This window comes from Jeongeupia naejangsanensis (assembly GCF_016865585.1).
Taxonomy (GTDB): Bacteria; Pseudomonadota; Gammaproteobacteria; order Burkholderiales; family Chitinibacteraceae; genus Jeongeupia; species Jeongeupia naejangsanensis.
Map to the genome: position 1 here is coordinate 617976 of NZ_JAESND010000001.1, position 226933 is coordinate 844908.

The 226933-nt window shown below is 62.0% G+C and carries 224 protein-coding genes, 2 tRNA genes, 1 other RNA gene, 3 pseudogenes and 1 riboswitch (2 of these 231 only partly in view); of the genes and pseudogenes, 122 read left to right on the plus strand and 108 right to left on the minus strand.

Features of this window, described 5'->3' with window-relative positions; all coding sequences use genetic code 11:
- A protein-coding gene (locus JMJ54_RS02990) for a sugar efflux transporter (protein ID WP_203536451.1) crosses the window boundary here: on the plus strand, nt 1-1007 show its 3' portion. Its footprint begins 175 nt before the window's first position; 1007 of the gene's 1182 nt are visible here — the last part of the coding sequence; its start codon lies beyond the left edge, outside the window; it ends in the stop codon at nt 1005-1007.
- Nucleotides 1008-1009: 2 nt separating this feature from the next.
- Here the strand turns inward: JMJ54_RS02990 and JMJ54_RS02995 are convergent, their stop codons facing one another.
- The 3 genes from JMJ54_RS02995 to JMJ54_RS03005 form a co-directional block, all read right to left on the minus strand.
- Complete coding sequence (locus JMJ54_RS02995) at nt 1010-1891, minus strand: hypothetical protein (RefSeq protein WP_203536452.1); 882 nt, start codon at nt 1889-1891, stop codon at nt 1010-1012.
- A gap of 290 nt (nt 1892-2181) precedes the next feature.
- Nucleotides 2182-3234: a zinc ribbon domain-containing protein gene (locus JMJ54_RS03000; protein WP_203536453.1), complete on the minus strand. Its 1053-nt coding sequence runs from the start codon at nt 3232-3234 to the stop codon at nt 2182-2184.
- Nucleotides 3235-3418: 184 nt separating this feature from the next.
- Complete coding sequence (locus JMJ54_RS03005) at nt 3419-4375, minus strand: autotransporter domain-containing protein (protein WP_203536454.1); 957 nt, start codon at nt 4373-4375, stop codon at nt 3419-3421.
- 175 nt (nt 4376-4550) lie between these two features.
- Between JMJ54_RS03005 and JMJ54_RS03010 the strand changes: the two genes are divergently transcribed.
- From JMJ54_RS03010 to rsgA, 3 genes are read left to right on the plus strand one after another with little or no spacing between them, the layout of a single operon-like run.
- On the plus strand, nt 4551-5798 hold the full coding sequence (locus JMJ54_RS03010; RefSeq protein WP_203536455.1) for a M48 family metallopeptidase: 1248 nt from the start codon (nt 4551-4553) through the stop codon (nt 5796-5798).
- Between the two features lie 49 nt (nt 5799-5847).
- Nucleotides 5848-6177 (plus strand): 4a-hydroxytetrahydrobiopterin dehydratase, encoded by a 330-nt coding sequence (locus JMJ54_RS03015; protein WP_203536456.1) that lies wholly within the window; start codon nt 5848-5850, stop codon nt 6175-6177.
- Entirely contained in the window at nt 6178-7056 is an 879-nt protein-coding gene (gene rsgA / locus JMJ54_RS03020; RefSeq protein ID WP_203536457.1) for a ribosome small subunit-dependent GTPase A, read from the plus strand.
- On the opposite strand, the gene JMJ54_RS03025 is transcribed toward rsgA, so the two are convergent.
- Nucleotides 7050-7616, minus strand: coding sequence for a DUF2062 domain-containing protein (locus JMJ54_RS03025; protein WP_203536458.1), 567 nt, complete (start codon nt 7614-7616; stop codon nt 7050-7052). The genes rsgA and JMJ54_RS03025 overlap by 7 nt on opposite strands.
- A 205-nt stretch (nt 7617-7821) precedes the next feature.
- On the opposite strand from JMJ54_RS03025, the gene JMJ54_RS03030 reads away from it, so the two are divergent.
- Together JMJ54_RS03030 and JMJ54_RS03035 are read left to right on the plus strand one after the other, a co-directional pair.
- Nucleotides 7822-10032 (plus strand): RelA/SpoT family protein, encoded by a 2211-nt coding sequence (locus JMJ54_RS03030; protein ID WP_203536459.1) that lies wholly within the window; start codon nt 7822-7824, stop codon nt 10030-10032.
- A gap of 316 nt (nt 10033-10348) precedes the next feature.
- Nucleotides 10349-12232: a methyl-accepting chemotaxis protein gene (locus JMJ54_RS03035; RefSeq protein WP_203536460.1), complete on the plus strand. Its 1884-nt coding sequence runs from the start codon at nt 10349-10351 to the stop codon at nt 12230-12232.
- A 396-nt stretch (nt 12233-12628) separates the two neighbouring features.
- Here JMJ54_RS03035 and JMJ54_RS03040 read toward each other — a convergent pair whose 3' ends face one another.
- The 12 genes from JMJ54_RS03040 to JMJ54_RS03095 form a co-directional block, all read right to left on the minus strand.
- Nucleotides 12629-12934, minus strand: a complete 306-nt coding sequence (locus tag JMJ54_RS03040; protein ID WP_203536461.1) for an NIPSNAP family protein — start codon at nt 12932-12934, stop codon at nt 12629-12631.
- A gap of 108 nt (nt 12935-13042) precedes the next feature.
- Nucleotides 13043-13420, minus strand: coding sequence for a hypothetical protein (locus JMJ54_RS03045; protein ID WP_203536462.1), 378 nt, complete (start codon nt 13418-13420; stop codon nt 13043-13045).
- Between the two features lie 103 nt (nt 13421-13523).
- Nucleotides 13524-13958, minus strand: coding sequence for a GFA family protein (locus tag JMJ54_RS19590; RefSeq protein ID WP_444542913.1), 435 nt, complete (start codon nt 13956-13958; stop codon nt 13524-13526).
- A 176-nt stretch (nt 13959-14134) separates the two neighbouring features.
- Complete coding sequence (pyk, locus tag JMJ54_RS03055) at nt 14135-15568, minus strand: pyruvate kinase (RefSeq protein WP_203536464.1); 1434 nt, start codon at nt 15566-15568, stop codon at nt 14135-14137.
- Between the two features lie 421 nt (nt 15569-15989).
- Nucleotides 15990-16064, minus strand: a tRNA-Arg gene (locus tag JMJ54_RS03060).
- 337 nt (nt 16065-16401) lie between these two features.
- Nucleotides 16402-16866, minus strand: coding sequence for a cupin domain-containing protein (locus tag JMJ54_RS03065; RefSeq protein ID WP_203536465.1), 465 nt, complete (start codon nt 16864-16866; stop codon nt 16402-16404).
- Between the two features lie 52 nt (nt 16867-16918).
- Nucleotides 16919-17344, minus strand: coding sequence for a MarR family winged helix-turn-helix transcriptional regulator (locus JMJ54_RS03070; RefSeq protein ID WP_203536466.1), 426 nt, complete (start codon nt 17342-17344; stop codon nt 16919-16921).
- A 417-nt stretch (nt 17345-17761) separates the two neighbouring features.
- Nucleotides 17762-18388, minus strand: a complete 627-nt coding sequence (locus JMJ54_RS03075) for a helix-turn-helix domain-containing protein (protein ID WP_203536467.1) — start codon at nt 18386-18388, stop codon at nt 17762-17764.
- A gap of 137 nt (nt 18389-18525) precedes the next feature.
- On the minus strand, nt 18526-19989 hold the full coding sequence (gene adeC, locus JMJ54_RS03080; protein WP_203536468.1) for an AdeC/AdeK/OprM family multidrug efflux complex outer membrane factor: 1464 nt from the start codon (nt 19987-19989) through the stop codon (nt 18526-18528).
- An 89-nt stretch (nt 19990-20078) separates the two neighbouring features.
- The gene (locus JMJ54_RS03085; protein ID WP_203536469.1) at nt 20079-21215 is read right to left on the minus strand and encodes an HlyD family secretion protein; all 1137 of its coding nucleotides are present in this window, start codon (nt 21213-21215) and stop codon (nt 20079-20081) included.
- 28 nt (nt 21216-21243) lie between these two features.
- Nucleotides 21244-21603 (minus strand): DUF3302 domain-containing protein, encoded by a 360-nt coding sequence (locus JMJ54_RS19595; RefSeq protein WP_203536470.1) that lies wholly within the window; start codon nt 21601-21603, stop codon nt 21244-21246.
- A gap of 525 nt (nt 21604-22128) precedes the next feature.
- Complete coding sequence (locus tag JMJ54_RS03095) at nt 22129-22335, minus strand: hypothetical protein (protein ID WP_203536471.1); 207 nt, start codon at nt 22333-22335, stop codon at nt 22129-22131.
- Nucleotides 22336-22529: 194 nt separating this feature from the next.
- Here JMJ54_RS03095 and JMJ54_RS03100 point away from each other — a divergent pair, with 194 nt between their 5' ends.
- Nucleotides 22530-23015, plus strand: a complete 486-nt coding sequence (locus tag JMJ54_RS03100) for a hypothetical protein (protein ID WP_203536472.1) — start codon at nt 22530-22532, stop codon at nt 23013-23015.
- Nucleotides 23016-23246: 231 nt separating this feature from the next.
- Here JMJ54_RS03100 and JMJ54_RS03105 read toward each other — a convergent pair whose 3' ends face one another.
- Complete coding sequence (locus JMJ54_RS03105) at nt 23247-23492, minus strand: hypothetical protein (protein ID WP_203536473.1); 246 nt, start codon at nt 23490-23492, stop codon at nt 23247-23249.
- A gap of 527 nt (nt 23493-24019) precedes the next feature.
- Between JMJ54_RS03105 and JMJ54_RS03110 the strand changes: the two genes are divergently transcribed.
- Entirely contained in the window at nt 24020-24319 is a 300-nt protein-coding gene (locus JMJ54_RS03110) for a hypothetical protein (protein WP_203536474.1), read from the plus strand.
- 69 nt (nt 24320-24388) lie between these two features.
- On the opposite strand, the gene JMJ54_RS03115 is transcribed toward JMJ54_RS03110, so the two are convergent.
- From JMJ54_RS03115 to JMJ54_RS03160, 10 genes are all read right to left on the minus strand, one after another.
- On the minus strand, nt 24389-24736 hold the full coding sequence (locus JMJ54_RS03115; protein ID WP_203536475.1) for a DUF2845 domain-containing protein: 348 nt from the start codon (nt 24734-24736) through the stop codon (nt 24389-24391).
- 183 nt (nt 24737-24919) lie between these two features.
- On the minus strand, nt 24920-25840 hold the full coding sequence (gspK, locus tag JMJ54_RS03120; protein WP_203536476.1) for a type II secretion system minor pseudopilin GspK: 921 nt from the start codon (nt 25838-25840) through the stop codon (nt 24920-24922).
- Between the two features lie 5 nt (nt 25841-25845).
- Complete coding sequence (gene gspJ, locus JMJ54_RS03125; RefSeq protein WP_203536477.1) at nt 25846-26445, minus strand: type II secretion system minor pseudopilin GspJ; 600 nt, start codon at nt 26443-26445, stop codon at nt 25846-25848.
- A complete protein-coding gene (gene gspI / locus JMJ54_RS03130; protein ID WP_203536478.1) occupies nt 26426-26794 on the minus strand; it encodes a type II secretion system minor pseudopilin GspI in 369 nt (122 codons plus the stop codon). Before gspI ends, gspJ begins: the two co-directional genes overlap by 20 nt.
- The gene (locus tag JMJ54_RS03135) at nt 26787-27272 is read right to left on the minus strand and encodes a GspH/FimT family pseudopilin (protein ID WP_203536878.1); all 486 of its coding nucleotides are present in this window, start codon (nt 27270-27272) and stop codon (nt 26787-26789) included. Before JMJ54_RS03135 ends, gspI begins: the two co-directional genes overlap by 8 nt.
- A 4-nt stretch (nt 27273-27276) precedes the next feature.
- Nucleotides 27277-27714: a type II secretion system major pseudopilin GspG gene (gspG, locus tag JMJ54_RS03140; RefSeq protein ID WP_203536479.1), complete on the minus strand. Its 438-nt coding sequence runs from the start codon at nt 27712-27714 to the stop codon at nt 27277-27279.
- Between the two features lie 39 nt (nt 27715-27753).
- The gene (gene gspF, locus JMJ54_RS03145; protein WP_203536480.1) at nt 27754-28953 is read right to left on the minus strand and encodes a type II secretion system inner membrane protein GspF; all 1200 of its coding nucleotides are present in this window, start codon (nt 28951-28953) and stop codon (nt 27754-27756) included.
- Nucleotides 28950-29489, minus strand: coding sequence for a hypothetical protein (locus JMJ54_RS03150; RefSeq protein ID WP_203536481.1), 540 nt, complete (start codon nt 29487-29489; stop codon nt 28950-28952). The genes gspF and JMJ54_RS03150 overlap by 4 nt, the downstream gene beginning before the upstream one ends.
- 6 nt (nt 29490-29495) lie before the next feature.
- Nucleotides 29496-30347, minus strand: a complete 852-nt coding sequence (purU, locus tag JMJ54_RS03155) for a formyltetrahydrofolate deformylase (RefSeq protein ID WP_203536482.1) — start codon at nt 30345-30347, stop codon at nt 29496-29498.
- Nucleotides 30348-30459: 112 nt separating this feature from the next.
- Complete coding sequence (locus tag JMJ54_RS03160) at nt 30460-30768, minus strand: hypothetical protein (protein WP_203536483.1); 309 nt, start codon at nt 30766-30768, stop codon at nt 30460-30462.
- A 136-nt stretch (nt 30769-30904) separates the two neighbouring features.
- Here JMJ54_RS03160 and trmL point away from each other — a divergent pair, with 136 nt between their 5' ends.
- The 3 genes from trmL to JMJ54_RS03175 all read left to right on the plus strand — a co-directional run bounded on the left by trmL (nt 30905) and on the right by JMJ54_RS03175 (nt 33464).
- On the plus strand, nt 30905-31369 hold the full coding sequence (gene trmL, locus JMJ54_RS03165; protein WP_203536484.1) for a tRNA (uridine(34)/cytosine(34)/5-carboxymethylaminomethyluridine(34)-2'-O)-methyltransferase TrmL: 465 nt from the start codon (nt 30905-30907) through the stop codon (nt 31367-31369).
- Nucleotides 31369-32052: a ParB-like protein gene (locus JMJ54_RS03170; RefSeq protein WP_203536485.1), complete on the plus strand. Its 684-nt coding sequence runs from the start codon at nt 31369-31371 to the stop codon at nt 32050-32052. Before trmL ends, JMJ54_RS03170 begins: the two co-directional genes overlap by 1 nt.
- 122 nt (nt 32053-32174) lie before the next feature.
- The gene (locus JMJ54_RS03175) at nt 32175-33464 is read left to right on the plus strand and encodes a tetratricopeptide repeat protein (RefSeq protein ID WP_203536486.1); all 1290 of its coding nucleotides are present in this window, start codon (nt 32175-32177) and stop codon (nt 33462-33464) included.
- A 2-nt stretch (nt 33465-33466) separates the two neighbouring features.
- On the opposite strand, the gene JMJ54_RS03180 is transcribed toward JMJ54_RS03175, so the two are convergent.
- The 5 genes from JMJ54_RS03180 to JMJ54_RS03200 all read right to left on the minus strand — a co-directional run bounded on the left by JMJ54_RS03180 (nt 33467) and on the right by JMJ54_RS03200 (nt 37672).
- Nucleotides 33467-34915, minus strand: coding sequence for a rhomboid family intramembrane serine protease (locus tag JMJ54_RS03180; RefSeq protein WP_203536487.1), 1449 nt, complete (start codon nt 34913-34915; stop codon nt 33467-33469).
- A gap of 23 nt (nt 34916-34938) precedes the next feature.
- Complete coding sequence (locus JMJ54_RS03185) at nt 34939-35331, minus strand: group II truncated hemoglobin (RefSeq protein WP_203536488.1); 393 nt, start codon at nt 35329-35331, stop codon at nt 34939-34941.
- Nucleotides 35328-36530, minus strand: a complete 1203-nt coding sequence (gene purT / locus JMJ54_RS03190; RefSeq protein ID WP_203536489.1) for a formate-dependent phosphoribosylglycinamide formyltransferase — start codon at nt 36528-36530, stop codon at nt 35328-35330. Before purT ends, JMJ54_RS03185 begins: the two co-directional genes overlap by 4 nt.
- A 120-nt stretch (nt 36531-36650) precedes the next feature.
- Nucleotides 36651-36848 (minus strand): DUF3460 family protein, encoded by a 198-nt coding sequence (locus JMJ54_RS03195; RefSeq protein ID WP_189460290.1) that lies wholly within the window; start codon nt 36846-36848, stop codon nt 36651-36653.
- A gap of 41 nt (nt 36849-36889) precedes the next feature.
- Entirely contained in the window at nt 36890-37672 is a 783-nt protein-coding gene (locus JMJ54_RS03200) for an inositol monophosphatase family protein (protein WP_203536490.1), read from the minus strand.
- Nucleotides 37673-37899: 227 nt separating this feature from the next.
- Between JMJ54_RS03200 and bfr (JMJ54_RS03205) the strand changes: the two genes are divergently transcribed.
- Nucleotides 37900-38370 (plus strand): bacterioferritin, encoded by a 471-nt coding sequence (gene bfr, locus JMJ54_RS03205; protein ID WP_203536491.1) that lies wholly within the window; start codon nt 37900-37902, stop codon nt 38368-38370.
- 15 nt (nt 38371-38385) lie between these two features.
- Nucleotides 38386-38856: a bacterioferritin gene (gene bfr / locus JMJ54_RS03210; protein WP_203536492.1), complete on the plus strand. Its 471-nt coding sequence runs from the start codon at nt 38386-38388 to the stop codon at nt 38854-38856.
- A gap of 69 nt (nt 38857-38925) precedes the next feature.
- Here bfr (JMJ54_RS03210) and JMJ54_RS03215 read toward each other — a convergent pair whose 3' ends face one another.
- The 18 genes from JMJ54_RS03215 to ndk all read right to left on the minus strand — a co-directional run bounded on the left by JMJ54_RS03215 (nt 38926) and on the right by ndk (nt 54934).
- Nucleotides 38926-39144, minus strand: coding sequence for a bacterioferritin-associated ferredoxin (locus JMJ54_RS03215; protein ID WP_203536493.1), 219 nt, complete (start codon nt 39142-39144; stop codon nt 38926-38928).
- 101 nt (nt 39145-39245) lie between these two features.
- Complete coding sequence (locus tag JMJ54_RS03220; RefSeq protein ID WP_203536494.1) at nt 39246-39470, minus strand: DUF2061 domain-containing protein; 225 nt, start codon at nt 39468-39470, stop codon at nt 39246-39248.
- 128 nt (nt 39471-39598) lie between these two features.
- The gene (locus tag JMJ54_RS03225; RefSeq protein ID WP_203536495.1) at nt 39599-40894 is read right to left on the minus strand and encodes an adenylosuccinate synthase; all 1296 of its coding nucleotides are present in this window, start codon (nt 40892-40894) and stop codon (nt 39599-39601) included.
- 66 nt (nt 40895-40960) lie between these two features.
- The gene (locus tag JMJ54_RS03230) at nt 40961-42115 is read right to left on the minus strand and encodes an ATP phosphoribosyltransferase regulatory subunit (RefSeq protein WP_203536496.1); all 1155 of its coding nucleotides are present in this window, start codon (nt 42113-42115) and stop codon (nt 40961-40963) included.
- A gap of 68 nt (nt 42116-42183) precedes the next feature.
- Nucleotides 42184-42369, minus strand: a complete 186-nt coding sequence (locus JMJ54_RS03235) for a DUF2065 domain-containing protein (protein ID WP_203536497.1) — start codon at nt 42367-42369, stop codon at nt 42184-42186.
- Entirely contained in the window at nt 42366-43241 is an 876-nt protein-coding gene (gene hflC, locus JMJ54_RS03240; protein ID WP_203536498.1) for a protease modulator HflC, read from the minus strand. Before hflC ends, JMJ54_RS03235 begins: the two co-directional genes overlap by 4 nt.
- 12 nt (nt 43242-43253) lie before the next feature.
- Nucleotides 43254-44426, minus strand: coding sequence for an FtsH protease activity modulator HflK (hflK, locus tag JMJ54_RS03245; protein WP_203536499.1), 1173 nt, complete (start codon nt 44424-44426; stop codon nt 43254-43256).
- A 5-nt stretch (nt 44427-44431) separates the two neighbouring features.
- On the minus strand, nt 44432-45535 hold the full coding sequence (hflX, locus tag JMJ54_RS03250; RefSeq protein ID WP_203536500.1) for a ribosome rescue GTPase HflX: 1104 nt from the start codon (nt 45533-45535) through the stop codon (nt 44432-44434).
- A gap of 90 nt (nt 45536-45625) precedes the next feature.
- A complete protein-coding gene (gene hfq / locus JMJ54_RS03255) occupies nt 45626-45886 on the minus strand; it encodes an RNA chaperone Hfq (protein WP_203536501.1) in 261 nt (86 codons plus the stop codon).
- A 107-nt stretch (nt 45887-45993) separates the two neighbouring features.
- On the minus strand, nt 45994-47355 hold the full coding sequence (gene der / locus JMJ54_RS03260) for a ribosome biogenesis GTPase Der (protein WP_203536502.1): 1362 nt from the start codon (nt 47353-47355) through the stop codon (nt 45994-45996).
- A gap of 17 nt (nt 47356-47372) precedes the next feature.
- On the minus strand, nt 47373-48497 hold the full coding sequence (gene bamB / locus JMJ54_RS03265; protein WP_203536503.1) for an outer membrane protein assembly factor BamB: 1125 nt from the start codon (nt 48495-48497) through the stop codon (nt 47373-47375).
- A 7-nt stretch (nt 48498-48504) separates the two neighbouring features.
- Nucleotides 48505-49134: a YfgM family protein gene (locus tag JMJ54_RS03270; protein WP_203536504.1), complete on the minus strand. Its 630-nt coding sequence runs from the start codon at nt 49132-49134 to the stop codon at nt 48505-48507.
- Nucleotides 49135-49178: 44 nt separating this feature from the next.
- On the minus strand, nt 49179-50450 hold the full coding sequence (hisS, locus tag JMJ54_RS03275) for a histidine--tRNA ligase (protein ID WP_203536505.1): 1272 nt from the start codon (nt 50448-50450) through the stop codon (nt 49179-49181).
- A gap of 2 nt (nt 50451-50452) precedes the next feature.
- Entirely contained in the window at nt 50453-51736 is a 1284-nt protein-coding gene (ispG, locus tag JMJ54_RS03280) for a flavodoxin-dependent (E)-4-hydroxy-3-methylbut-2-enyl-diphosphate synthase (protein ID WP_189460257.1), read from the minus strand.
- A 6-nt stretch (nt 51737-51742) separates the two neighbouring features.
- On the minus strand, nt 51743-52609 hold the full coding sequence (locus JMJ54_RS03285) for a helix-turn-helix domain-containing protein (protein ID WP_203536506.1): 867 nt from the start codon (nt 52607-52609) through the stop codon (nt 51743-51745).
- Between the two features lie 2 nt (nt 52610-52611).
- Complete coding sequence (pilW, locus tag JMJ54_RS03290; RefSeq protein WP_203536507.1) at nt 52612-53361, minus strand: type IV pilus biogenesis/stability protein PilW; 750 nt, start codon at nt 53359-53361, stop codon at nt 52612-52614.
- Between the two features lie 11 nt (nt 53362-53372).
- The gene (gene rlmN, locus JMJ54_RS03295; RefSeq protein WP_203536508.1) at nt 53373-54497 is read right to left on the minus strand and encodes a dual-specificity RNA methyltransferase RlmN; all 1125 of its coding nucleotides are present in this window, start codon (nt 54495-54497) and stop codon (nt 53373-53375) included.
- Between the two features lie 11 nt (nt 54498-54508).
- Nucleotides 54509-54934, minus strand: a complete 426-nt coding sequence (gene ndk / locus JMJ54_RS03300) for a nucleoside-diphosphate kinase (RefSeq protein ID WP_203536509.1) — start codon at nt 54932-54934, stop codon at nt 54509-54511.
- Between the two features lie 175 nt (nt 54935-55109).
- Here ndk and JMJ54_RS03305 point away from each other — a divergent pair, with 175 nt between their 5' ends.
- Nucleotides 55110-55841, plus strand: coding sequence for an SPOR domain-containing protein (locus JMJ54_RS03305; protein ID WP_203536510.1), 732 nt, complete (start codon nt 55110-55112; stop codon nt 55839-55841).
- A gap of 47 nt (nt 55842-55888) precedes the next feature.
- On the opposite strand, the gene JMJ54_RS03310 is transcribed toward JMJ54_RS03305, so the two are convergent.
- From JMJ54_RS03310 to JMJ54_RS03320, 3 genes are all read right to left on the minus strand, one after another.
- The gene (locus JMJ54_RS03310) at nt 55889-57037 is read right to left on the minus strand and encodes an NAD(P)/FAD-dependent oxidoreductase (protein ID WP_203536511.1); all 1149 of its coding nucleotides are present in this window, start codon (nt 57035-57037) and stop codon (nt 55889-55891) included.
- 63 nt (nt 57038-57100) lie between these two features.
- Nucleotides 57101-58036, minus strand: coding sequence for a LysR substrate-binding domain-containing protein (locus JMJ54_RS03315; RefSeq protein WP_203536512.1), 936 nt, complete (start codon nt 58034-58036; stop codon nt 57101-57103).
- The gene (locus tag JMJ54_RS03320) at nt 58033-58560 is read right to left on the minus strand and encodes a disulfide bond formation protein B (RefSeq protein ID WP_203536513.1); all 528 of its coding nucleotides are present in this window, start codon (nt 58558-58560) and stop codon (nt 58033-58035) included. The genes JMJ54_RS03315 and JMJ54_RS03320 overlap by 4 nt, the downstream gene beginning before the upstream one ends.
- A gap of 166 nt (nt 58561-58726) precedes the next feature.
- Between JMJ54_RS03320 and guaB the strand changes: the two genes are divergently transcribed.
- On the plus strand, nt 58727-60196 hold the full coding sequence (gene guaB / locus JMJ54_RS03325; protein ID WP_203536514.1) for an IMP dehydrogenase: 1470 nt from the start codon (nt 58727-58729) through the stop codon (nt 60194-60196).
- 452 nt (nt 60197-60648) lie between these two features.
- On the opposite strand, the gene JMJ54_RS03330 is transcribed toward guaB, so the two are convergent.
- From JMJ54_RS03330 to JMJ54_RS03340, 3 genes are all read right to left on the minus strand, one after another.
- Nucleotides 60649-61458 (minus strand): VRR-NUC domain-containing protein, encoded by an 810-nt coding sequence (locus JMJ54_RS03330; protein WP_203536515.1) that lies wholly within the window; start codon nt 61456-61458, stop codon nt 60649-60651.
- Between the two features lie 268 nt (nt 61459-61726).
- A complete protein-coding gene (locus JMJ54_RS19355; protein WP_275411031.1) occupies nt 61727-62737 on the minus strand; it encodes a carbohydrate-binding protein in 1011 nt (336 codons plus the stop codon).
- A 186-nt stretch (nt 62738-62923) separates the two neighbouring features.
- Entirely contained in the window at nt 62924-63793 is an 870-nt protein-coding gene (locus tag JMJ54_RS03340) for a LysR substrate-binding domain-containing protein (RefSeq protein WP_203536517.1), read from the minus strand.
- Between the two features lie 108 nt (nt 63794-63901).
- Here JMJ54_RS03340 and phnD point away from each other — a divergent pair, with 108 nt between their 5' ends.
- The 6 genes from phnD (at nt 63902) to JMJ54_RS03370 (ending at nt 69923) form a co-directional block, all read left to right on the plus strand.
- A complete protein-coding gene (phnD, locus tag JMJ54_RS03345; RefSeq protein WP_203536518.1) occupies nt 63902-64774 on the plus strand; it encodes a phosphonate ABC transporter substrate-binding protein in 873 nt (290 codons plus the stop codon).
- Nucleotides 64771-65571, plus strand: coding sequence for a phosphonate ABC transporter ATP-binding protein (phnC, locus tag JMJ54_RS03350; protein WP_203536519.1), 801 nt, complete (start codon nt 64771-64773; stop codon nt 65569-65571). Before phnD ends, phnC begins: the two co-directional genes overlap by 4 nt.
- Nucleotides 65568-66380, plus strand: coding sequence for a phosphonate ABC transporter, permease protein PhnE (gene phnE, locus JMJ54_RS03355; protein WP_203536520.1), 813 nt, complete (start codon nt 65568-65570; stop codon nt 66378-66380). The genes phnC and phnE overlap by 4 nt, the downstream gene beginning before the upstream one ends.
- A 32-nt stretch (nt 66381-66412) precedes the next feature.
- Nucleotides 66413-67507 carry an iron-containing alcohol dehydrogenase PsrA gene (psrA, locus tag JMJ54_RS03360; protein ID WP_203536521.1) on the plus strand — a complete coding sequence of 365 codons (1095 nt, stop codon included), beginning with the start codon at nt 66413-66415 and terminating at the stop codon, nt 67505-67507.
- 17 nt (nt 67508-67524) lie between these two features.
- Entirely contained in the window at nt 67525-68349 is an 825-nt protein-coding gene (gene phnX / locus JMJ54_RS03365) for a phosphonoacetaldehyde hydrolase (protein ID WP_203536522.1), read from the plus strand.
- Between the two features lie 155 nt (nt 68350-68504).
- The gene (locus JMJ54_RS03370; RefSeq protein ID WP_203536523.1) at nt 68505-69923 is read left to right on the plus strand and encodes a PAN domain-containing protein; all 1419 of its coding nucleotides are present in this window, start codon (nt 68505-68507) and stop codon (nt 69921-69923) included.
- 221 nt (nt 69924-70144) lie between these two features.
- Here the strand turns inward: JMJ54_RS03370 and JMJ54_RS03375 are convergent, their stop codons facing one another.
- Both JMJ54_RS03375 and JMJ54_RS03380 read right to left on the minus strand, forming a co-directional pair.
- On the minus strand, nt 70145-70615 hold the full coding sequence (locus JMJ54_RS03375) for a hypothetical protein (RefSeq protein ID WP_203536524.1): 471 nt from the start codon (nt 70613-70615) through the stop codon (nt 70145-70147).
- On the minus strand, nt 70612-71352 hold the full coding sequence (locus tag JMJ54_RS03380) for a winged helix-turn-helix domain-containing protein (protein WP_203536525.1): 741 nt from the start codon (nt 71350-71352) through the stop codon (nt 70612-70614). The genes JMJ54_RS03375 and JMJ54_RS03380 overlap by 4 nt, the downstream gene beginning before the upstream one ends.
- A 525-nt stretch (nt 71353-71877) precedes the next feature.
- Here JMJ54_RS03380 and JMJ54_RS03385 point away from each other — a divergent pair.
- Both JMJ54_RS03385 and JMJ54_RS03390 read left to right on the plus strand, forming a co-directional pair.
- Nucleotides 71878-72792 carry a hypothetical protein gene (locus tag JMJ54_RS03385; RefSeq protein ID WP_203536526.1) on the plus strand — a complete coding sequence of 305 codons (915 nt, stop codon included), beginning with the start codon at nt 71878-71880 and terminating at the stop codon, nt 72790-72792.
- 144 nt (nt 72793-72936) lie between these two features.
- Nucleotides 72937-74016, plus strand: a complete 1080-nt coding sequence (locus JMJ54_RS03390; protein WP_203536527.1) for a YadA C-terminal domain-containing protein — start codon at nt 72937-72939, stop codon at nt 74014-74016.
- A 549-nt stretch (nt 74017-74565) separates the two neighbouring features.
- Here the strand turns inward: JMJ54_RS03390 and JMJ54_RS03395 are convergent.
- The gene (locus tag JMJ54_RS03395) at nt 74566-75999 is read right to left on the minus strand and encodes an alkaline phosphatase family protein (RefSeq protein WP_203536528.1); all 1434 of its coding nucleotides are present in this window, start codon (nt 75997-75999) and stop codon (nt 74566-74568) included.
- A gap of 322 nt (nt 76000-76321) precedes the next feature.
- Here JMJ54_RS03395 and JMJ54_RS03400 point away from each other — a divergent pair, with 322 nt between their 5' ends.
- The 8 genes from JMJ54_RS03400 (at nt 76322) to JMJ54_RS03435 (ending at nt 86015) form a co-directional block, all read left to right on the plus strand.
- Entirely contained in the window at nt 76322-78394 is a 2073-nt protein-coding gene (locus tag JMJ54_RS03400) for a hypothetical protein (RefSeq protein WP_203536529.1), read from the plus strand.
- Between the two features lie 30 nt (nt 78395-78424).
- Entirely contained in the window at nt 78425-79636 is a 1212-nt protein-coding gene (locus tag JMJ54_RS03405) for a ferritin-like domain-containing protein (RefSeq protein WP_203536530.1), read from the plus strand.
- Between the two features lie 64 nt (nt 79637-79700).
- On the plus strand, nt 79701-80987 hold the full coding sequence (locus JMJ54_RS03410) for a 3-dehydroquinate synthase (RefSeq protein WP_203536531.1): 1287 nt from the start codon (nt 79701-79703) through the stop codon (nt 80985-80987).
- The gene (gene eboE / locus JMJ54_RS03415) at nt 80984-82210 is read left to right on the plus strand and encodes a metabolite traffic protein EboE (RefSeq protein ID WP_203536532.1); all 1227 of its coding nucleotides are present in this window, start codon (nt 80984-80986) and stop codon (nt 82208-82210) included. The genes JMJ54_RS03410 and eboE overlap by 4 nt, the downstream gene beginning before the upstream one ends.
- On the plus strand, nt 82200-83141 hold the full coding sequence (locus JMJ54_RS03420; protein WP_203536533.1) for a UbiA family prenyltransferase: 942 nt from the start codon (nt 82200-82202) through the stop codon (nt 83139-83141). The genes eboE and JMJ54_RS03420 overlap by 11 nt, the downstream gene beginning before the upstream one ends.
- A 2-nt stretch (nt 83142-83143) precedes the next feature.
- Nucleotides 83144-84106, plus strand: a complete 963-nt coding sequence (locus JMJ54_RS03425; RefSeq protein ID WP_203536534.1) for an EboA domain-containing protein — start codon at nt 83144-83146, stop codon at nt 84104-84106.
- Between the two features lie 21 nt (nt 84107-84127).
- Nucleotides 84128-85201 carry a TatD family hydrolase gene (locus tag JMJ54_RS03430; RefSeq protein WP_203536535.1) on the plus strand — a complete coding sequence of 358 codons (1074 nt, stop codon included), beginning with the start codon at nt 84128-84130 and terminating at the stop codon, nt 85199-85201.
- A 31-nt stretch (nt 85202-85232) separates the two neighbouring features.
- Complete coding sequence (locus tag JMJ54_RS03435; protein WP_203536536.1) at nt 85233-86015, plus strand: VOC family protein; 783 nt, start codon at nt 85233-85235, stop codon at nt 86013-86015.
- Between the two features lie 210 nt (nt 86016-86225).
- Here the strand turns inward: JMJ54_RS03435 and JMJ54_RS03440 are convergent, their stop codons facing one another.
- The 9 genes from JMJ54_RS03440 to mxcK all read right to left on the minus strand — a co-directional run bounded on the left by JMJ54_RS03440 (nt 86226) and on the right by mxcK (nt 106222).
- Nucleotides 86226-87845 (minus strand): glycosyl hydrolase family 8, encoded by a 1620-nt coding sequence (locus tag JMJ54_RS03440; RefSeq protein WP_203536537.1) that lies wholly within the window; start codon nt 87843-87845, stop codon nt 86226-86228.
- 629 nt (nt 87846-88474) lie between these two features.
- Nucleotides 88475-88891: a DUF596 domain-containing protein gene (locus JMJ54_RS03445; protein WP_203536538.1), complete on the minus strand. Its 417-nt coding sequence runs from the start codon at nt 88889-88891 to the stop codon at nt 88475-88477.
- Nucleotides 88888-99324 (minus strand): two-partner secretion domain-containing protein, encoded by a 10437-nt coding sequence (locus JMJ54_RS03450; RefSeq protein ID WP_203536539.1) that lies wholly within the window; start codon nt 99322-99324, stop codon nt 88888-88890. Before JMJ54_RS03450 ends, JMJ54_RS03445 begins: the two co-directional genes overlap by 4 nt.
- Before the next feature lie 160 nt (nt 99325-99484).
- Complete coding sequence (locus tag JMJ54_RS03455; RefSeq protein WP_203536540.1) at nt 99485-100147, minus strand: DUF799 domain-containing protein; 663 nt, start codon at nt 100145-100147, stop codon at nt 99485-99487.
- A 13-nt stretch (nt 100148-100160) separates the two neighbouring features.
- Nucleotides 100161-100508, minus strand: a complete 348-nt coding sequence (locus tag JMJ54_RS03460) for a DUF4810 domain-containing protein (protein WP_203536541.1) — start codon at nt 100506-100508, stop codon at nt 100161-100163.
- A gap of 23 nt (nt 100509-100531) precedes the next feature.
- The gene (locus tag JMJ54_RS03465; protein WP_203536542.1) at nt 100532-101212 is read right to left on the minus strand and encodes a CsgG/HfaB family protein; all 681 of its coding nucleotides are present in this window, start codon (nt 101210-101212) and stop codon (nt 100532-100534) included.
- A 48-nt stretch (nt 101213-101260) separates the two neighbouring features.
- The gene (locus JMJ54_RS03470) at nt 101261-103033 is read right to left on the minus strand and encodes a ShlB/FhaC/HecB family hemolysin secretion/activation protein (RefSeq protein WP_203536543.1); all 1773 of its coding nucleotides are present in this window, start codon (nt 103031-103033) and stop codon (nt 101261-101263) included.
- Between the two features lie 645 nt (nt 103034-103678).
- Nucleotides 103679-104959: a myxochelin B biosynthesis transaminase MxcL gene (gene mxcL, locus JMJ54_RS03475; RefSeq protein ID WP_203536544.1), complete on the minus strand. Its 1281-nt coding sequence runs from the start codon at nt 104957-104959 to the stop codon at nt 103679-103681.
- A 51-nt stretch (nt 104960-105010) separates the two neighbouring features.
- On the minus strand, nt 105011-106222 hold the full coding sequence (gene mxcK / locus JMJ54_RS03480; RefSeq protein WP_203536545.1) for a myxochelin export MFS transporter MxcK: 1212 nt from the start codon (nt 106220-106222) through the stop codon (nt 105011-105013).
- 558 nt (nt 106223-106780) lie between these two features.
- Here mxcK and dhbC point away from each other — a divergent pair.
- The 5 genes from dhbC to JMJ54_RS03505 all read left to right on the plus strand — a co-directional run bounded on the left by dhbC (nt 106781) and on the right by JMJ54_RS03505 (nt 115926).
- Complete coding sequence (gene dhbC / locus JMJ54_RS03485; RefSeq protein WP_203536546.1) at nt 106781-108022, plus strand: isochorismate synthase DhbC; 1242 nt, start codon at nt 106781-106783, stop codon at nt 108020-108022.
- Nucleotides 108019-109665, plus strand: coding sequence for a (2,3-dihydroxybenzoyl)adenylate synthase (locus JMJ54_RS03490; protein ID WP_308437967.1), 1647 nt, complete (start codon nt 108019-108021; stop codon nt 109663-109665). The genes dhbC and JMJ54_RS03490 overlap by 4 nt, the downstream gene beginning before the upstream one ends.
- Before the next feature lie 17 nt (nt 109666-109682).
- On the plus strand, nt 109683-110555 hold the full coding sequence (locus tag JMJ54_RS03495; RefSeq protein WP_203536547.1) for an isochorismatase family protein: 873 nt from the start codon (nt 109683-109685) through the stop codon (nt 110553-110555).
- Nucleotides 110548-114858 carry a non-ribosomal peptide synthetase gene (locus JMJ54_RS03500; protein ID WP_203536548.1) on the plus strand — a complete coding sequence of 1437 codons (4311 nt, stop codon included), beginning with the start codon at nt 110548-110550 and terminating at the stop codon, nt 114856-114858. Before JMJ54_RS03495 ends, JMJ54_RS03500 begins: the two co-directional genes overlap by 8 nt.
- 111 nt (nt 114859-114969) lie before the next feature.
- Nucleotides 114970-115926: a polysaccharide deacetylase family protein gene (locus tag JMJ54_RS03505; protein ID WP_203536549.1), complete on the plus strand. Its 957-nt coding sequence runs from the start codon at nt 114970-114972 to the stop codon at nt 115924-115926.
- A 12-nt stretch (nt 115927-115938) separates the two neighbouring features.
- Here JMJ54_RS03505 and JMJ54_RS03510 read toward each other — a convergent pair whose 3' ends face one another.
- Both JMJ54_RS03510 and JMJ54_RS03515 read right to left on the minus strand, forming a co-directional pair.
- On the minus strand, nt 115939-116421 hold the full coding sequence (locus JMJ54_RS03510; protein WP_203536550.1) for a DUF1579 domain-containing protein: 483 nt from the start codon (nt 116419-116421) through the stop codon (nt 115939-115941).
- Between the two features lie 208 nt (nt 116422-116629).
- Nucleotides 116630-116974 carry an FKBP-type peptidyl-prolyl cis-trans isomerase gene (locus JMJ54_RS03515; RefSeq protein ID WP_189458794.1) on the minus strand — a complete coding sequence of 115 codons (345 nt, stop codon included), beginning with the start codon at nt 116972-116974 and terminating at the stop codon, nt 116630-116632.
- A gap of 264 nt (nt 116975-117238) precedes the next feature.
- Between JMJ54_RS03515 and JMJ54_RS03520 the strand changes: the two genes are divergently transcribed.
- The 12 genes from JMJ54_RS03520 to JMJ54_RS03575 all read left to right on the plus strand — a co-directional run bounded on the left by JMJ54_RS03520 (nt 117239) and on the right by JMJ54_RS03575 (nt 127472).
- Complete coding sequence (locus JMJ54_RS03520) at nt 117239-117724, plus strand: SRPBCC family protein (RefSeq protein WP_203536551.1); 486 nt, start codon at nt 117239-117241, stop codon at nt 117722-117724.
- Between the two features lie 11 nt (nt 117725-117735).
- Nucleotides 117736-118203, plus strand: a complete 468-nt coding sequence (locus tag JMJ54_RS03525) for an SRPBCC family protein (RefSeq protein ID WP_203536552.1) — start codon at nt 117736-117738, stop codon at nt 118201-118203.
- Nucleotides 118190-118558 (plus strand): ArsR/SmtB family transcription factor, encoded by a 369-nt coding sequence (locus JMJ54_RS03530; RefSeq protein ID WP_203536553.1) that lies wholly within the window; start codon nt 118190-118192, stop codon nt 118556-118558. The genes JMJ54_RS03525 and JMJ54_RS03530 overlap by 14 nt, the downstream gene beginning before the upstream one ends.
- A gap of 206 nt (nt 118559-118764) precedes the next feature.
- Entirely contained in the window at nt 118765-119754 is a 990-nt protein-coding gene (gene tauA / locus JMJ54_RS03535; RefSeq protein ID WP_203536554.1) for a taurine ABC transporter substrate-binding protein, read from the plus strand.
- Nucleotides 119755-119816: 62 nt separating this feature from the next.
- Complete coding sequence (gene tauB, locus JMJ54_RS03540) at nt 119817-120611, plus strand: taurine ABC transporter ATP-binding subunit (RefSeq protein WP_203536555.1); 795 nt, start codon at nt 119817-119819, stop codon at nt 120609-120611.
- On the plus strand, nt 120608-121462 hold the full coding sequence (tauC, locus tag JMJ54_RS03545) for a taurine ABC transporter permease TauC (RefSeq protein WP_203536556.1): 855 nt from the start codon (nt 120608-120610) through the stop codon (nt 121460-121462). Before tauB ends, tauC begins: the two co-directional genes overlap by 4 nt.
- A gap of 14 nt (nt 121463-121476) precedes the next feature.
- Entirely contained in the window at nt 121477-122316 is an 840-nt protein-coding gene (gene tauD / locus JMJ54_RS03550; protein ID WP_203536557.1) for a taurine dioxygenase, read from the plus strand.
- A gap of 38 nt (nt 122317-122354) precedes the next feature.
- Nucleotides 122355-123917 (plus strand): ABC transporter substrate-binding protein, encoded by a 1563-nt coding sequence (locus tag JMJ54_RS03555; protein WP_203536558.1) that lies wholly within the window; start codon nt 122355-122357, stop codon nt 123915-123917.
- A gap of 45 nt (nt 123918-123962) precedes the next feature.
- A complete protein-coding gene (locus JMJ54_RS03560) occupies nt 123963-124937 on the plus strand; it encodes an ABC transporter permease (RefSeq protein ID WP_203536559.1) in 975 nt (324 codons plus the stop codon).
- The gene (locus tag JMJ54_RS03565; RefSeq protein ID WP_203536560.1) at nt 124934-125773 is read left to right on the plus strand and encodes an ABC transporter permease; all 840 of its coding nucleotides are present in this window, start codon (nt 124934-124936) and stop codon (nt 125771-125773) included. Before JMJ54_RS03560 ends, JMJ54_RS03565 begins: the two co-directional genes overlap by 4 nt.
- Nucleotides 125770-126738, plus strand: a complete 969-nt coding sequence (locus JMJ54_RS03570; protein WP_203536561.1) for an ABC transporter ATP-binding protein — start codon at nt 125770-125772, stop codon at nt 126736-126738. Before JMJ54_RS03565 ends, JMJ54_RS03570 begins: the two co-directional genes overlap by 4 nt.
- Nucleotides 126735-127472 (plus strand): ATP-binding cassette domain-containing protein, encoded by a 738-nt coding sequence (locus tag JMJ54_RS03575; protein ID WP_203536562.1) that lies wholly within the window; start codon nt 126735-126737, stop codon nt 127470-127472. Before JMJ54_RS03570 ends, JMJ54_RS03575 begins: the two co-directional genes overlap by 4 nt.
- A 774-nt stretch (nt 127473-128246) precedes the next feature.
- Here JMJ54_RS03575 and JMJ54_RS03580 read toward each other — a convergent pair.
- The 10 genes from JMJ54_RS03580 to JMJ54_RS03625 form a co-directional block, all read right to left on the minus strand.
- Nucleotides 128247-129341, minus strand: a complete 1095-nt coding sequence (locus JMJ54_RS03580) for a hypothetical protein (protein ID WP_203536563.1) — start codon at nt 129339-129341, stop codon at nt 128247-128249.
- A gap of 280 nt (nt 129342-129621) precedes the next feature.
- Entirely contained in the window at nt 129622-130704 is a 1083-nt protein-coding gene (locus JMJ54_RS03585; RefSeq protein WP_203536564.1) for a ribonucleotide-diphosphate reductase subunit beta, read from the minus strand.
- 55 nt (nt 130705-130759) lie between these two features.
- Nucleotides 130760-131347, minus strand: coding sequence for a hypothetical protein (locus JMJ54_RS03590; protein ID WP_203536565.1), 588 nt, complete (start codon nt 131345-131347; stop codon nt 130760-130762).
- Nucleotides 131348-131376: 29 nt separating this feature from the next.
- Nucleotides 131377-131955, minus strand: coding sequence for a hypothetical protein (locus JMJ54_RS03595; protein ID WP_203536566.1), 579 nt, complete (start codon nt 131953-131955; stop codon nt 131377-131379).
- A 151-nt stretch (nt 131956-132106) separates the two neighbouring features.
- Entirely contained in the window at nt 132107-134980 is a 2874-nt protein-coding gene (locus JMJ54_RS03600) for a ribonucleoside-diphosphate reductase subunit alpha (protein ID WP_203536567.1), read from the minus strand.
- Nucleotides 134981-135327: 347 nt separating this feature from the next.
- On the minus strand, nt 135328-136014 hold the full coding sequence (locus JMJ54_RS03605; RefSeq protein WP_203536568.1) for a hypothetical protein: 687 nt from the start codon (nt 136012-136014) through the stop codon (nt 135328-135330).
- Between the two features lie 68 nt (nt 136015-136082).
- Nucleotides 136083-137486: an alkaline phosphatase gene (locus JMJ54_RS03610; protein WP_203536569.1), complete on the minus strand. Its 1404-nt coding sequence runs from the start codon at nt 137484-137486 to the stop codon at nt 136083-136085.
- A gap of 17 nt (nt 137487-137503) precedes the next feature.
- A complete protein-coding gene (locus tag JMJ54_RS03615; RefSeq protein WP_203536570.1) occupies nt 137504-138952 on the minus strand; it encodes an alkaline phosphatase in 1449 nt (482 codons plus the stop codon).
- A 177-nt stretch (nt 138953-139129) separates the two neighbouring features.
- Entirely contained in the window at nt 139130-139609 is a 480-nt protein-coding gene (locus JMJ54_RS03620; RefSeq protein WP_203536571.1) for an FKBP-type peptidyl-prolyl cis-trans isomerase, read from the minus strand.
- 6 nt (nt 139610-139615) lie between these two features.
- On the minus strand, nt 139616-140083 hold the full coding sequence (locus JMJ54_RS03625; protein WP_238999844.1) for a peroxiredoxin: 468 nt from the start codon (nt 140081-140083) through the stop codon (nt 139616-139618).
- Nucleotides 140084-140141: 58 nt separating this feature from the next.
- On the opposite strand from JMJ54_RS03625, the gene JMJ54_RS03630 reads away from it, so the two are divergent.
- The 6 genes from JMJ54_RS03630 (at nt 140142) to JMJ54_RS03655 (ending at nt 145104) form a co-directional block, all read left to right on the plus strand.
- Entirely contained in the window at nt 140142-141260 is a 1119-nt protein-coding gene (locus JMJ54_RS03630) for a ribosomal protein uL16 3-hydroxylase (RefSeq protein ID WP_203536572.1), read from the plus strand.
- Nucleotides 141235-141726, plus strand: coding sequence for a DUF7931 domain-containing protein (locus JMJ54_RS03635; protein WP_203536573.1), 492 nt, complete (start codon nt 141235-141237; stop codon nt 141724-141726). Before JMJ54_RS03630 ends, JMJ54_RS03635 begins: the two co-directional genes overlap by 26 nt.
- Before the next feature lie 314 nt (nt 141727-142040).
- The gene (locus JMJ54_RS03640; protein ID WP_189458766.1) at nt 142041-142247 is read left to right on the plus strand and encodes a hypothetical protein; all 207 of its coding nucleotides are present in this window, start codon (nt 142041-142043) and stop codon (nt 142245-142247) included.
- 81 nt (nt 142248-142328) lie between these two features.
- Entirely contained in the window at nt 142329-143636 is a 1308-nt protein-coding gene (locus tag JMJ54_RS03645) for a TRZ/ATZ family hydrolase (protein ID WP_203536574.1), read from the plus strand.
- Between the two features lie 66 nt (nt 143637-143702).
- Nucleotides 143703-144434 carry a bifunctional 2-polyprenyl-6-hydroxyphenol methylase/3-demethylubiquinol 3-O-methyltransferase UbiG gene (gene ubiG, locus JMJ54_RS03650; protein ID WP_203536575.1) on the plus strand — a complete coding sequence of 244 codons (732 nt, stop codon included), beginning with the start codon at nt 143703-143705 and terminating at the stop codon, nt 144432-144434.
- Nucleotides 144435-144450: 16 nt separating this feature from the next.
- Nucleotides 144451-145104: an HAD family hydrolase gene (locus tag JMJ54_RS03655; protein ID WP_203536576.1), complete on the plus strand. Its 654-nt coding sequence runs from the start codon at nt 144451-144453 to the stop codon at nt 145102-145104.
- A gap of 58 nt (nt 145105-145162) precedes the next feature.
- Here the strand turns inward: JMJ54_RS03655 and acuI are convergent, their stop codons facing one another.
- Nucleotides 145163-146143, minus strand: coding sequence for an acrylyl-CoA reductase (NADPH) (acuI, locus tag JMJ54_RS03660; protein WP_203536577.1), 981 nt, complete (start codon nt 146141-146143; stop codon nt 145163-145165).
- 134 nt (nt 146144-146277) lie between these two features.
- Between acuI and ssrA the strand changes: the two genes are divergently transcribed.
- From ssrA to JMJ54_RS03680, 4 genes are all read left to right on the plus strand, one after another.
- Nucleotides 146278-146644, plus strand: a transfer-messenger RNA (tmRNA) gene (gene ssrA / locus JMJ54_RS03665).
- 189 nt (nt 146645-146833) lie between these two features.
- Nucleotides 146834-147103, plus strand: coding sequence for an integrase arm-type DNA-binding domain-containing protein (locus JMJ54_RS03670; protein ID WP_203536578.1), 270 nt, complete (start codon nt 146834-146836; stop codon nt 147101-147103).
- A 425-nt stretch (nt 147104-147528) separates the two neighbouring features.
- Nucleotides 147529-150267, plus strand: coding sequence for a type VI secretion system Vgr family protein (locus JMJ54_RS03675; protein ID WP_203536579.1), 2739 nt, complete (start codon nt 147529-147531; stop codon nt 150265-150267).
- A gap of 4 nt (nt 150268-150271) precedes the next feature.
- Entirely contained in the window at nt 150272-152656 is a 2385-nt protein-coding gene (locus tag JMJ54_RS03680) for a hypothetical protein (protein WP_203536580.1), read from the plus strand.
- 36 nt (nt 152657-152692) lie between these two features.
- Here the strand turns inward: JMJ54_RS03680 and JMJ54_RS03685 are convergent, their stop codons facing one another.
- The 3 genes from JMJ54_RS03685 to JMJ54_RS03695 all read right to left on the minus strand — a co-directional run bounded on the left by JMJ54_RS03685 (nt 152693) and on the right by JMJ54_RS03695 (nt 155350).
- Nucleotides 152693-153781 (minus strand): formylglycine-generating enzyme family protein, encoded by a 1089-nt coding sequence (locus JMJ54_RS03685; RefSeq protein WP_203536581.1) that lies wholly within the window; start codon nt 153779-153781, stop codon nt 152693-152695.
- Nucleotides 153782-154129: 348 nt separating this feature from the next.
- Nucleotides 154130-155002: a hypothetical protein gene (locus tag JMJ54_RS03690; protein WP_203536582.1), complete on the minus strand. Its 873-nt coding sequence runs from the start codon at nt 155000-155002 to the stop codon at nt 154130-154132.
- Between the two features lie 75 nt (nt 155003-155077).
- Complete coding sequence (locus JMJ54_RS03695; protein WP_203536583.1) at nt 155078-155350, minus strand: hypothetical protein; 273 nt, start codon at nt 155348-155350, stop codon at nt 155078-155080.
- Nucleotides 155351-155877: 527 nt separating this feature from the next.
- Nucleotides 155878-155940, plus strand: a riboswitch (Fluoride riboswitch).
- Between the two features lie 82 nt (nt 155941-156022).
- Here JMJ54_RS03695 and JMJ54_RS03700 point away from each other — a divergent pair.
- Nucleotides 156023-157341, plus strand: a pseudogene (locus tag JMJ54_RS03700) (voltage-gated chloride channel family protein).
- Between the two features lie 95 nt (nt 157342-157436).
- Here JMJ54_RS03700 and JMJ54_RS03705 read toward each other — a convergent pair.
- The 3 genes from JMJ54_RS03705 to JMJ54_RS03715 are packed head-to-tail and all read right to left on the minus strand — an operon-like array spanning nt 157437 to nt 160404.
- A complete protein-coding gene (locus JMJ54_RS03705) occupies nt 157437-158738 on the minus strand; it encodes an ATP-binding protein (protein ID WP_203536584.1) in 1302 nt (433 codons plus the stop codon).
- On the minus strand, nt 158735-159409 hold the full coding sequence (locus JMJ54_RS03710) for a response regulator (RefSeq protein WP_203536585.1): 675 nt from the start codon (nt 159407-159409) through the stop codon (nt 158735-158737). Before JMJ54_RS03710 ends, JMJ54_RS03705 begins: the two co-directional genes overlap by 4 nt.
- Nucleotides 159410-159420: 11 nt before the next feature.
- A complete protein-coding gene (locus JMJ54_RS03715) occupies nt 159421-160404 on the minus strand; it encodes a serine/threonine protein kinase (RefSeq protein ID WP_203536586.1) in 984 nt (327 codons plus the stop codon).
- A 233-nt stretch (nt 160405-160637) separates the two neighbouring features.
- On the opposite strand from JMJ54_RS03715, the gene JMJ54_RS03720 reads away from it, so the two are divergent.
- Complete coding sequence (locus tag JMJ54_RS03720; protein ID WP_203536587.1) at nt 160638-161285, plus strand: NADPH-dependent F420 reductase; 648 nt, start codon at nt 160638-160640, stop codon at nt 161283-161285.
- Nucleotides 161286-161444: 159 nt separating this feature from the next.
- Here JMJ54_RS03720 and JMJ54_RS03725 read toward each other — a convergent pair whose 3' ends face one another.
- Nucleotides 161445-162104, minus strand: coding sequence for an NUDIX hydrolase (locus JMJ54_RS03725; protein WP_203536588.1), 660 nt, complete (start codon nt 162102-162104; stop codon nt 161445-161447).
- A 180-nt stretch (nt 162105-162284) separates the two neighbouring features.
- Between JMJ54_RS03725 and JMJ54_RS03730 the strand changes: the two genes are divergently transcribed.
- The 16 genes from JMJ54_RS03730 (at nt 162285) to JMJ54_RS03805 (ending at nt 176527) form a co-directional block, all read left to right on the plus strand.
- Entirely contained in the window at nt 162285-163136 is an 852-nt protein-coding gene (locus JMJ54_RS03730) for a cysteine hydrolase family protein (protein ID WP_203536589.1), read from the plus strand.
- Nucleotides 163137-163199: 63 nt separating this feature from the next.
- Entirely contained in the window at nt 163200-164402 is a 1203-nt protein-coding gene (pncB, locus tag JMJ54_RS03735) for a nicotinate phosphoribosyltransferase (protein WP_203536590.1), read from the plus strand.
- Between the two features lie 24 nt (nt 164403-164426).
- Nucleotides 164427-166121 (plus strand): NAD+ synthase, encoded by a 1695-nt coding sequence (locus tag JMJ54_RS03740; protein WP_203536591.1) that lies wholly within the window; start codon nt 164427-164429, stop codon nt 166119-166121.
- A gap of 21 nt (nt 166122-166142) precedes the next feature.
- Nucleotides 166143-167162 (plus strand): bifunctional nicotinamide-nucleotide adenylyltransferase/Nudix hydroxylase, encoded by a 1020-nt coding sequence (locus JMJ54_RS03745; RefSeq protein ID WP_203536592.1) that lies wholly within the window; start codon nt 166143-166145, stop codon nt 167160-167162.
- A gap of 2 nt (nt 167163-167164) precedes the next feature.
- Complete coding sequence (pnuC, locus tag JMJ54_RS03750; protein ID WP_203536593.1) at nt 167165-167785, plus strand: nicotinamide riboside transporter PnuC; 621 nt, start codon at nt 167165-167167, stop codon at nt 167783-167785.
- Nucleotides 167782-168903 (plus strand): AAA family ATPase, encoded by a 1122-nt coding sequence (locus JMJ54_RS03755; protein WP_308437968.1) that lies wholly within the window; start codon nt 167782-167784, stop codon nt 168901-168903. The genes pnuC and JMJ54_RS03755 overlap by 4 nt, the downstream gene beginning before the upstream one ends.
- A 170-nt stretch (nt 168904-169073) precedes the next feature.
- Nucleotides 169074-170369 (plus strand): voltage-gated ClC-type chloride channel ClcB, encoded by a 1296-nt coding sequence (gene clcB / locus JMJ54_RS03760; protein WP_203536594.1) that lies wholly within the window; start codon nt 169074-169076, stop codon nt 170367-170369.
- 81 nt (nt 170370-170450) lie between these two features.
- Nucleotides 170451-171296: a 23S rRNA (adenine(2030)-N(6))-methyltransferase RlmJ gene (locus tag JMJ54_RS03765; RefSeq protein ID WP_203536595.1), complete on the plus strand. Its 846-nt coding sequence runs from the start codon at nt 170451-170453 to the stop codon at nt 171294-171296.
- Between the two features lie 78 nt (nt 171297-171374).
- Nucleotides 171375-172130, plus strand: a complete 756-nt coding sequence (gene modA / locus JMJ54_RS03770; RefSeq protein WP_203536596.1) for a molybdate ABC transporter substrate-binding protein — start codon at nt 171375-171377, stop codon at nt 172128-172130.
- Nucleotides 172127-172528 carry a TOBE domain-containing protein gene (locus JMJ54_RS03775; protein WP_203536597.1) on the plus strand — a complete coding sequence of 134 codons (402 nt, stop codon included), beginning with the start codon at nt 172127-172129 and terminating at the stop codon, nt 172526-172528. The genes modA and JMJ54_RS03775 overlap by 4 nt, the downstream gene beginning before the upstream one ends.
- Complete coding sequence (gene modB / locus JMJ54_RS03780; RefSeq protein ID WP_308437969.1) at nt 172525-173211, plus strand: molybdate ABC transporter permease subunit; 687 nt, start codon at nt 172525-172527, stop codon at nt 173209-173211. The genes JMJ54_RS03775 and modB overlap by 4 nt, the downstream gene beginning before the upstream one ends.
- Nucleotides 173205-174068, plus strand: coding sequence for a sulfate/molybdate ABC transporter ATP-binding protein (locus JMJ54_RS03785; RefSeq protein ID WP_203536599.1), 864 nt, complete (start codon nt 173205-173207; stop codon nt 174066-174068). The genes modB and JMJ54_RS03785 overlap by 7 nt, the downstream gene beginning before the upstream one ends.
- 21 nt (nt 174069-174089) lie before the next feature.
- Nucleotides 174090-174452, plus strand: a complete 363-nt coding sequence (locus tag JMJ54_RS03790) for a nucleotide pyrophosphohydrolase (RefSeq protein ID WP_203536600.1) — start codon at nt 174090-174092, stop codon at nt 174450-174452.
- Complete coding sequence (bioD, locus tag JMJ54_RS03795) at nt 174449-175123, plus strand: dethiobiotin synthase (RefSeq protein WP_203536601.1); 675 nt, start codon at nt 174449-174451, stop codon at nt 175121-175123. The genes JMJ54_RS03790 and bioD overlap by 4 nt, the downstream gene beginning before the upstream one ends.
- A 69-nt stretch (nt 175124-175192) precedes the next feature.
- A complete protein-coding gene (locus JMJ54_RS03800) occupies nt 175193-175768 on the plus strand; it encodes an SCO family protein (RefSeq protein WP_203536602.1) in 576 nt (191 codons plus the stop codon).
- Between the two features lie 9 nt (nt 175769-175777).
- A complete protein-coding gene (locus JMJ54_RS03805) occupies nt 175778-176527 on the plus strand; it encodes a flagellar brake protein (protein WP_203536603.1) in 750 nt (249 codons plus the stop codon).
- On the opposite strand, the gene JMJ54_RS03810 is transcribed toward JMJ54_RS03805, so the two are convergent.
- Nucleotides 176524-177465 carry an NAD-dependent epimerase/dehydratase family protein gene (locus tag JMJ54_RS03810; RefSeq protein ID WP_203536604.1) on the minus strand — a complete coding sequence of 314 codons (942 nt, stop codon included), beginning with the start codon at nt 177463-177465 and terminating at the stop codon, nt 176524-176526. The genes JMJ54_RS03805 and JMJ54_RS03810 overlap by 4 nt on opposite strands.
- 21 nt (nt 177466-177486) lie before the next feature.
- Between JMJ54_RS03810 and JMJ54_RS03815 the strand changes: the two genes are divergently transcribed.
- A complete protein-coding gene (locus JMJ54_RS03815) occupies nt 177487-178509 on the plus strand; it encodes a CDP-6-deoxy-delta-3,4-glucoseen reductase (protein ID WP_203536605.1) in 1023 nt (340 codons plus the stop codon).
- 69 nt (nt 178510-178578) lie between these two features.
- Here JMJ54_RS03815 and JMJ54_RS03820 read toward each other — a convergent pair whose 3' ends face one another.
- The 4 genes from JMJ54_RS03820 to JMJ54_RS03835 are packed head-to-tail and all read right to left on the minus strand — an operon-like array spanning nt 178579 to nt 181236.
- Nucleotides 178579-179484, minus strand: a complete 906-nt coding sequence (locus tag JMJ54_RS03820; RefSeq protein WP_203536606.1) for a metal ABC transporter substrate-binding protein — start codon at nt 179482-179484, stop codon at nt 178579-178581.
- Nucleotides 179485-179513: 29 nt separating this feature from the next.
- On the minus strand, nt 179514-180380 hold the full coding sequence (locus tag JMJ54_RS03825) for a metal ABC transporter permease (RefSeq protein ID WP_203536607.1): 867 nt from the start codon (nt 180378-180380) through the stop codon (nt 179514-179516).
- Nucleotides 180377-181093, minus strand: coding sequence for a metal ABC transporter ATP-binding protein (locus tag JMJ54_RS03830; RefSeq protein WP_203536608.1), 717 nt, complete (start codon nt 181091-181093; stop codon nt 180377-180379). The genes JMJ54_RS03825 and JMJ54_RS03830 overlap by 4 nt, the downstream gene beginning before the upstream one ends.
- Nucleotides 181090-181236: a hypothetical protein gene (locus JMJ54_RS03835; protein ID WP_203536609.1), complete on the minus strand. Its 147-nt coding sequence runs from the start codon at nt 181234-181236 to the stop codon at nt 181090-181092. Before JMJ54_RS03835 ends, JMJ54_RS03830 begins: the two co-directional genes overlap by 4 nt.
- A gap of 154 nt (nt 181237-181390) precedes the next feature.
- On the opposite strand from JMJ54_RS03835, the gene JMJ54_RS03840 reads away from it, so the two are divergent.
- Together JMJ54_RS03840 and JMJ54_RS03845 are read left to right on the plus strand one after the other, a co-directional pair.
- Nucleotides 181391-181466 (plus strand) — tRNA-Thr (locus tag JMJ54_RS03840).
- A gap of 810 nt (nt 181467-182276) precedes the next feature.
- Entirely contained in the window at nt 182277-182750 is a 474-nt protein-coding gene (locus JMJ54_RS03845; RefSeq protein ID WP_203536610.1) for a hypothetical protein, read from the plus strand.
- An 88-nt stretch (nt 182751-182838) separates the two neighbouring features.
- Here the strand turns inward: JMJ54_RS03845 and JMJ54_RS03850 are convergent, their stop codons facing one another.
- Both JMJ54_RS03850 and JMJ54_RS03855 read right to left on the minus strand, forming a co-directional pair.
- The gene (locus JMJ54_RS03850; protein WP_203536611.1) at nt 182839-183894 is read right to left on the minus strand and encodes a phage portal protein; all 1056 of its coding nucleotides are present in this window, start codon (nt 183892-183894) and stop codon (nt 182839-182841) included.
- Nucleotides 183894-184340, minus strand: a pseudogene (locus JMJ54_RS03855) (phage terminase large subunit family protein); the annotation flags it as partial. The pseudogene JMJ54_RS03855 and the gene JMJ54_RS03850, both read right to left, overlap by 1 nt.
- Between JMJ54_RS03855 and JMJ54_RS03860 the strand changes: the two are divergent.
- The 6 genes from JMJ54_RS03860 to JMJ54_RS03885 all read left to right on the plus strand — a co-directional run bounded on the left by JMJ54_RS03860 (nt 184280) and on the right by JMJ54_RS03885 (nt 187320).
- Nucleotides 184280-184585, plus strand: a complete 306-nt coding sequence (locus JMJ54_RS03860) for a putative holin (protein ID WP_238999845.1) — start codon at nt 184280-184282, stop codon at nt 184583-184585. The pseudogene JMJ54_RS03855 and the gene JMJ54_RS03860 overlap by 61 nt on opposite strands.
- 113 nt (nt 184586-184698) lie before the next feature.
- Nucleotides 184699-184854: a hypothetical protein gene (locus JMJ54_RS03865; RefSeq protein WP_203536613.1), complete on the plus strand. Its 156-nt coding sequence runs from the start codon at nt 184699-184701 to the stop codon at nt 184852-184854.
- Nucleotides 184848-185648 carry an N-acetylmuramidase domain-containing protein gene (locus tag JMJ54_RS03870; RefSeq protein ID WP_238999846.1) on the plus strand — a complete coding sequence of 267 codons (801 nt, stop codon included), beginning with the start codon at nt 184848-184850 and terminating at the stop codon, nt 185646-185648. Before JMJ54_RS03865 ends, JMJ54_RS03870 begins: the two co-directional genes overlap by 7 nt.
- The gene (locus tag JMJ54_RS03875; RefSeq protein ID WP_203536614.1) at nt 185645-186178 is read left to right on the plus strand and encodes a lysis system i-spanin subunit Rz; all 534 of its coding nucleotides are present in this window, start codon (nt 185645-185647) and stop codon (nt 186176-186178) included. Before JMJ54_RS03870 ends, JMJ54_RS03875 begins: the two co-directional genes overlap by 4 nt.
- A gap of 262 nt (nt 186179-186440) precedes the next feature.
- Nucleotides 186441-186890, plus strand: coding sequence for a phage tail protein (locus tag JMJ54_RS03880; RefSeq protein ID WP_203536615.1), 450 nt, complete (start codon nt 186441-186443; stop codon nt 186888-186890).
- Nucleotides 186865-187320 (plus strand): phage virion morphogenesis protein, encoded by a 456-nt coding sequence (locus JMJ54_RS03885; protein ID WP_203536616.1) that lies wholly within the window; start codon nt 186865-186867, stop codon nt 187318-187320. Before JMJ54_RS03880 ends, JMJ54_RS03885 begins: the two co-directional genes overlap by 26 nt.
- Here the strand turns inward: JMJ54_RS03885 and JMJ54_RS03890 are convergent.
- A complete protein-coding gene (locus JMJ54_RS03890; RefSeq protein ID WP_203536617.1) occupies nt 187314-188114 on the minus strand; it encodes a hypothetical protein in 801 nt (266 codons plus the stop codon). The genes JMJ54_RS03885 and JMJ54_RS03890 overlap by 7 nt on opposite strands.
- Nucleotides 188115-188236: 122 nt before the next feature.
- Here JMJ54_RS03890 and JMJ54_RS03895 point away from each other — a divergent pair, with 122 nt between their 5' ends.
- From JMJ54_RS03895 to JMJ54_RS03915, 5 genes are all read left to right on the plus strand, one after another.
- Nucleotides 188237-188890, plus strand: coding sequence for a phage baseplate assembly protein V (locus JMJ54_RS03895; RefSeq protein WP_238999847.1), 654 nt, complete (start codon nt 188237-188239; stop codon nt 188888-188890).
- Nucleotides 188887-189249, plus strand: a complete 363-nt coding sequence (locus tag JMJ54_RS03900; RefSeq protein WP_238999848.1) for a GPW/gp25 family protein — start codon at nt 188887-188889, stop codon at nt 189247-189249. The genes JMJ54_RS03895 and JMJ54_RS03900 overlap by 4 nt, the downstream gene beginning before the upstream one ends.
- The gene (locus tag JMJ54_RS03905) at nt 189246-190166 is read left to right on the plus strand and encodes a phage tail protein (protein ID WP_203536618.1); all 921 of its coding nucleotides are present in this window, start codon (nt 189246-189248) and stop codon (nt 190164-190166) included. Before JMJ54_RS03900 ends, JMJ54_RS03905 begins: the two co-directional genes overlap by 4 nt.
- Nucleotides 190163-191167, plus strand: a complete 1005-nt coding sequence (locus tag JMJ54_RS03910; RefSeq protein ID WP_203536619.1) for a phage late control D family protein — start codon at nt 190163-190165, stop codon at nt 191165-191167. Before JMJ54_RS03905 ends, JMJ54_RS03910 begins: the two co-directional genes overlap by 4 nt.
- A gap of 66 nt (nt 191168-191233) precedes the next feature.
- On the plus strand, nt 191234-192319 hold the full coding sequence (locus JMJ54_RS03915; protein WP_203536620.1) for a hypothetical protein: 1086 nt from the start codon (nt 191234-191236) through the stop codon (nt 192317-192319).
- 87 nt (nt 192320-192406) lie between these two features.
- Here the strand turns inward: JMJ54_RS03915 and JMJ54_RS03920 are convergent, their stop codons facing one another.
- The 6 genes from JMJ54_RS03920 to JMJ54_RS03945 all read right to left on the minus strand — a co-directional run bounded on the left by JMJ54_RS03920 (nt 192407) and on the right by JMJ54_RS03945 (nt 196332).
- Nucleotides 192407-192976 (minus strand): hypothetical protein, encoded by a 570-nt coding sequence (locus JMJ54_RS03920; RefSeq protein ID WP_203536621.1) that lies wholly within the window; start codon nt 192974-192976, stop codon nt 192407-192409.
- A gap of 39 nt (nt 192977-193015) precedes the next feature.
- Nucleotides 193016-193648, minus strand: a complete 633-nt coding sequence (locus tag JMJ54_RS03925) for a hypothetical protein (RefSeq protein ID WP_203536622.1) — start codon at nt 193646-193648, stop codon at nt 193016-193018.
- A complete protein-coding gene (locus JMJ54_RS03930) occupies nt 193649-194125 on the minus strand; it encodes a hypothetical protein (protein ID WP_203536623.1) in 477 nt (158 codons plus the stop codon).
- A complete protein-coding gene (locus JMJ54_RS03935) occupies nt 194091-195206 on the minus strand; it encodes a hypothetical protein (RefSeq protein ID WP_203536624.1) in 1116 nt (371 codons plus the stop codon). Before JMJ54_RS03935 ends, JMJ54_RS03930 begins: the two co-directional genes overlap by 35 nt.
- Nucleotides 195207-195312: 106 nt before the next feature.
- Entirely contained in the window at nt 195313-195894 is a 582-nt protein-coding gene (locus tag JMJ54_RS03940) for a PH domain-containing protein (RefSeq protein WP_203536625.1), read from the minus strand.
- A gap of 33 nt (nt 195895-195927) precedes the next feature.
- Nucleotides 195928-196332, minus strand: coding sequence for a helix-turn-helix domain-containing protein (locus tag JMJ54_RS03945; protein WP_203536626.1), 405 nt, complete (start codon nt 196330-196332; stop codon nt 195928-195930).
- Between the two features lie 478 nt (nt 196333-196810).
- Here JMJ54_RS03945 and JMJ54_RS03950 point away from each other — a divergent pair, with 478 nt between their 5' ends.
- From JMJ54_RS03950 to JMJ54_RS03970, 5 genes are all read left to right on the plus strand, one after another.
- Entirely contained in the window at nt 196811-197188 is a 378-nt protein-coding gene (locus JMJ54_RS03950; RefSeq protein ID WP_203536627.1) for an ogr/Delta-like zinc finger family protein, read from the plus strand.
- 83 nt (nt 197189-197271) lie between these two features.
- Entirely contained in the window at nt 197272-197832 is a 561-nt protein-coding gene (locus JMJ54_RS03955; protein WP_203536628.1) for a replication endonuclease, read from the plus strand.
- A 7-nt stretch (nt 197833-197839) separates the two neighbouring features.
- On the plus strand, nt 197840-198268 hold the full coding sequence (locus JMJ54_RS03960) for a hypothetical protein (RefSeq protein ID WP_203536629.1): 429 nt from the start codon (nt 197840-197842) through the stop codon (nt 198266-198268).
- Nucleotides 198265-199674, plus strand: coding sequence for a replication endonuclease (locus JMJ54_RS03965; RefSeq protein ID WP_203536630.1), 1410 nt, complete (start codon nt 198265-198267; stop codon nt 199672-199674). The genes JMJ54_RS03960 and JMJ54_RS03965 overlap by 4 nt, the downstream gene beginning before the upstream one ends.
- Before the next feature lie 143 nt (nt 199675-199817).
- Nucleotides 199818-200555 (plus strand): DUF1353 domain-containing protein, encoded by a 738-nt coding sequence (locus JMJ54_RS03970; protein ID WP_203536631.1) that lies wholly within the window; start codon nt 199818-199820, stop codon nt 200553-200555.
- Nucleotides 200556-200607: 52 nt separating this feature from the next.
- Here JMJ54_RS03970 and JMJ54_RS03975 read toward each other — a convergent pair whose 3' ends face one another.
- Both JMJ54_RS03975 and JMJ54_RS03980 read right to left on the minus strand, forming a co-directional pair.
- Complete coding sequence (locus JMJ54_RS03975; RefSeq protein ID WP_308437970.1) at nt 200608-201678, minus strand: tyrosine-type recombinase/integrase; 1071 nt, start codon at nt 201676-201678, stop codon at nt 200608-200610.
- 166 nt (nt 201679-201844) lie between these two features.
- Nucleotides 201845-202180 carry a site-specific integrase gene (locus JMJ54_RS03980; protein ID WP_203536632.1) on the minus strand — a complete coding sequence of 112 codons (336 nt, stop codon included), beginning with the start codon at nt 202178-202180 and terminating at the stop codon, nt 201845-201847.
- Between the two features lie 340 nt (nt 202181-202520).
- On the opposite strand from JMJ54_RS03980, the gene JMJ54_RS03985 reads away from it, so the two are divergent.
- From JMJ54_RS03985 to JMJ54_RS03995, 3 genes are all read left to right on the plus strand, one after another.
- A complete protein-coding gene (locus JMJ54_RS03985; RefSeq protein ID WP_203536633.1) occupies nt 202521-203081 on the plus strand; it encodes a DUF1003 domain-containing protein in 561 nt (186 codons plus the stop codon).
- 424 nt (nt 203082-203505) lie between these two features.
- On the plus strand, nt 203506-204084 hold the full coding sequence (locus tag JMJ54_RS03990; protein WP_203536634.1) for a hypothetical protein: 579 nt from the start codon (nt 203506-203508) through the stop codon (nt 204082-204084).
- Between the two features lie 285 nt (nt 204085-204369).
- The gene (locus JMJ54_RS03995; RefSeq protein ID WP_203536635.1) at nt 204370-204831 is read left to right on the plus strand and encodes a hypothetical protein; all 462 of its coding nucleotides are present in this window, start codon (nt 204370-204372) and stop codon (nt 204829-204831) included.
- 58 nt (nt 204832-204889) lie between these two features.
- Here the strand turns inward: JMJ54_RS03995 and JMJ54_RS04000 are convergent, their stop codons facing one another.
- From JMJ54_RS04000 to JMJ54_RS04015, 4 genes are all read right to left on the minus strand, one after another.
- Entirely contained in the window at nt 204890-205078 is a 189-nt protein-coding gene (locus tag JMJ54_RS04000) for a hypothetical protein (RefSeq protein ID WP_203536636.1), read from the minus strand.
- A gap of 33 nt (nt 205079-205111) precedes the next feature.
- Nucleotides 205112-205912 (minus strand): alpha/beta fold hydrolase, encoded by an 801-nt coding sequence (locus JMJ54_RS04005; protein WP_203536637.1) that lies wholly within the window; start codon nt 205910-205912, stop codon nt 205112-205114.
- A 382-nt stretch (nt 205913-206294) separates the two neighbouring features.
- Entirely contained in the window at nt 206295-206720 is a 426-nt protein-coding gene (locus JMJ54_RS04010) for a cupin domain-containing protein (protein ID WP_203536638.1), read from the minus strand.
- Between the two features lie 271 nt (nt 206721-206991).
- Nucleotides 206992-207696: an XRE family transcriptional regulator gene (locus tag JMJ54_RS04015; protein WP_203536639.1), complete on the minus strand. Its 705-nt coding sequence runs from the start codon at nt 207694-207696 to the stop codon at nt 206992-206994.
- A 295-nt stretch (nt 207697-207991) separates the two neighbouring features.
- Here JMJ54_RS04015 and JMJ54_RS04020 point away from each other — a divergent pair, with 295 nt between their 5' ends.
- The 24 genes and pseudogenes from JMJ54_RS04020 to JMJ54_RS04130 form a co-directional block, all read left to right on the plus strand.
- Complete coding sequence (locus JMJ54_RS04020) at nt 207992-208183, plus strand: hypothetical protein (protein WP_203536640.1); 192 nt, start codon at nt 207992-207994, stop codon at nt 208181-208183.
- 87 nt (nt 208184-208270) lie between these two features.
- Nucleotides 208271-210742: a DUF5906 domain-containing protein gene (locus JMJ54_RS04025; protein WP_203536641.1), complete on the plus strand. Its 2472-nt coding sequence runs from the start codon at nt 208271-208273 to the stop codon at nt 210740-210742.
- 390 nt (nt 210743-211132) lie between these two features.
- Entirely contained in the window at nt 211133-211633 is a 501-nt protein-coding gene (locus JMJ54_RS04030; RefSeq protein ID WP_203536642.1) for a hypothetical protein, read from the plus strand.
- 130 nt (nt 211634-211763) lie between these two features.
- Nucleotides 211764-212360: a hypothetical protein gene (locus tag JMJ54_RS04035; RefSeq protein WP_203536643.1), complete on the plus strand. Its 597-nt coding sequence runs from the start codon at nt 211764-211766 to the stop codon at nt 212358-212360.
- Nucleotides 212357-212545 carry a DUF2635 domain-containing protein gene (locus JMJ54_RS04040; protein ID WP_203536644.1) on the plus strand — a complete coding sequence of 63 codons (189 nt, stop codon included), beginning with the start codon at nt 212357-212359 and terminating at the stop codon, nt 212543-212545. The genes JMJ54_RS04035 and JMJ54_RS04040 overlap by 4 nt, the downstream gene beginning before the upstream one ends.
- Nucleotides 212546-212574: 29 nt before the next feature.
- A complete protein-coding gene (locus tag JMJ54_RS04045; RefSeq protein ID WP_203536645.1) occupies nt 212575-214047 on the plus strand; it encodes a phage tail sheath subtilisin-like domain-containing protein in 1473 nt (490 codons plus the stop codon).
- 53 nt (nt 214048-214100) lie between these two features.
- Nucleotides 214101-214466, plus strand: a complete 366-nt coding sequence (locus JMJ54_RS04050; RefSeq protein WP_203536646.1) for a phage tail tube protein — start codon at nt 214101-214103, stop codon at nt 214464-214466.
- Between the two features lie 3 nt (nt 214467-214469).
- Nucleotides 214470-214730 carry a phage tail assembly protein gene (locus JMJ54_RS04055; protein ID WP_203536647.1) on the plus strand — a complete coding sequence of 87 codons (261 nt, stop codon included), beginning with the start codon at nt 214470-214472 and terminating at the stop codon, nt 214728-214730.
- Between the two features lie 11 nt (nt 214731-214741).
- Nucleotides 214742-214864 (plus strand): hypothetical protein, encoded by a 123-nt coding sequence (locus tag JMJ54_RS19360; RefSeq protein WP_275411034.1) that lies wholly within the window; start codon nt 214742-214744, stop codon nt 214862-214864.
- A gap of 189 nt (nt 214865-215053) precedes the next feature.
- Nucleotides 215054-216718 (plus strand): glycoside hydrolase family 24 protein, encoded by a 1665-nt coding sequence (locus tag JMJ54_RS04060; RefSeq protein WP_203536648.1) that lies wholly within the window; start codon nt 215054-215056, stop codon nt 216716-216718.
- Nucleotides 216718-218037: a DNA circularization protein gene (locus tag JMJ54_RS04065; RefSeq protein ID WP_203536649.1), complete on the plus strand. Its 1320-nt coding sequence runs from the start codon at nt 216718-216720 to the stop codon at nt 218035-218037. Before JMJ54_RS04060 ends, JMJ54_RS04065 begins: the two co-directional genes overlap by 1 nt.
- A 3-nt stretch (nt 218038-218040) precedes the next feature.
- Nucleotides 218041-219090: a phage baseplate assembly protein gene (locus JMJ54_RS04070; RefSeq protein WP_203536650.1), complete on the plus strand. Its 1050-nt coding sequence runs from the start codon at nt 218041-218043 to the stop codon at nt 219088-219090.
- 4 nt (nt 219091-219094) lie between these two features.
- Nucleotides 219095-219673: a phage baseplate assembly protein V gene (locus JMJ54_RS04075; protein ID WP_203536651.1), complete on the plus strand. Its 579-nt coding sequence runs from the start codon at nt 219095-219097 to the stop codon at nt 219671-219673.
- Nucleotides 219673-220098, plus strand: coding sequence for a phage GP46 family protein (locus JMJ54_RS04080; protein WP_203536652.1), 426 nt, complete (start codon nt 219673-219675; stop codon nt 220096-220098). The genes JMJ54_RS04075 and JMJ54_RS04080 overlap by 1 nt, the downstream gene beginning before the upstream one ends.
- Nucleotides 220095-221153, plus strand: coding sequence for a baseplate J/gp47 family protein (locus tag JMJ54_RS04085; protein ID WP_203536653.1), 1059 nt, complete (start codon nt 220095-220097; stop codon nt 221151-221153). The genes JMJ54_RS04080 and JMJ54_RS04085 overlap by 4 nt, the downstream gene beginning before the upstream one ends.
- Nucleotides 221144-221740 carry a YmfQ family protein gene (locus JMJ54_RS04090; protein ID WP_203536654.1) on the plus strand — a complete coding sequence of 199 codons (597 nt, stop codon included), beginning with the start codon at nt 221144-221146 and terminating at the stop codon, nt 221738-221740. Before JMJ54_RS04085 ends, JMJ54_RS04090 begins: the two co-directional genes overlap by 10 nt.
- Entirely contained in the window at nt 221740-222972 is a 1233-nt protein-coding gene (locus JMJ54_RS04095) for a hypothetical protein (protein ID WP_203536655.1), read from the plus strand. Before JMJ54_RS04090 ends, JMJ54_RS04095 begins: the two co-directional genes overlap by 1 nt.
- Before the next feature lie 13 nt (nt 222973-222985).
- Nucleotides 222986-223474 carry a DUF4376 domain-containing protein gene (locus tag JMJ54_RS04100; protein WP_203536656.1) on the plus strand — a complete coding sequence of 163 codons (489 nt, stop codon included), beginning with the start codon at nt 222986-222988 and terminating at the stop codon, nt 223472-223474.
- 64 nt (nt 223475-223538) lie between these two features.
- The gene (locus tag JMJ54_RS04105) at nt 223539-224834 is read left to right on the plus strand and encodes a hypothetical protein (protein WP_203536657.1); all 1296 of its coding nucleotides are present in this window, start codon (nt 223539-223541) and stop codon (nt 224832-224834) included.
- A 25-nt stretch (nt 224835-224859) separates the two neighbouring features.
- A pseudogene (locus JMJ54_RS04110) lies at nt 224860-225030 on the plus strand (DUF4376 domain-containing protein); the annotation flags it as partial.
- A gap of 71 nt (nt 225031-225101) precedes the next feature.
- A complete protein-coding gene (locus tag JMJ54_RS04115; RefSeq protein ID WP_203536659.1) occupies nt 225102-225446 on the plus strand; it encodes a hypothetical protein in 345 nt (114 codons plus the stop codon).
- A gap of 157 nt (nt 225447-225603) precedes the next feature.
- Nucleotides 225604-226092, plus strand: coding sequence for a glycoside hydrolase family 24 protein (locus JMJ54_RS04120; protein ID WP_203536660.1), 489 nt, complete (start codon nt 225604-225606; stop codon nt 226090-226092).
- Nucleotides 226089-226646, plus strand: coding sequence for a hypothetical protein (locus JMJ54_RS04125; RefSeq protein ID WP_203536661.1), 558 nt, complete (start codon nt 226089-226091; stop codon nt 226644-226646). Before JMJ54_RS04120 ends, JMJ54_RS04125 begins: the two co-directional genes overlap by 4 nt.
- Before the next feature lie 242 nt (nt 226647-226888).
- Nucleotides 226889-226933, plus strand: partial view of a ProQ/FINO family protein gene (locus tag JMJ54_RS04130; RefSeq protein ID WP_203536662.1) — the beginning only. The gene runs 555 nt beyond the window's last position; 45 of the gene's 600 nt are visible here — the first part of the coding sequence; the start codon lies at nt 226889-226891; its stop codon lies off the right edge, out of view.

The following is a 226933-nucleotide window of genomic DNA, read 5'->3' on the forward strand; positions in this document are numbered from 1 at the left end:
CTCACCAATTTGCCCTTTACTCGGACAAAGGCGCATCCAGAAAAAAACTGCTCATTTTTTCCTCGGCATGCGGCGTAGTCACATTCGGCTGCTTTCTCGTTTTTCGCAACGTTTACGTCCTGGCGGTTGTCGGTTTCACGCTAGTGTCATGCATATCCATCGGTGCACCGCAACTGTTCGCCCTCGCGGGAGAAACATACAAAAACGGCAACGAAACCCTGATGGGATCCATGCGTGCCATGGTTTCAATGGCATGGGTGATTGGCCCGCCACTGTCATTTGCACTGGTCAGTGCATTCGGGTTTGTCGCGACATTTTCATCGCTGGTCATGACCTATGTACTCATATGCCTGATCTCGCTAAACCTGAACGAGCCGGAACGTCAAACCACACCTTCGACAAGCCCTTCCGAGCAAACGAACAACCACAACGCAGGGTTCAAATTGTGCTGCGCCGTAATTGGCATGGCGTTGTTGAATGCCGCCATCAACAACTATCTCATCATGATGCCTTTGTATCTGGTTCAAACGGAGGGAAAACCGGACTGGTTACCCGGAGTATTTTTCGGAATAACTGCTGCATGCGAAATTCCGTTAATGATGCTTTCCGGCAAAATCAGCAAAAAAATGAGCCATCAGCTTCAATTGGTCGTCGCGGCCTGCCTTGGCACGCTGTATTACGCCATTTTCGTCAGCACCAGCAACATGATTGCACTTGCCGGCATTCAGATCATCGGGGCCACCTGCATCGCCTTGAGTGCAACGGCGGGGCTGCAGTATTTTCAAAGTCTGGCCAGAGATAGAATCGGTTTTGCCTCGACCCTTTACTCCAACTCAATTGCGGGCGGCATGGCCCTGGGGGCATTCGCGGGCGGGCTCATTGCCAGTTCACGGGGTTATACCATCGCATTGCAAGCCAACATCGTTTTATGCGCACTGGCATTGTCATGCTTTCTGCTGTCAGCAGGACGCAGAAGCACCGCACCGTTGAAACCGGTACAAGCATGAAATCAAATTGCGGATGTTATATTTGCGCCGTTGATGGCAAGTATGCCTTCGAAATCGATATCCTTGTCTGCCAAAGCACTCCGGACCCTTGATACTTCGGCCCTTCGCTCGCCAAAAAAATGCAACATTTCCATCAGGCCGCTTTTTTCTTCTTCATTCAGGTGGCGAAATATCTCATTCAGCAATGAAATACGATGAATCCGGCGCCTATTGACCAGCGCATAAAATGTCCGCCCAGTATCGGCCCAGCTTGTTTTTATCCTGAGTGCGGCATGCGCTCGCGCGTAGAACAGGAAAGAAAGACTGATCTGGTCATGCCGGGTGATGTATCTGTTGTACGTAGTACACGTTACCCCGAGAATCGCAGACATTTCCTCTTTGGTCATGCGATGGAACTGCCTCATGGCCTCCAGATTCTTGGAGACACGGTAATAGTAATCAGCACATACATCCGCAACCGCAAGGTCGCCATCCAGAACCTCATCATGCGGGGCAATGTAATTCAAAAGCTGGTCCTTTCCCGTAAGCAGAGAAAGTACCGCATAAAAATCCCTGTCACTGGCTTTTGACAGATACCCGAAAAATGCAATGCACTGCATCTCCTCTTCCGGAAAGAAGCCTGCATAATCGGTGTATTTCAGCAGCAAGGGCATTGGCGCCCCCGTTATTGCAGACCACCTGGCAACAGCGTGCGTTTTTGGAATATCCACACCGGCCTCGTACTTTCTGTATTGTCCGACAGAAACATCGAAGCATGCAGCCATCTCTTTCTGGTTTTTCTTCGCACATCTCCGAAATTCCTCCAGGCTTCGACCGATGGAGAACGCAATATTCTCTTCCCGCTCATGAAAATCCATCAGCACCGGTTTTTCTACCTGCGCCACCGACTCGAAGCAAAAATAATCCAATTTATGCAACCCCAACCTTGCGTCAACAATTCAGCGTTCAATCAAAGACCGCATCAGTATCATCATGCTGAAAATCGAAACCGGCACTGAAACAGACACTCGGCAGCACTGGAAGGACAAACGCTCGGCAATGGAAAACCGGCCAGCCGTTCGCTCCAGGCAAGCACAAACCTGCAATCGATGAATCGATTGGTGTAGTCAGGTCCATCTGCCAGAAACCGGATGGCTCGCCAATCCTGGCGCACACCTCCACCGTGCCCCGGCCTTTATGCGGCCGGCTTGGCCGCCGTCGGTGCTGCACCGCAGCTATGACAGAAATGGCCGAAAGCGCTCTTGCGCGTCTGGCACTGGCCGCAGTGGTCGAACAGGCAGATGCCACAGTGCATGCAGAAGTTGCGGCTCGTGTCCTTCAGATCCACCGCCCGTTCACAGCCCGGGCAGATCTGTTTGGCAAGGCGTGCCTGCGCCAGATCGTAGCTCAGTGCCAAACGACGCTGCGCATCCGGTTTCTGTTCGGCGAGTTTCTGCTGCGCCAGATAACGCTGCATCGCGCCGATCAGATAATGACCAATCCCCCCCGTCAGCACGATGCCGACGATGTAGCGGACGTAACCGCCGTAATTGGGCAGATACGGCACGAGTTCGACAAAGAACGCGAACAGCGCGAAGAACACGAAGCCCCAGACAAACGGCCAATGGGCGCTTTTGCGTTTTTTGACGAACAGCCAACCGGCGATCAGCAGCAGCGGCAAGGTCACCACCAGCCGGAACAGGAAGACTCGCATTTCCTGCGCGCGGACCGCCGACTCATAGGCCTTGCGCCCACCCTCTTCCAGCTGTTCCAGCGTTTGCCGGTTGCGGTCGGCTTCGCGTTGCAGGGCCAGATCGCCCTGCTGCAGTCCTTCGAGCGCCTGTTCAGCACTGCGCTCGCCGGCCTTGAGCGCATCCAGCGCACGGGTCCGGGCAATCAGCTCGCGATCCTGTTCGGGCAGTTCGGTCGCCTTGCGGGTGGCCAGCCAGTTGGCAAAGGTTTCCCTCGCACTCCGGTTGGCATTGCTGGCCGCATTCAGCGTCAGCTCGGCCTGTGCGATCGCATCGCGGGTGTCCTTGCGCTGCGCGGTATTGGTCGAGATGGCCGTCCGCACGCGGGCGAGCTGGGCCGGGTCGATGAACTGTTCCGGTTCGAGTGTCCGCTCGACCTTGGGCAAGTCACCGACAACCAGTCCACCGAGGCCGATCAGAAAACTCGCGAACACCAGCGCGATCAGCCAAAAGCCGCGCTGAAACCATTTCTCGGATAACCGCAGCCCCTTGCTCATCCATGCCTCCACTCATACCCGTCACTGAACTGCCAAAAGCCGAAGCCCGCTCCTTCGCTCGAACCCGGCACGCCCTTTCGACACCGTAGCCGAAGGCACGGCATTTGCCGACCAGACGAGGTCGCGCCCCTCCCTGGCCCGGCGGCGACGCTACGCCTGCGGCATGCCACGGGGAATCAGGGCATTAGAAGCTGCAGGCAAGTCCGACCGAGATACCGGACACGTTGTTGCCGAACACGTAGCGCGTCACCAGTCGTGTCCGGGTGACGATCACGTCGTATTTGCTCGAATCGAGTTCAACCCCCAGACCAAGCGAGGTCAGGTAATTGAAACCGAGCGCGCCGCGCAAATCGCCGATGAACTGCGTCTGCGCGAATTCGAGCACATAGCGGAATGGCCGGTCGAGCAGACTCCAGTCGCTGATCGGCGCCCGGTAGCGCGCCCACAGGCTGGCGCTTTCGGCGGTCGCCCGCCCCTGCACGGACTGATCGCTGTTGCCGAAGCTCTTGAGCGGAATATTGCTGTAGCGCAGCTCGATGTCGATATCGCGCTCCGGCTGCAAATCCTCGTAGTCCAGCATGATCGAACCGCCCAGACCGTAAGCACTGAGCGAGCCGCCATCGAGGAAACTGAAGTCCCGGTCGACTTTCTGTTCGACATACCACTTGGCCGCGCTCAGATCGCTGGCGACCTGGCCGATGGCGATGTTGAAGATCGGCCGGATCACCAAATGCTCGGCAATCGGGAAGTCCCAGCCGATGCCGCCGCTGGCGGCCAGACTGTTCCATTTGAGCGGCAGCCTGCGTTCTTCCTGACCATTGGTCGCGATAAAGGTCGGATCGTAACGGGCGTACGACAAAGCCCCTTCCAGATAAACCGGCACCGACTGACTCATCGTCGCGCCGCCGCCCAGCTGGGTCATGTTCAGACCTGCGTCACCGCTCGACACGTTCTTGATCGACAGCGAGCTCGTCGTGACATCAGGCACGACGGTATACCCCATCAGTGCCAGTACGCCGTTGGCACGCTGCTGCACATTGGCGTCGACCAGCCTGAACTGGCGCTCCTCAGCGTGTGCCGTCGCGCAGAACCCCAGCACGGCGGCGCACAGGAAATGACGGGATCGCGGATATCGGGACATGGGCAAAGACACACCTTGAATGCAGTGAAGAACGGAGCAAGCCGGCTATTGTCGCCAAGCCGTATTACTACTTCAACCATCTTGGCCCATCCGCAACGGCCACGGCAATTTCAGGCCCCCGATTCGCGCTTTCGGCGGGTATGCGATAATCGGCCATCCTTGCCGGAGTAAATCAATGACCGCGCACGCGTTCACTACGCTGTTTGTTTTCGCGCTGACCGCCAGCGTGCTGCTGCAAATGTGGCTGGCCCAGCGCCACATCAACCATGTCCGCCGCCACCGCAGCGCGGTGCCGGACGAGTTCGCCAACGAAATCACGCTGCTGTCGCACCAGCGGGCCGCCGACTACACGGTCGCGAAAACCCGCTTCGGCATGCTGGCGACGATCTGGGATGCGATGCTGCTGGTTGCATTCACGCTCGGCGGCGGTATTGCCTTGCTGTCCGACCTCACGACAGGCTGGTTTGGCCAAGGCATTATGGCCGGTGTGGCGATGATTGCGCTGCTGGCTATCGCCAACACGCTGCTGACGCTGCCGTTCTCGTGGATTTCGACGTTCCGTATCGAAACGGCATTCGGTTTCAACCAGACCACACCAGCCACCTTTTTTGCGGACCTCCTCAAGACTTCGCTGATCGCCGCAGCCGTCGGCTTGCCGCTGGTCGCCGTCGTGCTGTGGCTGATGGATGCAATGGGGGACGCGTGGTGGCTGTGGGTCTGGGCGACCTGGGTCGGTTTTTCCCTGCTGCTGATGTGGATCTTTCCGACCTGGATCGCGCCACTGTTCAACAAGTTCGAGCCGCTGCCGGACGAAAGCCTGCGCGCACGCATCGAAGCGTTGCTGACCCGTTGCGGTTTCCGCGCCGGCGGGATCTTCATGATGGACGGCAGCAAGCGTTCGAGCCATGGCAACGCCTACTTCACCGGACTGGGCGCCAAGAAGCGCATCGTCTTCTTCGACACGCTGCTCAAGCAGCTCAACGGCGACGAGATCGAGGCCGTGCTCGCGCACGAACTCGGTCACTTCAAGCGCCGTCACATCGTCAAGCGGCTGGCGTGGACCTTCGTGCTGATGCTCGGCATGCTCTGGCTGCTCGGCCAGCTCAAGACCCAACCGTGGTTCTATGAAGGCCTCGGTGTTCAAACGCCGACGACCGCCGCTGCACTGGTGCTGTTCTTCCTGGTGCTGCCGGTGTTCACCTTCCTGTTCGGCCCGATCGGCTCGATGCTGTCCCGAAAGCACGAATACGAAGCCGACGCCTACGCGGCGGAGCAGGCATCCAGTAACGACCTGATCCACGCACTGGTCAAACTCTATCGCGACAACGCCGCGACGCTGACACCGGACCCGCTGCACAGCCTGTTTTATGACAGCCACCCGCCGGCCAGCCTGCGGATTGCCGCGTTGAAACGTCTCGGCTGATGCCTGCGACTAAAAAGGAAGTTGGTCCAACGATTTTCAGGAGCACGCCATGAGCCTCGCGACTGAACGCTGCATCCCCAACGCCCCGGCCATGCCCGTCGACGAAACGGTCCAGCTCGCCTCGGCCCAGCTCGACAACTGGATGGTTGCCGGTCCCCAGCTGGAAAAGACGTTCCAGCTGGGCAACTTCCACGACACCATGGCGCTGGTCAATGCCATTGCCTGGATCGCCCATAGTCAGGATCACCATCCCGATCTCGAGGTCGGCTACAACCGCTGCCGGGTCGTCTGGAGCACCCATTCGGCCGGTGCACTAACCCGTAACGACTTCATCTGCGCCGCGCGCGTCGATGCCCTTTTTCCCCGAACCGGCTTCTGAATGACCGATACCGCCCAGATCATTGCCAGCCACGGCAGGTCCTACATCATCGAGCTGCCCGATGGCAGCACCCGCGTCGCCAGTGCGCGCGGCAAGAAAACCGATTTCGCCTGCGGCGATCGCGTCGCCATCAAGGTCACCAACGCCGAGCAGGCGGTGATCGAAAAGGCACTGAAGCGCGACACCCTGCTGTACCGCTCGGATGCGTGGCGCGAGAAGCTGATCGCCGCCAACGTCACGCAGATCATCGTCGTCGTCGCGCCGGTGCCGAGCTTTTTCGACGAACTGATCGGCCGCTGCCTGATCGCGGCCGAAGACGCCGGCATCCGCCCGCTGATCCTGCTGAACAAATGTGACTTGCCGGAAGCCGAGGCCGCTCGTGGCCGGCTCGCCTATTACCGCGAACTCGGCTACGGCGTGGTCGAACTCGCGGCCACCGAGGACATCTCGCCGCTGAATGGCTGGCTCGCCGACCATGTGTCGGTCCTGGTAGGTCAGTCGGGCATGGGAAAGTCGACCATCACCAACGCGCTGATTCCCGAGGCACGCGCGCGGGTCAACGACATCTCGGTTGCACTCGATTCGGGCAAGCACACCACGACCAATGCCACGCTGTATCACCTCGAGCCAGGCGCCGACCTGATCGACTCGCCGGGGCTGCAGTCATTCGGCCTCGCCCACGTGACCGCCGAGAATCTGCCGCGTCTGATGCCGGAGTTCCGCGAACGGCTCGGCCAGTGCCGCTTCCACAACTGCCGGCACCGGCATGAGCCCGGCTGCGCCATTCTCGGTGCGGTAAAGGAAGGCACGATTCCCGAAAGCCGTTTGCAGCTGCTGCACCGGCTGCAGGACGAACTGGCCGCCGCGCAAACCTACTGAGGCCAGCTGGAACGGCGGTGTTGCCGCCTGGCCCGCTTGCGCAGCGCGAGCCAGATGTACACCCGCCAGATGCCGTGCACGGCAAAGAAACCGACGACCGCCAGCAGCGCTGCCAGCACCGGCAGGCCGATCAGCAAGGGCATGCCGAGCGAGAGCATCCAGTGCCACATCGCCTGCGTCCACTCAAGCAGCGTCAGCCCGGACCAGCCTGGCATCGGCGGCACGTGCGCCCCGCCCCCCAGCCCGGTGATGAAACTCCCCAGTTGCACTGCCACCCAGTACAGCGGGCCGATCGTCAGCGGGTTGGTGTAAAAGGTCGCGAACACCGCGACCGGCAGATTGACGCGAAACCCCAGCGCCAGCAGGCTGGCAGTGATCACCTGCAGCGGCCCGGGGATCAAGCCGCCGATCATCCCTGCCGCGACACCACCGGCTACCGAATGCCGGTTCAGATGCCATAGATTGGGATGGGCAAACCAGTGCGCATAGCGGCGCAGAAACGCGTTTTTTGTCAGCGTGGCATGGTCGGGCAGCAAACGCCGCAGGAAACGTCGGGGCATGAATACCTTGGTCGGAGTACGGGGGTGAAATGAAACGGTTACTGCAACTGTATACCGTGGCCATGACCGCCCAGCGTCTTTCATGCATGAATGCCGCTGGGCCAGGACGCCGGACTTGTCTTAAATTGCAATCAGCAAAAACTGACCTTCTACTGACCCGGTGAATGGGGCAAAATTCCTGACTTATCGATAATCAATTGATGCCATGGTTGCCGTTACCCGTCCGCTAGCCCAGTCGATTGCTGAAGCCGCCAACCCGCAGGGCTGGCTGGCGCAGTTGTCCGACCGCTATCCGCCCGATGCGATGCTCCGCCTCAAGGCAGCGCTGGCGTGGGCTGCAGAGTGTTACGGCGACCAGCGGCTGCCCGACATCGGCGAGCTGATCTTTCCGCACTCGGTCGCCAGTGCGGCCATCGTCGCCGACCTGCGCCTCGATGCCGACGCGGTCATCGCCGCCCTGCTGTTCGCCACCCCCGACTACCTGAAAGACGCCGCCGCCGAGATCGAAAAGCGCTTCGGCAAGGAAGTCGCGACACTGGTCGACGGCGTCAGCCGCGTGCGCCAGATCCGCCAACTGACCGTTTCGGCCGTGCACAAGCCGCAGGAAGCAGCGGCGCAGATCGAATCGATCCGCAAGATGCTGCTGGCCATGGTCGAAGACATGCGCGTCGTGCTGATCAAGCTGGCGTGGCGCACGCAGACGATGCACGTTCTCGGCCAGGCACCCGACGAGGTGCAGCGCCGCATTGCCGAGGAAACGCTCGACTTCTTCGCGCCGCTCGCCAACCGGCTCGGTGTCTGGCAGATCAAGTGGGAACTCGAAGACCTCGGTTTCCGCTACCAGCACCCGGACATCTACAAGAAGATCGCCAAGCTGCTGGACGAGCGCCGCATCGACCGGCAGCAGTTCATCGACGACGTGATCGGCAAGCTGCGCATCGAACTGGGCGCCGCCGGTGTCGAGCACGCCAGCCTGATGGGCCGGCCCAAGCACATCTACAGCATCTACAAGAAGATGCAGAAGAAGAAGCTCGACTTCTCCGAGCTGTACGACATCCGCGCGGTGCGCGTGCTGGTCGACGACGTCAAGGATTGCTACACGGTGCTCGGCATCGTCCACAACCTGTGGCAGCCGATTCCCGGCGAGTTCGACGACTACATCGCCAATCCGAAAGGCAACTTCTACCGCAGCCTGCATACGGCGGTGATCGGCCCGAACGACAAGGCGCTCGAGGTGCAGATCCGCACCTTCGAGATGCACGAGCACGCCGAATTCGGTGTCGCCGCGCACTGGCGCTACAAGGAAGGCGGCAAGGGCGACAGCAAGTACGAAGAGAAGATCGCCTGGCTGCGCCAGCTGCTCGACTGGAAGAGCGACGTCGTCGGCGAAGGCGAACTGGCCGACGCCTTCAAGGCCGAGCTGTTCGACGACACCATCTACGTGCTGACCCCGGCCGGCCGCGTCATCGCCCTGCCCAAGGACAGCACGCCGGTCGACTTCGCCTATCACCTGCACACCGATCTGGGCCACCGCTGCCGCGGCGCCAAGGTCGACGGTGCCATCGTGCCGCTGTCGACGTCGCTGAAAAACGGCCAGCGCGTCGAGATCCTGTCGGCCAAGGAAGGCGGCCCGAGTCTGGACTGGCTGCATCAGGGCTATGTGAAAAGCCACCGCGCGGCGCAGAAGATCCGTTACTGGATCCGCCAGCAGAATCTCGATGTCGCCATCGAGGCCGGCCGCACGCTGTACGACAAGGAAGCGTCCCGCGTCGGTCGCACGCAGGCCAAGCAGGAAGACGTTGCGCACCGGATCGGCTTCAAGACCGTCGACGAAATGCTCGCCGCGCTCGGTCAGGGCGAGCTGACGCTGCGCGCGCTGGCCGAATCGCTGACCTTCGAAGACAAGCCGCATGCGCCGGAAGAACCCGTCCATCCCGACGACGTGATCCGCCGCGCCCGCGCCGACCAGCGCGGCGAAGGCATCCTGATCGAAGGCGTCGACAAGCTGATGACGCTGCTCGCCAAATGCTGCAAGCCGGTACCGCCCGATGCGGTCTGCGGCTTCGTCACCAAGGGTCGCGGCATCTCGATCCACCGCAGCGACTGCCCGACCCTCAAGCGCCTCGCCATCGAAGCACCGGAGCGGTTGATCAAGGCCGACTGGGGCGCCACGCAGGCCGGCGGCGTGTTTTCGACCGACATCCTCGTCGAAGCGCAGGACCGCACCAGCCTGCTGCGCGACCTGTCCGACGTGATGTCACGAGAGAAAATCAACGTCACAGCAGTCAACACGCTGTCGCGCGACACGCTGGCGCGGATGCGCTTCACCGTCGAGATCCAGCGCGTCGACGATCTGCCGCGCATTTTCACCCGGCTGAACGAAGTGCCCGGCGTATTGCGCGTGATCCGGCTCTGAGCACACAGGTCATCGGTGCATGCGCGATGACCTGCGTTCCAGCCCAAAAAAACCGGCCCCTGTGGCCGGTTTTTTTTCGTGCAGCGTCCCTCCGAATCTTGCCGACTCGTCCGCTGGCCACGCCACCAAGCCCGGACGCGCTACAGCGGCCAGCCCTCTGGCCCGGCGCTGGTTTCCCCCGCCGCACGTCGGCTCACCGTCGCGTCACTGGTTCCCCCTAATTGGCGCAAAGTCCCGAATGGCATAAGGTTCGCGCCTCAAAGCTATAACACCGAAGTCTGATACAGGACTCGCCCTTTTGCCCTCGGGAGATGAAATGCAGTCATTGCGTACCAAACTCGTTGTCTTTGTCGCCGCCCTGTCGGCACTGATCACCATCCTGCTGTCAGTCGCGGCTTACACCAGCATGCGAACGCAAATCCTCGGCACGCTCGCGGACGAAATCCACAACACGGCCATCGGCTACAACGTGGCGCTGACCAACTGGGTCGAAGGCAAACAGCATATCGTTGCCGGCACCGCGCATGCGCTCGGCACCGCAGCCGACCTGCACGCCCCGCTGGTCCAAGCGGCAAAAAGCGCCAAATTCGACAGCACCTATATCGGCACCGTCGACAAGCAGATGGTTCAGGATCATCCGCTCAACCTGCCCAAGGACTACGATCCGACCTCGCGCCCCTGGTACAAACAGGCGGTGGCCGCCGGCCAGTCCATCGTCACCCCGCCCTACGTCGACGCTTCGACCAAACAGCTGGTGCTGACCTTTGCCGCACCGGTCAAGGATGCAGGCGGCAATCTCAAGGGCGTGGCAGCTGCCGACATCTATCTTGACGGCGTGGTCAAGGATGTCCTGAACATCAAGCTGCCGGGCGACGGCTACGCATTCCTGGCCAGCAAGGACGGCAAGGTTCTGGCCCACGCCGACACCAATCGGGTGCTCAAACCCGTCAGCGATTTCGCCCCCGAACTGAGCGCAGACAAGCTGACGGCCATTGCCGGCGACAAGGCGCTGAGCGAAGTCGTCGTCGACGGCAAGGCCAAGTTCGTCGACGTCCAGCCGATCGACGGTACTGAATTCGAACTCGTTCTCGTCGTCGACAAGGGCGTCGCACTCGCCCCGCTCAACCGACTGCTGTGGCTGAGCATCGGGGCTCTGGTCGTCATGCTCGCAGTGATCGTGCCGCTGTCCGGCGTACTGGTTCGCCACATGCTCGCCGGTCTGGTCCGCGTCCGCGACGCGATGAGCGAAATCGCCCAGGGCGGCGGCGACCTGACCCGCAAGATCGACGTCGCCGGCCGCGATGAAATCGCCGAGACCGCACAGGCCTTCAACCGCTTTACCGATCAGCTCCGGGCGATGTTCGTCGAACTGCAGCGCGAAAACGAGCAGCTGACGCATGGCGTATCCGACATCGACCAGCTGGTAAAACAGCTGTCGACCGACTCGCAGGCGCTGTCCGACCTGTCGGCATCGAACGCGGCGACGATCGAGGAAATCACCGTCAGCATCAGTCACATCGCCGACAATGCCCGCGAAGCGGACCGCCTCGTCAACGCAACCGGCGCGCTGTCGGGAGAATCGGCATCCACGGTCAAGGCCGTCGCCGACGAAGTCGGCAAATCGGCCGAAGCGGTCAGCGAACTGGCCGGCCTGCTCGATGGCCTGAACCAGCGCGCGCAGGACATCAGCGGCATCATCCGTGTGATCAGCGACATTGCCGACCAGACCAACCTGCTGGCACTGAATGCCGCCATCGAAGCGGCCCGTGCCGGCGAAACCGGCCGTGGCTTTGCCGTTGTCGCCGACGAAGTGCGCAAACTGGCCGAACGCACCGGCAAGGCCACGCTGGAAATCACCGGCATGATCGACGGCGTCCGCGCCGAAACCGCCGCAGCGGTCAGCAATATGGAGCGTACGCACGCTGCGGTGCAAAGCGGCGTGTCGCTGTCGAACACCGCGGCCGAGAAAATCGCCCACATCCGTGAAAACATGGACGAAGTGATGCGCCGGATGAGCGAAATCGCCCTGTCGACCAGCGAGCAGCAGAACGCCACGACGGCAATGGCGCAGAGTGCCGAACACATCACCACGCAGATGCACAAGTCCGATGCAGCGATGCAGCGTGCGACCTCAACGGTACACCAGCTCAACGAAATGGCGACCTTCCTGCGGCAGATGTTCGGTAAGTTCAGGCTGTAACCACAAGGCCAGCCCCAACTAGATCACCAAAGCAACTACACCGATACGAAATGGTTGATATGTAAATTTTCGCCAAATCAAACGTAACTCGTGCCGCTGCGCCGGCTACCGCCAGCGCATATGATGTTTTCAGGAACTCCGGTTCCTAGATACGAGAGATTCAAAGCCCGCGCTGAGCGGGCTTTTTTTTGTCCGCTCGCCACGTCAGCAGATCGGGGCTGCTGCCGCACAAGCGGTATTACGTCAGCGAGAACGGCCCGGCAGGCAGCACACGGATACGAGGCGAGATCGAGCGTACAGTGGCAAAAGGTGCTGCCCGGCTTGCCGGATGCAGGACTTGGGGTCAGTCGTTCACTGAGCCCAGCGGCCACGACCGGCCAGCAATACGAGCCACCTTCATTTGAAGAGCGGGCGGAAGAACGTGCGCTCGTAGCTCAGAAAACACTTCGTTTCCTTGGCAAACCGGAACGCCATCTGGCACTCCGGGTCCTGCAGTGACTTGATTCGGTACTGCTCGTACTCTGCGAAGGACTGGAACGAAAACGAGCCAAGCGCGATATTGCTCGCCCCCTCTGACGGGAGCAGGTAGCCATGATGCTGCCCGCCAAACTTCGGAATCAGGGCCAACCACATGCGGCAGTACTCTTCGAACTCGGCGATCTTGGCGGCGTCGATGACGTATCGCAGGTGACAGGTAATCATGATTTCCTTTTAAGTAGCCAGATAGGTGCGTGGGGTACCTGGCATTGGATCAAAGCAACAGGCGACATATTGGGCGGCCCGAACTTCTATGAAACTGCAACCGGACGTTTACAGGGCGTTAGTTGAAATCGCCCATAGTGCGCCAAGACAGAACACGCCTCCAAATACGACGCCACCCCACAATGACCATTTCCTTTGAACAGCATTGAAATGCTCAACGCTGTCCCACTTATTGTTTTGCCAGGCCCATTCGCGCCCTTTGAATCCAAGCACGATAATGAAAACGAAACCAATATAAGGTAGCAAACACAGAAGGCCTATCCAAGTTTTGTTCCCAACGGCCCAAACCCAGTTCCATAGGAATGCGCCCCAAGACCAACCCTCGACCCCATGAGGAATGACCGCCCCCTTGCCCATACCCGATGTATTGAAGGCTGCACCATTCGGCGAAGCTTGTTGATTATCTGGCGTATTGATGATTTTCAATTTCGACATCCTTTAGCGACGGTTTTGATTTGCGTTCCACTGGATCGGCCAAGCGAGATCAGGGTTTGATAACCCGTCAGCCGGCGCAATCTCGATGCAGCGCTCAGACATCTTCAGCCTGCAGCCACGCAATAAATCCGGGAAGATTTGGGGGAAGATCGTCATGACATGCACCCTGAAGCAACGCAGAGTTCCAAGCTGCTTTGGAAGCCACGCATAACTGAGCGACGATCTCCAGCCCGCCACGGTCATCCAGCAGCCCAGCGGGAATCCAGAGATAAGGCAAGTTCCCAAGTGGGTTGGGTACTGGTGAGCCGCAGATGGAACAGAAATCGGAACGGAAGCCCGATTCCTTCTTCCAGGAGGAAATGTGCTCGACGCCATCTAGCCACCGAAACCTTTCTTTCGAAATGATTGTCGCGGCATTTGACTGGCCGCCGCCCTGCCGCCGGCAGAGCGAACAATGACATTGGTAAAGTTTGAAATGGTCCCCATCGATTTCAAACGCCACTCGTTCGCAAAGGCAATGGCCATGCATGCTTCATCCTTCAAGGTGACCGGCGGGCAGTTGTAGTTCATTGGCGATCCAAGCGCCTGACGTCCGAAACAATGGACCGACTTTTAGCCGGTCCCGATTGACTGAAGTGTCAGCGCTAGCGAGCCCGTTGCGAAGCAGGTAAAAGGATTCGATACCTTCCTTCGCTCCGTTGACGGTCAGCCTTTGTGACCGCCGATCTTGACGATCTTCATGCTGTTGGTGCCCCCGCCCTGGCCGACCACTTCGCCATAGGTGAAGACCACCAGATCGCCCTGCTGCACGACGCCCTGTCGCAGCATCTCGACCTCTGCCCGAACCAGCAGGCTGTCGCGATCGGTGTTTTCCTGCGAAATCGTCAGCGGCAGTACGTCACGGAACAAGGCCAGACGCTGGTAGGTTTCGACTTCCGGTGTCAGCGCATAGATCGGAATACCCGAGACGAAACGCGACAGCCACAGGGCCGACGAGCCCGACTGCGTCAGGGCTGCAATCGCCTTGACCTGCAAGTGCGCCGATGCGAACAGTGCGGCCATCGAGATGCTCTGGTCGATGCGCGAGAATTCACCCGGCCCAAGGATGTCTTCGCTGATTTTGCGGCCCACCGATTTCTCGGCCTCGATACAGACGCGTGCCATCGATTCGACCGTTTCGACCGGGAACTGCCCCGCCGCCGACTCTGCCGACAGCATCACGGCATCGGTGCCATCAAGCACCGCGTTGGCAACGTCCGACACCTCGGCGCGCGTCGGCACCGGGCTGGAGATCATCGACTCCATCATCTGCGTGGCGGTGATCGACAGTTTGTTCTTCAATCGCGCCAGCCGGATCATGCGCTTCTGCAAGGCAGGCACCGCGGCATCACCCACTTCGACCGCCAGATCGCCACGGGCAACCATGATGCCGTCGGAGGCATCGAGGATTTCTTCCAGATTCGCCACGGCTTCGGTGCGTTCGATCTTGGCGATCAGTTGCGCCTTGCTGCCCGCCGCGCGCAGCAGCGTCCGTGCCATGTACATGTCGGCACCCGACTTCGGAAACGACACCGCAACGTAGTCCGCGCCCAGCCTGGCTGCCGTCTTGATGTCTTCCATGTCCTTGGCGGTCAGCGCCGGCGCGGTCAGGCCGCCCCCCTGGCGATTGATGCCCTTGTTGTTCGACAGCGGACCGCCCACCAGCACCGTCGTGTACACCTCCGGGCCACGGACTTCGAGCACCTCAAGCTGCACTTTGCCATCGTCAAGCAGCAAAATCGCGCCCGGCTCGACGTCGTTCGGCAGCTCTTTGTAATCCAGTCCCACACGCTCCTGATTGCCTAGCTCGCATGCGGCATCGAGGATGAAACGGTCACCCTTCTTCAGCACGATCTTGTTCTTCTCGAACTTGCCGACGCGGATTTTCGGGCCCTGCAGGTCGGCCATGATCGCCAGTGACTGATTCGCCCGCGCCGCACAGCCGCGCACCATCGTGGCGCGATCGATATGGTCCTGTGCACTGCCGTGGGAAAAGTTCAGCCGGACCATGTTGACGCCGGCGGCAAGCAGGCGATCCAGCGTATCCTGATCACTCGAAGCGGGGCCGAGCGTAGCGACAATCTTGGTGCTGCGAAGCATAGAGTTCCTTTGCCTGAAGTTGCGGTCGAATTGTTATAGCTGACACCTGTTCATCACGATGTCATTTCGGAGCAGATTATATCCAGCCAGTGCTCGGACCATGAGGCCGATGCAGCGTGGACGTGACGAAACTATCGAGCAAATACCGGGCCAACTAGCTCGGGCATGTCGGAGCCATGACCAATCAGAGGTATCGCCGCGGGCGGCGGCGCGCGCTCCAACTACCGACGAGAAGGCAGATCAAGCCTGATTGCGCATGCCACAGGTGTACGAGTAAAAATCGAACTGCGTACTTCTGAACGTCTACCCGAACCTCTGGATGCATGCGGACATGCTTGCATGACGCAGGAAACAAAAAACCCCAGAAAGCCAGGCTTTGTGGGGTTTGCTGGGAGGCACTGGAAGCCTCCGGAACTGGTGCTGGTACCCCCGACAGGAATCGAACCTGTAACTGGCCCTTAGGAGGGGCCCGTTATATCCATTTAACTACAGGGGCAGAGCTTTGATCGAAAACAGTGTCAGCCCTGTAAATTCAAGTACTTACACTGCATTTCGTGTTGGTGATTCGGTGCTATTTTTCCGGGCTTTTCGTCGTTTTTTTTAGCTGTTTTTCGGTAGTCAGTGCTACTGAAGTACTACGCTGAAACTCACCGACGACATCCGGTAGCACCCGGCATGGCGAGCATTATACAGATCAACGACGGATGGCGGGCAACGGCTGACCCGCCATCGCCGGAAGTACACGACTGACGTGCGCTCTTCCAGCAGGACTCGCACGCAGGCTGAGTTATATCAGCCCGGATGTGCTCAAACGTCCCTGTCGCGATGCCGAATCAATCCAGCCAGTCTGGTTTATCCGCGCACATCTTGCCGTCTTCAATCGTCGTCATCTGCATGCTGCCGGCCACCGCCTGAATCACGATGTAGTAGAGATCCTCCTGCGACCGGTTTCGCCATGTGCGCACGCCTTCGGGAGCAACGCGGATGACGCTGCCTTCCCGGACGTCAATGACAGTACCATCGACGAGAAACTGGCCGTTCCCCCGAAGGAAGATGTACAGCTCTTCATGCGCGGTATGGGTGTGATTGAAGGGCAGGCTTTGCCCTGCGCCCAGTTTGTTGAGCGACACTTCCATACTGTCCATGCCCAGCGGTTCTTTGAGGAACAACTTGCCGGGAAAGCTGCTTCCCTTGCCCACGGGAAGAAAGAACTGATAGCGGTCGAGATCATCGAGTGCACCGACATGTGCACCAGCGTAATTCCGGCCCCGAGCCACCTCGAGTTGCTTGTCTTTCATGACTCCTCCTTTCGTTTATAAAAATATGTATATACATCTATATGGAGAAAAATCACCCTCCGACTTTCTGCACCAACAGGAAAACCGAGCGGGTCAGGCTATCCAGATCGACATCATCGGCGAGTCTGGTGAACTCCTTCTGCGCACCCTCCCACAGCGGCTCGGCATGCTGCAGACGCTGCAGCCCGTCCGCAGTGATGCGCCAGCAGCGCTGACGGCGGTCAGTCCCGGTCGCAGCCTCGATCCAGCGGTTTTCTTGGAGGATCTTCAAGGTCCGGGTCAGGGTAGTACTGTCCATCGCAAGGGCATCCGCCATTCCGCCGGTTGTCAGATCGGGGCATGCCGCCAGCAGCTTCAGGATGCTGAATTGCGTGATCTTGACGCCGGACGGTTTGAGCATCTGGTCGTACAACTGCGTGACGACCCGAGACGCTTGCCGCAAGGAGCCGCAATAGCAGGGCAGCCGGATAGGTTTCATGTCGCATGCCTCGATTGACGTTGAACACCACTATACATGCATATACATATATCACCAGAAAAACCGGCCATCCCGATTGCCACCGCAGACACCACCATCCAGCCATGACCTACTCTTGAGCACCGCCGAGCAGCATCACAGGGTCAGGCGACCAGCACCAGAACAACGCGCCCTGCCTTTCCGGTGCATTTTTGGTCAACAGATGGAAGCGGCTCACCCCACCGGCAAACGGCATGAAGCAAAATGCCCCCCCAGTGCAACGGCCGCGTCGATATCCCGAATCGGGCCGACCACCCGGAACCGGGTACCCGGCGTGCCGATCGGTACCGGAGAATTCACCTGACCCACCCTGCACCATCACCGGGAGGCATTCGCTGCCCAACGCACAGCGCAAGGAGGGTACATCCGGCAACCACCCTAATCCGCGGGCTTGAACTCCAGCAAGATCCCCTCCTCCATCGTCAGGATGCCCTGCTCGCGCAATTCCGAAACCACTTTGAACAGCATGCTTCTGGACAGCGAGGTCCGCTCTTGCAGGTAGCGCAGCACCGGTACGGTGGCACGGATGTTTTGCGGCGCGGCGGCCAGAATCTGAATGTGCCAATGAATCACCGCACGTGCCTGCGTGTGTGAAACGCTTTCGAAACGTACGCCAAGCGATGCAATGTACTTGGCCAGCACCCGACTCGTCTCCAGCCAGAGGCCGCGACGATCGATGCTCGCCTTCCAGTCGTCGAACGCGACTTCCTGTATCTGGCAACGACTGCCGAGTGAAGGGGTGTACTGGAATCCATCGTGGGGATGGAAAAATTCGAATATCCCGATCGGGTGCGGCGCGTGCACAAGGCCAATGACTTTGTGGCTGCCGAGCGGCGAGACTTTCATGACGCCGAAACGCAGCAGATAGACTTTTTGCGTCTCACCGGGAGTCAGCACATCCGTCGGTTTCAGCCGCGAAAAAGGCTGCTTCGAATGCACCGTGTCGGACATGAGTGCATTGAGGCTTTCCAGTGGCCACTGGTGAACGGACTGCCAATCACGCACATCGACTCCTTACAAACGATCCGTGTATGACCATCATACGGTCGGGATGAAAATGCGGCAAAACCGCCGAATGCGCATTTGCCAGTTGGTGCCGCCGTCAGCCTTGCGATGACGGCGGCCATGCTCGTCGCCAGTGCTTATGTCGCGCTGGGCGACGATGCCGCACCGGTCGGCGCACTGTCGCGGCGGGTCTTGTCCTGCCCATCGCCACCGAACACCTTGTACAAGGTGACGAGATTGGCCTGACGGGCCAGCCGGACCGCAATCAAGTCCTGTTGCGCGCCGTAGAGCGAGCGTTGCGAGTCGAGCACGTTCAGATAGCTGTCCACGCCCTGGTCATAGCGCGATTGCGACAGCGTGTAGCTCTTGGCCGATGCATCGACCAGTGCCTGCTGTGCCGAGACTTGCGCGCCGAGGGTACCGCGATCGGCCAGTGCATCGGACGTTTCACGGAATGCGCCCTGAATCGCTTTTTCGTACTGCGCCACGGCGATTTTCTCGTCGGCCTTGGCGACGTCGAGGTTGGCCGTGTTGCGACTACCATCGAAGATCGGCACGCTGATGCTCGGCATGAAGCGCCATGCGCCCGAATCACCCGAGAACAGATCGCCGAGACTGGCGCTGGCACTCCCCGCACCGGCGGTCAGCGTAATGCTCGGGAAGAAGGCCGCGCGGGCCGCACCGATATTGGCGTTGGTCGACCTGAGCAGGTGCTCGGCCTGGGCGATATCCGGCCGGGCCAGCAACACCTCCGACGGCAAGCCCCCGGGGAACTCGCGCAACGCAGTCACCGACTCGACCGACGTCGTCGGCTGCAGTTCGGTCGGCAAGGCCGTACCCAGCAGCAGGCTCAGCACATTGCTGTCGCGGGCGATCTGGCCGGTGAACCTGGCGGTATCGACGCGCGCCGACTCGACGCTGGTTTGTGCCTGCCGCACATCGAGTTCGGACGCCACGCCCAGATCGAAGCGTTTGCGGGTCAGTTCGAACGAAGCAAGCTGGCTCTTCAGCGTGTCCTGCGCCAGTTTGAGCCGATCCTGATCGGCAGCCAGCGTCAGATAGGCGTTGGCGACTTCGGCGATCAGGCTGATCTGCGCGCTGCGGCGTGCTTCCTCGGTGGCGAAGTAACGCTCGAGCGCGGCGTCCTTGAGGCTCTGGACTCGCCCGAACAGGTCGATCTCGTACGAAGCGAAGCCGAGGCCGGCGCTGTACTGGTGGCTGGTCGCCTCCCGGCCGGACGGTGTCAGCGTCCCGGGTGTGTGCTGCCCTTGTCCCGAACCGGCGGCGCTGATTGTCGGGAACAGATCGGCACGGCTGATCTGGTACTGGGCACGGGCCTTCTCGATGTTGAGTGCCGCAATCCGCAGATCGCGGTTGTTGGCCAGCGCCAGCGCGATTACCTGCTGAAGCTTCGGATCGCTGAAATAGTCGCGCCAGGTCGTCTCGGCGAACTGGCGGCCATCGGCGTTTGCAGCCTGATAGGCCGCACCCTGCGGCCACGATGCTTCGACCGGCATGTCGGGCCGCTGGTAGGTCGGGGCCAGCGAGCAGCCGGCAAGAAGGACACTGGACAAGGCCAGGCCCAGAATCGAATTGCGCATGAGGATAGACCTTTGCATTTGGCGAACGCCCGCGCCCGGCCTGATGGTGGCGGCACGCGGGGTTCTGTCGTCCGGACGAGGGCTGCGGATCAGTGATCGAAGTACAGGTAGTGCAGCCAGCTGGTCATCCGCAGCAGCACGCGCCGGATGATCGCGACGTGGTGGAAGTGCTCCGAATAGACCGCAACTTGCGCAGCAATCCCCTCGACCAGGCCGGCCGGCGGGTTGTCCAGCGAGATCTCGACATGAATACCGTTCTGCTTGGGATCAACGGAGATGCTTTGCATCACGCCGGACGGACGATAGGCGCCATCGGCAATCGCCGGCATCACCTGCACGACCTTGCCCTTGAACACTTCACCAGGAATTGCGGTAAAGACGATTTCGGCTTCATTGCCCGGCTCAAGGCGCATCGACGCATTCTGGCGGAACGAGGCAATGATGTTCTTGCGCTGCGAATCCGACACGAACACCACCAGTGGCGTCATCGCAAACGGCGTGGCGATCTGGCCCGGCTTGACCAGCAACTGGGTGACATAGCCGTCGGTCGGTGCGCGCACCACGGTGTTGTCCAGATTGAACTGGGCTTCCTTCAATTGCGCCTGCAGATTGACGACCTTGGCATTGACGCCGCCGATTTGCGAGTTCAATTGCTCGTTGATCTGCTGCTTGTTGCTGGTCAGCTGGTTCAGCTTCTCGTCTTCGGCCTTGAGGTTCTGCTGCGCGGTGGTGATATCGCGTTCTGCGTACGGGCAGTTTTCCTTGGACAGACCGCTGCAGCTGAAGCGCTGGCTGTCCTTGAAGGCCTTGTCGCGAATGGCACGCTGCTGCTTGATCTGCGCGTCCGCCGCGTCGAGTGACGCTTGCAGCCCGAGCACATCGTGCTCGGCCGAGACAAGCGAAGCCTTCAGCGCATCACGGCGCGCCAGGAACGCCGTCGGGTCGATCCGGTAGATCAACTCACCTTTTTTCATCGGCACGTTGACTTTGTCGGTGACCTGGATGACTTCACCCTTGATCAGCGGCGACAGACCGGACGTGATCACGGCTTTCTGGGCGGAATCGGAATAAGGGTGGTTGTAGTTCATGATCAGCAGCAATGCGCCAATCAGGAAAACACCACCCAGGAATGCAGTTGGCACCGTCCATTTATTGACGGGAACCTTGAAGACCTTGAAGACACAATAGCAGATTGCGGTGTAGGTCAGAATGAGCAGAATATCCATTTATTGTCCTTTTACGATCTCTGTCGGATCATTGCTTGTCGCGATAAACCTGCTTGAATTCGGCCAGCTCGGTCGTCAGCACGGCAAGCTGCTGTTTGGTGGCAGTGAGATCGGCCAGCAGGTATTCGAGCGTCTCATTGCCTTCCTTCTTCTGGGTAAAGCCCCAACCGCGGTCTTCGCGGTACAGCGTCGCCCAGATCCAGAGAAACGGCCAAAGGACATGCAGGGTAAAGAGACTGACCCAGCCTGCGACATGGATTGCATCCTGCTGAGGATGATTCCGCTTTTTTGCCAATTCATATGGAATATCATGAACTGCTATAATTCCATAGAAAAGGACGAGGACAACGAAGAATATAAGTCCGAGCGCGAAGTAATTTAAAAACATGCTGAACCTGATAAGAGTTTCATGTAGGAATCGGGCCCCGATTTTCTTGAGTGCGTGTTGCGCGCACTTGGCATCCGATTTGTCGAGCGAATGAAACCTTAAAATGATGCGTCAATCAACCAACGATCCAAAAGTGGACCGGTCATCCAGAATTGTTTGATTATGCCAACGCCATCTCATGATCCTGCTGAGGCGCACAATTCCGGTGATCCATGCGGGCGAATTCATGGCGCCGAACCTGCCCTCGCAGCATGGCGTGAACCTCACTATCAGGCCCAGCCCCGGGGGCGTTCAATTACTCCCTCAAGCCGCTTCGTACCGATCATCCTTGCCGAAGACATGGCAACCCAGCGGCGGCGGACTGTACTCCCTTAAGGCGTCTGGCGAGCCGGTTTGCGCACCGCCAGACGGAGTACCGAAACGGCGCCGAACTCGAGCCTGCACAAACAAGGGAGTCCGCACCAACCGCCCCAAACAGGCCGGCACGGCAGGCATGCCTGGATAGCCGGCAGCCCCCCAATTCGGCTACTGGAATTTATGCTCGTTGAGCCCGACGATCACTTGATGCATGTATTTGATTTCCTGGGCATCCGAATATTCATCCAGCCCACCCCTCACAACAACGTCATTCACGACCTTCCACACCACTTTATTTTTGGTGACGTAGTCGATGGCGAGCCCGAGTGCGTTAAACAATGTTCGATCCGATTCTTGTCCCAGCTTGCTTCTCACGTTGTTCAGCCCCCTTTCGGCAGGCTATTGATATGGTCCAGAGCACTTAGCGCACCTTCCAGCACAGCGCGCGCCAGTTATATGCGGAACGCGCCCAGCAACACCTAGAACAATGCAGATCCGTGCGATGACGGCTACGCTTCAGCTGGCTGCGCGATCGCGCACGGCCCAGTATCTGCCCGCGCATTGCGGGCATGATCAAGACCAACCAGCGGGAGTACGAAGTGCCGTTTGAAAATGCCAACTGCTATGGATACGCCTGGGGAACCAATTACAACTTCGCGCCGGGGTCGATCGGCCCCGATCGCGAAAGCATCGACCTGGACGGAATCAGCGACGTCAACGAAGCTGCGTCCATCGTGATGACCGCCTGCAAGGCCGACGGCCTGCTTCCCCAGCAAAGTGCAACGGCCTACCAGATTGCCGTTTTCATCAATACGTATGAGGGCGACAGGCTGGATTACCACTTCTACCGGCACGGCCCCAACAAATGGAGCCACAAGATGAGCAACACGGGTCAGGTCGAGGAAGGAATCAACGACCCGGTCGCGCACAACCTTGGCCTGATCAATACAAAAGACGCAAACGACGACCTGATCATTGGCCAGCACAGCTGCGGCATCCTTTATCGCCCCGAGGCGCCGACGCCGGAACAGATCATCGAAACCCTCGAGGGATAAGCCGTCGCCAGACCAGTGGCCTCACCACAATCGACACGGTCCGCCGTCGGCCGGACGCGCATGCCACACTATCAGTCCGGCGCCATGAAAAAAGCCCGGGCCACTTGCGCAGCCGGAGCTTGAGCTGTTCGGATTCAAAGAGCTTGGTACCAGACCGGCCATCTTTGAAAAAGGCGCATCCTGCATGCCCTCGCCGCATACCGTTCGGCGAACGTACTCAAGGACACCCAGTCAGTTGAGAATGACTCTGGGCTCGTCATCACGGCCCGCATAAAAGTAGGTCAAACGTTCAAAACCCAGATCCTGGGCCAGATCGTCGGCATACTCGCCATAGGTCGGACTGCGTTCATCCGGCTGCAATTTCTTGTGGGTTTCAAGCACAACCTCCAGCTCTTCTTTTTCACCACGCTGATCTGGCATTGCAAAGCAGACCTCCCCGTACTTTCCCCTGAATACAAAAACCGATCTCACTTGCATCGAGCATTCCTCCTTCGTGAGCAAGCCTTCCAGTTGTGCCGGAAGGTGACGGTCTGCGCTCGCGCAATTCGGATGATTGAACTTCCCATGTCGCCATGGGGGACGACCGTCGACCTCATTGGACCCTGAAAACGCGCGCAGGTTACGTCGTTCGTCCGGTTGTTTCGCCACGGCCGCCTGGCGGAAAAACGCACATCCGATGCAAGCCCGCACCTGCACGCGCAGTGCGACGACCCGCGGTCGCGCGCGTCAGCGACGGCATGCACTAGGCAGAACGCGACACATCGCACAACGCACCACAATGACGCTCGGCGCCCGGGCTTGGAGTTCACGAATTTCCGACTACGCTCAGCTTAGGGAACACGCAAAACGTGACGCCCTGCGGCAGGTTACCGTCCGTCTGGCACAGTCCTGCCACGTCGTTTTTGGTCAACTTTCCGGTCAGTTCGTTGACCACGCACCATTTATGACAGTCAGTTAAAAAGATTCTGTGCTCAAAACCTAATCCGTACATTCCGGGGAAGATCATGGAACGGCAATTGATATCAAGCGAGGAACTGATGGCGCTGATCAATCGCGAGGCCAGTGAATGCGGCTTTGCCGAGGTGGAATTCGGTCCGCCGGTGCTGCGCACGCCCAATTCCGGCGAAGCCAACTGGGCGCTGGGCCACGTCAGTGGCCCCCGACGCCAGGTCGGCCGATGTCTGGAGCGCTTGCGACTGACCATCGATCGCTTGCAGGCAATCTACGCACTGCCCGGGCCGGCAATCCGGCGCATCAGCGTGACCAGCATCCAGGGCAAAAGCGCGGTGCGGATCGAGTATTGACACCCGATCGGCACCATTCGTTGCCAATGCCCGGGCAACCGCGCCGAACATGACTCGACCGTGGCGAGTCTACTTGGCGCGGTCGCCCAGCTTGATTCCGCTGAGCCGGCCCGACTCGAAACGCAAGGTGGTCAGAAACTTTCCACTGCCGGGGTTGTAGGTCCATTCATCGACCGATTCGCACTGGTTGACGTTGACCACCGTACCGCCATTGGGCAACGGCGCCGTGGTGGCCTGCCTGGATTCGCAAAACGAATCCCTGACAAACGGCTCGCCACACTTCTGCAGCACCTCGGCCCGCGAATCGCCCAGCGAAACAAGATTGTTCTGGCACCGGAACGAGTCTGCAAAAGCGGGAAGTGCGCACAGTGTCGAGGCTGTTGCAACTATAAGGGCGGCAAGTTTCATCTGTTTCATATCGATACGCTCGTCGGAACGGACCGTTCGCGTTGCATCGGTCGCAAGATTGAATGGCCACGATATTCGGATTCAAGCCCGTCATGCGTAACAGCTTGTCCCTGCCGAAAGGTCGGCCCGCACAAAGCACAGGGTAGCTAGACACTGCCGTTACCCATGCGCCGGCCAACGCCAAAGAGCGCCTTAGCGTCGACGCATCCAGATCAGCTTCGGAAAATCCGGCCCGTTGCGCTCGAGCAGCGCGGCGTACCGGACCGTCACACGGCCGAACTGCGCATCCACCTCGCTGATGAAGTAACGGCTCTGCACCGTCAATGCCTCGAACCGGAGCTGGCCACGCGCTCGCTCGGGCAGCGCAGCGACGAACTCGGCCACCGAGCCGAAATGGTGCCCCGCTCGGCGTGAAACCACGGCTTGTCCCTCCGCCAGCGTCAACGCCGGCACCACGGCAGCAATGACCTCGGGCGACGCGAAATTGACATTGATCGGGGTCTGCGGCGGCAATACGGCAACAAACGGCGTGATCCGCTCGATGGTCCCGGCATCAAACCCCTGGATCCGGACCAGCGAGGCCAGATCGGTCAGCGGCTGGTTTGCCGCACGGTAGGGCTGAGGCAGCGCCAGATACACGGCATCCTCGGCACCACCGGGCCGGGCCTCCCCGTCGGCGTCGAGCCAGTCGACCAGCGCATCGACGTGCTGTGGCGACACACCCACCAGCTCAAACAGTCGTCGGCAGGCCGCGACTTCGTTCTCGTTTGCCAGGCCGTTGCTGACCAGATTGTTGAGGTTGAAGCGCCCCTGCTGCTCGAGCAAGCGCCCGCCAACTTTGCCCTGCTCGACCGGAATCGCCGGAATCGGTACGTTCCACGGCTCGCCCAGATGGTCGACCTGATTGTTGCGCGCGTCGTCACGCAAGGTAAAACGCGCCAGCTGCACGCCGGAGTACGCAATCACCCTCGCCTGTCCCTGATCGAGCTGGTTTTCCAGCTGAAAGAACCAGAGCTGCTGCCGCCAGGCGATCCACGCCGCCAATGCGGCGACCAGCGCAGCGGTAATCACGGCGGTGATCAGGGCGATCCCTGTCTGTCGCCTGGGTGTCATCGGCCTCATGGCAGGGCGAACACCCGTTCGATCGGCGCACTGCCCGTACGCGCAAGCGTGATTTTGACGGCCCGGGGCAGAGGTGCCGATGCCGGACTGCTGGCGTTCATCGGCCAGCGGACCTGCCAGGCGTTGGCGTCATCGAGGAAGGCCGACTCGAAACGGTCGATGCCATCGAGCAGCGGCAGCACCGTTGGCTGCGCGTTCGGCGCGGGGTCGAGCGCATCCCACAACAACAGCTCCAGTCGGCCATCCTTCAGGCGGTACGCTACATGTTGCGGATCGCGATCCCGCGCCAACCTCACCAGTTCGAGCGCGGGAGCGTTCGTGGCAGCGTCGCCGTTGCGGCCAGTCAGGGCCGGCTGAAGCTGCCCACCGCCATCCCGCCATGGCCGCAAGACCGACTGGCCGACATCGTCGCCGATCCGGTCGAACACCAGCGCCAGATCCCGCCACGACTGCGCTTCGGCATCGAGACGCAGCTTGGTCGTTGCCACCGAATCAAGCCCGCGCCAGGCGACCAGCGCGATGACGCTGAAAATCGCCAGCGCGACCAGCAGTTCGAGCAGGGTGAAGCCGGAACGGTCAGCGCGGCGTGCGGGCAAGATAACCAACCAGAGTCGCAAAGGCATGAGTGGTGTCGCCGGCGGCGTACACCCTGATTTCGACGCGGCGGAAGCTGCGATTGGGCGAAATGCCGTCCTCCTCCTGCCAGACGAAATCGCGCCCGGCCATGCTGGACTGGCCTTCGCGCCGGCCCGGTTCGGGGAACTCGCCACGGGCGGCGATCTCGGCGAGCCGGTTTTGTGCCACCCAGCCTGCCAGTGTCCGTGTCGCCAGATCGGCGGCGGTATCGGTGCTGGCCGACACGGCACGCAGGGCCGCTGCCATGGCAATGGCGAGTACCGCCAGCGCCACCAGCACTTCGACCAGCGTGAAGCCGCGATCAACCATTGCCCGGGTCCACTGCACGCGCGCTGACGCGGCCCATCGCATCGCCGTCGAGCTGCCAGCGCGCTTCGCCGAGCTGCAGCTCAAGGTGAAACGGGGCATTTACCCCCGACGGTTCGAACACGATGCGCTCGCCGATCGGCCGCTCTCGCAGATTGATGGTCAGGGTGCTCAAGGCCAGCCCCTCGGGAAACGGCCGGGCGCGCAGCACGTCGTCGGCACCAATCGCCTGCCAGCTGTTCTGGTCGTCGAGCAGCCAGAACTGATAGCCGCGGCCATCGCTCGACCACGCCGTGACCCGCCCCGAATTGATTGCGGCATCGCGCGCACTGTCCAGCAGCAGCGCCAGCCGCTCGGCCTCGCGTGACAGCGTCGTCGCGTCCGAATCGTTCAGGCGTACCACCGCCAGCCCGAGGATCAGGCCGACGATCGCCAGTGCAACCAGAATCTCGACCAGCGTGAAGCCGCGACGGCGCCGCATGGATTTACTGCTGCCAGGAACCGATGTCGGCGTCGTAGCCCTCGCCGCCTTGGGCAGCATCGGCGCCGTAGCTCATCACATCGATTTCGCCGTGCAGCCCCGGATTCAGGTAGAGGTAATCGCCGCCCCACGGGTCTTTCGGCAGCTTTTCGAGGTAACCACCGGTCTTCCAGTTCATCGGCACCGGCGGCACACCCGGCTTTTCGGTCAGCGCCTTCAGCCCCTGCTCGGTGGTCGGATAGCGGCCGTTGTCGAGCTTGTAGAGCTTGAGCGCCTGCACCACGCTGCGGATGTCCTGCTTGGCGGCCACGACGCGCGCCTCGTTCGGCCGGTCCATGATCTTGGGCACGATCAGCGCACCGAGAATTGCCAGAATCGTAATGACAACAAGGATTTCGATCAGGGTAAAACCGCGCTGAACCGCGCTCCGGGCTTGCATCATCTCTACTCCGTTTTTATTGGGTATGGCTTTGAATCCGGCTTACTTGACCAACTGGTTCATCTCGAACACCGGCAACAGGATTGCCAGCACGATCAGCAGCACGACACCGCCCATCAGCAGCACCATGACCGGACCAAGCAGGCTGGTGAAGGTGGCAACGCGATTCTCCAGCTCCTGGCTTTGCTGCTGCGCCGCCTTGTCGAGCATGTGCTCAAGCCGGCCGGTAGCTTCGCCGCTGCCGATCAGATGGATCAGCACCGGCGGAAACAGCTTCGATTCGGCCAGCGCACGCGACAGCGTCATCCCCTCGCGGACCTGCGCGGCGGCAGTCTGTACGGCATCGCGCAACGGCAGACTCCCGATCACGCCCGCTGCGGCGTTCATTGCCCTGAGCAGCGGCACACCGCTGCCGACGAGGATGGCCAGCGTCGAGGCCAGTCTGGCGGTGTTGCCGGCGCGCTCGAAGCGGCCGAACAGCGGCAGCCGCAGCACCCACAGATCAAATGCGCGCCGGACGCCGGGCTGTTTCAATGCACGCCAGACACCCAGTCCAGCGAGTACCAGCACCACCAGCAGCACCGCGCCCCAATCGCGCACCAGCGCGCTGACCCACAGCAGCGCCCGGGTCAGGAAAGGCAGGGTCTGTTTGGCACTCTGGAATACCGTCACCATCTGCGGCACCACCCATGTCAGCAGGCCGATGATGACCAGCGCCGACACGACCATCACCACCAACGGATAGATGAACGCCAGCATCACTTTCGACGCCAGCGCGGCGCGGCTTTCGAGATAGTCGGCCAGCCGCTGCATCACCGCTGCCGCCTTGCCGGATTCCTCGCCAGCGGCGACGATGGTCCGGTACAGCTCGGGAAATGCAGCCGGATGGCTGGCCAGCGCCTGTGACAGTGACACGCCGGCGAGGATTTCACTGCGGATGGCGGCAACCAGCGTCTTTTCACGCTCGCCGTCGCTCTGCTCCCCGAGCACTACCAGCGCCTCGTCGATGGTCAATCCAGCGTCGAGCAGTGTCGACAATTGCCGGGTCAGTAGCGCCAGTCGCGCGGTGCCAAGACCACGCGGGCGTCGGCCCGCCCCGGGCATCGCCCCCTCGTGCAACTCGCTCACCCACAGGCCGCGCTCCCGCAGCTGCATCCGCACACTGCGGGCGTTGTCGGCCTCGATGCCACCGCGGACTTCCTTGCCGTCGGCATCGACCGCGCGGTAACGGAATGCGCTCACGTCGCCGCCGCCTCGGCGGGAATCCAGCCGAAGATCGTCGCCATTTGCACCGCCAGGCCGTACTGCAGCAAGGCCAGCGGCAGGTAGGCAAGCAGGCCGGCAACAATCTGTCCCGTCCGGTGCGCCGTCGCGACCGCAACGGCACGAACGAGCACGACGAGGCCGTACAGCGTCAGCACGACCGTAGCGATCAGTTCGGCGTCGCCGTCGAGCAGCGCCGCCAGCGGCTGCAGCAATTGCGGCGTTGCCGCCAGCACTACCAGTGGGAACAGGCTGGACTCGAGTGGTTTGCGGTCGAGCAGGCGCAGCCAGCCCATCAGCCACAACGTCGAGACGATGGTGCTGAGCAGATCGAGCGTGACGAAGAACGCCACTTTGGCCAGCAGCGGCGCATCAAAATCATGGGCACCGAGCGCGGCAGCCGTCGACAGCAAGGCCAGCCACGCCAGCGGCTGCCACACCGGATAACGGTAATGTGCCAGCGGCTCGACCCGAAGCCGGACGAGGCCGATGGCATCACGCAACAAGGCTTGCACGGCGGATCAGGCGAAAATCACGGTCTTGTTCGAGTACACCAGCACACGGTGCTCGAGATGCCACTTCACCGCCCGCGCCAGCACCATCTTCTCGAGATCGCGGCCCTTGCGGATCAGCTCCTCGACGTCGTCACGATGCGAAATGCGGATCACGTCCTGCTCGATGATCGGACCGTCGTCGAGGATTTCGGTCACATAGTGGCTGGTCGCGCCGATCAGCTTCACGCCGCGCGCAAACGCACGGTGATACGGCTTGGCGCCGTCGAATGCCGGCAGGAAGCTGTGGTGGATGTTGATGACGCGCTGCGGATAGGCCGCGGTGAACTGGTGCGACAGCACCTGCATGTAACGGGCCAGTACGATCAGGTCGATGCCGTGGGCTTCGAGCAGCGCCTTCTGCGCCGCCTCGGCCTCGGCCTTGTTGTCCTTGCCGACCGGAATCACGTGATAGGCGATGCCGTAAAACTCGGCCAGCGCGCGGCAGTCTTCGTGATTGGAGATGATCAGCGGAATGTCGCAGTGCAGCTCGCCGCTCTTGTGGCGGTACAGCAGATCGACGAGGCAGTGGTCGTACTTGGAGACGAAGATCGCCATCTTCGGCCGTTCGGCCGACAGTGCGACGGTCCACTGCATCTGGAAGCGGTCGGCGATCGGCTGGAAGGCCGGCGTGAACGCGTCCATGTCGAGCGTGAAATCGGTCAGATCCCACTCGACACGCATCAGGAACAGGTTTTCCGAGTTGTCCTGGTGCTGGTCGACGTGAACGATGTTGGCGTTGTACGTGTACAGAAAATTGGCGATCGCGGCAGACAGGCCTTTGCGGTCCGGGCAGCTGATCAGCAAAGTGGCGGTATTCATGAAGATTCCGGTATAGAAAGCTGCAGCCGATTCTAGCAGCTCGCTTTCGCACTGGGCAGAAACGCTGAGGGCGCAAGGCTAACGGCAGACGATGTCAGTACTGTGACAACCATCAGGCAACCAGTTGCCTGCGTCGCCGGTGGCTGTCGACCAGCAGCATCGCTTCAATGAACAAGCCCTGAAACGGCTGGCTGTAGCCGTGTTCGGGCAGCTCGCTCTCCCAGCGGTGGCCACCGCGCTCCGCCGGGTCGATGACAAACCGCAGCGGATAGCCGAACATGGCGGCATAGATTGCGGCACCGACCCCCGCCGTGCGCGCCGGATTGAATCGGCGCCCGCCGGCACCAGCGAATTCGTGATCGATCGCGCGAAACACAACCGCCATTGTCTGCGCCGGCGTCAATCCGTCGAGCATGGCCATCTTCGCCGCCGAGATCAGAATTTCTTCTGGAATCAGTACCATAGGGATGCACCCCGACACATGATGTGCTGCTGCAGCATAGGCACAAGAACTTACTCACTGCGTCAACAATCACCCACCATTTATCGGTTTCTCCATGTTCGACATCGTCCTTTTCCAGCCGGAAATTCCGCCCAACACCGGCAACGTCATCCGTCTGGCCGCCAATACCGGCTGTACGCTGCATCTTGTCAAACCCCTCGGATTTGAGCTCGACGACAGCAAACTCAAGCGCGCCGGACTCGACTACCACGAGTACGCCGAACTGCGCGTACACGACGACTGGGATGCGCTGCTTGCCGCCCTGCCCGACCGGCGCTTTTTTGCAATGACCACCAAGGGCAGCAGCCGTTTCGACGCACTGGCCTTCCAGCCCGGCGATGTCTTCGTCTTCGGCCCGGAAACGCGTGGCCTGCCGGATGATGTTCTGGTGCGTTTCCCGCCCGAGCAACGCATCCGGCTACCGATGCGCGCGGGCCAGCGCAGTCTCAACTTGTCAAACGCGGTTGCGGTGACGATATTCGAAGCTTGGCGACAACACGGCTACGCCGAAGGCTCCTGATGCGGATTTGCTTGCTTGCCCTGCTGCTCGCCAGCCCCTTCGCACATTCCGCACCGTGCACGACACAAACGCCGGTCGGCAGCGATTGCCAACTGTCGTTGAGCGCATTGCGACCGACGCAGGCCAACGTCGGAAAAATGCAGGTCGACGACGAAGCAGGCAAGCTCGCCGGCAAAACAGCGGCGCAACTCGATGCCTACGAGCGCAAGAAGCAGATTCCGGTCGTACTTTCCCCCGACGGCGATTTCTATCTGACCGACCGCCACCACCTGGCCAGCGCGCTACTGAAGATCGGCCAGACACAGGCAACGGTCAGGGTGATCGGCAAGATCGACAGCGACTTCTGGCCAAAAATGGTGACTAGTCACTGGACCTGGCTGTACGACGCACGCGGCCAGGCCATTCAGCCTGCTCAACTGCCGGCCTCGCTGGCAGCGCTCGGCGACGACCCCTACCGCAGCCTGGCCGGCTACGCCCAGGATGCCGGCGCCTACGACAAGGCCAAGCGCGCCTACTTTGTCGAGTTCGCCTGGGCACGCTATTTCGGCGAACGGATGGACTGGCGCGCCATCGACCGCACCACCCTCCCCGCTGCGCTGAAACAGGCGCAGCAGCTGGCCTGCGAACCGGCAGCCAGTGCTTTGCCCGGCTACCGCAAGGATTGCCCCGCCGGCGCACGCTAGCGGCAACCGGCTATGCGGCACGGTGGCGCAAACACTGCATTCCGACCCAAAACCTGACGCGATCATGACGCAAGTCATTCGGAGCAGATAGAGTAGCCACACCCTACCGCTCGATCCGCACGATGACGCCCGCCCGTACGTACCGCAAGCCCTCAGCCATTACGCCTTACTGGGAATGCTTCCCGCAGTTTTTCGCCTATCCGTTCCGGCTGGAGGCGCTGCTGCCGCTGGCAGGTTTCGCATTCGTCTTCGTCGCTTTGACATGGTTTACCGGGGACGGCCTGCCCGGCGCGCTCGCGATGCTGCTGATCGCGGTGTTTTTCCTGCGTTTTGCGTTTTCGGTTCTGGAGCGCACTGCACTCGGTCATATCGGTGAAACACCACTGGCATTCGAGCACGACGATGCGCACAAATGGCGCCCGTACAAGCACTTTGTCGCGCTCGTTCTGGCCGGCGCACTCGTCGGCCTGACCGCGGCCATGCTCGGACCGCTCGCCGCCGAGCTGCTCTCGCTGGTACTGATGCTGGTCTGGCCGGCCAGCATCATGCAACTCGCACTGAGCGACAGCCTGATCGAATCGGTCTCGCCCAATCTGCTGTGGAGCCTGATCCGCGACATCGGCCTTCCCTATCTGGGTTTGTGGGCCTGCCTGTCCATGCTCGGCATCGGCATATCGGCAGCAATTCACTATCTGCCTGTCTGGTTCGACAACGGGCTGCTGGTCGCACTCGGTATCGGTTTTGTCTACATGTACTTCACGCTGGTGATGTACCGGCTGATGGGCTACGTGCTGTACCAGTATCACGACGCCATCGGCCTCGCCGTGCATGGCATGGAGACCGCACCGGCAACGCCGCAACAGCAGGCGATTGACGAGGCAGGCGCCTTACTCGGCAGCGGCGACACCGACGCGGCGCTGGCAACCCTGCGCGCAGCATTGCGAGCACACCCGGGCGAGCTGAATCTGCATGATCGCAACCTGAAGCTGCTGATTGCCGCAAACGCGCCGGACGAACCATTGCGTGATGCGGCAGCCCGCTACCTCGACGCGCTGCAGCAGGCGGGCAAACGGGGCCAGGCACTGAATGTGGTCGAATCGGTCAGGCGACGGTTGCCCGAATTCCAGCCAGGTAACGGGCAGTTGGCGGTGCAACTGGCGCAGCTGGCGTACGAACAACGCAAACCGGCACTGGCCATCAGCCTGCTGCGCGGTTTCGAAAAACGCTACCCTGGCAACGCCGACATTGCGACGGCGATGCTGCTCGGCGCGCGACTGCTGTGCGAGCACCGCAACGATGACACCCAAGCCAGCAAGCTGCTGCAGGCACTGATCGCGCGTTTTCCGCAACACCCCGCTCGCGCAGAAGCGGAACGGCTACTGCTGACGATCACCCGACTGGCGACTCAGTGAAGCTACAGCCTTGCCTCGGCGGCATCCGGATAATGCTGCACCAGCAACCGTCGGCAAGCATCGGCCCGGCCGATGTCGCCTTTCTGCCTGAACAGCTTTGCAGCTCTGAAAAGCAGAGCCGGTAGCGCAGGCTGATCCGGCATACGCTGTACCAGCATCCGCAACAAACGGTCGGCACTGTCGGCGTCGCCGTCGTCAAGCCACCCGGCGGCCAGCTTCAACCATTGCGACACCGATAACTTGGGCAAGGTCGAACACTGCGCCAGCGCGGCTTGCCAGGCTTCGGATGCCATGGCGCGCAACGCGGGCGCTGTCGGAGCCAGTTCGAGCACGCGCAGTCCCGCCTGTTGTCGCAAAACCGGATCGGCCTGCAGCTTGGCAGCGCGATAGAAGGCGGACGCAAGCGCGACGTCGTCGGGACGGCGCACCGTCAGCTTTGCGTACATGGCGGCAGCCTTGTCGAACTGCAGATCCGCAGCCCAGCGCTCCGCCTCCCGCACTTGATCCGCATCCTGCGTGGCAACGTCAGCGGATTCGATCCGTGCAGCTGAACGCCCTTTGCGCCGGAAGCGGTACGCCGCAGCCAGCATTGCGCCGGTGAGCAGGCCGGCGAAGTGCGCCATGTAGTTGACGTGGCTTTCGGGTGAACTCAAGCGCATCCACAACTCGGTCAGCAGCCAGACCGGCAGCACGATCAGCGCCGGTGCTTTCAGCGTACTGAAGTAGACGACGATCCAGTAGAAGAAGCGGATTTTGCGCATGCCGTAGAGCACGACGAACATTGCCATCACCCCGGCAATGGCACCGGAAGCACCGAGCGACACCGAATAGCGCGGCGCGCCGGCGATCAGGTCGGGAATGGCCGCACCCAAGCCTGCAATCAGATAGAACAGCAGGAAGACACCCCCACCGAGCGCCGCCTCGACGGTGTAGCCGACGATGAACAGGATCGCCATATTGCCAAGCAGATGGTCGACACTGCCGTGCATGAACATGTGCATGAAGGTCGTCAGCGGCGTCGGGGCTGCCGGCCGCAACGCGAAGCGATCGGTAAATACCTGCCGGTACAGCCGGTCGAACTCGGCCCGGCCGGCGCGCCAGCCGGTGTACTCGGGCATGGCCGGACTGATCACCTGATCCGCACCCAGCCGCTGCAGGAAATCCGGATCCCCCTGCAAGGCCATCAGCGCAAGCGGCGAGTTGCCGTCGTGATCGGCACGCAGCTCGGCCAGCAATTTGTCCTCGCCACGCCGTTCCAGATCGGCGAGATAGCGCGGCAGTTCGATTTCGGCGAGCCCGGCTTCCTGATAGTGAGCGAACGCACGCGCACGGCGCGCATCGTCATGGTACTGGCCGCCGAAATAGATCAGACAGCACGCGACAATCAGCAACAGCGTCACCCATGGCGGGCGGCGCCAGTCGGGTTGCGCCGGCAAGGGCAGAATCAGCATCCGTCTCTCCCGGCGCGGGCCGATCAGCCCTGATTGCGCATGAAATCGGCGGTCTTGTAGAACGCCTCTTCGAGGTGCTCGCGCAAGGCCGCGTCCATCGGCGTCTGCTCCATCGCCTGAAACATGCACAGCAGCCACTGGTCACGTTCGGACTCGCCGATCGCAAACGGCATGTGCCGGCCACGCAGTCGCGGATGACCGTACTTCTCGATGAAGCGTTGCGGCCCTCCAAGCCAGCCCGACAGGAAGTCGAAGAACTTGTCGCGGATCAGCGCGGTATCCGGTGCATGCATTGCGTGGATGCCGGCCGCGCGCGGATCGGTCGCCATGATGTCGTAGAAGCGGTCGACCAGCTGGCGCAGCACGACGTCACCACCGAGCAGCTGGTAAGGCGTCATTTCCTGGAGTTCGCTCATGCCTGCACCTTGACCGGTCGGACACAAGCAGCGGCCTGTTTGGCGCGTTCGCGCGCAGTGTCGATATCGGTTGCGGAGGCCACCGCCACGCCCATGCGGCGGCGCGCAAATGCTTCCGGCTTGCCGAAGAGGCGCAGGTCAGCGCCCGGCACAGCCAAGGCATCGGCAACACCGTCGAAGGCGATGCCGGTCTCGTCCATTGCGCCGTAAATCACCGCACTCGCCGCCGGCTCGCGCAGGCTGGCGTCGACGGGCAGCTTGAGGATGGCGCGGGCATGCAGTTCGAACTCGGAAAAACGCTGGCTCGCCAGCGTCACCAGACCGGTGTCGTGCGGGCGCGGGCTCACTTCGGAGAACCACACCGTATCTCCCTTGACGAACAGCTCGACGCCGAACAGGCCGCGGCCACCGAGATTGTCGGTGACGGCCTTGGCGATCTCGCGCGAACGTTCGAGCGCGACCGGGCTCATCGGCTGTGGCTGCCAGCTCTCGACGTAATCGCCCTTGACCTGCACGTGGCCGATCGGCGCGCAGAACTGCGTTTCGACCTCGTCCGAAGCGCCGACCGCGCGCACCGTCAGCAGGGTAATCTCGTAATCGAAATCGATGAAACCTTCGACGATCACCTTGCCGGCGTCGACGCGACCGCCGCTGGCTGCGTAATCCCAGGCCACACGCAGATCTTCCGGCCCCTTGAGCGTCGACTGGCCCTTGCCCGACGACGACATTACCGGTTTGACGAGACACGGATAGCCGATCTCGCCGACCGCCGCAGCCATCTCGTCGAAACTCGCGGCAAAGCGGTACGGCGACGTCGGCAGGCCGAGTGTTTCAGCCGCAAGGCGGCGGATGCCCTCGCGGTTCATCGTCAGGTTGGCCGCGCGCGCGGTCGGAATCACCTCGGCCAGTCTGTCAGCCTCGATCCGCAGCAGTTCGTCGGTGGCAATCGCCTCGATTTCAGGCACGATCAGATGGGGCCGTTCGGCTTCGACCAGCGCCCGCAACGCAGCCGGGTCGGCCATGTTGATCACGTGGCTGCGATGCGCGACCTGCATGCCCGGCGCGTTCGGGTAGCGATCGACGCCGATCACTTCAACGCCGAGGCGCTGCAGCGCAATGATGACTTCCTTTCCGAGCTCGCCGCAGCCGAGCAGCATGACTCTGGTGGCCGATGCAGACAATGGGGTACCCAGACGCATGGATGCATTCCTCGTGTTGAATATCGGGCCGATGGTATCACGCGGCTTTGCCGCCCCAGCCGGCCCAAAAAGCAAACAGGCCGGGAAAACCGGCCTGTTTGCAGCATCGACGCGACCGGTTTACTCGGTCAGGTAGGGATAGGACTTCTGCGGCACGTTCGATTCGGCGGCGCGCTCGCGCTCGTCGAGGTTGATCGGCGCCTTGTCCCACAGCAGCGCACGGCCTTCGGTCTGGCCCTTGGCCACATCCGGATGGTCCTTCAGGTAGCCCTGCATGAACTGGGTGTATTCGGAAACGTACTGGGTATTCTTGAACATGGTCGGCTGATCCGTGCAGCAGTATCGTGGTTTTGCGGTGATTATACCGCCAATGCCGCCAGCTCGGGGAGCACGGCCGCATGCAGCGTCGCATTGGCCGCAGCCAGCACGCAACCTTCGCTGTGACGGTGCAGCGGCCGCCCCTGCCAGTCGGTCATGCGCCCACCTGCCGCATTGATCACCGGCGCCAGCGCGGCAAAATCATGCAGTTTCAGGCCCTCTTCGACCACCAACTGCAGCCAGCCACTGGCGAGCTGCGCGTAAAGGTAACCGTCGCCACCGTAGATCTGGTAACGGCTGCGCTTGGCCAGCGATTCGAACACCGGACGCGCCCTTGGCAGGTATTCCGGGCCGGTGGTGCCGATGATGGCCCCTGCCAGCCCCTTAACATCGCTACTACTCACCGGCTGACCGTTCAAGGTCGTCGGCACACCCTCACCGCCAAGCCAACGGTCGGCGGTAATCGGCTGGTTGATCACGCCGAAGACAGGCTCGCCGCGATACATCAGACCGATCAGCGTGACGAACAGCGGCCGACCGACCGTGAACGATTTGGTGCCGTCGACCGGGTCGAGCACCCAGACCCAGTCTGCGTCGGCATTCTGCTCGCCAAATTCCTCGCCGATGATGCCGTCCTGCGGTCGCCTTGCCTCGATCAGTGCCCGCATGGCCTTCTCGGCTTCACGATCCGCCTGGGTCACCGGGCTGTCATCGTCCTTGTCGACGATGGCGAAATCGCTGCGGTAGTAACGGCGGATCACCTCGGCACTGGCATCGGCAAGTGCATGCGCCAGCGCAAGCTGGTCGGCGGACGGCATCGGCATCTGTGAACCCCTAATCATCTGGACGACCGGCAGACTACCACGCACCCTGCTAGGGCTCTACCTCGCCACGATGACATTCGGACAATTTCATTAATGAGAATTATTATTCTTATTGCAATTGAACAATAATGATTCCCAATATATTCGGATATACGTGCAAACAAATAATTAGAAATCCAATCAGATGAGGATAAAATAAACCCAGAAATAAGAAATGGAGAATCACGATGCAAGGCGACAAGAAAGTCATCAAGACGCTGAATGGCGTTCTGGGCAACGAACTGGTGGCGATCAACCAGTATTTCCTGCACGCACGCATGTATCGCAACTGGGGGTACAAGGTGCTGAACGATCGCGCCTACCACGAGTCGATCGATGCCATGAAGCGTGCCGACAAGCTGATCGAACGCATTCTCTTTCTCGAAGGCCTGCCCAACCTGCAGCAGCTCGGCAAGCTGCTGATCGGCGAAATCGTGCCGGAAATGCTCGACTGCGATCACAAGCTGGTCACCGGCCATCTCAAGACGCTGCGGGAAGCCATCGCGCTCTGTGAGGAAAGCCAGGACTACGTCTCCCGTGACTTGCTCGAAAACCTGCTCGAGGACGAAGAGGAATATCTGGACTGGCTGGATACCCAGGCCGAACTGCGGACCTCGCTGGGACTGCAAAACTATCTGCAATCGCAAGTCGGCGAATAAGAACGGAGAACCACCATGCAAGGCAACACCAAGGTCATCACGGCCCTGAACGAGCTGCTCGCAGCCGAACTCACATCCATCGACCAGTACTTCGTTCACAGCCAGATGTACGACAACTGGGGCTACACCAAGCTGTTTGTGCGCATCGATCACGAACGCGGCGACGAAATCGGCCATGCAACCAGGCTGATCGCGCGCATCCTCTTTCTTGGCGGCACACCCAACGTTGCTGCGCGTACCGCGCTGCGCATCGGTGGCGATGTCCCGGCCATGCTGAAAAACGATCTGATCACGGAGATCGAGGTTGCCGAAGCGCTGAAGAAAGTCATCGCATTGTGCGAATCGGTTCAGGACTACGTCACCCGCGGCATGCTGGTGCAGTTGCTCGATGACACCGAGCAGGATCATGCTCACTGGCTCGAACAGCAACTCGGCCTGATCGAGGCGCTCGGCCTGCCGAACTATCTGCAGCTGCAGGCCAGCTGATCCGCTTGACCCGCAGAAACGACAACGGGGCGCCCATGGGCGCCCCGTTGTCGTTCAATTCACGATGCTTCAAGCGGCGGCCAGCCCACCGAACGACGGGACGGCATGCTCTTCGCGGGCATGCTGGTGGATCGCCTCTTTCAATACCTGCTTGGCACAGCCGGCACATTTGCCACAGCACGTAGCCACTTCCGTTTCGTGCTTGAGTTCCTTGAACGTACGTACACCCCGCATCACGGCGCGGTGAATGTCTTTGTCGGTAACGCTGTTGCAGACGCAAACGTACATGAGGGCGAAGTCAAATATTGATAAGCATTCTCATTATGCTTACTCCCCTTCGCCCGTGCAAGCGTGGAAAAGCTCGCATCGGCCTCAACCGATAAACGGCATCAGTGCCCGTGGCCGCACAACCGCGCGTGGCCTGCATCGGCGATGCCTTTGTCGCAGCCGCGAATGCGCTCCCAGATTTTCTCGTGATAGTGGTAGGCAACCGTGTTGACCATCGGCTCGATCAAGGCCAGCAGGCTGGCCACACCGAAACTGCCCGTCAGTGCATACGCAACCGCAAAAGCAACCGAGAAGTGCGTGGCGGCAAAGGTCATCGTCTTGATCATGGCTGGCTCCTTTTTTACAAATGATAATCGTTATCAAATATAAAACCAGCCAATTGTTGCTATCGCAGCCATAGCCCCCAAAGAAAAACCCCGCTACGGGGCGGGGTTTGGGGGAGCAACGGACCGTATCAGCCGTTGAACGGGTGGCGCAACACGATGGTTTCTTCGCGGTCCGGTCCAGTCGAAATCATGTCGACCGGCGCTTCACAGATCGCCTCGATCCGCTTCAGATAGGCCTGCGCGTTTGCCGGCAGGTCCTCATAGCGCTTGATGCCGACGGTCGAATCGCTCCAGCCCGGCATTTCCTCGTAAACCGGCTCGCAACGCGCGATGTTCTCGGCACCGATCGGCAGGATGTCGACAAACTTGCCGTCGAGCTTGTAGCCGGTGCAGAGATTGATCGTCTCGATACCGTCCATCACATCGAGCTTGGTTACGCACAGACCCGACACGCCGTTGATCTGGATCGAACGCTTGAGTGCAGCGGCATCGAACCAGCCGCAGCGACGCGGGCGGCCGGTGACCGAACCGAACTCGTTGCCACGCTCTGCCAGACCGGCGCCAACGTCATCGAACAGCTCGGTCGGGAACGGACCCGAACCGACGCGGGTCGTGTAGGCCTTCACGATACCGAGAACGTACTGCAGCATCTGTGGTGCCACGCCTGCGCCCGGGGCAGCCGCACCGGCGACACAGTTGCTCGAAGTCACGAACGGGTAAGTGCCGTGATCGATATCAAGCAGCGTGCCTTGCGCACCTTCGAACAGCAGCGGCGAACCCGCCTTGTTCAGTTCGTACAGTTCGCGCGAGACATCGGCCATCATCGGCTTGATGCGTTCTGCGTAGGCCAGCGTTTCATCGTGAACGCGCTGGAAGTCCAGCGGCTCGGCCTTGAAGTACTGCTTGAGCGCAAAGTTGTACCAGTCAAGGTTTTCCAGCAGCTTGGCAGCAAAACGCTCCGGGTAGTACAGATCCTGCAGACGGATCGAGCGACGCGCGATCTTGTCCTCGTACGCCGGGCCGATACCACGACCGGTAGTACCGATCTTCTTGTCGCCCTTGGCCGCTTCGCGCGCCTGATCGATCGCGATGTGATACGGCAGGATCAGCGGGCATGCCTCGGAAATCTTCAGGCGGTTGACCACATCAACGCCAGCAGCCTCGAGCTCGTCGATTTCCTTCAGCAGCGCTTCCGGCGAAATCACCACGCCATTGCCGATAAAGCAGGCTTTGCCTGCGTGCAGGATGCCCGACGGAATCAGGCGCAGCACCGTTTTCTTGCCGCCGACCCACAGCGTGTGCCCAGCGTTGTGACCGCCTTGAAAGCGCACCACGCCCTGTGCCTGGTCCGTCAGCCAGTCAACGATCTTGCCCTTGCCTTCATCGCCCCACTGGGTGCCGATCACCACCACATTTCTGCTCATGCCTAACCTCGATCCAATCAAATGTAAATTGCAAACGGTATGCGCGGCGGGCAGCCGCGCGCCGAATTATGCCTGGCCGTCGAAACCGACGACCTGCCAACCATCCTTACCCTCAACCAGCCGGCGATCGACCCGCACCTCGCCGGCAACGACGCCGAGATCAACGACAACAGTCTCCCCTTGCGTTCGTAGCGCACGAATCGCGGCGATCAGCCTCGGATCGTCGCCCGCCGGCGCCAGGATGCCGGGTGCGGCATCCGGAAACGGCAAGCGCGTCAGTGCGCGAACATCGAGGCTGAAGCCGGTCGCTGCACGCGCCCGGCCGAATTTTTCCCCAACGCGATCGTAGCGACCGCCACGCGCAAGCGCGTTTGCAAAACCGGGGGTGTAGGCTGCAAAGACCAGCCCGGTGTGATAATCGCTACTCTTGACCTCGGCGAGGTCGAAACGCACCGAGATCCGGCGCGCCGCCAGCGCGGTCGCCAATGCCTGCAGCGCATCAAGCGCCTCGCCAATACCGGCAACCGGTGGCAATGCAGCGCGTGCGCGCGCCAGCGTTTCCGAGCCGCCATACAGCGAAGGCAATGCACACAGTCCCAAAGCAAGCGCCTTCGGCAAATCAGCGGTCAGCGTCTGCAGCGTCGGCACATCCTTTTGCTGCAGCGCAGAGAATGCCTGTTCGCGGCGCTCGCCATGCAGGGACGCGGCATCGGCCAGTGCGTGGAAAAGGCCAATATGACCGATGTCCAGCCGGACGTCCTCAAGACCCGCGATACCCAGGCAGGCAAACAGCAATTCGATGATTTCGACATCGGCGGCGACACTGGCGCTGCCGTAGATTTCAGCACCGATCTGCCGTGGTTCGCGCGTCGACTGAATGCCGTCCGGCCTCGTATTGACCACCGAGCCTGCATAGCACAGCCGGGTCACACCCTTGCGGTTGAGGATATGCGCATCGATCCGGGCGACCTGCGGCGTAATGTCGGCACGCAGGCCCATCTGCCGTCCGGTCAGCTCGTCGACGAGCTTGAACGTCTTGAGATTCAGGGCCGGATCGTCAAGCAGGAACAGCGATTCGACATACTCGACCAAGGGCGGCATCACCAGCTCGTAGCCGTAGCAACCGAACAAATCGAGCATGCCGCGACGCATGGTCTCGACCTGCCGCGCCTCGCGCGGCAGAACGTCGGAAATGTGTTCCGGGAGAATCCAGTTTCTCATGCTTCCATTCAAACCAAAGGCCCGCCGGCAGAGCCGGTCGGGCACCATCAAATCCATCACAACGCCAGTCAGCGCGCTACCAGTGCCAGCAGCATGCCTCCGAGCAACGAAACCAAACCGAAAATCCGGATCTGCCGGTCGGGCAGACCGGCGATCCGCAGCATATTGCGCTTCCAGAACGCCGGCATTGCAAACGGCAGCAGGCCTTCGATCACCATGACCAAGGCCAGCGCCAATGCCAGCGTTTCGATCACTTGCCGCCGCCGCGCGGATTCTTCATGTACTTGAAGAAATCCGAACTCGGGTCGACAACCAGCACATCGCTCTTCTTGCTGAAGCTCTGCTTGTACGCGTCAAGACTCTTGTAAAACGCGTAGAACTCGGGATTCTTGCCGTAGGCAGCGGAATAGATCCCCGCGGCCTTGCCGTCACCTTCACCCTTGAGTTGCTGGGCCTGATTGTACGCGTCCGCCATGATGACTTCGCGCTGCTTGTCGGCATCGGCCTTGATCTTCTCGGCATCGGCCGAACCCTCGGCACGCAGCTGGTTCGCTACGGCCTTGCGCTCGGACTGCATCCGCTCGTACACCGAAGCCAAGGTACTGTCCTCGAGTTCGACACGTTTGACACGAACGTCAACCACGCGCACGCCAATCCGTGCTGCGTCGGCGTCGGCAACCTTGCGCACATACGCCATGACTTCTTCGCGCTTGCCGGAAATCACGTCCTGCACGGTGCGCTTGCCGAACTCGTCGCGCAGCATGTTGTTGACCGTGTTGCGCAGCCGGTCGACCGCCTTGCGCTCGTCAAGACCAACCGCCTTGTAATAGCGCTCAACGTCCACGATCTGCCACTTGATGTAGCTGTCGACCTTGACGTTCATCTTTTCGATCGTCTGCACCCGAGCCGGCTGGTTTTCGTCAATCGTCTGGATACGCTTGTCGAAATAGCGGACGTCCTGCAGCAGCGGAATCTTGAAATGGATACCCGGCTCGCTGATGACACGCTTGGCCTCGGAAAACTGGAACACCACGGCAAACTGTCGCTGGTCAACGGTAAAGAACGTTGTACTCAGTACGAACAGCGCGACCAGAATCAAAGCCAGCGTTGGCAAAATACGGTTCATGTTCTTCTCCCCTTATCGACCGTAACGCTCGCCGCGATCATTCGCGCGCGGCGCGGGCGCCGGGGCCGGTGCGGCCTCGGCTACCGGTTTGGCAGCCTCGCCGGTTGCGGCCGGCGCGGAGGAAGAAGACATCTGCATCAGCTTGTCGAGCGGAAGGTACAGCAGATTGCTGCCGGACTTCTGATCGACGAGAACCTTGGTGGTGTTCTGGTACATCTGTTGCATTGCATCCAGGTACATCCGGTCACGCGTGACCTGCGGCGCCTTGGCGTATTCGGTAGCGACCTGGGTAAAGCGCGATGCATCACCTTCGGCGCGCGCCACGACCTGCTGCTTGTAGCCTTCAGCCTCCTGCACCAGTCGCGCTGCCATACCGCTGGCCTTCGGAATTACGTCGTTGGCGTAGGCAGTGCCTTCGTTGATGAGTCTGGCCTTGTCCTGCCGCGCCTTGACCGCATCGGCAAATGCAGCCTGCACCTGCTCCGGTGGCTGCACATCGGAGATATTGACCCGCGCAATCGCGATGCCGGTGGCGTAACGATTGAGCAGATCCTGCATCAGCTCCTTCGTATCTTCACCGATCTTGCCACGTCCCTCGTTGAGTACGTAGTCGACCTTGTTCTTGCCAACCACCTCGCGGATCGCGGTCTCGGCAGCCTGTTTGACCAGGTCCTTGCCGTCCTTGTCACTGCGTCGGTTGTTGAAGACGAAATCTTTTGCCGACTTCAGCGTGTACTGAACTTCGAGCTGGACGTCGATGATGTTCTGGTCACCGGTCAGCATGACCGCTTCGTCCGCCGACTTGCCTTCGGCGCGCGCGCCGACGTCAAGGCTGCGGATTTCGGTGACATTCACCAGCTCGCGACTTTCGACCGGCCAAGGCAGGTGCCAGTGCAGGCCGGAGTTCTCGACCGTTTCGACGTAGCGACCAAAGCGCATGATCACGGCGTCTTCACGCTCGTCGACCACGTAGAAACCGGAAGCGCCCCAGAGCACCAGAAGCACGGCGACGATTGCGCCAATGCCGGTCATACCACCACGGCCGCTCAATTGCGGACGCGGCCCCTGACCATTACCGCCACCGAAGAATCGGGACAGCTTGCCCGTCAGGTTGCGGATCATTTCGTCGAGATCAGGCGGGCCATCCTTGCGGCGGCCGCCCCATTGCGGGTCGTTTTGGCTCATTATCGTTAGTTATCCTCGCTGGGTTGGCTCATGAGATCGACCAAAGCCGAACGGAGCAGGTCCAAGCCATTCCCGCGCATGGCACTCAGACGCACGGCCTGAATCTTACCATACTCGTTCAGCAGGACAGCTGGCTCGCCCCCCTTCAGGTCGATCTTGTTCCAGACCATCAATTGCGGAATCCGTTCCGCACCAATTTCCTGCAAAACCTCATTGACAGCATCCACCTGCGCATCGCGCAGTGGATGATTCACGTCGACCACGTGCAGCAACAGATCAGCCTCGATCGTCTCCTCCAGAGTAGCCCGAAACGCGGCAACCAGCGTATGCGGCAGACTCCGAATGAATCCAACCGTATCCGAAAGCACAAGCGAGTGTTCTGCATCCAGAAACAGCTTGCGCGAGGTGGTATCGAGCGTCGCAAACAACTGGTCTGCCGCGTAAATCCTGGCCTTGGTCAGCGCGTTGAACAGCGTGGACTTGCCTGCATTGGTGTAGCCGACAATCGATACTGTGAACTGGCCACGCCGCATGCGGGCGCGCCGTTGCGTCGCGCGCTGCTTTTGTACCGTGGCAAGCTGGTCCTTGAGCCGTTTGACACGAATGCCGATCAAGCGGCGGTCGGTTTCAAGCTGCGTTTCCCCCGGGCCACGCAAGCCAATCCCGCCCTTCTGGCGCTCAAGGTGAGTCCAGCCGCGAATCAGCCGTGTCTGGATGTGCGCGAGCTGCGCAAGCTCGACCTGCAGCTTGCCTTCGGCGGTTCGTGCACGCTGGGCGAAAATATCGAGGATCAGCGTCGTCCGATCAATCACCCGGCACTGCATGACGCGCTCGAGGTTGCGCTCCTGCGCCGGCGACAACTGGTGATTGAAAATCACCAGTGGCGCCTCGTGTGCGCGCACGACTTCGGCAATTTCCTGCGCTTTGCCACTGCCGGCAAAGTACGCCGGATCCGGCCGGGCACGCTTGCCCTCTACGATGTGCAACGGCGTAACGCCGGCGCTTTCGACCAGCTGGACGAATTCGTCGACGCCATCGCGGTAGTCCGGCTCGCCAAAATCCAGACAAACCAAGACGGCCGAATCACCGCCCTTGTGACGTTCAAACATGCCTATCTTTTTTCAGGGGTACACCGACCCAAACAAGTGAAAACCCCGAAAGGCGGTTGCCTGTCGGGGTTGAGGGTGCGAGCAAAACGCTCAAGCTTCGCCAACAGGGGCTGCGGCAGCTTGCGGATTGTCGTGCGGAATCGAAACCGGGCGCGACGGCACCACGGTGGAAATCGCGTGCTTGTACACCATCTGGGTCACATTGTTGCGAAGCAACACGACATACTGGTCAAACGACTCGATCTGGCCTTGCAGTTTGATGCCGTTGACGAGGTAGATGTAAACGGGAACGTGCTCTTTGCGCAGGATGTTCAGGAACGGGTCTTGCAGCATTTGCCCCTTGGCACTCATTGTTGTTCTCCGATGTGTTTGTTATTGGTCGTGATGGTCAAACGGGGTAACTTCTTACGCTTATAGTACAGAACTTGGCGAGCCGCCACCATGCTGCGGAGCAGCAATCAGAACTTGCTGCGTGGCTTCGGCTTCGGGCCCGGCTTCTTGTTCTTGTCGTCGTAAGGATTGGCGCCACGCTTGAATTGCACCCGCAATGGCGTGCCTTGCAGCTTGAAAACCTTCATGAAGCTGCGCTCCAGATAGCGCCAGTAAGAGTCTGGCACATGATCCAGCGCATTACCGTGAACAATCACCACCGGCGGGTTGGAACCACCCTGATGCGCATAGCGCATCTTCGGTCGAACCTTACCGGCCAGCGGCGGCTGCTGACGCTCGATCATCATCTGCAAAGCATTGGTCAGCTTCGGGGTCGGAATCTTGATCATCGCGGCGGTATACGCCTGATCGATCGACTTGAACAGCTCGCCGACCCCCTGCCCGCCCAGCGCCGAGATGTAATGGAACTTGGCAAAATCGAGGAAGGACAGCTTGCGGTCGATCTCGCGCTTGATCCGGTCGCGCTGCTCGGCGTTCGCGGCTTCCCACTTGTTGACGGCAACGACCAGTGCACGGCCGGTTTCCATCACGAAGCTCGCAACGCGGGCATCCTGATCCGACACTTCCTGCATTGCGTCGAGCACCAGCACGGCCACGTTGGCGTCTTCGATCGCCTGCATGGTCTTGATGACCGAGAACTTCTCGATCATTTCGGTGACCTTGCCGCGCTTGCGCACGCCAGCGGTGTCGATGATCGTGTACGGCGAGCCATTGCGCTCGAAGTCGATATAGACCGAATCGCGCGTGGTCCCCGGCTGATCGAACGCGATCACGCGCTCCTCGCCCAGCACGGCGTTCACCAGCGTGCTCTTGCCGACGTTCGGACGACCGACCACGGCAAACTTCGGGTGCGTCGACTCTTCGTCATCGACCGGCACTTCGAAACCGTCGAGGATTTCGTTGATCAGGTCACGTACGCCTTCGCCGTGGCTGGCAGAAATCGCGACCGGGTCACCAAGACCCAGCTCGTAGAAGTCCGCGGTAACGACCGCGCGCTGCATGCCCTCGACCTTGTTGACCGCAACCCAGACCGGGCGGTCGACCTGGCGCAGCCGCTGCGCAATGATCTTGTCCTGCGGCGTGATGCCGACACGGCCGTCGACGATGAAGACGATGGCATCGGCTTCGTCAACGGCTTGCAGCGTCTGCCGCGCCATTTCGAACATGATGCCTTCGTCGACGACCGGCTCGAAACCGCCGGTATCGACAACAAAGTACGGTTTCTCACCGACGCGCCCGTGACCGTAGTGGCGGTCGCGGGTCAGACCCGGCTGATCGGCGACGAGCGCATCGCGCGTCTTGGTCAGTCGGTTGAAGAGCGTGGACTTGCCTACATTCGGCCGGCCCACGAGGGCAATCGTCGGTTTCATTGATATGGTTCTTACGTCTATTTCACAGTCAGCGCAAAAACGTCACCGCTTTGCGACTGCACGATCAGTTTGTTATCGAATACGACCGGCTCGGCCGCAATACGCGAGCCGTCGGTCGCCAGTTGGCCAACCAGGCTGCCGTCGTCGGATTTGAGCAAATGGACATAGCCTTCGTAGTCGGCCACGGCCACATAGTCACCGAGCATCTCCGGCGATCCGACCGAGCGCGCAACCAGTTTGTCCTGCTTCCACAGGCTGCGACCACTGTTGCGGTCGTAGCCAAGCACATTGCCGTCAGAGTCGGTCACCGCGAGGACGCGGCCATTGCCGGCGACACCGGCATAGCTTGAAACCTCGCGCGACCAGACCGGCGAGCCGTTCAGCACGTTGAAGCACGAAACCCGGCCCTGATAGGCCGCAGCGCAGACCATATTGCCGTTGACTTCAGGTGCGGAGACCACGTCAGCGATCCGCTCGAGCTCGGTTGCGCCCTTGGGCATCGCCACCGGGCTGTCCCAAAGCACGCGACCGTCCTGCGCACCAAGCGCGACCATGCGCCCGCCCGCCAAACCGGCCAGCGCAATCCCGCCGCGCAGCGTCATCGGCGCGTAGTTGCGCAGGATCAGTGCCGGCATCTGGCGCTGGAACTGCCACTTGAGTGCGCCATCAACCGCGGACAGGCCGCTGATCTTGCCGTCAACGGTCCGCACCAGCACGATGCCATCGGTGATCGCCGGCGGCGAAACGATCTCGCTGCTCAGCTGAGCATGCCACATCGCTTTGCCGTCATAGCTGTAGGTAACGACTTCACCTTTGAGCGTTCCTACCGCAATCAGCCCTTCACCAGCGCCGACACCGCCCGCCAGCGGCTTGTCGAGCTTGACCTGCCACTGGCTCGCACCGTTGGCAAGCGACAGCGCGGTCAGTCGATCCGGTGCGCCGGCAACAATGAGCCGATCACCGGCTTGCGCTGGCTGGAAGCGGAAGCTGGTATCGCCCCCCACCGAGGCATGCCACACCTGGCTCAAACCCGCCTTGTTCTCGACGACAGGCAGCGGCGAAGGCGTCGGCGCGTTGCTGATCGAGCCGCACGCCGCCAACAGCAGCGCCAGCGGTGCCGCGACCAACAACTTAGACTTCATTTGCATCTCAATCTTTTCCCAGCGCTTCGAGTTTGACTTCGACGAACTTCAGATTCGGCGCATCCTTGGGCAGCTTCGACTGCGCATCACGATATGCATCACGCGCGCCGGCCTTGTCGCCCTTCTCCACCAGCACATCGCCGCGAGCCTCGGCAAACAGCGCTGTAAACGCGTCGTCTTCCCGTGCCTGCAGCGTCGCCAGCGCCGCGTCAAACTGCCCGGCATCGAGCTGCAGCGCGGACAGGCGCAGCCGCGCAACATCGCGCAGTGGTGCTTCCTTGGCATTGGAGATCGCCCACTTCAGCTGCGCCTCGGCGTCGGCCGGCTTGCTGGCGTTGACGTCGGCCTTGGCCGCGAGCAGCGATGCGCGCGCTGCGTAAGCGGTCGAGCCGTACTTTTGTTCGATCGACTTCGTGGTCTCGGTCAGTTTGGCCGGGTCACTTTGAAGCTGCGTTTCGGCCTGACTGTAAAGCTCGCCGGCATCGTGCGCTTGCGATGCCTGATGACTCTGCCAACCGGCCCAGCCCCCCCAAGCCGCCAAGCCGGCCACCAAGGCGCCAGCCAGCCATTTGCCCCAGTCGTTCCACCAGGCCTTGAATTCGGCAATCTGTTCTTGTTCTTGCAGGTCAAACGCCATTGCTGTCCCCGTGCGATCTTCAGTCGTTTATTGAATGTCGGCGATTATGCCGCAGCGCTCAGGCGTGCGACCAGTTCGTTCTGCGGCACGACCTGCTGATCGCCTCCGGATTCACCGGTCAGACGCTTGAGATTGGCCGTTGCCGCTGCTGCTTCTTCATCGCCGATGACGACGGCGAAATGCGCACCGCTGGCATCGGCCTTCTTGAATTGCGATTTGAAACTGCCACCGCCGGCGTGCAGCACAACCTTGAGACCGGCCTCGCGCAATTCGCGCGCAACACGGAATGCAGAGCGCGCAGCTGCTTCGCCCGCGTGTACCAGATAGACATCCGGCACCGCACGCGGTGCATCCACGCCCTGGGTTTCAAGCAGCAGGATCAGGCGCTCGATGCCCATTGCAAAACCGACCGCCGGACAAGGCTTGCCGCCAAGTTGTTCGACGAGGCCGTCGTAGCGGCCACCGGCAGCTACAGTTGCCTGCGCACCAAGCTGATCGGTCGTCCACTCGAACACCGAGCGGTTGTAGTAATCGAGCCCGCGTACCAGACGATGGTTCAGTGAGTAGCTCAGACCGGCATCGTCGAGCAGACGGCACAGCCCGGTAAAATGCGCACGGGATTCTTCACCAAGGAATTCGGCCAGCTTGGGCGCGTTTTCGGCCATGTCCTGCAGCGCAGGATTTTTGGTATCGAGTACGCGCAGCGGGTTGGTATACAGCCGGCGCTTGCCATCCTCGTCGAGGATGTCGACGTGCTTTTCCAGATATGCGATCAATGCCTGACGGTGCGCGGCGCGCTCGACCGAGTCGCCGAGCGTATTGAGCTCTAGCTTCAGGCCCGTGAGGCCGAGCCGGCGCCACAGGTCGGCAAGCATCACGATCATCTCGGCATCGACATCCGGGCCGTTGAAGCCGAACGCCTCCACACCGACCTGATGGAACTGGCGATAACGGCCCTTCTGCGGCCGTTCGTGGCGGAACATCGGTCCGGTGTACCACAGGCGTTGGGTCTGGTTGTACAGCATGCCGTGTTCGATGCAGGCGCGCACGCAACCGGCGGTCCCTTCGGGGCGCAAAACCAGCTGTTCGCCGTTGAGGCTGTCCTCGAACGCGTACATTTCCTTTTCGACGATATCGGTATGTTCACCGACGCCCCGCACGAACAGTTGCGTCGCCTCGACGATCGGCGTGCGGATCTGGTTGTAGCCGTAGGCGGCAAGCCAGTCGCGCACCACGGCGTCGAAATGCTGCCAGCGTGCACCTTCCTGCGGCAGGATGTCGTTCATGCCGCGAATGCCTTGAATCGTTTGTGCCATGTTTATCGAATCGGTTGAAGCGGAATGGTTTTGGCGGCCGCAACGGCACGGCGCTTCACACCGCCGTCGCCATAGTTGCTGACCACATAATTTTCGACGATGGCCTGGAACTCCTCGGCCACCTGCTCGCCCTTGAGCGTGACGGTTTTTTCACCGTCGACGTAGACCGGACAGACCGGCACTTCGCCGGTACCGGGCAGGCTGATGCCGATATCGGCCAGCTTGGACTCACCCGGACCGTTGACGACACAGCCCATCACCGCGACCTTCATGTCCTCGACACCGGGGTAGGCTTCGCGCCAGACCGGCATCTGCTCGCGCAGGAAGGACTGGATCTTCTGGGCCAGCTCCTGGAACACCGTCGACGTCGTCCGGCCACACCCGGGGCAGGCGGTGACCAGCGGGGTGAACGCGCGCAGGCCCATCGTCTGCAGCAGCTCCTGCGCGACGATGACTTCCTTGGTCCGGTCGCCGCCCGGTTCGGGCGTCAGCGAGATGCGGATGGTGTCGCCGATGCCTTCCTGCAGCAGCACGGCCAGCGCAGCGCTCGACGCGACAATGCCCTTGCTGCCCATGCCGGCTTCGGTCAGGCCGAGGTGGAGCGGGTAGTCGCAGCGCCCCCCCAGATCGCGGTACACGGCGATCAGGTCCTGCACGTGCGAGACCTTGCACGACAGGATGATCTGGTCCGGGCTCAGGCCCCAGGCGATTGCCTGATCGGCCGATTCCAGTGCCGAGCGGATCAGTGCCTCGCGCATGATGGCCTCGACCGACAGCGGCACGGCGCGCTTGGCATTCTCGTCCATCAGCCGGGTGGCCATGCTCTGGTCGAGCGACCCCCAGTTGACACCGATACGCACGGCCTTTTGGTACTCGATGGCCTTCTCGACCATGAACGCGAATTTTTCGTCGCGCTTGCTGCCCTTGCCGACATTGCCCGGATTGATCCGGTACTTGGCCAGTGCTTCGGCACAGTCCGGATAGTCACGCAGCAGCCGGTCGCCGTTGAAGTGGAAATCCCCCACCAACGGCACCTTGCAGCCCCAGTTCTCCAGCTTGGTCTTGATGTTGCCGACCTGGGCCGCGGCTTCCGGGCTGTTGACGGTGATGCGCACGACTTCGGAGCCGGCGCGCCACAGTTCGAAAATCTGCCGCGCGGTACCTTCGGCATCAGCGGTATCGGTATTGGTCATCGACTGCACGACGACCGGATGGTCGCTGCCAACCATGACATGGCCGACGCGAACCTGGCGGGTCGCGCGGCGGGGAATCAGAATGTCGCTCATCGGGTCTTACTTGAGTTCCAGCGTCGCCACGTCGGACCGGCTGTACTGCGCCAGATCCACGCGTTGGCCACGCAGATAAAGTTGGGTTTTTGGTGCGTTGCCGATCTTGATCCGGTACGGGGCAACACCCCCAAGACTGCGCTCGTCACCGGCCTTGAGGACTTCGGAAATCAGCTTGTTGCCACCGGCATCGATCACCTGAATCCACGAATCCTGTTCGACCACAAGGCGCAATTCGCCATTACCAGCAACGGCCACAGCCGAAGCAGCAGCGCTTGCCGGAGCCGGCGTCACCGCAGCGGCAACCGGCGCGGATGCCACCTCACTGGCAACGTCGCTTGCAACAACGGCATCGGATGCAATCACTTCGACCGGTGCCGACGCTTCCGGCAGGGTCAGAATGGCGGTCGTCACATTCAGCTCGGGCTCGGCCGGCTGCTGCAGATACCAGAACACACCGCCAGCGCCGATGATCAGGCCCGCGATCACGACCAGCGCCAGCTGCAGCGGACGCCCGCGACCACTGCCGATACTGCCGACATTGAACGTTGCCTCTTCGGTCAGATGCGGCAACGATGCCTGCTCGCGCTCGACCGGCAGCTCGGTGGTCAAGCGTGCGACTAGCGGTTCGGGATCGAGGTGCAGCAAACGGGCGTAGTTGCGCACGAAGCCACGAGCGAACGTGTTGCCGGGCAGATCGCCAAAGCGGTCTTCCTCGATCGCAGTAACTTGGCCACGGGTCAGCTTGAGCTGATGCACGACGTCGTCGATCGAAAGGCCAAGCGATTCGCGCTGCTGGCGCAACTGCACGCCGACGCCGGCTTGCGGCTCGGAAGGAGACTCTGGGGGAGTTTGGATCGGCTCGTCTGTCATCGTTATTCGTATTGGCCGGCAGCCAGTTTGGTCGTTTCCAACGAATCGGGGTATTGCTTGCGCAGCTCCTGCGCATAACGGCTGACGCCATCCGCATTGCCAAGACCGCGCTCGATGCGCAGGTTAAGCCAGGTCAGCGCCGCGCCGGGTCGGGTGGTTTTCGTCAGCACCAGCGCATAACGCTTGGCGGCGACAAAATCCTTGGTTTTCAGGCTCAGTTCGGCCAACTGGTAGTTGGCAGGCGCAAAATTCGGCCGGTACTGCAACGCACGCTCGAAGTAACGCTTCGCTGTCGCGTTGTCATCGTTCTTTTGCGCGCACTGACCGGCGTTGAGTGCCGTTTTTTCCGGCGTATCGTACAGCGGGTTGCTCAGGGCCCGGTCGTAATAACCCAGCCCTTCCTGCATCTGGCCGTGCTCGCACAGGAACCAGCCGTAATTGTGGTTGGCGTCCGGGTCATCCGGCGACAGCCGCAAGGCCTCCTGGAAATTCCGTTTTGCCTTGTCGTCGTCCTTGATTTCGGCATAAATCAGACCGAGCATCGTGTAGGCGGGCGAATACTTGCTGTCGGCCTCGATCGCCTTGGTGGCTTCGTCAATGGCCACGGCGTAACGCCCGAGCCGGAAATACTCGGCAGCGAGCTGGGTTCGCACATTGGCACGACGATCCGGCGAGGTGTCGCCATCGGCAGCCAAGGCTGCGCCGCTCGCGAGCAGGATTGCAAACAGCAGTACGAACGAACGCAGACTCATTTCTTCCTCGTTTACGGTCGGAACGTGATCGGCCGGACTTCCCCGGCATGCTTCTCGGCACGACGGGTCTTGTCCTTGACCTGACCGGCCAGCTGGCCGCAGGCGGCGTCGATATCGTCGCCGCGGGTCTTGCGCACGGTCACGATGTAACCGGCGTCGATCACGATATCCCGGAACGCGAGGATAGCATCCCGGCCCGATCGCTTGTAGTCCGCGCCCGGGAACGGGTTCCACGGAATCAGATTGATCTTGCACGGCACGTTGCGCAGCAGCGCGGCCAGCTGGCGCGCATGCTCGGGCTGATCGTTGACGCCGGCAAGCATCACGTATTCGAAAGTGATGAAATCGCGCGGTGCCTTTTCCAGATACCGGTTGCAGGCTGCCAGCAGCTCTTTCAGCGGGTACTTCTTGTTGATCGGTACGATTTCGTCGCGGATCGCGTCATTCGGCGCATGCAGACTGACGGCCAGCGCCACCGGACAGGCATCGCGCAGCCGGTCCATTGCCGGCACGAGACCCGACGTCGACAGCGTGACGCGGCGACGGCTCAGACCGTAGGCATTGTCGTCGAGCATCAAGCGCAAGGCGGCCACGACATTGTCGAAATTGGCCAGTGGCTCACCCATGCCCATCATCACGACGTTCGAAACGACACGCCCGCCCTCTTCCAGCGGCGCACCGATGCGCGCCTGCTCGGCAGAAAGGCGGTTGTTGGCCCACCACAGCTGACCGATGATTTCGCCGGTACTGAGGTTGCGATTGAAACCCTGCTTGGCAGTCGAACAGAAGCCGCAATCGAGGGCACAGCCAACCTGGCTGGAGACACACAGCGTGCCACGATCATCCTCGGGGATGAACACGGTCTCGATACCGTTACCGGTACCGACATCAAGCAGCCACTTGGCGGTGCCGTCCGTGGCGATCTGCTCGGCGAGCAGCCCCGGAATCGTCACCGCCGCGTCGGCGGCAAGCTTGCTGCGGAACGACTTGGCGATGTCGGTCATCTGCTCGAAATCCGCCACGCCGCGCTGATGAACCCACTTGAGCAACTGCTTGGCGCGGAACGGCTTTTCGCCGTACTTCACCATCAGTTCGGCAAGCGCCTGCGCATCGTAATCGAGTAGATTGACCGACATCTCAGTATTCCTTAGCGGCCGTACACTTCGCTCGAAGCGAAGAAGTAGGCGATTTCGATTGCAGCATTTTCAGCCGAATCGGAGCCGTGAACGGCGTTGGCATCGATCGAATCGGCAAAATCGGCACGGATGGTGCCCTTGTCGGCCTGCTTCGGGTCGGTTGCGCCCATCAGTTTACGGTTCTTGAGGATGGCGCCTTCGCCTTCCAGCGCCTGGATCATCACCGGACCGGAGATCATGAACGACACCAGATCGTTGAAGAACGGGCGTGCCTTGTGCACGGCGTAGAAGCCTTCGGCTTCGGCGCGCGACAGGTGCTTCATTTTGGCGGCGACGACCTTGAGGCCGGCCGATTCGAAACGGTCGTAGATCTTGCCGATTACGTTCTTGCCGACTGCGTCGGGCTTCACGATCGACAGGGTGCGTTCAATAGCCATGGGACAAACTCCGGTGGTTTCGTTTAAGAGACAAATGAATTTTGGTCTGGTTTACACTGCGGGCCGAAATCGGCTAGCCTCGAAGGGACTACACCGCTTCCGGCCGTAATCTGCGGCTGGACAGCCAAGTATTATAACAAAATCAAGCCGTTTGGCTTGCACTCCCTTGTCGACCATGAGCGAAACGCCCGAACGGGACGCCGACAGCGGCACCACTCCCGACCCCATCGCCGAACAACGCTCGCGTCAGAAGCTGCACACGCAGCTGTACTGGCGCCTTGGCATTGCCGTTGCGCTGATCGGACTGGTAATCGGCGCCCTGCAACTGCTCGACCGCTCAAAGCAAGCCGCCACCCCGACACCCCAAATCGCATCGCCAAGTCCGATTGCGAGCGCGCCGGCTACCAGCACCGCCTCAGCGGCCGCGATCGAACCGGCGGCAGAGCCGGCGCCATCGGCCGCCAGCATGCCCGCCAGTGCGCCGGAAGCGATCTCCCCGCATGCACCGACCACGGCAATGCCACCCCGCCAGCAGAACGCATCGCAGCAAGCCGCAGCAGAAGCGCCGACGGCACCACGGACCGCCAAACCGGCGCCGGCAGTCGAAGCCCCTGCCCAGGCTGCTGCACAACCATCAGCCAGAACGGCAGTAGTACCCGCAGCGGTAGCCGCACCAGCCGTCATCAGGCGTGCCGATGGCTACACAGTACAAGCAGGGGTGTTCCTGCACTCGGACAACGCCGAGAAACTGCTGCGCAAGCTGCAGGCTGCTGGCGTGCCGGCCTATCTGGAAACCCGGGTCCAGATCGGCCCGTTCAAGACCCGCGCCGAGGCGGATGCAGCCGCACGCAAGCTGCGCCAGCTGGGCATCACCCCGGTCATTGCACCTGCATTGAATCAGGACTGAGAACGACCTGCCGAGCGTGACTCGCCCGGCAGGACTGCACCAACCCTCTAAGCCAGCCAGGCCGGCAGTTGCGCAACCAGCGCCTGCCGCTCCTTGGTCGCCGCCCCCAGCAGCGCGAAACCGACCAAACCGCCTTCGGCCGAGATACAGCGCGCAATCAACCCACCCTCGACGTCTTCGCATTGCCACTCGCCCTCACCGGCAACCGGCGGCGCAACCACGGTCGGGCATGATGGCGTTTTCACCAGCACCGGCATCGCCGGGTAACGCACCGGCGTTGCAGTGCCGGCGAGTGTCGCGGCCAGCGCCCGGGCCTGCTGCATGATCGGCATCACGAACGGCAGGTTCAGACCGGCGACTTCGGCACAATCGCCGACTGCATAGACGTGCGGCACCGACGTCTGCAGCGAGGCAGCAACAACAACGCCCCGCGCCACCGCCAGCCCGGCCGCTTCCGCCAGCGTCGTGCGCGGACGCAGACCGACCGCCGACAGCACCAGATCGGCCGGAACCCGGGCACCACTTTCAAGCACGACTTCGTAGCCTGCGCCGACGCGCTCCACCCGCTGCGCACTGTCGCCACAGCGGAATCCCACACCGGCATCGGTCAGCCTCTCGGCAAGCAAGGCCCCCGCCTGCGGCGGCAAAAGACGCGACAACGGCGCCGCAGCCGGATCGATCACGGTCGGCTTGATTTCGCGTGCCAGCAGGTCATTGGCAAACTCGCAGCCAATCAGGCCGGCACCGAGAATGGCCACCTGCCTTGCACTCTCGAGTCGCTCGGAAAAACGGGCGTAATCGCCGAGATCGTTGACCGACAGCACGTCATCCGCACCATCACCCAGCAAGGGTAGCCGTACCGGATCCGCCCCGAGGGCAAGCACCAGATCACGATACGCCAACACCTCGCCATCAACGAGCGTGACGGTGCGTGCGACCGTATCGATGGCGGCGACTTCGGTATTCGCCCTGATCGTGGCCTTGAGTTCCTCGGCCATTTTGGCGGCCGGCTTCATCACCAGGGTAGCCGGCGTTTTTTTGCCCGCCAGCGCGTTCGACAGCATCGGCTTGGAATAGAAATCCGCAGCATCACGCGCGACGATCACCAGCGGGGTTTCGGCATCGAGCTTGCGCCATTCGCGAGCAAGGTTGTAACCGGCCAAACCGGCACCGACGATTACGACAGGGGCAGTCATCTCAACTCCAGACGGGAAAAGGCCGGACGCAACAGCGCCCGGCCCTGGTTGAATTCAAGGGGATCAGCGGATTTCCGGCTCGGACAACAGGGTCACGGCCGGCAGATCACAGGCCAGCACCGCCTGGCGGACCGCCTCGATCGCCGCGGCGCGCGGAAAATTCTTGCGCCATGCAAGCACGACGCGCCGGGTCGGCACCGGCTCGCTGAACGGGCGAATCGTCAGCAAGGACTCGTCCGCACTCGACACCGAGGTCGCAGGCAACACCGTCACCCCGATACCGCCGGCCACCATATGCCGAATCGTCGTCAGCGACGACCCTTGCAGCGTACGCTGCAGGCTGCCGGCCGGCAGACTCTCTCGGTTAAGGTCCGGGCAGGTCTGCAGCACATGGTCCCGGAAGCAGTTGCCCGGCGACAGCAGCAGCACGTTTTCTTCGGCAAGCTGGTCCGAATCGATCGCGTCCAGCGCTTCCCACGGGTGCCCCTTCGGGGTAGCAACGACGAAGGGTTCGTCGTAGACCGGCAGGGTTGCGATCCCGGCCTCGTGGAACGGTTCGGCGAGAATCGCCACATCGATCTCGCCCTGCTTGAGCATTTCGGCGAGCCGGCTGGTGTAGTTTTCTTCCAGCAGAATCTGCATTTGCGGCGCGCGCTCGCGCAGATCGGGAATCAGGTGCGGCAGCAGATAGGGGCTGATCGTATAGATGATGCCGAGTCGCAATGGTCCGGCCAGCGGGTCCTTGCCCTGCTCGGCCAGCTGCTTGATGACCTGCACTTCTTCGAGCACGCGCTGCGCCTGCTCGACGATGCGCTCGCCATTCGGCGTCAGCGTCACTTCGCCAGCCGCGCGCTCAAACAGCGTCACACCCAGCTCGTCCTCCAGCTTCTTCACCGCCACCGACAGCGTCGGCTGCGACACGAAGCAGCTCGCAGCCGCGCGGCCGAAATGGCGTTCGCGCGCGACCGCAACGATGTAACGGAACTCGGTCAGTGTCATCGCCAGCGTCTCCGGCCGATCTCGGCACAGCGCGCGGAACACAGGCCGACGGTCACGGCAATCAGTCCGAGGCAGGTCAGCAGCACCCAGGCCGGCATCGTCACGCCGAACAGCTTGAAATCGATCGCCGAACAATCACCGACCGGCCGGATCAGCGTACCGACCCAGGCCGGCGCCTGATTCAGGTCGATCGGGAACGGCAGGCTGGCCGCGCAGACCACGCTCGGATCCACCGGCCCGTACTGAAGCCGCAGGTTCCAGATCGCAGCCATCGCCCCGGCCGAGGCAGCCAGAATGATCAGGCCGCCCAAGAGCTTGACCCCACCCTTGCTGTTGGGTTGCCAGACAGCCGCCAGCAATGCCAGCAAGCCGACGATGATGATCGCCAACCGCTGGTAAACGCACATCAGGCACGGCATCACCCAGTTGTAAATCTGGTGATACAGCGCGAAGCCGATCATCCCCGCGCAGGCGATGAAAATCAGCAGAAATCCGGTGCGCCAATAGCGCAGCGCCAAGCTCATAGTCGTTACTCCATCCCGATTGTTTTTATCAATCGGGAACGATTGTAACCTGCACGGCTTACGCTGCGTCAGTCCCCGTCATTGATTGTCGGTGTTGTAATCACACTCGCCGCAAGCTTGCGCTTTCGGTATAATCTGCTTTTGCGTGCAAAGGATTTCGACCACCATGCGCATCGTTCAGAAAGCTCTCACTTTCGACGACGTCCTCCTCGTCCCGGCTCACTCCACCGTGATGCCGCGCGATGTCAGTCTCTCGACCCAGCTCACCCGCAACATCCGCCTGAATCTGCCGCTGCTGTCCGCCGCCATGGACACCGTGACCGAATCGCGCCTTGCCATTGCCATGGCACAGGAAGGCGGCATGGGGATCGTGCACAAGAACATGACGCCCAAAGCGCAGGCGCTCGAAGTCTCCAAGGTCAAGCGTTACGAATCGGGCATCGTCAAGGACCCGGTCACCGTCCGCCCGGACATGCTGGTCCGCGACGTACTCGCGCTGACCCGCCAGCACAAGATTTCCGGCCTGCCGGTGCTCGACGCACAGGGTCAGGTCGTCGGCATCGTCACCAACCGCGACATCCGTTTCGAGTCGCGTCTCGACGTGCCGGTCAGCTCGATCATGACCCCGAAAGAGCGGCTGATCACCGTCAAGGAAGGCGCCAGCATCGACGAAGCGCGCAGCCTGATGCACGAACACCGCCTCGAGCGCGTGCTGGTCGTCGACAGCAGCTTCAAGCTCAAGGGCCTGATCACCGTCAAGGACATCATCAAGACCAGCGAGCACCCGCTCGCCGCCAAGGACGAACAGGGCCGCCTGCGCGTTGGCGCAGCGGTTGGCGTGGGCGAAGGCACCGACGAGCGCGTCGCACTGCTGGCCGAAGCCGGCGTCGACGTCATCGTCGTCGACACCGCCCACGGCCACAGCCAGGGCGTGATCGACCGCGTTCGCTGGGTCAAGCAGAACTTCCCGCACATCCAGGTCATCGGCGGCAACATCGCCACCGCCGCCGCCGCACTCGCACTGGTGGAAGCCGGCGCCGACGCGGTCAAGGTCGGTATCGGCCCGGGCTCGATCTGCACCACGCGGATCGTCGCCGGTGTCGGCGTGCCGCAAATCTCGGCTGTTGCCAATGTCGCCGAAGCACTCGCCAAACACGGCATTCCGCTGATCGCCGACGGCGGCATCCGATTCTCGGGCGACATCTCCAAAGCCATCGCCGCCGGCGCCAGCTGCGTGATGCTCGGCGGCCTGTTCGCCGGCACCGAAGAAGCCCCGGGTGAAGTCGAGCTGTACCAGGGTCGCAGCTACAAGAGCTATCGCGGCATGGGTTCGCTCGGTGCCATGGCCGGCAGCAACGGCTCATCCGACCGCTACTTCCAGGACAACGTCAACAATGCCGACAAGCTGGTCCCGGAAGGCATCGAAGGTCGCGTACCGTACAAGGGCCCGCTGACCGCCATCGTCCACCAGCTGATGGGTGGCCTGCGCTCGTCGATGGGTTACCTCGGCTGCGCAACGATCGACGATGTCCACGCCAAGGCCGAGTTTGTCGAGATCACCGCCTCGGGCATCCGCGAATCGCACGTGCATGACGTACAGATCACCAAGGAAGCGCCGAACTACCGGATGGAGTAAGAATCACCGTCCAGCGCCGTCCAGGCGCATCCGGAAAGCCTCAAAAAACCCCGCACCGTCAATCGGTTGCGGGGTTTTTTATCGCCCAGCCCCGTCCTGCAACATTCAACCGAAGCCACAAGAAACTCCCACCGTTTTTCCCGTCGATTTAAAACGCCACCGATCACCTTGAGAAAACGGTGGAACTCATGGCGCTAGGCTAACAAGCCCATCGTTTCGGGGGCTTGGGTAAGTTCGGTAGCTGGTGCGTGCTTTGCTTGCTTCTTCAGTGGCTGCTTTGCACGACGGTCCACAAAAACTTGATCAGGGCTTTATCACCCGTACCGCGGTGCACGTGGTGCCAGTTGGTATTTGTTCAGTAGTTAAAGACTTCTTCATCGCCACCTCCTCTACCCACTATTCGAGAAATGGCGTTTGCCAAATGCTGTGTGGACCTGAAATCAGAGCACAGCTCAGATCTCTTCAGCGGCAACCAACCAAAAATTCAGCGCCAGTGGTTTGGCAAAAACCTCGACGATCTGCTTCTGACTGGCGTGTATGCGATCGCCAGGTGCCTTGACTTCGACAAAGCGAAGCTCGGAATCGCGCCACATAGTGATGTCTGGCCAACCTCGCCGATACTCGTACGGATTCTGGGCAAACCGGCTGGCAATCGCATGCAGGAGCGGGATACCGGCAACGTCGAGCAGTGCTTCGAACATCCATGCTTCCAGCTCCGGGAAGTAATCGAGCATCGACGATCGCTGCGTAAAGTCATACCCGTCGATTCGGTATGTGGCGGGCTCGCGTGAAGCCATTCTTGTGAAGTTGCCGAGGACCTGCTTGCGATCCGCGTTTGCGAGACATGCCAGCAGTTGGGCAACCTCGAAACGATCTTCGTCGAATGAAACGTTCTGCGCATAGAGCGCTTCGACATAGGTCGACCTGTTCCGAACCGCAACCTCGGTAAATGACATCGCCTTGATCAGGTTCAGCAGCAGCCCGCCTTCGCCTGCATAGCCTCTCCAGCCATCCGCCTCATAGGCGCCCAGCACGGCTTTCTCTACCGAGGTATCGATACCGGTTTGCGGATGTCGCCATGCTTTTGGCGAGCTGCCACGCTCCAGCCGGACACAAGTGGAATGCACACCAAGTTTGGCAGCAGCGATTGACAGCGATTTTGCGTTCATCACTGCATCGTACCCATGCAGCTCCCCCTCAACAAAGCGCCGGTTTGGCGCCCACTTCCGATCCAAGGCGATTTGGGCAATCAGGAGATTCACGTTTTGCCAAGTGTCTACTTGGCCATAAGGAGGCAAAACACCGAGCAACAAGCTGCTTTGAAAAGTAGCGCGTCCGGTACGTAGTGTCCCGGCTCGGGGTGGCATTCCCCCCTCGAACCGCCCTTGGGGCTAATGACGCCTAGATCGTTCTGGAGGTCCGATTTGAGCGTGCGTCAATGACCGCCTGCCGAGAGCCTCGGGCGCAGTAAAGTCGGGGGCCTTCGTCAGGCGCTACCAATGCAAAGTGATAGCGCCTGATGCGGGAGCGCTATTGCGGGGCGAGTTGCGGATTACCTTCCAGCGGTACCGGCTCGCTCAAGTGCCCGCTGGTCGTCTGCCCCAGGACCTGCCGAGTCAGCTCCGCCGGGCGGCAAACGTCCTGACTGTTGCAGGCCCACAAGCTGATCCAGGCCGTGCCCGGCAGCTTCGTCGTGGGGAACTTGCCGTAACCGGTCCAGTACGCGCCGCCTTGGCAGCCCGGTATGCCAAAGCAGTCCTGATACAAAATGGGGAACTGTCCGATGCGTCCCAAGGCAGTACCTTGTTCACGGACCTCGAGATAAGCCGGTTTGCCGCTGAGTGCGCCGTTGACGCTTTGTACCGTGACGGTCAGCTCGCCGCCACTCCATCCCAGGCGGGCACTGTAGCGACTTGGCAGTGCGATTTGCCGGGGAAGTGGATCTGCCGTCTGAAGCCATGCACCCCATTCGTTACTGCCCGGCTGCTCGCCCAAGCTCCACCAGCGGGCCTGCCAGACCTTGCCGCTGAAAATCGCCTTCTCCCCAGTCTGATACGGACGGGTTGACGACCAGAGCACAACCTCGCCTGCAATGACGCTTTGCCAGACACCACTGGTGTTGACGCCGGGCTCTTCGCCCTGCGTCCACCATTGCGCCTGATAAGTGACGCCACCGTGACTGGTTCGCTCGCCCTGCTGGTAGGTGGCGGCTGCATTCCAGGCCGGAGCGGACGGACCGGCAGTCGTTGGCAAATCCGCCTGCACCATTTGCTCGTCCATGAGCGCATGCACAACCGCATTCGACTGGTAGTTGAAAACGCGATAGGCAATCCCGAGCTCGACCGGCATCGGGCAAAGGTAATCGATTCCGGCATCGGTCAGCGGCCGGCGCAACGGCAATTTCGCGTCATCACCAACGCGCTGCGGAACAACATTGCCCGCCCAAGAGTTGGAAAATGCATCCGGAGGCGGCGGGACGCATGTGGCATGTGCGGACATCGCCGCAAGAAACGTTGCAGCGCCGAGCAAGGCAAACTTCATGATGTTGTCTCCAGCTTTTGTTATGTGCACGTCATGTGCCGGAGCAATATGGCAAGCCGAAGGAAGGCCAACAAGCGAGCTGGTCGGAGACATACGGTCGCGGCCGGATACTGCGGCAAAGGATTGCGGGAGTGCTTCTGCCCCCTTTTGAATCTGGACGGTTTCTCGGCTCGCAACCGGAAGCGCTCACTTCGAACCCGTGAGCAGCGCCGTTTCCCAGAAAGACGAGACCAGCAGGCTGTCGCGACGCTCGCGCAAACAGTAGACGAAGGTTTCGGTGTAGACCGGGTCGCCCTCGATGCGCACCGGCCGGATCTGCGGGTGGGCGATGAACTCCGCCTCCGACACGGTGCCCAGCCCCAGCCCGCGGATCACCGCTTCACGCAAGGCCTCGCGGCTGCCGATTTCCATAGCGACCTGCAGCTGCACGCCGGCCTCGCGCAATGCGCGCTCGAGTGCATCACGGGTCGTCGATCCTGCCTCACGCACCAACAGCGGTTGCCGGTGCAGTTCGGCCAAGCGCACGCTGTCGCGCCGGGCAAACGGGTGATCGACGTGGGCGAACAGAATGAGCGGGTGGCGCGCGTAGCACATGTGGGCCCAGCGCCCGTCATCGTGCTGCCCAGCCAGCACAGCAACGTCGGTGACATAGTTTTCCAGATCGGCCAACACAGCGGCCGAGTTGCCGATACGGATTGAGACGTCGACGCCCGGATAACTGCGACGGTAAGCGTCGACCATCTCGATGACGTGAAACGGGCCAACCGCGCCAAGCCGGAGCTGGCCGCGAACAAGCTGCCCCGAATCGTGCAACAGGTTGTAGGCCTCGGTCTCCAGCGCGGAAAGCTGTTGCGCCAGCGGCAGCAACTGTTGCCCGACCGTGCTGAGCATCTGCGAGCGCCCGCGCCGCACGAACAACTCAACCCCATGCTGTCGTTCCAGCGCCTGAACCTGTGCAGTCAGCGTCGGCTGGCTCAGCCCCAGCGCACGGGCACCGGCGCTGAAACTGCCATGCCGTGCCACCGCAAGAAAGGCACGCAGTCGGGCGGTGCTCATCTATAGATTCCCTCTATGTTTTCGTATCGAAACACATGTTGAATCAAGCAGATGACTGTCACATGACGTCGATAAAGTCGCGGCACTTTCACCCTAACCGGAATTGCCATGAAGCGTCTGACCGTCGTACATCGTGCCGTCCTGACCGCCCTGCTGCCGCTCTTTGCTTGTGCCACCGGCTTTGCCGCACCGGCCACGCTGAATGTCGGCCTGATCCCGTCCGAGGACGCGCAGGCGATGATCGAAAGCAGCAAGCAGGTGCTCGAACAACTGCAGCAGCAGACCGGCCTGACCATCAAGCCCTTCGTTGCGACCGACTACAACGGCATCATCGAAGCGCTGCGCTCGAAGAAGCTCGACATCGCCTACCTCGGCCCGTTCTCGTACGTGCTGGCCAACCAGGTCGCCGGGGTCGAGGCGTTCTCGGTGGCAGTGACCAGGAAAACCGGCAAGAGCGCCTACAAGAGCCTGATCATCACCCGCAAGGATGCCGGCATCGACAGCGTGCCGCAGCTCAAGGGCCACACCTTCGCCTTCGTCGATCCGAGTTCGGCCTCGGGCCACCTGTTCCCGAAGGCCGGACTGCAGCAGGCCGGCTACGACACCGACAAGCTGTTCTCGCGGACGATCTTCTCGGGCTCGCACGACGCCAGCATCCTCGCCGTCGCCAACAAGAAGGTTGACGCAGCGGCCGTGGCCGACCGCATCTTCGCCTCGGCCATCGCCAAAGGCGTGGTGCAACAGGACGACTTCAAGGTGGTCTGGACCTCGCGGCCGATTCCGGAATCGCCGATGGTGTGGCGCAAGGACCTCGACCCGGCGCTGAAGGACAAACTGAGCAAGGCCTTCGCCAACATCAGGGACCTGCCCTGGGGCGACCAGGGCATGCTCGACGGCTTCCAGACCACCAACGACGGCGCGTACGACGTGGTGCGCGATACCGCCAAGGTGCTGAACCTCGATCTGCGGAAAATGAAATGATCCGCATCCGTCAGCTTCAGAAGTCCTACGGCGCCAACCCGGTGCTGCGCGGCATCGACCTCGACGTGGCCGCCGGCGAGTTCCTCGTCGTGCTAGGCCAGTCGGGTGCCGGCAAGTCGACCATGCTGCGCTGCCTGAACCGGCTGGTCAGTGCCGACAGCGGCGAGCTGCACGTCGCCGGGCTCGACGCGACCCGCCCCGGACAGACCCGGGCATTGCGCCGCCAGGTGGCGATGATTTTCCAGCATCACCATCTGGTACCGCGGCTGTCGGTGCTGAAGAACGTGCTGACCGGCCGGCTAGGTCATCTTCCGACCTGGAGTTCGGTGCTGCAGCTGTTCGGCAACGACGACATCGCGCTCGCGCAGTTGTGCTTGGAGCACGTCGGCCTCGCCAACAAGGCGTCGGCCCGAGCCGACACGCTGTCGGGCGGACAGATGCAGCGTGTCGGCATTGCCCGCGCACTGGCACAGTCGCCGCGGGTGATCCTTGCAGACGAGCCGGTCGCCAGCCTCGATCCGCAAAGCGCACGCATGGTGCTGCAGTGCCTGCGCGACGCGACCCGCGCGCTCGGTATCACCGTGGTCTGCAACCTGCATCAGGTCGACTACGCCCGCGAGTTCGGTGACCGCATCGTCGGGCTGACGCACGGCCGGCTCGTTTACGACAGCCGCAACGGTGCCCTGACCGACGCGGACCTGCAGCGCATTTACCCGAAAACGGATGCCACGGGGCCGGCCCCGCACGAGGATGCGCCGGCCCCGATCTACGGCAGACTGCTGGAGGTCGCGCCATGAACCGTTACCAATGGCTGGTCTGGATGCCGCGCAGCAACGCCGGCTGGCTCGGCGTGTTCGCCGCCGCTCTGCTGGGCGGCTACGCGCTGCACTGGAGCGCGCAAGGGGCGCAGATGAGCTGGCAGGACCTGCTGGCCGGGCTGCCGCAGATCGCCGATTTCATCAGCCGCACCATTCCACCCGATCTCGACGTACTTTCGCGACTGGTCACCCCGGCGCTGGAAACCATCCAGATCGCACTGTGGGGCACGCTGCTGGCCGCGCTGATTGCGGCACCGCTGTCGCTGCTGGCCGCCGGCAACCTGCACATGCCGTGGCCGCTGTATCAGGGCGCGCGGCAGCTGTTCAACCTGATCCGCAGCGTGAACGAGCTGATCCTGGCGTTGATCTTCGTCTCGGCAGTCGGCCTCGGCCCCTTCCCCGGCGTGCTGGCGCTGGCGCTGCACGGCGTCGGCATGCTCGGCAAGTTCTTTGCCGAAAGCATCGAGGAAATCGACGCCGGTCCGATCGAGGCCTTGCAGGCCACCGGCGCGCGGCCGCTGCAGGTCATCGTGTTCGGCGTGCTGCCGCAGGTGCTGACGGCGTGGATCGCCGTGGTGCTGTACCGCTTCGAGGTCAACCTGCGTTCGGCCACGGTGCTGGGCATGGTCGGCGCCGGCGGGCTGGGCTTCGAGCTGCTGAGCAGTCTCAAGCTGTTCAAGTATCAGGAATCGGCGACCTGCATCATCGTGATCGCGGTGATGGTGATCGCGGCCGACCTGCTCTCTTCGCGGCTGCGCCGCTTCATCCAGCAAGGGGCGCGGACGTGAGCGGCTCCGGCATTTTGCAAGAAGGCAGCACAATGTGGCATTACCGGAATCCGGTCGACATCCATGCCGGCCGCGGCACGCTGGCGCAGCTGCCGGCGCTGTTGCAGGGCCGGCGTGCCTTGGTCATCACCTTTCCCGAAGCCGTGGCGCTGGGGCTCGACGCGCGGTTGCGCGCGCTGCTGGGTGATCGGCTGGCCGCGGTCGAAACCGGCGTACAGCCCAATCCGGACGTCAGCTGGCTGGCACCGATGTACGAGCGGCTGTGGCGCGATCACGCCGACGTCGACTGCATCATCGCCCTCGGCGGCGGCAGCGTGATCGACTGCGCCAAGTCCATGCTGGCACCGACGCCGTCGGGCACTTTCGCCGAACTGCTGGCCTTGCTGGCCGGTGCCACCGCCCCCGATGCCGGTCGGCCCAGAGCGCTGATCGCCATTCCGACCACCGCCGGCACCGGCAGCGAAGTCACGCCATGGGCGACGCTGTGGGATCAGGCCCAAAGCCGCAAGCATTCGCTGCACCAGCCGTGGTCATGGCCCGAGGCCGCCATCGTCGATGCCGACCTGATGCTGAGCCTGCCGCGCGGCAGCACGCTGGCCAGCGGGCTGGATGCGCTGTCGCATGCGCTGGAATCGCTGTGGAACGTTCACCGCAATCCGGTTTCGGCCAGTCTTGCGGTCAGCGCGGCGCGCGAAATCATCGCCACGCTGCCGCTGCTGCTGGCGCAGCTGGACAACGTGGCGCTGCGCGAACGGATGGCCGTGGCGGCATTGCAGGCCGGGCTGGCGTTCTCTAACACCAAGACGGCTCTGGCGCATTCGCTGTCGTACGACCTGACGCTGGAACACGGCGTCGTCCACGGCATTGCCTGCTCGTTCAGCCTGCCGCGCGTCATGGCGCTGGCCATGGGTGCCGACGAAGCGCTGGATGCGCTGCTGCTGCGCATCTTCGACGCCGACAGCACCGACGCCGCCATCGACCGGCTCACGCGCTTTCTCGAAGGACTCGGCGTCAGCACCGATCCGGGCAGCTACGGACTCGACGAAGCCGAATGGCCCCAGCGAGTCGACCAGGCACTGCAAGGCCCGCGCGGCCGCAACTTCATCACCACCGGCGCAACGCGCTGAAATCAGGAACACACACGATGAGCACCCCCACTTCCAGCCTCGCCGTCGAAGCGGCCATTTTCGACTGGGCCGGCACCCTGGTCGACTTCGGCTCGCTGGCACCGACGCAGATTTTCGTCGAAGTCTTTGCGCAGTTCGACATCGACATCACGCTGGCGCAGGCCCGCGGCCCGATGGGGCTGTCCAAGTGGCAGCACATCCAGACCCTGCTCGCCGTGCCGGCCATCCAGCGGCAATGGCAGGCACGCTTCGGCCGCGCCCCGACCGACGAGGACGTCGACGCGATGTACCGCCGTTTCATGCCGTTGCAGCTCGCCAAGGTCGGCGACTATTCGCAGCCGATTGACGGCGCACGCGACACACTGGCCTGGCTCCGCGAATCCGGCATCAGGATCGGCTCGTGCTCGGGCTACCCGCGCGAAGTGATGAACGTGTTGCTGCCACAGGCCAACGCCGCCGGCATCTCGCCCGACTGCGTCGTGGCTGGCGACGACCTGCCCGCTGGCGGCCGTCCGGGCCCGTACATGGCACTGGCCAACGTGCTGGATCTGGCGATCGGCGACGTGCGCCGTTGCATCAAGATCGACGACACCGTGCCCGGCATCGAGGAAGGCCGCCGTGCCGGCATGTGGTGCGTCGGCGTGACGCTGTCGGGCAACGAGGTCGGCTACTCGCCAGCCGAACTGGCCCATGCGCCAGACGAGGAAATCGCCTCGCGCTGTGCGCACGCCGCCGCACGCCTCAGTGGCGCCGGTGCGCACTACATCATCGAATCGGTCGCCGAACTGCGCGAGGTCGTCATCGACATCGACCGCCGCATCAAGGCAGGCGAACGCCCCTGACCCGTACCGGGCACCACCGGCAGGCCGGCCGCCGCCAATGGCGGCCGGCCTGCCCTGCACTACCGCGGTGAGCTGACACCGGCGGCGGACCCGCACGCCCGGTGGGCGCGCACCGCTGCCGTTTCGTCGTTCTCTCACCCTTACCGGAGTCTGCAATGAAACAGCTAGCCCTCGCGCTCTGTACCGTTCTGGTCAGCGCATTCGCCAGCGCCGCTGCGCTGGAGTCGTTCGATTTCACCGCCAACGCTGCCATATCCGGCAACAACACCGAACACCTGACCCAGGTCACGCCCGAACAGTGCGCCGCATCCTGCCTAGGCACGTCGCGCGCCAACTGGTGCGTGTCGTTCGACTATTACAAGAACACCCAGGAGTGCGACCTGAGCAACAAGCGCGCGGCCGATGTCGGCGGGCTGAAGACCAACTACGCCGGCAATCCCTACGACCACTACAGCATCAAGGACGTGCTGCGCGCGTTCACCTTTACCGCCAACGCCGCCATTGCCGGCTACAACACCGAGCGCCTGACCGGGGTCTCGCCCGCCGCTTGCGCCAGTGCCTGTCTGGACGGCAGCCGCAGCAACTGGTGCCGCTCGTTCGACTACAACAGGACGACGCAGGAGTGCGACCTGAGCGACAAGCGCGCCCGGGACACCGGCGGCCTCAAGACCGATTACAGCGGCAATCCGTACGACCACTATTCATGGGCACCGGTCGACGGCGTACCCAACCCGCTGCCGGGCAACAAGCACGTACTGCTGATCGGCATCGACGGTCTGCGCGGTGACGCGATCGGCTGCAGTGGCTGTGTCGCCACGCCGGCACTGAGTGCGTTGATCCAGGGCGGCGCGGTGCATCACAACCTGCTGGCCGGCGGCAGCCAGGCCACCGTCAGCGGCCCTGGCTGGGCAACCAATTTCACCGGTTTCTGGGCCGACCAGCACGGCGTGACGTCGAACGACATCACCCAGCCGTTGCTCAAGCCGCACGTGTTCGACCAGATCAAGCAGGCCTACCCGACGGCGACCACCGCCGTCGTCGCCGACTGGGCCAACCTGACCCACAACCTGCTGCCCAAACAGGCCGACTACGTGGTGAGCAACGAGGCCAAGAACTCGCAGCAGGCCACCGACGCGGTGAAACGCTGGCTGGCGATGAGCAACGCTCCGACGGCGATCTTCTATTACCTGCACAACGTCGACATCCACGCCACTAGCTACGATCCGCTCAACGCCAACTACCAGAGCAAGATCGCAGGGGAAGACGCGCAGATCCAGCAGGTACTGAACGCGCTGGCAGCCCGGCCGAATTACGCCAACGAGGAATGGCTGATCGTCGTCGCCTCCGACCACGGCGGCATCAACAGCAGCCACGGCGGCCAGACCGCGCAGGAGCGCGACGCCATCCTGATCCTGAACAGCACCTGGCAGAAGAACGGCAAGACGCCGTACTGCAGTGGCGACCTGAGCGCGGTCACGCTGACGCAGGTCAACGGCGTCACGCCGCACGTGCTGGACCTCCTCGGCCTGCCCAATGTCACCGCCGGGCAAAAATATGCCGGATGCGGCCACTGAAACTTGAAACCGGTTAACGGGATGAGAACGTATTTCGGATAAAGCACCACGCTGTCACCAGGTGCTTGTTTGGCAGAATCGAGCGTCTCATCCCTTTTCCGGCGCAAATCCGGGCGGTCTGACTCAGTCCGGAATCCGGTACGGATGGCCATCCGTGCCGGTTTCCGCTGACCGCTTTCGCCACGCGAATCAGGACGAGCTTGATTCAAAAGTCACTGGCTTCAGTTGCTGTTACCGACAATCGGCATACGGGGAAAAAGCGAATCCAGCAAATTGATCGGGCCTTCGCGCTTGCCGACCCAGATGTCGTGATGCGGTGCTGACTGGAAAAAGGCCACCTGGCTGTTGTCCAAAGGCACCCACGCGTAGCTGACGATGTTGCGTTTCCATTGCGATTGCAGATAAGGATCCAGCGGCCGGATATCGCTACTGCCATCATGGATTTTCCGGCGGTCGCGAATCAGGAAAATCAATTGGTCAGCCACAGAAATCTGAATGGCCGATACCGACCAGCGTGTACCGGTTGACTCATCAGACTCGATGAAATCAATTGTGCCGCCACGACAAACGCCGTAATAGTTCAGTCCACGGTGATTGATCGACACCTCGTAATTGCAGCCCATGCTGTTGATGGCGATAAATCCCAAGAGCGCCAGCGTCAACAGCGGCAGAAGGTAATAACGTTTCTTCACGGCTGCGCCTGCTCATTCGTATACACGACATTCACCATTCGGCCTGCGACCAGCACCACGCTGCCGGGCAGCACCGGGCCGACCTGCGAGGCCTGCGTGGCCGGGCTATCGACCGCGCAGGTCCAGCCGCCATTGGCTTCAGTGCAATCGACATCGATCCATTCATGAAAACTCACCAGCACCAATACCAGCAACAATGCCAGACAGAGCAGATTGAGGGTTCGCCATCGGCGCAACCGTGCATTGCTGGCGACTGCGGTCACTGGCGGGGGTACGCGCGTTTCCGGTAGCGGTGCTGCCTGCTCGAGCAACGGTTCGGCGGGAGAAACGTCCGGATACCGGGAAGGCTGAGCATCGGGTTCCACGGTGCGAAACTCGGCTTTCAACTCGACCAGCAGCGTCAACAGGTAACCCTGACGCGGCTGGTTGTGGATTTCCACTTCCGGCGGGTTGGTCTGCACATGACGGCGCAGGTTCGAGATCGCCACCGCCAGCGAGCTGGCACTGACCGGCTTTCCCTCCCAGCCAATGGCAACCAGCGTGTCCTTGCTGCAAATGCGTCCCGGATGATCGAGCAGATGGGACAGGATTCGGGCTTCAGCACCGGAAAGTCGCACGCGGATGTCGGTCCGGTCCTGTGTGCGCCGGGTCAGATAGCGCAACTCAGGCTGAAACTCGAATGAGCCAAACAGTAAGCGGGACCCTGACACCTGCATTTCCTTGACGTAGAAATTCACGACACCGGCATCCGCCCGAGCGGTGTTTTCAAAACCGGAGGCCGATGATAGCTCAGGCTGCAAGGGTCTAACAGCACTGTATTAATTGGTTTTTTTGTGAATTTTAATAATTTTTAATCCATTTACACCGCATACCCCCAAGCGCAGAGTGGATTTGCCCACCCGACGAGCGTTCTGCAGCAACAGCAAGCCCGGATCGGGGAGCCAGGAATCCGGGGATGAACGCATACAGCAGGTGAAAGCAGTTATCGGGATTGCAACGGCCAGGGGTAACGGACGCTCGCCACGCATCTGGTTTACGGCTGGCGCACTTGCCGAGGCACGTCGGATAGCAACGGGTAAAGAGGCGGCATGATGCAGCGCATCTGGCGACGGATGGCAGCAGCGTTCTGCCGAGCGCCCAACGGTGAAATCGGCCTTTGCAGGCCGAGAGGAAACCGCATGGTGATTGGGATCGGCTCTTGCCTGCTACTGCGTGCTGGCTTGGCATGAATCGATACGTAGCGCAGTTGCTTTGAATCGCCCGTGGCATTGGCTATTGCTTTGATGCCATTCGGGGGCGGCATCGTTTTTGAATCGGATGCGGATCCGCAAAGCGGTATCGCATCCGAACAGTTTTTGATGAAATCAAATTGGCAGGAGCTGACAATGAAACATCGCGTACTGGTCATGGCCGTCGTATTTGCACTTCAACCGGTTTTGGCAAATTCGGCGGCCGCGTTCGAGCCCCACATCGTGGTGGGGTCGGAAACGAACGCCGCAAAAAGCATCATGAAGTATGGCGGTTACGAGCAGGTCCACGAGCAGGACGGCAGTGATCGACGCTGGATCAGCTGGTGGAATTCGAACAGTGAAGATTGCGTAGTCGCTACCGAAAAGAATGGCCGCTATATCGATGCCATCGGCACGGTACAGGCCGAATGCAAACAGTACGTCAAAAGTAGCGGCGTATCCGGTGTAGCACTGGCCGCAGGTGCGGCAGCACTGATCGGCGGCATCGCGCTGTATCAGCACAACAAGCACAAACAGCAAGACGAGCAGAAGCAGCGCAAGGACGAGCAGTACCAGCGCGGTTACACCGACGGCCGCAACCACGATGGCCGCCACAACATCGACCATTCCGATGATTACAACTCCGGCTATGAAGCCGGTTTGGCCGAATACCGAGAGGAGCGCACTCGTGGCCACGACGATCAGTCGGGTTTTCACGGCCGGCGTCATCGCGACTTCATCGATGTCGCCGACCTGATCGGTGCACGGGCATCGTCCGGTGAAAACCAGTTGATCGAGCGTGGTTTCTACAACGTCGACGGCCGCAAGGGCTGGCACAACAGCTACACCAGCTGGTGGAACGAAGAGGCGCGTGAATGCGTGCAGGTCGTTACCCACGACGGCCGCTACCGTGATGTGCGCGTCGTCACACCACGCGACTGTGCTTGAGTGTTGCCGGCTCTTGTTCCGATCCGCTTGAGGGGGCGATCGGCACAAGACGTCGGCCCCCATCCAGTCATTCCGATTGCGAATGGCACTACGAATTAAAAAAACACCGGCAAGGGCCGGATACCTTGCTCAAGGAGCAACACCATGAAACTCACCAAGATCGGTATCTGTCTGGCGCTATACGCGGCCATCAATGCAGTCAATACGGCCGGTGCGGCGACACATGAACAAGAGCAGGATGCTTTGATTTCTCAGGCGCTGAATACCCAACAGTATGCCAACCATAATCGCGGCCTGATCATGGATATGCAATCGGACGTCGCGAATACCGGGAATGACGTACAAGTACTCGAAAAGGTGGTGGTCAATCAAGATCAGCAGCTCACCCTCCACGAGCAGCAATTGCAAACGCTGGACAAGAACGTGTCCCAATCCCAAAGCGACATCAACAAGCTGAGTCAGGATCAGATTCGTCAGGATCAGGCGCTAAGCGATGAGGCATCCCTGCGCATCGCTGGCGATCAGGCCAATTCAACCGCGCTCGGGCAGGAAGCCCAGACGCGCGCCCATGAGGACGTCAGACTGCAACAGGGCGCGGATCAGGAGGTGGCGGATCGGCTTGCTGGTGACAAGACCAACGCGGGGCTGATCTCGCAGGAGACGCAAGACCGTGTCGACGGCGATGCGCTGAATGCGCAAAAGCTCGGCGATGAAGCGACGCAACGACGCGGTGCCGATACGCAGCTCCATGCCGATCTGGGCGCAGAAACCCAGGCGCGGATTCTGGGTGATCAACGCAACGCCCGGTTAATGCAGGGCGAGCAGCTGCAGATCGACAACGAGCAGATCCAGATCAGCAACGAAGTGGTGAACCGGATCAATGCCGTCAACGGCGAAGCCAGGGCACGCGCCGATGGCGACGTCCGGACACTGAAGGCTGCCAACGACTACACCGACCATCGCATCGATGCGCTGGCAGGCGAGTTCCAGAGCAACAACGACAAGCTTGAACGTGGCATCGCCGGCGCGCTGGCCGCGACCGGGTTGCACTACGCCAATGGGCCGCACGGCGCGGTCTCGGTCGGTTATGGCAACTATGCAGGACAGTCAGCGGTAGCGCTGGGGGTGATGGCGCATGTCAGCGCCCAGGTCGACGTCAATCTGGCGGCATCCTACGACGGCGAGCAGGCAGGCGTTGTTGCCGGGGCATCGCTGGGATTCTGAGCGCGTACCAACCGGTACCGTATTCAGTGTGCGGGCCGGTAAGGCTGAAAAAATGAACTCCAGAATTATGCGCCTGGCCTTGTTCTGCATCGTCGCACTGGCGTTTCCGCCGGCCGGAATCTATCTGGCCCTGCTGTGGCTACACCACAAAATCCGAAGGAAGTAACTCCTCATTGCGGAACGACTGCCAAGCCACCAAGACCGCATCCGTTCCGGGGCCATGGCACGAGGTTGGGATCTGTCTGCTGAGGTCATCTGGGGCGAGTTTCTGCTTCGCCAGGGCACAAGATCGGATCCCTCACCACCCAGGCCGCAGCGGCATTCAGCTTTTTGATTGGAGCTTGCTGCTCGGACGGTCTCGGTCGATTGCCTTGCAGGGCCCACGACCCGCAGTGCAGCCACCGGGCAGCCCATAGGTGAAGTTGATGTTTTTCGCCGTTACCCATGCCTGTGCAGTCCACGTACATTCCCGTTCGTTGCATGACTACCGATCAGGCCGGAGTGGCAACACTGCGTTGGTGATGCGCTTTCGCTGAAACTGGGAGTCGGTCAACCGGCGACCAGCCCGCCTACTCTCAAGTCCGTCCGGATTGCATCGACACCGAACATCGCCTGCAAGGCCAGTGATTTGATATCGGTCACCGACAACTCCCCTTCACACGCGAGATCGCAGTCACTGATCAGCAGCGGGGCATCCTCGCTGTCGCGCGCGACCAGCCCGTGCGAGCCTTTGACGATGCTCGCGTCCAGACCGATCACATCCATCAGGCTGCGCATGCCCAGTGCGCGCCGGCCCAGCCGGCTGGCCACGGCCAGTCTGGGAAAGCGGATTTCCGGATCGATGAACAGCTCTGCCGGGTCGTAACCGGGCTTTCGGTGGATGTCCACCGTGCGCGCGAAATCCGGCGCCCTGGCGTCATCCAGCCAGTAGTAATAGCTGAACCAGGCGTCATCCTCGGCCAGCACGACAAAATCCCCGGCCCGCTCGTGATTCAGCCCCAGCTCGCTTCGCGCGCGTCCCTGCCACACGCCTGCAACACCCGGCACCTGCCGCAGCAACTGCTCCACCTCGGCCGCCTTGCGCGTACCCAATCCGGACTGCAGGTAAACATGGGCGATCTGGTGATCCGCAACCGCAAACGCCTGGCACTGGCTGGGATCCAGAATCTCGGCACCGGCCTCATGCCGCACCTGCAACAGGCCGGCTTCCCGCAGATGGCGGTTCAGATGCACTGCGCGGCTCACCGGCGTGATGCCGTACTCGGACACCACCATCACCCGGTAGCCCTGCTCCCGGGCATGGGCGATCAGGCTGCCGGCTACCGCGTCGATGTCCCTCAAGGATTGTTGAACGGCGGGATGCTGCAAGTCCGGGCCGTAGCGCTGCAGATCGTAATCCAGATGGGGGAGATAGCTCAGCAACAGGCCGGGGTGAAAATCGGCAATCGCCAGTTTGCTGGCCTCGGCAATCCAGCGGCTGGATTCGATGGAAGTGGCCGGCCCCCAGAAACGGAACAGGGGAAATGCGCCCAGCTCCGTCGTCAGCCGGTCCCGCCACTCGGCGGGCTTGGTGTGACAGTCAGGCAGCTTGCGGCCATCCGCCTTGTAAATCGGCCGCGGCGTCGCACCGAAATCGTGGCTGGACGCCATGTTGTACCACCAGAACAGGTTGGCGCAGCGAAAGTCCGGATCATGCCGCTTTGCAGCCTCCCACAGGCGCTCCCCGCTGACCAGACGATTGGACTGGCGCCAGAACGAGACCTCTGCCAGCTCCCGGAACAGCCAGCCGTTGCCCACGATACCGTGCTGCTCCGGCAGGAGTCCCGTCAGCATGCTGGCCTGTACCGAGCAGGTCACCGCCGGAACGACATTGTTCAACCGCCTGAGCGTGCCTTGCCCGGCAAACGCCGCCAGATTGGGCGTGTGCGTTCCGATGAGGCGCGATGTCAGACCGACGATGTTGAGCAGAAGCAAGCGCTGCATGTAAGCCCTTTTGTGTCACTCGATGCGGCATGTAAGCATGCCAAGGGGCAGAACGCCAGAAGGCTCGGCCCCGGTCAGTCACCAGCCAGGGCCAGGCCAATGCACCCCGCGCCCCCTAAGCTCGCAACCACAAGTAGAAAGTAGTTAGTAAGCAACAAAGAGATACACAATAAGACTAAAAAAAGCCAAATGTCATTGAAATTGTCAAAACGGTCCCCTAGAACGATTTCTGTTCTCCGTACCCTGCCCACATTGACCGGCGCTACCGCATTGCGCGGCAAAGCTGCTCAAGACCATCGCAACCTTTTCCAGGAGTTAATGCATGAGTTATCTCCAGTACCCCCGCCTGGCCTTTTCGGGCCTGTTCCAGTCCGATGTCTCCACCGTCAATAACGACCCGCGCCATTTCGACAACGCCACGTTCGAAGACCGCTTCCAGGAGCCCACTTTCCAGCCGCACCTGAAGGAAGATTCGGGTGGTGCCAAGGTCACGGCCTACAACGGCTGGTGGAATCCTTGGGGGACCGGCATTTTCGGCTTGAAAAACTGCGTGGTGCAGTCGGCACTGGGGCAGGATGGAAACGAAATTTTCAGCAGCGGCGAAGATGCAGCAATCGGCCTGACGGTTGGCAATGCCGGCGACCAGCCTTCCGGGAAAATGGTGGATCTGGACCCGGACTGGCAGCTGGCCTCCTGTATCTACGGCCAGGTCATCACCCTGAAAGCCGCCAACGGGCAGGTGTTGATGCGTGGCGAGTACGCCCCCAACCCTTTCCGGGACCTCTGGTTCAACCGGGTCGGCAATCAGCGGGGGGACAGCGCGGCATCCGCAATGTGGCAAACCATCCTCACCAACGTGACGTGGGACCTGAGCAAGATCGACAGCCCCCTGCTGCAGGATCTGAAGGCCATCAGCGAGCAGCAGAACAACACTTTGTCGCTGCGCATGACGACCTACGGCTATGACGCCGCGCTGGGTGACAGCTTTTTTTCGTACGGCATCGTGCTGGGCGCCATAGGCCCCGCGTACCCGACCGAACCGCAGTCCTTCATTCTCGGGCGCCGTTTCATTCCCGCCGCCAGCCTGTTGCCTGCAAGTTCGTACCAAGCCGAGGATTACGTTCCCAATGTCGGCTGGTTCAGCGCGCAACTGGTGGAAAACACGCTGTATGCCGACCTCAGCAATGCGTTGCCTTTGATCTACAAACAGGCAAGCACGCCGGAAACCGCCTACACGGTCGATGTCACTTGCGGGAGCGGGAGCGGCAGCGCCACGGCCCCGAAAAACGGCGACAGCAATCAATACTGGCAACGGCCCTTCATCATTGCCCAGCTCACTGCCAGCACGCTGCCAACCAGCCCGTATCTGCAACCGAACCAGTATCAGCCACTCGCCACCGTCGATATCAGCAATGCCAATCTGCTCAGCCGCAGCGGCATTGTCTCCATTCCCGTTCCCGACTCGGTCATTGCCAGTATCAATCAGCTGCCGCTTGCGCTGATTACCTCGGCCAGCCCGGCCACCGGCAATGCCCTGTTGCTATGTTGCGAAGGCAATGGTGGCTGGGAAGTCCGGGCCGACCAGTTCGCGCTGCGCCTCGACCCCAATGACGCAGAAGCCAATACACTGGACTCCAACGTTTACGTCGCGCAGTACGGCGTGCCGCTGGCCAATGCCCCGGTCGCCCTGGTCGCCACTTCCACCGGCCCCCAGGTCGACTTTGGCGACTGCCCTACCGACACCCCGCCGCAAACAACGCCCAGAGCCCCGGCCCCCACCATCAACGTGCCTGCGGATCAGCTCGCCTTCGTTCAGGACACGACGAACACCAACGCCAACGGCATGGTGAACCTCACCATCAACGGCCCGCAGGCTCTGGGCTATCCGCGCTATTACATGGATGGCCAGTTCTTCAACTACACCTACAACTTTGCGCCGGACTCTGCAAACGGCACCGCAACAGTGCAGCAGCAATTCGATCAGTACGCGATCGTCGTTCACTCCACCTATGTCGTTCCGGACCCGGTGACCTGGGCGGACGTGCAACCCATCCTGCAGCAGTACGCCAACCTGTACCCCGTGATGAGCCAGGGACTGTTCGACTTCTCGAAGAAGGAACAGGCCGACGCCAACGCCTTCATTCTCAAGTTCGTGTTCGACAAGCCCATTGATGACCCGGACCAGATGCCGGTCACACGCGACCTGTCCAGCAGCAAACGCCGCGCACTGATCCAGTACTTCGACAGCGTGCTGCAGGAGCAGGGACGCCCCGCAAGCATGCTGGACATGTTCGGCAAGCGCTGCCCGACCCGTGGCGGCGGTCCGCGAACAGCTTGCCCGGAAGGCGCACTCAGCTACGACCAAGACGGCAAACCCGGTTGCCCGGCCAAGTAACCCGCGCCTCCACTCTGAAAGGGTATGAACATGCTTAGCATCAGACAGAACATCATCGATCAGCTTTTGAAGGGCTGTAGCCTGGAGGAGCTGAAAAAGGCCGCGAACACGGCGGTCGAGCTCGAACTTTCCACCATTCCCCCTTATCTGACCGGGCTGTTTTCCGTCATGCCCGGCAGCAACCAGCGTGCCGCTGCGCTGGTGCAGTCCATCGTCACCGAAGAAATGCTGCACATGACGCTGGCAGCCAACCTGCTGATCGCCATCGGCGGCAACCCGGACATCGTCGCGATCGGACGGTCGCTGAGCTACCCGACGCCACTGCCGGACAAGATCGACGACGACTTGCAGGTGGGGCTGGCGGCGCTGACCAAGCGGCAGCTGAAGAACGTGTTCATGGCGATCGAACGGCCCGAAACCAAACCGGGAGAAATCCTGCCGGGCGAGGACGTGCCGCAACCGACGCCCGTCGTTCCCGGCGAGTTCGGCTCCATCGGCCAGTTTTACAAGGCACTGCTGACCGCCCTGACCATCGCGGACGCCAGCAATCCCGAACTGTTCGCCAATCCCCGGCTGGAACAGCAGCTCGACATCAGCAAATGGTTTCCACCCGTTCGAACTGCGCCGGCCGAAGGCAAGATCCGGAATCTCGACGATGCGGCGCTGGCAATCAACACCATCGTTGCCCAGGGCGAAGGGATCCAGACCGGAAGCGGGAGCCACGCGAATGAAGAGGGTCTGTACCAGGAAGGCAGAAGCAGGAAGGCCCATCTGAACGAGTCCATCCTGCCACGGCATCACCAAGGCGGAAAAAAAGTCGTCTCGACCAATGAAATCCACCCGGGTGACGGCGACGGCAGCTACGCGCACTACTTCAAGTTCGGCGAGATCTTCCACGGTCGCGAGCTGATGCCGGACCTCGAAGCCGTCTCCGGCTGGTCCTACAACGGTGCGCCGGTGCAACTGGACGAGAGCCAGATCTACAACTTTCTGCCTAACGCTGCCGTCAGCGACTATATCCCCGGATCGGCGGCCTCGATTGCAGCACAGCGTTTCTACGACGCCTACCAGATGCTGCTGACCAGCCTGGATCAGGTATTCAACGGCAAACCGGCAGCCATGGACAAGGCGTTGGGCCTGATGTACCAGCTGAAACTGCAGGCGCATCAGGTTGCGCAATGCCCGGTCGGTGGCAACGCCTCCAATCTGGTCGCGGCGCCGCCGTTCATGTTGACCCATTGATGCATCCCGGCGACGCACTCCGGCCAACCCGGCGGAGCGTGTCGCCACGCAAACGGAGGTGCTGATGAAACCAGCCGGAACGGATGCACTTGCCCCGCTCCCAACGATCCGCGTCACGGAAGCCGATGCGAAACCGGCGTCACAGCAAAACCTGCTCGTGAACCACGATTTCAGCGTGGCCTATACCCGCGACGCCTTCGCTGCAGACAACCCCACCCTGCTCGAGGCCCTGCGTCGCCTCGAACCGGACAAGCGCCACCGCGTGGCCATCTTCGTCGATGACGGAGTGCTGCAAGCCAGCCCGGACCTTCCGAAACACATCCGTGGCTATGCGACCGCACACGCGGCCCATCTGGAAATCATCGGCGAGATCGTATCGATACCGGGTGGGGAAGCCTGCAAGAACGACCTCAATCAACTATGGCGACTCCTGCAGGCACTGGCCGAGCGCAATATAGATCGCCACTCTTACGCGCTGGCCATCGGCGGCGGCGCGGTTCTGGATGCCGTGGGTCTGGCCGCATCGCTGTTCCACCGTGGCGTACGCCACATCCGCCTGCCCTCGACGGTTCTGTCCCAGGCCGACAGCGGCGTAGGGGTCAAAAACGCGATCAACTGGAACGGGCAAAAAAACCTGCTTGGCACCTTCGCCGTGCCCTGGTGCGTCATCAACGACGCAGCACTGATCGACGGGCTGCCCGCGCGCGAAAAGCGCGCCGGCATGGCCGAAGCGGTGAAAGTGGCGCTGATCCGCGACGCATCATTCTTCCACTGGCTGGAGTCCCGGGCCGACAAACTGGCCCGCTTCGATCGGCCGAGCCTGGAGGAATTGATCAAACGCTCCGCAGCCCTGCATCTGCGCCAGATCACCGAAGGTGGCGATCCGTTCGAGCACGGGTCCGCACGCCCGCTGGATTACGGCCACTGGATTGCGCACAAACTCGAACGACTGAGTGGACACACGCTGAACCACGGCGAAGCCGTGGCCATCGGCGTCGCTTGCGATGCGCGCTATTCCACCTTGGCAGGGCTGCTGCCCGATGGCGACGACACGCGCGTCTGGCAGTTGCTGCACACGCTCGGATTCACGCTGTGGCACGACCAGTTGCTGGCCCGTGACGATCACGGCCGACTGACCCTGCTACAGGGTCTCGGCGAATTCCGCGAACATCTGGGGGGCGAGCTGTGCGTCACCTTGCTGGCAGGGCTGGGTCGCGGCTGCGAGGTGGACAGCATCACCGACGAACAGGTCATGCAGAGCATCCTGTGGCTGCTGCAGCAACATGCCTCTTCCTCGCGCGAAGTTCGCACTGCTGCTGAAACAGCGCCAGTCTGCGGAGTCGTGCAATGAAGCTGGCACATCTCCCGCTCCCCGTACACCTCTCGTACTGCACCAATATCCATGCCGGAGACAGCCTGACCGAAGTCGAGGCCAGCTTGTCCGAATTCGTACCGGCGATCCGGGCCCATCTTGAAGACCTGCAGGTGCTTGGCGCCAGCGAGCCATTCGGACTGGGGCTGCGGCTGTCCGCCGAGGCAGCGGAATGTCTGCTGAGTGAGGAAGCGCTGCGTGCCTTTGCTGCCCGCCTGCGCTCGCTCAATGCCTACGTATTTACAATCAATGCCTTCCCCTGGGGCAACTTCCATCAGAAACCGGTGAAACAGGCGGTGTACCAGCCCGACTGGCGCAGCCACCAGCGTCTGGACTACACCCTCCACTGTGCGCGCACACTGGCCGCCCTGCTGCCCGCAGGCATCAAGGGCAGCATCTCCACCGTACCGCTGGGCTTCGACGAAGGGGGGCGCGCGGCCGCGATGGCCGACTCGCTGCCGCAGCTGCGTCAGGCCGTTGTTGGACTGCACCGGCTGATGCGCGAAACCGGCAAGGAAATCACGCTGGCACTCGAGCCTGAGCCGGCCTGCATTCTGGAAAATGCCGGTGATGCCCTGCACTTTTTCCAGCACTACTGGTTTGCCGACGACAACCTGACGCAACTGGCCAGGCTTGCCGCCTGCTCGCTAGATGAAGCGCGGCTGCTGGCACATCGCCATCTCGGGGTCTGCTACGACGTCTGCCATGGTGCCGTCGAGTTCGAAGATCCCTGCGCGGCATTGCTCGAGCTGCGGAAGGCGGGCATTCGCATCGCCAAGATCCAGCTGTCCTGCGCGCTGCAGATCGACGCCATGGATCCCCGAACCGCAGTTGAACTGCAGGCGTTCGACGACGGGGTTTACCTGCATCAGGTGGTCAGGCGCGGTGCGGCGGGACTGCAACGTCACCTCGACCTGCCGCAAGCCTTGAACCAGCCCCCCGAGGTCGTCGAGGCGGAAGCATGGCGGGTGCACTGCCACGTCCCCCTTTTCTGGCAAGCACCCGCGGAGGGGCTGACCAGTACCCGCGCCAGCCTGGACGCGGTGCTTGGCCTGCTACGCGAGGAGGCCGTCAGCCCCCACCTCGAAGTGGAAACCTATACATGGGATGTCCTGCCCCGCCAGCTTCGCGAAATGCCCAAAGCCCGGGCGATCTCGCTCGAACTGCATGCTGTCTTGAAAGCGTTGTGCCATGAACAGTAACGTCGCTTCATCGATGCCGGTCTGGCTGCGTCTGGGGCGCGTTTCCAATCTGCCCACCGTGCTCAGCAACGCTTTTGCCGCAGCGCTGCTGGGCGCGGCGGCGAGCGGCCGCGCTCTGAGCGCGGCAGAAATGGCGGCCCTTCCTCCCCTGATGCTGTCGATGTGCCTGTTTTACATCGGCGGGATGTACCTGAACGACGCTTTCGACCGGGAAATCGACGCCCGCGAACGCCCGCAGCGCCCCATTCCTTCGGGTGAGGTACGCGCGCCAACGGTTTTCTTCTTCGGCTTCGTGATGCTGCTGGCCGGCTGGCTGCTGCTGAACCAGTACGGCAACGATTCCAGCCGGCGCTACGGTGCACTGCTGGCAGCGACCATCGTGCTGTACAACGCCTGGCACAAGCACAACCCGTGCAGTCCGCTGCTGATGGGGGCATGCCGTGCCTTGCTGTGCCTTTGCGTCGGCTCGGCCTTCGCCGATGGCACGCCGCCGCTGCTGTTCCTCGCCGCCGGCTTGCTGCTGGCGCATATCGTCGGCCTCAGTCACGCAGCCAAACAGGAAAGCCTGAACCGCATCGGCTCCCTTTGGCCTCTGGCCGTACTCGGGCTGGCGCCGCTGATCTACACGCTGGTGGCACTGGTCCGGCTCGACGCCAACGGAATGGCAGAGACTTGGGAAGTGCTGGTGCTTGCCGTGCTGCCGGCCGCTGCCCTGATTGCCGTCCTCGCACTCGCCGTGACGCAACTGCTCCGACGCGCGGTGCCGGGCGCCGTCGGCGAGGCGGTGTCCCGGATGATTGCTGCCGTGAGCTTGCTGGACGGTCTGGCTCTGGCCGTCTTTCTGCCGGAGCCGGCACCCGGCGCCGTGCTCGGATGCATGGCGGCCTATTTCGCCACGCGACGCCTGCAGGCCTACATCCCGGGGAGCTGAACATGAACGACAGGCATCGCGACTCGCCCCCTTTCCCGCCGGATCTTCCGGACCATGCCACTGCGTCCGCATGGGTCCATTGGCAGGCCAGCCGGTCCGCCTGGCAGGATCTGCTGCAGCGCTGGCTGAACGCCCGTACCGACGGCAGCTGGTACGCGCGTCAATGCCAATACCTCGCGCTCCCCACCGAAATCGGCCGCCCAATGGACCTGCTTTTCAGGACGATCGGTCAGGCACCACGCAAACTCGGAAAGCAGGACCTGGCGCTGAACGATGCAGAGCGGGAGAACGCAAATGCCTTGCAGGCCGGCTTCAACGCCAGCCGCTGGAGCGTCGACCAGGCGGCCCGCGTCGGCATGATCCTGGCTGCGAGCAGCCGTTTGCCTAACAGCACGGTTTTCGCCGCCCTGCTCGACGAGCTGGCAAACCATGGCGACATCCAGGAACAGATCGCCCTGTATCAGGGCTTCGCCCTGTACCCGCGGGACCCTGCCTTGCTGCGACGTGCCGGCGAGGCGATCCGCAGCGGCATCCGCCCGGTTTTCGCCGCCTTCGCCCTGAGATCGCCCTGGCCGCAAGCCATGCTGACGCAATCGATGTGGAACCAGATGATCGTCAAGACCTTCTTCCTGGACCTGCCGCTCTGGCCGGTTCAGGGGCTGGCCGAACGCGCCAACGAGAATCTGGGTGAAATTCTCTGTGATCTGATCGCCGAACGGACCGCCGCCGGCCGCAGCCTGAACCCGGAAATCTGGCGCCTGCTGGCGCTGTGCCCCGGCGAGCGCGGGCATACCCGACTGCGCCAGCGCCATGCCGGGTCTCCTGCCGGCTCACACGAAATGCATGCGTTGCAGCTGGCCGCGAGGGAAAGCCCTCACGCCGATATCCGATCACTAGCGCCTGCCGGGCCTTCCGGAATCGCATTCAGCGACGAATGGGCACAACTGACCCAGTGGCAGGAATGAATCCAACGAAAAGGGATAAGAATGAGCGACATCCAGCACGCCATCGAAGAGATGTTTTCCGAACGCAGCGCAGCCTGCCCCTGCTGCGGGGCGACCCTGAGCCCGGAAATGCTGCGCGATTTGCTGCGACAGGCCGAGCACCTGCAAGGCGAACACCAGGCCTTTCGCCGCCTGACACCGGGCGCGGGTGGCATGCTGATCGACCCGCATGCCCACATGATTGCACGCACGACCGACGACTATGAAGCGATGGCTGCCAGCGGCGTGGTCGCCGTGATCGAGCCGGCATTCTGGCTGGGGCAGGCGCGGACCAACGTCGGCAGCTTTGTCGATTACTTCTCGACGATCACCGGCTTCGAACGCTTTCGCGCCGCGCAATTCGGCATCCGCCACTACTGCGCAATCGGCCTCAATCCCAAGGAAGCCAACAACCGGGAGCTGGCCGACGCCGTGCTCGACGTCCTGCCACGCTACCTCGGCAAGGAAGGTGTAGTGGCACTGGGAGAAATCGGCTACGACGAACAGACCGAACTCGAGGACCGGGCCTTCCGCGCGCAAATCGAACTCGCCAAAGAGTTCGACCTGCCGATAATGATCCACACGCCGCATCGCGACAAAAAACGCGGCACCAGACGGACGATGGATACGCTGGAAGCCTGCGGCTTCGATCCTGCACGGTGCGTGATCGACCACAACAACGAGGAAACGGTCGAGGAAGTACTCGATCGCGGCTACTGGTGTGCGTTCACGATCTACCCGTCCACCAAGATGGGCAACGACCGGCTCGCCGCCATCGTGGAACGCTACGGCCCGGAACGCATCATCGTCGACTCGGCTTGCGACTGGGGCGTGTCCGACCCGCTGGCCGTCTCCAAGTCAGCGCGCATCATGGCTCAGCACGGACTGGACGAAGCCACGATCCGGCAGGTGGTGTATCACAACGCGCTGAAAGTCTACGGCCTGAACGGCGAAATGCGTGAAACGGACTGGCTGGATCCCGCGCCGGTGGACCAGCGGACACTGTACGGCGGCAACTCGGTATTGCGCGGCCAGGCGCCACGAGTGGAACAGGACAACCCGGACCGCATTGTTTAACGGCTTGAATTCCGAGAAAGGGAGAAATCGCATGGCAAACCGGCAAAGCAACAATGTAAGCCTCGTCTCGCAATGGTTCATCCGTCACGGCTCCACCGAACAGGTGCTGTCCGCGCTGCCCGACTATGTACAACAGGTAAAGGCCGGGGAACCGGAAACGCTGATCTATCTCGTCAACACGCCCTTGCCGGAGCGCAGCCTCGACTCCCCCTTGCAATCGCTGCCACCAGCCGTACAACCCAGCCTGCTTTTCTATGAAGAGTACGCGAGCGAGGCGGCCTTTCTGGCCCATGTCCACGGCCCCGCATTCACCGGTTTTGTCAGCGAATACGGCCGGTACTTCGTCAGCAGCGACGGTAAGCCCTACACCACCGTCACTTTCCTGCACCGCGAGCAGGGCTTCATCCGCGGACTGGACCGTCCCGCAGTGCAGGCCGGGCAGGTCGGCAGCCAGAACCGGCATCCGGCCGTGATGTTTGAAATCATCGCCAAGGATCAGGACAAGTCCAAAACATTTTACAGCGAGGTTTTCGGGTGGCATTACGAAAGCGGCAGCTCCGGTTTTGCCTATGTCCATTTCCCGCGGCAATTGCATGCGCTGCTGGGTGGTATTGGCCAGTCCGAGAAAGGCGTGGCCGGCATGGAGCCCGGCCACAGCTTCTATTTGCTGGTGGAAGACCTGCAGCTCGCCATCGAGCGTGCGCTCGCCGCCGGCGGCAGCCTGCACATGCCCATCACCAGTGTGGATGGCTACACCTTTGCCATGATCAAAGACCCGGAAGGCAACCCGATCGGACTGCTTCAGGCAGTCTGATGCATACGCTTCTTCCCGAACCTCCAGCTCTCCGCGTCCCACATCGGCATCAATCAATGTCAGGCTCACGAATTACCGGATGGACCAAATCGCCAGTGGCGACACCTTCACCCGGAGCGACCAAACAAAAACCCCGCAATGCGGGGTTTTTGTTTATCTAGATGCGTCATGTGCGACTGCTGCCGCATCGCAGCGGCAGTCCCGCAACGCTCAGCTGCACTTGCCCTTGTTGCTCCAGAGCGACGGCGTCGTAGCCGGCGTCCAGCCCGCGCCGACATAGGCCACGTGCGACACGGTGGCTTGATACCGAACGCCACCGTATTCGACGAGTGCGCCTTGCTGGTATGAGGCGCCCTCCTGCCACGAAGTCGGGCAGCTGCCGCTTGGCGTTGGCGTTGGCGTTGGCGTTGGCGTTGGCGTTGGAGTCGGGGTCGGGGTCGGAGTCGGAGTCGGAGTCGGAGTCGGAGTCGGAGTCGGAGTCGGAGTCGGAGTCGGAGTCGGAGTCGGAGTCGGAGTCGGAGTCGGAGTCGGCACGCTACTGCAAGCCCCCAGATCCTTCCACGGCTTGCCGTCACCGGCGTTGCTTGCCGGGTTCTCGTTCTGCGTCCACCACTTGGCCGAATAATTCCGGCCGTTGTAGCTCACTGTAGCGCCGCCGTTATAGGCAGTACCTGCAACCCATCCCGCCGCGGTGCAACCCGACGGTGCAGGCGTAGGCGTAGGCGTTGGCGTTGCAGTGTATTTTGGCTGTTGCCACAACCCCGCCACCGCCATCATCGACAGCAGGCGAATCGAGTCCGAGTAATACTCGTTGACCGGCGCCGCCGCGATGCGCGTCCACAAGGCGTTCAGCCAGGTCTGGTTGCCGCTGTCGATGGTGGCGCTGACGGCAAACGGTGCCGCAAACGCCATCTGGAAGTACGGGTTCAAGGCCTGCCCGTCCAGCGTATAACCACCGTAAATCCGGTTCGGATCGCCACCAGTTGCCGTCGTGCTCACCCAGCGATTCAACGCCTGCAGCAACGGCAAGGCGCGGGTATCGCCATTGAGCAGGTAATCCAGACTCAGCCGCCAGGGCACGCGGCAATTGTTCCAGCTGTAGTTGCCGTCGTTCGCACCTTCGAGAAAGCCCGCCGGAGCCGGCCGGAAATCGGTGCCCTGCTTGACGATGAAATCCGGCAGCAGACCGGTGTTCGGCCCGTAGTTGCGGAACACCGAATCGGCAATCACGTAGCTCTTGTCGAGCACCGCGCGCCAGCGTGCGTCGCCGGTCGCCTCGTGAAACGCGCGCAGGTGGTTGAACATCAGGTCCGAGCCGCGCAGCCCCTTGCCATAGGTCGCATCGCCATCGCCGACCCAATCACCGAGCTTGAGCGTCCACTCGGACTGATTCACCACCTTGTCCATCAGCGCATTGATGGTCTTGTGCGCTTCGTCGCGGTAGTTGATCGTCCCGGTCGAACCCCAGACCTGATCGGCCAGCAGCAAGCCGTAGGCAGCATCGAGATCGCCGTCGGTGGCCGAGTTCTGGCCGTCGGTATCGACCAGCCGGTTGTCCGACAGCGATTGCGCCCATGCCATCAGCCACGGGCTGGCGAGCGTCGGATGGGCACGGTAGTAGCGGAACAGTGCATCAAATGTCGCCCGGGCCTGCGGATCACGCGCCGCCATCTGCGCCACCGCCAGCATGCCGAAGCCCTGGCCTTCCGACACCACCTGCTTGCCGGTCTCGGAGCCGAACCAGACGTAAAGCCGGCTTGCGTCCTGCGGGTCGGTGCGCAGATAACGCGTTTTCCAAGCCGCATAGGCGGCGTCGACCTGATTCAGCATTTGGGACTGATTCACCACTGCGGGCGTAATCGCGCCAGGGACGTAGGCAAAGGCAGAACTGGCGGGATACAAACCAAGCTGGCCAGCGGCCAGCAACAGAACCACGGTTCTTTTCAGACGGGGAAACACCGGATGCGCTCCTCTCAACACCTTGGCTACGCCGGTTGCAGTTTTGCACCGGAGCAAGCAAAGCCGATTTATGGAAAGCGCATTGTCAGAAAATCGGAAGAAAAAGTGCCACCTTCACGGACCTGCGTCGGTCTGGAAGAGATAGCCGGCAATTCATGTGGTTTTTTTACGATTTGCAGCGAGCCAGCCGGCGCAGAAAGTGGTATTCGCAGACTGGTCTAGCCTCGCGATTCGTTCCTGCTCCGGCACGTGCCCAAAGCTGATGCGGAACTGCACGATGGTTTCCAACGCCCTGCCTGCGCCCTGCCCGAGGATGCCGAATACACCTGCCAAGCGCCCCCTAGGCCTCCTTCACAGCCTTCTAGTGGGCTGCGCTCCAAAACCCTTTTTACATTCGCGTTAGCTACGGCGCCAATTCAAATCTATGGGGATGGAGAATAGTATCGTTGTTTTCTCGCGAAAATTCATTTAAAAGCCATGCAAAGCAAAATGGCAAAAACCTAATTTTCTGCATCAGTTGACCACACCTGTTGACCAAATTCATTTACCCACACCAAGTCACCAGGAGTCCAATACTGAGTACATAACCCTTCTACTCCTTCAACTTCATACGGAACTACCGTACAAAACTGATCATCATCAAATTCATCAGCCGGTGGCCAGCTATTTTCAATAGAAGCAAGAAGTTCTTCGACGCCTCCTTCTAGTAACACCCCTTTACGCCCTAGTTTCACAGCCCCAGTTTCAAGAAGTCGACCGACAACATAAAGAAAGGCGTGTTTTCTCCACTCATAACTTTCGCCATCAACAAGGCACCACACAGCCCCCATAGACATACCAAACGCACCATTAATCAACTCCGGAATTTCTTTATCCATGAGCTTCATATCTTTATTTGACAACGCCAAATCATTCATCTGAATTTCAACTCAGCCTTACTGATTTTCCCACCAGAAGTAGAAAAATCAGGATGTTTATTTATATCAATCGTCCATTTTGCGCCCGTACTATTCGCGCTACTTGAAAAATCACGCAACGTAATGGAAGCACCGGTTTCTGGATCCTTAAATGTGTATCTAGTCACGCCTCCCTGATTTACCGCCACAGGAAAATCTTTTGCCCCAATAGACTGCATCAAGTTCCAAGCAAAGTCTCTAATTTGCTGACTTGATGCGCCGTTAAACACAGGCACCCCATTAGGATCCATACTTGAATCCGCTTTATACACCTTACCTTCCATCTTTATTTCAAATTGATTAGCCTTAACATTTGGGTCCTTCCACTGTGCAGCAATACCCAAAATTCCAGTACTCGTCTTGGCACTGGGCACACTGCTAACACTTTGTGCATTTCCTACCATTTCCCCATCAACCGGCGACATGGTGGGCTTTGCTTTCGGCGCCGCAGGCGACGTATTGGTACCGTTGATTTTAGCGTCGGCGGCCAAAGCCACCAAGCTATTGAGGGTAATGCTGCCCAGTTCCAGAGCTTTGACGGTGTTCTTGGCTGCTGTTTCACTCAGGCCCCAGTAGTCCTGTAGAAACTGAGCTTTCAGCTGCTGCAGTTTTGCGGCCTCTTGGGCCTCCTTGGTCGTGGCTTGCAAGAGTTCCTTGACCTGGCCTGCTTCTGACCAGATCGACTCCGGCGTCTCCGAGTAAGTCCGATAACTCGCGAACGACTGCAAGGCAGCTTTGGCTTTTTCCCGCTGCGCACCGCAGCCTTCACTCGCGGCCTTGTCTCCTTGGCAAGCGCTCAACAGCGCGGCGTCACTCATCAGGTCTTTAAAGTTCAAGGCCTGAAGCTGGCTTTCGAGCTTGGCGCGCTCCTCGGGCTTCAGGTCGCCCTTGGCGAGCTGCCGTTCTATTTTGCTGCGGTTGGTGCTGTCCTGATGGTTGAGATAGTTGTTCTCCACCGCATTCTTCGCCGTCGCCCCCGCCGTGCCGACGTCCATCCCCAGTCCCGAGGCCGTCAGTGCGGCCAGAACCTGCGTGGCGGCGCTGAACAGTGCCGGGTTCTTGACGCTGCCGTCGGCGTTCTTTTCAAAGGCATTGGCGAGTAGCTGCGGCAGCGCTTCGCCCAGCATGCCGCCGAGCGCGCCGGAAGAGACGTTGCCGCCGGTCAGCACCGCGAAGGCGGCGCCCAGCGCGGCATGTGCGGCGTACTTGGCCGGGTCGGTGTCACTGAAGGTGTCGCCGATCCATTTGCTCACTTGCGCGGCCGGAATGGCGGCAAGCTGGGCCATGCCGGCGGCGATTTCCTGCTGGTCCTGCACCTTCTTCAGGTTGAATATCTTGTCGATGGCGCCGTTGGCGTTCTCGGTATCGCGGCTCAGGCTGGCAACGTCCTGCTGTTGCGCGTCCTTGTTGCGGATGGTGATGCTGCCGTCGGCGACAGCGGCCTTTGTATCTCCGCTGGACTTGTCGCCCTGCGCCATGCCGGTGATGCTGCCGCCACTAGTGCCAACGCCGATACTGATGCTCTTGGCGTCGTATTCAGCCTCGTTATGCAGGTTGCCCCAACCCAGCGTGCCGGTATCCAGGCTGTTCTTGTCCTTGCCGGCCGTGCTGGCGATGACGGCGCCGTTGAGCTGGGTGTGGTTGCCGACGATGACATCGAAGCCGCCGCTACCGGCGTAGATGCCGGTCTGCTCCTGCACCGAACGGTAGGCGCTATCGATAGTGCTCTGGCTATAGCTGGCGTTGGCACTGGTGCCGTTGCCCGCCGAATAGCCGAAAGTGAACGAGACACCGGCGCTGGCGCTTTCCTGTTTGCTGCTGTAGTGCTCGTCGTTCTGCTGGCTGGTCATCGTCAGGTCACGACCGACGTCGGCGACCACCGTGTTGCCCTTGAGCGTGCCGCCGCTGACGGTGGTGTCGCGCCCGCTGATGACAGTGAGTGTGTCGCCGGCCACCACCTTGCTCTGGATATGGGTGTTGCCATCACCAGCGGTTTCGCCCCGTGCCATATAGCCGCTGGCAGAGATCACCCAGCCGGTGGTCTGGCCGACGCTGAAACCGACGCCGACATCCCAGCCGCTGCTGCTGTTGCTGCTGGTGTGCTGCTGGGTATCGACCGCACTAACGATGTTGACGTCATTGTTGGCGTACAGCGTGACATTGTTGCCATTGAGCTGGCTGCCGATCACGTTGAGGTTGCCGGTGCCGGCCTCGCCATCCTTGCCGGTGGCGCTGATGTTGAGGTTGCCACCGGCAGTCAGCTTGCTGCCCTGATTGGTCGTAGTGCTACCCTGCGACTCGCTCTCGCTCTGGCTGGCGCCGTAGCTGATGCGGAATTGCACGCTGGCTTCCGGAGCTTTGCCAGCGCCGGAGCCAGTCGCCGAATCGGAGGCAGAATAGGCCTGCCAGGCGTTCATGCCGGCCTGGGCGACCTTGACGGCCTTCAGGCGGCTGTCGTCGGTCTCACCGGCCTGCTGCAGGTTGTCCTTCGCGGCCATCAATGCGGCAAGGATCGGGCTGACCACGCCGATGCTCAGCCCGCTCTGGCTGACTTTCTGCCACTGGCTAAAGCTGTCGCTGCTTTCGGCAGCGGTGATGAGCACGTTCTGGCCGGACAGATCCAGATCCTTGCCGGCGAACAGCTCGCTACCGATGATGCGGGCATCGCCGCCTGCGGTGATGCTGACGTTGCCGTCGGTGCTGCCCACCATGCTGCCCTTGAACACAACCGAGTTCTGGGCCATGCCGTTGGCGATGCTCTGGCTGCCGAATGTGACGCCGTTGTTGCTGCTGAACATGCCGGAGTTGCGGGTTTCGTCGACGTGTTCGATCGAGTGCGTATCCGCAACGGCGGTGATCGTGATGTCGTTTTTGGCCTGCAGCGCGATGTCGTTGGTAGCGACCACGTTGCTGCCGGCAATGCTGAGGTTGTTGCCCGAGGTGATCTTGATGCTGTCGCCGCTAATCGTGCTGCCAACCGACTGCGTCACCGTCTCCGAATCGTGCTTGCGTTCCTCCGAACTGCCGAGGAAGCCCTTCGACTTGTTGTAGCTGTCGGTCGTTTCAGTGACGGTTTGCGTTTGCGCACCGATGTTGACGTCGCCGGTTGCAGCAAGGGTGATTTTGCCTTCGTCGCTGCGCACAGTGCTGCTGGTGACATTCAGATTGCCGGTCTTGCCATCGGCCTGGCCCGCGCCGATGACGATGTTCTCGCCAGCGCTGAGCTTGCTGCCGGTCAGTTGCTCGCCGGTTTCGGTGTGGTTGAGCTTCTTGTTGCCGCGATCGTAGCCCTGTTGCAAATCCGAGGTGTCGACCGAAGCCTTGATCGTGACGTTGTTGCCTGCCACCAGCGCCAGATTCTCGCCAGCCTTGATCTGCGAGCCGGTGACCGTCGCGTCGTTGGCCGCCGTCATGCTCAGGCTGCCACCGATATTGATCTGGCTGCCCTGATGCACGGTTTCAGTAATCGTGCCCTTGGCGCCGTCCTGCTTGTACCAGCCATTGCCGATGGCGGTGCCGTACACCGCAGTCACCGTGGTTTCGCTGGCCGTCCCGATGTTCAGATCGCGACCGGCCTGCAGTCGGGCATCGCCGGTGACATCGAGCTTGCCGCCGAGCACGCTCAGGTCTCGACCGGCGCCCATGACCAGGCTGTCACCAGCCTGGATCGTGCCCATCTGCATACCAGCAATGGTCAGGTTGGTCAGGTCGTTGCCGGCAACCAGCTTGACCGCGTTGCCGCTGATCAGACCGGACTGGTTCAGCAAATCGCCCGTCGCAGCAAGGTCGATGCTGCCGGCACTGGTGATGCTGCCACCTAGGTTGCTGATCTGGGTGGCGGCGATTTTGGTACTGGTCTGGCTCTGGATCACGCCACTGTTGGTGAGCGTGCCGGTGCGCAGGTCGATGCTGCCGGCAGACAGCATGGCCTGACCGGACTGCATGACGTTCTGCTCGACGCCGGCGAGATAAACGACCGGCACCAGAACGGACTGACCATCGACAATGCGCGTTTCCAACCAGACCATGTCGCGCGTCAGGCTGGCCAGCTGGTCGCCACTCAGGCTGATCCCCGGCACGATGCCGAACTGCTGCGCATAGGCAGCACCGGCGTCCATCAGCGCGCGGTACTCGGTTTGCTGGTCGGTGTAGCCATCGAGGAACCGCCGCCCGGTCAGTTGGGCGATTTGGTCGGTGATGAGCTTGTTTTCATAGAACGCATCGCCAAGGCGCTTGTGCGTCGCAGCCGGGTCGATGTTCAAACGTCCGAGCATGTAATCACTGCTGATGAACTGGCCATACTGGGTAAAGCGCGGGTCGGTTTCGATCAGGTACTTCTGGCCCGGTTGCGGGTTGACGCGATACAGGCCGCTGGTCGGCAGTTGGTAACCGGTACCGACCGGGTCGCCGCGCAGACCGACGCCCACCACGCGTCCTTGCGTCATGGTGGCTTGGCCATTCAGCGCGACGGCGGCGTCACTACCAACATTGGGCAGGTTCAATGCCTGGCCGCCGACAGCTCCCTGCGCCGTAGGACCTTGGCCGGTCAGCGCAGTCGGCGCAGCGATGGCAACGGCCTGACCACCGCCGGCGTTGACCGCCGTGGCATCGAATCTGGCGACACCATTGGCGTTGATCGTCGAACCGACGACCGCTGGGGTATGTAGGCCAGTCGTGATGTTGCGGATGGTCCCCGCGTTGCCGCTGATACTCCCCCCGGCGGTAAAGCTGGCGCTGATGCCAGGCAACAGCACGTCTTCGATCACCGTGGTAATCGGGCCGAAAGCGCTCGACGAAGGATTGATCCCGTTGCCGCCCGAGCCGCCTGAACCGTTACCGCCGGCCCACCATTCTTCGATCGAGCTAACCGTGCCGGATTTGGTCTCCGTGACCCGGTGATAGGCTTGATAGCCGACGTTCTGCAGCAGATTCTGATCGACGCTCGCGTTGCCGCCTGCTGCTATCACGCTGGCATCGTTGATGACATTGCCACCAGCCAGCGTCATCTGGCCTCCGGCCAGAATCTTGCCCATGCGACCGCTCGTGGTGACGCCAGCATCCGTTGTAGTGGTGAACGTTGTTGTTGTGGTGGTGGTCGTCGTCGTACTGTGAAAGGCCCCTTCGTCCTTTTTCGTTTCCGTTGTGGATTGCTTGGTGACGGGCGTCGTTGACGTCGTGCTTTCCGAGTAAGCAATCGAATCCCACTGGTTACGCAGTTCGCCGGCGCGGATGCTGACACTCCCATCACCCTGGATCGTCGACGACTGGTTCAGCACGCGCCACGCGTTGCCGACGCCGTCCTGCGCGGCGATGTTCAGGTTGCCGAGGCTGTACAGATCACCGCCGGCGGTGTTGGTCAGGTCGTTGGTGTACAGATTGAGGTTTCGGCCCGCGGCAATGATGCTACTGTCCGGATTGCCGTTGCCAGTGTTGGCGATGCCGCCGGCGCGCAATGTCACGTCGCCGCCGAAGATGGCGTTGCGGTTGAGGATGCTGCCGGCGCCGAGCTCGACACGGTCACCGAACAGCGTGCCGTCGTTTTGCAGGTAGCCCGTCGAAATGCGCAGGCCGTCATTGCCCGAGAGTTCGGCCCCGGCCCGGTTGTAGACATTGGCGCCGTTGAGACTGAGCGTGCCTACCGCGCCAAAGCGCGTCCGGTTGTCGATGTTGCCGTTGGTGTTCAGCGTCAGGTCGTGGTTCGCGGTCCAGCCCATGCCGGCGACGAGATTGATGTCACCCTGCAGGTTCAGCGTCAGGTCGTTGCCGGCGTTGATGTTGCCCAAGCCGTAAAAGCCGGCGCTGGTCAGCGTGATGTTGCGGTTGGTCGCGATCCGGCCGCCACTGTTGTCGGTTTGGCCGGCGCTGATGCTGGCATCGCCACGGCCGTTCAGCACGCCGCCGGCGTTGTTGAATGTCGGCGTACTCACGCTGGTATTGCCGACCGCGAACAGGGTGCCGCCGCCGTTGTTCAGCTGGGTGGTTGCGGTTACACCAAGATCGGCGCCACTGGTCAGGGTGCCACTGGTATTGGTCAGGGTTGCAGCGCTGATCTGGGTATTGCCGTTGCCACCGATCAGGCCATTGCTGTTGTTCAGGCCTGCGCCTGCGCTCACCGTGGTTTGCGCGCCACCGCTATTGCCGATACGGCCGCCCGCGTTATCGATGGTTGCGGCAGTCGCCGACAGGGCGTTGGCCGCGTCGATCTTGCCGCCCGCGTTGTCGAGCTTGCCATTGGCCCGGACTGCAACGGAACGCCCCTGCAGCTGCCCCCCCCGGTTGCCAAGTTCGTTGCCGCTGACGTCCAGCAACTGGCCCGCGCTGATCGTGCCGGTGTTGTTCAGTTGCGGCGCGGTTACTGTGACATTGCCGTTGCCGCCGATCAGCCCCGCGTTGTTCAACTGGCTGCCGGCGCTGATGCGGCTGTCCCCGTTCACCGCGACCAGGCGGCCATTGGCACCGTTGTTCAATGTGGCCGCGTTCGCGCTCAGGCCGTTGCCGCCTTCGACGGTGCCACCGGTATTGTCGAGCGTGCCGCTGACACCAAGGTCGACGGTGTCGCTGGCGGTCAGTACGCCACCGGCGGTGTTGTTCAGGTTTTGCGCGGTGACCGTCAGCCCGCGATAGGCCGCTACATTGCCGGCGACGTTGCCGAACTGATCGGTCGATATCCGGATCGCGCCGTTGCCACCGATCTGGCCTGCTGCGTTGTCGAGCGTACCGTTCAGCGACAGCAATCCGGTTCCTGCATGGGCAATACGGCCGCTACCGTTGAGGATTCGCGCGCTTTGCAAAGCGAGGTCTTGCGCAGCACTGCTGATGCTGCCGTTACGGTTGTCGAGCAGGGAAGCAATGGTCCAGGCCCCGTTGATCGTGCCAGTCTGGATGAATTTGCCACCGCTGTTGCTCAGCGCCGGCGTGGTGATGGCAAGGCGCTCTGCCTGGACGGTGCCGCTGTTGCCGACGCTTTGCGTAGCGTTGAAGGTGACCTGCTTGGCCGCGACCACGGTGCCGCTGTTGCTCAGCGTTTCGGCCGCAATGCCGAGATCCTGCATGCTGGTCAGCGTGCCGCTGTTGTTCAGCTGCTTGCCGTTCAACTGCAGCTGGCCATTCGCGCCCAGCGTGCCGGTATTGATGATGTTGCCCGTCGCGGTCACGGTGGCGTTGCCGGCCACGGCCACCACACGGCCGCCGTTGTTGAGGCTGCCGGTGTTCAGTGTCAGCCTGTTGCCGGCTTCGATATTGCCGTCGGTTGAATCCAGCGCGCCGTCGTTGGTGATGGCCAGCGCATCGCCCGAGGCCAGGGAACCGGCGCGGTTGTTGATCGATTGCGTAGTGACCTGCAGCTGCCGCTGCGCCACGATCTGCCCGCCCACGTTGTTCAACGTCGCGGCATTAACCGCGACATCGCCATTGCTGACCAGCTTGCCGCCGTTGTTGTCGAGCGGACCGGAAATGCTCAGTTTGCCGGTGCCGGCCAGCGCAATCTGGCCGCCGGCATTGTTGATCTGGCTCGCAGCGAGGCTCAGATCGGCGGCATTGCTGCCAATGCTGCCGTTGCGGTTGTCGAGCAGGCCGCTGATTGCAAAGCTGCCGTTCTGCACACCGGTCTGGCGCAGGGTGCCGGACTGGTTGTTCCACTGGCCCACCGTCAGTGCAAAGCGGTCGGCCTGCAACTGGCCCTGCTGACTGTTGTCGAGCGTGGCGCCCTGCACCTGAAGCTGGCCCGCGCTGGCGATCAGCCCGCCCTGGTTCACCACGTCGGTGTTTGCCGTGACCTCGAGGCTGCCGGCGCCGGATTGAATCAGCCGTCCCCGGGTGTTGTTGACCGTCGCGCCCGAAATCCGCATCTGGCCGTTGCCGGTCAAGCCGATCTGCCCGTCGGTGTTGTCGAGCTGCCCCGAACTCAGCCCCTGACTTTGCGCGGCACTGCTGATCACACCGCCCCGGTTGTCCACCAGACCGCTCAGCATCCAGTTGCTGGCGGTACTGCCGGTCTGAACCAGTTGGCCACCCGCATTCGTCAGCGACGCGCCGTTGATGACGACTTGCTCGCCCTGTACGACCCCGCCGTTGCTGGTATCCAGTGCATTCAGCGTCAACGCACCGGCAGTCGCGGTCTTGCCGCTGTTTTCGAAACGGTCCGCCTTGATGCCCAACGCCTGTACGCCGGTCAACGTACCGCTGTTGTTCAGCTGTCCCGCATTGACCTGCAGCTTGCCATTCCCGCCCAGCGTTCCCTGGTTGTTCACCACATCGGCACTGACCGTGCCATCGCCGGCCAGCACCGCAATCCGGCCCTTGCCGTTGTTGGTCAGCGTGCCGCTGTTCAGGGTCAATCCGTTGCCGGCCTCGATGGCCCCGTCGCTTGCATCCAGCAGGCCGGCGTTGTCGATGCGCAGTGCATCGCCGGCAATCAGCGTGCCGGACCGGTTCGAGAGCGTTTGCGAGCCGACCACCAGCTGGTGTTGCGCCGAAATCTGCCCGCCGTTGTTGACCAGCGTGGTGGCGTCGATGCGCGTGGCACCATTGCTGGTCAGCTTGCCGCCGCTATTGTCGATCGGACCGGCAAGGCTCAGTTGCCCGTTGCCCGCCAGTACGATCTGGCCACCGGCGTTGTTGATCTGACCAGCCGCCAGACTCAGGTCGGTCGCGTTGGTTGCGATGCTGCCGTTGCGATTGTCCAGCACCCCGCTGATCGCAAAGCTGCCGTTCTGCGTACCCATCTGGCGGATGCTGCCGGACTGGTTGTTCAACTGGCCCACGGTCAGTGCAAGGCGGTCGGCCTGCAGCTGGCCCTGCTGGCTGTTGTCGATCCTGGCCGCATTCAGCTGCAAGGTACCGGCGCTGCCGATCAGCCCGCCCTGATTGGTCAGGGTGTTCGCGGCGGTGATCTGCATCGTGCCGGCACCGGTCTGGATCAGCTTGCCGCCGCTGTTGTCGACATTCTGGCCGGCCAGCGCGATCTGCTGCGCCGACAGCGTGGCGGCGCGGGTGCCGAGGGTTCCGCCCGCATTCGCATTCAGCCCACCGGCCGCAGACACGGTGGCATTGTCGAACTTCAGGTCGCCTTGCGTGGCGCGCACGTCCAGCGCGGCCGCACTTTGCAAGGTTCCGCCGCTGGCATCGACCGCAGCGGCCTGCACGGCCATATTTCCGGCGGAGACGGTCTGCCCGGCCAGCCTGACCGTACCGCTGCTGTTCACGACCAGCGCGCCTGCCCCCTGCAACTGGCCTTCGGCCGAGAGCCCGGCCGCCAGCGTACCTTGCTGGGTCAGGCTGCCGACCTGCGCCGTCAGGTTCTGCCCGCTGGCCAGCACACCGGTGTTGGTCAACGCACCCGCAACGGCCACGTTCAGGCCCTGCGTCGCATAGAGTTGCCCGCTGTTGACCACATCGCGCTGGGCGTTCACGGCCACCGTCGCGGCATTGGTCTTGCCGCCAAGCGTCAACCTGCCCGCGCTGTCGATCTGCAGATCCTGATTGGCCGCAAGCGTACCGGCCGAGTTGACGCCAACACCGGCCTCGGTACCGACAAGGCGGATCTTGTCGGCATACATGCCGCCCAGTTGGGCAACGTCGATGGACACGCCGGGGGCATTGGCATCCGCTGCGAGGGCCTGGACTGCCATGTCGGCATAGTTGATGCGATTGGCGCCGGCAATCACGTTCAGTTGCCTGGCGTATACACCGGCATTGATCTGGACCGCACGTGCAATCAGGTCGACCTGATCGAGATTGTTGCCGTTGAAACCGGCGCCGCCCACCGTGATCAACCCCGAAGTCACCCGGAAGGCGTCGAGGCTGCCGCTACCGCCGAATACCGGCATACCGGTCGTCAGTGTCGCCCGGTTGCTGTTGATGAAACCGCAACCGTCACAGGTAATGCCATTGGGGTTGGCGACGATGACGTTGGCGCGCTGCCCGGCGACTTCGAGATAGCCGCGCAATGCACTCGGATTGCCGGACGTCACCTCGTTGAGGATGGTTCTTGCCGCACCGCCAGCCAGATTGGCATTGCCGTCGACATAGCCGCCCAGCTGGGTCTGCGTCAGCCCCTGGGCATTGTTGAGAATGGCGCCCTTGGCCTCGACATTGAACTGGTCGTATTTGTTGTGCGATACACCCGCACCATTCGGTGCGGCGATATTGACGATCGGCAAACCATTGGCCGTGGTTTGTACCGTCGGACGCTGTCCGGGTGCGGCATTGCCATCGGCCACGATCGGCCCGGCGGCCAGAACAGGCTGTGAAGCAAGACAGAACAGCGTGAATGACAGAACAACACGACGCAACATTGACGGCGCTCCCGGAATACCGGTCGCCAATGCAATCGAATCAGCCTCGGACAAGGAGTTGCGATACTGATCCATGATTTTCGACGTGTCTTTCTTCATTTCTGCAATCCAGTGCAATGCGCGCGCCGACCGGTCGGTCGCACGTGTTCACAGCCACTTGCCGTGGCCATGTATTCGCTACAGGGGTATCTAGCCGGGGTACGGAAAGGCCAATCCGCCCACACAACACGGCTGGCCCTTCCGTATTCACGAGCTATGTTCAGTCGGTGCCGTATTTCGGTGAATGCGGCCCGTACAGCAGACCGTTCGGGCCACCGGCGGACAGCATGCGTACGCTGGCCAAGCCGGCAATCGGGAACGTCGCATCGGTCACATTGTTCGCAATCTGTTTGATCGCAGCGGTAATCAGCATGCCCAGCAAGCCGTTCGAAGCATTGTTGCTCTGCTCGTTGCTGGCCGCCGATGCCGAACCGGTCCACAGCACGTCCCCGGTACGCAGGTCGACCAGTCTGGCTTTGGCCGCCACGGTCGTGATGCTGTCCAGCACCACATAGCTGGTGCCGTACTTCGTGACCGTGACGTACAGGGCCGCATCCGCGCCGAAAATGTCCTTCAGCTTGGCGGGCGAAGCATCGTGCATTTCCGCAGGCAGGCTCAGGCCGTTCTGCTTGAAGGTCTCGTTGACCAGCGCGACCGGCAGGACGTAATAACCCGCTTCGGCCAGCGGAAACGTCATTTGCGACAGCATGCCGTAACTTGCCGCCACATCGGGCGATTCGTTCAGCGGCGGCAATACCAGAATCGACCGTGGCTTGCTCTGCTTGAACGCGGTGTAATCCTGCGCAGCCCGTTTCGGCGTGGCACATCCGGCAACCAGCAATACCACCGACAGGCATGCCGCCAATTTCAATAGTGCTTTCATTGTCTTGCCTGCCTTATTGCTTGTAGTTTTTCAACAGGAAATCCATGTAGGCCACGGACTCGGGGAAAAGCGCCTTTTCGGTATTGAATTGCTGTACGGCCTGATCGCCCTTGCCGATTTCCGAATACAGCATGCCGAGGTGAGCGTGATAGCCCGGCGGCGGCATTGCGCCATTGGCGCGAATTTTCTGGAAGCTTTCTTCCAGTGCCGCAATCTGCGTTTCAGGCGCCTGCCCCTGGAAATGCTTGTAGACCTGTTGCTGATAACCGCCCCATTGATAGAGCGTCTTCGGCGCGGTGTTGCAGCCGGAAAGAAGGACGCCGGCCAGCAGGGCCGCCGGCAGTGCACATTGCCTCAACATGATTTTTCTCTTTTCGTTTTGAATTATTGCTTGGCCGGATTCCAGGCACCCGATTCGACGGCCGATACCAGATTGTTGACCGCCTCGCGCATGGCCAGATCAAGCACCTTGCCGTTCAGCGTCGAGTCGTAGCTGGCCGTGCCGCCAAAACCCACGACCTCGCGATTGGACAGGCTGTATTCACCGGCGCCCTGGCTCGAATACACCACTTCGGACGTGGCGATACTGACGACATTCAGGCTGACCTTGGCATAGGCAATTTGCGACTTGCCGCGCCCGAGGATGCCGAACAGCTGCTGGTCGCCCACTTCCTTGCGGCCGAATTCGGTCACGTCACCGGTAATGATGAAGTCCGCGCCCTTGAGCTTTTGCGCCTGTTTCTTGATCGAGGCTTCCTGCTGCAGCTCTTTCATGTTGTCGCGATCAAGCACATTGAAGCGATTGGTCTGCTGCAAATGCGTGATCAGGATCGTTTTCGCCTGTCCGCCCAGACGGTCCACTCCATCCGAGAAAATGCCGCGCATATAGGCCGAACGGTTGTCGAACTGCCCCACCGCCACCGGCGTGCGAACGCCGGTATACGGCCGGCTCGCGCTGTCGACCTTCTTGACCGCCAGCGTGGTCGAGCTCTCGGTGGCGCATCCGGACAGCGATGCCGCCGCAATCGCGACCAGGGCCAGCAGAACCGGTTTGAACTTGTTCATTTTCAACTCCTGATTGAAGCCATCAATCCGTGCGCACGGGCGCATGAATCAGTATTGATATACAAGCTGAAAGCCCGTCGTCGGCTTGCCGTCGCCAAACCCTTCCGGGTGATAAAGCGGCCAGCCGATGAAGACGTCGTAACTCACGCTGCCCGCCGGACTGCCATAGCCCCCCCGCAGGCCGAGCACGGCCCCAGCCAGTCTGGTCCCCGGCAGGTTGACGGCATTGGGGCCGTAAACCTGGCCATAGTCGACGCCGACATAGACCGACTGGCCGGTATTCCACAATGGCGTATCGACCTCGTTGCGCCAGTAGAAGCCCTTCTCGGCAGTCAGGCTGTTTTCGCCGTCGAAACCGCGCACGGTAAAGCGGCTGCCGATCGATAGGTCCTCGGTGAAATACAGCGTGTCCCGCGTTGTCTGTCCGTGCAGCGTGCCGGTGTAGCGCAAGGGCATTTCGCCAATCCGGAATGGCGCAACCAGCGTCGCATCCAGGCTTTGCAGCTGGTAATAGAACGTCGGCACCTTTTCGCTTTCGGTCGGGAAATCCTGCATCGCGCCAAACCACGGCACGCCTTTGCGATAGGCCGCGGTCAGATCCAGCTGGATCTGGTCCCAGAATCTCCGGTAATTGAACCCCAGCTCCGCAAAGCTGTTGGCACGGCGCTGGACTTCGATTTCGGTATCGTCGATGAAGCTGTGCGTGATCCGTTTTCCGGTCTGCGCCTGAATCGAGAACTGTGTCGACTGATCGCGGTACACCAGCCGGTTGATGCGGAGCGCCATGTTGTCGGAGACGCCGCTGGATACGAAATCCTGTGCAACACCGGCAATCGTCTGGTGGTAACGCGATTCGTTGGCGGTCGCGGTCAGCGTCCAGTACCCCCACGGCACCGAGTAATACAGACTCTTGCCCAGCGACCCCAAGCCGCCGCGATTGAAGTCGGCGTCATGCGTATAACCGATGTTGAGCAGGTCGTTCAGGCCCAGCGGGTTGTCCAGCGCCAGCGACACACCCGCCTGGTACTTGCCGGTCGAACGAGATCCGGTGTCGTCCAGGGTCGCCACGACCTTCCAGAACTTGCCGCGCTTGATGGCGATCACCACATCGCTCTCGCCGGCCAGTTTGCCGGGTACGATCTGCATGTCCACATCCTGGCTGGGTACGCGCTTCATCTGCTCCAGTCCCTGCTCCAGGTCCCTCAGGTTCAACAGCTGACCGCGTTCGGTCGGAAACGCACTCCGCCAAGTACCGTATAGCGACGGATCGGCAAAGCGGATTTCGCCGATCCAGCCCGGCATCACCGTCAGCGCCAGCCGGCCACCCGACAGATCCTGCTCCGGCACCAGTACGCGACTGGTGATGTAGCCGTGATCAAGCAACTGCTGCGTCAGCTGTTTGGCGATGAATTCAACGCCCTTGGCACCAACACAACGCCCGGCAAAGCGTTTCGCCATCGGCGAAAGCCAATGAAATTCACCGTTCAGCAAACGCCCGGCATCGGCGAGGTGCAGCGTCTCCAGCGCATGCAGCGGGATGGTCAGCGTCACTTGGTTGACCACGAAACACGTCGACTCAACCGGCAGCTTTTCATCGGCCGAAACGGCTTCCGGCACTGGCAGCGCAACCCTAGGCTCGTTGAGCCGGTCCTGACGCTCCTGCTCCTGCTGGCGCTGTTGCTGGCGGATGATCTGCTCGTCGCCGGACGGCAGTGCATATGCCGAATGCGTAACCACCATGAAAGCCAGCAAATACGCCGCGTTTTTCAGCAGCCCCGGCCGCCCACCGGCCACGCCACCACGAAGACTTTTTTCCCGCACGAAATTCACAGCGCTTCAGCTCTAGAAGACATCAAACACTGCCGGCTCATTACTCCGCCGATCACACTGTGCCAAGTAAATACGTAAGAAATCACTTAACCCAGTCAGACAGATAACAACAAGTCGTTCAGTAAGAAAAATACTACCATCTGTCCGAACATCTTAATAAAACTTACACACTTTCTAGTTGCTTTTTCGCAAAAAGATGCTAATGGCATCAAAAACACCCTACAGCACGGTGTCCGCGCATTCAGACCTAACGCCATGCGCAAGAAAGCATCTGAATCGGGCGACATCAACCGCTCCCGAAATCCGTCAGGCTGATGATGTATACGGTACACACCACCCCGCCGGGCTACCCGCCTCCTTTCAACGGCAAGAACCAAGTAGAGAAAAGCTGACCCGGCTTGGAAAAGGTCGTCAGCAAACAAAAACGGGGCGATCCCGTTATCGGTGCGGCTTGTCCGGTCCCGAATCCGTAGTCCGTCAGGACGATGAGCATCGCCCGCGCCGCCCGGCTGGCATGATCCGGGTATGGCCCCTGCGTTCCCGACAAGCCGGCGAATGCGTGTTGCGCGGTCGCGGCCATGAAAAAGGGGCCCTTTCGGGCCCCGTGAAGATCGCTCAAACGTGAAACGGTATTGCTCAGCTGGAGAACACGCCCTTCTGCTGCAGTTCGCGCAGCGCATCTGCGACAGCGGCGATGACGAAGTCGATCTGCTCTTCGGTGTGCGCGCCGCAGATGAAGTTGACGTCGCGGCGCAGCAGCACGCCACGGCGGGCCATGGCGGCCTGGAACGGCTGCATCAGCTTGACGTGCTCGGCCGGATCCTTGGCCATCAGGAACAGCGGGATCGGATCGTAACCGTAGATGCGCAGCGGCGCGCCGGCGGCTTCGGCAGCAGCGTTGACACCGGCACGGAGGCGACGGCCCAGTTCGGCGATGCGGGCCACGTAATCGGTTTCGCGGTAGACGCCGATCACGGCTTCGCAGACCGCCAGCGACAGCACTTCACCACCGAAGGTCGTCGAGACCTGCAGTTCGTCAAGGCGGCGCAGGTGACGCTCCGGGCCGGCGATCGCCGACAGCGGCATACCGGCGGCAATGCCCTTGGACAGGCAGACCATGTCGGCATCGACGCCGAAGAATTCCTGCGCGCCGCCCAGTGCCAGACGGAAGCCGGTCACGACTTCGTCGAGGATGAACAGCGTGCCGTTGGCCGTGCACGCGGCGCGGACTTCCTGAACGAACTCGCGGCTCAGCACGCGGTTGTACGGCACCGACAGCAGCACGCACGCCAGCTTGTCACCGAGTTCGGCAATCTTCGCCAGCAGCGCCGGCTCGTCCGGCGGCGTGAACAGCGGCATGCGCGTGGTGTTGTCGGCCACTGCCTTGGGCACGCCCGGGGTGTCGAACTGGAAATGATCATGCCAGCCGTTGTAGCCGACGGTGATGATGTGTTCCCGACCGGTAATGTGGCGCGACAGGCGAACAGCAGCCGAGGTCGCGTCGGCACCGGTCTTGAAGAAGCGGGCCATTTCGGCGTTCGGAATGATCTCGACCAGCGCCAGCGTCGCACTGATTTCGACTTCGGTCGGCAGCGAGTGCAGCACACCCTTGGCCAGATGCGACTGGATCGCGCCGACCACCGCCGGGTGGTTGTGGCCCAGCGTGTTGGCGGCCAGGCCGCAGATCATGTCGAGGTACTGGTTGCCGTCGACGTCGTCGACCAGCGCGCCCTGACCACCGGCGAGGTAAACCGGGAATTCGCCGAGGGCGAACATTTCCGGGCGCTTCATCATCGACTGGGTCACGCCCGGGATGAGCTTGCGCGCGGCTTCAAGCATCTGCATCGAACGCTCGATGTTCAGCGGGCCGGTAATGGCGCGCGGCAGGGTCGTGGGCTTACTGGCAACGGTTTCCATGAGTTTTCCTTGGCGTTTACTTGAAATGGGGGAGGGATGAAATCACTGCAATCACGCGGCCACCGCGACAAGGCGGCGAACGCGGACCAGCAGCCAGAGCAGACAGAGCGCAGCCAGACTGCTCGCCGCAGCCAGCCAGCCGACGGTGCCGAAGCCTTGCAGCGCACCGGCGGGTGAAACGACGATCATGTGGCCGGCCACCCAGGCGCCGAGGCCCGATGCACCGTCACTGGCGGCGATATTGACCGCGAGGTAGCGGCCGCGCAGGTGCGGCGGCACCATCCCGGTCAGCAGCGCCATGGCCGGAATCGCCCGCCCGGAGGTCAGTACCATGAAGGCGATGAAGACCGGCAGGACCAGCCACAGCGGCGACGGCGGCAGATGGCTGAAAATCAGGTGCGGTACCATGCTGGCCAGCACCAGACCGACGAGCACTTGCGCCTTGCCGAAACGGTCGACCAGCTTGCCGATGCGGGGCATCGCATACAGCGTCGCCGCGCCGGCCGCGCAGTACAGCCATGGCAAGGTATCGAAGGCGATGCCGACGTTGCCGACCAGATACGCGCCGAGATAGGGAATCAGCAGGAAGCTGGCGAACACCACGGTGAACGTCAGCAGCCAGCCCAGCGGCAGGCCCGGCATGCGCCAGATTTCGCCAAGGCCGCTCCGCGGCGCTTCGCCGTTCAGATGCCCCTTGATCGCCGGCAGGCACCACGCCAGCAACACCCAGAACACAGCGGCCAGCGCCGCCACGCCCCAGAACGGCATGCGCCAGCCGCCCATTGCCGCCAGTGCCAGCCCGACCGGCACACCGGCAACGGCGCAGATGCCGAAGGCCGACATCACCGTACCGATGGCCTGACCGCGACGTTGCGGCGGAATCACATCGGCGACGATGGTCATCACCACCGCCCCCATCAGTCCGGCGCAGCCGCCGGCGACGAAGCGGGCGGCCATCAGCCAGCGGTAGTCGGGCGCCAGCGCGCAGGCCACGGTCGCGCCGATGAAGCCGGCGTACAGCAGCAGCAGGGTCGGCTTGCGATCGAAACGGTCGAGCCAGAACGAGCCGAGCACCCCCATCAGTGCCGACGCAAAGGTATAGGCGGACACCAGCAGGCCGAACTGGCCGGCGTCGATGCCGAACGCCGGCATCAGCTCCGGCGCCAGCGGCATCAGGATCATGAAATCGAGGATATGGCTGAACTGCAGCGCAGCCAGCAACCACAGCAACTGCTTTTCCTGCCGGGGTTCGAGCAAGGACATCGGGTATTCCTGGTGTAGCGGATCAGGGGATCCGGTGGGTGAATCTGGTCATCAAGCGATGGCAGGCGGAACGTGCACAGCCAATGCACCGGCGACCCAATCAGCATGCAGTGATCCGGGGCCGATAAAAAGCTGCAAATGCGAATCAATTGCGTTTCTCAAACGAAAAATTCCGTACGACAAAAGTCCCAAGCAAGTTTTTCGGGCATCGTTATGCCGGTCGGATACTACACCAATAATGATTTTCATTATCATTTAAAAGCAGATCGCAAGTCCCCTGAGCAACACCGGGAGCCCAGTGTGCAAAACCGCCGGCGTCCGGGCCATCCGGCCCCGTCCCGAGGGTCGGTCCGGCCCAGCCAGCGGGCGTCCGGACCGGTGTGCAATCACTGAAACCTGCACAACGGCCCCGGCAAGACGCACCGATGCAACCGGGTTTTGCGAACCGCTTTTACCCAGCGCAGCGAAGCACAGACCGCTGCCCAACCCCCGGATCCAAGCGATCCAGGCCGCGCCGCACGCCCGTGCCCGGCCACCCCGAAGCCTTGCGAGGACGCCATGAATTCCAAGCTGCTCGACGCCAATCCGCTCGCCGCCACCCCGATTGAAACCCCGGTTGCCGCCAACACCCTGCTGGACGACTACGGCGACGACGCCACCTTCTTTTACGCCTCGCCACGGCTCACCTTCCTGGGCAAGGGCCTGCATGCCCGGCTGCGCGAGCCGGGCCGCGAGGCCTTGCTGGCCCATCAGGTCGGTGAACTGCTCGCCGGTGCCCGCCAGGCGGGTATCGCCGCGCCGATCGTCGCCGGCGCCCTGCCCTTCGACGCCGACGATGCCGCCGTGCTGTTCGTGCCAGAACAGATCATCCGCGCCGGCCGGCTGGCGCACGGCCAGATTCGCGCCGCTGCGCCGCAGCCGCTGCGGGGCGAGATCCGCCAAGTGCCCGAAGCGGCGGTCTACCACCACGCGGTCGAAGAAGCGCTGCATCGTTTTGCGACGACCCCGCTGGAAAAAGTCGTGCTGTCGCGCGCACTCGAAGTCCATGCCCCGGGCGGCATCGACGCACGCGCACTGCTGACCCAGCTCGCCGCCCACAACCCGAACGGCTTCACCTTCGCGCTCGATCTGTTCGAACGTGGCGGCCACAGCATTCACCGGCCGCTGCGGCTGATGGGCGCCAGCCCGGAGCTGCTGGTCTCGCGCCACGGCCGCACGCTGACCGCGAATCCGATCGCCGGCACGCTGCCGCGCAGCAAGGATCCGGTCGAAGACGAGGCACGCGGCCAGTCGCTGCTCGCCTCGGTCAAGGACCTGCACGAGCACGCGCTGGTCGTCGATGCCGTGGCCAAATCGCTGGCGCCGCTGTGCAGCACGCTGATCGTGCCGCCGAAGCCATCGCTGATCAAAACCGCGACGCTGTGGCACCTGTCGACCATGGTCCACGGCGAAGTCGCCGATCCGTCGACCAGCGCGCTCGATCTGGCGCAGGCGCTGCATCCGACACCGGCCGTCTGCGGCCATCCGCGCGATCTGGCCCACGCGGCGATCCGCGAGCTCGAGCCGTTCGAGCGCGGCCTGTTCACCGGCATGGTCGGCTGGATCGACGAAACCGGCGACGGCGAGTGGGCGGTGACGATCCGCTGCGCCGAGGTCGACTCGGACAAGGTCCGCCTGTTTGCCGGCGCCGGCATCGTGCCGGCATCGACCCCGGAAAGCGAACTGATCGAAACCGCCGCCAAGTTCCGCACCATGCTCAACGCCATGGGGCTGGAAGCGCAGCTGGAGGACCTGCTGTGAGCAGCACCCCGACCCTCGCCCACATCGAAGGCTTCACCCCGTGGCCGGCCGAGGCCGCAGCCCGCTACCGCGAACTCGGCTACTGGCGCGGCGAAACGCTCGGCGCCATGCTCGCCCGCGTTGCCCGGCAGTTCCCCGGCCGCACCGCACTGATCTGCGGCAAGCGCCATCTGTCGTACCACTATCTGGACGAGCGTGCCGACCGGCTGGCTGCCGGCTTCGCCCGGCTCGGCATCGCGCCGCAGGATCGCGTGATCGTGCAGTTGCCGAACATCGCCGAATACTTCATTGCCTGCTTCGCGCTGTTCCGCCTCGGTGCGATTCCGGTCATGGCGCTGCCGGCGCACCGCAGCGCCGAGATCGGCTTCTTCGCCGAAACGACCGGCGCAACCGCCTATGTGATCGCCGACCGCCACGGCGGTTTCGACTACCGGACGCTGGCCCGCGACGTACAGGCACGCAGCCCGTCGCTGCAGCATGTGATCGTCGTCGGCGACGCCGCCGAATTCACCGGCCTCGACACCCTGTACGTCGAGCCGGCGACGCTGGCAAACGTCGATGCGTCGCAGGTCGCGCTGATGCAGCTGTCGGGCGGCAGCACCGGTACGCCGAAGCTGATCCCCCGCACGCACGACGATTACCTCTACAGCGTGATCGAAAGCGCACGGATCTGCGGTTTCGATGCCGAAACCGTCTACCTCGCCGCCCTGCCGGTGTCGCACAATTTCCCGCTGTCGTCACCGGGTACGCTCGGCACGCTGTGCGTTGGCGGCACCATCGTCCTGGCGCGCGACCCGGCGCCGGAAACCGCCTTTCCGCTGATCACCACCCACCAAGTCACCGTCACCGCGCTGGTGCCGGCGCTGGCGCTACTGTGGTTGCAGGCTGCACCGCAGCACGCACCGCTCGCCTCCTTGCGGATGCTGCAGGTCGGCGGCGCGCGGCTATCGGCCGAGGCGGCCCGCAAGGTCAAACCGCTGCTCGGTTGCCAGCTGCAACAGGTGTTCGGCATGGCCGAAGGCCTCGTCAACTACACCCGCAACGGTGATCCGGACGATCTGGTCATCCAGACCCAGGGCTGCCCGATCTCGCCAGATGACGAAGTCCGCGTGGTCGACGACAACGATGCCGACGTACCCGCTGGCGAAACCGGCCACCTGCTGACACGCGGCCCGTACACCATCCGTGGCTACTACAAGGCGGCCGAACACAATGCCCGCGCCTTCACCGCCGACGGTTTCTACCGCACTGGTGACCGCGTCCGCCTGACGCCCGAGGGCTACATCGTCGTCGAGGGCCGCAGCAAGGACCAGATCAACCGGGGTGGCGAAAAGATCGCCGCCGAGGAAGTCGAGAACCACCTGCTGGCGCACCCGCAAGTCCGCAACGCCGCGCTGGTGGCGATGCCGGACGACTGGCTCGGCGAGAAAAGCTGCGCCTTCATCGAGCTGGCCGCGCCCAGCGAAACGCCGGCACTACGGCTCGCGCTGCAGCTGAAAACCCATTTGCAGGGCCGTGGCCTTGCCGCCTACAAGATTCCCGATCGCATCGAGTTCGTCGACGCCCTGCCGCTGACCGCGCTGGGCAAGGTCAGCAAGGAAACGCTGCGCCGCCAGCTCGCTCAACCCGCCCATTCCGTATAAAAACACCAGAGACCGTCATGGCCATTCCCCGTATTGCTTCGTACCCGCTGCCGACCGCCGCCGACCTGCCGACCAACAAGGTGAACTGGACGCCCGACGCCGGGCGCGCCGTGCTGCTGGTCCACGACATGCAGCGCTACTTCGTCGATTTCTACGACCAGAGCCAGGCGCCGGTGCCCGAGCTGGTCAGCCGCATCCGCGCACTGATCACCCGCTGCCGTGCCCTGGGCATTCCGGTGGCCTACACCGCGCAGCCGGGCAACCAGACGCTCGAAGACCGTGCCCTGCTGACCGACTTCTGGGGCACCGGCCTCGCCGCCGATCCCAGGCTGACCGACATCATTGCCGATCTGGCACCGACGCCGGTCGACACGGTGTTCACCAAGTGGCGCTACAGCGCATTCAAGCGCAGCAACTTCGAGCGCTGGATCAAGGACGCCGGCCGCGACCAGCTGATCATTTGCGGCGTCTACGCCCACATCGGCTGCCTGTCGACCGCGCTCGAAGCCTTCATGCTCGACATCCAGCCCTTCCTCGTCGCCGATGCCGTTGCCGACTTCTCGCGCGACGAACACCTGATGGCGCTGAACTACGCCGCCGGCCGCTGCGCCAGCGTCACCACGCTGGCCGACACGCTGGCCGCGCTGCCGCTGCCGACCCTGAGCGCCGATCTGGTCCGCAGCGATGTCGCCGCACAGATGGGCCTGACCACCGCCGACCTGCTCGACGATGACAACCTGCTGCTGCTCGGCCTCGATTCGATCCGCTTGATGACACTGGTGGAACGCTGGCGCGCGCTCGGCGCCGACGTCGGCTTCGTTGATCTGGCCGAAACGCCGACGCTGGCCGCGTGGACCGCCCGGCTGTGCGGCGAGGTCGCCCATGCCTGAATATGAAGTGATTTCACCCGCGGCCCTGCCGCTCAGCGAGGCGCAGCTCGGCATCTGGCTCGGGCAGCAGCGCGCCGGCTTCGACAGCACCGTTTACCACGCCGCCGAAGCACTGATCATCGACGGCCCGCTCGACGTCGCCGCCTTCACGCAGGCGCTGGCGACGACGCTGGCTGAGGCCGAGGCCCTGCACGTGCGCTTCGTCGAGATCGACGGCCAGCCGGTGCAGCAAGGCGGTGTGGCACCGCGTGCGCTGCAGATCCGTGACTTCGACGGCGACGCCAGTGCCGAAGATGGCGCACTGGCCGCCGTGTTCGATGCCGAGCTCGTCAAACCGTTTTCGCTCGCGGATGGCCACCTCTACGACCACGTGCTGTTCAGGCTTGGTCCGCAACGGCACGCTTGGCTGCAGCGCGCGCACCATATCGCGCTCGACGGTTTCGGCTTCAACCTGATCGCGCGTCGCGTCACCGAACATTACCGCGCACTGAGCAGCGGCCAGCCGCTGTCGGCCAACGGCTTTGCGGCCATGGCACCGGTGCTCGCCGAAGAAACCGCCTACCAGGGCGGCGCCCTCGCCACCGACCGCGACTACTGGCTGGGCGCGCTCGCCGGTGCGGCCGAGCCAGCCTCGCTGTCGAGCCGTACGCCGAATGCGCTCGCCCGCGGCCTGCGTGCCGGCGGCCGCTTGCCCGATGCACTCGCCGCCAGCCTGAAACAGCGCGCCCGCGAATTCGCCGTCGACTGGCCGGAGCTGCTGCTCGCCGTCGTCGCCGGCTGGCTGCAGCGCGAACGCGGCGGTGTCGAGGTCACCCTCGGCCTGCCGATGATGCTGCGCCTCGGCAGCGCGACGCTGCGCGTGCCGTGCATGGCAATGAACATCATCCCGCTGCGCACCGCCACGCCCGAAACGGCCGACCTGCGCACGCGGGCGCAAACGACCCGCGCCGCCATGGTCGGTGCACGTCGCCACCAGCGCTACCGCTACGAGCGGCTACGCCACGACCTCGCCGCCGCGCCGGATCATCCGGCCAGGCCGTTCGGCACCGTCGTCAACATCATGCCGTTCGACTATCCACTGGCCTTCGGCGACTGCCGCGCCAGCGTGTGCAATGTGTCGGCCGGCCCGGTCGACGACCTGTCGCTCGCCGTCTATGTCCGTGGCGACGCGCTGCATCTGGACCTCGACGGTCACCCCGAACGTTACGATCAGGCCACCCTCGTCCACCATCGCGGCACCTTGCTGTCGCTGCTGGAGAACTGGCTGGCGCTGCCGCAAGCCGCGCTCGCCGACTGGCCCGACGTGCCGCGCGTGCTGCACGGCGATCCGCTGGCGGAAACGGCCAGCAACGTGCCCGCGCGGATTGCCCGGCAAGCCAGCGCGCAACCCGGCGCGATCGCGCTGATTGACGGCCCGCTGACCTACAGCTACGCCGCGCTGCATCTGGCCGCACTGCGGCTGGCCGGCCGGCTGGCCGAAGCCGGCGTCGTGCGCGGTGATCTGGTCGCCACCCTGCTGCCGCGCGGCAGCCAGGCCGTGATCACGCTGCTGGCCATCCATTACGCCGGAGCCGGTTATGTCGCGCTCGACCCGAGCCACCCGGCCGCGCGGCATCAGGCCGTGCTTGATCAGGCCGGCGCACGCGTGCTGGTCGTCGACAACGCGACCGATCTTGTCCTGCCCGCCGGCACCCGGTTGCTGGCGCTGGTCCACGCCGACGGTAGCGAACACACCGAGCTGGCCGAGCCGGTCGCCACCAGCGACAACGACCCGGCCTATCTGGTCTTCACGTCCGGATCGACCGGCGTGCCCAAGGGCGTCGAAATCCGACATGGTGCGCTGGCACATTTCGTCTCCGCCGCCGCACAACGCTATGGCATCACCGGCGACGACCGCGTGCTGCAGTTTGCACCGCTGACCTTCGACGCCAGCGTCGAGGAAATCTTCGTCACGCTGTCGGTTGGCGCCACGCTGGTGATCCGCGACGACGCCATGCTCGAATCGATGGGCGATTTCCTCGCCGCGTGCGAGCGCGAGCACATCACGCTGCTCGACCTGCCGACGGCGTTCTGGCACGAACTGGCCTACAGCCTGGCCTCGCAGTCGCTGAGCCTGCCGGCCAGTCTGCGCACGGTGATCATCGGCGGTGAAGCCGCGCAAGCCGAGCGGCTGGCGCAATGGCAGGCCGTAGCCGGTGAGCACGTCCGGCTGTTCAATACCTACGGCCCGAGCGAATCGACCGTGGTCGCGACCAGCGCCGATGTCTCGGGCTGGCGTGCCGCCGACGGCCGCAGCGACACGGCGATGCCGATCGGCACGCCGTTGCCGGGTCTTGCCGCAGTACTGCTCGACGACGCGGGCCTGCCGCTGCAGGGCTTTGATGTCGAAGGCGAGCTCTACCTGATCGGCCCGACCCTCGCCGCCGGTTATTACGGCCGCGCCGATCTCAGCGACGAACGCTTCGTCACGCTGGACACCCTGCCCGGCGCGCCACGCGCCTATCGCACCGGCGATCGTGTCCGCAGCCTGAACGGCGTGCTCTACTTCGCCGGTCGCGTCGACGACGAGTTCAAGATCAGCGGCTACCGCGTTTCGCCGCTCGAGGTCGAAACCGCGCTGCTGCGCCACCCGCAGCTGAAATCGGCGGCCGTGCTTGGCCAGACGCGCGCCGACGGCAACAAGCAGCTGGTTGCCCACCTCGTCGCCGAAGGCGAACTCGATACCGCCAGCCTGCGTGCGTTCCTTGCCGAAACTCTGCCGGCGGCGATGATTCCGACGGTGTTCCACTTCGCCGCATCGCTGCCGACCAATGCCAGCGGCAAGATCGACCGCAAGGCACTGGCCGCGCTAGCGCCAGCGACGACGGTCACCGAAACCGTTGTCGACGACCCGCTGCTCGCCACCGTGCTCGCGGTCTGGTCGCAAATTCTCGGCATCACGCCGATTGCGCCCGATGCCGATTTCTTCGCCCTTGGCGGCCAGAGCCTGCAGATGATCCAGGTGGCCAACCGGCTCAGTGGCGAACTCAAGCGCCCGGTGCAGGTGGCCACGCTGTTCCGCCACCCGACGCCTGCCGGTCTGGCCCAGGCGCTGGCTGCCGGTGACGTCGCGGCGCAAACCGGCATCAGCGCTGTGATGCTCGCGGACGCCGATGTACCGAAAGACTGGTTTGAAGCAGCGCCCGCCGGCAACGACGCGGCTGTGGCGACACCGCCCCGCCGCATCCTGCTGACCGGCTGCACCGGCTTCGTCGGCGCCCACCTGCTCGACCGCTTGCTGCGCGAAAGCAATGCCACGCTCGTCTGCCTCGTCCGCGCCGGCAGCGATGGCGAAGCGCTCGAGCGCGTTCATGTCGCGCTGGCCCGCCACGGCCTGTCCCGGCCGCTGCCGGCCGGCCGGATCGAGGCGATCGCCGCCGACCTGGCCGCGCCGCAGCTGGGTTTGAACGACGTCCGTTTTGCCGCGCTGTCCGCTTCGATCGACGCAATCTGGCACAACGCCGCGCAAGTCAGCGTCGTCCGCGACTACCAGAGCCTGCGCGCCGCCAACGTCGGCGCCACGCGCGAGCTGGTCCGGCTGGCCGCGCCGCGCCGCGTGCCGCTGCACTACATCTCGACACTGGCGGTGGCGCAGCCGCTGGCATTGTCGTTTGAAGCGGCCGAGCGTTTCGTGCCGGCACACCGTGGTCTGGCCGACGGTTACCAGCAGAGCAAGTGGCTGTCCGAGCATGTGCTCGAAAACGCGGCCGCACGCGGCCTGCCGGTCGCCGTGTACCGGCTCGGCCGGGTCGTCGGCCCGCGCGGCCGGCCGTGGGTCAACCCGCAGGATCTGGTCTGGCGCATCGTGCGCGCATCGGTCCGGGCCGGTTGCGCACCGGACTTCGACGTCGACGAGGTCTGGACGCCGGTCGACATCGTCGCGGACACCGTCGTGCGGCTGGCAGCCAGGGGTGCGGCGCAGCAGGGGGGCGTCTACCAGCTCTCGTGCAACGGCATGGTCAGTCTGGCCGACGTGTTCGCGGCGCTGACGGTGTTCGGCTACGCGCTCGAGCGCTGCAGCATGCCCGAGTGGCTGACGCGGGTTGCACTGCACGCCGACGAAGACGACCGCGCAACGCTGTCGTTCTTCGAGACGCGCAGCGGCAACGACGTGCTGCGCATGGGGCCGATCCGCCATGAGCGCATCCTCGCGCTGCTGCCGGATGCCGATGCTGCGCCGATCGACCGCGGCACGCTGTTCGCCTACTTCGGTCAGGCCGTCGCCAGCGGATTGCTGCCGGCGCCGCTGTCGCAACCGGCGTAAACGCCGGGTGACGTGGGCCGGCCTGATCGGCTGGTTCACGCACCTGCATCAAACTGTCTTTCATCGCCGCGTTGCTATCATGACGGCTTGTCCGGATTCAGGAACGCCTTCATGCCCTTCCCGCTGCGCCATGCGCTGGCCGCCATCCTGGCCGCCGGCTTCGCCCAGACCGCATCGGCCACTGCGCTGAGCGAATGCCTCGGCTTTGCCCGCACCGACAAGGTGCTGATCGTCAACGCCGACGATATCGGCATGCATCCGGATCTCGACAAGGCCGCGTTCGCGCTGATCGACAAGCAGCAGATCCAGGACCTGTCGATCATGCCGCCGACGCCGAACTTTGCCGCCGCGGCGAAGATGGCACGTGACCGCAAGCTGGCCGTCGGCGTCCATCTGACGCTGACCAACGAGTGGCAGGACAAGCAGTCCTGGGGCAGCGTGCTGCCGAAAGCCGACGTGCCGTCGCTGTACAACCCGCAAGGGCGCTTGTGGGCCACCACGCAGGAAGTCGCCCGGCATGCCGATCCGGCCGAGGTGAAGAAGGAACTGCTGGCGCAGATCGCCAAGGTGCGTGCCGCCGGCCTGACGGTCACCCACCTCGACGCGCACATGGTGTTCTGGGCGGCCAGCCCGGCACTGCTGAAAATCTATACCGAGCTGCCACGCGAGACCAGCATCCCGATCGTGATGCAGGGCTTTTTCATGCCGGCGGCCAAACAGCTGGAAGCCACGCGGCAAATCCAGGCCGAAGGCATCGTCACGCCCGATGCCTATTTCATGCACTACAACCCGGACCAGCGCAAACCCGGCCAGCGTTACACCGGCTACGACAGCTGGATCGGCACGCTGCCGGCCGGCATCAACCATCTGGCCATCCATCCGGCCGAGGACAGCCCGTCCGCGCGCACCAGCATCGCCGATCTGGTACTGCGGCTGTCGGACTTCGAAGTCTGGAGCAGCCCGACGATCCGGCAACTGGGCAAGGACCTCAAGTACACCGACTACCGGGCAATGCGGGCACTGCAGGACAAGGTGAACGCCGGCGGCAAGACCTGCCTGAGCCGCTGACCCGGTACGCGATCACCGCTTGCGCGTGTAGCGCGCGATCATCAATGGCGCCCACTTGCCGTCGGCGTCCTGCGCCTCCGAGCGCATCACGCGGTGATCGGCGTCGATGATTTCGATCACGTCGTGGAACACGCGGGTCTGGCCGGGATTCATGCAGTCGGGCCCGGTCGACGACAGCGTCAGGATGCGGCCGCCGACATCGAGTTCGCCGTCGTAGATCCACATGTGGGTCATCATCGAGCCGACCCAGCTGCCGGTGAAGCGCTGCGTATCGGCGTTGAAACCCAGCGTGATCTGCATCGTACAGGGATCGCCGTCGGGCATCGTGCTTCGCCCGTCTCCGATCACCCAGACATCGCCCAGTGCGCGGACGGACTCGGTGCCAGTGCTTTTCTCCGGCGTCTGGTCCGGCGGCCCCTGCATCTCGCATTCGAACGTCCAGTCGCCCAGCAATTGTTGCAGCCAGCGGTGCTGCTGCAGGACTTCGGTTTTCATGGCCGGCTCCTTCATCCTCTGAAGTTGCCAGCCTAGTCAGCAGTGCGGTGCAGCAAGGCCGTAAGCTGCCGAATGGCGGCACCTTGAGCGGCGAGCAAAATCCAGTGCAGCGGTGCTGGCAAGGGGCCCTTTAGGGTCCGAAGCACTGACAGTACAAGTCGTACGGCAAGCGAGCGCAACGCAGCCAGCAGGGCTTGGTTCGTCGCGCTCAGTCGTCGCGGGTCAGCACTTCCAGCAGCTCGACCTCGAAAATCAGGTTCGAGTTCGGCTTGATGTGCGGCCCGATCTGGCGCTCGCCATAGGCCAGATGCGCCGGTACGAACAGCTTGCGCTTGCCGCCCACCTTCATCCCCATCATGCCCTGATCCCAGCCCTTGATGACCCGGCCGGTGCCGATCACGCACTGGAAAGGCTGGCCGCGATCGTGCGACGAGTCGAACTTCGTGCCGTCTTCCAGCCAGCCGGTGTAATGGGTACGGATCAGCGCGCCCTTGACGGCTTCGCGGCCCTCGCCAACGGCCAGGTCTTCGATCCGGAGTTCTTCATTGCTCATGGTGGCGCTCGATACGGTAAAGAGAAGAAGCCGAGGATTCTACCACCGCCCCCCTTTGCCGCCCGTCGGCCGGCCGTCGCGCCGCCTCTACCCGTCCATCCGTTTCAGCACCTGCAATGGCGCGGCTCCAGCGCCGATCATCCTGCCTGCTCCCTGCGCGCCGCGACACAAAATGCAACTTTTTAGTTGCATTTATCGGTCCGAATCGCATACTGCAACAAGCAACCATTAAGTTGCCTATTGAAGTCCCAAAGGAGCCCCATCGTGAACGACTACAACCAAAGCCTTGTCCTGGCCGCCATGCCGGCCGACGTCTATGCCGCCCTCACCACCTCCGCCGGCCTGCGCGGCTGGTGGACGGTCGACAGCGATGCCGATCCGGCCGACACCGTCGGCAGCGAATTGCGCTTCCGCTTCGGCTCGCACTACATGCACATGCGCATCGAGCAACTGACGCCGTCCGCCGAAGTGCATTGGTACTGCACTGCCGCATTCACCGACGTCGACGCCTTTACCCGCAAGGACGAATGGGTCGGCACGCGGATCAAGTTCCGTCTTGCAGCGACCGGCGACGGCCAGACCCGTCTGGACTTCGTCCATCTCGGGCTGGTGCCGGAATTCGAGTGCTACGATTTATGCCAGAACGGCTGGCAGCACTTCCTCACCAGCCTGCAGCAGTACGTCGCCACCGGCACCGGCACGCCGTACCGCCCGGCCGAACCGCACCCTGCCGTACCCATCGCAGCCTGAAGGACCACACCATGAGCACTGTCAGCGAGACCGACCGGATCGAACGCAGCATCGTCATCAACGCACCACGCGAGCGGGTGTGGCGCGCACTGGCCGACGCCGAATCCTTCGGCACCTGGTTCGGTGCCGACCTCAAGGGCCAGACGTTTTTGCCGGGTCAGCGCACGCGCGGGCCGATCACCATCAAGGGCTTCGAGCACATCCACTTCGACGTGGTGATCGAACGGATCGAGCCGCAACAGCTGCTGTCCTACCACTGGCACCCTTATCCGGTCGACCCGGCGATCGACTACGAACTGGAAACGCCGACCCGCGTGGTCTTCACGCTGCACGACGCGCCGGACAACACCACGCTGCTGAAGGTGGCAGAATCCGGCTTCGACAACGTGCCCCCGCACCGCCGGCTCGAAGCGTTCCGCATGAACGGCAACGGCTGGGCGGCGCAACTGGAGAATATCGCCCGTCATGCCAGCGCCTAGTCCCCCCGTTGCCCACGACCGCAGCGATGTCATCCACGCCAGCGACACGCTGGCGCGGGTGTTCGCCGCGCTGGGCGACCCGATCCGGCTGAAGCTCGTCGCCGTGCTCTGCGCCGGCGGCGCGCTCTCGATCGCACAGCTCACCGCCAACACCGACATCAGCCGACAGGGCGTGACCAAACACCTGCAGGTGCTGGCCGAGGCCGGTGTCGTGCGCGACGTGAAAATGGGGCGGGAACGGCTGTGGCAACTGGACCCGGCACAGATCGAAGCCGCCAGACAGACGCTGGACGTGATCGGCCACGAATGGGGCATTGCGCTGCAAAAGCTCAAGCTCTTTGCCGAATCGCCGTAACCGGACGTGAACACGGGCGACGGCCTGAGCCCGCCTCGCCAACGTCTCAAAGCATCACCCGGCGAACGTTGGGAAATCTTGCACCAAAAACGAAAAATGGTTATTTAAAAATCATTTAATATTCCTTTTTAACTTAAATCGCTGCTTGCTAGATTGCCTCTTCGTCACGACACGCCCCTCTGTGGCCCATGAATGAGGAAAATCCGATGAGCACACTGAATCGCTTCAAGTACTTGCTGCCGTCGCTGGCACTGGCCGGGGTTGCGCTCACGGCGCAGGCCGACGAGGTCACCGTCGCTTATCAGACGACGGTCGAACCGGCCAAGGTGGCGCAGGCCGATGGCGCCTACGAGAAAGCCACCGGCAGCAAGATCAACTGGCGCAAGTTCGAAAGCGGCGCCGAGGTCATCACCGCCATTGCGTCGGGCGACGTGCAGGTCGGTTACGTCGGCTCGAGCCCGCTGGCCGCCGCCGCCAGCCGCTCGCTGCCGGTGCAGACCTTCCTGATCGCAGCGCAGATCGGTTCGGCCGAGGCGCTGGTGGTCCGCAACGGTGCCGGCATCAGCAAACCGGCTGATCTGGCGGGCAAGAAGATCGCCGTGCCCTTCGTGTCGACCACCCACTACAGCCTGCTGGCTGCGCTGAAGCACTGGAAGATCGACCCGTCCAAAGTCCAGATCGTCAATCTGCGGCCGTCCGAAATCACCGCGGCCTGGCAGCGTGGTGACATCGACGCGGCCTATGTCTGGGATCCGGCGCTGGGCAAGGCCAAGGAAAACGGCAAGGTGCTGGTGACCTCGACCGACGTGGCCAAATGGGGCGCGCCGACCTTCGACGCCTGGATCGTCCGCAAGGATTTTGCCGAGAAGAATCCGAAGTTCGTCGAACAGTTTGCCCGCGTCACCCTCAAGGCCTACGCCGACTATCAGGCCAATCCGAAGGCCTTCGCCACCAACGCGGCCAATGCCGAGAAAGTCGCCCGCATCACCGGCTCCAAGCCCGGGGAAGTCGCCGCTCTGCTGGAAGGCAACCGCTATCCGGTCGCCAGCGAGCAGGCGAAAATCCTGGCGGCCCCCACCGTCAAGGCGCTGACCGACACCTCGGCCTTCCTCAAGGATCAGGGCAAGGTCGACGCCGTCCAGCAAAGCTACACCGGGTACGTGAACGGCCGCTTCGTCCAGACGGCAGGCAAGTAGTACACCGCAATACCACGGCCGGGCTTGCCCGGTCGTCCCCGCTCCTGCACAGGAATTCCCCCATGTCCTCGCTGATCGTCGATCGCGTTTCGGTACGCTATCCGGGTGCGCAAGGCACCGCGCTCTCGGATGTGTCGCTGACCGTGCCACCGGAAAGCCTGGTTGTAGCGCTGGGCCCGTCCGGTTGCGGCAAGACCACGCTGCTGAACCTGATTGCCGGCTTTATCAAGCCTACGAGCGGGACGATCACGCTGGATGGCGAACCGGTGACCGGCCCCGGCGCCGAGCGCGGCGTGGTGTTCCAGGACGATGCGCTGCTGCCCTGGCTGAACGTCGGCGACAACGTCGCCTTCGGCCTGCGCCTGCGCGGCGTACCGCAGCGCGAACGCGAAGCCCGTGCCCGCGAAGTCCTGCAACTGGTCGATCTGGCGGGCCATGCCGGACACAAGGTCTGGCAGCTGTCCGGCGGCATGCGCCAGCGCGTCGGGCTGGCACGGGCACTGGCGGCCAACCCGCAGGTACTGCTGATGGACGAACCGTTCGGCGCGCTGGATGCCTTCATCCGCGAACAGATGCAGGCCCTGCTGCTGCGCATCTGGCGCGAAACCGGCAAGCGGGTTTTCCTGATCACCCACGACATCGAGGAGGCCGTCTTCCTCGCCACTGATCTGGTGCTGATGTCGCCCGGGCCCGGCCGCATCGTCGAGCGCCTGCAGCTCGACTTCGGCCGCCGCCACGCAGCGGGCGAACCGGTACGCAGCATCAAGGCCGACCCCGGTTTCATCGCCGTGCGCGAGCACGTGCTGGCACGGGTCTTCGCCCACCGTACGAACCGTGCCGAGGGAGCCATCGCATGAACAGCGCCGAACTGACACTGGGCGAGCACGTTTTCATTGCCGCCGAAGCCGCGCAACCGACGGCCCCCGAGGCCGAGGCCGGGCCGCGCAGCGCCCTGCGCATCAGCCTGCTGACGCTGGCCGGCGTATTGCTGCTGTGGTGGGGCGTCTGCGCCAGCGGCCTGATTGCCCCGCTGTTCCTGCCTTCGCCGCAAGCGGTGCTGGCCAAGCTGTGGCTGACGGCAACCCGGGGCTACATGGATGCCACCCTCTGGCAGCACTTGGGCGCGAGTGCCTTCCGCATCGTGACCGCGCTGATCGCAGCGGTGCTGTTTGCCGTTCCGGTCGGCATTGCCATCGGGTTGTCGCGTACCGCACGCGGCGTGCTCGATCCGCTGATCGAGTTTTACCGCCCCATTCCGCCGCTCGCCTATCTGCCGCTGATCGTGATCTGGTTCGGCATCGGCGAGCTGTCCAAGGTCCTGCTGATCTATCTGGCCATTTTTGCGCCGATTGCCATCGCCACCGCCACCGGCGTGCGCAACGTCGATCCGACCCGGCTTCGGGCCGCACAGTCGCTGGGCGCCAGCCGCTGGCAGCTGATCCGCCACGTCATCGTGCCGTCTGCCCTGCCGGACATCCTGACCGGGGTGCGCATCGGTCTGGGCACCGGCTGGTCCACGCTGGTCGCCGCCGAGCTGGTCGCCGCCACGCGCGGGCTGGGCTTCATGGTGCAGTCGGCGGCCCAGTTCCTCGTCACCGACGTGGTGGTGCTCGGCATCATCGTCATCGCCGTCATCGCCTTCACGCTCGAGCTGGGGCTGCGCGCGCTGCAGCGCCGGCTGGTGCCCTGGCAAGGCCAGTCCCGTTGAATCCGGAGTCCCCCATGCCCCATTCCATCACCCTCACCCCGCTCAGTCCCGCGCTCGGCGCCATCGTCGACGGCGTCTCGCTGGCCGGACCGCTGAACGACAGTCAGCGCGAAGCGCTGAACGATGCGCTGCTTGCGCACGAGGTGCTGTTCTTCCGCAATCAGCCGCTGACACCGGTACAACAGCGCGACTTCGCCCGCCAGTTCGGTGACCTGCACATCCATCCGATCTATCCGAACGTGCCGGAGACACCGCAGATCCTCGTGCTGGATACCCACGCGGACAACCTGCCGGACAACGACAACTGGCATACCGACGTCACCTTCATTCCGACTCCGCCACTCGGTGCGGTGCTGTCGGCCAAGCAGTTGCCGCCGACGGGGGGCGACACGCTCTGGGCCAGCGGCACCGCAGCCTTCGATGCGCTGTCGCCGCAGCTGAAAACGCTGCTCGACGGCCTGACGGCCACGCACGACTTCGCGCTCTCCTTCCCCGCCAGCCGCCATGCCGTTTCCGACGCGGGGCGGGCCCAGTGGGAGGCGACCCGGGACAAGCACCCGCCGCTGTCCCACCCGGTGATCCGCACCCACCCCGTCACCGGGCGCAAGGCGATCTTCGTCAACGAAGGCTTCACGCTGCGCATCAACGAACTGCCGCCACGGGAAAGCGCCGCGCTGCTGGCCTTCCTCTACGCCCACATCGCCCGACCGGAGTTCACCGTGCGCTGGCGCTGGCAGGTGGACGACGTGGCGTTCTGGGACAACCGGACCACCCAGCATTACGCGATTGCCGACTACCTGCCGGCCCGGCGGGTGATGCATCGCGCCACCATTCTTGGCGACGCGCCGTTCTGATTTCTAAACTACTCCCACCCTCTCAGCATCGAGCCGCCATGCCCCGTTTCCGCCATGCCCTCTCCGCCCTGACCCTCGCCTTTGCCGCAACCCTGCCCGCCCACGCGGCAGACCTGCGCATCGGCCTTGCCGCCGACGTCTCGTCGCTGGACCCGCACTTCGTCAATATCGCCCCCAACATCGCGCTGTCTTCGCACCTGTTCGAATCGCTGACCAGCGTCGACGCGAACGGCAAGCTGCAACCGGGACTGGCGACCAGCTGGAAGGCGGTCGACCCGACGACCTGGGAGTTCAAGCTGCGGCGCGGGGTGAAGTTCCACGACGGCAGCGAGCTGACCGCCGACGATGTCGTCTTTTCGCTCGACCGCCCGGCCACGCTGACCAACAGCCCGGGGCCGTTCACCAGCTACACCAAGCCCATCGTCGCCAAGCAGGTGGTCGACCGCTATACGGTGCGCCTCAAGACCGCGACCCCGTACGGCCCGCTGCCGCTGGACGTGAATTCGATCTTCATCGTGTCGAAAAAGGCTGCGCAGAACGCCACGCCGGAGGACTTCAACAGCGGCAAGGCGCTGATCGGCACCGGGCCGTTCAAGTTCGCCAGTTTCAAGCGCGGCGAAGCCATCGAGCTGGTCAGGAACCCGCAGTACTGGGGCGAGAAGCCGGCGTGGGACAAGGTGACCTTCCGCATCCTGACCAGCGACGCGCCACGTCTGGCCGCCTTGCTGGCCGGCGACGTCGATGCCATCGAGAACGTGCCGACCGCCGACATCGCCCGGCTCAAGGCCAATCCCAAGTTCGTACTCGCGCAGCGTGCGTCGTGGCGCACGCTGTTCTGGCAGCTGGACCAGTGGCGCGACAACTCGCCCTACGTGACCGACAAGGCCGGCAAGCCGCTGGCCAAAAATCCGCTCAAGGATGTCCGGGTCCGGCAGGCCATTTCCAAGGCCATCAATCGCGATGCGCTGGTCGAGCGCACGCTGGAAGGGCTGGCCATCCCCGCCGGCAACATCGTTTCGCCGGGCATCCTCGGCAATGCCAAAGCCTTGAAGCCGGAAGCCTACGACCCGGAAGGCGCGAAGAAACTGCTGGCCGCAGCAGGCTATCCGGACGGTTTCGCGCTGACGCTGCACGGCCCGAACAACCGCTACATCAACGACGAACAGGTCGTGCAGACCGTCGCCCAGCTGCTGACGCGCGTCGGCATTCAGGCCAAGGTCGAAACGCTGCCGCTGTCGGCCTATTTCGGCAAGGCGCGGGCCGGCGACTACAGCGTGGCACTGCTGGGCTGGGGGTCGCTGGCCGGTGATTTTGCGCTGCGCTCGCTGGTCGGCACGCCCAATCCGGACACCGGCTGGGGCAGCTGGAACTGGGGCAGGTACAGCAATCCGAAAGTCGACCAGCTGGTAGCGGCCTCGCTCGCCAGCGTCGAGCCGCAGGAACGCGAAAAGCTGGCCGAACAGGCCGCCACACAGGCGCTGAAGGACTATGCCGTCATCCCGCTTTACCACCAGTACGCCAGCTGGGGGCTGAAAAAAGGCATCAAGTTCACGCCGCGCGTGGATGAGTTCAGCTTTGCCTGGCAGTTCAAGCCGGAATGAGCGCGGCACTGATCCTTTCATACCGCATCACGTCCTGAGGCCTTCATGTCGGGCTTCATGATCCGGCGCCTGATCCAGGCGCTGCTGGTGCTGCTGACCATGTCGGCGCTGGTCTTCGTGGCCGTGTTCGCGATCGGCGATCCGCTGGCACTGCTGGTCGATCCGCAGGCCGACCGGCACGACATCGCTCGTGTCCGCGCCGGGCTGGGGCTGGATCAGCCATGGTGGGTGCAGTACGCCCGCTTCGTCGGAGCGATGGCCCATGGCGATCTGGGGCGATCCTTCGTGCATGGCGAGCCGGCCATCCGGCTGGTGCTCGAACGCATGCCTGCAACGCTGGAGCTGGCCGTCGCGGCGCTGCTGATTGCGCTGCTGGTGGGCGTACCGCTGGGGCTGTGGGTGGGGCTGCAACCCCGGTCCTGGTCGGCCCGGCTGATCGACGCGCTGTCGCTACTCGGCTTTTCGCTGCCCACCTTCTGGGTCGGCATGATGTTCATCATGCTGTTCGGCGTCTGGCTGGGCTGGCTGCCGACCGGCGGGCGCGGCGAAACAACGCTCTGGCTGGGCATTCCGCTGTCGATCGGCTCGCTCGACGGCTGGCGCCACCTGCTGCTGCCCGCGCTGACACTGGCGCTGTTCAAGTGCTCGCTGCTGCTGCGGCTGACCGCCAGCGCCACGCGCGAAGCATTGCGCCAGGACTACGTCCGCTTCGCCCGCGCCCGGGGGCTGCACCCGGCGCGGATCGTGTTCGTGCACGTGTTCAAGAACATCCTGATCCCGATCGTGACGGTCAGCGGGCTGGAATTCGGCTCGCTGATCGCCTTTGCCGTGGTCACCGAAACCGTGTTCGCCTGGCCCGGCATGGGCAAGCTGCTGATCGAGGCCATCGGCCAGCTCGACCGGCCCGTCGTTGTCGCCTACCTGCTGGTCACCGTCACGCTGTTCGTCACCATCAACCTCGTCGTGGATCTGCTCTATGCGCTGCTCGATCCGCGCGTGCGCCTCAGGAGCCGGCCATGAGCCGCCGCGGCTGGTTCAGCCTGATCCTGCTGGCGGCCCTGCTGCTCGCCGCGTTGCTGGCGCCGTGGCTGGCGTCGCAGAATCCGTACGATCTGGCCACGCTGGACATTCTGGATGCACGCCTGCCACCGGGCAGCGCGGCCCTCGACCACGGCGGCACCTACTGGCTGGGTACCGATGCGCAAGGCCGGGACATGCTGTCCGCCATGCTGTACGGCTTGCGCATCAGTCTGACCGTCGGCGTACTGAGCACGCTGCTGGCACTGACGGCAGGCGTGGTGCTCGGCCTGCTCGCCGCCTGGCACGGCCGTTGGGTCGATGCACTGATCATGCGCGTGGTGGACATCCAGCTCTCCTTCCCGGCCATCCTGCTGGCGCTGGTGCTGCTGGCTCTGACGGGGCCGGGCGTGTCCAAGATCGTGCTGGCCTTGCTGGCGGCACAGTGGGCCTACTACGCCCGCACCGCACGCAGCGCCGCGCTGGTCGAGTGCCAGAAGGATTACGTCGCGGCGGCCAGGCTGTTGCGGCTGCCGACGTGGCGCATCCTGTTGCGCCACGTCCTGCCCAATTGCCTGCCGACCCTCTTGACCGTGGCCGCCCTGCAACTGGCCGCCGCGATCTCGCTCGAAGCCACGCTGTCCTTCCTCGGACTGGGGCTGCCGGTCACCGAGCCCTCGCTCGGTCTGCTGATCGCCAACGGCTTCCAGTACCTGCTGTCCGGACGCTACTGGATCAGCGTGTTTCCGGGACTGTTGCTGGTCGTCGTACTGACCAGCTGCAATCTGCTGGCCGACGCGCTCCGCCAGCGGGCCGATCCGCGCGAGGCCGGACGATGAGCGTCCTCGACGTGAAGGACCTCACCATCCACATCGGCGACACCAAGTCCCCTGCCCATGCCGTCGACAGCGTCAGCCTGCATATCGAACGCGGCGAGGTGGTCGCGCTGGTGGGCGAATCCGGCTCCGGCAAAACGCTGACCGGTCTGGCCATCGCCGGCCTGCTGGACCCGCCGCTGCGTCGTGTGGGCGGCGAGATCACGTTGTTGGGCGAAGACCTGAGCGCCCTGCCGGAGCGCCAGTTGCGCCGCCGGCGCGGCGACCGTCTGGCCATGGTGTTTCAGGACCCGATGGCGACATTGAACCCGGTTCTGCGGATCGAAACCCAACTGGTCGAAACCATCCGCGCCCACCGCAACGTCGGCCGCAGTGCAGCCAGGGACGAAGCGCTGGCCATGCTCGACGAGGTGGGCATCACCTTCCCGGCACAACGGCTGCGCGCCTACCCGCACGAACTCTCCGGCGGCATGCGCCAGCGGGTGGCCATTGCCGCCGCGCTGATCAACCAGCCTGCGCTGCTGATCGCGGACGAACCGACCACGGCGCTGGATGTCACGCTGCAAGCGCAGATTCTGGCCCTGATCGACCAGTACCGCCGCGACCACGGCACCGCGGTACTGTGGATCACCCATGATCTGGGGGTGGCGGCCGGCTTTGCCGACCGGGTGCTGGTCATGTACGCCGGCCAGATCGTCGAATCCGGCCCCTGTGCCCGGGTATTGCACGCTCCGGCCCACCCCTACACCGCCGCCCTGCTGGGCGCGATTCCCGGCAGCGTACCGCCCGGCACACCACTGGCCACGCTGCCCGGCCAGCCGCCCAGCCTTTCGCCGCCGCCCGAAGGCTGCCGCTTCCGTGCCCGCTGCCCGCGCGCCGAGGCCGCCTGCATCGCAGCGCCGCCACAAGTTGCCGCCGGCGAGGCGCGGACGGTGCGGTGCTTCTTTCCCTTGGTCACCCCGCCATGAACGAGCCCCTGTTCCACGCCCGGAACATCAGCCAGAGCTATATACTGGCGAATGGCTGGCGCCAGCGGCGATCCACGCTGCAGGCGCTGGATGATGTCTCCCTCGCTCTCCACGCAGGCGAAGCGGTCGGCATCGTCGGGGAATCCGGCAGCGGCAAATCCACACTGGCCCGCATCATCGCCGGCCTGCTGCCGCCCACCGCCGGCGAGCGCTTCTGGCAAGGACAACGCCTGCCGGACGGGCCGCGCGACGGCATCCAGATGGTGTTCCAGGACGCGGCATCCGCCCTCAACCCGCGCGCCCGCGTGGCAGAGCTGATCGCCGAAGCACCACGCATCCACGGCTTGATCACCGGCGACGAAAGCGACTTTGTCGCCACCCAGCTGAGCCGGGTCGGGCTGGACCCGCAGCTGGCGCAACGCTATCCGCACCAGCTCTCCGGCGGACAGCGCGCCCGCGTCGGCATTGCCCGTGCGCTGGCCGTGAAACCGCAGCTGCTGGTGTGCGACGAAGCCGTTGCGGCGCTGGATGTGTTGATCCAGGCCCAGATTCTCAACCTGCTGCAACAGCTGCGCCGCGAGCTGGGATTGACACTGCTGTTCATCAGCCACGACCTCGGCGTCGTACGCCACCTGTGCGAGCGGGTCGTGGTCATGCACCACGGCCGGATCGTGGAGACGGCCGCAGCCGGGCAACTGGTCGGCTTGCCCCAAGCTTCCCTCTCCCGTTCCTGAACGGGTCCCGAATCGAGGTCATCCGGTTGGTTCTCGTTTCCCGGAGACGTTCCGGGTGGCTAAGGTATGCTGGTCCGGGTGTTTGCCGCCCAAGGCGGATTCGGCGCGTAGCGACAATCCGCCGATTGTCTGCACCATTAACCTGATCCGGTGTGCCGCAATTCAAAAGCCAAACCGCCGGTCCCACCCGGCTGGCGGGTTACTTTCTTTGCTTCGCCAAAGAAAGTAACCAAAGAAAGGCGACCCGAAGCGGCAGGCGCTCCGCACTACCCTGCATCGGTCGCGAGCCAAGTCATGAAGCCGACTCGTCTCGCTCCACTCCTCGGCTGCCTTGGACGGGATTGGGGTGGAATGCAAAGGTCAGAGCTAAGCGGTGGAATGGCTCCACCGATTACCGACGCGATCACACGAATCCGGCTTACTGCGATGCCAGTGGCACACCGCCCCGATTGTCCGTAACTAGGAACCCCCACAGGGGCGCGAATGTGGGATCGCCTTTTCTTTCGTTCATTGCTTTTGACGACGTAAAAAAAGAACATATGGGCGCGACGGAACGCGTATGTAAACGATGCGCCGCAGGCGTAAAACGCAAATGAAATTGAAACAATCGGCGCCGGCCTGCGCGGGTCAAATGACCCGCCCTACATGGTTGCGCAGAGGAATCCAACTAGGCGAAACCCAATACCTCTCAAGCTCCAGATTAATAGATTGTCAAAAATCTTAAAATCCACTGTGCATACCTAGTTCAACAATAAGCACCGTGCATGCCAAATTTCATTTTTCATAGCATCGGACGATATATTCGCTATATCCGCATTTATTTCCGTTAAAGTAATTCAGCCTTTGAACCCCCCCTCCTTTCATTGTCTTACCGCATACCTCCTTGCCCAAATTTTCAATCATAGCTTCATTGCCAGGAATTCCTCCATCTGCACCACAGTAAAACTTGGGACCCGCCAAATTCCGTCCATACTCACCAACGTAAAACGGGCGAATTTCTTTTATAGTCATATCTTTGACTTTTCTTCCTAAAATCTGATTACTTTCGGTCAGTAAAGAAACGGATTTTTCAGAGTCATCGACCCTTTTTTGCAGCCTATCAATTTCAGTTTTGGCAGTGCTCTGTAGAGCAGGCCCGAGGTACTTATCTTGCGGCAAATAAATCTCATACGGAGTGGAAACACCAGCTCGACCAATTGTCAGTACCAATGTGGCAGCAGAATAACTTCCGCCACTAGGGGAATCCGGGACTCTAACGCAGTTTATTGAAAAATCCCGATCAAATTTAACAACAGCAGATTTAGGTTCAAGCTCTTTCGGCCATAAATAAGCTCTAGGAGTTGTGCACTTTAATTTTGATTTATCAAACTCAATATCATCGACCTGTACCTCCATATACCCGTTGTTATTTCTACCAATTATTGTCAAGACATTGGGGGGAGTATATGTATATGTCACCACTAAATTTTGCTTAGAAATCTCTAAGCATTGATTGAAATTTTTCTGCGCATAATCCATGGATGTTTTAGTATATGTATCTTTGTACGAGTAAACATCGCTACTTTTTGCTGTATCACTACAGAATTGAGAAACAGTTTGATCTTTCGAAGAAAAAGCAAACTGGGCAGATATTGGCACACTTGCAACAATGGCAGCCACCCCCAAACCAGTATCACTCTCATTAATTGATCCATCTGACTTGCAAAATTTATTGAAGTATTGATTTTTTATTGCCAATTTCTGAATATTTATATCAATATTTGATAGTTGGTCTTTGTAGGCGACCAAACATGGATCAGCTGGGTCTGCCAAAGCGTATCTGCCGAAAAATGAAGCCGGAATCAGTAAGAAAAGTGTGATAAAACGCATAATCATCTCCTAGGCGTGGGGATCACCCTACACATTACTAGACGATTTTTTCCGATCTACTGCACTTTTTTGGAAAAAAACCCGCTAACTTCCCAGTCCCGAACGACAACTATCCAGGCCAATGGCAAAACCCGTAGAACCCTTCACAAAGGTCACAGGCATAACAAACATAGACAAATACAAAAACCATCTTGTATTATTTTTTAAAAACGCATAACAATACAAGACATACTCGTTAAAAAAGGGCCTTTCGACCCTTTTTTAACTCATCAATAATAATTCAATCCCAGCTCAACGCCCCACCAGTCTGGTACTCCGTCACGCGGGTTTCAAAGAAATTCTTCTCTTTCTTCAAGTCGATCATCTCGCTCATCCACGGGAACGGGTTGGTCACGCCCGGGAAGAGTTGGTCGAGGCCGATTTGCTGCATGCGGCGGTTGGCGATGAAGCGCAGGTATTCCTTGAACTGGCTGGCGTTCAGGCCCAGCACGCCGCGCGGCATGGTGTCTTCGGCATACGCGTATTCGAGTTCGACGGCTTTCTTGAACAGTTCGGTGATTTCGGCCTTGAACGGTTCGGTCCACAGCTGCGGGTTTTCCAGCTTGATGGTGTTGATCAGGTCGATGCCGAAATTGCAGTGCATCGATTCGTCGCGCAGGATGTACTGGTACTGCTCGGCGGCGCCGGTCATCTTGTTCTGGCGGCCGAGCGCGAGGATCTGGACGAAGCCGACATAGAAGAACAGGCCTTCCATGATGCAGGCGAAGACGATGATCGAGCGCAGCAGTTGCTGGTCCGTCTCAAGAGTCCCGCTCTTGAACTCCGGGTCGGTCAGTACGTCGATGAACGGGATCAGGAATTCGTCCTTGTTCCGGATCGACGCGACTTCGTGATAGGCGTTGAAGATTTCGCCTTCATCAAGGCCGAGCGATTCGACGATGTACTGGTAGGCGTGGGTGTGGATCGCTTCGTCGAAGGCCTGACGCAGCAGGAACTGGCGGCATTCCGGGCTGGTGATCTGGCGGTAGGTGCCGAGGACGATGTTGTTGGCGGCGAGCGAGTCGGCGGTGACGAAGAAGCCGAGGTTGCGCTTGACCAGACGGCGCTCGTCGTCGGTCAGGCCGTTCGGGTCCTTCCACAGCTCGATGTCGCGCTGCATGTTCACTTCCTGCGGCATCCAGTGGTTGGCGCACTGGGCCAGATACTTTTCCCACGCCCACTTGTGCTTGAACGGCACGAGCTGGTTGACGTCGGTGGTGCCGTTGATGACGCGCTTGTCGACGACGTTGACCCGCCCTTCAGTCGCAGCGCTGCCGGCACTGTTTGCGGTGGTGGAAATGGCGGAGTCTTCGAAGCTCAGCATGGTGCTTGTCCTTGTCTATCGATATTTGCAATGGCGCGGCTGATGCCGGCCGTGTTTATTGTTTGTCGCCCTGGTTCAGTAGCTGAACCTTGACGTTGGAAAAATCGCTGACGCCCCACATGACCTTCATGTGATTGAAGTCACGGGCCTGCTGATCGCTCAGCACGACGTCGGGCTTGAAATTCATGTTCAGGTGAAAGTCACCCAAGTACACCACCTCTCCGGCCCTGACGGTGAAGCGGTCCTGCCTCGGCAGGCTGATCACGTTGCGCATCCCGGCCTGCCCCAGCGTGTCCGGCATGCCCCAGTAGCCGTAAACGTGGCTGATGGTGTAGTTGCCCGGCGGCAGCGCAGTGAACGTCAGTCTGCCCTTGTCGTCCGGCACGTTGCCCGGTGCGCGGATGTAGTCGGTGTTCTCACTGGCGTACAGATTGCCGCTGATGCCGGCACCGTTGAACACCAGATTCGCATCGCCGCTGTCGGGTTGCAGGCTGTGCAGCGTGAATGCCAGCACTGCGTAACCCTGACCCGGCGGCGGCTGCAGCTTGCCGGCGTCGGTTTGCGGCTTCATCGACGCACACGCCGCCAACAGGATCAGCAGGCCGAGCGCGGCGACGCGTTTGTACCCTTCATGCACAAGCATGGCGCCCTCCAGTCCGCCCGCAGGCGGCTTCAGCTTCCGTACGGCAGATTGCCGGCTTGCGGCAACCTCACCTGTATGTTGGACAGCTCGTTGGCGGTTTTACTCATGACCAGATCATAAAAATCGCGACCGGACTGATTGCTGACCGACACGGACGGTGTGAAATCCAGCGCGACGTTGACATTGCCGACATAAACCACCTCGCCCGCCTGCACGCTGAACGTCTGCCCCAGCGGCAACCAGACCGGCTGGGTCCGCGAACGGCCACCCTCTTCGGTGTGCCAGCTACCCTGCACGTGCATCAGTTGATACTTGCCCGGTACCAGATTCAGCGAGAAGCGTTTGCCGGCAACACTGGGACCGTTCGGCGAACGCACTTCATCGCCCTCTTCCGCGGTCAGCACCTGTTCGCCCCGCGGCCCGCGCAACACCAGCGAGACCTTGGCATCGTCCGGTTCAACCGCTTGCCACGTCAGCGTCAGCAACACCGCAGCCTGCCCGGCTTGCGTCTCGACCTTTTTCGGCTCGTTGCTGCTGAACACCTGCTGCACTTGCGCGCACCCCGTCAACGCCAGGGCCAGCCCCAAGCCTGCCAGTACCGTCTTCATTCCCTTCTCTCCCCGCTGGCCTGCTCGTTGGCGGCCTTGTTGGCTTTCTTGTGAAACCGATTCATCAACCGCCTGCAGGCAAGCGGCTCAGGAATCGGGCCCGGCGAAGCGGGCTTGCGGAAGGCCGGCAAGCCGGCCTTCCTTCACTGCCTTACTGGCATGCTTCGCAGTCGGGATTGTCGATCGAGCAGAACTTCATGTCGGTCGCCGGTTCCATCACCGGTTCGGCTTCCACCGCCGGCGCCGCTGCCACGGCAGCCGGAGCGCTGTAGCCGCCATCCACCGGTACGGCGTTCAGCTCGCCGCCACGGCCGGTCGACTTCTCGGCGTTCGATGCCGCCAGCGTGCGGAGGTAGTACGTGGTCTTGAGGCCACGGATCCACGCATGCTTGTACAGCTCGTCCAGCTTCTTGCCCGACGCGCCGGCCATGTAGATGTTCAGGCTCTGCGCCTGGTCGATCCACTTCTGGCGACGCGATGCAGCCTCGACCAGCCACTTCGGATCCATTTCGAACGCGGTCGCGTAGATGTCGCGCAGGTCTTGCGGGATGCGATCGATGCGCGCCACCGAACCGTCGAAGTACTTCAGGTCCGAGATCATCACTTCGTCCCACAGGCCACGGGCCTTCAGGTCGCGCACCAGGTAGTCGTTGACCACGGTGAATTCGCCCGACAGGTTCGATTTGACGAACAGGTTCTGGTAGGTCGGTTCGATCGACGCCGAGACGCCGATGATGTTGGCGATGGTCGCAGTCGGGGCGATGGCCACGCAGTTCGAGTTGCGCATGCCGACCGACGCAACGCGCTGACGCAGTGCGTTCCAGTCCAGCCGTTCGGTGCGGTCGACTTCGAGGTTGCCGCCACGCTCTTCGGCCAGCAGGTTCAGCGAATCGAGCGGCAGGATGCCACGATCCCAAAGGCTGCCCTTGTAGCTCGGGTAGGTGCCGCGCTCTTCGGCCAGCTCGGTCGACGCCCAGTAGGCGTGGTAGCAGACCATTTCCATCGACGCATCGGCAAACTCGACCGCAGCGTTCGACGCATACGGAATCCGTTGTGCCAGCAGCGCGTCCTGGAAGCCCATGATGCCCATGCCGACCGGACGGTGCTTCAGGTTGGAATTGCGCGCCTTCGCCACCGGGTAGAAGTTGATGTCGATGACGTTGTCGAGCATGCGCATCGCGGTCTTCACGGTGCGGGCGATCTTGTCCTGATCAAGGACGATAGCGCCGTCGACATTCTTCAGGTGGTTGACCAGGTTGACCGAGCCGAGGTTGCAGACGGCGATTTCGTGGTCGTTGGTGTTCAGCGTGATTTCGGTGCACAGGTTCGAGCTGTGGACCACGCCGACGTGCTGCTGCGGGCTGCGGATGTTGCACGGATCCTTGAACGTGATCCACGGGTGACCCGTTTCGAACAGCATGGTCAGCATCTTGCGCCACAGCGTCAGCGCCGGCAGCTTCTTGACCACGCGCATTTCGCCGCGGGCAGCCTTTTCTTCGTAGCGTGCGTAGGTCTCGGCGAAGTCCTTGCCGTACTTGTCGTGCAGATCCGGTGCTTCGGCCGGGCTGAACAGCGTCCAGTCGGCGCCTTCGATCACGCGCTGCATGAACAGGTCCGGCACCCAGTTGGCGGTGTTCATGTCGTGGGTACGGCGGCGGTCGTCACCGGTGTTCTTGCGCAGTTCGAGGAATTCCTCGATGTCGGCGTGCCAGGTTTCCAGGTAGGCGCAGACCGCGCCCTTGCGCTTGCCGCCCTGGTTGACCGCGACGGCGGTGTCGTTCACCACCTTGAGGAAGGGCACGACGCCCTGCGACTTGCCGTTGGTGCCCTTGATGTGCGAACCGAGCGAGCGCACCGGGGTCCAGTCGTTGCCGAGGCCGCCGGCAAACTTCGACAGCAGCGCGTTTTCCTTGATGCCTTCGTAGATGCCATCGAGGTCGTCGGCGATCGTCGTCAGGTAGCACGACGACAGCTGCGAGCGACGGGTACCCGAGTTGAACAGCGTCGGGGTCGAGCTCATGAAGTCGAAGCTCGACAGCACGTTGTAGAACTCGATCGCGCGAGCTTCGCGGTCGATCTCGTTCAGCGCCAAGCCCATGGCCACACGCATGTAGAACGCCTGCGGCAGCTCGATGCGCTCGCCGTCGACGTGCAGGAAGTAGCGGTCGTACAGCGTCTGCAGGCCGAGGTAGCCGAACTGGTAGTCGCGGTCGTGGTTCAGCGCGGCGCCGAGGCGGGCCAGATCGTACTGGGCCAGACGGTCGTCGAGCAGCTCGGCGTCGATGCCGCGCTTGATGAATTCCGGGAAGTAGCGCGCGTAGGCGTGCACCATGTCTTCATGGCTGGTTTCCTCGCCGAGCACTTCGCGGCGCAGGCTGTCGAGCAGCAGGCGCGCGGTGACTTGCGAGTACGACGGGTCTTTCTCGATCAGCTGGCGCGCGGCCATGATCACCGACTTGCGCACTTCTTCGGCCGACACGCCGTCGTAGATGTTCTTCAGCGCTTCGTTCAGGATCGCGGCCTGGTTGGTCTCGTTGTCGAAACCGGTGCAGGCCGAGGCGATCAGCGCCTTGAGGCGGCCCAGATCGAGCGGACGGCGGCTGCCGTCTTCGTAAACGACGTTGATGCTGTCGTGGTGTTCGACTTCGTGTTCGACCTTGGCGTGCGAGCGCTCTTGCGAGCGCTGTTCGCGGTAGATCACGTAGGCACGTGCGACGTCGTGTTCGCCGGTACGCATCAGCGCCAGTTCGACCTGGTCCTGGATTTCCTCGATATGGATCGCGCCGCCTTCGGGCTTGCGGCGCATCAGTGCGCGCACGACCGAGTCGGTCAGGCCGGCAACGCGCTCGCGCACGCCAGCCGACGAAGCGGCCTGGCTGCCCTGCACGGCGATGAAGGCCTTGGTCACGGCCACCGAGATCTTCAGCGGCTCGAACGGCACCACAGCGCCGTTGCGACGAATGATCTTGTAGTTGGTGTAGGCGCTGTTGTCGTGTTGCGCGGCGGTGTCGACGGTATCGGTCATTCGGCTTCCAGTGGTGCTATCCAGCGGGGCGTACATGCGCTCTGTTCCTTCTGGCTAGAGGGGATTCTGATGATGTGCACAAGTCTGTGTATTCTTTGTGAAGAAACACAATATCTTGTGTCTGCAAACTAGTCTCAACACAAATACTAGGGGAAGACGGTCGGCTAGTGCAACTGCGCGATCATGTGATAAATGATGGCCGGCAGTACCACCGAAGCGGAGCGCGGCTCGCACGGCCAATCAGCGCGGCTGACGGATGTTGCGCGAACATGACAGGCCTGCGGAAAGCAAAAAAGGCCACCGTCATGGTGGCCTGAAGTGCCCCGCAGGGCAACGGGACACGCCGCTCAGTCGAGCAGATCCATGTAGTCCTTGCGCGTATAGCCTGCCATGCGGGTCCACGGCAGCGTCGCCGGCAGCGCCTGCGGCGCGACAGTGATCCGGCTCCAGCTACTGCCGTCGTCGCGGCCCGATTCGATCGACAGCGGCAACTGCCTGGCGGACGACCAGAGCACACGCACGTACTGCTTGTTCTGGCGCTGCTCGTACCAGCTCGCGCCATCCGGCGCCGGCTTGGCGACCCTGGTCATCTTGTCGAGCTGTTTACGATCGACCAGCGTCGCCGCAGCCTGCCACGAGCCGTCAAAACCGACTTGGGCGTAGTCGCCCTTGCCCATGACGATGACGGTTTTCTGGGCCGGGCGAACGAAGTTCAGCGCCACCACGCCCTTGGCATCGAGGTAGACATACTTGGCCGCGGTCGCGAAGTTCATGTCGTGATGGTGGTCGTGCTCGCCACCGTGCTCACCCTCGTGGACGGATTCGGGCAAGGCATTGGCCGGAACGATGCGCTCGCTCCAGACATTGTCCTTGCTGCGCAGCCAGCGCTCCTGAAAGCGGGTCTGCTTGGTCACCCCTTCGGCCGTCACCACCCGGCTTTCATAGGTGATCGTGGCGGCTGCATCGGGCAACGCAGCGGCGTGGGCCAGTGGCGTTGCCAACAGGGCGAAGCAGAACAAACTGCGAACGGACATGGGAATCCTTGAAGCATCAGCAATAAAAAACGCGCGGCGGCAGGCGCCGCCGCGCCGGAACGACACGATCAGAAGCCGTAAGCCTGCTTGATCAGCCCGAACACCTTGGTGTTGTCGAGCGTGCCCTTGAAGGCCTTGGCGCCCGCCCCGGTGGCCAGCAACTTGACGTCGCCACCGCCATGGGTTTCCGAACCGTTGATCTTGATGCCGGTTTCCTGCAGGTAGTCGTCGTGCAGCACCTGGGTCTTGTCGGCGTTGCCTTCGATCAGGGCGGTACGCACCGGCTTGCGGTTCGGGCCGTTGCCGAAGACGAGGGTGGTGTAATTATTCCCATCCGCGTCCTTGGCCTCGGAGCCGTCCTTGTAGTTCTTCACCGTGCCGAGGATGTTGCTGCCCCGCTTGCCGTAACCGTTGATGGTCATCGTGTGGTCGTGGTCGGCCGTGACGACGATCAGCGTGTTCTTCAACCCCGGATCGCGCTTGTTCATTTCGTCGAGCGCGACCTTGATCGCGTCGTCGAATGCCACCGTGTCTTCGAGCACGCGCTTGGCGTTGGTGCCGTGCAGCGCATGGTCGATCCGGCCGCCTTCGACCATCAGGAAGAAGCCGTTGCTGTTCTTGGCCAGCACCTCGATCGACTTTTGCGTCATCTCGGCCAGACTCGGCTGATTCAGCGCGCCCTTGGTCCGGTCCAGCTCGTAGTCCATGTGATCCGGCGTGAACAGCGCGAACAGTTTGCTGGTCGACGCGGCATTCACCGCCTTCAGCTCGGTGCCGGTCGCCGCGTAGGTGTAGCCCTTGGCCTTCATCTCGGCGATCAGATCGCGGCCGTCGGTACGCTTGCCACCCGATGCGGTCGGCAGGAAGAACTTGGTGCCGCCGCCCATCAGCACGTCGAGGCCGTCGCCGAGCTTGCTGTTGTAACCGGCGCCGCCCGGTACTGCCTGCGCGGCGATGGTGTTTTCGGCATCACGGTGGCAGACGTGCGAGTACGTCGCCGCCGGGGTCGCGTGGGTGATGCGGGTGGTGGTGATCGAACCGACCGCCTTGCCCTTGGCCTTGGCGATTTCCAGCAGGGTGTCGACCGGCTTGCCGTTGCTGCCCGGGCAAGTGCTGTCGGTGCCGCTCAGATAAGCCTTGCCGGCGCCGTCGGCGGCCTTGGTGTCGGACGACATCGAGATCACCTCGTTGTTCATCTTTACCCCGGTCATGTACGCCGACATCGACGGCGCCGAGTCGGTGGTCTGGGCATCGTTCGAGAACGTCTTGATCCGCGCGGTACGGTCAAGCTTGTCCATGTTCAGGCTGCCCTCTTCCTTGTACTTGTAGATGCGCGAGGCGGTGACCGTGGCCGGGCCCATGCCGTCGCCGAGGAAGAAGATCACGTTCTTGGCTTCGCCTGCAGCCTGGGCGCCCTGCGCCAGCAGGGTCAGGCAGGCGGTCGCGATCAGCGATTGTTGAATGCGTTTCATTGGTCCGTCTCCCTGACTCAGATGCCCGAAGCCTGACGCAGCAGGCTGAATACATTGGTGTTGTCCATCGTGCCGTGGAACAGGTCGGCGTTGTTGCCGATGGCACCGAGGAAGACGTCGGTCCCGCCGTGGGTTTCGCTGCCGGCCGCCACGCGCACTACCGCTTCCTGGTGGTAGGTGTTGGCGAACACGGTTGCGTCGTCGAGCGCGGCAAAGTTCTTGCGATCGCCGGCCGGGCGGTTTTCACCGTTGCCGAAGCCGATGATCGTGAACGGCATGCCGTCCGAATCCTTGGCGATCTGGCCGTCGCTGTAGTTGCGCACGAGGCCGAGCACGCCCGGATTGCCGGCCGACGATTTGCCGGTGCGGGCGGCATAGCCGTTCAGTACCAGCGTGTGGTCATGGTCGGCGGTGACGACGATCAGCGTGTTTTTCAGCTCCGGATCGGTCTTCTTGGCTTCGGCGATGGCCGCCTTGATCGCGTTGTCGAACGCCACCGTGTCCTGCAGCGCCTTTTTGGCGGTGGTTTCGTGCAGCGCATGATCGATGCGGCCACCCTCGACCATCAGGAAGTAGCCCTTGCCGTTCTGCTTCAGCGTCTGCATCGCCTTGGTCGTCATTTCGGCGAGGCTCGGTTCCTTGCCCGCATCGCGGTCAAGGTCGTAGCTCATGTGGCTGGAGGTGAACAGGCCGACCAGCTTCTTGGTCCTGGCCGGGTCGATCGCGTCGAACTCGGCCTTGCTGGCCGCGTAACTGTAGCCCTTGGTCTTGAGTTCGGCGGTCAGATCACGACCGTCGACGCGCTTGCCACCGGCGGCCACCGGCTGGAAGAACTGCCGGCCACCACCGAGCAGCACGTCGACGCCGTCGCCGAGCTGGCTGTTGAAGCCGGTACCACCCGGTACGAACTGCGCGGCGATGTCGTTCTCGGCGTCACGGTGGCAGACGTGCGAGTAGGTCGCCGCCGGCGTCGCGTGCGTGACGCGCGTGGTCGTGACGACGCCGGTGCCGTAGCCGGCCGCCTTGGCCAGCTCGAGGAAGGTCTGCACCGGCTTGCCGTTGGCCGTGCCACAGTTGCCGGTCAGGTCCTTGGTCGGATCGACGGCCTTGGTCTCCTGGCTCATCGAGATGACTTCGTTGTTCATCTTCACGCCGGTCATGTAGGCCGACATCGACGGCGCCGAATCGGTGACCTGGGCATCGTTGGAGAAGGTCTTGATGAACGCGCTTTCCGGCAGCGTATCCATCGTCAGGTCGCCGTCTTCGCCGACGGAATAGATGCGCGCGGCGGTCATGGTCGTCAGACCCATGCCGTCACCGAGGAAGAAAATGACGTTCTTTTGTGCCGCCACCGGCGCCGGGGTCGGCGCGGGTGTGGGCGTCGGCGCAGCCGTGCTGCTGTCGCTGCTGCCGCCGCATGCAGTCAGGGCGATGCTGATAGCGCTCGCCAGTAGATATTTTTTCATGAAAGCCTCCCTGTTTTTAGGCGTCGCCAGCCTAAAGGGGAGGGATTGCATGCAAACTAAGCTTTCATGAAGGAATGAAGACGCTGTCTGCAATCATCCGGTCATCGACGCGGAAACGAAAACGGGACGACCGCAGTCGTCCCGTTCCGCGATCAGGGCCGAAGCCCGAACGCCAGCTTAGTGGTGATGGCCGTGTTCGCCGTGCACGTGACCGTGGGCGATTTCCTCGCCGGTGGCTTCGCGGACGTCGACCACGTTGCCGACGAAGCGGATCTTGATGCCGGCAAACGGGTGGTTCGCGTCGACGGTGACCTTGTCACCGGCAATTTCAACGACACGGAACAGCAGCACGTCGCCGGTCTGCGGATCATCGGCTTCGAACATCATGCCGACTTCGACTTCCTGCGGGAACACGTCCTTGTCTTCCGAACGGATCAGTTCCGGCTCGTGCTCGCCAAATGCGTCGTCGGCTTCCATGACCACGTCGATGCTGTCGCCGACGGTCTTGCCTTCCAGCGCTTCTTCCACCAGCGGCAGGATGTTGTCGTAACCACCGTGCAGGTAGGCGATCGGCTCTTCGGTCTTGTCGAGCTGCTTGCCTTCGAGATCGAACATTTCATAGTTCAGGGTGACGACGGAATTCTTGGCGATTTGCATTCGGGCTTATCCTAGAGATTGAACAAGGGTGAGTATTTCGGCCGCGTGACCTTTCGGCGTGACCTGATAAAAAGCGTGGCGGATCAGGCCCGCCTTGTCGATGACGAAAGTCGAGCGCGCTATGCCATATCTTACCACGTCGCCCACCTGCCACTCGCGCAGCGCATGGTAGCGGCGGCTGACTTCACCTTCCGGGTCCGACAGGAGGTCGAACTCGATCCCCTCTTCGTCGATGAACAGCTCGTGCGCCATGCAGTCGTCCATGCTGACGCCCAGAACGATGGCATCGTGCCTGGCCAGTGCGGCGACGCGCTCGCTGAACTCCACCGCCTCGGTAATGCCGCCCGGCGTGTGATCCTTGTTGAAGAAATACAGCACGACATGCTGGCGGCCACGGAAATCGGACAGTTTGACCGAGTCCATGCCGGCATCGGGCAGTTCGAAGTCAGGCGCCATCTCGCCAGGGTTCAGCATGCAAGCCTCCCGCGGTGCGATAATCTCGTCATTCTCACAGTCGTTATAGTGTCCAGCCATGCCCATGCAACTTCTCGGTGGCATCACGCCCGAACAATTCCTCGCCGAATACTGGCAAAAAAAGCCGCTCCTGATCCGTCAGGCGTGGACCGATTTTCCCGAGCTGATCGATCTGGCCCGGCTCACCGAGCTGGCCGGCAGCGACGATGCCGAATCCAGGCTCATCCAGATCCGCAACGGCAAGTACGAACTCGAACACGGCCCGATCAGCGAGCGCCGGCTGCAGAAGCTGCCGGAAACCGACTGGACGCTGCTGGTCAGCAACGTCAACCACCACGTCGACCACGTCAGCGAACTGCTGTACCGCTTCAACTTCCTGCCCTATTACCGGCTCGATGACCTGATGATTTCGTACGCGCCACCGGGCGGCACGGTCGGCCCGCATTACGATTCGTACGACGTGTTCCTGCTGCAGGTCGGCGGCAAGAAGCGCTGGCAGATTTCCAGCGACGATGCGGGCAATTTCGTCGAGGACGCACCGATCCGCGTCCTCAAGGACTTCAACAGCGAGCAGGAATGGGTGCTCGAGCACGGCGACATGCTCTACCTGCCGCCGAAGTATGCGCATTACGGCGTCGCACTCGAACCGGGCATGACCTATTCGATCGGCTTTCGCGCACCGAAGACACAGGAAATCGCCGGCAAGTTCCTCGAGTTCGTTCAGGACGAACTGTGCCTCGACGGCATGTACGCCGATCCGGACCGCAAGGTACGGGCGCATCCGGGCGAAATCGACGACGACTTCATCGCCAGCATGGCCGCCATGCTCAAGCAGATCGAATGGGACGACGCCACCGTGCGCCGCTTCGTCGGCCGCTACTTCACCGAGCCGAAGCCGCACGTGTTCTTCGATACGCCGGACGACCCGCTCAACTTCGACGATTTCGCCGCGCAGGTCGCCGAATCGGGCGTGGTACTCGATCTGAAAACGCAGATGCTGTTCGAAAGCGAACGTATTTATATCAACGGCGATGAAATCGCCGCCGAGCCCGGCGCACATCCCGTGCTGCAACAGCTCGCCGATGCGCGCGCCCTGCCCGCAGGCGAGTACGACGACGATGTGCTCGAAGCTCTGTACGCCTGCTACGACTATGGCTTCCTTCACCCTGCCGGCTGACCCGCCGGTCGCCATCGACCGGCATCGCGACTACGCCGATGCGTTTGCCACGCTGATCGCATCGGCACGGCGGACGCTCTGGCTGGCCGAGGACGACTTCCGCATTGCCGATCTGGGCAGCCGCGCGGTGTGCGACGCCCTGTGGGCGTTTTTCGTCCACGGCGGCGAATTGAAACTGGCGGCGTGGCGCACCGGTTATCTGGCCAGCGACGCACCGCGTTTCATCCAGCTGCGCGACCGCTTCGGCCATCGCATGCAATTGTTGCGCGTTGCGGAGGATTGTGGCCTGGCGGCACAAGGACTGGCGATCGCCGATGCGCAGCACTATCTGAAGCGTCATCACGCCGACTGGCCGCACGGTGAACTGGGCAGCAGCGCCGCCAATGTTGCCCTGCTGCAACAGCAATTTGACGAACTGTGGGTCAACGCAAGACCGGAGTCTGCCTGGAACCGTCTGTACATCTAGGGCGGTCCACATCCGACATCATGTCGTCAGCATCAAGCCAGAGCACGCCAGCGCTGGGCTCCGGTCGTCAGACACCAGCGGCAAGCATCGGGTGTGCGGGCGACGATCACCCGTTTTGTACAAGTTGTTGCAATTGGCAGGCAATACGATGCACCCGAAGCCACCGCTTGCCTACCTTTTTGCAAAAAACGTTGTTAGAATCTGGCCCTGTCGGTCGTCAAGTGATGCCTAACTGCTTTTAGAAGCCATCGATCAACGGTCGATAGCTTTAGTGGTTTTTTGTCCAACTCGTCTTTATTCAAAGGTTTAAAAAAATGAAACAGTCTCTGCTCGTTGCTGCCCTGCTCGCCGTTGCCCTGACCGCTTGCGGTAAGAAAGAAGAAGCTCCGGCTGCTGCTTCGGCTGTTGTTGAAGCTTCGGCTCCGGTTGAAGCTGCTGCTTCGGAAGTTGCTTCGGCTGTTGAAGCTGCTGCTTCGGACGTCGCTGCTGCTGCTTCGGAAGTTGCTTCGGCTGCCAAGTAAGTCAAGCAAGCTGCAACGAAAAGCCGACCGCAAGGTCGGCTTTTTGCATTTCTGCCCCCTTCATCCCGCCTCCTCCTGCCCATGTCCACCCAGATCCTGTTGCCCCGCTGGCTGATTCAGATCGAAACGCACGAAGTGCTGACCGGCCACGCGCTGGTCATCAAGCAGGATCGCATTGCCGCCATCCTGCCCGCCGCCGACGCCTTCGCCCGTTACCCGGACGCCGAACGCGTCGACCTGCCCGAGCATGCCTTGCTGCCGGGTCTGGTCAATCTGCACACGCATTCGGCGATGACCTTGCTGCGCGGCTATGCCGACGATCTGGCACTGATGGACTGGCTCAACGATCACATCTGGCCGGCCGAGGGCGCACATGTCTCGGACGAGTTCGTTTTCGACGGCACGCAGCTGGCGATTGCCGAAATGATCCGCGGCGGCACCACCTGTGCCAATGACGGGTATTTCCATCACGGCGCCGTCGCGCGCGCCGCACTGGCCAGCGGCTTCCGGATGATGGTCGGCTGCTCGATCCTCGAGTTTCCGACGCCCTACGCCGCCGATGCCGACCAGTACATCCGCCGCGCACTGGACTGCATCGACGAGTTCACCGGCGAATCGCTGGTCGGCTTCACGCTGGCGCCGCATGCGCCGTACAGCGTCAGCGATGCCACCTTCGGCCGGATCATCACCCTCGCCGATGAACTGGGTCTGGGCATCCACTGCCACATCCACGAAACGCAGGACGAAATCGACGACAGCCTGCGCCAGCACGGCGTGCGCCCGCTCGAGCGCCTGGCCCGGCTCGGCCTGCTCGACAGTCCGCTGATCGCCGCGCACATGGTGCACACCACCGATGCCGAAATCGCGCTGCTGGCACAGCGCGGCGTCCATGTTGCGCACAACCCGGCATCGAACCTCAAGCTGGCCTCGGGCTTTGCCCGGATCACCGACCAGCTCGCCGCCGGCATCAACGTCGGCATCGGCACCGACGGTGCCGCCAGCAACAACAAGCTCGACCTGTTCGCCGAGCTGCGGCTCTCCGCCCTGCTGGCCAAGGGCCAGAGCGGCAATCCGACCGCCTTGCCGGCATGGCAGGCACTGGAAATGGCGACGATCAATGGCGCGAAGGCGCTGGGCTGGGATGACCGGATCGGCAGCCTCGAAGTCGGCAAGCAGGCCGATGTGATTGCCGTCGATCTGTCGGCACTCGGCACCCAGCCGGCTTATGACCCGGTATCGCACCTCGTCTATGCCGTTGACCGCAATCAGGTCAGCCATGTGTGGATCGCTGGCGTGCCGCAGCTGGTTGCCGGCGAACTGACACGCTTCAAGCAGGCCCAACTCGTCGCCAACGCCCGGCGCTGGCAAGCGCGCATCGCACCGCGCTGAGCATTACGGTTCAGCAGCGGCAGCGCTCGGGGTAAACTGGCGGCCTGACCGCATCGAAATCCCGCCATGACCGATACCGCTGCCCCGCTCGACGCTGCCCCGATCAACGCAGATCAAGCCGAAATCGCCAAATTCTCCGCCCTTGCCCACAAATGGTGGGACAAGGACGGCGAGTTCAAGCCACTGCACCAGATCAACCCGCTGCGCTTGCAGTTCATTACCGACCATGTCGCGCTGACTGCGCAAAAGACGATCGACGTCGGTTGCGGCGGCGGCATCCTCAGCGAGGCGCTGGCGCAATCGGGCGCGCAGGTCACCGGCATCGATCTGGCGGAAAAGTCGCTCAAGGTAGCCAAGCTGCACCTGTTCGAATCGAAGGTTTCGGTCGACTACCGCTGTGTCGCGGTCGAAGCGCTGGCCGACGAAGTACCGGAAAGCTTCGACGTCGTCACCTGCATGGAAATGCTCGAACACGTACCGTCGCCGGCGAGCATCGTCGCCGCCTGCGCCCGACTGGCCAAGCCGGGCGGCTGGGTGTTCTTCTCGACGCTGAACCGCAATCCCAAGGCCTACGCACTGGCCGTGATCGGCGCCGAATACCTGATGGGCCTGCTGCCGCGCGGCACGCACGACTACGCCAAATTCATCAAGCCGTCCGAACTGGCGCGCATGACCCGCACCGCCGGGCTGGAAACGGTGACCGTCAGCGGTATGAGCTACAACCCGATTTCCGGCATCGCCGCCTTGTCCGACGACGCCGACGTCAACTATCTCGTCGCCTGCCGCAAGCCGCTGTAACCCACTGGACACCGCCATGATCCGCGCCATTCTGTTCGACCTCGACGGCACGCTCGCCGACACCGCGCCCGATCTGGGTGCCGCGCTGAACCGCCTGCTGGTCGAGGAAGGCCGCCCCGAACAGCCGTACGATGCGATCCGGCCTCTGGCATCCCACGGCGCACGCGGGCTCATCGGACTCGGTTTCGGCGTCGGCCCGGACGACGCCAGCTTCAACGCGCTGCGCGAACGCTTCCTCGCCCACTATGCGACCGCGCTGTGTGAACACACGGTGCTGTTTGACGGCGTGGCCGAGCTGATCACCGCCATCGGCGCGCGCGGCCTGCCCTGGGGCATCGTCACCAACAAGCCGGGGCGCTTTACCGACCCGCTGGTGCGCGAGCTGCCACTGCCGGTGCAACCGGGCTGCGTCGTGTCCGGCGACACCGTCGGCGTCGCCAAGCCCGACCCGAAGCCGATGCTGCACGCTGCCGAACAGCTGGGCGTTCCGGCCGCCAGCTGCCTCTATGTTGGCGATGCCGAACGCGACATCGAGGCCGGCCGCCGGGTTGGCATGAAAACGGTGATCGCCGATTACGGCTACATCAGCGTTGACGACCAACCGACCGCCTGGGGCGCGGACCTGCGCATCGCCCATCCGCTCGACCTGCTCGCGCATTTGCCCGACTGAGCCGGCTCACGAGAAAAAGCCCCGCATGCCGGGGCTTTTTTTCAATGGGTATGCTGGATCAGCGATTTACATCGACGATGAAACGACCACGATGTCGGCCGGCAATGATGTCGGCCGCTGCGCCAAAGGTGTCGGCCAGCCCGATTTCGGTGCTGGCGCTGGCAAGCAGCGCCGGATCGATCAGCCCGGCCAGCAGGTCCCAAGCCTCCTGCCGCTGCGCCCGCGGTGCGTAGACGCTGTCGACGCCGTACAGCGTCACCCCGCGCAGAATGAACGGCGCGACGGTCGCCGGGAAATCCATCCCCCCAGCAAGGCCGCATGCCGCCACCGCGCCATCGCGGCGCACCTGTGCGCAGGCATTCGCCAGCACATGGCTGCCGACCGAATCGACGACGCCGGCCCAGCGCTCTTTCTGCAGCGGCTTGCCGGCGCCGGACAAGCCAGTCCGGTCAATCACCTCGGCTGCACCGAGCGTACGCAGGTAATCGGCCGCATCCACCTTGCCGGTGACCGCCACCACCTCGAAACCCAGCTTGGCCAGCAGCATCACCGCCACCGAACCGACACCACCGGTCGCTCCGGTCACCAGCACCGGGCCGACGCCTGGCGTGAGCCCGTGCTTCTTCAGTGCCTGCACGCACAGCATTGCCGTATAGCCGGCGGTGCCGAGTGCCATCGCATCATGCGCGCTCAGACCGGACGGCAGACGCACCAGCCCTTCGGCCGGTACCCGGGCACGTTGTGCCAGCGCCCCCCAGGTCGTCTCGCCGCAGCCCCAGCCGTTGAGGATCACCTTTTCGCCCGGTGCAAAATCGAGCGAATCCGATTCGAGTACCGTGCCGACCGCATCGACGCCGGCCACCATCGGAAACTGCCGCACCACCGGACCACTGTCGGTCAGCGCCAGCGCATCCTTGTAATTCAGCGTCGAATAGTCGACACGGAGCGTGACGCCGCTGGCAGGCAACCGCGCCTCGTCCAGCTCCGCCAGCTGCGCCTTGAATTCGCCGTCCCGTGTCAGATAGACCGCCTTGAACATCCGTCCTCTCCTGCAACGCCCGAACCGGGCCATGTCCAACGATAAACCGAACCGCGACGGCACGTCCTTATCCAGCGCAAGATTTCCGCTGCGCCCTTCTTGCACAAACGCGGTATAATCACCTCGCTACATCTGGGGCCGCCATGGTTTCGACGGGGGTTACAAAGCGGATGAGGGCATGCCGGGATTTCAGTCACCCCGTAAAACGCTGAAAATTCTTAGTCGCAAACGACCAAGACTACGCTCTCGCTGCTTAATCGCGCGGGACTCTGCACTACTTCTCTCATCGGGTAGGCCGGGCAACCGGCAGCAGAGTCATTTAGATGGGATCGCTTCGGCTCGGGTTACTTGAGACGGGGCTAAATCTAAGGTAACTCGCTGGTGCCAAGCCCGTCGGTTGGCGTGTCACCGGTTAAAAGTACTCAAATGAGCCAGACTACGCATGTAGATCTCTTCGTGGAGGGCTTTCGGACGCGGGTTCGACTCCCGCCGGCTCCACCAGACACTCTTCCAAGGGCATCCGAGGAAGTACATCAAACCCCTGTAAAGCCTAGCTTTCAGGGGTTTTTTCTTTCCAGCGCAATCCAACTTCGTCCATGGGCAGCCAGCATTCTTGGGGGTACATTTGGGGGTACACCCCTTGATCATTGGGGTACCCCGAAAAATGTACCCCTAAAAACGATACCCCTCATGGCACGCCCAACCAAACCGTTGACCGATACCGAATGCAGGAATGCAAAGCCGGCGGACAAAGACCGAAAACTGTTTGATGGCGGCGGGCTGTTCCTCCTGATCCGCCCGACCGGGAGCAAGCTCTGGCGCCTGAAGTACACACGCCCGACTGGCTCCGAGTCGCTGCTATCGTTCGGCGCCTATCCAGAACTCTCCCTGACCGCTGCACGCACCCAGCGGGATGAAGTTCGCGCATTGCTCACCAAAGGCATAGATCCGCAGGTATAGCGGCAGCAGGATAGGGAAGCCGCTGCACTTTCTGCTGAAAACTCGTTTGAAGCGGTCGCCCGGGCATGGTTTGCAAAATTCATGACCGGCAAATCAGCAGGCTCGACCACCTGCCATGTATGAACGCTGGCTCTCTCTCGCCATGGCCCTCTTCTCCTCCCTACTCGTCACCGGCATCGCCTGATTTGGTTGCAGGTACATCAGCCCTCTAGCGACACCATCCGCTCTCCGCACCGACCTCGTGGCAGGCTAAGGCATCCCAATCCGCCTCGCTCTGCCCTATTCCGATGCCACGGAGCACGCGCCAGCCAATGGCCACCTCAGCGGAACAAATCATTTCGCATGGGCCACCTTATTTGCTTACTTTAAACAAAAGCTTCATATAAAATCACCCGCAAATTTCTTTCTATTTTGTGCAGGTTGCCATGCAACTGGACCAGATGCTGGCAGCCTTCGCCAGTGCATTTAATCAAGATCGTCGGCTACTTTCTTTGCAGCTTGGCGACGATGGATTGTTTGGCGAGCGGCTGTTACCGCAGACGCTGAGAGCCGACGAAGCGCTGTCCAAGCCGTACCGCTACGAACTCGAGTGCCTGTCGCCTGATGCAGACATTGAGCTCAAAACGCTACTGGGCCTGCCGGCCGAGCTAGGCATCGAGACTGCCGACGGCGGCAGCGTGGTGCGTACCGGCATCGTCACCGCTGCACGATCCTTGGGGTCGGATGGCGGCTTTGCCCGCTACGGTCTGACCATCGAGCCGCCGCTGGCCCTGTTGCAACATCGCCGAACCAGCCGGGTCCATCAGGACCTGAACGTTCCGGACATTGTCAAAGCGATCATCGCCGAGCACGCGGCCAGTAATCCGGTCTTCCAGTCGCACTTCGCGGTCGAGTTCGAACTCAGCCAGACCTACGCACCCCGGAGCTATTGCCTGCAGTACCGCGAGAGCGACCTCGACCTCATCCAGCGATTACTGAATGAAGAGGGACTGAGCTACCGTTTCGTTCACGAGGGCGGCGAAACACCCAAGGTCACAATGCGGATGTTCGACGATGCCTATGCGTTGCCGCAACTGGCGCAAGCCAGCATCCGTTTTCACCGCGCCGATGCCACTGAAGAAGACGATACCCTCACGGCATGGCACAGCCGTCGCCAGCTCGGCAGCAACAAAGTCAGCCTGACCAGCTTCGATTACAAGCCGACCCGGACACAGGATGCCGGCGACGGTAGCCGGACCGAGCAAGGTAACGGCTCGCAAGCTGAAGCCAGTTTGGAAGACTACGATGCACCGGGCCTGTATTACGGCGATCCGGAGCAGCTGCAGCGCTACGCTCAATTGCGCCAGCAGGCCCACGACCTGAACAAGAAGGGCTTTAGCGGCGAAGGCACGGTACGCGGTCTGGAACCCGGCCAGTGGTTCACGCTGACCGACCACCCTGCACATGACTTGGATGCACCGGAAGACCGTGAATTCACCGTCACCGGGTTGCGTTTCACTGCCAACAACAACCTGCCGACCGACCTGAGCCGTTTGCTGTCGTCACTGCAGGGGGCGAATCAAGACAACCAGGCAAAACCGTTTACTGCCCAGTTCGACGCCCAGCGTCGCGGGATTCCGCTCACACCGGCCTACGCCCATACCAACGCAGCCAAACCGACCAGCCTTGGCAAGCAAACCGCGACGGTGGTCGGCCCCGGTGACGGTGAAGTGCACACCGACGAACTCGGCCGCATCAAGGTGCAGTTCCACTGGCAACGGACTCAGGAACACCCCGAGTACGGCGCCAATCTCGACGACAAGTCGTCCTGCTGGCTGCGCGTCGCCATGCCCTCGGCCGGTGCCGGCTGGGGCCACCAGTTCATCCCTCGCGTCGGTCAGGAAGTGCTGGTCGACTTCCTTGAAGGTGACATCGACCGGCCGCTGGTCACCGGCGTCGTCTACAACGGCAGCCACCCGGTGCCGGCGTTCAGCGGCGCCGGCTCACTGCCGGCCAACAAGACCCTCTCCGGCATCAAGACCAAGGAACACGGTGGCGGTCAGTACGGCGAACTGCTGTTTGACGACACCCAGGGCGAAGTCCGCACCAAGCTCAGTTCCGAACACGGCAAGACCCAGCTCAACCAGGGCTTCCTGATCCACCCGCGCTCCGACGGCAAGGGCACACCTAGAGGCGAAGGTTTCGAACTCAGAACCGACCGGCACGGCGTGATCCGCGCCGCCAACGGCCTGCTGATCACGTCTGAGGCCGCCAATGGCGCCGGCGGCAACCAGCTCGACCGCAGTCAGGCGCAATCGCAACTCGACGCCGCATTCGAGCTCGCCAGCAGCCTCGGCGACGTCGCCACCCATCAGCTCGCCGACACGGTCGAAACCGGCCCGGAAACGATCAAGGACAACGCCAAGGCCGCCAAGACCCAGCAAGGCCACCTGCATCACCTGAAGGAAGCGCTGGAGAGCTGGGCCAACGGCACGAACACATCAAAGGACGCAAAAGGCGACCAGGCCGGCCAGCAAGCCCTGATCGTCGTCAGCGCCCCGGCCGGCCTCGCCCAGACCACGCCCAACAGCCAGGCGATCGCCGCCGGCAGCAACCTCGACCTGATCGCCCAGCGCGACACCCAGCAGACCTCGGGCCGACGGTGGATTCACAACGTCGGCGAACACATCAGCCTGTTCGTCAGCGGCGTCAAAGACCAGATCGCGCTGAAGCTGATTGCCGCCAAGGGCAAGGTGTACTTGCAAGCACAAGCCGACAACATCGACATCAATGCGGCCAAGGATATCCAGCAGACGGCGAATCAGAAAATTACGGTAAATGCCGGTCAGGAAATCCTGCTGACCGCCGGAGGCGGCTACATCCGGCTCAAAGGCGGCAACATCGAGATCCACTGTCCTGGGAAGATCGATGTAAAGGGTGCAAGCCACAGCTTCGACGGTCCTGCATCGCTGAACAGTGCATTACCGTCCGCCCCGCCACCAAAGGAACGCTACCACGAGCAGTTCGTCGTGACCGACAAGCACTCCGGCCTGCCCATGGTGCACACGCCGTACCGCATCGAAACGGCAGACGGCAAGGTATTCCATGGCGTAACCGACGGGGAAGGCAGAACCAGCCGCATCCATACCGCATCCGCTCAGCAACTGAAGCTCTTCCTGGATTGATCCGATGGCATATCAGCGCTCCACTACTTCCACGCCCCCTGCCGATCAATCCAGCCAGCCTGTCACCGATGGCAACACCAATCCTCGCCCGGACTCCGTGGTCGCGACCCAGGCTGAACAAGTGCTGCTATTTCTTCGTCCCGAAACGGGCGAAGTGATTGGAGTACCTCCACCAGATACCGCCGAGCTGCGCATTCACTATCACCGCTGGAGTGAGCTGGTACGCGACTACCACAACGCAAACGCGCTGCTGTTCGACTGTGAAGAGCGCCTCCAGGTCCTGGCAGCTGCCGAAGCCAACAACGAAGTACTGCCCCCCGGCATCAAGGACGAAGCGGACAGCAACTGGAAGTTCGCAGTGAAGTGGCGTGATGAAGCCAACCAGAAACTGCGTGAAGAGATGAAACCGCTCGCCAGCACTGCCGGCTCCGGTAAAAAACTGGTGGAACTGATTCCGCTGATGAGCAACGAAGGCGACAAACCGTACGCCGTAACCAAGAAGAATGAAGGCCCGAAGTTCGACGCAGGCAAGGCCAAGCAGTCTTGGGGCGTTTCTGCCGGTGCCGGGTTGAAAGACCACTACAAGTATCCCAAGGACCTGCCTGAAAAGCTCATCTATGTTCGTTCAGACCGACTCAAGGAAGGCTGGCCCAAGTTCAAGGAAGCCGAGAAGACCAAGTGGGACGAAGTCTACAAAAAGGACGCCAACGGCAAGCGCAAGCTCGATGAGGCCAAGCTGAAGAAGTACACACGCGAACAGGTCAAGCAGATCAAGATCAACAGCAAGGACTTCGTCAAGATCGACTACGAAAAGTGCGACAGCATCCTTGGCGATTGGGGAAGGAAGTGGAACGAAGACCATACGGTCAAGCACTCGGCCAGTGTGACCGTTGGCGGAAAGCAAGTTGCCGACATTGACCTTAGCGCCCAGGCTGCGCTGATGCGCTATCTGTATGGTGGCAGCCTGAACGCGACGTTTGACCCGTTCAATACCGGCGTATCGTTCAAGGCCGAGGGCAAGGCCGAAATCTCGCTCGCCGAAGCCAAGGCGGCCGCGGACCTGTACTTGCCTGCCCGCGACGGCATCCTGATGTGTCTGTATGACCTGGAGGGCAAAGAGTACCCGCTGGGTGCGATCCGGCTTCAGATCGGCGCAGCCCTATCCGGTGTTGTCGGCGCCAGCATTGCGGCCGAGGTGTCGCTTGGCGTCGAAATGAAGGACAAGGAACTCCCGAAGGCCAAGGGCAAGCCCGGGGGCAAGAACAAGAAGCGCGCCAAGAAAATGAACGTCTCGCCGACGGAACCGACCAACGTCGCAGGCGCTGATGCCGAACTGAACGCGTTTGCCGGCGCCAAGGCTGATGTCGAACTCAAGGGCGCGATGCAATGGCGCAATCCGGAGTCCAAGGAGAAAACCTTCGAGGCCTTGGCCACTATTGCACCCGCTGCAGGTGCACAAGCCGGGATTGGCGCATCAGCCAAGTTCACGGTGCAGTATGCTGATGGTTTGTTCAAGATCACGGCCCACGCCAGCCTGTGCATCGGTCTTGGTGCGGAAGGTGCAATCTCGCTTGAAGTGAATGCGGTGCAATTGGCATCCTTCATGATCTGGTTCAACTATCAGCTGTACCACGCCAATTATCGAAGCGTCGAGATCATTGCCAACACTGCGTTCCGGGCCGCCCAGGACATGACTTTCCTGGCAATACAGACCGGCCAGGATATCTCCAAATTTTTGGGGCAAGCAAACCGGGAGCTTAGCGAACGAGTGACTGCCACTGCGGCGGCACTGGAGAAAGCCGAGGCGCGCCAAAAACTGGCAAAACGAATCCTGGCAACGCCGTTTGCATTGAAGCACTGCCCCCCCGAAACCCGTGGCATGCTGATCTATCAACTATCACGCCACGGTTCAGCCGATGCAGTGGTTACCGGTGGCGGTGTGGGTGACAGGTATCTATCGACTCAGCGCAAAGCGATTCTGCATGTGCTTCGCCAAGCACAAACCAAGGCAGATATTGACAATATCATCCAGCACATCGGGCCGCGTGGCGAAAAAGGCAGCTTCGATAACAAACTGGCCAGCCTGAAAGCCTTCTTCAAGCTGGAGTTCGTTGGGAACCTGGAGGTGCCGCTCATAGAAAGTCACTATGACGATCAGTTTCGCGAGCACTATGAATCGCTTCCCGGCAAAGGGATGGGAGACGGCAAACTCGCGCAGCTGGGCGGTGATTTCGGCGAATGGTACGACGGCGTTTATGCCAGCCTGAAGGATGAGCCTACGCGTGGCCTACCCATGGTCGCCAACAACACGACTGAATACAAAGTTCAGCGGCTGCAGGAAGATCACCCGCTATTTGCAGCAACCGGTAGCAATGCGTACTACGCATGATTCAAAGCGGAAATCGCATCCACTTTGCCCGCTCGCCTAAAATACTGGTCGCGGTTTGGTCGTATTCGCCACGCAACGCCAGTTGCTGTCGACAACAGAGGCAGGAACGAGTTTTTTAGGATTGTCCCAGTCTTTTCTAAGCACCAACGGATCACGTGCCCGGCGATAGGTGGTAATACCGGAGCCCCCCAAACTGTCACCATTCGGCCAGCCGCGCGCCACCTTCTGCGTTCCAGTTGTCGGCCCCTTGGGGTCTGTTTTGGGCGAACGGGCATAGTAATCGGCGGCATACCAGTCCAAGGTCCACTCCTCGCCGTCATGGCTCAGGTCGTAGAGCCCGAGCGGGTTCGGTGGAAACAAGCCGATCGAGTACGGCCGAAGTGCGCCCAGCGTACCGGTTGGATCAGGGATAGGACTCAGTAACGGGAACTGATCAGGGGATCCGGGCACGTTGCGGCCGTGATCGATGTTGCCGTTGTCCGTGGGAAATACGAAGTTCTGGCCGCGACTGCGTGCCGCGAACTCCCATTGCGCTTCTGTCGGCAGGTCGAACGGCAAACCGGTCAGTTTGCCAAGCCATTGGCAGTAATCCCGTGCGCGCTGCCAGAGCGCACCTGCGGGCACGATCGGATGACGAAGGGCTTGATCGTATTTGCTGGTAGCAGTCCGCACGGTGCGGGTGGCATCGGTATAGGTATCGAACTCCGCGTACGTTGTCTTGTAGCGACTGATATAAAAGCCGGTCAGTTGCACCGTATGCACGGGTCGGCTATCGGCCTTGGGTACATAAGGTCCCCAGTCCCCCATATCAAAGGTGCCACCCTCGACAAACACCAAGTCGTTTACCACCTTGCGCTTCAGGTTCGCAGTCCGCTGCACCAGCGGCCCCTCTGTCACGCCTTTAAGTGCCGCCGCCAGCTCCGGCGCTTGCGTCAACTTAGGAAGCGCCAACACTGCATCGCCGACAATTTCGGGGCTGGTGGATGGCTTGGGAGGTGGTGTAACCGCTGCCCAACCAGCAAGAGAAAGTCCTGCGGTCAGTGCCGTGATCAACGCCCTTTGCATCCGCAACATCTGTTTTGCCCCGTGAAAATGGTATCTTTTACGCCTGACTAGGCTGGTCATGTTATACCACGGCATGAGCAAGAAACCGCCCAGACTAGGTAACGCGCACTCGTAGCGTGTGAACGACGCAATAGAGCTTCTTGGGTGCACATCGGTCCAGTGACACTCGATATCTGGCATGCGAGACCTGCACCTGATTTCTGCCCTCGTACGCTATGGCCAACCGGTCTGGCCAGTCCAATACGACGGCGAGGAAACGCTTTCAGAAGGCGTTCTACCAATCTACTCCATGGTGGGGAGCGTCAGGCACTGGCCGCCGTACAGCAATGGAGAGGCCGCATCATCGACTAAGTCCCAGTATTCAGCCCGAACGAGTGCGCAAAACTTCTCTGAGCATTAGCACGGGGATTAAGAAAATGCATCGGGTGTCAAGCTTGGCTCATAAAGTACCCATGCATCCTTCCATGTGACTACCGTCCCGCCAACCGGCAGTTTTGTTGTAAGCCCGGTATTTTCCCACGGCGGCACACACGGCGTTTTATCCAGCCAAAACTGCACACTTCTCTGGACCAATGGATTGTTCCGATTACGATAAATCCAGCGCAACTCGGAATGAGTGATGGTCCTCAACTTGTCCTCCCCCGCATTCGCCTTGCCAGCTGGCGAATCCTGCGCCAAAACCCGATGACTCGCATCCTCGAACCGATGGGTTTTGGTCACAACAGCGGCCATATCCAGATCATCAAGCACAAAATGTATGTTTCTTGCCGGGTGGACAGGATCAGCGTTCTTTTTGATGGTCCATTCCATGCCAAATTTCGATTTGGCACGCCAGGCAGAGTTGGATTCAACCTCTTTCGCCTTATCTGCAAAAACGGCTTCATTCATGCCAAAACGCCCTAGCGAATCAAGATACCGCCCGTATTTTGGATGGGCAGCCAACTCACCCCGGAAGTTGCCAAGCTCCCTAATGAATTCAAATGCAACCGCTTTTCGGTCCGACCTTCTTTTCTGCGCCTCGTCAATTTTTCCCTGATTGTATTTTGGGTCGTACGCAATCGTTTCCGCAGCGTACGCCTGGTCATATTCCATGATTTTTTGCGAGAAGGTCTCGCCGCGATAGTGATCAACCGTAGTGGCGACAAATTCAACCTTGGTATCTTTACTTAAAATCAAATTCGCACCGAAGAACTTGATGATCAATCCCGTTCTGGATGGAGCAAGGCCATAAATAAGGTCGCCCTTGGTAAAATACTCTCTGAATGGTGGAGCAAATGGCATTATTTTTTCCAAGTCGCTGATTCAACTGAAACGCACCCACCCGAATGCGCCAAAGGCCCGACGCTTTCTCTTACTTCAGCCATAGATGCGGAGGCCGTCCTCTTGAGGCGCAACGACGAGCCTGAACATGAACTGGGCTTCATGCAGCGCCGAAACGACCACCTCCTCAAAACCAGCGATGTTGCCCCAGTACGAAATGCCCCAGTTGCATTCATGCATCCCAGCGTCACACCACTGCGGTGTTGGCACTTTGATGTAGGCCCCGCGATCAACGACCAGGGGGTTTTGATTGAGGCTTCGGGAGATCCACACCTGAATTTGCTCAGCAGATACCGCAGTCCTAGCCATGCCGCCTCCAAAATTATTATGAATGTAAGTGTCACGAAACAATATCTACACCCTCAACTAAGCCGTGGTCAAGAGATCGCCGAGTACTCCCGCGAGCGCGACACCTTCATCGGGTATCGGCCTACCGCCAACGGGCACCTGATACCTGCGGCAAAAAGGCAGGCTGGAGCCCTGACGATCCGCGCTTGGGTCTATCGCTGAGCTGCACGCTGAAGACGGTGCGGAACATTCTCATCCCGCTCCGCCATGTCCTAGCGCAAGCGTTGAACGACGACATCATCGATGTGCAATCCGCTCGACAAGGTTGTGGCCGAGAAGCAGGTCGACGAGGAAAAGGCCGACAGCGACCGCGAGGTGGATCCGCTCGACGCAGTCGTGCATGAAGCGACTCTACGGGCGGCCGATGGCCAGGCGCGAACTCCAGGTAGCCGAGCTGGTTTCGTTACATGCTGGAGAGGTCAATCCAGCGGCGAAGGGAATGCAGTTCGACAAATTGCCTTGAACAGCAACGGGCCCGGCGCGTAGAGTGCCGGTTCGGGGATGGCATTCCCCCGTGAACCGCCCTTGGGGCTAATGATGCCTACATCGTTCCTGGTCCTCCCAGGGCGGCGTAGCTGCATCCACTCCGTCCCCAACAGGTCCAGGCCGTCACTCCGCCACCTCCGGACCTGTATGAAATTTTCTCTCTATTCCGAACAGATCGAGCTGCTGCTGCACCTCGCCAAATGGGCGCTGCTTGCCAGTGCAGTCGCCGTGCTGGCCGGTACGGCATCCGCGTTTTTCCTGTTCGCCCTCGACTGGGCAACGGCCACACGGAACGCACGCCGCGAACTGGTCTGGCTGCTGCCAGTGGCCGGTTTCGTTGTCGGCTGGTTCTACCTGCGATTCGGCCACGAGGTCGAGGCCGGCAACAATCTGCTGATCGACGAAATCCATGATCCCCGCAAAATCGTTCCGCTACGGATGGTCCCACTGGTACTGGGCGGCACGGTAATGTCGCATCTGTTCGGCGCTTCGGTGGGACGTGAAGGCACCGCAGTACAGATGGGCGGGACGTTGGCCGATCAGGTGACGCGCTGGCTGGGGCTGGATCGTACGGACCGGAGCATCATGCTGATGGCCGGGATCAGCGCTGGTTTCGCATCGGTGTTCGGCACGCCGCTGGCCGGTGCAGTGTTCGGGCTCGAGGTACTGGCCATCGGCAAGCTGCGTTATGACGCCTTGCTGGCGTGCACCGTGGCCGCCATCGTCGCCGATCAGGTCGGGCAGCGCTGGGGCGTGCGTCACACCCACTATGCCATTGCGACCATTCCGCCGATCTCGCTCTGGCCACTGCTGGGCGTTGGTCTGGCAGGCATCGCCTTCGGACTGGCCGGCAAGGTGTTCGCCGATACGACGCACTGGCTCGGCGGCTGGATGAAACGCCACATTGCCTATGCGCCGTGTCGACCGCTGCTTGGTGGGCTGATCGTTGCATCGATCGTCTGGTTTGCCGGTGCGGACCGTTACATCGGCCTCGGCATTCCGACCATTGTCGAAGCCTTCCGGCAACCGCTGCATTGGCACGATTCCGCCGCCAAGCTTGGCCTGACCGTGCTGTCTTTGGGCAGCGGCTTCAAGGGGGTGAAGTCACGCCGCTGTTCTATATTGGCGCGACCCTGGGCAATGCGCTGGCACCGCTGCTGCATCTGCCGTTTCCGCTACTGGCAGGCGTCGGCTTTGTTGCCGTGTTTGCCGGCGCGGCCAATACACCCATTGCATCGACGCTGATGGCGATGGAACTGTTCGGCGCCGAGATCGGCGTCTATGCCGCAATCGGCTGTGTCGTCGCCTACCTGTTTTCCGGCCACACAGGGATTTACCGCGCCCAGCGCATCGGTACCAGCAAGCTGCGCCATGTACCCGAAGGCATGAAACTGGGCGAGGTGCCCACCTACCGTCGTCGGGTGTGGCAGCGTGCAGTGGTGCGGAAAACCGGGCGAAAGATTTAGGGTGCAGTGTTTCGTTTGTCCTCCCGGCCGAGGAAAAGCGGTGGACTTGCCTTGCTGGCTGATGCATCCGGTTGGAACCCGGCGCATCCGTACATCTATTGCATCGGCAACGTCACAACCGCATTCAGCCCACCGAGCGCCGAATCGCTCAATGTCACCGAGCCCCGATGGGCATCGGCGACGGCGCGGACGATGGCCAGCCCAAGGCCGCTGCCGACACCGGTGCTGCCGGGGCGGCGGTAGAAGCGCTCGAACACCTGTTCGCGCTCGGCGGCCGGAATGCCCGGGCCGCTATCGGCGACGCTGAGTTGCGCCCTCGCCTCGCCACCCGCCTCGGTGCGGCGCAGCGCAACGTCGATCCGCCCGCCACGCGGGGTATAGCGGATGGCATTGCCGACAAGATTGGCAATCAGCGAACGCAGTGCATCGGCATCACCCGATACCCGAATGTCGGCATCGATCTCGGCCGCGCCCAGATCAAGTCCTGCGGCAATCGCCAAAGGGGCCTGCTCGGCCAGTACATCGGTCACGATCGGCGCCAGCATCAACAGTTCATGGTCGGATGCCGCCTCGTGGCGGGCCAGCGTCAGCAACTGGTTCAGCACGTGACCGGCGCGTGCCAGCCCGGCCTTGAGTTCGGAAATCGCCGCGGTACGCGAAGCATCGTCGGGCGCGCGTTCCAGACTCGCGAGCTGCAGCTGCAGCGCGGCCAGCGGTGTGCGCAGCTCGTGCGCGGCATTGGCGGTGAAGGCGCGCTGCGAGGCCAGCGCGTCGCCCAGTCGGCCGAGCAAGCGATTGGTTTCGTCGATCAGCGGCTGAACCTCGTCCGGCGCCAGATTCGGCAGCGGTGCCAGTGCGTCCGGCGTACGCGCGGCAACCTCGCGGCGCAGCGCTTCCAGCGGCCGCAGCGCCCGTCCGATTACCCACCATGCGCCGAGCAACAGCAGCGGCAAGGCAATCAGCAGCGGCACCGTGGTGCGCCACGCGGTATTCAGGGCCAGTCGGTCGCGCGTGCGCATCGGCTGGGCGATCTGGATCACCTTGCCTGGTACGGTAACGGCATAGGTACGCCAGTCGCCCTCGCTGGTCGCGGCAATGGCGTAGCCGAGCTGGACCTGCGCAGGCAGCACGCGGTGCGGATGCGAGTAATAGAGCTGCACGCCGTCCGGATCCCACACCTGGATGACGAAATCGAAACCGGCCGTGGTCCGCAGCGACGAACGCCCGGGAATGAAGGTCTGGTTCACCACCGACAACGCCAGCTGGCGCAACTGGTAATCGAACAGCTCGTTGGCCTCGTTGCGGGTACGGTGAAATGCCAGCGCCGCAGCCACGGCGATGACCAGTGCCATGCCGCCAAGCAGCATCAGCAGCAATTGGTGCCGCAAGGATTTCATGTCATCTCCGGCGGCTGTTTCGGCACGTAATAGCCGACGCCGCGCAGATTCAGTATCCACGTCGCGCCGAGCTTGCGCCGCAATGCATGGATGTGGACTTCGACCGCGTTGCTGGCGACCTCCTCGTCCCAGCCGTAAAGGCGGTTTTCCAGTCGCGTGCGCGACAGCGGCGTACCGGGTTTTTGCAGCAATTCGAACAGCAGGGAATACTCGCGCGCCGACAGCATCACCTCGCGCTCCCCCAGCCAGACCTGATGGCTGGCCGGATCGAGCCTGAGCGCACCGTGTTCGAACAGCGGGCTGGCACGACCGGCATGCCGGCGCTGCACTGCGCGGATGCGCGCCAGCAACTCGTCGAAATCGAACGGTTTGACGACGTAATCGTCAGCCCCGGCATCCAGCCCGGCGATGCGGTCGGCCACGGCATCCCGCGCGGTCAGGATCAGCACCGGTGTGGCCGCACCGCGCGCGCGCAGCTGGCGCAGCACGGTCAGTCCGTCGGCACGCGGCAGGCCCAGATCGAGCAGCACCAGCCCATATTCCTGCTGCTGCAAGGCCAGATCGGCGGCCACGCCGTCCGCGGCTCGATCGACGCTGAAACCGGCATCACGCAGCCCGGACTCGAGGTGCCGGGCGATCATGTCGTCGTCTTCCGCCAGCAGCAGTCGCATGAGTCAGCCCCTCAGACCGGCCACAGCGGCGGCTCGGCCATCGCCTCGATCTGTTCGCGCAGCGCGTAGATGTGCTCCTGCCAGTAGTTCATCGTGTTGAACCACGGGAAGGCCGCCGGAAAGGCCGGGTCGTCCCAGCGCTGCGCCAGCCAGCCGGCGTAGTGGATCTGCCGCAAGGTGCGCATGGCTTCGACCAGATGCAGCTCGCGCGCATCGAAATCGCAGAAATCCTCGTAACCGGCGAGCAGGTCCGCCAGCTGCGAAATGCGCTCGTGCCGCTCGCCCGACAGCAGCATCCACAGATCCTGCACCGCCGGGCCGCTGCGCGCGTCGTCGAAGTCGACGAAGTGCGGGCCGCCGTCGGTCCACAGCACGTTGCCCAGATGGCAGTCGCCGTGCAGCCGGATCGTCCTGACGTTGCCGGCGCGCTCGAACGCTTGCGAAACACCGGCCAGTGCGTCGGCGATCACCTGCTGGTAGGCGGTTTTCAGTTCGAGCGGGATGAAGCCGGTCTCGATCAGCCAGCGGCTCGGCGTTTCGCCGAACGATGCCGGCGTCAGCGCCGGCCGGTGTTCGAACGGCCGCGTGGCGCCGACCGCATGAATGCGGCCGAGGAAACGCCCGAGCCATTCGAGCGTGCCCTCGCGGTCCAGCTCCGGCGCACGACCGCCCTGGCGCGGAAAGACCGCGAAGCGGAAGCCGTCGATCCCGGGGTTCAGCGTGCTGCCATTGATCTCCAGCGGTGGCACGGCGGGGATTTCCAGCGCCGCCAGCTCGGCGGTGAACGCGTGCTCCTCGAAGATCTGCGCATCGTTCCAGCGCCCCGGGCGGTAGAACTTGGCGATCACCGGCGCGCCATCATCGATACCGACTTGGAACACGCGGTTCTCGAAACTGTTCAGCGTCAGCAGGTGACCGGAAGTGGCAAGGCCGACGGCATCGAGCGAATCGAGCACGGTATCGGGCGTGAGCGTGGCGTACGGGGTGGTGTTCATCAAACGATTGTAAGCGATGCGCCGGACGAGCACGCGATCGCGCAGCACCAGCCCGGTGGTGCAATTCACCCTCCTTGTCACCGTGCGCAGCCATTGTTACAAAAATATTAAGTACAACATCAGCCAGACAAAAGCAGTCGCAATGCATCACCATGACCCCGGCATGAGCACCGATGATCTGCAGCGGTGCACTGCCAACCGGAAGTCGGCAACTTCAACCAAGGAGCGTTTCAATGAAAATCGGTGTTCTCGGATCGGGTGATGTAGCAAAGGCATTAGCAAGCGGTTTTCTTCAGCACGGCCACGAAACGATGGTCGGTACGCGCGACAAGCAAAAGCTGGCGCAATGGGCCGGCGACCACCCGCAAGGCCGGATCGGCAGCTTTGCCGAGACCGCGGCCTTTGGCGATGTCGTCGTCCTTGCCGTCAAGGGAGACGCAGCAGCGGCCGTGCTGGACGCTGCGGGCGCCGCGAATCTGGCCGGCAAGCCGGTCATCGACACCACCAACCCGATCGCCGACGCACCGCCGGACAACGGCGTGCTCAAGTTCTTCACCAATCTCGACGATTCGCTGATGGAACAGCATCAGCGGCAGTTTTCCGGCGTGCATTTCGTCAAGGCATTCAACTCGGTCGGCAACAACCGCATGGTCAACCCGCAGTTTGCGGATGGAAAACCGACCATGTTCATCTGTGGCAACGATGCCGCCGCCAAACAGACGGTCAGCGATCTTCTCGACCAGTTCGGCTGGGATGTGGCCGACATGGGCAAGGCCGAGGCCGCGCGTGCGATCGAACCGCTGTGCATGCTGTGGTGCATTCCGGGCTTTCTGCGCAACGAGTGGTCACACGCCTTCAAGCTGCTGCGCGCCAACGCCTGAGCCGCATTGCCTGCGCGGAATGCAAGCCACGCCTTGCGTGGCTTTTTTATCGGCGCAAGTTCAAAGAACGGTCAAACGATGTGTGCTCCCTGCTTCAAATGGCTGGTTTGGACCACCAATCCCGCCGCAGCAATGACTGGGCGCGCGTGCATTTGAAGTTCAGATTGCCCGTTCGCTCAACGACAGCGCATGCCGCCATGCCGGCTTCACCCGGTAAAGCTGCGCCGGACGATGCGCACTCCCGCTGGAAAAGACACCCGGTATGGCCTCCAGTACGTCGAGTTCATCCATCTTGCGACGAAAACTTACCTTGTTCAGCGACTCGCCCAGCAGCGCTTCATACACGGCCTGCAACTGCGGCAGCGTAAACGGCTCCTGACACACGTGTACCGGCAACGAGGAGTAACTGCTCTTGTTGCGGACCCGTTGCACGGCGCTGGCAACGATTTGCGCATGATCGAAGGGAACGCCACGCAGGTCATCCACCGGGCACAGCACCGCATCCGCCGCCTCGGTGACCAGCGTATCGGGGACCAGTGCGTAATACGCCACGCTGATCGACCAGCCGCGCGGATCACGGGCCGGACCGCTGAAGGTAGCAAGCTGCTCAAGATAGGGGCTGTGCACGCCAGGTTTGTCGCGCAGCACGCGCAAGGCGGCATCGCGGGTATCACGATCGCTGTCGGTATGCACATAGCCGCCAGGCAGTGCCAGCGTACCGGCAAACGGCTCGCGCTCTCGCCGGTGCAGCAATACCTGCAGCACGCCTTCGCGCAAGGTCAGCAGCACCACATCCACCGTGCAGATCACTTCCTGCATGCCTGCCCCGCCTTCAATTAGAAACATCGATAAACAAACATCCAGAGACCGATTCTACTGAATAAGCGTCGGTATGTAGCCACAATAGTGCACACACAATGTGCTCACCAAAACACTTAGTTGCAAGTATATCCTAAGCAACCTACAGTACAGACACACACCAGCCGACAGAGGACCACCATGCGCACCCAGCTGTTGATCATCGATCCACAAAACGACTTCTGCGATCTGCCAGCCACCTTCTGCCCGGCCGATCCGCTTGCAGCAGACAAGCGCCTGGCACCCGCGTTGCCCGTAGCCGGCGCGCACGCCGACATGCTGCGGCTGGGCCGGCTGATCGACGCCCTGGGCGGCCGCCTCGATGCGATCACCATCACGCTCGATTCACATCAACGGCTGGACATCGGCCACCCCACGTTCTGGAAGCAGGATGACGGCAGCCCGGTGGCGCCGTTTACCGCGATCAGCGCCGCGGAGGTGGAAAACAAGCGCTACCGTCCGCGCGACACCGCAGCCACCACGCGGGTGCTGGCCTATCTGCGCGAACTGGAAGCCAAGGGGCGTTACACCCACATGGTCTGGCCTGTGCACTGCGAAATCGGCAGTTGGGGCCATGCCGTGCACGCCGGCCTGCGCGCAGCCTACAACCGCTGGGAAGAGCGCGAACTGAAGATCGTAGCCAAGGTGGTCAAGGGCACCAATCCGTGGACCGAGCACTACAGCGCCGTGGAGGCGGAGGTGCCCCTCGCGGATGATGCAAGCACCGGCACCAATGCGGCCCTGGTCGCCATGCTGGATGCCGCGGATACCATCCTGATCGGCGGTGAAGCCGGCAGTCACTGCGTCAAGGCCACCACCGAGCATCTGGTCGCCCATCTGCCCGATGGCGCAGCGCGACTGATACTGCTGACCGACTGCATGAGCGCCGTCGGTGGCTTCGAAGCACAGTACCGCGATTTTCTCGCAGACATGCAAGCGCGCGGCGCGCGCCTCGCCACCAGCGAGCAGATTGCAGCGGAATGCATGGCGTAAGCCTCACGAATGGTGGGAAGATGCCGCCCGCCCCGTCCTTGTAACAGTAAAAAGGAAGCCGAGATGAATGCCCCCGTCGTGCGCAGCCTGCTGGAAAACGACCTCTACAAGTTCACCATGTGGCAGGCGCTGCTGCATCGCCATCCCGGTGCCATGGCCGAGTACGCCTTCGTCTGCCGCAATACGCCAGCCTTCCCGCTTGCCGAACTCAAGGTTGCGGTCGAAGCCGAGCTGGATGCACTGTGCACGATGCAGTTTGCCCAGGACGAGCTCGACTATCTGCGGAGCCTGCGCTTCATCAAGGGCGATTTCGTCGACTTCCTCACGGTGTTCCGCTTCCAGCGCCACTTCGTCACGGTGGAAACGGCCGGCGACGCACTCCGGATCGTGGCCCGTGGCCCGCTGGTCCATGTGATGGGCTTCGAGATTTTCGTGCTTTACATCGTCAACACGCTGTACTTCCGTCGTCTCGGCGAGCGCGACGCTGTACTGGACGTTGCGCGACAGCGTCTGGCCGCCAAGATCGCCAGCTTGAAGGCCGCGGCACCCGAGCTCGCCGACAGTGGCGACTTTCCGTTCATCGCCGTCGACTTCGGCCTGCGCCGCCGCTTCTCGGCGGAGTGGCACGACGAAGTGCTGGAAACACTGACGCGCGAGGTGCCGGCGTTCGTGCGCGGCACGTCCAACGTCTACCTCGCCAAACGCTATGGCCTTACCCCGATCGGCACCATGGCGCACGAGTACCTGCAGGCCTATCAGGCGTTCGGCTCGCGGCTGCGCGATTTCCAGTCCGCTGCGCTCGAAGGCTGGGTTCAGGAATACCGTGGCGACCTGGGAATCGCACTGACCGATGTGGTCGGCATGGACGCCTTCCTCGCCGACTTCGACCTCTACTTCGCCAAGCTCTTCGACGGACTGCGCCACGATTCCGGCGATCCGGTGGTCTGGGGCGACAAAGCCATCGCCCATTACGAAAAACTGCGTATCGACCCCAGGACCAAACAGCTGGTTTTCTCCGACGGCCTCACTGTCGAAAAGGCGCTGGACCTGCACCGCCACTTCCGCGGCCGGATCCGGACCAGCTTCGGCATCGGCACCAGCCTGACCAACGACACGCCGCTGAAACCGCTGAACATCGTGATGAAGCTGACCCACTGCAACGGGCAGCCGGTTGCCAAGCTCTCCGATGCGCCGGGCAAGACACTGTGCGAGGACCAGACTTTCCTCGCCTACCTGCGCCAGGTGTTCAATCACACCGCCAGCTGACGACGAGGACGACGTATGTTGCGCATGACCGTAGCCCAGATCAATCCCACCGTCGGTGACTTCGTCGGCAACCTCGCGCTGATGCGCGCCGCGGCGGAAACAGCGCAGCGCGCTGGCGCCGAGCTGGTGGTGTTCCCCGAACTCTCGCTCACCGGTTACTACCCGGGCGACCTGCTCGACGAGCCGGCCTTCCTTGCCGCCACCGATGCGGCCCTCGCCGAGCTGCTCGCCGCCAGTCGTGCTACTCCCGGCCTCAACTGGGTGATCGGCGCCCCGACGCGGCACGAAGGGCCGGGCAAGCCCTTGTTCAACAGTCTGCTGGTCGTTGCCGACGGCGCGGTTCGCCTCAGCTACGCCAAGCAGTTGCTGCCCACCTACAACATTTTTGACGAACATCGCCACTTCGAGCCGGGGCCGGACGCCAATCGTGTACTGCGCATCGGTCCGTGGCGCATCGGTTTCCTGATCTGCGAGGACGGCTGGAACGATGATGGCCGCGCCTATGCGGTGAATCCGTTCCAGCGCCTGGCCGAGGCGGCACCGGATCTCGTGGTGTCGATCAACGCCAGTCCGTCCAATGTCGGCAAACGCGAGCAACGCCACCAGCTGTTTGCCGCCGCGAGCCGCCGCCACGATCTGCCGCTGCTGTATGTAAACCAGATCGGCGGGCAAGACCAATTGGTGTTCGATGGCGCGTCCTTCGCCGTCACGCCACGGGATGGCGTCGTCTTCGAGGCAGCGCGCTTTACCGAGGACATCCGCACGCTGGGTTTCGACGGTACGCACTTCACCGCCGCCGATGGCTCCGCGCTGCCCACCGTCGACCCGGCCGGCCTGCCGGTGATGGCGTTCTACCGCCAGCAGATCGTGCTGGGACTGAGGGACTATGCCCGACGTTGCGGTTTCGGCCGCGCCGTGATCGGCTGCTCGGGCGGCATCGACAGCGCGTTGACACTGGCGTTGGCGGCCGAAGCGCTGGGTGCGGAAAACGTGGTCGCCATCACCATGCCGTCGCGTTTCTCCAGCGCCGGCAGCGTCGACGATTCGGTGACGCTGTGCCGCAATCTGGGCGTGCAGCTGATCGAGCACCCGATCCGCGACATGGTAGACGCCTACGCCGCCGGCTTCGCCAGCGCCTTCGGTGCACCGCTGGCCGGCCTGTCGCTGGAAAACCTGCAGGCGCGGGTGCGCGGTACGGTACTGATGGAGTACTCGAACAGCTACGGCCATTTGCTGCTGACCACCGGCAACAAGAGCGAGATCTCGGTCGGCTACTGCACGCTGTACGGCGACACCAACGGCGGGCTGGGACTGATTGGCGACTTGTACAAGACCGAGGTATTCGCGCTGAGCCGCCATCTGAACGAGGCGGCCGGCCGCGAGATCATTCCGTTGGCCATCATCGACAAGGAACCGTCCGCCGAGCTGGCGCCCGACCAGCGCGATACCGACAGCCTGCCGCCTTATCCGGTGCTCGATGCACTGCTCAAGGTGCTGGTCGAGGGCACCCGGCTGGGTCAGGACGAGCGCAAGCATGTCGAAGACGAATACGCCCGGCTCACCGACAGCACGGCAGGCATTGCGCTGGTCACGCGCATCCGCGGCATGATCGCCCGTAACGAATACAAGCGGCGGCAGGCACCGCCGATCCTGCGGCTACGCGCCCGAGCCTTCGGCAGCGGCCGGCAGATGCCGATCGCCGCCAGCCACCTGTTCTGACCGGATCACACTGAATACCTCATGAGCCAAGATTTCGATTGCGCGGTACTGATCGGCCGCTTCCAGCCCTTCCACCTGGGCCATGCCGCCCTTCTGACCGAGGCGCTGCGCGCCGCACCTCAGGTGGTGGTGGTGCTCGGTTCCGCCCACCGTGCACGCGATGCCAAGAACCCGTTCAGCTGGCAGGAGCGCGCGGCAATGATTTCGGCCACGCTGAGCGAAACCGATGCCGCCCGTGTGCGTTTTGCGCCGGTGCGCGACCATTACGACGATGGCCGCTGGACCGCCGCCGTTCGTCATGCAGTCGACGGCGACACGCCGCCACGCCGCGTTGCGCTGATCGGCCATGCCAAGGATGCCTCCAGCTACTACCTGCAGCGCTTTCCCGGTTGGACGCTGCTACCGCTGCCGGCACAGGGCGAACTCGATGCCACCAGCCTGCGCCAGATCTATTTCGGCGTGGACGATGAAGTAGCGGCCGATGCACTCCTCGCCACGCTGCTGCCGCGTGCCGTGGCCGGCTACCTGAAAGGCTGGCGCGCACTGCCGGCGTTTGCGCCGCTGCGCATCGAGCACGCAGCGCTGATCGAAAACCGCAAGCGCTGGGGCAGCGGCCCGTTTGTCACGCTCGATGCCGTGGTCGAGATCGCCAGCCATGTGCTGCTGGTCGAGCGCAAGCACGCACCGGGGCAAGGCTTGTGGGCGCTGCCCGGCGGTTTTCTCGACGGCCGCGAACGACTGCTGCAAGGCGCGATTCGCGAGCTGCGCGAGGAAACCGGGCTGGCCCTGCTCGACAGCACGCTGGAGGCTGCACTGCGCGGCGTGGCGGTATTCGATCATCCCGATCGCAGCCTGCGCGGTCGTACCATTACCCACGCCCACCACTTCGCCATCACCATGGACCGTTTGCCCGAGGTGGCCGGCAGCGACGATGCCGCAGCCGCGCGCTGGGCACCGATCGGCGAACTGGCCACCATGGAAGACCGCTTCTTCGAAGATCATTTCCACATCCTCGACCACTTTCTCGACCTGACCCGCTGACCATGTCGCTGCTCGCCCCACTGCTCGAACCCGTTGCCACGATCATGGGCATGCCCTTGTCCGTCGGCGATCTCGCCGGATTTGCCACCGGCCTCGTTTGCGTCTGGCTGACCACGCGCTCGCATATCGGCAACTTTCCGGTCGGCATCGTCAACTGCGTGATTCTGGGCCTGGTGTTCGTCGAGCTGCGGCTGTTTTCCGACGCGGGCCTGCAGGTCATCTTCATCATCATGAGCCTGATCGGCTGGCGTGCCTGGCTGCGCCATGATGGAAACGCTGCCAGCCTGCCCGTGTTCCGCTCCAACGGCCGCGAATGGTTGCTGCTGGCGCTCGCCGCCAGCCTCGTCACACTGCTGCTGCGGCAGCTGATGCTCTGGGCCAAGGGCAGCGCACCGCTGCTGGATGCGCTAATCACCGCGATGAGCCTGTGTGCGCAATGGTTGCTGAATCAGCGCCGCCGTGACAGCTGGCTGTGGTGGATTGCGGTCGATGTCGTGTCGATTCCGCTCTACCTCAGCCGCGGCCTGCCGCTGATTGCCGTTCTCTACACGGTGTTCCTGCTGCTGTGCATCCGTGGCTGGTTTGCCTGGCGCGCGCCGCAAGCCGTCGGAGCCACGGCGTGAACCGCGTCGAGTTCCGGCACGGACTGGTGATCGGCAAGTTCTATCCGCCCCACCTTGGTCACCTCTACTTGATGCGCACCGCGGCGAACCACTGCCGGCAGGTGACGGTAGCGGTACTGGGCGCATCGGTCGAATCGGTATCCATCACCGACCGCGTCGCCTGGCTGCGCGCCTGCCTTGCCGACCTGCCCAATGTCTGCGTGGTCGGTGCGCTCGACGATGTGCCGGTCGATTACCACGACCCGGCCATCTGGGATGCGCATGTCGCGATCATGCGTTCAGCGGTGGCACAGGGCACGGCGGCCGGCGTTGCCGTCGACGCGGTCTTCACATCGGAAGGATACGGAAGCGAGCTGGCGCGACGCTTCAATGCGGCGCCGGTTTGCCTCGATCCGCAGCGCGCGCTGCATCCGGTTTCCGGAACGGCCGTCCGTGCCGATCTGGCGGGACAATGGCGGCAACTGCCCGCGCCGGTACGCGCCGGCCTCGCCATGCGGGTTGTGGTGGTCGGCGCGGAATCAACCGGCACCACCACGCTGGCCCGTAATCTGGCCGATGCGTTGAAGGCGCGCGGTGGTGTCTGGGCGGCAACACAATGGGTCGCCGAGTACGGGCGCGAGTACAGCCAGAACCTGCTGGCGCTGGCGCGTGCGCGCAATCCGGCTGCGCGACCTCAGGACGTGCACTGGCACGCTGACGATTTCACGCGGATCGCGGCCGAACAGACGCGGCGCGAAAACGACGCTGCCAGCGAATGCGGCCCGGTGCTGGTGTGCGATACCGATGCACTGGCCACCTGTATCTGGCACGAGCGCTATCGCGGTACACGCCATCCCGGCGTCGAGTCGATCGCCGCTGCCATGCCTTCACGGCAGTTGTATTTGCTGACCGATCATGCCGACGTACCGTTCGAGAACGATGGCCTGCGCGACGGAGAAACGCTGCGTCCCTGGATGACACAGCGTTTTGCCGAGGTCCTCGCCGGGCAGTCGGTGCCCTGGCTGCGGCTGGCCGGCTGCCGGGCTACACGGCTGACCAAAGCACTGGCCGCCGTTGACGCGGCTTGGCAACGGCACGCCTGCTTTTCGCTGCCGCTGGAGCAGCGCCTCACCGCATGAACGAGCAATGGCGGCAGGACTTGCCAACGCCTCGCCGCCCCAGCCCGGCATTCCGGTCTGAAGCCGGAGAGAATGTCTGCAACCGATTCACGCCTGCCATCGCAGCGGAAAAAGGCAAACAGACCTTAAAGTAGCGACTGCGCTGCATCGGCGCAGCCAACGAGGATGACATGCACGCTTCCGAGCGACTCGCCCGATCGCGCCCCGGCTTGGCCGGGCGGCTCGATCCGCAATTGCTGCGCGTACTCAGCGCCATCGGCGCGGGCGTCGTCGGTGCGCTGGCGGTCTGGCTGTTCCATCAGGCGCTCGAACACACCGAAATCCTGCTTTACGGCCACAGCGACGGTCTGGTCGCGGCCGCACGCGGATTGCCGGCTTGGCAGCGCATCGTCACGCCGGTACTTGGCGGTCTGGCGGCCGGCACGCTGCTGTGGCTGTGGAACCGGACGCGTGCCAGCACGCCCCGCCATGCCGACGACTACATCGAGGCCGTCACCATCGGCGACGGCAGGCTCGATCAGCGCGGTGGCTTCGGCAAGATCATCGCGTCGTTTCTGGTGGTAGTCGCCGGCGGCGCGGTCGGTCGCGAAGGCGCAATGGTGCTGCTGGCCGCGCTGACCTGCTCCTTCATCGGCACGCGCGTCCGGCATCTGGTCGATCTGCGGCTGGTCGTGGCTTGTGGCGTTGCGGCCGGCTTTGCCGCCGCGTATCACGCGCCACTGGCGAGTTCACTCTTCATTGCCGAAGTACTGCTCGGCTCGCTGGCGCTGGCGGCCATCGGCCCGGTGATCTTGGCTGCGGTGACGTCGGCCCTGGTCACCTACGCGCTTTCCGGCGACGGCAAGCTGTATCAGGTCGCCGCCAGCGCGCCGCTGGATGCAACCGGGCTGGCCCTGGTCGCGCTGATCGGCGTCGTTGCCGGCGTGCTCGGCCCGCTGTTCCTTGCCTGGCTGGACGCGAGCCGCAAGGGCTTTGCCCGGCTGAACTGGCCCTTGCCGCTGCAACTGGCCGCCGGCGGCCTGCTGGTCGGTCTGGTCTCGGTGCTGCGGCCCGAAGCCTGGGGCAACGGCTACAGCGCGGTGCAGGCCTTTCTGCTGGCACCGGCAGCGTGGCAGATCGTGACGCTGATCCTCGTTTGCAAGCTGATCGCCGTTGCCGGCAGCATCGGCTCCGGCGCGCCGGGCGGCATCTTCACGCCGACACTGCTGGTCGGCGCCGCGTTCGGCCAGCTGGCCGCACGGCTGCTTGCCCCGCTCGCCCCCGGCGCCGGGCATCCGCTGCTGTTCACCATCTCGGGCATGGGCGTGTTCCTTGCCGCAACGACGCATGCGCCGGTGATGTCGGCACTGATGGTGCTGGAGATGACCGGGCAGGTCCAGCTACTGCTCGCCTTGTTGCCGGCCTGCGTGATCGCGGCGGGCATTTCGCGGCGATTGCGGGCGACGTCGGTGTACGCGAGTCATTGAACGGGTAAAGGCGGCTAGGCAAGTCGGCAGCAAACGCGGAAAATCGCGCTCCTGCATCCACCAGATTCATCCGGCTTCACCATGCTCAGCTACCGCCACGCCTTCCACGCCGGCAATCACGCCGACGTCCTCAAGCATTTCATCCTCGTCGAGCTGCTGAGCTATCTGAACCAGAAGGACAAGGCCTACTGGTACATCGACACCCATGCCGGCGCCGGCCTGTACCAGCTGACCGAGGGCTATGCGGCGAAGAACGCCGAGTTCGAAGGCGGCATTGCCCGGTTGTGGCAACGCAAGGACCTGCCGGAGCCGCTGGCGCGCTACGTCGAAGTGGTCCGCCGCTTCAATCCGGACGGCAAACTGGCGTTCTATCCGGGCTCGCCGCTGGTCGCGCAGGCGGTGATGCGCCGCGACGACAAGCTGCGGCTGTTCGAGCTGCATCCGAGCGACAGCAAACTGCTCGAAGCCAATTGCGAAACGCTGGGCCGGCAAGCGCAGGTCAGCGTCGGTGACGGTTTCAACGGTCTGAAATCGGTGCTGCCGCCGCCGCCGCGCCGCGGACTGACGCTGATCGATCCGCCGTACGAGGACAAGGGCGACTACCGCACCGTGGTCAAGGCCATGGAAGAAGGCCTGCGCCGCTTTGCCACCGGCACCTTCGCGATCTGGTATCCGACGCTGCAGCGCACCGAATCACGCGAGCTGCCCGAGGCGCTGAAAAAACTGCCGGCCAAGGGCTGGCTCGACGTGCGCCTGCAGGTGCAATCGCCATCGACTGACGGCTTCGGCATGCACGGCAGCGGCATGTTCATCATCAACCCGCCCTACACGCTGGCCGAAACGCTGAAATCGGTGATGCCGCTACTGGCCGACGCACTGGCGCTCGATCAGGGCGCAGGCTTCAAGCTCGAACACCAGTCGGCCTAGCTACGCCGTTCGACGTATCGCACGGCCGACCGCCGCGTCGATATACTGAAGTCGACGTCATCCAGAGGAAAGGAATCCATGCGCACGCTTCGTCTTCTCGTCACCGCTCTTGCCTTCGCCGCGACCGCCCCGGTCTGGGCCGCGCCGATCAACGTCGCGGTGGCCGCCAACCTGCAGTACACCTTCGACGATCTGGCCAAGGCGTACAAGGCCGAGACCGGTCTCGACGTGAACCCGAGCTATGGCGCATCGGGCAAGTTCTTCGCGCAGATCGGCAACGGCGCGCCGTTCCACGTTTTCCTCTCCGCCGATGCCAGCTACCCGCAGAAGCTCGACACGGCCGGACTGACGCTCGAGCCGAGCAAGGTCTACGCGCACGGCACGCTGGTACTGTGGACACTGAAGGACCTTGACCTCAAGCAGTGGGAAAAACTGGTCCGCGAACCGGCCATCGAACGCATTGCCGTCGCCAACCCGGAAACCGCACCGTACGGCCGTGCCGCGGTACAGGCGCTGAACCACTACAAGCTGACCGAGGCCACGCATTCGAAGCTGGTCTTCGGCGAAAGCATCGGCCAGACCAACCAGTTCATCTCGACCCGCGCAGCGGACCTCGGCTTCACCGCCAAGGCCATCGTCATCTCGGCCGAAATGCAGGGCAAGGGCCGCTGGCTCGAGATTCCCGCCACCGCCTACGAGCCGATCGCCCAGCGCGCCGCCTTGCTCAAGTACTCCGGTGATCACGACACCGCCGACGCCAAGCGCTTCTACCAGTTCCTGTTCTCGCCGAAAGCGCAGGACATCTTCAAGCAAGCCGGCTACAAGCTGCCATGAACCGCATCCCCGCCACCCTCACCCGGGTCGAGTACGGCGCCGGCATGACGCTGGTCGAAGCCGATGCCAGTGCCGCCCCGTACGGCATGACGCTGGTTGCCACCGTCGTCGGCGAAGTCCCGCTGACGGCCGGAATGCTGGTCGTCCTTGCCTGCAAGGAAACCGAAGTCGCGCTGGCAAAGAACCTCAGCGGCGAGATCAGCCTGCGCAACCGCCATGCCGCACGTGTCGTCGGCATCGATGCAGGCACCGTGCTGACACGGGTCTCGCTCGACTGGCATGGCCACCCGATCGCCTCGGTGATCACCAGCGGCTCGGCGCAGCGGCTCGGCATCCGTATCGGCGACAGCGTCGAATGGCTGGTCAAGGCCAACGAAATGGCGGTGGAAACCGCGTGATTGCACTGCAGGCCGCCGACATCCAGCCGTTCTGGCTGACGCTCAAGCTGGCAACGATCACCACGCTGGTCCTGATCGTGCTGGCGATTCCGCTGGCGCGTTGGCTGGCCTTTGGCCGCTCGCCGCTGCGACCGATCATCGAAACGCTGTGCAACCTGCCACTGGTGCTGCCGCCGACCGTACTCGGCTTCTATCTGCTGGTGTCGTTCAGCCCGGTGTCGTTCACCGGCCGCTGGCTGCAGGATGTGCTCGGGCTCAAGCTCGTGTTCACCTTCAGCGGCCTCGTCATCGGCTCGGTGATCTTCAGTCTGCCCTTCATGCTGCAGCCGCTGGTGGCCGCGTTCCGCCAGCTGCCATCCAACCTGATCGACGCAGCGCGTACGCTCGGCAAGACCGAAGCCACGATCCTGGCCCGGGTGATCCTGCCCAACGCCCGCGCGGGCCTGCTGTCCGGCACCGTGCTGGCGTTCGCGCACACCGTGGGCGAATTCGGCGTCGTGCTGATGCTCGGCGGCGGCGTGACCGGCGATACCCAGGTCGCATCGATAGCGCTGTACCGCAAGGTCGAGGCGCTCGACTACGCCGGCGCGCACAGCTACGCGCTGGTGCTGGTGTCGTTCGCTTTCGTCGTATTGCTGCTGCTGCGGCTGATCCAGTCGCGCAGCGAGACCCGGCCATGCTGAATCTCGCGCTGACCCACACGATTCCGACGCCCGAAGGCCCGCGCCCGCTGCAAGTCGAACTCACGCAGGCACCGGGCGAGCGGCTGGCGCTGTACGGCCCGTCCGGCGTCGGCAAGACGACGCTGCTGCGGCTGATCGCCGGCCTTGCCCGTCCCGACCAGGGCCGGATTGCATTCGGCGACACCGTCTGGTGCGATACCGAGCGTCGCGTACACGTTCCGGCGCGCGAACGCCGCGTCGGTTACGTGTTCCAGGATTACGCACTGTTCCCGAACATGCGCGTCCGCGACAACCTCGCCTTCGCCCAGCCGCACCCCGACCGGAACCGGCTGGACGAATTGCTCGCGCTGACCCGGTTAGCGCCGCTGGCCGACCGCTACCCGCAACAACTCTCCGGCGGCCAGCGCCAGCGCGTCGCGCTGGCCCGGGCACTGGCGCAGGAACCGCAACTGCTGCTGATGGACGAACCGCTGTCGGCGCTCGACCCTGCCTTGCGCGTCGCGCTGCGCGAGGAAATCGACGACATCCTGCGCAAGGTCGCGCTGACGACCGTCATCGTCAGTCACGATCTCGGCGACGTCTTCCGGCTGGCGCAACGCGTTGCCGTGCTCGAACCGGGCAAAGTCGCCGCGCTCGGCACCCCGCGCGACGTGCTGCTGCCACCCACGCCCAGCGGCCGCCACGCCCTCTCCGGCATTGTCCTCGCCATCGACCCCGCCGACGTGCTCTGGCGCGTCACCGTCGCCATCGGCAACGACACGCTGGCCACGCTGAGTGCCGACGTCGAGCACCTGCGCGTCGGTGCACCGGTGGCGGTGCAACTGAATGGCAGTAGCGCCGTCTTGCAGCCTGTCTGAGCGCTTTCCCACGGAATGACCATGAACACCACCGAATTGCAGTCACGACTGCGCGCCTTCAGCGCCGAACGCGACTGGGACCAGTTCCATACCCCGAAAAATCTCGCCAGCGCGTTGTCGGTCGAAGCGGCCGAGCTGCTCGAACTGTTCCAGTGGCTGACGCCCGAACAATCGCAGTCGCTGTGTGCCGATCCCGAGTTCGCAACCCGGCTGGGCGAGGAAGTCGCCGATGTGCTGCTCTATCTGCTGCGACTGGCCGACGTCGCCGGGCTGGACCTGAATGCGGTGGTCGAGCGCAAGCTGAAGCTCAACGCTGAAAAGTACCCGGCCGAACTGGCGCGCGGCCACGCCCGCAAGCTCGATGCGCGCAAGGATCAGCCATGAACACCTTCTTCATCACCGGCACCGATACCGACGTCGGCAAGACGGTCGCCACCTGCCAGCTGCTGCGGGGCTTCGCCGCGCACGGGCTGCGTGCTGTAGCGATGAAGCCGGTTGCTTCCGGCTGCACCACGATTGATGGTGCACTCGTCAACGCCGATGTCGTTGCGCACCGTGCCGCCGGCAACGTCGTCGTTCCGGACGAGCTCGCCAGCCCGTACCGCTTTGCACCGCCCATTTCGCCGCATCTCGCCGCCCGCGAGGCCGGCGTTGCGGTCTCGCTCGACCACCTCGCCGCATGCGCGGCGCAGTTGCAGACACTGACCGACGTGCTGCTGATCGAGGGTGCCGGTGGCTGGCATGCGCCGCTGACCGACGAGGCCGACATGCAGGTACTGGCGCAGCGCTTCAACGTGCCGGTGATCCTTGTCGTCGGCATGCGCCTCGGCTGCCTGAATCACGCGCTGTTGTCGGCCAATGCCATCATCGCCGCCGGCCTGCCGCTGGCCGGCTGGATTGCCAACCGCGTCGATCCGCGCATGGACCGCTACGCCGACAACCTCGACTGGCTGCAGCAGCACCTGCCGGCGCCGCTGCTCGGCGAGATCGCCCACGCGCCGGATGCCGCAGGCGGCACGCTGGACACACCGGCCGTTGCGCAACTGATCGCGTAAGTTTGAAAGCTGCTTGCCGCCAAGGCCGCCACATTGCACACTTGGCGGTTTGATCCCGACCGGCTCATCATGCGCGCCATCCGACTGCTCCTGACCCTTGCTTTTGCCTTGCTGCTTGCCGCCTGCGGCAAGCCGACCGTTTTTCAGGGCAGCGATATTTCCGGCGCGGATTTCGGCGGCGATTTCACGCTAACGGCACAGGATGGCAAACCGCGTAAGCTGTCCGATTTCAACGGCAAGGCCGTGGCGCTGTTCTTCGGCTATACCCAGTGCCCGGATGTCTGCCCGACGACGATGGTCGAGCTCAAGGACGTGATGAAGCAGCTCGGCCCGGATGCCGACAAGGTGCAGGTGCTGTTCGTCAGCGTCGACCCCGCGCGCGACACCAACGCGGTGCTGGCGCAATACGTGCCGGCATTCGATCCGCGCTTCATCGGCCTGACCGGCAGCAAGGCGGACGTCAACAAGGTGGCCGAACAGTACAAGGTCATCGTCCAGCAGCAAGGCAGCGGCGCCAACTACACCGTCGACCACAGCGCCGGCACCTACCTGATCGACAAGCACGGCAAGCTGCGGGTACTGGTGAACTACGGCGCCGGCAGCGCGGTACTGACCCACGATCTGCGCGCCCTCGTCCAGGAATAATCCCCGTCCATGCAAGACCCGAACACCCACCCGCTGGCCGAGAGCGACGATCTCGCGCCGTACACGCTGGGCAACCCGCTCGAAGTCGCCGCCGTCCTGCGCAATCTGATGAACCGCGGCGATTTCGTGACCATCTACTTCGACCACGGCAAGTCGATGCTGACCACGCGCATCCTCGACGTCGACCCCAAGGCACGGCGTTTCCGTTTCGACTGGGCCGGACAAGATGCAACCAATCGTGCGCTGCAGGCGTCACCGCGCAATGTCTTCGTCGCCCTGCCCGACGGCGTCAAGGTGCAGTTCGTCTGTGCGGCGCCGGACATCGTCCAGCACGAAGGCGCGCCGGCGTTCGAAGCCGCACTGCCGGCACAACTCGTCAAACTGCAGCGGCGCGAGTTCTTCCGCCTGCAGACGCCGATCGTCACCCCCTACCGCTGTCACACCCACCTGCCCGACGGCACGGCGGTCGGCTTCAATCTGCACGACATTTCGCTCGGCGGTGTCGGCCTGTGGGCCGGTGCGATCAATGCCGGCCTGCTGACGCGCGGCGAGATCCTGCGCGATGCAACGCTGGAACTCGGCAGCGGCATCAGCTTCCAGACCGACCTGTCGGTGCGCGGCGTACGCACGGTGTTGCTCCCGCAAGGCGAGCAGCAGCTGCTCGGCTGCCAGTTCGTTGCCCTGCCGCGCGGTGCCGAGGCCGCACTGCAACGGCAGATCGCCCAGCTCGAACGCGAACGCCGGGCACTGACGGGCTAGCCGCCGCTCCGCTTTGCGGCCAACCAGACGGCCACACTGGGCCAGCGCAATTGCAGGCGCAGCTCGCGCTTGATCCGTGTGTTGTCGAGGCGTCGCGATTCGTTCAGATAGCTCAGCAAACCCGGTGACACCTGTGCCTGTGCATCCGCACGGCTGACACGCGGCACCCGTGGCAGGTCCAGCAGATCGGCCACCTGATCGAACCAGTCACCCATCCTGCCCGGCGCATCGTCGCTGGCGTTGTAACTGCGCAGCGGCGCGGCGCGGAACAACGCCAGACACGCGGCCTGGGCGAGATCGTCGGCGTGGATGTGGTTCGAGTAACTGTCTTCCGCGGCCGCAATCGCCGGCTCGCCGCGACGGATGCGCGCCTCCGGCAGCCGGCCTTCGGCGTAGATGCCGGGCGCGCGCAGCAGCCCGAGCCTGACCCCGTGGCGGCGGGCAAACGCGCGCAACTGCGATTCGGCATCAGCGCGGCGCTGCGCTCGCGGCGAATCGGGTGCAGCCGGCCGGGTTTCGGCGACCCATGCACCGTCCGCGTTGCCGTACACACCGCTGGTGCCGATATAGGCCAGCCGGCGCGGGGCACTATGGCGCTGTGATAAACTCGACCCGACCGAACATCGCGCGGGCCGGGCCAGCGCGGCCAGCAGCCGGCGAGTGCGTACATCACGCGCGCCGGACGTGGCAGGCGGCGCACTGTGAATCACCCAGTGGGCAATGCCCGCCAGCCGCTGCGGAACCCCGGCATCGAGATCGGCCGTCACCGGCACCACACCGAGTGCACGCAGCCGCGCCGCCGATTCAGGCGAACGCGCGCTGGCATAGATTTGAAAGCGCCGCGCCAGCCAGGGCAAGGCACGGGCCATCACGTCGCCACAGCCGATGATCAGCAGTCGTGGTTTGGCCGGGTTCGGGGTCCGTTTACGCAAGTTCATCCAATTTACGAAGACGCAGGAATGTCGAAGCAACTTACCATTCTGCCCTCGGGCCAGCAAATCAGCCTCGAAGGCGACGAAACCCTACTCGATGCCGCCATGCGCAGCGGCTTCAACATGCCCTACGGCTGCAAGAACGGCGCCTGCGGCGCCTGCAAGGGACAGGTCGTCGACGGCCGGGTCGAGCACGGCCCGCACGCCGAGTCGGCGCTGTCGCAAACCGAAATGGAACGCGGCCTGGCGCTGTTCTGCTGCGCGACTGCGGTCACCGATTCGGTGACGATCGAATGCCGCGAAGTCGCCGCGACCAAGGACATCCAGATCAAGACACTGCCGTGCCGGGTGCAGAAGATCGACAAGGTCTCGCACGACGTCGCGGTGCTGTCGCTGAAGCTGCCGGCCACCGAGCGGATGCAGTTCCTCGCCGGCCAGTACATCGACATCCACACCAAGACCGGCAAGAAGCGCAGCTTCTCGATCGCCAACGCGCCGCATGACAGCGAATACCTGCAGCTGCACATTCGCCATGTCGCCGGCGGCGATTTCTCCGAATACGTGTGGAACGAGCTGAAGGAGCGCGAGATCTTCCGCTTCACCGGCCCGCTGGGTTCGTTCTTCCTGCGCGAGGATTCGGACAAGCCGATCATCTTCCTTGCTACCGGCACCGGTTTCGCGCCGATCAAGGGGATTCTCGAGCACGCCTTCAACAAGGGCATCCAGCGCGAAATGATCCTCTACTGGGGCGCGCGCACGGTCGACGACTACTACATGACCGAGCTGACCGATGCATGGCAGCGCGAGCACCCGAACTTCACCTTCATCCCGGTGCTGTCCGAGCCCAAGGGCGAATGGGCCGGCCGGACCGGCTTCCTGCACGACGCCATCACCGACGATTTCGGCAGCCTGGCCGGCTGGCAGGTCTATGCCTGCGGCGCACCGGTGATGGTCGAAGCAGCCTATCAGCACTGCGTCGCCCGTGGCCTGCCGGAAGACGAGTTCTTCTCCGACGCGTTCTTCTCGTCCAAGGACACCGCCAAGAAGTAAGCGGCGCCGCTGCAAACGAAAAACCCGGCCATGGCCGGGTTTTTTCATGGCAAGCCGGCGAAATTCCGCTTACTTGTTCGCCTTCATTCCCGCCGTCAGCGTGGTGATGTTGTGGCGGTACATGTTCAGATAGCTGTCGGCCTCCGGGCTTTTCGACAGGGCATCCGAATACAGCGTGCCTTCCAGCGAGGCTCCCGTTTCACGGCTGATCTGCTCGATCAGTTTGCGGTTGCTGATATTCTCGACGAACACCGCCTTGATGCCGCTCTGCTTGATCTGGCGGATCAAGTTGCCGACATCCTTGGCGCTGGCTTCGGCCTCGGTCGACAGCCCTTGCGGGGCCAGCAGGGTGATCCTGTAGCGCGCGCCGAGATAGCCGAACGCGTCGTGGCTGGTGATCACCTTGCGTTTGGCCTGCGGAATCGCCGCGACCTGCGCGTCGGCCCACTTCGACAGCTCGACCAGCTGGCCGTCGTATTTTTTCGCGTTCGCCTGATACAGGCTGGCACCGGCCGGGTCGATCTTCGCCAGCGCCGCGGCGATGTTCTTCACCATCAGCCGCGCGTTGCCGATGTCCTGCCACGCGTGCGGATCGGTACCGTGATCGTGGCCGTGATCGTCGTGGTCATCGCCGGCCATGGCGCGCGGCTTGATGCCCTCAGAGACGGTGACCACGGTGCCCTTGTACTTGCTCGACGCGGTCAGCCGCTTCATCCAGCCTTCGAAACCGAGACCGTTGACGAAGAACACCCGGCTCTTGGCCAGCGTGCCGACGTCGGCCGGTGTCGGTTGGTACACATGGGCGTCGCCGTCGGCGCCGACCAGCGTCGTCACCTTGATGCGGTCACCGCCGACGTTCTGCACCAGATCGCCAAGAATGCTGAAGCTGGCGACCACCGGCAACGGCTCGGCCGCCTGTGCGACACCGCTCAATCCGAAGGCCAGCGCCACGCTGAGAATGCAACGACCGAACATGCTTTACTCCCCCAGGAACAACAAGTTGACTAGCGCGTATCGCTTTGCGGGCCGCGCTGTCCGCGCCAGCCGTGCGGTGCCACGGTCAGCGAGACAAGGTAAAAGAGGCTGGCCACCAGCACGATGGCCGGCCCGGACGGCAGCCCGGCGTGGTACGACACCAGCAGGCCGGCGACCGTCGAAACCAGTCCGACCAGCCACGCCACACCCATCAGCCCCGGCAGCGTATCGGCCCACAGCCGCGCCACCGTGGCCGGCAGCATCATCAGCCCGATCGCCATCAGCGTACCCATGGCCTGGAAGCCGGCGACGAGATTGAGTACCGTCAGCACGATCAGGCCAAGGTGATACGGACTGCCGCCGCGCCCCGCCGCAGCAAGGAACCCCGGATCGACGCATTCGAGCACCATGCCGCGGTAGCACAGCGCCAGCCACGCGAGACTGATCGTCGCCACCCCGGCGACGACATAGAGCGCCGCATCGTCGATCGCCAGCACCGAGCCGAACAGCAGGTGGATCAGGTCGACCTGGCTGCCCCAGCGCGAGATCAGCACCACGCCGAGCGCCAGCGCCATCAGGTAGAAGCCGGCAAAGCTCGCGTCCTCGTTCAGCACCGTATAACGCCCGGCAACACCGGCCAGCACCGCCACCAGCAGCGCCGCGACAATGCCGCCCCCGGCCAGCCACGGCAGCGCGAAACCGCCGATCAGGTAACCGACCGCCGCGCCCGGCAGCACCGCGTGCGACAAGGCATCGCCCATCAGGCTCATCCGCCGCAACACCAGCAGCACACCAACCGGCGCGCAGCTCAGCGCCAATACCACGCAGCCGACCAGCGCACGGCGCATGAAGTCGAACTCGGCAAACGGCGAAATCAGCAATTCGTGCAGGCTCATGATCCCGCCTCCTCGGCCAGCGGGTTCACCCACAGCGAATGACCGGTAAAGCCGATCTCGGCACGCGCAGCGGCCAGTACCGCCGCCGTCGCGCCCCAAGCCTGCACCGTACCGGACAGCAGCAGCGTTTCATCGAAATGGCGCGACACCAGATCCAGATCGTGCATCACGGCAATCACCGTGCGGCCCTCGATCTGCCAGTCCGTCAGCTGCTTGAGCAGCAGATCGCGGCTGGCCGGATCGAGATTGTTGAGCGGCTCGTCAAGCAGCAGCACCGGCGCGTCCTGCACCATCAGCCGCGCAAAGCGTGCACGCTGCAGCTGCCCGCCCGACAGCGTACCGATCGGCCGGTTGGTCAGCTCTGCCAGCCCCATGTGTGCCAGCGCGTGCGCAGCCCGCTCCTGCTCGGTGCGATCCAGCCGGCGCCACGCACCGCTGCGCCGCCAGCTGCCCGACAGCGCCAGCTCGGCCACCGTCATCGGAAACTGCCGGTCCAGCTCGGTGCGCTGCGGCAGGTACGCCACGCGCTCCGGCGTATGAATCTGCCCCGACGACGCCGGCAGCAAACCGGCCATCGCCTTGAGCAAGGTCGTCTTGCCCGCGCCATTGGGACCGACGATGGCCGTCGAGCGCCCGGTGGTAAACGTACCGCAGACCTCGGCCACCGCCAGACGCTGGCGATACTTCACCGACACATGATCAAGCGTGATCATTGCAGCGACCACGCAACCAGCGCCCAGACCAGTGCGATCAGCGGCGACACCAGCAGCAAGCGCTGGCCGGCACTGAGCGCAAACAGCCAACTGGCCAGCCGCCGCAGCACGCTGGGGAGGATATTCGAAACGTTATGAGTCATCACATGACGCCCGCTGCGTCAGACAGCGGGCAAGGCTAGTTGCAACTGAATTGCATTTTAGCCACGAATCCATCCCGTGTGAATCATGTTTGCCACATCACGCCTCGCAAAAGAGTTCCCAAGCACGCCCCGAGCCGCTAGAATGCCGTTCTTCGCCGGTGTAGCTCAGTTGGTAGAGCACCTGACTTGTAATCAGGGGGTCGCGAGTTCGAATCCTGCCGCCGGCACCAATACCGCTATACAAATCAATACGTTAAGCAGCATCTGGCGTAAATTTGGCGTAGCAGCAAAAAAGAAACCCTCAGCTTCGGCTGGGGGTTTTTGCTTTTCCGGTACCTGCTTTACACCTCAGTCCATGACAGTCAGCCTAGCGCCATGCAGGCTGCATGAATCTGCAAGATTCCGCATGAAAAATCAGGGGTTCCCTTTCTCGGCCTAGGGCGCATTCCGCCAAGGTCGAGCGGCCAGTGCATGGGTGCATGAAAACCACCCCATTTAGCGGGCAGGCGTGGCGGGGAGACGACTGCGCGCGCCAACGTTGTCGAGGTACATCCTTGGCCTTACTAGGTAAGATCTAGCCACTTTCTATTCGATACAATGACCTAGGTCGTAAGGCACTGTTCCTTTGACAGTTCAACCTGAGTCTACTCAGTTGTAGGAGGGCTGGCTTCATTGAGTCTGCTCCGCCAACTGGAGAGTCAATAACAATTTTCAGACAACAAGCCGCCGGAATTTGCACATAACAACCACGAAGTGCAGTATTGCTAATATCGCGTGATTTACATACACCACTGCTCAACCAAAATTAATATCACAATTAACAAAATCAACAAACAAAGGAGCCAACCAATGGCCATCGATGCAATTGAATTCTAGAAAAAGTCAATTCATTCTATAGCGGCGCCTTTGGCCAACTTGTAACATTTACTATCGGACTTCTCGCATTAGTTGGAGTAATAATTCCCTTCGCCATTTCATGGAATCAACAACGTCAATTAAAGCATGATCACGAGAGTCTCAATAAAAAAATTGAGGAGGAATTGGAAAAACACAAATACGAATTAACCAAGCATCTAGAACATGCACTCGATTCCAACAATAAAAAGTTAGAAGAACTAATAAACGAATCAAAAAAAGAAATTGCAAAGGAAATTGGCATCATAGATGCACTGGGAAATGGACGCTCCTTCCACCAGCAAGCACTTAGCATGAGAGATATCATGCCTGCGTCCGCCGCCAGTGATGCACTTAGCGCAGTAATGTATTATGCGGCAGGAAACGACGAAAGAAACCTTAGAGCAGCACTTGTCGTGTGGGAGGAATGCATTCCAAAGTGTACCAACGAAGAGCTAGAGACATTCCAATACGACCGCTCCGTTAATGATGCAATCAAGGCCTTAGAAGGCCTTAATAAAAACGGCAGATACGCAGAAGACATCCGCTCAATTGCACGTGAAAATAAAAAAGCAATGCTTCGCACGAAAGAATCTACAGCTGATATCGAGACTAAGTAATCACCTGGTTTCGCACCGAATTTTCAAAATCCAAAGAAAAAAGGCACGCTGTTCAGCGTGCCGCTTCGAGTCCAGTCAAATTCTGTGCTCAGGTCGTGCTGCCAGCTTCCGGCAGCACATACGGCTCGAACTCGATCACCTTCTGGCCTACCCACTCGTTCAACTCCATGAACCTTGCCTGCAGCGGCCCGATCTCGTTCCGTGCGAACACTTCGGCCGCCTGCGCCGGCGAGCCGAAGCCCCCCGTGTTGGTCGGGATGATGCCGATCAACTGCGGTGGCACACGATGCGCAGCGAGCTGGTCGTCGCGGGTCACGTTCTTGATGTTCAGGAATTCATCCTTGGCCGCCACTTCGCTGATTGGCAGCAGCTGAATGCCGTCCTTCTTTCCGCCCGGGGCATACACCATCAGATTGCGGAAGTTGCCCGGCCCCTTGCTGTTCTTCAGTGCCGTGCGCATCGCGTTGATGTCGTCCTCGTTCTGCACGGTGTCGGTCATGTACAGCACGAACCCGGCGTGGCTGCCGTTCTTGTAATAGCGGCGCCGGAATAGTGTCGATGCCTCGTTGAGCCAGGCCGAGCTGAGTGCGCTTAAGTATTCGGGCAGGCCATACACCTCCTGGTCGATGTCGTGCTCGAGCAGATGGAACACGCTGCCGGGCTCGAACTCGTGTTCCTCTCCCGTAGTCGGCACGTACCAGTAGCCGTCGAGGTCAGTGCTGCGGCGAACGTACTTGGCCAGCGCTGGCTTGAGCGAAAGCGGCCGTCCGCTCATTGCGTCGCGCCGCTCCAGGTAGGCATTGCCGAACACGAGGAAGTCCAGCACCCAAGCCGAGAATGCCGAACGGCTCAGCAGCGGATGTGGCTTGAATGTGCTGACCAGAATGTTGCGCTTCACGTAGAGCGGCGAGCTGTGGTGCGGCGTCACCCGGAACGTCTTGGCCAGCCCTTCCCAGCTGATGGGTGGCTCGTACCAGCGGCCGTTGTGCAGGCACTGCAGGTAATCGAAGATCCCGCGGCGATCGAGCACCGCCTCCGGGTCGCCGAACGTGAACACTTCAACGGTCGACGCGCCGGTCGACGGCGCGTCCTGTGTATTAGGGTGTGCCGTGTGTGCGACACGGCGCGGCTTTCGTCTGCTCATCAGCACATCTCCATAAAGCTGCGGTTATTGCCTGTCGCGCCTTCCAGTGGCTCATGCGACAGCGCGTGCATGCACGCCCACGCCAGATCGGCGTGGCCGGTTTCATCGGATCGGCCGGCTTCGTACGTCACCTGTCGGCCGCTTGCGGTCAGGGTTTTGCGGATGGCCATGAATGCCTGTGCCAGATCGGTGCCGTCGAACTCCAGCCGGCCCTTGCTGATCACGTCGTAGGCTTTGAGGACCAGTCGGGTTTTCACCTCGGGCGAGTAGCTGATCTGTTCGGCCGCCGGGAAGAACTGCCGCACCAGCTGATAGACGCCCTGCCCGATCCCGGTGGCGTCGATACCGATGTAGGTCACCCGGTAGCGCTCGGTGATGGCACGAATTGCCGACGCCTGCGCCTCGAAGTCCATGCCTCGCCACTGGTGCTTTTCCAGCACACGGAACTTGCCACCTGCCGTGGTGGCGGCGGCTGGTCTACCTCGTCGTGTCGTGGTCGGTCGGCTATGTCTGCGCGGCCGAAGTGGTGCGGCTGACGCCGATCAAGAGCACCGGCGCCGCGGCGTTCCTGCTGTCGCTGCTGCTGGTGACCGGCGCCCTGGCGCTTGTCGAGCGGGCAAAAGCGTTCGACTTCGCCGGCTTCTTCGCCGGCCTGATCAACAACCTGTTCGGCAAAGGGGGGAAATCGTGAGTCTGCTCACCCTGCTGGCCTGCTTCGCCATGCTGATGGCAATCGGCCGCATCCTGTTTTACCAGCGTGCTGGTGCCAGTTTCCGACGCCATCATTCGGTCATGGCTTAGGTCGTGCTCGCCTGCATGATCTTCTCGGCCGGCGGCATCCTGCTCGGCTGGTATCCCGTCGTCCCGCGCGGCATGGATCTGCTCGTCATCCTGTTTTGCGCCAAGGTCTGGCGCGACAAGGGCAACGTCGCCCGCGTGTTCGGAGACGGACCATGGTGATGACCTTGCGCAATGGCGATCAGGGGCAGGCTGTCCGCGACCTGCAACGCCAACTGATCGCCACCGGTTACCGGCTCAACGCGGACGGCTGGTACGGCGAATCGACCGAATCTGCCGTGCGCCGCTTTCAGCAATCGCACGACCTCGTCGCCGATGGCCTTGCCGGCCCCAAGACGCTGCAGACCCTGCGCGCTGGTGGCGCCGATCCGCGCCTGATGACCGGAGCCGACCTGCAGCGCGCCGCCGACCTGCTCGGCGTGCCGCTGGCCTGCATTCAGGCCGTCAACGCGGTGGAAAGCCGCGGCTCGGGTTTTCTCGACGATGGCCGCCCGGTCATCCTTTACGAGCGCCACATCATGTACCGGCAGCTCGAAAAGGCCGGTCATGCCGCAGCCGCGATCGCCAGTCGTTACCCCGATCTGGTCAACACCGCCCGAGGCGGCTACGCCGGCGGCAGCGCCGAGTACGTCCGCCTCGCCAATGCCCGGCGCATCGACGACGCCTGCGCGCTCGAAGCCTGCAGCTGGGGCGCGTTTCAGGTCATGGGCTATCACTGGCAAGCGCTCGGCTACGCCAGCATTAACGAGTTCGTCGAGCGCATGCAGCGTAACGAGGGCGACCACCTCGAAGCCTTCTGCCGCTTCGTACTGTCGGAACCGGCCCTGATCAAAGCGCTCAGGGGCCGCAAGTGGGCAGATTTCGCCCGCGGCTACAACGGCGCCGCCTACCGCGAAAACCTTTACGACGTGAAGCTGGCCCGCGCCTACGAGCAGTTCACCCGGGTCGCGGCATGAGCTGGCCTGCGCTGCTCAAGCCGATCGGCAAATGGCTGCTGTATGTACTGCTGCTGGCCGGCGCCATCAGCCTGATCTGGCTGGATGGCTACCGTAGCAGCGATGCCAAGTGGCGCCTCGCCGATCAGCAACGCAAGGCCCGCGATACCGACGCCATGGCCGAGCGCATCAACACAGCCCGCCGCGACGAACGCGCCGCCGCCGCTTCACAAACCGCCATCGCCACTACCTATCAGGAGCGTCTGCAGAATGAAATCGCTGACCGTGACCGTGCCATTGCTGATCTGCGTGCTGGCACTCGCAGGCTGTACGTCCCTGTCCGTGCCGGTAGCTGCGAGCCAGTGCCCACAACTGCCGCCGCCGGACGCGGCGGTGATGGTGAAGCGAGAGCCGAACTATCGATCGAGGCTGGCGAATTTCTTGAACGCCTCGGCAGCGACGCCGACCAGCTCGCCCGTCAGCTCGACGCCTGCCAGTCCACCGTCCTCAACGACCGTAGATTGATAAATGGGACGGCGGAGAGACTGTGACTCACATCTATTTCAGAGGTCCGGTAACGCCATACCGTATTGCCGACTTGTCGGTCCGTAGAAACTGGCGTGGCAAGCTGATCGTACGGATCCGTTATTCGCTTCGTCGTCGCTGCTACGGCAGCCTAAGCAGCCCGACCAGTCAGCCTCAATGGGAAGACGCCGGGCTGAGTCAATGGCGCGATTGTCGTGCTGATGACTTTGTCAAACTGTCGGCCGTACTCCAACAGTTGCACGCCGACATACCATCGATGAAAGCCAAATGAAAAAACCGACCGCCTTGCGCATGCACCTGATCGCGGCCATGCCACATCTCGACCGGGATCCGGACAAGCTGCTGATGTTCGTCGACGAGGGCCGCATCCTCGGCACCGGCACCGGCACGCGCAGCTACGAATACCAGTACACGCTGAACCTGATCTTGACCAACTTCGGCGGCAATCCGGATGCCGTCATGGTCGCCGTGGTCGACTGGCTGGCCACGAACCAGCCTGAGCAGCTGGACAACAACGAACGCCGCCGCGACGCCATCCAGTTCGAGGCCGACATCCTCAGCGATGACTTGGTCGACCTGTCCATCAAGCTACCGCTCACCGAGCGCGTCATCGCACGCCAGGTCGAAGGCCGCTGGGAAACAAAAGCCATCGATGAACCACCGTCGGTCGAAACCGACTGGCTGACCAACTTTGAGCGCAGGGCCGCCGGTGGATGACCTCGGAGCCGTCGAAGACTGGGCAAGCGGCCTGCTGGCCAAGCTCTCCCCGGTCGAACGCCGCAAGCTGACCCGGCAGCTTGCCGCAGCGCTGCGTCAAAGCCAGGCCAAGCGCATCGCCGAACAGAAAGCCCCGGACGGCGTGCCCTACGCGCCTCGCTCAAGCAAACGTGGTCTGCGCGGCAAGAAAGGCCGCATCCGCCGCAGCATGTTCGCCAAGCTGCGCGCCGCCAGGCACCTGAAAGCCGAATCGACCGCCGACGAAGCCAGTGTCGGATTCAGCGGCCGGGATGCCCGCATCGCCGGCCAGCATCAGGACGGTAGCATCCGGCGATTACCCCGCAGGGTGTTGCTGGGTTTCAGCCAGAACGAATTGAGCATCACTCACGAAATAATTCTTCATAATTTTATCGCAGAGAAATATCAATAGCTCTCAATCACGTACTTATCTGGAATTGAGTAGATTTTACTCACACCATCAGCATATATAGCAATGGACTTTTCGTTGCGCGAAATATATGCCCCACTTGCAATCAACTTCCCGTCACCACTCTTTAGTGCAACACACAGCCCTAGCGTTTTTTTTCGCTCATTACACACCCCCTTCTCAAAAGATGCTTTTTGTTCTTTTGCATAGTACTCACCTTGTGAGAATGAAACCGATGGTACAAGGCGAGCTATAAGAACAAATGCGAACACTAGATATCCGGCACAGAAAATCAACAAACCAATTGCACTAACAAACCCCAGAGATCTTACAAACCTATTTTTAGCAGGACTCAACCAACCAGCAAATGAACGTAGCCTATTTGAATTACTAGTAAATTTCAGGCCATCCACCCACTCTTTCAAAATAATAAACAGATAACCCATTAAAACATAAAAAGCCAGCACAATAAGAAACGCAATAAGAAATGCAAAAAATTCAGATGGAATATTCAACCATATGGCGAACCGCTTCCATATTCCAAGTACCGCATAAAAAGCACCAACATAAGCCTCAATAACATCAATAGGAAAATGCGAAGAACTCAACCCAAATTCGATCAAATACCCATCGTGATATGCACGGCCAAAAATATAAGCACATGGAGCTACAATTACCGCAAACGAAGAAAGCAATAAGCGCCAACCAAACCAACTTTCTACATACTCTTTTCTCTTGCGCTCAACCGCTCCGGTGCTTCCGAGCTTGGGTTTTCTAAGAAGTCCCTTTTTTTTCATATCACCCTCAAGTAGAAAATCAGCGTTCGCAAATAGATTCTTTCAGCATCAGTAAATTGTGCCGTACAACCCGCACAACAAACCAAAAACTTCAGCTCCCGTGTGGCGTTCATGCTTCACCAATGAACTTGCCCGCCGAACAACCCCGCCGCCTTGAAAGCCTGATCCGCACCGGCACGATTGCCGCCGTCGATCACGCCGGCGCGCTTTGCCGCGTCCAGACCGGTGGGCTGAAATCCGAATGGCTGCAGTGGATCACGCTGCGCGCCGGCACCACCCGGACATGGAGCGCGCCGACCGTGGGCGAGCAATGCCTCGTACTCAGCCCGAGCGGGGAAACGGCAGCTGGCATCGTGCTGGTCGGCCTGTACAGCGACGCCAATCCGGCACCCAGTGGCAGCCCGGACGAACACCTGACGCAGTATCCGGACGGCGCAGTCATCCGCTACAACCACGCCGCCGGCGCGCTCGACGTCACCGGCATCAAGACCGCCAAGGTCGAAGCCTCGGACAAGGTCACCGTCGACAGCCCCACGAGCGAGTTTTCCGGTGACGTGCTGATCAAGGGCGATCTGGTCGTCAAGGGCAAAGCCACGATCGAGCAGTTGCTCTCTTACCTTGCCGGTCTGGCCGGTAGCGGTGGCAGCGCCGGCGGCAACTCCAGGATCACCGGCGACTTCATCCACGAAGGTGGCCAGCTCAGCTCCAACGGCGTGGTGCTCCACCTGCATATCCACCTTGATTCGCTGCGCGGCAGCACGAGTGCGCCGCAATGAGCTACGCCGGCATGAGCATCGACTCCGGCCGCAGCATTGGCGACCTCGACCACATCCGTCAGTCCGTGCGCTGCATTCTCACTACCCCGTTGGGCAGTCGGGTCATGCGCCGTGATTTCGGCTCGTTGCTCCCGGACCTCGTCGACGCACCCATGAACGCCGTCACCATCCAGCGTGCCCGCGCCGCAACGGTCATGGCCGTCCAGCGCTGGGAGCCGCGCTTGCGGATTACCGCGGTGCAGCTGGTCGCCGGCGAGACACCGGGACAGCTGTCCATCGACATCAACGCCGAGCGCGCCGATGGGCCCAGTCGACAGGCCGTTGCGCTCAGCGTGCCACTTCGCGGGGGTGCTGCATGAGCCAGTTCGATTTCGCCAAGCTGCCGGCGCCGGATCTGGTCGAGCCGCTCGACTTCGAGACCATCCTTGCCCGGCGTAAAGCCAAGCTGCTCGGGCTGATTCCAGCCGAGCAGCGCGACAACGTCGCCCGCACGCTGGAGCTCGAATCCGAGCCGATGGCGATCCTGCTGCAGGAAAACGTCTACATGGAGCTGCTGGTCTGGCAGCGTATCAACGAAGCCGCGGTCGCCACGCTGCTGGCCAAGGCCCAGCGTGCCGATCTCGATAACCGCGCCGCAGATTACGGCGTCACCCGGCAGCTGATCACCCCGGCCGATCCAGACGCGGTGCCACCGATCGAGGCTGTTTGGGAACGCGACGACCGCCTTCGCCTGCGCGCCCAGATGGCGCTTGAGGGTCTGTCGGTCGCCGGACCACGCGGCGCCTACGTGTTCCACGCGCTCAGCGCCTCGCCGCACGTTGCCGACGTCAAGGTCGACAGCCCGGCCGGCGGCGACGTCAATGTCTACCTGCTCGACGACCGCGGCAACGGCGTACCCGACGCCGCACTGCTCGCCACCGTGCAGGCCGCACTATCCGCCGAAACCGTTCGGCCGCTGAATGATCGGCCCTTCGTCATCGCCGGCACGCCGCGCTCGTTTGACCAGACCATCAGCATCGACGGCGTGCTCTACCCGGAGATCACCGGCGGCGTGCCGTCACTGGACCAGTTGATCAAGATGGCCGACGAGGGCGATGCGTGGCCGTTGATCGAGGGCAACGGCTACCTGTACGGCAACTTCGTCATCGAGGGCATCGACGAATCCCGCAGCTACTTCATGCACGACGGCACATCGCGCCGGATCGAATTCACCATCGAACTGAAACGCCGCGATCCGGACCTGCAGGATCTGGCCCAGCCCAAGGCCATTGAATGAGCGCGCAACCCGTCCCCATCTTTCGGGTCGTGGTTGACGGCCGCGACATCAGCAGCCTGATCGACAACCGGCTGGAATCGCTCTCGCTGACCGACAACCGCGGTTTCGAGGCCGACCAGCTCGACATCGTGCTGCACGATCACGATGGCGCGCTGGCCATCCCACCACTCAAGGCGGAAATCCGCGTCTGGCTGGGTTGGCAGGCCACGGGGCTGATCGACAAAGGCACGTTCACCGTCGACGAAGTCGAGCACAGCGGCGCACCGGACAAGCTGACCATCCGCGCCCGCAGCGCGGATCTGGCAGACGGGCTGCTGATGCAGCGGGAGCGATCATTCCACCGGCAGACGGTGGGCGCCATCGTGCGCACCATTGCCGGTGCTGCCAAGCTCGAACCCGGCATTGCCGAGGTGCTGGCCAAGGAAGTGGTCGACCACATCGACCAGACCAACGAGAGCGACGCCAACTTCCTGACCCGGCTGGGCCAGCTGTTCGACGCCGTGGCCACGGTGAAGGCCGGCCGGCTGATGTTCATGCCCATGGGTGCCGGCACCACGGCCAGTGGCCAGCCGCTGGAGCGCGTGCTCATCAACCGGCAGGCCGGAGACCAGCACCGCTACAGCGTGGCCAACCGCGACAACTACAGCGGCGTGCGCGCCGAGTACCAGAACAACAAGAAGGCGAAAAAGGGCGAAGTGGTTGTCGGCAATGCAGACAACCTGAAAACCCTGCGCCATGTGTACGCCACCCAGAAAGCCGCCGAGCGCGCCGCCAAGGCCAGCTGGAACCGAATACAGCGCGGTGTGGCCGAGTTCGGCATCACCCTCGCCCTCGGCCGGCCGGAAATTGTGACCGAATCGCCAACGAGCGTGACCGGCTTCAAGCCCGACATCGACAGCGGCAGCTGGACAGTCAGTCGAGCCACCCACACGCTGGACGGCAACGGGCTGGCGACCTCACTCGAATTCGAACTACGCCTGACCGAAGTCGAGCCCCTTTAAAATTTCATAGATGGTAAGTAATGAGCTATAGCGTAGGGGCATTCCAATACATAAGAGGAGCCTTATATGCTGTCGCTAAAACACGCAAGTTGGTTACCCACCTCACTCCTACTCACGGCCTGTGTCTCGTCGCCAAACTTCAACGGCGCACTGGAAAAACCCGCCAAGCAAGCCGCCACCGCATCGAGCTTTGTCGCCGATGCCGACAAAGACTTGCTGACGTTCTACACGATTGGTTTGGCAGCCCAAGGCAAAAAGCCCAGCCCGGAGCTGCTTTGCAAACCAGCAGCCGGGCCGATGGCCACCGCCAGTCAGCTGATGGTGTTTTCTGACAGCATGCAGGCGGTGAGCGACGTGGCCGAAGCGCCGGACGGGACCACCTACGCGGCCTACATCAAGAAGATGTCGGCCAACGCTGCAGCTATCAACGCCAACCCGGCAGACGATCAGGAGGAGATCGAGAACGAACGCAATCTTTTGAAGGCAAGAATCGAACGGTGCCAGGGCTTGGCCCAAACTGACTTCGATCCAAAATCATCCGAGTTTGTCGACAAAGGGGTCTCGCTGACGCCGCTGCCCGGCTTGGCGTCTTTCCTGGCATTGAACGCGATGATCAAAGAGATCACCGCGCTGGCTGAAAAGACCCAGCGCGAGGCAGCCATCCGCAAAACGATGAACCGGGTCGTCAAATCCATGAATGGCGAACTGGAGAAGTTGAAGGCCAAACCGTCTGACGGGGCCTACGTGCTTTTCCGCCCGACCACGTCGACAGCCGCAACGATGAACGAGACATCGCTTGGTGCCACAGTCAACCTGCGCCGCTGGATGCTCGCCCAGAAAATCAACGCGCAATGGGTGCTGCTGTCGAAGCTGTGCAAATCAACCACCTACCCCACCGAATGCATGCAAAAGCCGATGGTGCTTGAAACCACCGACGCGCTGATCGGCAACATCTACGCCTACCGAAGCGCAGCCGCGATCGACCCGGATGCCATCCTGAAACGGCTGGGCGACTCTATTGCCAAGGCCGATGCCAGCAGCAAGGAGCTGAGCATGACAACGGTTGGCGACACCATCATCACGATCGGTGAGTCGCTCGGTGATCTGAAGGACTCCTACGAGGGCTATAGAAAAACACGAACCGCTCAGTAAACAACATACGTATTAAGTGTGAAGTCAAAAGGACAACACACATAAAAAACAAAGCCTCCATATGGAGGCTTTGTTTTTTCAGTCATGTCATCCGCGCGTATCTCTGCGTCCATCACGCCAACGGCCTAGCAGCTCAGGAAGTTCTGGATTAATACGTTCAACCATGGAGGCGACTTTTTTCGCCAACAAATATGGGATCAAAATTTTAGCGGTTGCAAATAATGCACCAGCCAGTGTAAACAACACCGACAGAACACAACCCATAATTGTCGAAATCGGCTGATGCTTATCAATCAAGACCATGGCCCCAACAAAAACAAATACAGTCAGAGCCCAGACAACTCCTGTCACCCAAGGAACCCATCGCTCAATTTGAACTGAAAAAATCTCACCCGAAAACGTCAGCTGCCCCTTCCAGATGATTGACAGCTGCTTTCCTGATATATCCTCATCCATCAAACGCAATAACGCGACACGTGCAGGCGCAGAGGTCAACATGCCAGTTAGCTTGTAAAATCGATCCTCGGCGATTGGGACAGCCAGCTCTCCGAGTGCATTGTCAGCATCAGAAGCGGGCATATGAATCACGTTTCCGGTCTGCAGAACCTGAGGAGTTACAATGCCTTGCACTTTGCCAACCTTGATTACTCGGTCCATATCGAATTCAATAAAGAGAAAAAAACATCACAGCACCAGTTAGACTGTAGGCGCATGATACAAACTCACAACCAAGTGGCGGACCGTATAAGGCAAACCACTGGTATCGTGCAGATGCTCACTTTCAAAAGCGACATCAGGTGTACGAGAACAGTCAGCCACTTTCAGTTCCGCATATTGATCTAAAGTTGGAAGGTACTCTCTCCAAGACTTCAACGTCTTTACCGAAAACCTTCTCTGACAATAAATCAGGACACCACCATGTCGCTGATTATGACCACCCGTCGAATAGCGCGAGCAAAGTTGCGCAAAACCCTTCGCATACCAAGCGAGATCGTAGTCTCTTTTAGCCTCACCAAGCCACAAATGCGTGGGGTTCACGCCTTGGACATATATATCGATATGCCCACCATTTTTTGTGTCATGTGTAGCTTGATAACCTCGCGCCACCAATTGATCGACGAGAGCCATTGTGATTTCATCTTCTGAAGCTGCACAATAAATCTGCTTCCGCCGCTGCAACACGTCAACAATTTCATCCAGATCATCGTACAAGACATCGACGAAATCGCTGTACTCTTCAACAAGCATTCTACGCAATTGAAGTTTTATTCTTGGATTGCCGTCTGCTTTTCTTAACAAGCCGGCCAATTTATCTTCTTCGAGCAGCATTCACTCAACACCTTTCAACAAGATGCTATCGGCGCGTTGAGTTGTCGAAAAATAAACCAAGACGGACGACTCAAAATCCCTGACAATTTCGCCACTTACCGGATGCAGAAGTTGCTTTGTTTTTCTAGCCTCTGATATTTCAGATTTAGTTAGAGGATGATACTCATCATTCTCATCAACAAATTCGAAGCACATTTCCAGCAAATTGAATCTTGCACCTGAAAGATAGTTGAGTGCAATGAATAGTGACTCCTCTGACCCTGGCTTTACAACATCCATGAGAAGCGACATCGTCAAATGAAGTCGACGGCCGTTCAGCTGCTCAGTCAGAAAATTCACGATCGCAACACAAGCGCCTGCAACCTCCGGCTGCTCATCGCCGAAGGTTAGGTTTATTGCGCGCTTTATGTTTGCGACTGCATCCATATCGAAATTTATGCTCTCAAATGGCGGCTGCAGCGCTGCTTGCGACAGCATGCTGTGTCGCTGTCGTTACAGCCTCAGCCGTCTTCAAGCAATCAAGTAACGTGCCCAAAACCAAATGGTAGTCTTCTTCGCTTGCACAATCCAAAATTCGTACCACATCCACGTGGGGATGCACCGAACTTAGCATGCGAGAGTGCCCTTCGATCTCAAGGGTGGGGGCGCCGGCCCCATGTGGGGCGTTGAAAACGGCAGTCACCCCCCACAGTTGCATGTTGGAAACAGCCTCCTCACCCGCTGCGTGATAATCGTCGTTCCGAACATCATCGAATCGGTGCCGACCCTTGTTCTGGTTTTCGTAGCCGCCTTCGTTGCAATGCCCAATATGACGAACGACCCAACCCGTACCAAAATAGAGCGGGCTTAAAGCCTTGTAGAGATTTAGCGGATCACCCAATGTGGTTGCATTACCAGTTACAGTTGCAGCCAATTTATTGAACTTTGCGCGAATCCCTTCTCTAGCATTGACGGCGTCTTTTTCTGACAATTGCTTCGCACAGTCGATCCTCATTTCAACCAAGCCGATATTAGGATTGATCGTAACGGAGTCAAAAACCTGATAAGGATGGCTGCGACGCCCAAGCAGCATCACATACCCCGCCTCTTTCAGCACTTCGGGAATTGCTTCATTCTCAATAGGGACTTCTTTGAAGGTTTCCCGTTTGGAAACAAAAAAAATCGTACTACTTTCTTCGTCATCAACAATACCGGACGGAGAGCGATAAGCGCGTGATGCACGCAACCGATCCTCATTCAGAGGGTATGGAAAGCTCTTCAAGTAGGGGCTTTGATCGTCAAGAAAGCTTGGAAGCGCGTCAGTCAGTGCAGCAGCAACGGCCGGTTCAATACGCCAGAGGAAAACATACTTATCGCAATAAAGTAAATTATTCTCATATGCAGACCTGAGAACATTTTCGGCACGTTCGCGCAAATCTTTATTGGCAAGTTGACCTTCAATTCGCTCTCGGGTTTTACTCCAGCCAACCCCGACAACATCAAGAGCGTCTTGACGAAATGAATTAGCAAACGCATTGAATTTATTTCGGGCCTCGATTGCATCCAGCAATTGCTTCACATCTCTCTCCTTGCTTTTTATGGGCGTCACTTGTCGCTCTTTGATCGGCGACTTAATATTTATATGTTAAACAAGCGCAACTACAAAATCACAAAGTACGATTTTCTTAAATGGCTAGGATTCGTGCTTTTTGTTGCTCGAATTCTTCAACGGTCAAAATGCCACGTTCTTTGAGTGAGGCAAGGCGTTCCAGCTTTTCAATCAGTTCATCGGCAACAGCAACGGCTGGTGGTGTTGCTTGGGCGGTGACATGGACTGCCTTGCTTTGCGCTTGGTTTGCCGCCATGGCATCCCGCACACGGTTAGTGAAAGGAATCACTACCTTTTTAATTACATTCTCGATTGTGCGCTGGGCCGCACCGTCCTGAATTTTGATCTTGCCAAACAAGATGCCAGTTTCGCCAGAAACGGCATTGATTTTGTCGAGATTGATCGAGGTCTGCTTCAACCCGTAAAGCATGCCCTTATCAAGAAAAATGACTCGGCGGTCCGTAAGTGTAATCAGCCAAGTGTTGCCTTCCATCAGGCCTGAGCAAAACGCGAGTACTTGTTCACCCTCTGCCAGCACTTCCGGCAAATGGTTGAGTTCTTTTTTTGTGAAAAACTGATCGTCGCCAATCTCTGAGGCCAAACGCAGGTACTCGGATTTTCGTTCTTCCGGCAACGCATTTTTAAAGTCAAATGCCATAGCGACCCCACTCCTTTCACATGTTGGACGATCCTACTTCTTGGACTTTTTCTCGAACGAAAAAGCGCCAGGTGGCAGCACGACCGGCGCTGTCGTCTGAATACCCTTCAGATTTTCGATATGCACACCGGCTGGTGCGGTACCGGCAATCAGGGCTGCGAGGGCTGCGGCGCGTACAGCGGGTGATGCTGCGTTGTACGTGGAAAGAAGCTGCTGCTCCTCAGCCGTCACTTTCAGCCCGGTCAGTACATAAGTGACGTTCACCCCAGCTGCAGCAATCCGCTCGAAGTAACCGAGATCCGCTGCTGTTGCGTTTTTTTCGTAGTTGCGCTGAGTCACCACGCCAACCCCACCGAGCACGCCAAAGTCAGTCTGGGTAAGGCCCAGACGCTTCCGCTCCTCTTTGAGGCGATCGCCTACCGACGAAAAAATAGACATTTATTTGTCGCTTTTTTATTGCAATCGACAGATTTCTGTCGCAACATGCATTCATGTCACACACATAAGGCCGTTCACACCCATGAACAGCCCCTGCATTACCCCGCTGCAGCAGTCGCCGGACAAGCAAACCTGCGGCAGCAAACTAAACCGTGTCGTGGCGGGCAGCCGTTTTGCCGCCGCATCCGTGTGACACGCATTAGAAGGCGATCATACACCATGACAGCTAGCAGCAAGAAAACTGCAGATTTCGGTGATGCAAAACGTGCACCAAAACGGGTCGGTTTGTCACTTTCGACCGTAGACCGGGCCGAGATGGAAAACTGGCCGAAGCGCACGGTTACTCGCATTCCAGCTTTGTAATGTCGATGTACCGGCGTGGCCTGCAGCGCTTCAAATGGGACATCGACCACGCTGTGGTTGTACGCGATATGCCGTCAGCAAACAGTGGCGTTGCTCACATGGCCGGGGCTTGATCATGGCCGACCAGAACAAAAAACCCGCCCCCACCTGCCGCCGGGTGATTCCATCCAGCCGACAAGGCTTGGGCCGTGACCAGCACCCGCGCCGCTATCGGCCGGTGCGCGCACCCCGCGCCAAGATCAGCCATGCCACCTGCCCGTATTGCGGCTGGTCGCTCAAGACGCGGTCCAGCCGCAAGCAGTCCGAGCTGAGCACGCTGCGTTACCTCGAGTGCAGCAATTTCGAGGGCTGCGGCCGGCGCTTTCGCGCGGTACTGGAAATCATCAGCGAGCTGCGGCCAGACCCGAACGGCCGCATCCGCGGCGGCACTGCGCTGCCGGTTGAGCATCTTCTCGGCCGCGAGCAGATGAGCCTGCCGCTCTTGCCCAGCTAAGCCCCCTTCCTTCCTCGTCGTTGTTGCCCTTTTATCGCGCCCGTTTCGGGCTGCGAGGGGCTTTTTTTGCCCGGAGAAACGCAATGAAAGACCTGATCGCCCGTTTGCTTGGCCGCGCCCCGGCCCGCCTCAGCACCCTGACCGACCACTTGTACGAGATGGAGCGCGCAGCGCTGAAGTCCGGCAAGGCGGGGTTGTTTGTCTCGCTGAGCGCGCCGGTGCGCTTTCACCCGGCATCGTCGTTCTACGACGGCAGCACGCCGAAGGATGCGCAGAAGTTCTTGCAGAAGATGTGGCGGGAAATCGCCCGGGCGGCTTCGAACGACTACCTGCACTGGACCGGCATGCGCGTGGTGGAGCCGCACCGCGACGGCGTGCCGACCTGGCATTACGTGGTGTGGGTGTCGCCGGACCGGACCACGGATGCGATCCGCCTGTTCCGCAGCATTTGCCGCGAAATGACCTCGGATGACCGTTGCATCAAGGTCGAGGTGATTCGCCGTAGTGGCGCGGTCGGCTATGTGAGCAAGTACCTGCAGGGACTGGTGAACAGTAGCGAAATGCCCCGCGTGCTGGCGTGGTCGGTGGTGTGGCGCAGTCGCCTGGTCACCTTGTTCGGCCTGCGCGCCGGGCAGTCGGCCTGAGCCCGCCATGCGTTCCCCAGCTGAACGCCTCGCCGCGGCTGCCCACCTGCATATTCTGCAGGCGGTGGCCGGCCTCACCCTCCCCCAGCCTGCGCGGGCCGCCCCTGCGTCGGTCGAACAGGAGTGCAACGTGGTTCCGCATCGATCCGTCGACGTGCCGATGACGCGCCAACAGCGCGCCGTGGTGGAAGAGTTGGAGGCGCTGGTACGCGACCTGCGATTGCAGTTCGGTTTGCGGCTGAACGAGCTGGCCGCAGCAATCGAGCTGCAGGGCATTGCCGGCATCAACCCGGCGACGGTTCGGGCAGTGCTTTGCGCAGCGGGCTTGGTCGCACACCAGCTCGAGTACCGGCTGGCTCAGGACACCAGCGCCCGCATGCGGGCGGTACGGATGGGCCGCTTTACGGCGGACGAGCCCAAGCAGGTGGCGGCATGACCTCCTGCCCAGAAACGGCGGCCCGCATTGCCGGTCAGATTGCCAGCGACCGCGCAGCGGCCAAGCAGGCCGCCGACGATGCGGCTTGGGCTGCGACGATTCCGGAGCCGATCCGGCGCAAGCGTGCGCGGGTCAGCCAGGCGCAGCTGGACGACTTCTACAGTTTGACCACGGGCCTGCCCGACTACGTGCGCAAACCGCTGTTGGCCCGCTGGCATCGCATCCGCAAGGCGACCGAGCAAGGCGCGCTGGCTGCCGCCAACGGTTTCGTGCGGGACTTTGTGGCGTCTGCCCGCGCGGCGTCGGACAACCTGCCGCTGGCGATGGCCGACGACGAGCTGGCCAGTTACGCCCGCACCAACGCCGAAGAGTGCGGCCGGATCATTGCCCAGGCTGATGCCGGTGAAGTGCGCAGCATCCTGATCGAGGGGAAGCTGTGCCGGCAGCCGCGCTTTGTACTCGAGGCGCTGATCAAGGCGATCGACGCTGGCGTGCTGCCGGATCTGAACCGGATGGGCGCCAGGGCGCTGGACCAGCTGCCGAAGCGGCTGGCCGACGAGAAATGGTGGCGCGGCCGGCTGAAACGATTTGTGACCCGCGCCGTCGAGCAGCTGATGATCCGTTTGGGATGCGTAAACCGTGACCGAGCAGCGTTCATGAGTGAGGGCTCGTTCAAGCGGATGCGCGGCCGAGACCAACGCAACGCCAAGGCGTTGGCTTTGGCCGAAGCCACCAACGAGAAAGGCCAGACCTACACGCTGGCCGAGCTGAGCCGGCGCACAGTGGCGAATCCGGTCATTCGGCGTACGGAACTGATGGTTCGGATCCTTGGCACCGAAGAGGTCATGAATGGCTTGGGGTACGCGAGCTACTTTCTCACCATCACCGCGCCCAGCAAGTACCACCGCACTTCAAAGGGTGGACCAAACCCGAAATATGGTGCGAACGGCAATCCGGAGTACTCGCCCCGCGAAACCCAGGATTACCTGTGTGAGAACTGGGCCGAATGTCGCGCCCTGTTCAAGAAGAAGGCGCACCCGATTCAGGTGTACGGGGTGCGGGTGGTCGAGCCGCACCACGATGGCACGCCTCACTGGCACATGCTGATCTGGGTGGCGCCGCACCAGTCAGAACGGATGCTGCACAGCATCGGGCGATTACCAGCGCGTGGAAGCAGTCAATCCGCTGAACAACCTGATCCCATTCCAGCTGCAAATGGTAACCGGACCGGACAAGGACAACGCTGCCTTGCTCGCTTCCAGGCAAGAAACCAAGCTGCATCGGGTGTGCTTTGGCCCCCTTACCGCCCCGAACACCCTGGCAACGGGGCAGCGTTACATCCGAACAGAGAAGGGATTCTTGTTTGCCAAGAACGATACATCGCGCGGCTTTCCGTTTTCGGATAGCACTTGCGTAGATCTAGATGCAAAACAGATTGTGTTGTTTGGGCCAACTCCGGCGCCGAATGAAAATGTGCGTGGCTTTGTAGCCTATTAATTTAGCGCTATTGATCACCCTAACTCAGAACAAATTTGACCATAGGTGACACATGAAACAATGCAAAAAAACCATATACCTAGCTCTATTTATTCTTGTGCACGCCACCAATGGTTTTGCCCAAGACTTTGGGAGCTTTGATGGAAAAGTAGTTACCGAATGGCTCGACGATGGTCGCAAGATGAAGCTTCTAGAACCCTTTGCCTATATCGCCCCAAACGGCTCAAGATGGGATGCTCCAAAGGGTTGGATCGTAGATGGAGCATCTATCCCAAGAGTTGCTTGGACGTTGATTGGAGGGCCATATGAGGGAGCGTATCGCAATGCATCAGTCATTCACGACGTAGCTTGCGACCAGAAGCAACGGCCTTGGAGAGATGTTCATAAAGCCTTTTACACGGCCATGCTGGCTGCGCAAGTTGACCCTATAAAAGCAAAAGTCATGTATGCGGCTGTTTATCATTTTGGCCCGAGGTGGGAGCGCCAGGTTACCTTTGCCAAGGTACCGATACAAGAAGTGGAGTCAAAAATTGCAAAGCTTCGCATTAGTATGGCTCCAGGCGAAAGCCTTGAAACTAAAGTAGTTCCTATTCCTAGACGCGGTTGCCCTCCGGGAATTGTTTGCAATATTGCCGTGAACCTCCCCCCTACGGACGCAAAAATAATTGCTCAATTTCAGCCTGAACCCTCCAACACAAATGCGGTCTCAACTGAGGATTTCGAAAAATTGCGGTCATTTGTGGAAGAAACTGATCCGCCTCTCGATGCTATCGAGCACTATCAACAATAGTTAACTTAAGCCGCCTCTACTGTCACTGATGACGTGCCGTCGGAAAAGCTGATCAATCTAGCTGTTCAGCAATTTCCGTAGCCGTCGCGTTGTAATAAATCATCAAACTGCGCGGATCACGGTGGCCAACCATTCTCGCCAAATCCAGTACCGACAGTTTCTTGGCCAGCCGCGTCAGCGCCTCGTGGCGACTGTCATGAAAATGGAGATTGTCGATCAACGCTTTCTGGCGGGCTCGCCGCCAAAGCGTGTCCAGCGTTGCGGTGCTGACGCCAATCACCTGAACACCATTCCGGGGTAGTAGCTGGATCAGCGATGCGGCCTTCTTCGACAACGGGACGTTTCGCTTGTCCCCGTTCTTGGTTTTGGTCAACGTCACGAACCGGCCAGCCAGGTGGACTCTGTCCCAAGTCAGCGCGCACAACTCCCCTGCCCGCATGGCGGTTTCAATGGCCAGCAGAAAAGCAACGGCAATTCGTTGCGTGCTGTTGCTTGGCGCCTGACCGTCCACATACCCAAGGGCAAAGCACATTCGCTGGATTTCATCTTCGCTAACTCGTCGATCTCGTGGCGGAGTGCTCGCCGGCCGGCGCACGTCGGTGAGCGAATTGGTTTTCGTCCAAAGCCATTCGCGCCGGGCGTTTTCCAGCACGGATCGGATCAGATTCAGCTCCCGGTTCACGGTAGCGGCGGACACCTGCTGCAATCGCTTGTCGCGCCACGAAGCCCAATCAGAGGCATCGATGTCGGCCAAGGGCTGATCGATCATCTCAAAAAATGGATCATCACCACGACGCTGAAAGGCTTGTAAACGTACTACCTCCCACCGGGCGCCACCCTTGCTTGGGCTGACCTCCGTACGGTAACGTTCAAGCGCCTGGGCAAGCGTTCGCGTCGGCAGCTTTCCGCCGGCGCCATCCATGATCTCGGCTTCGCGCTTCGTTGCCCACGCAACCGCTTCGGCTTTCGTGTCGAATGTGGCGGACTCTCGAACACCCTGCCGAGCGATCTCCGCTCGCCATCCTGCACTGCGCTTTCGGTATGAGGCCATGGCGTATTTTTGGCGTAATGACAGCCGGGAATTTACGCCAAGAAACGGGGTTAAGCGAGAAATCGAGATCACAGACTTTCGCCAGAACCTAGAATTCACAGGGCTTTGCGGGGATTTACGGGTTTAATAGAAAAACTCCGAGATTCCTGCCGCCGGCACCAGTAAAAACAAGGGCCTAGCTACTGCTAGGCCCTTTGTCTTTTCGGGTTTATTAGACAATTGTCTAATAAAAACCGCATCACTCCACTGCGCTACCCTTGCGCACACGCCGCCGATCATAGGTCGAATCAATCGCCTGATCGCTCTTGTGGCCGGTAATGTCCTTGGCTTGACGCCCTTCGTCCCGCAGTTTGGTTACCGCTTTGGCGCGCATGTCGTGGATGGTGAACCGCTCGTTGCCTGCTGCTTCCCAGGCGCGTTGCAGTCGTTGCACCAGCGAGTTGAACCCGCTCATCGTGTACGGCTGGCCGTCGTGCCGGCTGAAAATGTGCAGCGCCTTGACTGGCCGCGGTAGTGCGTTGGCGGTTGCCATCGCTTCGCGCAGCCTAGGCATCCATTCAACCAGCACGCGCACGTCGGTCTTCTGCTGGTAGAACTCGAGGCCGGCCTCGGTCGCGTCTGCGAGTTTGAGCGCCAGAACCGACTGGCGCTGCTGCCCAGTTCAGATAGGCCACTTCAACCACAGCCGCGATCAGCTGCGCACTGAATAGCGGCTTATGGTTGGCCCCTGTCGTCGGGCACACTCGCCAGCTTGAGCGAGCCGCGGCCGCGTTGCGCGAATTGGCACATGGACTTGGCATTTCCAAGCAACGCTTCTAATGCTGGAAGATGCGGAGCAGCAGGGCTGCAGTCCGATGCGGGGCATGTGCAGCAGCAAATGCTGCCCCCGAATGAATGACCAAGCTGAGGGTGCCATGAAACCAAAGCCATCTGATTCGACGCCCGACGCTGCTTCGGCGCCGGTCGCAGCCCCAGAGATCGACCACCTGCGTTTCCAGCGTCCTCACGCGCACCTGGCCCCAACTTTCGGTAGCGATCGTTTCGCGCTTCAAGCCGAAGCGTTCGCTCGGTTTTTCGGAACGCCGCTGTTCTTGGGCGGGCAGACGGCGGTCGTCGCCATCTGGATTGCCGTCAATGTCCTTGGCCTCGTCAAATTCGACGTCTACCCGTTCATACTTCTCAACTTGGCATTCAGCCTGCAAGCAGCCTACGCCGCTCCACTCATTCTGCTTGCACAGACAAGGCAGGCTGCACGCGACAAGGCACTCTCCGAGGCCGACGCGCAGCATCGAGAGGCGCTCGCTGCGGCCAACGAACAACGACAGGCGATTGCCGCTCAGAACGCGGCACAGATGCTGGAATTGCTACAACAAAACACCAAGCTGACGGAGTTCACCAAGCAATTGACCGAGCGTATCGAGCTGCTGACCGTCGAGATGCACGAGCACTTCATGCGAAAAGACGCCAAGCCGTGATGGTACACGTGAGACGAAGCGGGGCTGGACCCAAAATTGCTCGCCACAAGGCCCGCTTCAGCGGGTCTTTTTTTGGGCGTTTCGAGAAACACCGACCGAGGTGACGTGCAGCGAAACGAGACTTTCTATATGCTTGCAGCATAATTTCGAAGCCAAAGAGAAAGACGGAGATTATTCCTGCTGCGCCAGTTGACGTGCGTATCACCGCTCCGGTAATGGCCAGTCGATAATGCGGCCGAATGGATTCACCGAAAACAGCCGGGCAACATCGAACCCGGAAAGATTTCCGCATTATGCGACGCATAGTGAGGCGAATTGACATCACCTCAAAGCAGTCCTGTGCAAGCAACAATAATGGACTGCCACCTGTTCACGTAATTTGTAAGTCTGTCATTCATGTTCGTCTACTGAAAAGGATGTATCAATGACCAGCCTGGTAAACTCATTACGTAACATCCGGAGCCCGGCTCAGCGCCTCAACAGGCAAGAGGTCTGGTGCCTGCTTCGCTTTGATCAGCTTGATTCAACCATTGAAACGTTTTGGTCGGAAAGCAAGGTAACGTCTTTCATCAACGTACCAAAAAATCGTTCAAAAATGGAAATGGGCGCCTTATCCGCACAAGGGGTTCCGGCTGGCTACAAAGCCACGAAAAATAAGGTTGAGGGGCTCCCGGGACGCCATGCCGAACAGGTTCTATGCAACAATTTTGCCAGGCTTCTAGCTGATTACAAAAAAACCCCGCAAATTGTAGAAATTTTTCTTAGCGACAGCCCATGCCTGAACGCCTCGAATGCGGAAAACGGATTCCCACAAGGATGTGCCCATAAATTTCTGCAATTGGCAAATTCATATACAACCATCCCAAGCTGGCGAATCTACTATGAGCAAGTATATGCAGGAAACAATGATAGAGAGGTACCCAATAGCCAACAATCCATCAACCTGCTGAGTGGTCACGCCAGAATTGTCATCGGCATGATAGACCCTACGCTTTTGACGTAAACGACGTTCAGGGCATGGATCATGGCTGACCCAATACCCATCCTGCAGAGCTGGATGACGCGGGCGGGTGAACAGACCGAGGAAGCCACCTTTTTAAGCGCAGCTAGCGGGCTACCGGCACATCCGCCCATACCGTTGTTCAGTATGGCGACTGGCCCGGCGAGGTCTGGCAGGACCATCTCGCGCCGATCGTCATAAGCAGTCGTTGCCAAACACCCATAACAGCCCAAGGCAGTTCATCCATTATCAGTTCATAACGTTGAAACAAAAAACAAAGGACGCCAGATGCTCAACATACTTAGCGACTCGCTAGGCAAACTTGGTACACCGACATACCCATTAAAACAGGCTGCAGACAACTTGCAAGTCGTCGGAGAGCTCGCACTCGCCACCCCCACTCCAATCGACATAATCATGAGAAACAAATTTGTTATCGCTGCGACAAGAATGGGGGGAAAAACAGCAATACGCCCAGAGTTCACAACCGAAAAATTTATCGAACAAATAAGATACTTGATGACGTCCGAGTTCGGCACTTTGAAGGGACCATGCCAGAACGCACTGCAAGAACTTCCATCACTTGCCATTCGGGCAAAGCTTGCCGGATACCCGCTGGAAAATTCGAACGTCCAAAAAGCTTTTTTCGGATTCTTGATGTCTTACGTCACGGAAGGGTTTGTCAATCAGGACACGACTGGCACTCAGATGGGAAACTTTCAGGGGAAATGGCATGGCGGTGGATTTTGACTTCGCACCGACCAATGCGGAACAAAATTGATCGGCAGATCAACAGCCATCAATAAAGCTACGAATGTGATTCAAATGAATACGGTTCAAAATGAATCACCTCCTCCCCGATCCACTGGTTCAACTCCATGAACCGCGCCTGCAGCGGCCCGATCTCGTTGCGCGCGAATACTTCGGCTGCCTGAGCCGGCGAGTCGAAGCCACCCATGCTGGTCGGGATGATGCCGATTAATAAACGCGGCATCACTCCACCGCGCTCCCCTTGCGCTCGCGGCTCAAATCAATGCGCCGGAGCCACAGCGTTGATGGCCGCAATCACGCTCGCCGGCTGGTCTTGCTGGATGTAATGCCCGGATTGCGGCACCACGTCGACGCGTGGCGCACCGGTCAGTCGTAGCCAGTCCTGTGCCAGTTCGCGGTCGAGTTGCGCAAAGGCCCCCTGCTCGATCGGACCGTACTCGCTGCGCCTCAGCACCCGGGTCGGTGCTCCGAACGGGGTGTCGGTCAATTGGTTCAGGCAGTCTTCCTGCGCATCGAACTCGCGCCGCTCGGTGCTGCTGAACGTCGTGGCCCGCAACCCCTTGAGCACGCCGGCCAACGCCGGCAGGTCCTGCTGCATGCGCTGCCAGTGCGCCGGATGCGTGGCGTCGACCAGCACCAGCCCTGCCACTTCCTGCGGGTACAACCTGGCGTAGGCATACTGGTACAGCCCGCCCAGCGAATGACCGGCCAGGACATAGGGCGGCGGCAACCGGCTGGCTTGCAGCACCGTGTGCAGCTCCCGGGCAACGGTGCAGGCGTCGCGCGGCGCGGCGCTGGTGGCACTGCTGCCGTAACCCGGGCGGTCATAGCTGAACACCGTGTACTGCGTGCTCAACACCGGCACGATGCGCCGCCACGTTCCACGGTCGTCCCCCAGACCCGATTGCAGCACCACGACAGCCCCGTGCGTGCCGGCAATGGCATAGCTGATTGCAGCCCCTGCGACCTGTTCGGTGCCGGTAGCGGGCAGCGAAGTGCAGGCCGTCAGAGGCAACACCCCCAAGGCGATCGATGCGATGCGGCGAGATAGCGGGTTCACGGTGCGGCTCCAGCAATGGATGCAGATGATTGTTTCAACCATCCTCCCCCCGCCAGATTGAAAACTGGTGACGGTCCTGCCGGATCCAGCACGGAGATGGCCGAATGGGCCGTGAAACCGCCTCTGCCGACCGGAAGCGGTTTAATCGTGCAAGGGGTCGCTACGCGAACTGCGAGTTCAGCCGGGCCGGGCCGGCAAGCTTGCAGCCCGTCGGCACATCGGCACTCGCACGGAGTCACGCTTGCCGACACAGGGCTCGGGAAGAAGGCCAGCCGGGAAAACCGGTCTACTCAGCCGGCACGGCCTTTGGTGCAGCAGAAAACGGCAGCCTCGCTGCGTGGCGTCGCCGCCGTCAGGCCTTGTACCCCGCCGGCCACGGCGGCTATTTCTCCATCACCACATTCCACGGCCCGTCTGCCTGAATGAAGAACACCGCGTCCTCATTGCCCTCGACCTTTGCCGTGTGGGGTACCTTGTTGGTCAGCGCGAAATACGCGCCCGGCCCCAGCCGGTAATCCCTGCCTTCGACGTTCAGCGTGATCGTGCCCGATATCACCGTCACGTAATGGTCCGCATCGTGATGGTGTCTGGGCGTCACCAGGCCGACCGGATACTTCAGGAAGAAGCGGCTCTTGCCTTTCTCCATGCTGCCCGCAACCGGCGCAGCGGCAATACCGTTGCCCATGTCCTTCCACTGAAGGTCCGCCTTCGGCACGACGACCGCCGAGTCTGTCCCCGCTGCCTGCAGCGGGGATCCGGCCATCAGTGCCGTCGCAACAAAAACGACCAGCATGCGCTTGAGTGTCATTCGAGTCTCCTTTCGCCAAGGTTGACTCATCTCCAGATCCGGCGGCGTCAGTCCAGCACCGGTCAATACTTCGGAGCGTAGTCCAGCGAGCGGCGCTTCATCGCACGGATCGACCCGGCAATAGAGAAACGGCCGAAAGACGGCAAGGCAGAGCCCACCGTTGACCGGTGGTCCCCGCACTCTTGCGGCCCTAGGCTCAGCAGGACGTCCATTCAGCTTTCGATGCCGCGGGAGGCACGAACACCCGTTGGGGCATGCCGGCCCGGCGCAGTCAGATCGCGCCGCTGATGGCCACGACACGGCCAACGATCTCGAGTTCGTCGAGGTACTCGGCCGGAATGGTGCGTGGTGCGTATTTGGCTTCGTTGTCCGAATGCAGGATCACCGCCCCGCCCGGCGCCTTGTACAGGCGCTTGACGAAGAATTCGCCCTGCCAGCACAACGCGTAAACCTTGCCGTCCTGAATCAGCCGCTGCGTGTAGTCGATCACCAGACTGTCGCCTTCGTGGATGCGCTCTTCCATGCTGTCGCCTTCGGCGAGAATGGTCGCGGCATTGTTGGCCGTCACCCCCAGCCGCTCCGCCCAGGCACGCCGGAACGCATTGCGCTGCCCCTTCTCGTCGATTTCCCAGACGAGCTTGCCGTTGCCGCAAGACGCCTGAACATCCAGCCGGGGCAGGAACACGTAGCCATCCGGATCCAGTTCGTCCTCGTTGTCCCACACCGTCACCGGCCGTGGCGCCACGACCGGCGCGGAGACCTTGGCCTGCGCGGCCGTCCGGCCGTCGCCGACCAGCCAGAGCGGATCGACGCCCAGCGCATCGGCCAGTTGGGGCAGGAAAGTGGCGCTCTTGTTGCGTCCGGACTCGATATTGCCGATGGCGGACTGCCCCACCCCGGCACGTTTGGCGAGCTCTTTCTGCGACAAACCCAGTTCAGTGCGCCGTTGGCGCACGCGATCAGCAAACGTGTTCATAACACAAATGTAACACCGAAATTAAACACATTGATGTTGACATCATAAACACAATCGTGTTTAATAGCAATCGCTGCGCAAACAGCGCCACCCGCTTCCTCCGCCGGTCGCAACTCCTGGGACCGGCTTCACCAAGGGTTTACCTTGGTTTTTTCTTCCCGTTCGAGCGTCCCGACCCGGTTCCCGCCGCGCAGGCATCCCCGTCAACACGTATCGGACCAATTGAACACATCAGTGTTTGCCAACCAGCACACCGCAAGCGCCACCGGCGGGCGGTTCAAGCAGGAGTCCAACGATGAGTGAATATCAAATGCACCGCGATCCGGTGTTCGACGCCGTTGCCCGCCGCGAAGCCAACGAGCGGCGCCGGCAGGAATGGCTGGCCAAACAGGCCGCCAACGACGCGATCTGGCGCGCCAGCCCGGAATACCGGCAAATGCGTCGGCAAAAGGTGTTGCAGGCCATGCGCAAGATCAGCGCACGCTGATCGTCGTACCGACACCATTCGCTGTAGCAGCGCTGGCGCATTCCCGCGCTGCTCCGCGCACCGCTTTCACCCCGCCACGGAGCCTGAATGGCAAGCAGCCTAGCCAGCGTCATCCAACAATTTGCCGCCGCCGACATGCCGGCGATCAGCGCACACGAACTGCAGATCGATACGAATCACTGGCATCGCTACGGACCGAAAAAGCGCGCGTATTACAAAGTACTGTCGCTGCGCACCCGCTCCGGCAAAACGGTCTATGTCGGCACGTTCGGCCAGGGCAGCGCGCAATACCGGATCGAGCCGGACGGCGACCAGCATCTGAGTGATGACGACATGCAGGACCTGCAGCGCAAGCGCGAAGCGATCGATCGCGCCGATCAGGCCAGGCGCGAGCAAGATGCCGCCGCGGCCGCCAACCGGGCACATATGCAATGGGCACTGGCCGCCCCGTCGGGCTACAGCCCCTATGCCGAACGCAAGCGCATTGCCCCGGAAAGCCACCGCGTCTCGCCGGATGGCGTGCTGCTCGTGCCGCTGTGGCGCTACGACCAGCAGCCGGCGGCGCTGGCCGGATTACAGTCGATCACCCCGTGGGAAAACGAGCACGGCGGCAACAAGCGCTTTACCCGTGCCATGCGCAAACAGGGTGCAGCCTGCCGGCTGGGCGACGCACCCGCACCGGGCATGCCCATCATCCTCGTCGAAGGCTATGCCACCGGTTGCAGCATCCGCATGGCGCTCGAACGCGCGCTACCGGTCTACGTCGGCTTCGACGCCGGCAATCTCATCCACGTCGCACGCGTCCTGCGGGCCGCTTTTCCGGCCAGCCCCATCGTCATTGCCGCCGACGACGATTACCTGCCGACGCGCGACGGCAGCAACAACCGCGAGGGCGAGCATCAGGCACGCCAGGTCGTCGGCAGCGTCGCCCGCTGCAGCCTCGTTCTGCCGAGTTTTTCCGTCGCGCGACGGCAGCAGCGCGACGACGAAACGCTGCCCAAGCTCACCGACTTCAACGACCTGCATGTGGCCGAAGGCCTGAACATCGTCGCGGCCCAGTTGCGCGCCGCATTGGCCCAGGCGACCGAGGCCGAGGCTACGACCGGCGGCGCGCTGACGCTGCCACAGGTACTGGCCCGCTTTGCGCTGATCTTCGGCACCACGCACGTCTGGGACGATGTCGAGCAATGCCTGTTGAAAAAGGCCGCATTCACCGCCCTGGTCGGCACGGCCATCAGCAAGGCCTGGTATGGCGACCCGGCCAAGCGCCAGAAGCGCATGTCGGATCTGCCCAAGGCCACGCGGCCGGGCAACACCGCCACCGCAGATGCCTCGCGCACGCTGCTGGACCGCTACACGCTGCTGTACGGCACCGAAACGGTATGGGACGCGCAGGCGCGGATCATCCTGAGCCTGTCGGCATTGCGCGCGGCGTTCGGCAGCGATGCGGTGCGCTACTGGCAGGAAAATCCGCTTCGGCGGATGGTCGATGCCGACAAGCTGACGTTCGATCCGACCGAGCGCGTCGACCCGGCGACGCACGTCAACCTGTTCGGCGGCATGCCGCTGAAACCGGTGCATGACGAGCAGCTGGCCGATCCGATCGTCGGCCTCGTCATGCACCTGTGCAATCACGATCCGTCGGTCTATCACTGGCTGATGCAGTGGATTGCGCTGCCGCTGCAGCAGCCGGGCACAAAGATGGATACCTCGGTGCTGATGTTCGGCGAGAAACAGGGCACCGGAAAATCGCTGTTCTGGGAAGGTGTGATCAAGGCCATCTACGGCGAATACGGCACCACCATCGGCCAGTACCAGCTCGACAGCCAGTTCACCGGCTGGCAATCGCGCCGGCTGTTCGTGCTGGCCGAGGAAGTCGTCGGCCGCGCCGAGAAGTACAGCCACATCGGCACGATCAAGCATCTGGTTACCGGCCGGACGATGCGCATCAACGAAAAGAACATGCCCGAACGCGAGGAAACCAACCACGCCAACATCGTCTTCCTGTCGAACGAAGTACAGCCGCTGCACCTTGAACTGGACGACCGGCGCTTTCTGGCGATCGAGCCGCGCACGCTGTTGAACGAACGCGATCAGCAAACGATACGCGACGCGTTTGCCGCCGGCGGCATTGCGGCCTTCTACGGCTACCTGCTGCGCTACCCGATCGACCCCGGTTTCGATCGCCGCAGCAAACCCATCGTCACCGCCGCCAAGACCCGGCTGATCGAATACGGACTGCCGCCGTGGCAGGTGTTCTACCGGGCGTGGAAAGCCGGACAGCTCGACGTGCCTTATCAGTCCTGCTGTTCGCAAGACCTGTTCCGCGCCTACCGCCACTGGGCCGCCGACCACGGTGGCGGCGAGAAACTGACCGAAACCAAGTTCTGCAGCCTGATCGCCGCACGCGAAACCAAGCGGGTCGAATGGCTGCGCGACACCGGCGGCCGACGCCGCCAGCGTACCGTCTTCGTCATCGACGACGCCCCGGCCGACACCACCAAGGAGGCGTGGTTCTCGGCGCGATGCCAGCGTTTCGTTGACGCGATGCAGCATTGAAGCGGTTGCCCCTGGTTGAGGGTCTGCCTTCACCTTCCACCCTTCCCGATCCCAGCAACGGCGCGATTTCGCGCCGTTTTTTCATGGTTGCGCCACCTGCCAGCGGCCGCACCGGTCACGACCTGCGCGGCAATCGCACCAGAGCCGGCGAGCTGCAATCCCTGCTGCACCGGCATGAGCCCAACCCTCAACCTTCCAACCAGATCAAGCCAAGACAGCCAGCACAGGGCCCGGGGCGATGACGGATGCCCGCCCCGCCCCAACCAGACCCAAACAACCGGGCACCAGGACAAAAAACCCGGTGCAACAATGGTAAAATAACTAACAAATACAAAGCCTTGCATCGACTTGGCTAGGAGGCTTCCAGGAGTATCAACGGGGGCTTTTTTCATGAACCAAATCATCGATCTCTATCTGCTGGCCTGGGCCGCCTCGGTCCGCGTCGACCATCTGCAACTCAAGCGCGTCAAGGTTGCGCAGAGCCGCTATGGCGAGCTGGCCGGAGGCGCATTCGGCGGCACCGACGAGCACGAAGTCACCGTGCTCGGCAGCCGCTGCCGCGTCACGCCCGACACCGTTTACGTCACCGACGCACGCAGCCAGCGCGAAACGGCGGTCGAGCAAGCCAAACTGAAAGCCGTCTTCGCCGTCATCGGTGCCATGGACACCGAAACGGCCGAACTGCTGCGCGTGCATTACACGATTCCGGCATCGGTCGACGACAAGGCCAGCCGTGCCGGCGTCAGCGGCCGGACCTGGAACCGCTGGGTCCGCGATGCCAAAGTGGCGTTCGGCGCGCAGTTCTGGCTCTTGACGCAAGGCGTACGGCAACGTGGTGTCGGCATGCTGATCGAAAACGACTCGAAAACGCTTGACAGCCTGACAGGGTGACACTATAATTTGTGTAACGCTGTCATTGATGCGTCTACAAACCCCGGTGCGAAAGCCCGGGGTTTTTTGCATTTCCGCTTCCCCGTCGCGTCCTGCGGCATTCCCCATCGCCTCGTTCAGAGGAACCCCCATGCACACCTTGAGCGCAATCCGTCAGGCGCTGGCGTCGCTGCTCGTCAATCAGACCGGTGCCGGTGCCAGTGTCTGGAGCGGCCAGGCCAAGCGCTTTGGCGACGCACCGCTACCGGCCCTGCACATCCGCCTGTCCGGCCGCGATACCCAGGCCGCCAGTGATATTCCGGCGCAGTCTCATCAGGTCAATCTCGCCATCGCCATCGTCTGCCAGGCCGATGGCGACGATCAGGCCGAAGCACTGCTTGAACAGGTCGAGACCATCCTGACGCGGAACCCGACGCTGAACGGCCTGCTGAACCAGCCACTGCAGGCCACGCAACTGCTGGTCAGTGTCGACACCGTAGCCACGCCCGATCTGCTGATCTATACGCAGGCCTACACCGGACGCTGGCAGGAAGAACCGTTTGCCGCCCTGACGGTGACCGAAGCGGCAACCACGCCGGCGTTCGGCCAATTCAAACAGCTGCACGTCGACCTCGACGCACCGCCGTTCGACAGCGCCGCCGAACACGCCCGCTGGCTGGCCGGCGACTACAGCCGCAGTCGGCCCGAAGCGCAGTCCGACCACTTTTACCCCGGAGCCAGTTCATGAAAACCCATCTCCGCCCCGCCCGGCCCGACCTCGTCGTCTGGCTGCCCGACGGCAGCGCCACGCTGCCGCCGGAAGGCAGCACCGTTTACCTCGATGCCTACTGGCACCGGCGTATTACCGACGGCGACGTCCTCATCGTCCCGCCGGACACCTCTTCGACCACCCCTGAACAAAACCCCGCCTGACGCGGGGTTTTTTCTTTCTGGAGCCGCAAATGCCGGAAAACATCAGCTTCAACAGCATCCCGGTGGACATCCGTACCCCGGGCCAATACATCGAAATCGACAACACCAAGGCCGTCCGCGGCCTGCCGAACCAGGACCGCCGGCTGCTGCTGGTCGGTCAGCGCCTCAGCACCGGCAGCGTCATTGCCAACGTGCCGACGCAGATCAACAATCCGGATCAGGCCGCCGGCTATTTCGGTCGCGGCTCGATGCTGCACCGGATGGTGATTGCCGCCAAGGCCGCCAATGACAGCACCGCCATGTGGGCGATCGCCCTTGACGATCTGGTCGCCGGCGTTGCTGCGACCGGCACGCTCACGCTGACCGGTACCGCCACCGGCGCCGGCATTCTGGCGCTGTACATCGCCGGCCAGCGCGTTCAGGTCGGCGTCTCGCTCGGCGACACCGCCGCCGGCGTCGCCACCAAGGTCGTGGCCGCCATCACCGCGCAGACCAACCTGCCGGTGACCGCCTCGGCCGCCGCCGCCGTGGTCACGCTCACGGCACGCCACAAGGGCCTGACCGGCAACGGCATCGATGTCCGCCTGAACTACTACAGCGACGACGTCACCCCGGCCGGCCTGACCGCCGTGATCGCCGCAATGGCCAGCGGCGCCGGCAACCCGGACGTCGCCACTGCGATCGCCGCGATCGGCGACGACCAGTACTACAGCATCGCCGTGCCGTATACCGACTCGGCCAACCTGACCGCGCTCGAAGCCATGCTCGACGCCAAATGGGGTCCGCTGCAACAGCGTACCGGCCACGTCTTCACCGGCATGGTCGCAACGCAGGCGGCACTGACCACCTTCGGTGCCGCCCGCAACAGCGCGCACGTCTCGGTGCTCGGCATCAACGACACGCCGACGCCGGTGTGGGAGTTCGCCGCCGCTTGGGCCGGAGTCTGCGAGTACTACGGTGCGATCGACCCGGCCCGCCCGCTGCAGACGCTGCCGGTGCCGCAACTGCTGTCGCCGCCGCTGAAGACCCGCTTCACCCGCGCCGAACGCGACCTGCTGCTGCGCTCGGGCATCAGCACGCTGATCTACGGCAGCGATGGCGCGCCGATGATCGAACGCGTCGTCACCACCTACCAGAAGAACCCGTTCGGCGTCGGCGACATCAGCCTGCTGGATCTCGAATCCAAGTGGACCGTCGACTACATCCGCTATGCGGTCCGTGCCCGCATCGCGCTGCGCTTCCCGCGCCACAAGCTCGCCAACGACGGCAGCAACTACGCGCCGGGTCAGGCCATCGTCACGCCGAGCATCCTGCGCGCCGAGCTGCTGACGCTGTTCCGCGAGCTGGAAGAAGCCGGTCTGGTCGAGAACTTCGACCAGTTCAAGTCCGATCTGCTGGTGGTGCGCAGCAACGGCGATCCGAACCGCGTCAACGCGGTCATCCCGCCGGACATCGTCAACCAGTTCCGCGTCTTTGCTGCCGCAGTCCAGTACCTGCTCTGATCCAACCCCGGCCCGCCTTCGCGCGGGCCTTTGCTTAACTCCGGAGAACCCATATGTCTGGAAACACCCAATTTGCCGGCCGCGTTTTCGTCAGCCTCAACGGCGCGCGCCTGCGCTCCAAATCGGGCGCCAAGCTCAACGTCGGCGGCGTCGAACGCACCGCGGTCGAAACCGACCAGGGCACGCTCGGCTACACCGAAAAAACCAAGACCCCGACCGTCGAATGCACGGTGATCATGGCCCGCGACACCGATCTCGTCGCCCTCGGCAACACCGTCGATTCGACCCTGGTGTTCGAGACCGACATCGGCGTGGCCTACGTGCTCAAGGACGCCTTCGTGACCGAACCGCCGGAATTCACCGGTGGCGAAGGCGAAGTCAGCCTCAAGTTCGCCGGCACCCGTTGCGAGCGGGTTTAAGCCATGAGCGCCGCGTTCCCGATCGTCATCACCCTGAATCGTCCGGTCCGTTTCGGCGACGACGACATCACCGAACTCAAGCTGCGCGAGCCGCTGGCCGGTGACTTCCGCGCGCTGACCGAACCATTTGACTTGTTCACCTGCTCGTTCAACCTCGCAGCCGAGCTGGCCGGCGTACCGGCGTCGGTGATCGACCGGCTCGGTCTGGACGACACCCAGGCCGTGATCGAAGCGGTGAACCCTTTTTTGTTCTGGTTCCGCTGAACTGGCAGGAGATGGCCGGCGACCTCGTCGTCGCCGGCGGCATCGCCCCGTCGGAGGTCTGGTCCATGCGCTGGAGCGAATTTGGCTTCTGGCATGGCCAGGTCCTCCGGCTCAAGGGCGCCACCGCGCCGTAATGCCACGGGGGCCCTTTCTAAGGATCAACACGTGGCATTCATACGCAAAAACGACGAAGCGCTTAACAGCGATCCTCCCTAGCCGATCTACGCCCAATCCCGTCAGGCGACTTCGCCTACCGAGATGAACCCAAAGCAGTTCTACCTGCTCCCCAGCCTCGCTTTTGTGGGGCTTTTTTAGGACTCTCCATGGCCCGAATTTCCATCACAGAGGCAGGCGGCGCGAATGTGCTGGCGTTTCTGGACATGCTCGCCGCCAGCGAAGGCACAGCCAGCACCGGCGATGATGGCTACAACGTCATCGTCGGCAGCACGCCCAGCTCGCCCAAGCTGTTCGACAATTACGCAGATCACCCGCGCGTGCTTGTCAATTTACCGAAACTCAAGATCAAATCGAGCGCCGCCGGGCGCTATCAGATTCTCGGACGCTATTACTCTGCCTACAGTAAACAGCTTCGGCTGAGCAATTTCAGTCCGCTCAGCCAAGACCGGATTGCGCTGCAGCTAATTCGTGAATGCAAGGCACTCGACGACATCAAGCAAGGCAATATCGAGCGGGCGATCCACAAATGCCGTTCACGCTGGGCTTCACTGCCCGGCGCCGGTTACGGCCAGCACGAGAACAAGCTGAAGCCCCTGCTGGATGCCTATCACGCTGCGGGCGGAACCTCGGTATCGGCTCCCATGCGCAATAAGGAATCCCCTGACGATAGCGGACTCGTCGCCGGCGCCGCCAAAGGCAGTATCGGCAGGTCTGGAAAGCAATCCATCAGAGCCGTGCAACAACCTGTCACGAAAAACAATCCGTCCAAGCTGAGCGAGCTATTCGGCAACGATGCCGCCCCAAAGCGGATCGCACCGCTGAACGGTGTTACTTCGCGCAAGCTGCCTCCGAAAACCAAAGCGACAGGAGCTTCCGCGAACGGACTTGCTGTCCAGCAGAAAGGCGGCACGCTCAGTACCAAGGCAGAGCAAGAAAAACAACCGCAGATCAACACCGAAGCAAGTGCTCAATACGGCTGGGCTGACGCATTTCAGGACGCTATCGATACGGCAATCAAGGATGCCAACAAGGTAGGCATCGACAGTACCGGACTGCTTGGGATCGACGCGACGCCAACAATCGGTTTAGCTCCCTGGAACTTCAAAAAGAACAAGTCAGCCGCTGGCTCCGGAGGCCTTCCGTCATTGTCCGGTAGCTCAAACAGCGGCATCAGGGGAGGAGGCGCCAACTCGCTTGGCCGCAACGCGCGTCGCTCGCTCGGCACCCGCGCCAAAGCGCTTGTTCAAAAAGGCAAACAATTAGCGCAGGACGGATTTCAAGGCAGCAAGAACTGGTTAGGTCAAAAAGGCTCCGAGGTAAAGAGCGTTGCCACACGCGGCAGACAAATGCTCCACAGCGGCATGCGGCTTGGCAAAGGCTTGCTGGGGACTGTCCCCCAAGCACTTAGATCCATGCCCAACCTGGCCTTGAACGACCGCTATGCGCCATCTGATTTGAACTTGCGCGCGCTACCCACAATGGGAAACGACGCCATCGGCGACAGCACTGCCCGCGTTCTCGCCTTCTTCGGCAACCATGGTACGCGCGAAGCCCCGCACTTGGGCAACGATCAGGCACCGAAGTTGTCTGCGACTGGATCAACCCAAGGCCAAGGCACGCCTCAAGCCAACGCTACCTTACCCTCCGGTTCCCAAACCCCTCAAAAAATCACCGGCCAAATCGATGTCAAGGTCAGCCTGCCCCAAGGCGCCACAGGGACGGTCGTCGTCAACCAGCCTGTGAACCAAGGCGTGCAGGTGAAGGGTGCTGTTGGGTATTACATGCCGACGTTGTCACAAGGAGGCTTTTAATGGCTTGGCGAAAACAACTTCAGAAAGCCCAGTTTCGCGACGTGTTCTTTCACGTCAGCAGCAGCACCGCCGAGGTGGGCCGGCGCGTTCAGCTGACCGAATATCCGCTGCGCGACACGCCATACGCCGAGGATTTGGGTCGCAAGGCGCGGACGTTCTCACTCTCTGCCTTCGTCATCGGCCCAGATTACATGGCCAAGCGAGACGCGCTGATCAAGGCGTTCGAGACGCCCGGCCCCGGCACACTGCAACTGCCCCATGCAGGCACGATCCAAGTCGTGGTCACCAAGGTTTCGGTCGAGGAATCGAGCGACCAAGGCGGCATGGCGCGGTTCAGCCTCGAGTTCGCCGAATTCGGTGCCAATGACTGGCCGAGCAGCAAGGTCGATACCGATGCCACGCTCAATAACACCTGCGATCAGGTGCTGGCGAGTGCGAGCATGGACTTCACCCTGCGCTGGAACACGCTCAGCCTGTCGATCCAGGCTTCGTTCCAGTCAGCCGCCTTGGATGACCTGACCGCACTGGCCAAATCAGGCTTGGCCTTCATCGATATGGTCACCGGCGAGGTACGCGACGCCAAAGCCCAACTGGACCGGATTCTCAATCCGATCCAGGCCTTGGTCCGGCTACCGGGCGAGCTGTTCGCCCGCCTGAACGAATCGGTGACACGGATCGAGGATCAGGTGAAGCGGACCCTCGACCCTCGCCAGATCGCCGCCAGCCTGGCCCCGCTGATCTACCAATTCGCCCCCAACCTGCCTTTTGTGTTCCCAACGCTGATCATCATCACGCCGCAGCCCGGGCCGACGCCGACGCCCGGTACGCAACCGCTGCCGCCCGGTGTTGTGCCGGTGCCGGCGCCGACGCAGGCCAACCGGCCGGTGATCCGGCCGACCACGCCCGCGAACATCGCGCTGATCAACAGCGCCAAGGCGCAGGACATCGCGATCAGGACCATCGCCACCGTGCAGCTGGCGCGCAGTATCGTCACCGTGCCGCTGATCGCCAGCGCCGACCTGATCGCGCTGCGCGACGACGCGCTGGCGGCGATCGACACCCTGCTCGAACCGGCGTCGGACCAGGGCTATCGCGACCTGCTGGCACTCAAGCGCGCCACGATGGCCGCGACGGCGCAGCGGCTGACGCAGGCGGTACCGATCGTGACGATCACGCCGCGCAGCCGTACGCCGGCGCTGGTGCTAGCCTGGCGCCAGACCGGCGCCATCGCTGCCGAGACCGATCTGGTCCGCCGCAACGGCGTGCGTCATCCCGGCTTCGTGCCGGCCAACCGGCCGATTCAGCTGCCCAAGGAGTAAGCCATGTCCACACTGGAATTGCTGGTCGACGGCAAGATCTACGCCGGCTGGACCGAGCTGGCGGTCGAAGCAGGGCTGGAGCAATTGTCGGGCAGCTTCACGCTGCAACTGACCGAGCGCTGGCCCGATTCCGGCGAACCCCGGCCAATCAACGCCGGCCAGCCCTGCGTGGTGAAAGTCGACGACTTGCCGGTCGTCACCGGCTTCATCGACAGCGTGTCGGTGTCGTTCAACGCGACGTCACGCACGCTGTCGGTGTCCGGCCGCGATGTCACCGCCGATCTGATCGATTGCAGCGCCATCCATGGCGCCGGTCAGTGGAAGAAGGCCAGCCTGGCTCGGATCGCCCGCGATCTGTGCAAGCCCTACGACATCAAGGTCGACGTCGACGCGAGCGCGACAGCGCTGGCCGATCAGCCCTTCGACAGCTGGAACATCGAGGAAGGCGAATCGTGCTTCGACTGTCTGGAGCGCGCGGCGCGGCTGCGCACGGTGATGCTGACAACACTCGGCGACGGCAAACTGATGATCACCCGCCCCGGCGCCGAGCAGACCGGGCTCGCACTGGTCGAAGGCGACAACATCGTCAGCGCCAGCGGCAACTTCAGCTGGAACGACCGCTTCAGCGAATACCGGGTCAAGGGCCAGAGCCGCCGCAGTCATGCCGGTGTCGGCATCAGCAAGGATGCCGAGATCGGTGGCGATGAACGCCACCGGCTGAAGATCGTGCTGGCCGAAGACCAGGCCGACGGCCCGACCGCGCAGCAGCGCGCCGACTGGGAGCGCACCATCCGCGCCGCCCGCTCGAACCGCGCGACGATCACCGTCTGCGGCTGGCGCCAGGCACCGGACCAGCCGCTGTGGCGCCCCAACCTGCGCGTCCGGCTCACCTCCTCACTGCTGCGTGCCGACGAGGAAAAGCTGATCACCAAGGTCAACTACACGCTGAGCGCCGAGGGCGAGCGCTGCCAGCTCGAGCTGGCCGACCCGCGCAGCTTCGACCAGCTGGCCGGCAAATCGGCCGGCAAGTCCAAAACCAAATCCAAGGGGTAACACCATGATCGAACGCCTTGCCCGCCGCGTGCGGCTGATGGTCGCGCGCGCCGTCGTCAACCTCGTCAACGATGCCGGCGGCCTGCAGTTGCTGCAGGTGTCGGCGCTGGCCGACGAAACCCGCGACGACGTCGAGCGTGCGCAGAACTACGGCCTGACCAGCGTGCCGCTGCCCGGCGCGACCGTGGTCATGGTTGCCGTCGCCGGCAGCCGCGATCACCTCGTCGCCACCGCCGTCGACGACCCGCGCTACCGCCCCACCGGCCTCAAGGCCGGCGAGGTCTGCGTCTACACCAACGAAGGCGACCGCATCCACCTGCAGAACGGCCGGCTGGTCGAGATCAGCACCAAGACGCTGCGGATCAACGCCGACACGCTGATCGAACTCAACACCGACAAGCTGCAGATCAACGCCCCGCTGACCAACAGCAGCGGCCAGCTCAAGACCGCCGGCGACATCACCGACACCGCCGGCAGCAACGGCCGCACCGTGGCCGGCATGCGCGCCCAGTACAACAGCCACACCCATGGCGGCGTGCAGACCGGTCCGGGCAGCAGCGGCACACCGAACAAGGGAATGTGATGACCGATTTGCTGACCCGCTATCTGGGCTGGAACCAGGGCTGCGACTGGCGGCTGTCCACCGTCGGGCTCGAGATCGACAACGGCCTCGACTCGGCCGTGACGCTCAGCCTGTTCACCGACCGCCGCGCCGAACCGGGCGACAACGTCCCCGGCGACCCGCGCGGCTGGTGGGGCGACGCCGTGCCGGTCAAGGACGAGCGCGTCGTGCCGCTGGGTTCGCGGCTGTGGCTGCTGGCGCGCGAGAAACAGCTGCCGTCCACGCTGCGCCGCGCCGAGGACTACGCACGCGAAGCGCTGCAATGGCTGATCGACGACGGCGTCGCCGGCTCGATCATCGTCGCGGCCAGTGCGCCCCGCACCGGCATGCTGCAGCTCGACATCCGGATCGACGCCCGCGCCTATCAATTCGAGGTAAACCCATGAGTTTCGACCGCCCCACCCTCGCCGAACTCGTCGACGCCCAGCTCGGCGAGATCGAAACCCGCCTTCCCGGTGCCGACGCCCGGCTGCGCCAATCCAACCTCAACGTGCTCGGCCGGGTCCAGGCCGGCGGGCTGCACCAGCTGTACGGCTATCTGTCCTGGCTGGCACAGCAACTGTTTCCGGACACCGCCGAGTCCGAGTTTCTCGACCGCTGGGCCGGTATCTGGCTGCCCGAAGGCCGCAAGCCAGCCGCGCTGGCACAAGGCAGCGTCCGCCTCGGCGGCACGCCGGGCACGCTGATCCCGGCCGGCACCGCGCTGACCCGCGCCGATGACCGCGAATACCTGAGCACCGCCGAGGGCGTGATCAAGGCCGACGGCAGTGCCGACATCCCGGTGGCCGCGCGCGAAGCCGGCGCCGCCGCCAATGCCGACACCGGCACCGCGCTGACCGTGACCACGCCGATCGCCGGGCTGCAAAGCAGCGCCAGCGTCATCGCGCCGGGCCTGACCCAGGGCGCCGACGAGGAAGCCGACGCCGCGCTGCGCCAGCGGCTGATCGCGCGCATCCAGAACCCGCCGCAAGGCGGCTCGGCCGCCGACTACGTGTCGTGGGCGCTCGAAGTCCCCGGCGTTACCCGCGCCTGGCATCTGCCGGCGCTGAGCGGACCGGGCAGCAACGCCGTCGTCTTCGTCCGCGACGGCGACGCCAGCCCGATTCCGGACGCCAACGAAGTCGCCACCGTCCAAGCGCACATCGACGCGGTCCGGCCGGTCACCGCCGACTTCACCGCGCTGGCGCCGGCGCCCTTGACGGTCGATTACCGCGTCCGCGTCACGCCCAACACCAGTGCGGTGCGCGCCGCCGTCGTCACCGCGCTGCAGAACCTGCACGAGCGCGAGGCCGAACCCGGCGCCACGTTGTACCTGAGCAGGATCAACGAGGCCATCAGCCAGGCCGACGGCGAGTTCGACCACGTGCTGTTCGCGCCGACCGCCGACGTCGTCCCGGCCACGCTGCAAATGCCGCTCTGCGGAGACGTCACATGGCAATGAGTCCCGACGACTACCGCGAATCACTGTCCGCACTGCTGCCGCAAGGACTGGCCTGGCCGCGCGAACCGGAGTCGGTATTGCAACGCGTGCTCGGCAGTTTCGGCGCCGGCCTGGCCCAAGTCGACGCCCACGGCGACGCGCTGCTCGCCGAGTCCTGGCCGCGCAGCAGCTACGCCTTGCTGGCCGACTGGGAGCGCGTCACCGGCCTGCCCGACGAATGCTCGGTGCAGGGCGGCCAGACGCTCGAAGCCCGCCGCAACGCCGTCGCCGCCAAGCTCGCCGCCCGCGGCGGCCAGAGCCCGGCCTACTTCATCGGCATTGCCGCGCAGTACGGCCACGTCGACGCAACCATCACCGAATTCCGCGCCCGCCGCTACGGCCGCGCCCGCAACGGCCAGCGTTTCGGTGGCTGGGGCTGGCAATACGTCTGGCAACTGAACCTGCCGGCGCAGACGGTCGAACAGCGCAACAGCAACGACCCGTTCGGCGAGCACTACCAGGTCTGGGGCGACAGCCCGCTGGAATGCGTGATCAACAAACTCAAACCCGCACATACGCGGGTTTTCTTTACTTATGGAGGGGTGTGATGGATTACCCGAAATCCGTGCCCGGCGTGGGGCTGAAAAACGGCAAGTTCACCGACGGCAATCCGCTGGTTGGCGAAGTGGCCAGTCTTGATCCGGCAAGCTGGGCGAATGGGGTTACCGATGAAATTCTCTCGGTGATTAGCGACGGTGGATTGACGCCGAATGAGACGATCAGCACGCAATTGCGGGATGCGTTGCGGGCGAAATATGCGGATTTGACGCGTACCGGCACAGCCGGCGGCATCAGCTTCCGCAATAAGCTCATCAATGGCAACTTTGACTTCTGGCAGCGTGGCACCTCGCTGAGCGCTGCCTCCGGCATGCGTTATCTGGCCGATCGCTGGTTCAACGACGCGACCGGCTCGACCGTTGCGCCAAGTCAACAAGCGTTCACGCTCGGGCAAGTCGCGGTACCGAATGAACCGGTCAGCTATTTTCGATCTGTCGTCGCATCATCGGCTGGGGCAGCGAACTACGCCAACTTGATTCAGCGAATTGAAGGCGTCCGCACACTGGCGGGCAAGACGGCAACTCTGACGTTCTGGGCAAAAGCCGACACCAGCAAATCCATCGCAGTCGAAGTTGCGCAAAATTTCGGATCAACCGGCTCCGCTCAAGTAAACGGGATTGGCGCACAACTGGTTGCGCTGACAACCGGCTGGCAAAAATTCACGCTTCAAATTTCAATTCCATCAATTGCAGGAAAATTGGTGTCTGGCGGTAATGATTTTCTGCAATTGCTGTTCTGGTTTGACGCGGGATCAGTCTTCGCCTCACGTGCATCGAACCTCGGCCAGCAGTCCGGCACATTCGATATTTCGCAAGTCCAGCTTGAGGAAGGCGTGATAGCAACACCATTCGAGCAACGGTCACCTCAGATTGAATTGGCTTTATGCCAGCGATTTTACGAAAAATCCTACAATATCGCATCTATCCCCAGCGAGCTGACCCGCAGCGGCGCCGCTGTATTTATGGCGCCCTCATCAGGTGCGTCGAATGTTTCGTATTTCGCGCTGTACAAAATCACCAAACGCGGTAATGCGGCCGTGGCAATATACAATTCTGATGCTGCCAATAGCTTCGTGAGGAACACAACTTTGTCAGCGGACTGCACGTATACGGCTTTGGGTAATAACGGTCATACCGGCTTCTCTGTGAACGCATCGACCCCAACGGCAAGCGTCGCTGGGAGCGTCCTACAGTTCCAGTGGGCCGCCGATGCCGAGCTGTAATCAGGAGCACGAAATGTACAAACTGACCGACAATCCCCACCAAGTAATTCGACTCGAAGACAGCACCACCATCCCACGCAGCCACCGCTGGTGGGGCGCCTACGAAGTGTGGCTCGCCGATGGCAATGCACCCGAGCCGGCGGTAAGCATCGATGCACTGCGCGCCCAAGCGCTGGCCATACTCACAAACTGGGAGATCGCCGAGCGCGCCGCCGGCATGGACTACATCGGCAACCGCTGGCTTACCACACCTGCTGCTCTACAAGACATCCGCGACGCGCTGCTGGCCGGTCTCGTCCCCAATGACGTATGGATTGACACCAATCGCAATGCCGTGCCGACGACACTGGAGCAATTACAGGCATTGTGGGCCGCATGCGTGAATCGTGGTGCAGCGATTTACCAGCGCCGGCTGGTTATGGAAGCCGAAATCGCCACACTGGATCGCGCCGCGCTCGAGCAGTTTCAGCCCGGCTGGCCTGCGGCCGACAAAACGCAATAAGGCCACACTCAAACCCCAAATCAAACCCGCGCCCGACGCGGGTTTTTTCGCATGGAGACACGCGATGGATTATCCAAAATCGCTGCCGGGCATCAACCTCAGAAATGGCAAGTTCACCGACGGCAACGCCCAAACGGGTGAATTGCCGAGCCGCGATACGGCGGTCTGGGCCAATTCGGTGACCGATGAATTGCTCAACGTCATCAACTCGGCCGGCTTGACCCCGACCGAGGGTAGCAACGATCAGCTCAAGCAGGCTTTGCTGGCGAAATACGCGCAACTCGCCGGCGCAAATTTCACTGGCCCCGTTTCCGGGCCGACCCCCAATGCAAGCGACAACTCAACGCAACTCGCAACGACGGCATTTGTTTCCGCTCGAATCGGTACGGCCGGGAATCTGTCGTTCCGCAACAAGATCATCAACGGCAATTTTGATTTCTGGCAGCGCGGCACAACGATTTCCAATGTGGGCGGCTATCTGGCAGATCGCTGGCGCAACGACTGGAACGGCAGCGGCATGGCTTGGTCGCAGAGTCAGCAAGCGTTCACGCCCGGCCAGACGGCAGTTCCGGGCGAGCCGAAATTCTTCTATCGCTATACGCAGACCGTTGCCGGCTCGGGTAGCGCACTGACCTGCCTACAGCAGCGTATCGAAGGGGTGGCGACACTGGCGGGAAAGAAAACTACTGCATCGTTCTGGATCAAAGCGGATTCCGCCCGGACGCTTTCATGCGACATGATCCAGTCCTTCGGTTCCGGCGGCACGGCCGATCTTCCCACGGCAGAGCAGTCGTTTTCCGTATCGACCACTTGGCAAAAGGTGGTGCTGACATTCGACCTGCCGTCGCTCGCTGGCAAAACCCTCGGAACGAACGATTTTGTTTGCATCCGCATCAAGTTCAACTTGAATGCCGTTCAAACCATCGACATAGCCCAAGTCCAGCTTGAAGAGGGCGTCGTTGCGACACCTTTCGAGCAGCGTCCGTTGCAAGTCGAATTGGCAATTTGTCAGCGATACTTCCAGAAAACAACCCCGTATGGGGTTGTAGCGTCCAATGGTGTCGGCCTTGGGGGTACTGCACTTATGAGCATTGTGTACATGGGGCAGTCCGGATCCAGCTCACAGCCGCTAGCACAATGGCAACTCAAAACGGAAATGCGAATTGCGCCCAGCGTTACGCTATATAACCCAGCGGCCAGCGGTACAAGCGGTCAGTGGCGTAACGGCTCGGATAGCGCCTCATCTGCCAACGCACGGGTGCTAGCTGCAAGTACCCGTACAGTGTCCATCGACAACAGCGATACCGCTCTTGGTGCTCAAACTTGGTACGTCCATGCATCCGCAGACGCTGAGCTGTAGTCAAACTAAGTAGCAGTGGAAAACCGCCGCCAACGCCTTCGTGCCGATGACGGTGCAGCTGGCGATTGCGATCAGCGATGCGATCGCCGTGCTCGACAAGCGCGCGTTCGGAAATGCCGAACACCACCGGCTGGCCGCTGCGGCGGCGAACGATCCGCTGGCTTACGACTTCAGCACAGGCTGGCCGCAAGGCTGAGCACCTCAGCCCCGATCCACGATTGAGATCATCCCGCACCTGGCGGGTTTTTTTACGCCCGAGGAGGGGGTATGTCCGAGCATCAAACCATTGCCAGCGCCGAAACCTGGCGCTGGGTTGCCCCCGTTGCCGGGGCCGTTTTCGGGGCGATCACCTTTGTCGCCCGCGCCGATGCCATGCCGTGGTGGCAGCGCATCGTCCTTCTGGTCAGCTCGGCTGCCGGCGCGGCACTCGCCGGTACCGGCGCCGGCGAGTATCTGCACATCTCGCCGGGGCTGACCGGCGTGCTGGCCTATCTGACCGGGGTGCTGATGCTGCCGCTGACGCAGTCGATGATTGCACTGGTCAGCGATCTGCCGTGGCTGCGTGCACTGATCGAACGCCGGCTCGGTGTTGATCTGAACAAGCCCCGTTAGGCACCGCTCACCTCCCTGCCTGCAGTGCTGCTCAACGATCGCACCAGTTCGTACGGTCCGCATTTCGTCCGCCTTGCCGGCAGAGCGACACCGCAATGACCGGCTCTCCCCAAAAACTCGCCCCGCCTTTGCGGGGCTTTTTTCTTTTGGAGCTTCCATGCCCCGAATTTCCATCACCGAGGCCGGTGGCGCGAATGTGCTGGCGTTTCTGGACATGCTCGCCGCCAGCGAAGGCACGGCCGGCATCGGCGACGACGGCTACGACGTTATCGTCGGCAGCACGCCGCCCTCGCCCAGGCTGTTTGCCAGCTATGCCGATCACCCGCGCATGCTGGTCGATCTGCCGCGCCTGGGCATCAAATCCAGTGCGGCCGGCCGCTACCAGATCCTGGCGCGCTACTACGATGCGTACAGCCAGCAGCTGGGCCTTTCCAACTTCGGCCCGATCAATCAGGACCGGATTGCGCTGCAGCTGATCCGCGAATGCAAGGCGCTCGACGATCTCCGTCGCGGTTACATCGCCACGGCGATCCGCAAGTGCCGCAGCCGCTGGGCCTCGCTGCCCGGTGCCGGTTACGGCCAGCACGAGCATGCGCTGGAGACCCTGCTGGCGGCCTACCGTGCGGCAGGCGGAGTTTCGGCATGAGCCGAGCCGAGATGCTGCTCGGCACCCTGGTCGTGGTACTGCTGGCGGTGCTGACGCTGGGCTGGGCGCTCTGGCCCGCTCCCCGACCGGCATTGCCCGCCAGCACGGCAGTCCGGCAGGCCGACGGCAGCCTCGTCGCCGCGCAACGTGCGCCCACCGCAGCCGAAGTCGCCAAAGCGCCCCACGCAATCCCGCGCGGCCTGCGCGAGGAACGCCGGATCAGCGCCACCATCAGGCCCAAACCGGTGGCTTCTGCCGCCGATGCCGATTGCCCGCCGACGACGGTCGATCTGTCGCTGGTCCGCGATGGCGATATGCGCCGGGTCATCGTCAGTTCGCCGGATGGCGAAGTAACCACGGCCACCGATCTGGTGTTCGCGCCTTCTCCGCCAGCCCGTCCGTGGGCCGCCGGGCTCAGCTACGATCCGGTTGCCAGGACCGGCGGTGCCTGGCTGGAGCGCGATGTGGCGCGCCTGCGCGTCGGTATCGAGGTCAGCCAGACCGAAGACCGCGCGGGGCTGAACGGCAGGTTCCGCGTCGGCTGGGTCTTCTAGATACCGACCGTTCTGCACGGGAAACATCGGCGGGACGCGGGTCTGCCAAGGATGGACAAGGCTTTTTCGCTTGTGTACATTGCGGCTTACTTTACCCATACCGGTTTGCTGGCTGCGCGTCCCCGACTCTGGCCCCAGAGCAGCAACGCCGACCCGCACACCGCACCGCAGAGAACCCCGATGACACGCTGCGCATCGGGGTTTTGCGTTTGATACGCCGACGCAGTGCCACAGGAAGCACCATGACCGAGCCCTTGAACCGCAAACAGAAAATGGCCGAAGAACGC

Bases quoted from the DNA above. Each gene is read 5' to 3' on its own strand.
- JMJ54_RS03515 (WP_189458794.1), bottom strand. From the start codon at position 116,974: ATGAGCAATGAAGAACTCCGGATCGAAGACCTGGCCGTTGGCGAGGGC.
- clcB (WP_203536594.1), top strand. From the start codon at position 169,074: ATGCACGCTTCCGAGCGACTCGCCCGATCGCGCCCCGGCTTGGCCGGG.
- JMJ54_RS03775 (WP_203536597.1), top strand. From the start codon at position 172,127: ATGAACCGCATCCCCGCCACCCTCACCCGGGTCGAGTACGGCGCCGGC.
- JMJ54_RS03560 (WP_203536559.1), top strand. From the start codon at position 123,963: ATGTCGGGCTTCATGATCCGGCGCCTGATCCAGGCGCTGCTGGTGCTG.
- tauD (WP_203536557.1), top strand. From the start codon at position 121,477: ATGCCCCATTCCATCACCCTCACCCCGCTCAGTCCCGCGCTCGGCGCC.
- JMJ54_RS03805 (WP_203536603.1), top strand. From the start codon at position 175,778: ATGCAAGACCCGAACACCCACCCGCTGGCCGAGAGCGACGATCTCGCG.
- JMJ54_RS03765 (WP_203536595.1), top strand. From the start codon at position 170,451: ATGCTCAGCTACCGCCACGCCTTCCACGCCGGCAATCACGCCGACGTC.
- JMJ54_RS03395 (WP_203536528.1), bottom strand. From the start codon at position 75,999: ATGCAGCGCTTGCTTCTGCTCAACATCGTCGGTCTGACATCGCGCCTC.
- phnX (WP_203536522.1), top strand. From the start codon at position 67,525: ATGAGCACCCCCACTTCCAGCCTCGCCGTCGAAGCGGCCATTTTCGAC.
- JMJ54_RS03400 (WP_203536529.1), top strand. From the start codon at position 76,322: ATGAGTTATCTCCAGTACCCCCGCCTGGCCTTTTCGGGCCTGTTCCAG.
- JMJ54_RS03620 (WP_203536571.1), bottom strand. From the start codon at position 139,609: ATGCAAATCGCCAAGAATTCCGTCGTCACCCTGAACTATGAAATGTTC.
- JMJ54_RS04125 (WP_203536661.1), top strand. From the start codon at position 226,089: ATGAGCCGAGCCGAGATGCTGCTCGGCACCCTGGTCGTGGTACTGCTG.
- JMJ54_RS03040 (WP_203536461.1), bottom strand. From the start codon at position 12,934: ATGATTACCTGTCACCTGCGATACGTCATCGACGCCGCCAAGATCGCC.
- JMJ54_RS03720 (WP_203536587.1), top strand. From the start codon at position 160,638: ATGAAAATCGGTGTTCTCGGATCGGGTGATGTAGCAAAGGCATTAGCA.
- JMJ54_RS03715 (WP_203536586.1), bottom strand. From the start codon at position 160,404: ATGAACACCACCCCGTACGCCACGCTCACGCCCGATACCGTGCTCGAT.
- JMJ54_RS03455 (WP_203536540.1), bottom strand. From the start codon at position 100,147: ATGAAAGCACTATTGAAATTGGCGGCATGCCTGTCGGTGGTATTGCTG.
- JMJ54_RS03990 (WP_203536634.1), top strand. From the start codon at position 203,506: ATGACCAGCCTGGTAAACTCATTACGTAACATCCGGAGCCCGGCTCAG.
- tauA (WP_203536554.1), top strand. From the start codon at position 118,765: ATGAGCACACTGAATCGCTTCAAGTACTTGCTGCCGTCGCTGGCACTG.
- bfr (WP_203536491.1), top strand. From the start codon at position 37,900: ATGCAAGGCGACAAGAAAGTCATCAAGACGCTGAATGGCGTTCTGGGC.
- JMJ54_RS03985 (WP_203536633.1), top strand. From the start codon at position 202,521: ATGAAACCAAAGCCATCTGATTCGACGCCCGACGCTGCTTCGGCGCCG.
- JMJ54_RS03905 (WP_203536618.1), top strand. From the start codon at position 189,246: ATGAGCCAGTTCGATTTCGCCAAGCTGCCGGCGCCGGATCTGGTCGAG.
- JMJ54_RS03530 (WP_203536553.1), top strand. From the start codon at position 118,190: ATGCCAGCGCCTAGTCCCCCCGTTGCCCACGACCGCAGCGATGTCATC.
- JMJ54_RS03670 (WP_203536578.1), top strand. From the start codon at position 146,834: ATGGCACGCCCAACCAAACCGTTGACCGATACCGAATGCAGGAATGCA.
- JMJ54_RS19360 (WP_275411034.1), top strand. From the start codon at position 214,742: ATGGCCGGCGACCTCGTCGTCGCCGGCGGCATCGCCCCGTCGGAGGTC.
- JMJ54_RS03505 (WP_203536549.1), top strand. From the start codon at position 114,970: ATGCCCTTCCCGCTGCGCCATGCGCTGGCCGCCATCCTGGCCGCCGGC.
- hisS (WP_203536505.1), bottom strand. From the start codon at position 50,450: ATGGCACAAACGATTCAAGGCATTCGCGGCATGAACGACATCCTGCCG.
- JMJ54_RS03640 (WP_189458766.1), top strand. From the start codon at position 142,041: ATGAAACAGTCTCTGCTCGTTGCTGCCCTGCTCGCCGTTGCCCTGACC.
- JMJ54_RS03605 (WP_203536568.1), bottom strand. From the start codon at position 136,014: ATGTCCGTTCGCAGTTTGTTCTGCTTCGCCCTGTTGGCAACGCCACTG.
- JMJ54_RS04095 (WP_203536655.1), top strand. From the start codon at position 221,740: ATGGATTACCCGAAATCCGTGCCCGGCGTGGGGCTGAAAAACGGCAAG.
- phnE (WP_203536520.1), top strand. From the start codon at position 65,568: ATGAACCGTTACCAATGGCTGGTCTGGATGCCGCGCAGCAACGCCGGC.
- JMJ54_RS03340 (WP_203536517.1), bottom strand. From the start codon at position 63,793: ATGAGCACCGCCCGACTGCGTGCCTTTCTTGCGGTGGCACGGCATGGC.
- JMJ54_RS03965 (WP_203536630.1), top strand. From the start codon at position 198,265: ATGACCTCCTGCCCAGAAACGGCGGCCCGCATTGCCGGTCAGATTGCC.
- JMJ54_RS03570 (WP_203536561.1), top strand. From the start codon at position 125,770: ATGAGCGTCCTCGACGTGAAGGACCTCACCATCCACATCGGCGACACC.
- gspG (WP_203536479.1), bottom strand. From the start codon at position 27,714: ATGATGCAAGCCCGGAGCGCGGTTCAGCGCGGTTTTACCCTGATCGAA.
- JMJ54_RS03135 (WP_203536878.1), bottom strand. From the start codon at position 27,272: ATGCGGCGCCGTCGCGGCTTCACGCTGGTCGAGATTCTGGTTGCACTG.
- JMJ54_RS03940 (WP_203536625.1), bottom strand. From the start codon at position 195,894: ATGGCATTTGACTTTAAAAATGCGTTGCCGGAAGAACGAAAATCCGAG.
- mxcK (WP_203536545.1), bottom strand. From the start codon at position 106,222: ATGTCCTTGCTCGAACCCCGGCAGGAAAAGCAGTTGCTGTGGTTGCTG.
- JMJ54_RS03320 (WP_203536513.1), bottom strand. From the start codon at position 58,560: ATGAGCTTGGCGCTGCGCTATTGGCGCACCGGATTTCTGCTGATTTTC.
- JMJ54_RS03420 (WP_203536533.1), top strand. From the start codon at position 82,200: ATGAACAGTAACGTCGCTTCATCGATGCCGGTCTGGCTGCGTCTGGGG.
- hflC (WP_203536498.1), bottom strand. From the start codon at position 43,241: ATGAACCGTATTTTGCCAACGCTGGCTTTGATTCTGGTCGCGCTGTTC.
- JMJ54_RS03110 (WP_203536474.1), top strand. From the start codon at position 24,020: ATGGAACGGCAATTGATATCAAGCGAGGAACTGATGGCGCTGATCAAT.
- JMJ54_RS03810 (WP_203536604.1), bottom strand. From the start codon at position 177,465: ATGAACTTGCGTAAACGGACCCCGAACCCGGCCAAACCACGACTGCTG.
- JMJ54_RS03225 (WP_203536495.1), bottom strand. From the start codon at position 40,894: ATGAGCAGAAATGTGGTGGTGATCGGCACCCAGTGGGGCGATGAAGGC.
- JMJ54_RS03655 (WP_203536576.1), top strand. From the start codon at position 144,451: ATGATCCGCGCCATTCTGTTCGACCTCGACGGCACGCTCGCCGACACC.
- tauC (WP_203536556.1), top strand. From the start codon at position 120,608: ATGAACAGCGCCGAACTGACACTGGGCGAGCACGTTTTCATTGCCGCC.
- dhbC (WP_203536546.1), top strand. From the start codon at position 106,781: ATGAATTCCAAGCTGCTCGACGCCAATCCGCTCGCCGCCACCCCGATT.
- JMJ54_RS03930 (WP_203536623.1), bottom strand. From the start codon at position 194,125: ATGCTGTCGCAAGCAGCGCTGCAGCCGCCATTTGAGAGCATAAATTTC.
- JMJ54_RS03945 (WP_203536626.1), bottom strand. From the start codon at position 196,332: ATGTCTATTTTTTCGTCGGTAGGCGATCGCCTCAAAGAGGAGCGGAAG.
- JMJ54_RS04075 (WP_203536651.1), top strand. From the start codon at position 219,095: ATGATCGAACGCCTTGCCCGCCGCGTGCGGCTGATGGTCGCGCGCGCC.
- hflX (WP_203536500.1), bottom strand. From the start codon at position 45,535: ATGTTTGAACGTCACAAGGGCGGTGATTCGGCCGTCTTGGTTTGTCTG.
- JMJ54_RS03315 (WP_203536512.1), bottom strand. From the start codon at position 58,036: ATGACACTGACCGAGTTCCGTTACATCGTTGCGGTCGCGCGCGAACGC.
- JMJ54_RS03625 (WP_238999844.1), bottom strand. From the start codon at position 140,083: ATGCTGAACCCTGGCGAGATGGCGCCTGACTTCGAACTGCCCGATGCC.
- JMJ54_RS03630 (WP_203536572.1), top strand. From the start codon at position 140,142: ATGCCCATGCAACTTCTCGGTGGCATCACGCCCGAACAATTCCTCGCC.
- JMJ54_RS03925 (WP_203536622.1), bottom strand. From the start codon at position 193,648: ATGCTGCTCGAAGAAGATAAATTGGCCGGCTTGTTAAGAAAAGCAGAC.
- JMJ54_RS03875 (WP_203536614.1), top strand. From the start codon at position 185,645: ATGAGCTGGCCTGCGCTGCTCAAGCCGATCGGCAAATGGCTGCTGTAT.
- JMJ54_RS04010 (WP_203536638.1), bottom strand. From the start codon at position 206,720: ATGACACTCAAGCGCATGCTGGTCGTTTTTGTTGCGACGGCACTGATG.
- guaB (WP_203536514.1), top strand. From the start codon at position 58,727: ATGCGCATCGTTCAGAAAGCTCTCACTTTCGACGACGTCCTCCTCGTC.
- JMJ54_RS03000 (WP_203536453.1), bottom strand. From the start codon at position 3,234: ATGAGCAAGGGGCTGCGGTTATCCGAGAAATGGTTTCAGCGCGGCTTT.
- JMJ54_RS04015 (WP_203536639.1), bottom strand. From the start codon at position 207,696: ATGAACACGTTTGCTGATCGCGTGCGCCAACGGCGCACTGAACTGGGT.
- JMJ54_RS03065 (WP_203536465.1), bottom strand. From the start codon at position 16,866: ATGAAAGACAAGCAACTCGAGGTGGCTCGGGGCCGGAATTACGCTGGT.
- JMJ54_RS04090 (WP_203536654.1), top strand. From the start codon at position 221,144: ATGGCAATGAGTCCCGACGACTACCGCGAATCACTGTCCGCACTGCTG.
- JMJ54_RS04120 (WP_203536660.1), top strand. From the start codon at position 225,604: ATGCCCCGAATTTCCATCACCGAGGCCGGTGGCGCGAATGTGCTGGCG.
- JMJ54_RS03465 (WP_203536542.1), bottom strand. From the start codon at position 101,212: ATGAACAAGTTCAAACCGGTTCTGCTGGCCCTGGTCGCGATTGCGGCG.
- pncB (WP_203536590.1), top strand. From the start codon at position 163,200: ATGAATGCCCCCGTCGTGCGCAGCCTGCTGGAAAACGACCTCTACAAG.
- JMJ54_RS03820 (WP_203536606.1), bottom strand. From the start codon at position 179,484: ATGTTCGGTCGTTGCATTCTCAGCGTGGCGCTGGCCTTCGGATTGAGC.
- hfq (WP_203536501.1), bottom strand. From the start codon at position 45,886: ATGAGTGCCAAGGGGCAAATGCTGCAAGACCCGTTCCTGAACATCCTG.
- JMJ54_RS03705 (WP_203536584.1), bottom strand. From the start codon at position 158,738: ATGAAATCCTTGCGGCACCAATTGCTGCTGATGCTGCTTGGCGGCATG.
- JMJ54_RS03215 (WP_203536493.1), bottom strand. From the start codon at position 39,144: ATGTACGTTTGCGTCTGCAACAGCGTTACCGACAAAGACATTCACCGC.
- bfr (WP_203536492.1), top strand. From the start codon at position 38,386: ATGCAAGGCAACACCAAGGTCATCACGGCCCTGAACGAGCTGCTCGCA.
- JMJ54_RS03405 (WP_203536530.1), top strand. From the start codon at position 78,425: ATGCTTAGCATCAGACAGAACATCATCGATCAGCTTTTGAAGGGCTGT.
- mxcL (WP_203536544.1), bottom strand. From the start codon at position 104,959: ATGGAAACCGTTGCCAGTAAGCCCACGACCCTGCCGCGCGCCATTACC.
- JMJ54_RS04080 (WP_203536652.1), top strand. From the start codon at position 219,673: ATGACCGATTTGCTGACCCGCTATCTGGGCTGGAACCAGGGCTGCGAC.
- adeC (WP_203536468.1), bottom strand. From the start codon at position 19,989: ATGCGCAATTCGATTCTGGGCCTGGCCTTGTCCAGTGTCCTTCTTGCC.
- JMJ54_RS03635 (WP_203536573.1), top strand. From the start codon at position 141,235: ATGGCTTCCTTCACCCTGCCGGCTGACCCGCCGGTCGCCATCGACCGG.
- psrA (WP_203536521.1), top strand. From the start codon at position 66,413: ATGTGGCATTACCGGAATCCGGTCGACATCCATGCCGGCCGCGGCACG.
- JMJ54_RS03430 (WP_203536535.1), top strand. From the start codon at position 84,128: ATGAGCGACATCCAGCACGCCATCGAAGAGATGTTTTCCGAACGCAGC.
- JMJ54_RS03115 (WP_203536475.1), bottom strand. From the start codon at position 24,736: ATGAAACAGATGAAACTTGCCGCCCTTATAGTTGCAACAGCCTCGACA.
- JMJ54_RS03195 (WP_189460290.1), bottom strand. From the start codon at position 36,848: ATGTTCAAGAATACCCAGTACGTTTCCGAATACACCCAGTTCATGCAG.
- JMJ54_RS04050 (WP_203536646.1), top strand. From the start codon at position 214,101: ATGTCTGGAAACACCCAATTTGCCGGCCGCGTTTTCGTCAGCCTCAAC.
- JMJ54_RS04100 (WP_203536656.1), top strand. From the start codon at position 222,986: ATGTACAAACTGACCGACAATCCCCACCAAGTAATTCGACTCGAAGAC.
- JMJ54_RS03310 (WP_203536511.1), bottom strand. From the start codon at position 57,037: ATGACTGCCCCTGTCGTAATCGTCGGTGCCGGTTTGGCCGGTTACAAC.
- modA (WP_203536596.1), top strand. From the start codon at position 171,375: ATGCGCACGCTTCGTCTTCTCGTCACCGCTCTTGCCTTCGCCGCGACC.
- JMJ54_RS19590 (WP_444542913.1), bottom strand. From the start codon at position 13,958: ATGCATGGCCATTGCCTTTGCGAACGAGTGGCGTTTGAAATCGATGGG.
- ubiG (WP_203536575.1), top strand. From the start codon at position 143,703: ATGACCGATACCGCTGCCCCGCTCGACGCTGCCCCGATCAACGCAGAT.
- JMJ54_RS03070 (WP_203536466.1), bottom strand. From the start codon at position 17,344: ATGAAACCTATCCGGCTGCCCTGCTATTGCGGCTCCTTGCGGCAAGCG.
- bioD (WP_203536601.1), top strand. From the start codon at position 174,449: ATGAACACCTTCTTCATCACCGGCACCGATACCGACGTCGGCAAGACG.
- eboE (WP_203536532.1), top strand. From the start codon at position 80,984: ATGAAGCTGGCACATCTCCCGCTCCCCGTACACCTCTCGTACTGCACC.
- JMJ54_RS03575 (WP_203536562.1), top strand. From the start codon at position 126,735: ATGAACGAGCCCCTGTTCCACGCCCGGAACATCAGCCAGAGCTATATA.
- JMJ54_RS03010 (WP_203536455.1), top strand. From the start codon at position 4,551: ATGACCGCGCACGCGTTCACTACGCTGTTTGTTTTCGCGCTGACCGCC.
- JMJ54_RS03390 (WP_203536527.1), top strand. From the start codon at position 72,937: ATGAAACTCACCAAGATCGGTATCTGTCTGGCGCTATACGCGGCCATC.
- JMJ54_RS03835 (WP_203536609.1), bottom strand. From the start codon at position 181,236: ATGACTCATAACGTTTCGAATATCCTCCCCAGCGTGCTGCGGCGGCTG.
- JMJ54_RS03910 (WP_203536619.1), top strand. From the start codon at position 190,163: ATGAGCGCGCAACCCGTCCCCATCTTTCGGGTCGTGGTTGACGGCCGC.
- JMJ54_RS03460 (WP_203536541.1), bottom strand. From the start codon at position 100,508: ATGTTGAGGCAATGTGCACTGCCGGCGGCCCTGCTGGCCGGCGTCCTT.
- JMJ54_RS04035 (WP_203536643.1), top strand. From the start codon at position 211,764: ATGCACACCTTGAGCGCAATCCGTCAGGCGCTGGCGTCGCTGCTCGTC.
- JMJ54_RS03680 (WP_203536580.1), top strand. From the start codon at position 150,272: ATGGCATATCAGCGCTCCACTACTTCCACGCCCCCTGCCGATCAATCC.
- JMJ54_RS03425 (WP_203536534.1), top strand. From the start codon at position 83,144: ATGAACGACAGGCATCGCGACTCGCCCCCTTTCCCGCCGGATCTTCCG.
- JMJ54_RS03175 (WP_203536486.1), top strand. From the start codon at position 32,175: ATGACGCCCGCCCGTACGTACCGCAAGCCCTCAGCCATTACGCCTTAC.
- JMJ54_RS03970 (WP_203536631.1), top strand. From the start codon at position 199,818: ATGAAACAATGCAAAAAAACCATATACCTAGCTCTATTTATTCTTGTG.
- JMJ54_RS03440 (WP_203536537.1), bottom strand. From the start codon at position 87,845: ATGCTGAATCAGGTCGACGCCGCCTATGCGGCTTGGAAAACGCGTTAT.
- JMJ54_RS04085 (WP_203536653.1), top strand. From the start codon at position 220,095: ATGAGTTTCGACCGCCCCACCCTCGCCGAACTCGTCGACGCCCAGCTC.
- pilW (WP_203536507.1), bottom strand. From the start codon at position 53,361: ATGAGTCTGCGTTCGTTCGTACTGCTGTTTGCAATCCTGCTCGCGAGC.
- pnuC (WP_203536593.1), top strand. From the start codon at position 167,165: ATGTCGCTGCTCGCCCCACTGCTCGAACCCGTTGCCACGATCATGGGC.
- JMJ54_RS03565 (WP_203536560.1), top strand. From the start codon at position 124,934: ATGAGCCGCCGCGGCTGGTTCAGCCTGATCCTGCTGGCGGCCCTGCTG.
- trmL (WP_203536484.1), top strand. From the start codon at position 30,905: ATGTTCGACATCGTCCTTTTCCAGCCGGAAATTCCGCCCAACACCGGC.
- JMJ54_RS03160 (WP_203536483.1), bottom strand. From the start codon at position 30,768: ATGGCCATGCTCGACGGATTGACGCCGGCGCAGACAATGGCGGTTGTG.
- JMJ54_RS03900 (WP_238999848.1), top strand. From the start codon at position 188,887: ATGAGCTACGCCGGCATGAGCATCGACTCCGGCCGCAGCATTGGCGAC.
- JMJ54_RS03525 (WP_203536552.1), top strand. From the start codon at position 117,736: ATGAGCACTGTCAGCGAGACCGACCGGATCGAACGCAGCATCGTCATC.
- JMJ54_RS03035 (WP_203536460.1), top strand. From the start codon at position 10,349: ATGCAGTCATTGCGTACCAAACTCGTTGTCTTTGTCGCCGCCCTGTCG.
- phnC (WP_203536519.1), top strand. From the start codon at position 64,771: ATGATCCGCATCCGTCAGCTTCAGAAGTCCTACGGCGCCAACCCGGTG.
- JMJ54_RS04030 (WP_203536642.1), top strand. From the start codon at position 211,133: ATGAACCAAATCATCGATCTCTATCTGCTGGCCTGGGCCGCCTCGGTC.
- JMJ54_RS03850 (WP_203536611.1), bottom strand. From the start codon at position 183,894: ATGAGCAGACGAAAGCCGCGCCGTGTCGCACACACGGCACACCCTAAT.
- JMJ54_RS03610 (WP_203536569.1), bottom strand. From the start codon at position 137,486: ATGAAACGCATTCAACAATCGCTGATCGCGACCGCCTGCCTGACCCTG.
- pyk (WP_203536464.1), bottom strand. From the start codon at position 15,568: ATGCTTCGCAGCACCAAGATTGTCGCTACGCTCGGCCCCGCTTCGAGT.
- ispG (WP_189460257.1), bottom strand. From the start codon at position 51,736: ATGAGCGACATTCTGATTCCCCGCCGCGCGACCCGCCAGGTTCGCGTC.
- JMJ54_RS03370 (WP_203536523.1), top strand. From the start codon at position 68,505: ATGAAACAGCTAGCCCTCGCGCTCTGTACCGTTCTGGTCAGCGCATTC.
- JMJ54_RS04055 (WP_203536647.1), top strand. From the start codon at position 214,470: ATGAGCGCCGCGTTCCCGATCGTCATCACCCTGAATCGTCCGGTCCGT.
- JMJ54_RS03270 (WP_203536504.1), bottom strand. From the start codon at position 49,134: ATGGCGTTTGACCTGCAAGAACAAGAACAGATTGCCGAATTCAAGGCC.
- JMJ54_RS03230 (WP_203536496.1), bottom strand. From the start codon at position 42,115: ATGAGAAACTGGATTCTCCCGGAACACATTTCCGACGTTCTGCCGCGC.
- JMJ54_RS03675 (WP_203536579.1), top strand. From the start codon at position 147,529: ATGCAACTGGACCAGATGCTGGCAGCCTTCGCCAGTGCATTTAATCAA.
- hflK (WP_203536499.1), bottom strand. From the start codon at position 44,426: ATGAGCCAAAACGACCCGCAATGGGGCGGCCGCCGCAAGGATGGCCCG.
- JMJ54_RS03880 (WP_203536615.1), top strand. From the start codon at position 186,441: ATGAAAAAACCGACCGCCTTGCGCATGCACCTGATCGCGGCCATGCCA.
- JMJ54_RS03585 (WP_203536564.1), bottom strand. From the start codon at position 130,704: ATGCTGAGCTTCGAAGACTCCGCCATTTCCACCACCGCAAACAGTGCC.
- JMJ54_RS04065 (WP_203536649.1), top strand. From the start codon at position 216,718: ATGGCTTGGCGAAAACAACTTCAGAAAGCCCAGTTTCGCGACGTGTTC.
- JMJ54_RS03800 (WP_203536602.1), top strand. From the start codon at position 175,193: ATGCGCGCCATCCGACTGCTCCTGACCCTTGCTTTTGCCTTGCTGCTT.
- JMJ54_RS03180 (WP_203536487.1), bottom strand. From the start codon at position 34,915: ATGCTGATTCTGCCCTTGCCGGCGCAACCCGACTGGCGCCGCCCGCCA.
- JMJ54_RS03025 (WP_203536458.1), bottom strand. From the start codon at position 7,616: ATGCCCCGACGTTTCCTGCGGCGTTTGCTGCCCGACCATGCCACGCTG.
- JMJ54_RS03955 (WP_203536628.1), top strand. From the start codon at position 197,272: ATGAAAGACCTGATCGCCCGTTTGCTTGGCCGCGCCCCGGCCCGCCTC.
- JMJ54_RS03825 (WP_203536607.1), bottom strand. From the start codon at position 180,380: ATGAGCCTGCACGAATTGCTGATTTCGCCGTTTGCCGAGTTCGACTTC.
- JMJ54_RS04105 (WP_203536657.1), top strand. From the start codon at position 223,539: ATGGATTATCCAAAATCGCTGCCGGGCATCAACCTCAGAAATGGCAAG.
- JMJ54_RS03950 (WP_203536627.1), top strand. From the start codon at position 196,811: ATGGCCGACCAGAACAAAAAACCCGCCCCCACCTGCCGCCGGGTGATT.
- JMJ54_RS03435 (WP_203536536.1), top strand. From the start codon at position 85,233: ATGGCAAACCGGCAAAGCAACAATGTAAGCCTCGTCTCGCAATGGTTC.
- JMJ54_RS19595 (WP_203536470.1), bottom strand. From the start codon at position 21,603: ATGTTTTTAAATTACTTCGCGCTCGGACTTATATTCTTCGTTGTCCTC.
- JMJ54_RS03685 (WP_203536581.1), bottom strand. From the start codon at position 153,781: ATGACCAGCCTAGTCAGGCGTAAAAGATACCATTTTCACGGGGCAAAA.
- JMJ54_RS03030 (WP_203536459.1), top strand. From the start codon at position 7,822: ATGGTTGCCGTTACCCGTCCGCTAGCCCAGTCGATTGCTGAAGCCGCC.
- JMJ54_RS03005 (WP_203536454.1), bottom strand. From the start codon at position 4,375: ATGTCCCGATATCCGCGATCCCGTCATTTCCTGTGCGCCGCCGTGCTG.
- purT (WP_203536489.1), bottom strand. From the start codon at position 36,530: ATGCGTCTGGGTACCCCATTGTCTGCATCGGCCACCAGAGTCATGCTG.
- JMJ54_RS19355 (WP_275411031.1), bottom strand. From the start codon at position 62,737: ATGAAGTTTGCCTTGCTCGGCGCTGCAACGTTTCTTGCGGCGATGTCC.
- purU (WP_203536482.1), bottom strand. From the start codon at position 30,347: ATGAATACCGCCACTTTGCTGATCAGCTGCCCGGACCGCAAAGGCCTG.
- JMJ54_RS03500 (WP_203536548.1), top strand. From the start codon at position 110,548: ATGCCTGAATATGAAGTGATTTCACCCGCGGCCCTGCCGCTCAGCGAG.
- JMJ54_RS03695 (WP_203536583.1), bottom strand. From the start codon at position 155,350: ATGGCTAGGACTGCGGTATCTGCTGAGCAAATTCAGGTGTGGATCTCC.
- JMJ54_RS03870 (WP_238999846.1), top strand. From the start codon at position 184,848: ATGGTGATGACCTTGCGCAATGGCGATCAGGGGCAGGCTGTCCGCGAC.
- JMJ54_RS03830 (WP_203536608.1), bottom strand. From the start codon at position 181,093: ATGATCACGCTTGATCATGTGTCGGTGAAGTATCGCCAGCGTCTGGCG.
- JMJ54_RS03725 (WP_203536588.1), bottom strand. From the start codon at position 162,104: ATGCAGGAAGTGATCTGCACGGTGGATGTGGTGCTGCTGACCTTGCGC.
- JMJ54_RS03710 (WP_203536585.1), bottom strand. From the start codon at position 159,409: ATGCGACTGCTGCTGGCGGAAGACGACGACATGATCGCCCGGCACCTC.
- JMJ54_RS03790 (WP_203536600.1), top strand. From the start codon at position 174,090: ATGAACACCACCGAATTGCAGTCACGACTGCGCGCCTTCAGCGCCGAA.
- JMJ54_RS03920 (WP_203536621.1), bottom strand. From the start codon at position 192,976: ATGGACCGAGTAATCAAGGTTGGCAAAGTGCAAGGCATTGTAACTCCT.
- bamB (WP_203536503.1), bottom strand. From the start codon at position 48,497: ATGAAGTCTAAGTTGTTGGTCGCGGCACCGCTGGCGCTGCTGTTGGCG.
- JMJ54_RS03590 (WP_203536565.1), bottom strand. From the start codon at position 131,347: ATGCTTGTGCATGAAGGGTACAAACGCGTCGCCGCGCTCGGCCTGCTG.
- JMJ54_RS03895 (WP_238999847.1), top strand. From the start codon at position 188,237: ATGAACTTGCCCGCCGAACAACCCCGCCGCCTTGAAAGCCTGATCCGC.
- phnD (WP_203536518.1), top strand. From the start codon at position 63,902: ATGAAGCGTCTGACCGTCGTACATCGTGCCGTCCTGACCGCCCTGCTG.
- JMJ54_RS03285 (WP_203536506.1), bottom strand. From the start codon at position 52,609: ATGACAGACGAGCCGATCCAAACTCCCCCAGAGTCTCCTTCCGAGCCG.
- JMJ54_RS03555 (WP_203536558.1), top strand. From the start codon at position 122,355: ATGCCCCGTTTCCGCCATGCCCTCTCCGCCCTGACCCTCGCCTTTGCC.
- JMJ54_RS04040 (WP_203536644.1), top strand. From the start codon at position 212,357: ATGAAAACCCATCTCCGCCCCGCCCGGCCCGACCTCGTCGTCTGGCTG.
- rsgA (WP_203536457.1), top strand. From the start codon at position 6,178: ATGACCGATACCGCCCAGATCATTGCCAGCCACGGCAGGTCCTACATC.
- JMJ54_RS03015 (WP_203536456.1), top strand. From the start codon at position 5,848: ATGAGCCTCGCGACTGAACGCTGCATCCCCAACGCCCCGGCCATGCCC.
- JMJ54_RS03595 (WP_203536566.1), bottom strand. From the start codon at position 131,955: ATGAAGACGGTACTGGCAGGCTTGGGGCTGGCCCTGGCGTTGACGGGG.
- JMJ54_RS04070 (WP_203536650.1), top strand. From the start codon at position 218,041: ATGTCCACACTGGAATTGCTGGTCGACGGCAAGATCTACGCCGGCTGG.
- JMJ54_RS03690 (WP_203536582.1), bottom strand. From the start codon at position 155,002: ATGCCATTTGCTCCACCATTCAGAGAGTATTTTACCAAGGGCGACCTT.
- JMJ54_RS03745 (WP_203536592.1), top strand. From the start codon at position 166,143: ATGAGCCAAGATTTCGATTGCGCGGTACTGATCGGCCGCTTCCAGCCC.
- JMJ54_RS03890 (WP_203536617.1), bottom strand. From the start codon at position 188,114: ATGAAAAAAAAGGGACTTCTTAGAAAACCCAAGCTCGGAAGCACCGGA.
- JMJ54_RS03645 (WP_203536574.1), top strand. From the start codon at position 142,329: ATGTCCACCCAGATCCTGTTGCCCCGCTGGCTGATTCAGATCGAAACG.
- JMJ54_RS03200 (WP_203536490.1), bottom strand. From the start codon at position 37,672: ATGCCGATGCCGTCCGCCGACCAGCTTGCGCTGGCGCATGCACTTGCC.
- gspI (WP_203536478.1), bottom strand. From the start codon at position 26,794: ATGGTTGATCGCGGCTTCACGCTGGTCGAAGTGCTGGTGGCGCTGGCG.
- JMJ54_RS03740 (WP_203536591.1), top strand. From the start codon at position 164,427: ATGACCGTAGCCCAGATCAATCCCACCGTCGGTGACTTCGTCGGCAAC.
- JMJ54_RS03220 (WP_203536494.1), bottom strand. From the start codon at position 39,470: ATGATCAAGACGATGACCTTTGCCGCCACGCACTTCTCGGTTGCTTTT.
- JMJ54_RS03615 (WP_203536570.1), bottom strand. From the start codon at position 138,952: ATGAAAAAATATCTACTGGCGAGCGCTATCAGCATCGCCCTGACTGCA.
- JMJ54_RS03730 (WP_203536589.1), top strand. From the start codon at position 162,285: ATGCGCACCCAGCTGTTGATCATCGATCCACAAAACGACTTCTGCGAT.
- JMJ54_RS03960 (WP_203536629.1), top strand. From the start codon at position 197,840: ATGCGTTCCCCAGCTGAACGCCTCGCCGCGGCTGCCCACCTGCATATT.
- JMJ54_RS03410 (WP_203536531.1), top strand. From the start codon at position 79,701: ATGAAACCAGCCGGAACGGATGCACTTGCCCCGCTCCCAACGATCCGC.
- JMJ54_RS03450 (WP_203536539.1), bottom strand. From the start codon at position 99,324: ATGAAGAAAGACACGTCGAAAATCATGGATCAGTATCGCAACTCCTTG.
- JMJ54_RS04060 (WP_203536648.1), top strand. From the start codon at position 215,054: ATGGCCCGAATTTCCATCACAGAGGCAGGCGGCGCGAATGTGCTGGCG.
- der (WP_203536502.1), bottom strand. From the start codon at position 47,355: ATGAAACCGACGATTGCCCTCGTGGGCCGGCCGAATGTAGGCAAGTCC.
- JMJ54_RS03995 (WP_203536635.1), top strand. From the start codon at position 204,370: ATGCTCAACATACTTAGCGACTCGCTAGGCAAACTTGGTACACCGACA.
- JMJ54_RS03580 (WP_203536563.1), bottom strand. From the start codon at position 129,341: ATGCGTTTTATCACACTTTTCTTACTGATTCCGGCTTCATTTTTCGGC.
- JMJ54_RS03185 (WP_203536488.1), bottom strand. From the start codon at position 35,331: ATGAGCGAACTCCAGGAAATGACGCCTTACCAGCTGCTCGGTGGTGAC.
- JMJ54_RS03305 (WP_203536510.1), top strand. From the start codon at position 55,110: ATGAGCGAAACGCCCGAACGGGACGCCGACAGCGGCACCACTCCCGAC.
- JMJ54_RS04020 (WP_203536640.1), top strand. From the start codon at position 207,992: ATGAGTGAATATCAAATGCACCGCGATCCGGTGTTCGACGCCGTTGCC.
- JMJ54_RS03170 (WP_203536485.1), top strand. From the start codon at position 31,369: ATGCGGATTTGCTTGCTTGCCCTGCTGCTCGCCAGCCCCTTCGCACAT.
- tauB (WP_203536555.1), top strand. From the start codon at position 119,817: ATGTCCTCGCTGATCGTCGATCGCGTTTCGGTACGCTATCCGGGTGCG.
- JMJ54_RS03085 (WP_203536469.1), bottom strand. From the start codon at position 21,215: ATGGATATTCTGCTCATTCTGACCTACACCGCAATCTGCTATTGTGTC.
- ndk (WP_203536509.1), bottom strand. From the start codon at position 54,934: ATGGCTATTGAACGCACCCTGTCGATCGTGAAGCCCGACGCAGTCGGC.
- JMJ54_RS03785 (WP_203536599.1), top strand. From the start codon at position 173,205: ATGCTGAATCTCGCGCTGACCCACACGATTCCGACGCCCGAAGGCCCG.
- JMJ54_RS03510 (WP_203536550.1), bottom strand. From the start codon at position 116,421: ATGAAAACCGAAGTCCTGCAGCAGCACCGCTGGCTGCAACAATTGCTG.
- JMJ54_RS03600 (WP_203536567.1), bottom strand. From the start codon at position 134,980: ATGACCGATACCGTCGACACCGCCGCGCAACACGACAACAGCGCCTAC.
- JMJ54_RS03495 (WP_203536547.1), top strand. From the start codon at position 109,683: ATGGCCATTCCCCGTATTGCTTCGTACCCGCTGCCGACCGCCGCCGAC.
- JMJ54_RS03100 (WP_203536472.1), top strand. From the start codon at position 22,530: ATGATCAAGACCAACCAGCGGGAGTACGAAGTGCCGTTTGAAAATGCC.
- gspK (WP_203536476.1), bottom strand. From the start codon at position 25,840: ATGACACCCAGGCGACAGACAGGGATCGCCCTGATCACCGCCGTGATT.
- JMJ54_RS03815 (WP_203536605.1), top strand. From the start codon at position 177,487: ATGTCGAAGCAACTTACCATTCTGCCCTCGGGCCAGCAAATCAGCCTC.
- JMJ54_RS03915 (WP_203536620.1), top strand. From the start codon at position 191,234: ATGCTGTCGCTAAAACACGCAAGTTGGTTACCCACCTCACTCCTACTC.
- JMJ54_RS03445 (WP_203536538.1), bottom strand. From the start codon at position 88,891: ATGAATGATTTGGCGTTGTCAAATAAAGATATGAAGCTCATGGATAAA.
- JMJ54_RS04045 (WP_203536645.1), top strand. From the start codon at position 212,575: ATGCCGGAAAACATCAGCTTCAACAGCATCCCGGTGGACATCCGTACC.
- JMJ54_RS03105 (WP_203536473.1), bottom strand. From the start codon at position 23,492: ATGCAAGTGAGATCGGTTTTTGTATTCAGGGGAAAGTACGGGGAGGTC.
- acuI (WP_203536577.1), bottom strand. From the start codon at position 146,143: ATGTTCAAGGCGGTCTATCTGACACGGGACGGCGAATTCAAGGCGCAG.
- JMJ54_RS04025 (WP_203536641.1), top strand. From the start codon at position 208,271: ATGGCAAGCAGCCTAGCCAGCGTCATCCAACAATTTGCCGCCGCCGAC.
- rlmN (WP_203536508.1), bottom strand. From the start codon at position 54,497: ATGTCGGTCAATCTACTCGATTACGATGCGCAGGCGCTTGCCGAACTG.
- JMJ54_RS04115 (WP_203536659.1), top strand. From the start codon at position 225,102: ATGTCCGAGCATCAAACCATTGCCAGCGCCGAAACCTGGCGCTGGGTT.